Raw genomic sequence first — 228822 nt, forward strand, 5'->3', positions numbered from 1 at the left:
CCCACCCGAAGGTGGTTCATCGTTCGACTTGCATGTGTTAAGCACGCCGCCAGCGTTCGTCCTGAGCCAGGATCAAACTCTCCGTGAATGTTTACCGGTAATCCGGTTCAACACCACGAGAGCGGAACATCGGGAGGAATAATCCCGACGTTCACAGCGTCCTCGCTGTGTTTTTTCAAAGGAACCTCGTCCCGGTCATGACGACCGGAGACGGGGTATCAACATATCTGGCGTTGACTTTTGGCACGCTGTTGAGTTCTCAAGGAACGGACGCTTCCTTCGTACTCACCCTCTCGGGCTTTCCTCCGGGCGCTTCCCTTCGGTGTTTCCGACTCTATCAGTGTTTTTCCGTCTCTCTGACCACCGTCCTGCAGGCATGCAGAAGGCGATCCCAGATAGGATCTGATGAGTTGGTTTGCTGCTCAGTCAGGACGTCACTTCGCGTCCTTCACCCCCAAGCAGGAGTACGACTGTACACGGGGTCGCGGACGCCGTGCAAATCGACTAGGGTGGGTGGTCTAGACCTCTAGTCTAGACCACCGGGATCACTCGCCCGGAACCGGTACGTCATATGACATACCCTGCTGCACAGTGCGCCGTCCGGGACAGGCAGTGACGGCGCCCCTACAGATCTCCACCCCTGGGAGGCTTCCCATGACCACCGTGACGTCCCCTCTCGAAGGGCGGGCCATCGGACTGGCGTCCGTGCCCGATCCGGTCTTCTCCGGGGCCATGGTCGGCCCGGGTACCGCGATCGACCCCGTCCGGGAGCCCTCCGAGGCCGTCTCCCCCGTCGACGGCGTCATCGTCTCTCTGCACCCGCATGCGTTCGTCGTCGTGGACGGCAGCGGCCACGGCGTGCTCACACACCTTGGTATCGACACCGTGCAGCTCAACGGCGAGGGCTTCGAGCTGCTGGTCAACAAGGGCGACACGGTGAAGCGTGGACAGAGCATCGTCCGCTGGGACCCGGCCGCCGTCGAGGCCGCCGGCAAGTCCCCCGTGTGTCCGGTCGTCGCCCTGGAGGCCACGACGGACGCCCTCTCCGAGCTACGTGAGGACGGCGACGTGAAGGCCGGCGACAGTCTCTTCCTTTGGCAGTGACGTCTCTAGGACGTCACTGCCGTACATGACGGCACGTACGACAACCAATGCGGCGGCGGGGCCCGCCGCTCTAGCGGAGACGGGTGAGATGGAGACAACGCTGCGAGGCGTCGGCGTGAGCCACGGTGTGGCGATCGGCGAGGTTCGGCACATGGGGACGGCGGTGCTCGAGCCGCCGGCCAAGCAGATTCCCGCGGAGGAGGCCGAGCGTGAACAGGGGCGCGCTCGCAAGGCCGTGGAGGCTGTGGCAGCCGACCTGATGGCGCGCGGCAATCTGGCGGGCGGCGAGGCCCAGGCCGTGCTCGAGGCGCAGGCCATGATGGCCCAGGACCCCGAGCTGATGGCGGACGTGGAGCGGCGTATCGCCGTCGGCAGCACCGCCGAGCGAGCCGTGTACGACGCGTTCGCCGCGTACCGGGAGCTGCTGGCCGGCGCCGGTGAGTATCTGGCGGGTCGGGTGGCCGACCTCGACGACGTGCGGAATCGTATCGTCGCCCGCCTGCTCGGGGTGCCGATGCCGGGTGTCCCGGACAGCGACGAGCCGTACGTCCTGGTGGCCCGTGACCTGGCGCCGGCGGACACGGCGCTGCTGGATCCGACGTTGGTGCTCGGCTTCGTGACCGAGGAGGGCGGGCCGACCAGCCACAGCGCGATCCTGGCGCGGGCGCTCGGAGTGCCGGCCGTGGTGGCGCTGCCGGGTGCGGGTGAGCTTGCCGAGGGCACGGTGATCGCCGTCGACGGCAGCACCGGCGAGATCTTCGTCGGTCCGAGTGAGGAGAAGAAGGCGCAGCTCGAGGCTGCCGCTGCCGAGCGCAAGGCGGCGCTGGCGGCGTCGACCGGTCCGGGCGCGACGGCCGACGGCCACAAGGTGCCGCTGCTGGCGAACATCGGTGGTCCGGCGGATGTCGCGGCGGCGGTGGCCGCGGGGGCCGAGGGGGTCGGTCTGTTCCGTACCGAGTTCCTCTTCCTGGACGACAACAAGCAGGCTCCTTCCGAGGAGAAGCAGGTCGCGGCCTACCGTCAGGTGCTCGAGGCGTTCCCCGAGGGCCGCGTGGTGGTGCGGGTGCTGGACGCGGGTGCGGACAAGCCGCTGGACTTCCTCACCCCGGCCGACGAGCCGAACCCGGCGCTGGGCGTGCGCGGGCTGCGGACGCTGCTGGATCACCCCGAGGTGCTGCGCACGCAGCTGACCGCGCTGGCCCGGGCGGCGGAGGGGCTGCCCGTCTATCTCGAGGTCATGGCTCCGATGGTGGCGGACCGCGCGGACGCCAAGGCGTTCGCGGATGCGTGCCGTGAGGCCGGGCTGCAGGCGAAGTTCGGTGCGATGGTCGAGATTCCGTCGGCCGCGCTGCGGGCCCGCTCGGTGCTGCAGGAGGTCGAGTTCCTGTCGCTGGGGACGAACGACCTGGCGCAGTACACGTTCGCAGCCGACCGGCAGGTGGGTGCGGTCTCCCGGCTCCAGGATCCGTGGCAGCCCGCGCTGCTCGACCTGGTGGCGCTGTCGGCGGAGGCGGCGAAGGCTGAGGGCAAGAGCTGTGGCGTGTGTGGTGAGGCCGCGTCCGACCCGTTGCTCGCGTGTGTGCTGACCGGTCTGGGTGTCACCTCCCTCTCCATGGGTGCGGCTTCGATTCCGTATGTGCGGGCGACGCTGGCGAAGTTCACGCTGGCGCAGTGTGAGCGTGCGGCGGCGGCGGCGCGGGCTGCGGACAGTGCGGACGAGGCCCGCCGTGCGGCGCAGGCGGTGCTGTCGGGCGAGTGACCGGACGGCCGGCGGGCTGGTGTCCGGCGGTCGTAGGTCTGAAGGGGCGCTCCACCTGAGGTGGGGCGCCCCTTCGTCGTTCGCGTCCCCGTGCGGTGGTTCAGTGATGGTGGGCTGTGTCCGGGCCGTCTCCCAGGTCGGGTGGCGTGCAGTAGTCGACGTTGGACTCGGGCGCGATGAGGTCTCCGGACTCGGCGTCGGTGCAGTAGGCGTCGAAGACCTCTCCCGCGGTGAGAGGTTCGAGGTCGTAGGCGCGCAGGCGCCAGCCGTAGATGCGGTCGGGGGTGCCGGGTGCGGTGGTGCGCATGACGAGGCCGCCGGGGCTGTCGGTGGCGAGGCCGGCGGCCAGGACCGTGGTGAATTCGAGGGCTTCGGTCTCGTCCAGTTCCAGGCGGTCGGCGATGTCGTCGGCGTGGAGGACGGCCACCAGGGCTTCGGGTGGACCGGAGACGCTGCACACGAGGTGCCGGTGGCCTGGTGGGGCGGTGTCGAGGATGCGGGTGAGCAGGTGTGCGGCGCGGGCGAATGCGGCTCGGCCGAGGTCTTCGCCGCATGAGGTGCAGGGGCCGAGGCGGGCGAGGATCGTGGTCGCGTACTCCCAGGTCGCCTGGCGGATGGCCTCCTCGACGAGGCCGGGCAGGAGGTCGGCCAGGGGCTGTCCGTCGTAAGGGACGGTGGGGCCGGTGGTGGCGAGTTCTGCGGTGAAGCGTGTGCGGCTGGCCTGGCTGTCGGGGTCGAGTCCCGTTTTCGCGCAGTAGTCCGCGTATTCCTCGGGGTCGAAGAGGGCCACGGTGGTGTGGCTGCCCTGGAGGGCGCGGGTCCTGAGGATCGCTTCGACGTGCTTGAGGTAAGTGGTGTGGTCGTCGAAGGTGAAGCTGCGGTAGCGCCGCATGGCGCGGAAGTCGTGCTCGTCGGTCAGCAGGCCGATGGTGCCGGCGATTTCGCGGCGCAGGACGCGTCGCAGGGTCCGGTGGTCGGTGTGCGTCATGTTTCCCCCTGTGCACAGTCGATCAATGCTCACTCACAGTAACCGCGGGCACTGACAACGGCGTCCGGGTGAGGCGATCGCGGACGAGGCGGTGTTGGAAGACGCAGGTCACGGCGATGACGGAGCCGAAGGCGGTCCAGCCGAGAGGGCCGATTGCGATGGCGGCGGTGACGCAGAGCGGTCCGATGCTGCGCTGTGCGGCCTGGGCGAGGCTGTGCACCCCGAGGTAGCTGCCCTGTGCGGTCTCCGGGGCAAGGGCGACGGAGAGTTCCCAGGAGACGGTGGCGTGGACCATCTCGGCGAGGGTGAAGGCGGCGGCCGAGGCGACGAGGAAGAGGGTGGCGGCGACGGTGCCGCCGGTGGCGGAGAGGGTCAGGGCGAGGCCGCCGAGGGCGAACAGCGCCGACAGCGGGATGAGGAGGGCGCGGGCGGCTGCGGTGGTGGCGCCGAACCGGGCGAGGGGGACCTGGAGGGCCACGACCATGACGTTGTTGAGCACCATCAGCAAAGGCGCGAGGCCGTGCGGTGCGTCGGTGGCGTGGGCGATCCACAGGGGCAGGCCCACCTTGAAGACCGCGTCGTCGAGGAACAGGACGGTCTCGGTGGCGACGTAGGCGAGGTAGGTGCGGTCGCGCCAGGGGGTGGCCGGGCGGGTGCCGTGGATGGCGTCCTTCGAGGTGGCGATCGTGCGGGACGGGGACGGGGGTTCTCCGCAGCGCAGGGTGAGCAGGGCGCAGACGAGGAAGGAGAGTGCGTCACCGGCGAGGAGCCACTGGTAGGCGGCGGTGTGGCCGAGGGCGAGAGCGGCTGCGGCGGCGAGCCCGCCCACGGCCCAGCCGGCGTTGGCGACGGTGCGCTGCACTGCCTGGTAGCGCACACGGTCGGGGCCGGCGACGCGAGCGGCGTAGAGCTTGGTGAGCACGCTGCCGGCGCGGTCGCCGAGGCTGCCCACGGAGGTGTAGACGAGCAGCAGGGCGTAGTGGTCGGTGGTGAGGAGGGCGAGGGCGGCTGCTGCCCGGACGATCTGGACGACGGTCAGCAGGCGGGTGAGGGGCAGTCGGTCGGCGAAGCGTCCTGCGAGGGGTGCGCCGGCGATGCCGACGGCTGCGGCGGCGGCCACCAGGGTGCCCACCTGGGCGACGGTGAGGTGGGAGACGTACGTGAAGTAGAGGACGGAGACGGAGGCCCACAGACCGCTGCCTATGCGGTCGACGAGGGCGACGGCGACCATTCTGCGCCCGTCGGGTCCTCCAGGGATGTGTCGTGACCATGTGACTGCGCGGCGCACTGGATGCACTGCTCCCCCTTGCGTGAAGTTATGTATTGATACATAATTATCTACGTGGCAACACAATATGGGATCACGGGTGACACGGCCAAGGGAATTGCCTCCTCCGTCGAACGGGGCGTGGCCGAGGGTGCGTTGGCGCCCGGGGATGCGCTGCCCCCGGTGCGGCGGCTCGCGGATGAGCTGGGTGTCAGTCCGGGAACGGTGGCGACCGCCTACAAGGAGCTTCGTCGGCGCGGGATCGTGGTCACGCGCGGGCGAGGGGGGACGGTGGTCGCGCCTGCTCCGGCCGTGGCGTCGCGCAGGCCGCCGAAGGTTCCGGACGGGTTGCGCGATCTGGCCGGCGGTCACCCCGATCCCCTCCTGCTGCCGGGTCTTCCGCCGCTGTCACGGCAGTCGCGCGCAGCCCGCTCACACCGTTCGGCGCCCAGGTTGGCGGCTCTCGAGGAGGCTGTGCGGGAGTGGATGGGGTCCGACGGTGTCCCCGTGGAGCAGGTGACGTTCGCGCACGGTGCGCTGGATCTGATCGGGCGACTGCTGTCCGTGGAACTGCGCCCCGGGGACGCGGTGGCCATGGAGGATCCCGGGTATCACCATCTGCTGGATCTGCTGACGGCGCTGGGCCTGCGGGCCGTCCCCGTGGCCGTGGACGACGAAGGCATGCGCCCGGACGGCCTCGACAGGGCGTTGCGGGCGGGGGTGCGGGCCGTGGTGTGCAGTCCGCGGGCACAGAATCCTTACGGCGGCTGCTTCTCGGCGGCCCGGCGGGACGCGCTCGTGGAACTGCTCCGGGCTGCGCCTGACGTGCTGGTGATCGAGAACGATCACGCCTCCGCGGTCGCCGAGGCCCCGCTGCGCACGCTGACCGCCGGCACGCTGTCGCGCTGGGTGCATGTGCGGACGGTCAGCAAGTTCCTGGGAGCCGATCTGCGCTGGGCCGCGGCCGCCTGTGACCCCACCACGCTCGCCCGGCACGACGGGCGGATGCTGCTGACATCGGGCTGGGTCAGTCATCTGCTGCAGGAGACCGTGCACCAACTGCTGACCGACGCCGGCACGCGCGCGTGGGTGGCGCGTGCCGGGGAGACGTATGCCGTGCGCCGCGGAGCGCTGCTCGAGGAGCTCGGTGAGCGGGGCGTCGAGGCGCACGGGGCGAGCGGGATGAACGTGTGGGTGCCGGTGCGCGACGAGTCGGCGGTGGTGAACGGGCTGCGCTCGTACGGCTGGTGGGTCGCGGCGGGGGCCCGGTTCCGGTCGGCGGCCGCGCCGGGTGTGCGGATCACCACGGCCGGGCTCGAACCCGGTGAGGCGGCGCGGCTGGCCTCGGACTTCACCGCCGTGCTCGGTGAATCCGAGGCCACCTATGGAGGCTGACCACTCGAACCGGTGACGTCAGGCGCGTTTGCGGGCCAGATCCTCGTAGAAGGAGAGCAGCTCCAGGTTGTCGATGGATCCCGGGTTGACGGCCTTCTCCAGCGGGGTGCCCTGGAGGAGGCGCTTGACCGGGACCTCGATGCGCTTGCCGGTGAGAGTGTGCGGGACTCCCGGCACCTCGATGATCTCGTCGGGGACGTGGCGCGGGGAGAGCTGCTCGCGGATGGTCTGCTTGATGCGGCTCAGGAGGGCGTCGTCGAGAGCGGCGCCCGGTGCCAGGTGGACGAACAGCGGCATCCAGTAACCCCCGTCGGGCTGTTCGATGCCGATGACGAGCGACTCCTTGATCTCGGGGAGTCGTTCGACGACCTCGTAGATGTCGGCCGAGCCCATCCGGACACCCTGACGGTTGAGTGTGGAGTCGGAGCGGCCGTGGATGACGACCGAGCCGCGGGAGGTGACCGTGATCCAGTCGCCGTGCCGCCAGACGCCGGGATAGGTGTCGAAGTAGCTGTCGTGGTAGCGGCTGCCGTCGGGGTCGTTCCAGAAGTGGATCGGCATGGACGGCATGGGGTTGGTGACGACGAGCTCGCCGACCTCGTCGATCAGGGGTTTGCCGCTCGGGTCCCAGGACTGCAGGTCGGTGCCGAGACAGGGCGCCTGCAGCTCGCCCACGTGGACCGGCAGGGTCGGGACGGCGCCCGCGAAGCAGGAGCACACGTCGGTGCCGCCGCTGACCGAGGCGATCCACAGGTCGTCGCGGACCTCGTCGTGCAGCCAGCGGAAGCCGTCGGGCGGCAGGGGGGAACCGGTGGTGGCCACGCACTGCACCGCGGAGAGGTCGAAGTCCCGCGCCGGGTGCACGCCGGCCTTGCGGCAAGCCATGACGTAGGCGGCGGAGGTGCCGTAGAGGGTGGCGCCGGTGCGCTCGGCGATCCGCCACTGGGCGCCCGTGTCGGGATACCCGGGACTGCCGTCGTACAGGACGATCGTGGTGCCGGTGAGGAGGCCGGAGACGAGGAAGTTCCACATCATCCAGCCGGTCGACGTGTACCAGAAGAAACGGTCTTCCGGGCCGAGGTCGCAGTGCAGGCCGAGCTGCTTGAGGTGCTCGACCAGGATGCCGCCCTGCGACTGGACGATGGCCTTGGGCAGTCCGGTCGTGCCGGACGAGTAGAGGACCCACAGCGGGTGGTCGAAGGGCACCTGCTCGAAGACCGGGTCGGTGTCCGCGGCCGTGAGTGCCGACCAGTCCAGGGCGCCGTCGGGGGCGTCGGTGCCGAGCAGCGGGATGTGCACGACGGCGCGCAGCGTGGGCAGTTCGCGGCGCAGCTCGGCCACGATCTCGCGGCGGTCGTGTTCCTTGCCGCCGTACCGGTATCCGTCGACGGTGAACAGGACGACAGGTTCCACCTGCTGGAAGCGGTCGAGGATGCTGCGGGCGCCGAAGTCGGGTGCGCAGGAGGTCCACACGCCGCCCACCGCGGCCGTGGCGAGCAGGGCGACGACGGCCTGCGGGATGTTCGGCAGGTAGCCGCTGACGCGGTCTCCGGGGCGTACGCCGAGGGCGCGCAGCTCGGCCGCCAGGGAGCCGACCTGGCGGCGCAGCTCGGCCCACGTGACGGGGCGTGGCTCATGCGTCTCGTCGACGTGCAGGAGGGCCGGTTCGTCCGCTCGGGTCGCGCAGGCGCGCAGGGCGTGCTCGGCGTAGTTGAGCGTCGCGCCGGGGAACCACTTCGCGCCCGGCATCGCGCGGTCGCCCAGCACGCGCGCGTAGGGGGACGAGAAGCGGACGTCGAACCACTCGGTGACCGCTTTCCAGAACGTCTCCAGCTCGTCCACGGACCAGCGGTGCAGCGCCTCGTAGCCGCCCTCGGCGGGGGCGCCGTGGTGCTCGGCGGCCCAGGCCTGGAACTTCGTGACCTGTGCCTGGGCGATGCGTTCCGGATCGGGCTGCCAGAGCGGCTGGGGGTTCACGGTCGACATGGTGCGGCTCCCGGACTGTGCGCGTCGTGTGCGTCCTCCGCGCACGGGCTGGGGTGTGCGCGTGACGCGGCTGACAGGGACGATGCCATGTGATCGACTTCTGCACCAGGGTGCCCCCCACATAGTCCGTGTCGTGAAGATGTGGTCCCATCACGGGTGAACGGCAGTTGAACGCCACGTCCGCCGGATGCGGTCAATGGCAGGGTGAGCATCATGGACGGTCGTGACCTGGTGCGTTCGATGAAATCGGTCGGTTCGGTGAGGGCGGCTCAGGGATTGCGTACCGTACGGGCAGCGTGGCGCAGACGGCGGGCCGACGCCACCGGGCTGCCACCACGGGGGGTGGAGCGGGCCCGGGTGCCCGGTGTGGTGCGGGAGGTGACGCCGGAGCCCGGCGGCGGCATCGTCCGGTTCAGCCGCTCGGAGCTGAGGATCCTGGTCACCGTCAACGGGGCGGTCTTCTGCGGCTGGGACGGGGCGGAGCCGGAGCCGTCGTACGCGCTGGCCGGCCGCTGCCCGGACGCGGATCCGCGGGCCGGGCTGGAGCCGGACAAGGACGGCGGCTGGCGTGTGGTGGCGGAGCGGGTGACGGTCGCGGTGTCACGGCACGGCGCCGTGGAGGTGCGCACGCCTGGGGGCGTGACCCTGCGGCGTGATCTTCCACCACGCTGGTGGGAGCCGGTCGGCGGGGGCCCGGCGCGCTGGACGCAGCGCTCGGAGGTGGCGGCGGACGCCCGCTTCTTCGGACTGGGGGGACGGACGTCGGGGCCCCGGCTGCGGGACGGCACCTACCGTCTGTGGAACACCGGCCCCGGGCGGGCCGTCCGGCCGGGTGACGATCCGCTGTCCGTCACGATGCCGGTGCAGTTGGTCGTGGCCGACGCGGGCACCCATCTGGTGTTCCACGACAACCCGTGGGACGGCAGGGTGACGCTGCGGGAGGGCGAGGAGGGCGAGGGTTCAGGGCACGACCGGGCGGGCTGGAGCGAGCTGCGCATGGACGGAGGACCCCTGCGGTGCTGGGTGATGCAGGGAACTCCTGGGCGGACGCTGCTCACCTGGGCCTCGCTCACGGGTGCGCCCGCGCTGCCCTCCGCGTGGGCGCTCGGTCATCATCACGTGCACAGTGCCACCGGCAGCGAGCAGGAGGTGCGGCGCATCGTCGCCGGCTACCGGGAGCTCGGGCTGCCGCTCGACGCCCTCCATCTCGACAGCGACCACTTCGACGAGCACCAGGTGTTCACCGTCGACCAGGAGCGGTTCGGCAAGCTTCCGGATCTCGCCGACGACCTGCGGCGGGACGGGGTCCGGCTGGTGTCGGTCGTCACTCCTGCGGTGCGGGCCACACCTGGGAACGCGGTGTTCGACGCGGGAGCGGCCGAGGACGCGTTCGTGCGGGAGGCCTCGGGTGAGGTCGCGCGGGGGGTCTCCTGGGCCGGGGAAGTGGTCTTTCCGGACTTCACGCACGCGCGCGTGCGTGCGTGGTGGGGCGGCTTGTACGCGGAGCGGCTGGCGCAGGGATTCGCCGGTTTCTGGCACGACCAGAACGAGCCGACGTCCCTCACGGCCTTCGGGGAGCCGACGCTGTCCCGCTCGGCACGGCACGCTCTGGACGGCCGGGGCGGGGACCATCGAGAGGCGCACAACGTGTACGGGCTGTGCATGTCCCGGGCGGCGTACGAGGGCCTGCGCAGCCTTGCCCCCGACGAGCGTCCGTTCGCCGTCTCCCGTTCCGGGTGGGCCGGCATGCAGCGTCACGGCGGCGCCTGGACGGGCGACACGGTGCCGGGCTGGCCGGGGCTGCGGGCGTCGCTGGCACTGGTCATGGGGCTGGGGCTGTGCGGCGTTCCCTACGCGGGACCGGACGTCGGCGGTCTCGACGGGGATCCGTCCCCGGAGCTGTTTCTGCGGTCGCTCCAACTGGGTGCCTATCTGCCGCTGTTCCGCACCCGTGCGAGCGCGCGGGCGGAGCGGAGCGAGCCCTGGGACTTCGGCTCCGAGGTGCTGGAGCACGCGCGCGTGGCGCTCGTCGAACGCCGTCGCCTGCTGCCGTACTTCATGACGCTCGCGCATCTGGCCCGGCGCACCGGAGCGCCCTTTGTGCGGCCGCTGTGGTGGTCGGCGCCCGAGGAGCGCGCGCTGCGCGACTGCGAGGACGCCTTCCTGCTCGGCGACGGTCTGCTGGTGGCGCCGGTGCTGGATCCGGGTGCGGACCGGCGCGCGGTACAGCTGCCGCGCGGGCGGTGGTACGACACGGTGACGGGACGGGCGTACGAGGGACCGGCACAGGTCCTGGTCGATGCCCCCTTGGAGCGGATTCCGGTGTTCGCACGCGCGGGCGCCGTTCTTCCCGTGCGCGGGGAGGACGGCGGGCTGGAGCTCGAGGTGTGGGTGCCCGCACGGGGGCGGACCGGGAGCGGTCTCGTCGTACCGGATGCGGGCGAGGGGTGGGCGGAGCCGGAGATCGAGCGGTACACCGCGCGGTGGGCGGGCCCGCGGATCGTGGTCGAGCGCGAGCACGAGGACGGTGTCCGCGAGCCGTCCCACCCGGTGCGCGTCCGCGGGCTCGGGCCGGGCTGAGCAGCCGGCCGATCAGCGGCCGCTGCGGGTGGGAGGCAGCGGCCGCTGCGGTCAGATGTAGCGGCCTTCGAACCAGGCTCGTACGGCGAGCGTGTGGAGCGGGAAGGCGAGTTCCTGCGGGCGGCGCAGGAGGTGCCAGCCGTCCGTCTCGGCCGTTGCGGCGGAGGGCGGGAGGGACTCCGCCGGGCGTTCCGGGAGGAGCCCGAACAGCAGCAGGTGGCCGTCGGGCGAGCTCATGGCGTCCGCGAGGCGGACGTCGCGGCCCGCCGCGTCGATGCCGGTCTCTTCCTTGAGTTCCCGGACGACGGCCTGGCGCCAGTCCTCACGGTCGTCGATGTAGCCACCGGGCAGCGCCGTGCCCCCGCGCGCGGGAGCGACGGTCCGGGTGATGACGACCAGGGCTGTGCCCTTCGTGTCGTACACGGGCTGGAGGGCCACCGCGACCGGCAGCGGGTTGCGGTAGGACACGGTGCCGCACCCGGGACAGGTGCGGGGCCAGCCGGAGACGCCCTCTCCGTAGGGCGTGCCGCAGCTCGAACAGTGGGAGTCCGGCGCCGGGCCGGGAACTGAGGTTTGAGTTTCGGACACGCGGCGGACTGTATCCGATCACGGAACGGACGTCTCCGGAAGGCGGCTCAGTGGTGGCCGGTGAGCGATCCGCGGGAGACCGGGAAGTCGAAGTAGGTGTCCGGGTGGGCCTCCGGCTTGAAGGTGTAGTGCCACCACTCCTCGGGGAGGTTCACGTAACCGAGGCTCTCCAGGGTGTTCTTCAGCAGCAGCCGGTTGGCGCGTTGTTCGCCCTGGACGCGGGGGTCGAGGGTGTGGCTGAGGGTGTCGAAGCAGTCGTATCCGGTGCCCATGTCGACGGAGTTGTCCGGGAAGCGTTCGTCCTTGGGGGCGAAGCAGGGGGTGAGCGGTTCTCCGGGGTGATACGGGCGGGTCGGTCGCGCCGGGAGCTTCACGAGGGTGAGGTCCACGGTGGAGCCGCGGCTGTGGCCGGATTTCTCCGCGATGTATCCGTCGGCGAACAGGCGGGTCTTGTCGACGTTCGGGTAGAACTCGGCCTTCATGGACTGGTCCTGGAGGTCCTCGGCCCAGCGTACGAAGTGGTCCACCGCGCGCTGGGGGCGGTAGCAGTCGTACACCTTGAGGGAGTAGCCCTGGCGCAGCAGCCTGCGTTGCGCCTTGTGGAGTGCATCGGCGGCGGGGCGGGTGAGGATGCACAGGGGCTGCCGGTAGCCGTCGATGCGCTCGCCCACGAAGTTGTGGCGGGTGAAGTAGCGCATCTCCTGGATGATCGTGGGGTCGACGCTGCTCAGCGCCACGAAGTCGCTGGGTGCCTTGGGCTCGGTCTGCGCCTGGGCGGGGGCGGAGGCAGCCGTCGCGGTGAGCAGGGCGGCGACGGCGGTGACCAGTGCGCGTGCGGCGGTTGAGGGTCGTTCCGCGGAGAAGAGTCGTCGTGTCATGTCTCCTGCATCTATCAGGATCACGTCCGGCCGGGGAAGGACCCTGCCCTTGCCGGACCGGACGTGCCACACTTCTGACGTTCCGTCAGATCCGACTGTGGGAGGGGCGATGGCAGGAGTGTGTCGGCCTGTGGTCGAGGGGTGGTTCGCCGACGACGATGACGGCTTCCGGCTGCTCGGCACCCGCTGTTCGGCCTGCGGTTCGGTGTTCTTTCCGCGTGTGGACGGCCATTGCCGGAATCCGGTGTGCGCGGGGGGCGGGATGACAGAAGTGCCCTTGTCGCGCCGGGGACGGATCTGGTCGTACACGGACAGCCGGTACCGCCCTCCGTCACCGTATGTGACCGATCCGGAACTTCCGTGGGAGCCGTGCGCGTTGATCGCAGTGGAGCTGGAGGCCGAGCGGATGGTGGTGCTGGGACAGGCGGCTCCCGGGGTCACCGTCGCCGATCTGACGGTGGGCATGGAGGTCGAGGTGGTGCCCGGCGTCCTGCACGAGAACGCGGGGACGACGTGGACGACCTGGCACTGGAAGCCGACGGGGGTGACGGCATGACCGGAGAGGTGGCGGTGCTCGGCGCCGGACTGCATCCATGGGGGAAACAGGGGCGGCCGTTCGTGGAGTACGGCGTGGCGGCGGCCCGCGCGGCGCTGGCTGACGCGGCGCTCGACTGGCGGGACGTCGGCTCGATCGTCGGCGCGGACACGGTGCGTGGCGGCTATCCGGGCTACGTCGCCGGGGCGACGTTCGCGAAGGCGCTGGGCTGGCAGGGTGCCCGGGTCACGAGCGTGTACGCGGCGTGCGCGTCCGGGGCCCAGGCGATCGACACCGCACGGGCGCAGATACTCGCGGGACTCACCGATGTGGCGCTCGTGGTCGGCGCCGACGCGGCACCGAAGGGCTTCTTCCGCCCGGCCGGCGGGGAGCGGCCCGACGATCCGGACTGGTTGCGCTTCCGGATCCTCGGCGCCACGAATCCCGTCTACTTCGGGCTGTACGCGCGTCGGCGCATGGCCGTCCACGGCGACACGCTCGAGGACTTCGCGCTGGTCAAGGTGAAGAACGCGGCGATGGGGGCTTTGAATCCCTACGCGCGCTACCGCAAGCGGGTCACCGCCGAGGAGGTCGCGGCCTCTGCCGTGGTCGCCGACCCGCTCCGGCTGCTCGACATCTGCGCGACGTCGGACGGCGGGGCGGCACTGGTGCTGGCCGGCACGGAGTTCGCGCGGCGGCGCGGGGCGGCGGACCCGGTGCGGATCCGGGCGGTGTCCACGGTGACCCCGCGCTACCCCACCACGGTGCCGGACCTGCCGGACATCGCCACCGACTCCGCGGTGGCGGTGGAGCCGGCGGCCTTCACCTTCAGGGAGTCGATCGCGCGGGCCGCCTACGAGGAGGCGGGGATCGGGCCGAAGGATCTGTCGCTGGCCGAGGTCTACGACCTGTCCACCGCCCTGGAGTTGCAGTGGTACGAGGATCTGGGGCTGTGCGCCGAGGGTGAGGCGGTCAAGCTGCTGCGGGACGGCGTGACGGCTCACGGCGGGCGCATACCCGTGAACGTCAGCGGCGGGCTGGCGTCGTTCGGTGAGGCGGTCCCCGCCCAGGCGATCGCCCAGGTGTGCGAGCTGACCTGGCAGTTGCGGGGCACCGCGGGTGCGCGGCAGGTCGCGGGCGCCCGGGTGGGGATCAGCGCGAACCAAGGGCTGTTCGGCCATGGATCGGCGGTGGTCGTCGTGCGATGACGGTGATCGTCGCATCGACGACGGTGATCGCCACGCGATGAGGGCGGTCGAGCCGTACGCTGCGTGATCGGACGGGAATCCTGCGTGAACGTCGCATGAACTGGGCTCGGGCGGGTCCGGGCAGCGCCATCATGCTCCCGTGCGCTCCTGGACGGACAATCTCCGCTTCGCCTTCCAACCGGTGATCAACCTGACGACCGGCGGGGTGGCGGGCCTGGAGATACTCGCCCGTCCGGAGAGCGGCGACATCCTCGCCGAGGCGCGCCGCCAACCCGAACTGGACGTGCGCCTGGCCGTGTCGGCGGTCCGGGCGGCGGTGCGCAAGGAGACGCTGCTCCCGCTGTACGTCAACGTCTTCGCCGGCACCCTGGCCGACCTCGGCGGGCTTCCCTCGCTGCACGACGTGGTGCGCGAGGCGGGTCGTCTGCCGTGGGAGGTGACGATCGACATCGGCCCGCCTTACGCGCACGTGCCGCGGCAGGCGCTGCTGGACGCGGTGTCGGCGCTGCGCGGGCAGGGTTTCAGGATCTGCGCCGACGGCGTCGGTGACGGAGACCTTCCGCTGCGGCTGCTCGTCGATCTCGCCCCCGACCTGGTCAAGCTGGACGCGTCGCTGCTGGCACGCCCGGCCGCGGTGCGGGCGATGCGCACCCTGTGCGATCAGCTGGGGGCGCTGCTGTCCGTCGAGGGCGTGGAGACGGAGGGGCAGTGCTCGACGGCTCGGGCGGCCGGTGCCCAGCTGGCGCAGGGCGAGCTCTTCGCCCCGCCCGCCCGGCTGCCCGCGGCGGACGTGTACGTTCCGCCGCGTTCGGCCGAGGTGATGGCGATGCCGCCCTCCGGGCCCTCGGTGCGGGAGTTCGTGCGCCCCGCCGCGCTGCTTCCGGCCACCGCGTCCGCCGCGCAGGTGCGGGCGCTGCTGACGGGGGCGCCCGACGTGTCCGGTGTGCTGCTCGTGGACCGGTCCGGTGTCCCGGTGCGGTCGGTGCACCGGTCCCGGTTCCTGCTGTCGCTGTCCGGGCGCTACGGGCACGCCCTGTACGCCGACCGTCCCGCGGCCAGGCTCGGGGATCCGCCGCGCACGGTGGGCGTGAACGCGACGGCGTGGGAGGTGCTGGACGTCGTGGCGGTGGGCGACCGGGGCCGCACGTCGGACGATGTGGCCGTCGTCGATGAGCACGGGCGGTGCGTGGGCGTCGTGCGGCTGGCGGATCTGGTGCGGGCACTCGCCGAGACCCGTGTGGAGGAGGCGGCCGGGCTCAATCCGCTCACCAGGCTGCCCGGTTCGGACGCGGTGACCGGTGAGGTGGACCGGCGGATCGCGGCCGGCCGGGCCTTCGCACTGAGCTGGCTGGACGTCGACCACTTCAAGCAGGTGAACGACGGAGCCGGCTTCGCGGCGGGCGACGAGCTGATCCGGGCGATCGGGCGTGCTCTTCAGCAGGCGGCGACCGGCGCCACGCGCGTGGGGCACATCGGCGGGGACGACTTCTTGGTGCTCGCCGACCCGGAGGCGCTGGTTCCGCTGGCGTGCACCGTGCTGGACGCGCCCTGGTCGGCCGGTGGCCGGCCGGTCACCCTGTCGCTGGCGACGGTCCTGTGCGCACCGGGAAGCGTCGCGGACCACCGGCAGGCCGCGGCCTGTCTGGCTCCCCTGAAGAAGGCGGCGAAAGCCTTGCAGGGAACAGGCTGGGTCGTGGGCCGGGCAGGCCAGGCGGGCCACGAGGTCCGCCGCGGCAGCACGAGGACACCGGCACCGGCCGGCTGAGATCGTCGCGCGGAGGGCGTCGGTCGCCGAGTGGCCCGGGGAAGCATGGCCCCGGCAACCGTTGCGGTCGGCGACCTTGACGCCCCCTGAGTGCCGGTGAACACTTCCGGTGTCAGTCGACATCGCCGTACATCTCGGCGTATTCCGGCACGCCTTGCTGGGGCCCTCGTGCGTCAAGGCCCACTCCCCCACGGGCGATTCGGCTGCGACGGCACGCTCGTCACGGACGCCGGGCGGGGCGCGGGATCTCCTGCCTTCGGCCGACGTAGCCATGGGAAACGCACCCGCACGTGAGGCCCGGGGCCGATCGCCTCGGGCCGGGGCCTAGGAGCCGCCATGAGCAATGGAGATGTCTTCGTCGGGGAGATCATCGGCACAGCGATTCTGATCCTGTTCGGCGCCGGTGTGGTCGCGGCGGTCGTACTGAACTATTCGAAGGCGAAGGACGCCGGCTGGGTGGTCATCGCGTTCGGCTGGGGTTTCGGCGTGATGGCCGGGGCGTACACCGCTGCCCCGCTGTCCGGCGGGCACCTCAACCCTGCGGTCACCCTCGGAATCGCCATCGACACCGGGGACTGGGACCAGGTCCACATCTACGTCGCCGGGCAGATGATCGGCGCGATGCTCGGCGCCTTCCTGTGCTGGCTGGTCTACTACGCGCAGTTCCGGGCCAACGCCGAGGAGGACATCGCTCAGCCGACGCTGGGGATCTTCTCCACGGCCCCGGCGATCCGCAATCCTGTCGCCAACCTCATCACCGAGATCATCGCGACCGTCGGCCTCGTGCTGCCGATCCTGGCCTTCGGCCTCACCGAGGGGCTCGGCGAGTCGGGCACCGCGATCCTGATCGTCTCGTTCCTGGTGGTCGGCATCGGCATGTCCCTCGGCGGCCCCACGGGATACGCCATCAACCCGGCCCGTGACCTGGGCCCGCGCATCGTGCACGCGCTGCTGCCGATTCCCAACAAGGGCACCTCGGACTGGGGTTACGCCTGGGTTCCGGTCGTGGGGCCGCTGATCGGCGCGGCGCTGTCCGGCCTCATCTTCAACGCTGCCTTCTGAGACGCAGCCCGATCAGACCCAGCCTTCCGAACGGACCGCAGACTTCCGTACGACCCGACGAAGGGGACGTCATGACGGACAAGTTCGTCGCCGCGATCGATCAGGGCACCACCTCCAGCCGCTGCATCATCTTCAACCAGGACGGCGCGATGGTGGCCGTCGACCAACGCGAGCACCGCCAGATCTTCCCCAAGCCCGGCTGGGTGGAGCACGATGCCACGGAGATCTGGTCCAAGGTCCAGGCCGTGGTCGCCGGTGCGATCGCCAAGGCCGGCCTGCGCGCCGACCAGCTCAGCGCACTGGGCATCACCAATCAGCGCGAGACGACCGTCCTGTGGGACCGCGCCACAGGGAAACCCGTGCACAACGCGATCGTGTGGCAGGACACCCGTACGGCGTCGCTGTGCAACCAACTGGGCGGCTCGGACGGACAGGACCGCTTCCGTGAGCAGACGGGGCTGCCGCTGGCCAGCTACTTCTCCGGTCCCAAGGCGGCCTGGCTGCTGGACAACGTGCCCGGCCTCAGGGCCCGCGCGGAGAACGGCGAGATCGCGTTCGGCACCATCGACTCCTGGCTCATCTGGAACCTGACCGGCGGCACGGACGGGGGACGTCATGTCACCGACGTGACCAACGCGGGCAGGACCATGCTGATGAACCTGGAGACCCTCCAGTGGGATCCCTCCATCCTGTCGGCGATGAACGTGCCCGAGGCGGTGCTGCCGGAGATCAGGTCGTCCGCCGAGGTCTACGGCACCGCCGTCGGCCAGCTCTCGGGCGTACCGGTGGCGTCCGCTCTGGGCGACCAGCAGGCGGCCGTGTTCGGGCAGGCCTGCTACGACGTGGGCACGGCGAAGAACACCTACGGCACGGGCAGCTTCCTGCTGCTCAACACCGGCAACCGGCCGGTGCCGTCCAAGAGCGGCCTGCTGACGACGATGGGCTACAGGATCGGGGACGAGGCGCCCGTCTACTGTCTGGAGGGGTCGATAGCCATAACGGGCGCGCTGGTGCAGTGGTTCCGCGATCAGCTCGGCATCATCCGCAGCGCGGACGAGATCGAACCGCTGGCGGCGAGCGTGGACGACAACGGCGGCGCGTACATCGTGCCCGCCTTCTCCGGGCTGTTCGCTCCGTACTGGCGCTCCGACGCGCGTGGTGTGGTCACGGGCCTCACCCGGTACGTGACGAAGGCGCATCTGGCGCGTGCGGTGCTGGAGGCGACGAGCTGGCAGACCCGCGAGGTCGTGGACGCCATGTACCAGGATTCCGGGGTGCAGATCACGACCCTGAAGGTCGACGGCGGCATGACGAAGAACAACCTGCTCATGCAGCACCAGGCGGACGTGCTCGGCGTGCCGGTGATCCGGCCCCGGGTCTCCGAGACGACGTGTCTGGGCGCCGCCTACGCGGCCGGGCTGGCCACGGGTGTGTGGAACGACCTCGACGAGCTGAAGTCCCACTGGCAGAAGGACGCCGAGTGGACGCCGGGCATGGAGGCGTCGGTGCGGGACCGGGAGTACCACAACTGGCGCAAGGCGGTGGAGCGGAGCTTCGGCTGGATGGAGGACGGTGACGGCTGACCCACGCGCGCGTGGTGGCCGTTCTCCGGACCGCGGCTCGCACTCCGGTCGGCGGGAGTGCGGGCCGCACCCGCGTGCGGGCCCGGCGCCGCGGTGTTGACGACGGCCGTTGCGGTCAGGTGGTGACCGTCTCCCGGTGCTGCGCCGCCTGCCGCATGGCGTGCTGGACGACTCCGATGAGGACCTCCTTGACCGACTCGCGGTCCCGTGCGTCACACATCACCAGGGGTACGTGCTCGTCGAGGTCGAGGGCCTGGCGGATGTCCTCGGCCGGGTAGCGCGCGGCTCCCTCGAAGCAGTTGACGCCGACCAGGAACGGTATGGACCGCCGCTCGAAGTAGTCGATGGCCGCGAAGGAGTCCTCCAGCCGACGCGTGTCGGCGAGGACGACCGCGCCCAGGGCGCCCTCGGACAGCTCGTCCCACATGAACCAGAACCGCTCCTGGCCCGGCGTGCCGAAGAGGTACAGCACCAGGTCCTCGCGCAGCGTGATGCGCCCGAAGTCCATGGCGACGGTGGTGGTGTGCTTGGCCTCCACACCGCTGAGGTCGTCGACCGGGCGCCCCGCCTCGGTGAGCAGTTCCTCGGTGCGCAGCGGCCTGATCTCGCTGACCGCGCCGACGAGCGTGGTCTTGCCCACGCCGAAGCCGCCGGCCACCAGGATCTTGAGCGTGACGGGCTCGACCGGGGGCTTGCCGCGCTCAGAACGCCCGAAGATCATCGATCTCTTCTCCTGCTTGATCGGGGTCGGGCGGCGGACCGTATCCTCCGCCGCCGGGGGTTTCGATGACGAGTACGTCGCCGGGGCCGACGTCCGCGGAGTCGCTGCCGGCGAGTTCGGTGACGGTGCCGTCCGCGCGGTGGATCCGGTTGGCGCCGAGCGCGCCGGGTTCGCCGCCCGCCATGCCGTACGGCGGGACCCTGCGGTGCTGGGACAGGGTGGAGACGGTCATGGGCTCCAGGAAGCGGATGCGGCGCACGGCCCCGTCCCCGCCGCGCCACCGTCCGCTGCCACCGCTGCCCCGGCGCAGGGAGAACTCCTCGAGGCGGACGGGCAGTCGCCACTCCAGGACCTCGGGGTCGGTGAGCCGCGAGTTGGTCATGTGGGTCTGGACGACGGGCGCGCCGGGGAAGCCGTCGCCGGCGCCCGAGCCCGAGGCGACGGTCTCGTAGTACTGGTGGCGTGCGTTGCCGAAGGTGACGTTGTTCATGGTGCCGGATCCCTCGGCCTGGACGCCGAGTGCCGCGTAGAGGGCGCCGGTGACGGCCTGGGACGTCTCCACGTTGCCCGCGACGACGGCGGCCGGCGGTTCGGGCGCCAGCATCGAGCCGGGCGGCACGATGATCCGCAAGGGTCGCAGACAGCCGTCATTGAGCGGGATGTCGTCGGCGACCAGGGTGCGGAAGACGTACAGGACGGCGGCGTTGACGACGGAGAAGGGTGCATTGAAGTTCGTCGGCAGCTGGGCGGAGGTGCCGGTGAAGTCGATCGTCGCGGAGCGGTTCTCGCGGTCCACGCGCACGCGTACGCGGATGACGGCGCCGGAGTCGGTCTCGTAGGCGTACGCGCCGTCGTCGAGGGCGTCGATGACGCGCCGCACCGCCTCCTCGGCGTTGTCCTGGACGTGTCGCATATAGGCCTGCACGACGTCGAGGCCGAAGTTCTCGATCATGCGGCCCACTTCGTCGACGCCCTTCTGGTTGGCGGCGATCTGGGCGCGCAGGTCGGCGAGGTTGGTGCCGGGGTTGCGTGAGGGGTAGGGGGCCTCGGTCAGGAGGCGGAGGGTCTCCTCCTCGCGGAAGCGGCCGTTCTCGGCGAGCAGCCAGTTGTCGAAGAGGACGCCTTCCTCCTCGATGGTGCGGCTGCCCGCCGGCATGGATCCCGGGGCGATACCGCCGATCTCGGCGTGGTGGCCGCGGGAGGCGACGTAGAACAGGACTTGCCGGTCACCCTGCGTGGTCTCGGAAGGGGTGGCGTCGAAGACCGGGGTGATCACGGTGACGTCCGGCAGATGAGTGCCGCCGTGGTACGGGTCGTTGACGGCGTAGGTGTCGCCGGGACGCATGGCGGGGCCGCGCCGCCGGATGACCTCTTTGACGCTGGTGCCCATCGAGCCCAGGTGGACGGGGATGTGCGGGGCGTTGGCGACCAGGTTTCCGTCGGGGTCGAAGAGGGCGCAGGAGAAGTCCAGGCGTTCCTTGATGTTGACGGACTGGGCGGTGGATTCGAGGCGGGCGCCCATCTGTTCGGCGATGGACATGAAGAGGTTGTTGAAGACCTCGAGGAGAACCGGATCGACTTTCGTGTCGAGATCGGAACTCTGCGTAACCGCCGCGCGTTCCATGACCAGATGCCCGTCGTGGGTCGTCGCGGCTCGCCAGCCGTCGTCGACGACGGTCGTGGCGCCGGCCTCGGTGATGATCGCCGGGCCGGTGACGGTCTCGCCGGGAGGAAGGCCCTCACGGCGATGGAGGGGTACGTCGCGCCAGGTTCCGCCGGTGTGGAGGCGGACGGTGACGGGCGCTGCGGGACGGCCTTCGTAGGTGGCGAGGGCGGAGAGATCGGGGGGTTCGGTGATGCCGGTGGCTTCTACGGAGAGGGCTTCGACGACGATCGGGCGGTCGAGCGTGAAGGAGTACGTGGCGCGATGACGTTCTTCGAAGGTGCGCCGCATCGTCTCAGGGTCGGTGAGCTCGACGGTGAGGGTGGTGTCGGTGCCGTCGTAGCGGAGCTGGGCGCGGCGGGTGACCTCGATGCGTTCCTCGGGGACGTCCTCGGCGAGGAGTTCGTCCCGGGCGGCCGCCTCGAGATCGTCGGCGGTCTTGTGCACGCCGGGCATGGCGGCGGGCTCCAGGGGCGCCTCGACGGACTGCTCGCGCATGGCCGTGGTGTCGGCGAGGCCAATGCCGAGCGCGGAGAGCACCCCGGCCATGGGCGGGACGAGGACGGTGCGGATGCCGAGGGAGTCGGCGACCATGCACGCGTGCTGGCCCCCGGCGCCCCCGAAGGTGGTGAGGGCGTAGCGGGTGATGTCGTGGCCCTTCTGCACGGAGATCCGCTTCACCGCGCCCGCGATGTTGGCGACGGCGATCTGCAGGTAGCCCTCGGCGACCTGCTCGGGAGTCCGGTCGTCGCCGGTCTGCTCGCGGATCTCCCGCGCGAGGGCGGTGAAGCGGTCACGGACGAGGGCGGTGTCGAGGGGCTGGTCGCCGTTCGGTCCGAACACCGCGGGAAAGTGGTCGGCCTGGATACGGCCGAGCATGACGTTGGCGTCGGTGACCGCGAGCGGGCCGCCACCGCGGTAGCAGGCCGGGCCGGGGTCCGCGCCCGCCGAGTCGGGTCCCACGCGGTATCGGGAGCCGTCGAAGTGGAGGACGGAGCCGCCGCCCGCGGCGACGGTGTGGATGTCCAGCATGGGCGCGCGCAGCCGGACGCCCGCGATCCGGGTGGTGAAGACGCGTTCGTACTCGCCGGCGAAGTGCGACACGTCGGTGGAGGTGCCGCCCATGTCGAAGCCGATGACGCGGTCGAAGCCGGCCAGCTGCGACATGCGGGCCATGCCGACGATCCCGCCGGCCGGGCCGGACAGGATGGCGTCCTTGCCGCGGAACTGCCCCGCCTCGGCGAGCCCGCCGTTGGACTGCATGAACATCAGGCGCACGCCTTCGAGTTCGTCGGCGACGCGCCGGACGTAGCGGCGCAGCACGGGCGAGAGGTAGGCGTCGACGACGGCGGTGTCCCCGCGCGGAACGAGCTTCATCAGCGGGCTGACCTCGCTGGACAGCGAGATCTGCGGGAACCCGACGCGGGCGGCGAGTTCCCCGACGGCCTGCTCGTGGGCGGGGTGCAGATGGCTGTGCAGGCAGACCACGGCGACGGCGCGGATCCCGTCGGCGTAGGCCTGCTCCAGCGGCCCGGCGAGGGCGTGAAGGTCCGGCGCGCGCAGCACGGTGCCGTCGGCGGCGATGCGCTCGTCGACCTCGACGACTCGTTCGTAGAGCTGCTCGGGCAGTTTGATGCGGCGGGCGAAGATGCCGGGGCGGTTCTGGTAGGCGATGCGCAGGGCATCGCGGAAGCCGCGGGTGATCACCAGCAGGGTGCGTTCGCCCTTGCGTTCCAGCAGGGCGTTGGTGGCGACGGTCGTGCCCATGCGGACGGCCTCGACGGGGTCGCCGGAGTCCTCGAGCAGGGCTCGGACGCCCGCCACGGCGGCGTCGGAGTACCGGGCGGGGTTGTCCGACAGCAGTTTGTGGGTGAACAGCCGTCCGTCGGGGCGTCGCGCGACGATGTCGGTGAAGGTGCCGCCCCGGTCGACCCAGAACTGCCAGCCTGCCACGTCACCACCCCGCTTCCGCGCCACTCACAGCGCCCGGAGGCCGTTGATCACGTCGCGCAGAATACTCTCGTCCGGCAGCTCGGCAGGGGGTACCGGCCGGTTCACATGGACGAATTCGGTGTCGACCAGATCCCCGACGAGGACCCGTACCACTCCGATCGGCAGATCGAGTTCGGCGGAGAGCTCGGCGACCGTCTGCGGGGTGTCGCGGCACAGTTCGACGATGTCCACGTGCTCCGGGGCGAGCGTGGGGTCCGTCTCCGGGTCGTCCGCGTGGGGTTCGGTGACGACCACCGCGATCAGATCGAGGCGGTGCTGGGCCGCACTGGTGGTGCGGCCGCGCGTCATGGCGTACGGACGGACGACCGGTCCGGCCTCGTCGTCGAACCAGTGGCCTCTTCCCTGACCGTCAGCACTCATGTCATCCCACTACCCGCCGGAGGGCAGATCGGTGCGCGGAGCGGCGCCCAGATGTGCGCCGACCCGCTTCACCAGCAGGGTCATCTCGTAGGCGACCTGCCCGACGTCCGAGTCGGCGTCCGCGAGGACGGCGAGGCAGCTGCCGTCCCCGGCGGCCGTGACGAACAGGAACGCCTCGTCGAGCTCGACGACGGTCTGGCGTACGTTGCCGGCCTCGAAATGGCGGCCCACGCCCTTGGCGAGGCTGTGGAACCCGGACGCGACGGCTGCCAGATGCTCGCTGTCCTCCCTGGTCAGGTCCTTGGAGGCCCCCGTGGGCAGGCCGTCGCCGGAGAGCACGATGGCCTTGCGGATGCTCGCGACGCGGTCCACCAGGTCGTCGAGGAGCCAGTTCAGCTCCCGCTTGTCGGTCGTGATGTGGCCGGTCGTCTTCGGTGCGGTCATCGACCGTCCCCCTTTGTCGTTCCTCATGGTGCTGTGCCGCTGTCGGTGTCGTCGCCGGCGGCGTTCTCCTCGCGGCCGCGCTGCCAGCCGCGCTGGAGCGAGGCCATGCGGCTGCGTACTTCCTCCGCGTCCCGGTCGACGGGCGGGGAGGTGTCGTCGTTGCGTCGTTCGGTGCCGCGCTTGAGCTGCGGGGCGAGGCTGGCCTGCCGTACCCGCCGGGGCAGTGCCGCGGTGCCGGGCTGTGCGCCTCCGGGCCGAGCGGCTCCAGGCTGTGGGGGGCCGGGCTGTGCGGCACCGGCTTCTGCGGTGAGCTGTTCGTCCGTGCGGGATCCGGTCCCCGGCCGGGTGGCGTCCGTGGCCCGCCGGCGGGACGGCAGGGGCGGTGGTGTCTCCACGTCCGGTCGTCCCTGCTCTCTGCCGCCCGCGGAGGCGCGGTCGACGCCGCGTCGTGCCGGACCCGGGGACGCGGGCGCCGGGCCAGGACGTCCGGTGCCCCGGCCCTCCACACGATCGTCGCCCCGGCGCCGGACCGGAAGGGGAGGTGCTGCCTCCAGTTCCGGGCGGGGCGAGTCGGTGGTGTCGTCCTCCGTACGCTCGCGCCGGGCGCGCTCGTCGCGGACCGGGCGCCCATGCGAGCTGACCAGCTTGGGGGTCCCCCGGCGCGGCAGTGGCAGCGGGGCGCTCACCTCGTCGTCGCCGGTGTCGCGGCCCGGTCCGCCGGGGGCCCGGTGATGCGGCTCGCGGCGGCGGCCGGTCCGCTCGTCCTTGGCGCGCGACCGGTGGGGGCGGAACAGACCCCCGTGCTCGCTGTCGTCGTCGCCGAGCGCGCCGGGGAAGTCGTCGAGGGCGTCGAGGTCGACGGGGGCCTCGAGCTCGACCGGTCCGTCCAGGAGGGAGGCGGGCAGCCCCGGCAGCTGGACGGGCACCTGGGAGAGTGCGGCGCGGCGGCTCTCCTCCGGTTCCTTGTCCTTGGTGAGCTGGGGACGGTCGAGGCGGAAGCCGACGCCGTTGGTGTCCGGGACGTCGTCCGTCAGCAGCGCGTCCGGGATGAAGACGACCGCGGTGGTGCCGCCGTACGGGGACGGCTGCAGGGAGACACGGACGTTCTGCCGCTGGGCGAGACGGCTCACGACGAACAGTCCGAGCCGGTCGGTGTCGGACAGTTCGAACTCCGGCGTCTCGGCGAGCCGCAGGTTGGCGTCCAGGAGCGCCTCGGCCGCCATGCCGAGACCGCGGTCGTGGATCTCCAGCGTGAAGCCGTTGGCGACACGCTCGCCGAGAACCTGGACAGCGGTGTGCGGCGGGGAGAACACGGTGGCGTTCTCCAGGAGTTCCGCCACGAGGTGGGTGAGGTCGGCGACCGCGGGCCCGGTGACGGCGACCCGGGGCAGCCGGCGGACCTCGATGCGTTCGTAGTCCTCGACCTCGGCGACGGCCGCGCGTACGACGTCCATGAGCTGGACGGGCTTGCGCCACTGCCGGGAGGGTGCGGCGCCGGAGAGGATCACCAGACCCTCGGCGTGCCGGCGCATACGGGTGGTCAGATGGTCGAGGCGGAACAGGTCGGCGAGTTCCTCGGTGTCCTCGGTCCTGCGCTCCATGGCGTCGAGCAGGGTGAGCTGCTTGTGCAGCAGGACCTGGCTGCGGCGGGCGAGGTTGACGAAGACCTCGGAGACACCGGCGCGCAGCTCGGCCTGTTTGACGGCGGCCTCCACTGCGGCGCGCTGCAGGGTGTTGAGGGCTTGGCCGACCTCGCCCATCTCGTTCTTGTCGTACTCCAGGCGGGGTACCTCGGTCTCCACGTCGACCTGTTCCCCTGCGGAGAGGCGGCGCATCACGCTGGGCAGCCGGACTCCGGACGCCTCGTGGGCCTCCAGGCGCAGCTGGCGCAGGTCCCGGATGAGTCCGCGGCCGATGCGCACGGACAGGAACAGCGAGAGCAGCAGGGCGATCAGACCGAGCACGCCGGCGATGACGGCCTGGGTGATGACACCCATGGCGACGGGGCGGACGCGGTCCTGATAGCGGTCGGCGGCCTGGTCGTTGAGGGTGCCGAGTTCGTCGAGCACCTTGCCGGCGGCGGTGTCCCAGCTCTTGGCGGTGATCCCGCGGGCCGGCCCGGCCCCGGACGAGACGGCCGCCTCCTCGCCCACGCGCAGCGGAGCGGAGGCGGCGTTCTTCCAGAAGGCCTCGTAGCGGTCGCGTTCCGACACGGGCAGCTGCGGCAGGCCGACGTCGTACATCACCGTGCGCTGCGCCATCAGGTCGGAGACGTCCCGGACTTCGGCGGCGGACAGCTTGCCGACGATCAGGGCGGAGCCGAGCAGAGCGTCCTCGCGGGAGAGGAGTTCACGGGCTCGGGCGAGGTTGACGAGGGCCCGGTACTGCTTGTCGAGCTCGACGTCGTCGACCACGTGCAGATTGGCGAGCAGGGCGTAGCAGGGGTCGACCAGCCGGTTGTAGAGGTCGAGTGCCTGGGCGCGGTTGACGGTGCCGTCCTCGACGCTGCGTCGCAAGGACTCGATGCCGCTGAAGGAGTCGAGGACCGCACTCAGCTCGTCGGTGTCTCCGCCGAGCGCCTCGCGCACCTCGGAGCTCGCCGCGTTCTCACGGACGCTGCTGACGGCCTTGTCCGTGGCGACACGGCTCCGGCGCAGCGCGGCGAGCCCGTCGGAGGCACGGGGATCGGCGAGATAGACGAGCGTCTGGCGGCGCTCCTGCTGAAGGACGCGGACGGTGTCCTCGACCGGGTAGCCGACCTTCTCCATCACCGAGGACGCGTCGAACAGCCGGCTCGCCTCGCGGCCCGTGAGCACCGTGGTGAAGGCCCAGATGGTCGTGAGCGACAGCAGCGGCACGAGAAGCAGCGCCACGATCTTCCGGCGGATGGACTTCCCGCGAAAGCGCATGGCCTCCCCCAGCTCGGCCCCCGGCGGGCCGGGGGTACACATGTGCGTCAACAAACGGCGCGAGCCTACTACCGAGCCACAGTTAACTCGAAGAGCCGTCCGGAAGCTGAACTTCCGCACCCGCGCCGAGACATGCCGAGTTGTCCGGGCATTGCGGGAGATTGCCTCCCGGTGACCGAGGTGGCGTCGCGGCTCGATCTCCGGGCCGTGCGGGGACGGTTGGCCGAAAACATTCCGCAGTCGGGAATCTTCGTGTCGCGCCGTTCGTCCTTCTCTGTGGGACATGGGGGCGGAATCGGTCACAGGAGCCGAATCGCGCACCTGGGCGGCGTAAAACAGCGCAAGCCGGGCAGCCACTGGGGAGTCGGGTCTTCGGACACGAGCGAAGGGTCTGCCGGCGGTGGGGAGTGACACGGTGATGGGCACGGCTGAGCGGCGCAAGGCGCCCGAGGACGGCGCGGCGGCGCACGTGACGACACGATCGCGCGCCGAGGCGCCGAGCGGGGGCGTTCCCGCAGCCGAGCGCGGGGAAGTCACCGGTGGTGACGTCCGGCCGAAGGGCGGCGCGTCGAGCGGCGAGACCCGGGAGACCGGTGGGCGTGCGCACACGGAGGCCTCCGAGCAGGCCTACTACCGGCCGCTGTGGATCGAGGAGCCCGCGCGACGGCGGCGGATGCCCGATCCGGTGCGCACGGCGGCGGTGCGGGCGGTCCTCATCATCGCCGTGACACTGATTCAGGCCATGGTGGCTTTTCTGTGCACCCTCGCCGGGTCGTGGCTGGCGTTTCCGATGGTCATCAGCAGCGTCGTCAGCACCATCGTGGCGACCTGGGGTGCGCTCGACGTGTGGGTGACCCGCCAGGTGTGGAACCAGCGCCACGGAGTGCTGTCCGAACCCAGCAGCACCGCACGGGCACTGCGGCGTGAACGGCGCCGCGCCCGGCGCCAGGAGCGGGCCGCCGAGCGCGCGCAAGCACGAATACGCCGCCGGGGCGGAGCGGGCCAGCTGTCCCACTCCTGACGGACGCGCCTGGCACGCAGGGGCTGCTGCCGTCCGGCACGGCGACGCACCCGCTCGGGTAGCACGGGCTGACGGGAAGCCCACAGGGCACTCGGGCCCGCGGGGCTCGATGAGTATCGCGAGCCGAAGCACATCTGGCGCAACACCCGCCCCGAGCCCCAGGGTTGGTTCTCCTGACCCCCACGCCCCTTGAGGAGAACCGCGCATGACGACGACCGACCGTCCCCCCACCGGCCCCCAGGGTCCACGCGGCACACACGGCCAGGACGACGCCGAGCTCGCCGAGTTCGGCTACAAACCCGAACTCAAGCGCACCCTCGGCAACTTCCACACCTTCGCCGCCGGGATCAGCTACATATCGATCCTGACCGGCACCTTCCAGCTGTTCTACTTCGGCTACGGCAGCGGCGGTCCCGCCTACTGGTGGTCGTGGCCGATGGTGTTCGTCGGCCAGTTCATGGTGGCGCTGTGCTTCGCCGAGCTGGCCGCCCGCTATCCGGTGGCGGGATCCGTCTACAACTGGGCCAAGCGCATCGGCAATCCGCATCTGGGCTGGCTCGCCGGCTGGATGATGCTGATCGCCTCCATCGTGTCCATCTCGGCGGTGGCGCTCGCCTACCAGCTGACGCTGCCGCAGATCTCCGACACCTTCCAGATCGTCGGGGACGGCACCGGTACGTACGACGTGGCGACCAACGCGGTCATCCTGGCCGCGGTGCTGATCCTGTTCACCACTCTGGTGAACGCCTTCGGCGTCAAGCTGATGGCGCGGATCAACACGGCGGGCGTGTTCATCGAGCTGATCGCCGCTGTCGTACTGATCGTGATGCTCGCCGTGCACATCACGCGCGGCCCGCAGGTCGTGCTGGAGACCGAGGGCACCGGCTCGGGCTTCGCCTCCGGCTACCTCGGCGCCTTCCTGGTGGCGTCGCTGGCGTCCGCGTACGTCATGTACGGCTTCGACACCGCCGCCTCGCTCGGCGAGGAGTCCCTCGACCCGTCCCGAAACGCTCCCCGCGCCATCATCCGCGCGATCGTCGCCTCGTTCGTCCTGGGCGGGCTGATCCTGCTGCTGGCACTGATGAGCGTGTCCACCCTCAAGGGCGACAGGCTCTCCACGGACGGACTGCAGTACGTCGTCCTCGACGTGCTCGGCCCTACGGCCGGCAAGGCGATGCTGTGGTGCGTGCTGGTCGCGGTCACGGTGTGCGCGCTGGCCGTGCACACCGCGGCGATCCGGCTGGCGTTCGCGATGGCCCGTGACAACAACCTGCCCGCGGCCTCGCTGATCGCCCGGGTGAGCCCGCGCTTCCAGACGCCGGTGCTCCCGGCGGTGATCATCGGGATCCTGGCGCTGGCGATCCTGGTCGTCAACATCCGTCAGCCGCAGATCTTCACGGTGGTCACCAGCATCGGCATCATCATGATCTACCTCGCCTATCTGGGCGTCACGGCGCCGATGCTGGTGGCGCGGCTGCGCGGCCGGTGGCAGCCCGCGGACAACGGCCGTTTCTCGCTGGGCCGTTGGGGACTGCCGGTGAACATCGTCGCGGTGCTGTGGGGTGCGGCGATGACGCTCAACCTGATCTGGCCGCGCGCCGCCGTCTACAACGCCACGGCCCCCTACCACTGGTACCTGCGCTGGGGAGCGGTGCTGTTCGTCGCGGTCATCGCGGGCGGCGGCTTCGCCTACTACTGGTTCGTGCAGCGGCACCGCACCGGTGTCCTCGCCGAGCACCGGCTCGACACCGATCCCCCGCAGCCCACCGCTCCGCTGGCCGCTCCGGCGGCCGACTGAGGGCCGGCGCATGAGAGCCAGGGGCGCGAGGTCGTGGGGCGACTGCGGGACCATCGTGGCTGGTCGCGCAGTTCCCCGCGCCCCTAGGGGGTTGTCGGCGCCGGGCGTTTGAACATCCGGGTCGCCGTGATCTCGCTGTGCACGGCCTCCTCCGCCCGGGGCTGCTGCGGAAGCCCCGGGCGGAGGTGTTCCTCCACGCTGATGTACTTCAGCCCCGCCCTGAGGTCCGCGTCGTTGCGCAGCCGGATGACCAGCGGGAACTCCGCGAGTGCGGTGGTGTCGAACAGCCCGGTCGTATAGAGGAGCTGCACACCGAGCGCGTCCGCGACGGCCCTCTGGAGTTCCAGCAGGTACGTGGCGTTGGCGCGCCCGATGGGATTGTCCAGGAACAGCGTTCCGGCATGCCGGTGCCGGTCGCGCCCGCGGTCGTTGGAGCGCAGAGCGGCCATCGTGCAGTACAGGGCGATCGCGGCGGTGAGGAGCTGGCCGCCGGAGAAAACGTCGCCCATCTGGCCGACGGGGACGCGCTCGGCGCGCAGCACGGCGTCCGGCTTGAGGATCTCGACGGCGACGCCCTTCGGCTGGAGTGCGGCGGCCACCCCGCGCAGCAGCAGGGACATGCCGTCGCGCCGCAGGTCGGAGTTCTTCTTCACGGCCGCGCGGGTCGCGTCGTCGATGACCTCGCCGAGCCGCTCGGTGAGGGTGGCCTGGTCGGGCTCCTCGAAGCGGATGCGCAGGAACTCCTGTCCCGACCACTCGCCGAGTCCCTCGGGCAGTCGGGACAGGCGCTGGGCGGAGCGCAGGGTGGCGAGGGCCGACTCGACCAGCCCCCTGAGCCGGTCCACGATCGAGTCGCGGTTGCGTTCCAGCTGCTCCAGCTCGTCGGTGAGGACGCGCAGCCGGGGCGCGAAGGCGTCCGCCCAGCGCTGGGCGTGCTCGGGCAGCGCGGAGGCGGGCAGCTCGCGGATCTGCTGCCGCGCGGGGGTGCGGACCTGCTCGTAGCGGGTGGAGTTGGCGTGCCGGACGAGGACGTCGCTCGCCTCCCGCACGGCGGACTCGGCGGCGGACAGGTCGGCGGCGCAGCCGCGCAGCGAGCGGCGGGCCTCGGCGGCCGACTGCCGGGCCTCCTCGAGGCTGCCCGGGTACGGCTCGGGCTCGTCCGGCTCGTCCTCGGGGGTGTGCTCACGCAGCAGATCGCGGAGCAGGGCGGCGATCTCGTCGAAGCCGCTCGCCGCGTCCTCGGCGGCGCGGTGTGCTTCGAGGAGTTCGGCGTGCGCCTCCCGGGCCGCGGTCAACGCCTCGGTGCGGGAGGCGAGTTCGGCCGTGGCGGTGCGCAGGAGAGCCTGGGCGTGCTCCGCGTCACGCGGGACCAGCTCCTCCGGGAGCTCGGTGTGGGCCTCGCCGTCGTCCGGCGCGAGCCGCTCGGCCTCGCCGCGCAGCCGCCCCAGCTGCTCGCTCGCGCTGGACATACGGGTCTCCAGGAGCTGCACCAGCTCCTCGGCGCGGGCGGCGGCGGCCTGCCGGCTGGGCCCGTCCGAGCCGTCGGGCGACTCGAGCAGCTGCTCCGCGCGCGTGCGGACCTTGTTGCTGAGTCGGTCCAGCTCGGCGCGGGCCGCGCTCTCGTCGCTCTCCGCGCGCGCCTGCTCGGCGCGCAGATCGGCGCCGACACCGACCTTCTCGTACACCTGGGACGCGGCCCGGTACGCCTCGCGCAGCGCGGGCAGGGACGCCTGCCGCTCCCCGGCGCCGTCCGCACCCTCTGCGCCGTCCGCGCCGTGCGCGGGTACATCGTCGGGGGCGCCCGCGATCTCGGAGCGCTCGGCGCGCAGCGCACGCGCGGTGCGGCGGGCGTCGTCGGCGGCGCGCTGGGCGGCGCGCCGGTCCTCGTCGGCGGCACGAGCGCGGTCCAGGCAGGCCTGGGCGCGGGCCTCGGCCTCGGCGGCCTCGTCGGCCAGTTCGCGCAGTCTGGCCTGCCAGCCGGCGCGTTCGCGCAGCCGGAAGGCGAGCCCGGCGAGGGCGTCGGCGGCGCGCCGGGCCTTCTGCGCGGCCTCCTGCCGCTCGTCGCGGACGCGGGCGGCGTCGGCGGCCGCCTCCTCGGCCTCCGCGCGGACGGTGCGCGCCTCGGCCAGCTCCGCCTCGGCCTCCTCGGCGAACAGGCGCGCGTCGTGTGCCGCCCGCGCCAGCTCGGTGAGCCGTCCGGCCGGGCAGCCGGTGCGCCAGGAGGCGAGGCGGGCCGCCAGCTCCCGGTCCTTGCCGAGCCGTGCGGCGAGGGCCCGGATCTCCTCGTCGCGTTCGGCGGCCCGGGCGCGCAGCGCCTGGCGTTCCTCGTCGGCGGCGTGCTCGTCGTGCATGGCCGGGTTCGGCGGTACGAGGAAGACGTCCCCGGTGTCCGTGTCCTGCGCAGGGGTCGGCGCGAGCAGCGCGGCGGCGGTTCCCACGGCGACGGCGGAGCGGGGCAGCAGGGCGGCCTCGCCGAGTACCGCGCGGGCGCGGACGTGGGAGTCCGGGTCGGTGATGATGACGCCGTCGACCAGCTCGGGCCGGGCGGCCAGCACCCGCGCGTGGTCGGCGGGGTCGACGGCCTGAGCGAGATACCGCCAGCCGGGCAGTGCGGGGATGCCGTGCTCGCCGAGGAACTCGACCGTGGCCAGCACGTCCGGTCCCGGCGGCAGCAGCCCGCCGTCACCGAGGGCGCCGAGGATCCGGGCGTCGTCGGCGGCGGCGGTGCGCAGCTCGAACAGCTGCCGCTCGGCGGAGGAGACGGCGTCGTCGAGCAGTTCCCGCAGCTCGTCGGCGAACCGGTCGAGCTCCTCGGGGCCGAGAGGGCCTTCGCCGAGGGGCCGCGCCATGCGGGGACGGGCCCGGTCACCGCCGGTGCCGCCCGGGGGCTCCTCTCCGGGTCCGGCGGGCGGGGGCACCCGGTCGGACGACGCCTGGCCGGTGCCAGGACCGTCCGACCGGTCACGGGAATCCTCGCGGTGGCCGGGACCTGCGGCCGGGGCCGTCGCGCCGGCGGCGCCGCCGGCCTCGGACGCGCCGGCGCGCGCGGCGTCGGTGTCCGTACGTGGCCCCGGCACGCCTGCGCGGCCCGCTGAGGACGCCGCCGGCAGGCTCAGCAGCTCCGCCAGGCGTTCCTCGGCGGCGAGCGACTCGGCGGTGCGGTGCTCGGCCTCGTAGGCGCGCTGTGCCGCCGTGGCCGCGTCGGACGCGCGGGCCGCCGTGAGTTCCGCCCGGCTCTCGGCGGCGGCGGCCTCGCGGGCGTGCTCGGCGGCCCGGCGGGCCGCCTCGCGCGCGAAGTCCCAGGCCTCGACCGTCGTCTTCTCGGCGTCGCTCGCGGCGAGCGCCGCGCGGGCCGGGTCGGCGTCGGGGGCGCTGTCGTCCAGCCAGCCCGAGCGGACCGCCTCGGCGGTCTCCTGCTCCACCTCGGCGAGCCGCTGCCGCAGATGCCCGATCTCGCTGCGGGCCCGCTGTGCCTCGGTGGCGGCGGCCGTGGAGTCGCGGTAGGCCGCGTCGCTGACCTCCTGGAGGGCCGCCGACCGCTCCTCCTGCTCGTTGGCGAGGTTCTCGGCGTTCTGCGCGGCGGCGTGCAGGGCGCGCACCAGGTCGACGGCGGCCTTGGCGCGGGCGGCGAGTGCGGGGGCCGCGTCGCGCTCGGCCTCCTGGATCGCGGCGGAGACGCGGGCGGCCCGGTCGGCGGCGGCGCGGTGGCGCAGTACGGCCTCGGCGGCCTGCCAGGCGGAGTACAGCGTGCGCGCGTCGGCGAGTTCCCGCTTCTGCGCGGCGGCGGACTTCTCGGCGGCTGCCAGTGCCAGGGAGGCGTGCCGGTAGGCGAGTTCGGCGGAGATCAGGGCGCTGCGCTCGCGGGCGCCCTCGGCGTGCGTCACCGCGTACGCCGCGGCGGTGACCCGCTGGGCGAGGTCGGCCGCACGGTGGCGTTCCTGGGCGCCGCGTGCGGAGAGCCGGCGGGCGAGGGTGCGGGTGCGGCGCTCGGCGGCGGTGTGGATCTCACGCGCGCGTGCCCGCGCGTCGGCGGCCTCGACGATCCGGCCGAGCAGGTCGACCGACCCGGCGGTGAAGTCCCGTTCGGCGATCAGCTCGGCGCGCCGCCCCAGCTTGTTGCCGAAACCGCTGACCAGGTCGGCGAGTCCGTCGGTGTCGCGGGTGTCGGTGACCGCGCGCAGCAGCAGGTCGGTGAAGTCGGAGTCCTTCTTGACCGCGAAGAGACCGGCGGCCTCACCCTCGTCGGCGTTCATCTCCCGCTGGTAGCGGAAGAGTTCGGGGTCGAGTCCGAGGTCGCCGAGGTGTTCGGTCCAGCGTTCGTGGATCTCCTCCCAGTGCACCTCCAGGTGCGGGTACGTCTTGCCCGCCTCGGTGAGGGCGTCCCGGAAGCCCTTCATGGTGCGCCGCCGGCCGCGCGCCCCCGACTGGCCCTCGGCGGGCGGCCGTACGGCGGTGGACTCGGCGACCGGCAGATTGTCCAGGCTGAGCCCGGGGCCGGGCCGGAAGGAGTACCAGGCCTCCGCGAACTTGCGCGGGTCGCCCGACACCTGCCGCCCCCGCCATTCGCTGACCTTGCCGACGACGACGCACTCGCCGGTCTGGACGTGCTGCCACTCCAGGGCCACGTGCCCGCAGTCGTCGGCGAGCAGGAACTTGCGCAGCACACCGGAGCTGGCGCCGCCGAGGGTGTTGCGGTGGCCCGGCAGCATCACCGAGAAGATCAGCTTGAGCAGGACGGACTTGCCGCCGCCGTTCTCCAGGAAGAGCACGCCGGCGGGCGCGGGACGGCGCGGCGGGCCGACGGGCTCCTCCTCGAAGAACTCCGCCTGCGCCGGCGCGGGGTCGGGTACGGGCTCGCCCACCCCGCGCAGGTCAAGCACGGTGTCGGCGTAGCGCGCACCGGCGGGCCCGATGGAGTAGAGGCGGACCCGGGACAGCTCGTACATGGCGGACTCTCGTAAGGCTGGGTGAGAAGGGGTGGTCGGGAGGATCTTCAGGAGGAGTGGAACGGCAGGCCGGCGTCGGCGACGAGCTCCAGGTCGTCTCCGTCCTCGGGCGGCAGGAGCGTCGGTGTGCCGTCGGTGACCGGGACGACGCCCAGCTCCAGCAGCTCGGCCAGGGCGGCGCTGCCCGCCATGTCGCGCACCTGGAGCTGGTAGCGGGCCGTGGTGCGGTACGTGCCGCCGTGGTCGTCGCCGGTGCGCTGGAGGAAGCCGGAGTCGGTCAGGAACGTGACGGCCTTGGCCACGATCCCGGTGGTGGAACCGGCGAGTCTGCGCGCGTCCTTGGTGGCGCCGGTCGCGCTGCGTCTGGCCCAGACCCGCCAGGCCGCCTCCAACCCGGGGGCGTCGCTGACCGGGTCGGTGTTCTCGCCCTGCTCGGCCGCGCGCTCCTCCAGCCGGTGACAGGCCTGGCGCACGAAGGCGTCGACGCCGTTGACGGTGACGCGTCCGATGTAGCCGTCGTCGGCAAGGTCCTCGGGGCGCGGGAAGGCCATGGCGGCGACGGCGAGGTGGGCGAGCCCGTGCAGGAACCGGTCGCCGCCGTCTGCGGAGGTCCGCCGCGCGTAGTCGCCCATGCGAACGGCGAACACGGAGTCCTCGGCGGCGGTGACGGCCATCCCGGCGCGCGGCGACACCTCCAGCACGATCAGCCCGAGCCCGGTGGCCACGGCGTCCGCGAGCCGCGCGAACGGGGGATCCTCCCGGTACCGGCGCAGCAGATCCGCGTACTCCTGATCGCGGGCGGGCTGCAGCTTGGGCTGCAGCCCGAAGGCGACGAGCCGCGCGGCATCGGCGGCGTCGGCAGGGGTGACGGCACCGCTCCCCGCGGACGCGGGAGCATCTCCCTCACTCCACTCGAGGTGCTCATTCACGGACGAAACTCCTTGCACTGACGAACACGGACCGGGGCAGCACCCTCAGGGGCGCGGGCGGTATCGATATGCGGCTCCGCCGGGCGGGCGCGATCAGCCACGACGGGCCCGCAGCCGCCCTCGGACAGACACCTCACGCCGCCTCCGATCCAGCCGCCGCGTTCAACAGCGCCGTCCCCACGATGAGATCGGCACCGCCGAACTCCGGATCATCCAGTTCCGTGCCGTCGTCCACGGCGAACAGCAGCTTCCGCTCCCCCTGCCGGACCGCCGTCCCCACCGGCGGACTCGCCGCGTGCACCGCGAGCAGCGCCACCAGATACGGCAGCTCGGGATCGCGCCGCCGGGCCTCCGCCAGCAGCCCGGACAGCCGCCGTGGCGCGTCCGCCGGCAGATCCAGCAGTTCCGTCGCCGCCGCCAGCTGCTCCTCGCTGAAGCGGCTGTCGTCCGGTGTGGCGATCAGGTCGGGCTCGGGCATCTCCGCGCCGAGGTGCTCCCGCTCCACGGGCGGGGTGAGCAGTATCTCGACTAGATCGGTGAGCCGGACGGACACCGGCGTGCGCAGCCCCGTGCCATGCGCGAAGAACGCGTCGGTGACCCGGACGGCCTGCTCCACGGGGAGCGGCAGCGAGGGCGCGAGGAGGTGGCCGTAGAGGTCCGTGCCGGACGCCGCGGTGGGCGTGGCGAAGGCCTGCCGGTCCTGCTCGGCGCGGAACAGCGGGCCCGCCTCCAGCAGCCGGGACTGCAGCTGCGTGTGGCGCCGGATGCAGTCCTTGACGATGTCCACGAGCTCGGCGGCACGGCGCTTGTGCTCGGGGTCCTCGGATTCGTCGCGGGCCTTGCGGATGTTGGTGAGGATCGCGTTCTCGTGGCGGTATCGGTCGGCCACGTGGTCCAGTGCCTCGGCGATCATGTCGGGCACGGCGGTGAGCCAGTCCACCGCGCGGACGTTGCGCCGGGTCGCCTCGAGGGCGCGGCGCAGAGTCTCGGAGTACTGCACGGTCCGGTAGCGGGCCTGCTCCGCGGCGAGCTGGGCGTCGGCGAGCCGGCCGCGGCTGATCAGCACCTCCAGCTTGACCTCGGCGGCGATCTGCGCGCTGGTGACGTCGGTGTCCAGGGCGCCGACGAGCACGTTGACCGCTTCGTCGGTGGTTCGCAGGTACACGGCGCCGCCGGGGCCGGGGACCTCCTCGATCAACTTGAAGTCGTAGTCGCGGCGGACGTACGTGCCGTCGGCGCCGAAGACGCCGTACACCGCGCGGAAGCCGCGGTCGACGCTGCCGACGTTGATCAGGTTCTCCAGGACCCAGCGGGCCACCCGCTCGTGCTCGGCGGCGGGTCGGCGCGGGGCCTGGGCGGCGATGCGCGGGATGAGCCGGGCGACGATCTGGTCGTGGTCCGCGCCCGTGTCGAAGTCCATGTTCAGGGTGACCAGGTCGATGGCCGCGAGGGCGATCTCCGCCATGCCGTACACCGAGTACTCGCCGGCCAGGTTGGCCTTGCGCGCGTCCAGGTCGTGCAGCGGCGCGGTGCAGGCGAGCGCGCGCAGCCGCCGCGCCAGTCCCTCGTCGGCGGCCGGCCCCGGCGCGGGGCGCGGCCCCGCGCTGAGCTGGGGCGGAACGCTGTCCGTCGATGCAGGCGAAGTCACGGTGCACAGACTAGGTCCTCGGTCTGACAACGACCCAAACGACCCAGATGCACCCCGGCTCACACGCCCGGACCGCCGCCTCCCGCCCGGCTCAGGCGCCCGGGCCGTCGTCCCCCACCCGGCGCCGGTACACCTCCACCACGCGTTCGAGCGAGTCGTCGAGATAACCCGCCAGCAGTTCCTCGGCCTTGTCGCGCTCCCCCGCCTGCAATGCCTGAAGAATCGCGACATTTCGTGCGATGTACGGCTCGTGCAGCCGCTGCGGCTCGTCCACCACGTGGAACGCCAGCCGCAGTTCGGCGAAGACACTGCGCATCAGCTCGTCGGTGCGTTCGCTCGCGGCGAGGGCCACCAGTTCCCGGTGGAAGTGGATATTGGCCGTACCCACCGCTTTCCAGTCACCTTCGCGCGCCGCCCGGCGCCCCTCCTCCACCGCCCCGGCGAGCGCGTCGAGCGCGTAGGGCGGCTCGCCCAGGCCGCGCACGACGGCACACTCGACGAGCCGGCGGGTGCGGTAGATGTCCTCGACGTCCTCGACGGTCAGGACCCGCACGAAGACGCCCCGGTTCAACTCGTGGACGAGCAGCCGTTCATGCGTGAGCAGCCGGAACGCCTCGCGGAGCGTGTTGCGCGAGACACCGAGGGCCCCGCCGATGCTGTCCTCCGACAGCCGCGTCCCGGGCGGGAAGTACCCCTCGGCGATCCGGCTCCTGAGGATGTCCGAGACCCGCTCGGCGGTGCTGGTACGGCCCAACAGGGCGCGGTCGTCGGCCAGTCCCCTCAGCTGCTCTGCCATGCCCGGAATTCAATCGCACGCGGAAGAACGAGACAACATGGGTATTGAAGGATCGTTCAACGATCCTCTACCTTGCTGGACACGGCACGGCTCACCTCCCCCCTCACGCACCCTCCGTCCTCCCCCTGCGAGGTGCCCATGAGCACGACCCCTCCACCGCGTTCCCTGACCGACTCCGCACGCCCCACCCCGGCCGAACAGCCCCCCGACGACGGGGCGTTCGGCTGGCTGCGTGCGCTGGGACCGCGCGGCCGGCGCGCCTTCGGCGGCGCGTTCGGCGGCTATGCCCTGGACTCCTACGACTACTTCACGCTGCCGCTGACGATGGTCGCGCTGTCGGCGTACTTCGGCCTGAACAGCGGCCAGACCGGCCTGCTCACCACCGTCACCCTGGTCGTCTCCGCGGTCGGCGGCGCCCTCGCGGGAGTGCTGGCGGACCGCATCGGCCGGGTCAAGGCGCTGCTGCTCACGGTCATCACCTACGCGGTGTTCACCGTCGCCTGCGGCTTCGCGCCCAACTACGAGACGCTGCTGGTGTTCCGGGCGCTGCAGGGCCTGGGCTTCGGCGGCGAGTGGGCGGTCGGCGCCATCCTGGTCGCCGAGTACGCGAGCGCGAAGCACCGGGGCCGCACCCTCGGCGCGATCCAGAGTTCCTGGGCCGTCGGCTGGGCGCTCGCGGTGATCGTGTACACGATGGTCTTCTCGTTCGTCGACGACGACCTGGCCTGGCGGGTGATGTTCTGGACCGGCGCGCTGCCGGCCGTGCTCGTCGTGTGGGTGCGGCGCAGCGTGCACGACGCGCCCAGGGCGACCGCCGTGCGCGAGCAGAGCCCGCAGAAGGGCTCGTTCGCGGCCATCTTCCGGCCCGAGCGGGCCGGGTCCCCGGGTCTGCTGCGCACCACCGTGTTCGCGGTGCTGCTCTCCACCGGTGTGCAGGGCGGCTACTACACGCTCGCCACGTGGGTTCCGACGTACCTCAAGACCGAGCGCGAGCTGTCGGTCGTCGGCACGGGCGGCTATCTGACGTTCCTCATCTCGGGCGCCTTCATCGGCTATCTCACCGGCGGCTATCTCACCGACCGGCTGGGCCGCCGCCGCAACATCTGGCTGTTCGCGCTGCTCTCGGCGATCTGCATCCTGGTGTACGCGAACCTGCCGAGCGGCGCCAACACCCTGGTCCTGGTGCTCGGTTTCCCGCTCGGCTTCTGCATGTCGGCCATCTTCAGCGGCTTCGGCTCCTACCTGAGCGAGCTGTACCCGACGGCGGTGCGCGGCACGGGACAGGGCTTCACGTACAACACCGGACGCGCGGTCGGCGCCGTCTTCCCCACGACGGTCGGTTTCCTGGCCGACAGCTGGGGCGTGGGCGGAGCGCTGGTGTTCGGCGCGATCGGATACGGCCTGGCGGCGCTGGCGCTGCTCGGGCTGCCGGAGACCCGCGGGAAGGAGCTGGAGTGAACCGCACCGACGACCGCCCCGTGACCCTCGTCGACGAGCACGCGCACGCGTGGCGCCCGGCAACGGCACGCGCACGCTTCCGGGAGGGGCTCAGCGGCCCCACCGCCGGCGTCGCGGCGGGGCACACCCAGGCCAACCTGATCGCGGTGCCCGCCGACTGGGCGTACGACATGCTGCTGTTCTGCCAGCGCAACCCCAGGCCCTGCCCGGTCCTCGACGTCACGGACGCCGGATCGGTCACCACCGTCCTCGCCGACGGCGCGGACCTGCGCACCGACCTTCCGCGCTACCGGGTGTGGGAGCACGGCGAGCTGGTGGACGAGCCGGCCGAGGTGCGGGCGCACTGGCGGGGCGATCTGGTGTCGTTCCTGATCGGGTGCAGCTTCACGTTCGAGTGGGCGCTGGCGGCGGCGGGCGTCCCGCTGCGGCACATCGAGCAGGACCGCAACGTGCCGATGTTCGTGACGAACCGGCAGTGCCGCCCGGCCGGACGGCTGCGCGGGCCGATGGTGGTGTCCATGCGGCCGGTGCCGCCTGGGTGTCTGGCGGCGGCCATCCGGGAGAGCAGTCTGATGCCGGCGGTGCACGGCGGCCCGGTGCACTGCGGCGATCCCTCGGTGCTCGGCATCGACGACCTCGGCAGCCCGGACTTCGGCGATCCGGTGGAGCCGGAGCCCGACGACATCCCGGTGTTCTGGGCGTGCGGGGTGACCCCGCAGGCGGCGGTCATGGCCTCGCGTCCGCCGTTCGCGATCACCCACGCGCCGGGCCGGATGTTCCTCACCGACGCCCGCGACGACCAGTACCGCGTGGCCTGAGCAGGAGACACGAAGGATCCATGACCTCGATCGATCTGAACGCCGACCTGGGCGAGGGCTTCGGCCGCTGGCGGCTCACCGACGACGAACGGCTGCTGTCCGTGGTGACGAGTGCCAATGTGGCCTGCGGTTTCCACGCGGGTGACGCGGTCACGATGCGCCGGGTGTGCGAGCTGGCGGCGGAGCGCGGCGTGCGGATCGGCGCCCAGGTCTCCTACCGGGACCTCGCCGGTTTCGGGCGGCGCGCGATGGACGTGCCGCCCGCCGAACTGGCGGCCGAGGTGGCCTACCAGATCGGGGCGCTGGAGGTGTTCGCCCGCGCGGCGGGCTCCCGCGTGGCGTACGTCAAACCGCACGGGGCGCTCTACAACCGGGTCGTGCACGACGAGGAGCAGGCCGGCGCGGTCGTCGACGGGGTGCTCCTCGCGGACGCCGCGCTGCCGGTGCTGGGGCTGCCCGGCTCGCGGCTGCTGGAACTCGCCGGGAAGGCGGGGCTGCCGGTCGTCACGGAGGCGTTCGCGGACCGCGCGTACACCGACGAGGGCACGCTCGTACCGCGCGGCGAGGAGGGAGCCGTGCTCACCGAGCCGGACTCGGTCGTGGCGCGTTCGGTGGGCCTGGCCCGGTCGGGCGAGGTCGAGACACGGTCGGGGCGGCGGGTGGAGGTGCGGGCGCGGTCGCTGTGTCTGCACGGTGACACGCCCGGAGCGGTCGACCTGGCACGGCGGGTCCGTGAGCGGCTGGAGGCGTCGGGCGTGCGGGTGGAGGCCTTCGCATGAGGGTCCTGCCCGTCGGCGAGGACGCCCTGCTCGTCGAGGTCACCTCGGGCGAGGAGGCGCAGGCCCTCCACGCGGAGCTGCTGCGGCGCCGCGCGGAGGGCTCGCTGCGGGTCGGCGAGATCGTCCCGGCGGCGCGCACGGTGCTCCTCGACGGCCTGCCCGACCCGCGCCGCACCGCCGCTGAACTGACCGCCGCGGACATCCCGCCCGTCCCTCCGCGCGCGCGGGAGACGGTCGAGATCCCGGTGCGCTACGACGGCCCGGACCTGGCCGACGTCGCCGCGCACTGGGGCGTTCCGATGGAGGAGGTGGCCCGCATCCACGCGGGCACCGAATTCCACGTCGCCTTCTGCGGCTTCGCGCCCGGCTTCGGCTACCTGACGGGCCTGCCGCCGCGCTACGACGTCCCCCGCCGGTCGACGCCGCGCACCACCGTCCCGGCCGGCGCGGTGGCTCTGGCGGGCCCGTACACGGGCGTGTACCCGCGCTCGTCCCCCGGCGGCTGGCAGCTCATCGGCACGACGGACACCGTCCTGTGGGACCCCACCCGCACACCGGCGGCCCTCCTGTCCCCCGGCACACGGGTCCGCTTCGTCAGCACAGCAGGTGCACCGGCCCCGTCGGTCGGCCCCGCAGGCCCGGCACGCGTACCAAGCCCGTCGGCCGGACCGGCAGGTGCGGCATGACGGACCGGGCGCTCGCGGTCGTGCGGGCGGGAGCGCTGACCACCGTGCAGGACCGGGGTCGCCGCGGGCATGCCCACCTCGGCGTGCCTCGGTCCGGTGCCCTCGACGAGCCGGCGGCGGCACTGGCCAACCGGCTGGCCGGGAACGGGCCGGACGCGGCCGTCCTGGAGACCACGCTCGACGGGTGTTCCCTGCGCCCCCGTTCGACCGTCACCGTGGCGGTCACCGGCGCGCCCTGCCCCGTCACAGTGGAGGGGCGCCCGGTCCCCTGGAGCGCGCCGGTACGCGTCCCCGCGGGGGCGCTGCTGGACGTCGGTCCGGCCGTGAGCGGTGTCCGCGCGTATGTGGCCGTCTCCGGTGGGATCGCCGTCGAGCCGGTGCTCGGCAGCCGCTCCACCGACCTGCTCTCGGGCCTCGGCCCTGCACCCCTCACGGACGGCGCGGTGCTCCCACTCGGGGCTCCGCCCGCTCGCCACGCGCGCGTGGACACCGCCCCGCAGCCGGCACCCCCGGCCGAACTCGTGCTCCGGGTGACGCTCGGCCCGCGCGACGACTGGTTCACGCGCACGGCGATACGAGCCTTCACCTCTCGCGTGTTTCACGTCTCGCCGGCGAGCAACCGCATCGGCCTGCGCACGACCGGGCCCGCGCTGCAGCGCGCCCGCACCGGCGAACTGCCCAGCGAGGGCATGGTGCTGGGCGCGGTCCAGGTGCCGCCGGACGGCACACCGGTGGTGTTCCTGGCCGACCACCCGACCACCGGCGGCTACCCGGTGATCGCGGTCGTCCGTCCCACCGACCTGCCCGCCGCGGCCCAGGCCCGCCCCGGCACCCCCGTCCGCTTCGTCCCGGTCCGCCGCCGCTGACCCACGCGGCGGTCCCCACCGCCCTGCCCTTTTCCCACCCCTCAAGCAACCCCCCGCCGCTGCTCCCCCGCCGCCAGTGCCGCCAGCGCCGCCGACACCGCGGCGGAGGTACGCAGATCGAGGCGGATGCTCGTGCCGCGTGCGTGATGGCGTACTTCGTCGGCGGCCAGCATCAGCAGCTGCGGCAGCAGGTCGGTGCAGCGGCGGGCCACCCAGCCGGTGCCGGCCGTGGCCAGCCACCACAGGCTCGCACGCGCCGTGGGAGCCGGTGACTCGGGCTCCAGCGCGGGCGCCGGGCCCGTGGCGAGACCGTGTTCCCTCAGCAAGGCGTGGAAGCGGTGCGCCAGTTGGCGGTGCCCTCGCTCGCCGGGGTGCAGCCGGTCCGCGCTCCACATCGCGCGGTCGGTGATCCAGTCGCCCTCGCACGCGTGCAGATGCACCGCCCCGTACCGGTCGGACAGCGCGTGGACCACCGTGTTCACCGCCCGCTGCCGCCGGGCCAGCGGGCGGGCCAGCGCCCCGGGCAGCCCGAGCATCGCACCGGGGTCGGGCAGACAGGCGGTGAGCAGCACGGCGCCCTGCCCGGTGCAGGAGGCGTACACCTCGTCCAGCCGGGCCGCCACCGCGCTGATGTCGAAGGTGCGGCGCAGGGTGTCGTTGACGCCGACGACGACGGACGCCAGGTCGGGCCGCAGGGCGAGGGCGGCGGGCAGTTGACGGTCGAGCACGTCGCGCGTCTGCGCCCCGCTCACCGCGAGGTTGGTGAACCGCACGGCTCGCGGCGACTCGTCCAGGGACGCCGCGAGCAACGCCGCCCACCCCCGCCACCGGCCGGCGACCCGGTCGCCGACGCCCTCGGTCAGCGAGTCGCCGAGGGCCACGAACCGGGAGGGTCTCATGCCGGCCCCCCGGGCATCACCGGCCGCAAGGGGACGGGGCGTTCGGCGCGGACACCGGCGCCCGGCGCGTCGTGCGCCGCGAGGAAGGCGGCCACGGCGGTGTCCCACCCGAAGTACTCGGCACGGGCGCGTGCCGCCTCGCGCCGGTCCTCCTCCCGCGCGGCCAGCACCAGTTCGACGGCGTCCGCGAACGCCTCCCCCCGGTCGTCCGCGACGGCTCCGGCAGCGCCGATCACCTCCGGCAGCGCCGACGACGCGCTCGCCACGACCGGCGTGCCGCACGCCATCGACTCCAGCGCGGACAGCCCGAAGGTCTCGGCGGGGCCCGGTGCCAGGCACACGTCGGCGGACGCCTGCAGGGCGCCGAGGAGCCCCCGGTCGCGGACGTGGCCCAGGAAGACGGCGGGCAGAGCGCGCTCCCGTGCGCGCTGTTCGAGCCGCGCCCGCAGCGGCCCGTCCCCGGCCACCACCAGCACCGCCCTCCGTCCGCGCCGCGTGAGCGCCTGGAGGGCGTCCAGCGCGGTGCCCGGCCGCTTCTCCACGGACAGCCGGGAGCACATCACCAGCAGGGTCTCGCCCGCGCGCGCGTACCGCTCCCGCAGCCCCGGATCGCGCAGCGCCGGGTTCCGCTCCACCAGGTCGACGCCGAGCGGGGCGCGTACGACGTTGCGCGCGCCGATGCGTACGAACTCCCGCGCCGCGAACTCGGTGGTGCACACGATGCGCGCGTAGGTGTGCGCCGTACGGGTGTTGAGGGCGTCGGCGGCCCGCCGGGCGGCGCCCTCGGGCAGGCCCCAGGTGCGCAGCACGCCGTCGGCGGTCTCGTGGGAGACCATGACCGCGGGAATCCGCTCCCGTCGCGCCCAGCGGCCGGTCCAGCGCAGGGTGGTGCGGTCGGACACCTCGAGGCGGTCGGGGGCGAGTTCCCCGAGCAAGTCGGCGAGGCGCCGTTGGTCGGTCAGGACGCGGTAGCCGCCGGTGCCGGGCAGCTGCGGGCCCGACAGGGTGATCACCCGCCCTTGCTCGGTCTCGCGGTCGCTCTCCCGCTCACCGGGGACGACGAGCACGGGCTCGTGCCCCGCCGCCCGGTACCCCTTGCCGAGCTCCCGCAGGGCGGTGCGCAGCCCTCCGGAGGCGGGTGCGACGAAGTTCGCGAGCCGCACGATGCGCAGCGGAGCGTCGTTGCGGACGGACCTCCTCATGCCGCCACCGCCGTCCTGCGCCCGGCGAGGACGTCCGCGTAGTGCCCGATCAGCTGGTCGCCCACGGCCGCCCAGGTGCGCCCCTCGACCATCGCGCGCCCGGCGGCGCCGTAGGCCGCCCGCAGCCCGGGACCGGCGGCCAGGGCACTCACCGCGTCGCGTACGGCGTCGGCGTCGCGCGGCGGGACGAGCAGGCCGGTGTGGCGGTGGGCGACGAGGTCGAGCGGTCCGCCCACGGCGGGCGCGACCACCGGCACCCCGCTCGCCATCGCCTCCTGCACGGTCTGGCAGAAGGTCTCGAAGGGGCCCGTGTGCACGAAGACGTCCAAGGAGGCGAAGATCCGGCCGAGTTCGTCACCGGTGCGGCGGCCGAGGAAGACGGCGCCGGGCAGTGACTGCTCCAGCCCCGGCCGGCTGGGTCCGTCCCCCACGACGACGACCCGTACCCCGGGCAGGGCGCACGCCCCGCCCAGCAGCTCGACCTGCTTCTCGGGGGCGAGCCGGCCGACGTAGCCGACGATCAGCTCGCCGTCGGGGGCGAGCGCGCGGCGCAGTGTCTCGTCGCGCCGGTCGGGCCGGAAACGCTCGGTGTCGACGCCTCGCGGCCACAGTCTGACGCGGGGTATGCCGTGCGCCTCCAGGTCGCGCAGGGCGGCGCCGGACGGGGCGAGGGTGAGGTCGGCGGCGGCGTGCACGGAGCGGATCCGCCGCCAGGCCGCGGCCTCACCGGCGCCCATGTACGTACGGGCGTACCCGGCGAGGTCGGTCTGGTAGACGGCGACGGCGGGCAGACCGAGGCGGGCGGCGGCGGCCATGCCGCGTACGCCGAGGACGAACGGGCTGGCCAGGTGGACGAGGTCGGCCCGGTGTTCCGCGATCGCGGCGGCGACCCGGCGGCTGGGCAGGGCGACCCGGACCTGCGGGTAGCCGGGGAGCGGGAGGGAGGGGACCCGGACGACGGGGCACGGCGCTGCGTCGTCGGGCGCGTCGCCCGCGGTGGCGGGGGCGACGACGACGGGGACGTGACCGCGGTCGACGAGGTGCCGGGCGGTCTGGAGCGCGCAGTGTGCCACGCCGTTCACATCGGGGGGAAAGGACTCGGTCACGATGACGACTCGCATACCGGTGTTGTCGCCGCACCGGACGTGGCCACGTCAACGTGGATCTTTCCGTACGGGGAACGCGCCATGAGCGTTCCCCCGCACCCCGAGCAGGTCGGGCGGCATCCATGCGCCCCTGCCCCGCGGGTCATCCGCCGTTCAACCGGCCGTGCCCGCGGAGCGGCGGTGGGTCACACGGCCGTGCCCTCCGGGCCGATCCTGCTGCGCACGGCTGTCTGGACCTCGGCCTCCTCGGCCGGGTCGGCGGCGAGCCGGCGCAGCCGTTCGACGACCCTGGTGTCGCCCGTCTCGGCGTGGCGGGCGGCGATCTCGCGGGTGGACTCCTCGCAGTCCCAGAGGCATTCGACGGCGAAGCCGGTGCCGAAGGAGGGGTCGGTGGCGGCCAGGGCGCGGGCGGCGCGGCCGCGGAGGTGGGACGAGGCGGTCTCGCGGTAGATGTGGCGCAGCACGGGGGCGGCGCAGCCGATGCCGAGGCGTCCGGCGCCGTCGACGAGGGTCCACAGGGTGGGCGCGTCGGGCCCCTCCCCGCGGACCGCCTCGCGGAGGGCGGCGAGGACCAGGTCGCGGTCCTGCGCACCGCCCCGGCAGGCGAGGACACGGCCGGCGGCGGCGCCGAGCGGGTCGGGCCGGCGGGCCCAGCCGCGGGCCCGGTCGACGGCGGCGAGACTGCGCATGCGTTCGAAGGCCGCGACGGCGGCCTCGACGACGGCCGTCGAACCGGTGGCCACGGCGCGCTCGATCAGGTCGAGCGCGTCCGGATCGTTGCTGTCGGCGAGATACCTCAGGGCGGTGCACCGGGCTCCCTCGGTGCCGTCCTGGGCGGCCCGGACGATCTCGGGGCGGTCCTCGGGGCCCGCCACGGCGGTGAGACAGCGGGCGGCCGGGACATGGAGCGCGGCGCCCCTCTCGACGCCTTGCTGGGCCCACTCGAACACGGCTTGCACGCTCCACCCCGGGCGGGGCCCGGCCGGGCGCATCTGCCGCTGCCAGCGGTCGAAACATCCGGCTTCGTGGGCGGCCCGCACACGGGTGGCGATCGAGGGACGCGGATCGTCGGCCCACAACCGCCAGGGCCGGGGTTCGAAGGCGTCGCGCACGGTCGCGGCGAGCTCCGCCTCGCCCTCGGGGTCGGCGGGGAACCGAGCGAGCACCGGCGCGGCGAGGGCGCGCAGGCCCGCGTCGTCGTCGCGGAGCGCGAGCTCGTCCAGGGCCCAGTTCCAGTTGGTGCCGTGCGCGGCGTACCTGCGCAGCAGTTCCAGGGCGTCCCGCCTGCCGTACGAGGCGAGATGGCCGAGGACGGCGAGGGCGAGTCCGGTGCGGGACTCGTCGGTGTCCAGCACGTCCTCGGGGTCGAAGAGGTGGGCCTCGATCGCATCCAGTTCGCCGTGCAGATCGAGGTAGAGGCGGGCGTAGTAGAGGGAGCGGTTCTCCACCTGCCAGTCGTGACGCGGGTCGCGCAGCACACAGTGGTTCAGCGCCGCGAGCGCCTCGGGGCGCGGGGCGGTGAGCGCGTGCAGCGTGCCGTCGCCGCGACCCCGCTGGAGCAGGCCGAGCAGCGTACCGCTGGGCGCTATGACCGGATCGAACATGGGAAACAGCCTCACATCAAGCGTCGACGCAACCGGGGACGTGCATTACCTGGCCGCGTGACAACACGTCGGGGCGCCCGCCGTTTCCTGCTTGCTGTAGACCATCTTCCTCTGCCTCTCGTCGGTGGCCCATGCGGGCCGCATCACGGCCCGCGCGGTGCGGCATCACCTGCCCAGCCATCACGTCCGTGAACCACGTCGTCATGATGACCCGGCGGTCACTTCTACCGCGACCGATATTTCGGCGGCCCCGTACCGCCTCCCCCGTTGTCGGTGTCTTCGCTGGTCAGAGCGCGTTGTGAGCGCTCGGTGCGGGTCCGGCTCAGTGCTCGCCGAACAGTTCGAGCAGTTCCGCCCGGCCGAACATGCGGGCGGTGTCCACGGCCGAGGGCGTCCCGGCGGACGGGTCGGCGCCGCCCTCCAGGAGCGCCTTGATCACCTCTGTCTCACCCTTGAAGGCGGCCCCCGCGAGGGGGGTCTGGCCGCGGTCGTTGACCCGGTCGGCGTCGGCGCCGCGCTCCAGGAGCGCGCGGACCGTCCCGGCGTGCCCGTGGTAGGCGGCGAGCATCACGAGCGAGTCGCCGCGGTCGTTGGTGAGGTTCGCCGGAACGCCCGCGTCGACGTAGGCCACGAGCTCGTCGGTCCGGCCGCTGCGGGCCAGATCGAAGATCTTGGTCGCCAGCTCCACGACCTCGGGGTCGGGGGCTTCAGTCATCGGCCGGACCGCCTCTCACGTGCTTGTCGGTACTGCGGGTACAGGGCGTACGTCTGCGAGCGGTGCAGAGCCGTACGGGTGAATCGCCAGGGTACTGGCTCGCGCGGCACATGACCCGATGCGTCCGAGGTAAAGATCACGGCAGACCCGACCGGACGCAACCGCCCACGTCAAGGAGGCGCGACAGGCCTCCGCCACGCGAGGGAAAACCACCGAAATGCACCCAGTTGCACCTTTTATCGTATAGACACATGCTGTGAGCCTGGAAGAACTCAGGGTGACTGTCCCCGTGAACCAGGAGAACTCACATGTTCATCTCGATCTCATGCGTCGTGCTGCTCGGCATCGTCGTCTTCATCTTCTTCCGCAAGGACGGACTGAAGCTGTCGCACGCGCTGGTGGCGATGCTCTTCGGCTTCTACCTGGCCAGCACGGCCATCGCCCCCAGCATCAAGGCCGGCGGCGAGAGCCTGGCCAGTCTTCTGGGCGGACTCAAGTTCTGATCCGCCCGACACCCCGCCCGCCCGTACGCACCCTCTGGAGGCAGCAGTGGCCCGGCGCCCCCTCCCCCGCATCCTCAGCAACGGCGGCGCACAGCTCGCCCGGAGCCGGGAGCTGGCCCGGACGGCGGCCGACAGCGCCACGGACGTCCTCCATCCGCTGATCACGATCACGCGCGGTCTGCGCCGGCTGGCCTCGGCCGGCCGGCGCAGATGGACCGAGACACCCAAGGACCGGCGCGGCGCGCTGCTCTTCCTGGTGGCGTCGGTGGTCCTGGTCGTGGCGCTCATGCCGTACGGCCCGCTGCTCGCCGTCGTCACCCTGATGGCGGCGGCGGCCTGGCAGGGCCGGGACCGCAGACCGCCGGTGCCGCAGGGGCCCGACGCGTCCCAGAGCCAGCGCCTCAGATCGCTCTACGAGGCGCTGGTGCCGTACTTCTCCACCGCCGAGGACCCCGAGCCGCTGTACAGCCACGGCGGCGCGTGGGACAAGGCGTTCCCGGAGTACGAGTTCGACGGCGGCGGCCGCGTCACGCACCTGGTGATCAGCTATCCCGCCTACTTCACCGACGGCGAGCCGCAGTCCCGCGCCCGGATCGAGCACCTGCTCACCGCGAAGTCGGGGCGCGACCGCGAGTACCACTTCGCGTGGGACGAGGAGGGCAACCAGCTCACCGTCCGCGCCCTCGCGCCCCTGCCCGTCGACATCACGGCCCAGCGCTTCGTCACGTCCCCCGGTGAGACGGTCCTCGGCTTCACCGACCCCATCCGGGTGCAGCGGACCCTGCCGCTCACCCACGGCGAGCAGCAGCGCGACGTTCCGCCCGTCGTCTGGCGCACCGGCATCCGCTCGACCGAACCGCATCTGCTCGCGGTCGGTCAGCCGGGCAGCGGCACCTCGACCCTGTTGCGCTCCATCGCCCTGCAGGCCCTCCAGCACGGCGACGTGATGATCCTCGACGGCGGCGGCACCGGCGAGTACGCCTGCCTGACCGGTCGGGACGGCGTGCTGGCCGTCGAGTGCGGCCTGGCGGGGGCGCTGACGAGCCTGGAGTGGGTGGCGCAGGAGACGGAGCGCCGCCTGATCGCCGTCAACCGGGCGCACCAGGCGGGCGACCCGCCGCCGGAGGACACCAGGCGCCCGCTGTGGATCCTGCTGGACCGCCCGACCGTCTTCACGCACCTGGCCGCCACCGACGGCCGCGAGGACCCCCAGTCGCTGCTCCAGGCCCCGCTGCGGCACGGCCGTCCGGCGAACGTCACGGTGGTCGTGGCCGATCAGCTCGACAGCCTGCAGTCCCTCAGCGAGGCGGTACGCCAGCACACACGCGCGCGTGTCGTCCTCGGCCCGGCGACCGCGGAGCAGCTGGAGTCCGTCCTCGGTGCCCCGCCGCCCACCACGCCGGTCGACCAGATCCCCGCGGGCCGCGGCTACGCCCGCCTGGGCGCTGGTCCGGTGCACCGCCTCCAGGTCCCGGCCACGCCGAACCCCTACGACGACGCCACCAGCGAAGCCCACCGGCAGGCGGTCCTGGACCTCGTGCCCCCGCGCACGACTCCGGCGGACGCGGACCTGGCTCCGAGGGAGCGCCTGGAGCAGGATCAGGAGCGCCTGGAGACGGATCCGGACCAGGCGGCGGAGCCCACGCCACCGGCGCAGGCGGTACGCCTGGAGAAGGTGCCTGCGGAGCGGACTCCGGACGAGGACAGGGCGGACGAGGACAACAGGGCCGGGCAGGAGCCGGACGCGGGCAGGGTGCCCGCCGACACCGCGGCCGCCGGGTCGGCCCTGAAGGAGTCCGTGGCCAGGGAAGCGGCGGTCGCCGAGTCCTCCTGAGCCCCGCAGCTCCTCGGACCCCGGAGTCCAGCGCGAACCCCGAGGCCCTGTTACGTCAGAGCTACGCCACGAACGTCCGCGGCGGCTCGGCCCCCGACGTGCCCCCCGTCTCCACCAGCCGGGCCGCCGCCGCCAGCCGGGCCGCCGCCTCCTCCGCGACCGCGCCGCCCACCGTGAACGGCAGCCGGACGTAGCCCTCGAAGGCGCCGTCGACGCCGAAGCGCGGGCCGGAGGGGACGCGGACGCCGACCCGTTCGCCCGCCTCGGCGAGGCGTGAACCCGACAGGCCGCCGGTGCGCACCCAGAGGGTGAGCCCGCCCCGGGGCACCTCGAACTCCCAGTCCGGCAGCTCTCGCCGGACGGCGGCGACCAGTGCGTCCCGGTTGTCCCGGGCCTGTTCGCGCCGCACCTCGACGGCCTGCTCCCAGCCGCCGGTGCCGAACAGCCAGTGCACGGCCAGCTGTTCCAGCACCGGAGTGCCCAGATCGGCGTACGCCCGTGCGGCGACCAGGCTGCGGATCACGTCGGGGGCCGCGCGCACCCAGCCGATGCGCATCCCGGCCCAGAAGGCCTTGCTCGCCGAGCCGACGGTGATGACGGTGGAGCCCGCCGGGTCGAAGGCGCAGACAGGGCGCGGCATCGCGCTCTCCCCGAGGTCGGGGTCGAGCCACAGCTCGCTCATCGTCTCGTCGGCGACCAGCACCGTCCCGGCCGAGCGGGCCGCGTCCACCAGGCGGCGCCGCTGGTCCTCGTCGGCGAGCGCACCGGTCGGGTTGTGGAAGTCGGCGACGACGTAGGCGATGCGGGGTGCGGCCTCCCGCAGCACCTGCCGCCAGCGGTCCATGTCCCAGCCCGCCAGGCCCTCCGCCATGGCCACGGGCACCAGCCGGGCGCCGGCCTCCCGCATGAGCTGCAGGATGTTGGCGTACGACGGCGACTCCACCGCGATGCGCTCGCCCCGGCCGCCGAAGAGATGGCAGATGGCGTCGATGGCGCCCATCGCGCCGGTCGTCACCATGATCTGCTCGGGCATGGTCGGGATCCCGCGCGCGGTGTAGCGCTCGGCGATCATCGAGCGCAGCGCGGGCAGCCCGGCGGGATAGTCGCCGTGGGTGTGCGCGTACGGCGGGAGCTCCTCCAGGGCGCCCTGCACGGCGCGGGTCAGCCACGGCTCGGGCGCGGGCAGGGCGGCGCAGCCGAGGTCGATCAGCGAGCCGAGCGCCTCCGGCGGCAGCGGCTCGAGGCCCCGCGCGGGCACCGGATTCCCGGCCGGCACCGCGGTCCAGCTGCCCGCCCCGCGCCGGGACTCCAGGAACCCCTCGCTGCGCAGCGCCTCGTAGGCGGCGGCGACGGTGGTGCGGCTGACGGCCAGGGAGAGGGCCAGTTCGCGTTCGGCGGGCAGCCGCGCGGCGACCGGCACGCGCCCTTCGAGCACCAGCAGCCGGATGCCGTCGGCGAGCGCCCGGTAGGCCGGCGGACGCCGGGTGCCGGGTCCGGCGGGGCGGTCCTGCTGGGACTTGAGCAGCCGGGCGAGCTGAGCGGCCCCCACCGCCGAGGTCCACTGCGCCATGAGAATCAGTCCACCTTCCCCGGATTGGCCATGGATGGCATCTCCGTCCAAGCCACAGGGTGTCATGCATCGGTCCACTTCCACCACAGGGGGCATCACGTGTCCAGCCACTCGTCCCGGCCCGGTCGTCTCGCACGACGGCTGTTCCAGCTGTACGCCGGTCTGGCGCTGTACGGCGCGAGCTCGGCGCTACTGGTCAGGTCCGGGCTGGGACTGGAGCCCTGGAACGTGCTGCACCAGGGCCTGTCCGAGCGCACGGGACTGTCGATGGGCCTGGTGCTGACCATCGTCGGCGCGACCGTGCTGCTGTTGTGGATCCCGCTGCGCCAGCGGCCGGGCCTCGGCACCGTCTCCAACGTCCTGGTGATCGGCGCGGCGATGGACGCCACGCTGGCGGTGGTGCCGGACGCGCACGGGCTTCCCGCGCGCGTGGCGTTCATGGTCGCGGGCATCGTCCTGAACGGCGCGGCGACCGGGCTGTACATCGCGGCGCGGTTCGGTCCCGGCCCGCGGGACGGACTGATGACCGGACTGCACCAGCGCACGGGGGTCTCGATCCGCCTGGTCCGCACGGCGATCGAGATCACGGTGGTGGCCACCGGCTTCGTCCTCGGCGGTACCGTCGGCGTCGGCACGCTGCTCTACGCGGTGGCGATCGGTCCGCTCGCCCAGCTGTTCCTGCGCGTGTTCGCCGTCCCCTCGGCATCGGACGGCAGCACGGTCGTTGCCACCGGGCAACCGCGGCGAGCGATACTGCGTCCGTGACCTCGCCGATACGCCAGCCGCGCCACCCGTATCTCGACCATCCGGGCCCGATCGCCTTCGCCCACCGGGGCGGGGCCGCGGACGGTCTGGAGAACACCGTGCGGCAGTTCCGGTACGCCGTCGAGGCGGGCTACCGGTACATCGAGACCGATGTCCACGTCACCCGCGACGGCCGGCTCGTCGCGTTCCACGACGCCACCCTGGACCGGGTCACGGACGGCCACGGCCGGATCGCCGACCTGCCGTGGCGCGACGTGGCGCACGCACGCGTGGCGGGCGCGGAGCCGGTGCCGCTGTTCGAGGAGCTGCTGGAGAGCTTCCCCGAGGTGCGCTGGAACGTCGACGTGAAGGCGGAACCCGCCCTGCTGCCGTTCCTGGATCTGATCGAGCGCACCGATGCCTGGGACCGGATCTGCCTCGGCTCCTTCTCCGAGGCACGCGTGGTGCGCGCCCAGCGGCTGGCCGGACCCCGGCTGGCGACCTCGTACGGCACCCGGGGTGTGCTGAATCTGCGGCTGCGCTCCTGGGGGCTGCCGGCGGCGGTGCGCCGGTCGGCGGTCGCCGCCCAGGTCCCGGAGGTGCAGTCGGGCATCCATGTGGTGGACCACCGCTTCGTGCGCGCCGCCCATGCGCACGGGCTCCAGGTGCACGTGTGGACGGTCAACGAGCCCGAGCGGATGCACCGGCTCCTGGACCTGGGAGTGGATGGCATCATGACCGATCACATCGACACACTGCGCAAGGTCATGGAGGACCGCGGCATCTGGGTCTGACGACCCGGCCCCCGGCCCCCGCAGCGCGCTCACGGGGAAGCGAGGGGCACGGGTGGGTACCGACACCGTGCGGTCACCGGCGCCGGACGAGGCGGCCGGCCGGCGGCGCGAGCAGCGCGGCTGGTACTTCTACGACTGGGCGTGCTCCGTGTACTCCACGAGCGTGCTCACCGTGTTCCTCGGCCCCTATCTGACGACGGTCGCCGAGTCCGCGGCGGACGCCGACGGCTTCGTGCATCCCTTTGGCATCCCGATGCGCGCGGGCTCGTTCTTCGCGTACTCCGTGTCCCTGTCGGTGATCGTGGCGGTGCTGGTGATGCCGCTGGTGGGTGCCGCCGCCGACCGCACCGGACGCAAGAAGCCGCTGCTCGCGGCCGCCGCGTACACCGGCGCCGGGGCCACGGCGGGCATGTTCTTCCTCGACGGTGAGCGTTATCTGCTCGGCGGCGCGCTGCTGGTGGTGGCGAACGCGGCGCAGTCCGTGGCGATGATGCTCTACAACTCCTATCTGCCGCAGATCGCCCCGCCCGAGGAGCGCGACGCGGTCTCCTCCCGCGGCTGGGCCTTCGGCTACGCGGCGGGCGCCCTGGTGCTGGTCGCGAACCTGATCCTCTACACCCGCCATGCCGCCTTCGGGGTGTCCGAGGGCACGGCCGTCCGCATCTGCCTTGCGTCGGCCGGTCTGTGGTGGGGCGCCTTCACGCTGGTGCCGCTGCGGCGGCTGCGCGACCGCCGTGCTCCGGCGCGGGAGGCGGCCCTGCCTGGCTTCCAGCAGCTCGCGGCCACGATCCGCGACATGCGCCGCCATCCGCTGACCCTGGCCTTCCTGCTGGCGTATCTCGTCTACAACGACGGCATCCAGACGGTGATCTCCCAGGCCTCCGTCTACGGCTCGAAGGAGCTGGGGCTCGGACAGTCGACGCTCATCGTCGCCGTGCTCCTGGTCCAGGTGCTGGCGGTGGCCGGCGCCCTGGCGCTGGGCCGGCTGGCCCGTAGGTACGGCGCGAAGCGCACGATCCTCGGCTCGCTGGTCGCCTGGACGCTGACGCTGGCGGCCGGGTACTTCCTTCCGGCGGGCGCACCGGTGTGGTTCTTCGTGCTGGCCGCCGGGATCGGCCTGGTGCTCGGCGGCAGCCAGGCGCTGTCACGCTCGCTGTTCTCCCACCTCGTCCCGCCGGGCAAGGAGGCCGAGTACTTCTCGGCGTACGAGATGAGCGACCGCGGCATGAGCTGGCTGGGGCCGCTGCTGTTCGGGCTCACGTACCAGCTCACCGGCAGTTACCGGGACGCGATCGTCTCGCTGGTCGGGTTCTTCGTGCTCGGGTTCGTGCTCCTGGCGCGGGTCCCGGTGCGGCGTGCGATCGGCGACGCGGGCAACCCGGTTCCCGAGCGGATTTAGCACTCGGAGCGAAAGGGCTGTAGTGTACGCGTTTGGCCTGCCAGGCGTACCGTTACTGCGCGTCAAAGATGCCGAAACGCTGGGTCACATCTGCCAACAGAGGTGACAAACCGGACGTCGGGGGGTACTGCACTGGTTGACAAGGCTGCGGCTACGACGGCGACGCATGACCCGGAACGGGACTCGGGACGGGAATCTTTACCGCCGCCCGGACGTTGACCGGATGACGACGACAGCGACACCTGTCCTGTGGGCGACAAGCCCGGGAGGCACGATTCATGAGTGAGCGAGCTCTTCGCGGCACGCGCCTCGTGGTGACCAGCTACGAGACGGACCGCGGCATCGACCTGGCCCCGCGCCAGGCCGTGGAGTACGCATGCGAGAAGGGGCACCGCTTCGAGATGCCCTTCTCGGTCGAGGCGGAGATCCCGCCGGAGTGGGAGTGCAAGGTCTGCGGTGCCCAGGCACTCCTGGTGGACGGCGACGGCCCCGAGGAGAAGAAGGCCAAGCCCGCGCGTACGCATTGGGACATGCTGATGGAGCGGCGCACCCGAGAGGAGCTCGAAGAGGTCCTCGAGGAGCGTCTGGCGGTTCTGCGCTCCGGCGCGATGAACATCGCCGTTCATCCCCGGGACAGCCGGAAGTCCGCATGATCCCTGCGGCAGCTCGGGTGTAGACCCAGCGCACTGCAGTGAACAGGACCGCGGGCGCGGTACCGATCCGGTACCGCGCCCGCGGTCCTGTGTGCGTGCGCCCCGGTCCGGGCCCGAGCCGGCCGGGCGGTCCCGGATCGCCCGCTCAGCGCGTCAGCGGCGGGCGGGGTTCCTGCGGGGTGTCCCCGGGCTCGTCACGGATGACCTCGCCCTGGACCACCTTGCCGTCGGGACGGTGGATGCGGGCCTGCTGGAAGACGTCACCCAGGCCGCCGTCCCGGGCGGCCTCGCGCAGCTTGCGGTCGAAGGTGCGCTCGGCGTAGCGGCTCACGCTCTTCTGGACCGGCGGGAGCAGCAGGAGCAGCCCCAGCGCGTCCGAGATCAGGCCGGGGATGATCAGCAGCAGACCGCCGAGCATCGTCAGGCCGTTGCCCTCGCTGTTCGGCCGGCTCGCCGGTGCGGCGCCGCCCTGCTGCTGTTGCAGGGTCTCGCTGAGGTTCCTGAAGGCCCGCCGGCCGGCCCGCTTGATGACGACCGAGCCGAGCACCAGGCCCGCCACGAGCAGCAGGAAGACGACCAGCCCGCTCGACGCCCCGGCGACGAGCGTGAGCAGCCAGATCTCCAGCACCAGCCAGGCGGCGACGCCCAGCGGCAGGAAGGTGCGCAGCCGGGAACGCCGGGGCCGGACGGGATACGGGGTCTGAGCGCCAGTCGTCATGACTCCAGTGTGCCTGGGCCCGGCTCAGTGCGGGATAAGCGGTGCGGCCCGACGATCAGCCGCCGGTCCGGGTCCCCTTGTCGTCGCCCTGTCTCTTGCTGTCCTCGCCCCGTCCCAGGACCTTGCCGACCCGCTCCGTCACGCCCCACGCGGTGACCCGCCACAGCGCCTCGACCAGGATGTCGCGGCTCATCTTGGAGTCACCGAGTTCCCGCTCCACGAAGGTGATGGGCACCTCGACCACGTGGTAGCCGGCCTTGACCGCGCGGCGGGCGAGGTCGACCTGGAAGCAGTAGCCCTGGGAGGCCACGTCGTCCAGGCCGAGGCCCTCCAGGGTCTCTCGGCGGAAGGCGCGGAAGCCGCCGGTGATGTCGCGCAGCGGCAGGTCGAGCGCCATGCGCGAGTAGAGGCTGCCCCCGCGCGAGATGAACTCACGGGACTTGGGCCAGTTGACCACCCGTCCCCCCGGCACCCAGCGCGAGCCGAGGACCAGGTCGGCGCCCTTGAGCGCGGTCAGCAGCCGGGGCAGTTCCTCGGGCTGGTGGGAGCCGTCGGCGTCCATCTCGACGAGGACGCCGTAGCCGTGTTCCATGCCCCAGCGGAAGCCCGCGAGGTAGGCGGCGCCGAGGCCCTCCTTGCCCTTGCGGTGCAGTACCTGGACCTGTTCGTCCTCGGCGGCCAGTTCGTCGGCGAGCTTGCCGGTGCCGTCGGGGCTGTTGTCGTCGGCGACGAGGACGTGCGCGTCGGGAACGGCCTTGCGTACCCGGCCGACGATCGCCTTGATGTTCTCCGCCTCGTTGTAGGTCGGGATGATCACCAAGGCCGTGCCGAGCGGGCCGAACCGCCTCCCCCGGGGGTCCGACTCCAGGGTCCCGTCGCCGTCGTTCACTGCTGCCCCTTCATGTCCTGTCCGCAGGATCCCACCATAGTGGTCGCGGCCTGCGGTGACGCGACAGGAGTTTCCTGTGGCGGCGTACTGGACCGGCGACCGGGCGGGATGCGCCGCTCGGCGGTGAGGAGGCCGCGTGCGGCGGCGGATGGGGGCCCGGCGCCCTTCGGGCCGGCCCGGGACCCGCCGGCTGCGGATCGACCTGAAGCCGTTGTCTACTGAGCGCCCGGGCCCCACCCGGGGTCGCACCTCCCCGACCGGCCGGAACGTTCCCTCGTCGCCGCGCCGACGCTGAGCCTGGCTCCCAGTGGCGGTGCCCCGGTGCGGCACACCGTCCCTGACCCAGCGGCGCTGCCACGAGTGGCGGAGGTTCCCCGGTCGGGCGTCCGGTGGTGGACCCGGCCGAACCTACCGGCCCCGCTCCGTCGCCTGTCAACAGTCGTTTGACCTGCGTAATGTGGTTCAAATGCCTGGTCAGCGCGGAGGATGCGCAGGTGGCGCGGTGCATGATCGCCACCGCGCCGCCCCCGTAGATCACTCGCCCGGCCGTACGTACACCGTGCGCCCGCCGACCACCGTGCGCAGGCAGACGGGCAAGTCACGCCCTGGGGTGAGGTCGGGCAGTCCGGGGGTGCCGGAGCGCGGGTCGGTGGACCAGCGGGCCACCCGGTCGTCGGGGGCCTGGACCACGAGCTCGCCGGTGCGCCACACGGCGTAGTCGGCGGGCGCGCCGGGCACCAGGACGCCCGCGTCGTCGCGGCCGACCGCCCGCCAGCCGCCGCGCGTGTGCGCGGTGAACGCGGCACGCACGGAGACACGGTGCTCCGGGGTGCGGTGGAAGGCGGCGGCCCGGACGGTGCCCCACGGGTCGAGCGGGGTGACGGGACTGTCGGAGCCGAAGGCGAGCGGGACACCGGCGCGCAGCAGGACGGCGAAGGGGTTGAGGGTGCGGGCCCGCTCGACGCCCAGGCGCCGCGCGTACATGCCGTCCTCGCCGCCCCACAGGGCGTCGAAGGCGGGCTGCACGGAGGCGGTCAGACCGAGTTCGGCGAAGGCGGCGACGGTCTCCTCGGTGAGCATCTCGGCGTGCTCGATCCGGTGCCGGGCGGCCCGGACGCGGGCGAGGCCGAGCTTGTCGGCGGCGGCGCGGATGCCCTCGACGACGGTGCTCACCGCCGCGTCGCCGATGGCGTGGAAGCCCGCCTGCAGGCCGGCCTCGGTGCAGTCGACGATATGGGCGGCGACGGCGGCGGCGTCCAGGTGGGCGGTGCCGGTGTGCCCGGCGTCGGCGTACGGCTCGTGCAGGCAGGCGGTGTGCGAGCCGAGGGCCCCGTCGGCGAACAGGTCGCCCGCGGCGCCGATCGCTCCCAGTTCCCGGGCCTTGGCGACGTCCTGCTCGGCCCAGTAGCCGACGACGCGCGGGCCGCTCTCCTCGGCGGCGAGGCGCAGCAGGCCGGTGAAGTCGTCCTCCGAGGAGATCTCCGGGCCGCCGCACTCGTGGACGGTGCCGATCCCGAGCGAGCCGGCGTGGGCGAGGGCGGCGCGCTGGGCCTCGGTCCGCTGGGCGGGCGTGACGGCGGCGAGGGCGGCGGCGCGCACGGCGTGGTGGTCGTCGCCGGTGAGCGGGCGGTCCTCGCGGGTCACCTCGCTTGCGGCCAGGTCGAGCAGTGCGGTGGTGACGACCGCGGAGTGGACGTCGATGCGGCTGAGGTAGAGGGGGCGTCCGCCGGTGGCCGTGTCGAGTTCGGCGCGCGTGGGGGGACGGCCGCCGGGCCAGCGGGCGGCGTCCCAGCCGTGCCCGAGCAGCACACGGTCGTGCGGGCGGGCGGCGGCGAACTCCCGTACGCGGTCCAGCGCCGCCTCGAGGGTGGGCGCGTCGGACAGGTCGAGGCCGGTGAGGGCGAGGCCGGTCGCCGTGGTGTGGACGTGCGCGTCGGTGAACGCCGGGGTGACCAGCGCCCCGTCGAGATCGATCACCTCGTCGACACCGTCCGCGAAGGCGTCGGCGGCCCCCTCGGAGCCGACCCAGGCGACCTGCCCGCGCTCCACGACCATCGCGGTGGCGAAGGGATCGGCGGGGCTGTGGACCTCTCCCCGGCGGAGCAGAACGGTGCGCGAAGGGGTGGTGCGTTCACTCATGCCCCACAGTCTCGCGCGTCGCCGGCCCCGGCCCGCACCCAGGTCGCCTCATCGGCAGCCGCAGGCCCTGCGGGAACCGGCGGTGGCAGAGTCCTGCGGGGGCCGGCGGTGTCAGATGCGCGGCGGCCGGGCCTCGTACGGTGTCGACAGCACCACCGTCGTCCGCGTCGACACACCCGCCAGGGAGCGGACGCGCGCGAGGAGCTCCTCCAGTTCGTGGGGGGTGGCGACGCGCACCTTGAGGATGTAGTTCTCGTCGCCCGCGACGCTGTGGCAGGCCTCGATCTCGGGGACCCCGGCGAGGCGGTCCGCGATGTCGTCGGGGGCGCTGGGGTCGAAGGGTTTGACCGAGATGAAGGCCGTCATGGGCAGTCCGACGGCCTCCGCGTCGACGACCGCGGCATAGCCGCGGATGACGCCACGCTGTTCCAGCCGGCGCACCCGCTGGTGCACGGCCGACGTGGACAGGCCCGTGGCCTTGCCCAGGTCTGTGTAGCTCATCCGCCCGTCCTTGACGAGCAGCTGCACGATCTGTCGGTCCAGCTCCTCCATGGCGCAAGAACCTACAGTGCGGTTGATCTCCTCGGATACCTGAGCAGCCCAGGTCATGCCCGGTTCGTGATCTGCCGCGGGCATGTGACGAACGCCACAGGCTTCGAACAGTCTCCGTGATGTTCTCGTGATTACCCCGGATCGGGGACGGGAAGTGCTTGCTGTGGTCGAGGCCGCAGTGCCTTCACGGCCCAGCCCGAGGGGGAGAACCCATGCAGAGTCTTAAGCGCCCTGGTCGTACCGTGCCCAAGCGGCAGCAGCCGGTCGTCGAGCCCGAGCCGGAGGGCGTCGAACCCGACGCTCTGGACGAGGAACCCGACGCGTACGACACCTTCGAGATGTACCGGGTCATCTGCCCGGACTGCGCGCAGCCCATCGCCCTGCTGGCGGACGAGGAGGTCCTGCCGGAGCACGCGCTGTGCGCTTCGCCGTGGAACCCGTTCGGGCTCACGGTGTGCGCCGGCACGGGCCGCAGCGCCTCGGACGCGCGTCCGGCGGACGAGTCCGTCACGCCTCAGGAGCAGGACACAGCCCTGCTGTTGACGCTCCCTCACGGGCTCGACTGGCGCACCCAGCCGTTCTCGCACGTCGGCGGCCCGGGCTCGCGTCCGATCAGGGTCCCCGCCATGCGGCGCCACGCCGCCTGAGCACGCCCTGCCGGGGGCGGCGCCCGCGCCGCCCTCCCGCACAGCCGTGAAAGGGGCCCCGCGCAGGGGCACTTGAGCGGCCGGCCGGATCACCGGTGCCGTCTCCCGTGTCCGCCGCGGACGTCCGCGAACGCACGCCCTATTCCGGCCGTCGGTGACCTGCCCGGTCGCTCCCGCGTTGCCCAGGTATGACGACCCCCACGTACTCGACGACCGGGCGTCAACGCCGTGTCTTCGTGCCGCCGCCCGCGCCGGTGGTCACGCCCGCCCCGCCGCAGCTCCCGGACCCGCCGATCTACCGGGACCTGATGCGGACGTGGGCCGACCGCGGTCGCACCCTGCCGGGGCGCCACGACCCGGAGTGGTCGCGGCTCGCGGCGCCCTGGCGGGGGCTCGGTCAGTTCAGCGGGCCTCAGGTCCCGCGAGGTGACGGGCGATGACCATGCGCTGGATCTGATTCGTGCCCTCGACGATCTGCAGCACCTTGGCCTCCCGCATGAATCGCTCGACCGGGAAGTCCGCGGTGTAGCCGTATCCGCCGAGGATCTGCACGGCGTCGGTGGTGACCCGCATCGCCGTGTCGGTGCAGTGCAGCTTGGCCATGGCGGCCTGCTTGGCGAACGGGCGTCCGGCGTCGCGCAGCCGGGCCGCCGACAGGTACAGGGCGCGCCCGGCCTCGATCTGTGTCGCCATGTCGGCGAGCATGAACCTCAGGCCCTGGAAGTCTGCGATCGGCTTGCCGAACTGGCGCCGCTCCGTGGCGTAGCGCAGCGCCTCGTCGAGCGCCGCCTGGGCCAGGCCGATCGCGCAGGCGGCGATGCCGAGCCGTCCGCCGTCCAGCGCGGACAGGGCGATGGCAAAGCCCTGGCCCTCCTCGCCGATCCGCCGGGCGTCGCCGACGCGTACGCCGTCGAAGTGGACCTGTGCGGTGGGCGAGCCCTTCATGCCCATCTTCTTCTCGGGCACGGCGGCGCTCAGCCCTTCCGCGTCGCCGGGCACCAGGAACGCGGTGATCCCGCGGGGGCCTTCCTCACCGGTGCGGGCCATGACGGTGTAGAAGTCGGCGATGCCGCCGTGGGTGATCCACGCCTTGGTGCCGGTGATCACCCAGTCGTCGCCGTCGCGCACCGCCCGGGTGCGCAAGGAGGCGGCGTCGGAGCCGGAGGCCGGCTCGGAGAGGCAGTACGCGCCGAGCAGACCGCCGCCGAGCATCGCGGGCAGATGTTCCGCCTGCTGCTCCTTGGCTCCGTAGGCGGCGAGCGCGTAGGAGGCCAGGGTGTGCACGCTGACGCCGAGACCGACGGTCAGACGGGCGATGGCGAGCTCTTCGAGCACCTGGAGGTAGACCTCGTACGGCTGGTCGCCGCCGCCGTACTCGGCGTCGTAGGGCAGGCCGAGCAGGCCGGCTTCGGAGAGCAGGGTGAAGAGCTCGCGGGGGAAGCGTCCGGCGTCCTCCTCCTCGGCCGCCTTCGGCGCGACCTCGCGCTGGGCGATGTCGCGGACGAGCGAGATCAGGTCCCGGGCCTCGTCCGTGGGCAGTTGCCGGTCCACCGGCTGCGGGGCGCGGTCGGGCATGGCGACGCTCTCCTCCCTGTTCGGGCACTGGCGGTCTGGCCCGTGGTGGGGGCGGCTCCGCCTGGGTCGTTCTGACGCCTGGGCCGAGGCTCGCCCTTCCGGGTCTCGGAAGGTGCTGACCAGCGGCTGTGCGCTGTGAGTATGCCCGATCGACCACAGCAAGTCACTGGTTAACGAGCGCTCACTTCGATAAACGTTACGCCACCCTTCGTACCCCGTCTCCCGGCTCACCGCGCGGCGAAATTGGTCCGCACCATTGACCCAACTGGTCTAGTCCTTCTACTGTTTCGCCCCACCGAGTCACCGCGTTCATGCCAAAGCGGCGGCGCGTTCCCTCCCTCACGAGGAGACACCGGATGCACTCCCCCCACCGCTCCCGCAGCCTGCGGGCGCTCGTGTCCACCCTCTGCACAGCCGTCCTCGGCGCCGGGCTGCTCGCCGGCGCGGGCCCCTCGACCGCCGCGACCTCGGCTCAGGAGGCCGCCGCCGGTTCCAAGGTCGTCGGCTATTTCACCGAATGGGGCACCTACGACCGCAAGTACTACGTCAAGAACATCGAGACCTCGGGCTCCGCCGAGAAGCTGACCCACATCAACTACGCCTTCGGCAACGTCACCGGCGGCAAGTGCGCCATGGGCGACTCCTACGCGGCCACCGAACGCACCTACACCGCCGCCGAATCGGTCGACGGTGTGGCGGACACCTGGGACCAGCCGCTGCGGGGCACCTTCAACCAGCTGCGCGAGCTGAAGAAGAAGCACCCGGACCTGAAGATCCTGTGGTCCTTCGGTGGCTGGACCTGGTCCGGCGGCTTCGGCGAGGCCGCGAGGAACCCGGCCGCCTTCGCCCAGTCCTGCTTCGACCTGGTCGAGAACCCGAAGTGGGCCGACGTGTTCGACGGCATCGACATCGACTGGGAGTACCCGAACGCCTGCGGGCTCGGCTGTGACACCAGCGGGCGGGACGCGTACCGGAACCTGATGGCAGCCCTGCGCGCGAAGTTCGGCTCCGGCAACCTGGTCACCGCGGCGATCACCGCCGACGCCACCGCGGGCGGCAAGATCGACGCGGCCGACTACGCGGGCGCGGCCGAGTACGTCGACTGGTACAACCCGATGACGTACGACTACTTCGGCGCCTGGGACGCCGCCGGCCCCACCGCCCCGCACTCGCCGCTGACCTCGTACGAGGGCATCCCCAAGGCCGCCCTGCACACCTCGGCGACGATCGCGAAGCTCAAGGACCTCGGCATCCCGCCGGCGAAGCTGCTGCTCGGCATCGGCTTCTACGGCCGCGGCTGGACCGGCGTCACCCAGGACGCGCCCGGCGGCAGCGCGACGGGCCCCGCGGCCGGCACCTACGAGCAGGGCATCGAGGACTACAAGGTGCTGAAGAACAAGTGCCCGGCGACCGGCACGGTGGGCGGCACCGCGTACGCCAGGTGCGGCAGCGACTGGTGGAGCTACGACACCCCGGCCACCATCGCGCACAAGATGACCTACAAGGATCAGCAGGGGCTGGGCGGCACGTTCTTCTGGGAGCTGAGCGGCGACACCGCGGACGGTGAGCTGATCAAGGCGATCGAGTAGCCCGGACGCGGCAGGCGCGCGAGGGGCGGGGGTTCCACGGGGGGACCTCCGCCCCTCGCGTGCGCCCCGGCGTCACACGTCCCGGGCTCAGCTTTCCCGCGCGTCACAGATCCCGGGCGTCGCGGCGGGCGGGCTCGGGGGCCGGGCAGGCGGGGTTCAGTTCCTCGATGGCGCGCAGGGTGCCGCCGAGTGTCTTCACCAGCAGCTCGCGCATGCCGTCCCGGGGCAGTTCCGGACGGTCGATCCAGGCGAGTGCCGCGCCCTCCACGCCGCACACCCAGGACAGCAGACCCATCCGCGCCAGCGGACCGATGTCATCGCGCCCGTACGCCCCCTCGGCGATGGTGGAGACGATCGCCTCGCGCACCCCGTCCCGGATGGCGTGCACCTCGGTGTCGAACCCCACGCCGCCGCTGACGATCGTGCGGTACGCGGCCTGGTTGTGCTCGGCGTAGCGCAGATAGCTGTCGATGGTGCGGTGCACCCGCTCGACGGGCGGCAGTTCGGTGCCGCTCGCGGCGAAGGTGACCAGATCGGCGACCGAGTCCTGGATGATCGCCAGGTAGTAGCCCCGCTTGGAGTGGAAGTAGTAGTAGATCAGTCCCTTGGCGACCTGCGCCTGGCGGGCGATGTCGTCCATGGAGAGCGCGTCGTACGAGGTGTCGGCGAACAACCTCCGCCCGATGGCGATGAGTTCGGCGCGGCGCGCCAGCGAGCGCTCGGTGCCGCGCGCCGGCCGGCGCACGACAGGTTGCTGACTGATATTCAATTCCGACCCCGGGCTTCCTGCGGCAGCGGGACATCCGCAGTATGGCAGGTCGGCCGACCGGTCAGATCACAGCAGCCCGAGCTGGGTCACGAGCATCGCGACGACCACGACGAGGGTCCATCCCATGACGTGCTCGAAGATCTTCGGGCCGTCTTCCTGAGGGCCGCCGGTACGGACACGGGGGGCGGTGGCTGCGTTCGCGGTCATGGCTGCTCGCTGCTCTCGGTGGTGCGGTGGACTGCCCTGCGGGCGCTGTCCACCTTGCCACCGAGAGCGGCTTTTGTGGCGGAGAGGTTGGTCACACCCCCCCCCGGCTCAGCGCACGCCCACCGCCGCGAGCGCCTTGCGCTGCCGCGCGGACGGACGGACGGGGAAGTAGAGGTAGCAGACCCCGCCGGTGCCGGAGACGACCTTGCCGGAGGCGTTGTAGCGCTTGGTTCTGAGCCAGATGTTCTCCCACTCCCGGCGCCGGTAGACGCGCCGCACGGCCTCGTTGCTCGGCGAGGCGGGGTCGTTGGCGATCACGTCGCCCTCGGCGGTGAAGCCGATCACGGTCATCAGATGGCCCGCGGTGCCGTAGCCGGCGCCCGTCAGCTCCTTCTCGAGGAAGGACTGGGACGTTATGGCCGGGATGCCTGCCGCGATCAGCGTCTCCAGGTCGGTGAGGGACCCGAGCCGCGTCACCACTCCCTGGAGGCCCTCGAAGGTGGCCGCGTAGGCGGCGTTGAACGGCCAGTTGCCGCAGCCGGCGTACTGGTAGTCGTAGGTGTGGCGGGCCGCGTGGCAGATCTGCGGGTCGGCATAGTCCGGGTCGACCCAGGCCAGCTGCTCCTCGGTGAGCCGGCCGCCCCAGTACTCGATGATCATCTGGGAGGAGGTCGGGCTGCACCAGGCCTCGCCGCCGTTGTCGTACTCCGGGTACTGGCCCTTGTGGATCTCCTGCGAGTAGCGCGGGACGATCAGCTCTTTCGCGAGGCGGGGCTCGGAGGCAGGGACCGTGAAGCGGTCGGGCACGTCGGAGCCCATGACGCCGAGCCGCCACACGGTCGGGGTGAGCTTCGTGCCGGGCCGGCGGTACAGGGTCAGGCGCAGCCGGCAGGAGACGATCCGCAGGCCCGAGGCGGGGTCGTCGACGGCGAGCGTGTCCGTCCAGACGGTGCTCTTTCCGTCGCTCTGGTCGTCCACCGAGGTCCGCCGGATGTCCTGGTCGCCGGCCGCCCAGCGGCCCATGACGTACCAGGGGGTGTCCGTGCCGTCGGAGTACGTGCCCGTCAGCTCGACCTGGAGCCAGGTGCCCTCGGGGGTGTGCGCGTTCCAGGAGGCGATGACCTCCGTCGCGGGGACGGCGAGCCGGTGGACCGGGGAGGTCCAGGTCGCGTACTGCCAGGTGGCGGTGCGGCCGGTGTGGGGGTCGGTGTAGTCGGTGGTGCCGGCGGGCTTCGCGATCACCACGCCGGGGCGGGTGCCCGCGACGGCCCGGGTGCCGCGGGCGGTGCCGGCCCGCCAGTCGGTGTACGACGTCCAGGCCCGGTTGTCCACGGTGCGGGCGGCGGCCCGCTCGGGCCTCGCGGCGCCGGTGGGGCGCGCGGTGGCGGTGCCGGCGGACGCCTGGCTCGCGCTGCCCGCGACGGCGGCGACGACCGCGGCGGCCAGGAGGGTTCTGCGGGACGGCTGTTCGGCTCTGCTCATGGGCGGAAGACCCCCAGGTGTCGAGTCGGGGCAGGTCCGTGCACGGCCGGTCGGACGGTGTGCGTCCACCGGGTGGGAGCGGGTGTGCGCCCACTATGAACACAGCCGGGCGGGTCCTGCCAGCACCCCGAGCCGTGCCGCGCCGACCAATATGGGACTCGACCAATGGCAGGAGCTGCGCAGGAGCCCGGCAGGCACTGCGGCCGGCCTGGGGCGGACCGGTCCGGTCGGCCGCTCCGGGCAGGCTCTAGAGTGCTCCCGTCACCGCCCCTTCCCCACCCCGGGAATCAGCCATTCACGCTCTCGCCTCCCGTATCCGCCGCCTCGAGCCGTCCTGCGGCCCGGTGCGGCTCGTCGGCGTCGACGGGCACGCCGGCTCGGGAAAGTCCACCTTCGCCGAGAAGTTGGCGACGGTGCTGGGCGGCGCCCCGGTGCTGCGGCTGGACGACATCGCCAGCCACGAGGAGTTGTTCGGCTGGACGGGACGCCTGCTGAGCCAGGTGATCGAACCGCTCGGCCGCGGTGAGACCGCGCACTACGCCCCGTACGACTGGCGGGCCCGCCGCTTCGGCCCGCCCCGCGCGCTGCCGGCCGCCCCGGTGATCGTCGTCGAGGGCGTCGGCGCCGGGCGGCGGGCGCTGCGCCCGTATCTGGCGCTGCTGTTGTGGATGGATCTGCCCGAGGAGGCGTCCTGGGCCCGCGGCCGGGCGCGGGACGGGGAGGAGCAGCGGGAGTTCTGGGACGGGTGGACCAGGGCGGAACGCGAGCACTTCGCCGGCGACCCCTCACGGCCGTACGCCGACCTTCTGGTGCGACAGTGCGAGGTGGGATATGAGGTGCGATTCGGGCCTGCCGTGACGTCTGAGCCGGACCGGCCGCTCACGGACGGTGACGGTCCGTCCGCGATGTGTTGAACCTGTGAAGACGCCTGTCGGACAAGTTGCCTGAGTGCTCCAACTCGGCTTGACCGAGGGCCCGTACAGGTCTTACGTTCTCAATGTGCGGCTCATCGGAGTCGCCCGCAGACGCGAAGCCCCCGGTTGTTCCCCCGTGATCGGGGGCTTCGTTCTGCCCTCTTCACATTTCCCGGACGCCGAACGGCATCTCACGCTCACCCTGGGTGAGCACGCGCGGTTGGCGCCGCTCCCGGCACCCCGTCCACGGCCTGTACGGCACCCTGGGTCAGGCACGGCCCCCGCAGGTACGATGCCCTCGGTGCGACCTACGGACGCTGCTTCGCGCACCTTGCAACTCCGGTCCGCGGCACAGCGGTTCGACCAAAGGCAGCCGACGGGCGAGGGGCCCGGAGGCAGACCGACGGGGGCACGGTTTGTGGGGGACGTGATGGACTTCGGCACGCAGGGCCCGCAGGCCCCGGCCGACCTCGCCTGGCTGCGAGGCGTGGACGCCTACACGATGGGCGCCTATCCGCAGGCCGAGGAGGAGTTCCGCACCGCGGTGCGGATCGACCCGGGGATGGCCGACGGCTGGCTCGGGCTGCACGCGCTGCGCGTCGACACGACGACCGCGCTGCTGAGGATGTTCCGCTACCGGGACCGCTTCGGCGAGCAGCGCGCCCGGCACCGCCGCACCCTCAACTCCTGGTACTGGCTGGGCTGGTGGGTGCAGCCCGTGCTGGAGAAGCCCCGCGATCTGCTGCTGGCGCACGCCTCCCACTGGCTGGACGGCCGCCATGTCCCCGAGCTGGACCGGGCGCTCGCCGGGCTGCCGCCGGTGGACACCGACCCGCAGGTCCGCTTCCTGCACGCCTGCCGGGCCTATCTCGTCAAGGACTGGGAACAGCTGGTCCGGCACACCGACCCGCTCCTGGACGATCCGATGCTCGGCATCGAGGCGGGCCTGTTCGGCGGCATGGCCCGGGTCCGGCTGGAGATGTACGGGCAGGCCGAGCCACTGCTGTCGGCGGCGCTGATGCGGTGCCGCAGCGAGCAGCCGCAGCGCAAGGAGCTGCGCTACTGGCTGGCGCGGGCGCACGAGGGCACGGGGCGCAGCGCCGCCGCGCTCCCCCTGTACCGCGCCGTGCACCGGGTCGACCCGGCGTTCATGGACACCTCGGCCCGGCTCGCGGCGATCGCCGAGGGCGACGGCTACGAGGACCCGGCCGACCTCGCCTCGATCACGCTCACCGGCGTGGGACAGGACGTGCTGGACGGTCCGGACACCCTCGATCCGCTGTTCGGCACGGAGGGGCGCGAGCTGCGGTTCGGCGACCCGGAGCCGCCTCCGGCACCGCCGCCGCCGGTCACCGCGCCGGGGGCGCGGGAGAGAGCCGGCACGCCGGTGTCCGCCGTGCCGACGGGGCCGACCGACGCGGCGTTACTCGAGGAGGCGCTTGCGGAGCTCGAGCGCATGGTGGGCCTGGAGCCGGTGAAGCGGCAGGTCAAGGCGCTGTCGGCGCAGTTGAACATGGCGCGGCTGCGGGCCGGGCAGGGGCTGCCGGTGCAGCCGCCCAAACGGCACTTCGTCTTCTCCGGGCCCTCGGGCACCGGCAAGACCACCGTGGCCCGCATCCTGGGCCGCGTCTTCTACGCCCTCGGGCTGCTCGGTGGCGACCATCTCGTGGAGGCCCAGCGGGCCGACCTGGTCGGCGAGTACCTGGGCCAGACGGCGGTGAAGGCCAACGAACTGATCGACTCCGCGCTGGGCGGTGTCCTCTTCGTCGACGAGGCGTACTCGCTGTCGAACTCCGGCTACGGCAAAGGGGACGCGTACGGTGACGAGGCGCTCCAAGTGCTGCTGAAGCGGGCGGAGGACAACCGGGACCACCTGGTGGTGATCCTGGCCGGCTATCCCGAGGGCATGGACCGGCTGCTGGCCGCCAACCCGGGTCTGTCCTCCCGCTTCACCACCCGTGTCGACTTCCCCTCCTACCGGCCGCTGGAGCTCACCGAGATCGGCAAGGTGCTGGCGGCCGAGAACGGTGACGTGTGGGACGAGGAGGCGCTGGACGAGTTGCGTTCCATCGCCGGGCACGTGGTGGACCAGGGGTGGATCGACGAGCTGGGGAACGGACGGTTCCTGCGGACGCTGTACGAGAAGAGCTGCGCGTACCGGGACCTGCGGTTGTCCATGTACCCCGGGGAGCCGGCGCGGGAGGATCTGGCGACGTTGCGCCTGCCGGATCTGATGCAGGCGTACGGCGAGGTGCTGTCGGGGCGGGGGCCGCAGGACCTCACGTGAGGCAGCCGGTGCGCCCCCGCCCGGCAGCTAGGGGGTGTCCGCCTAGGCCGGCACCTGCCGCTGGGCCGGGTCTCGCATCTCTCCCACCGGCGCCTGCCGGTGGGCCGGGTCCCTCACCTCGCCCACCAGCATCTCCAGCACGTCCTCCAGCGCGACCAGACCCAGTACCTTCCCCGAGGCGTCCGTCACCTGCGCCAGATGGGTCGCCGCCCGCCGCATCACGGTCAGGGCGTCGTCCAGCGGAAGTTCCGGCCGCAGGGTGGTCATCCGGCGCCACAACCGCTGCGGCACCGCCCGGTCGGAGTCCTCCAGGTCCAGGACGTCCTTCACGTGCAGGTAGCCCATGAAGGCGCCGCTGCCCACGGCGACCGGGAAGCGGCTGTAGCCCGTGCGGGCCGTCAGCTCCACGATCTGCGCGGGAGTGACCGCCGGGTCGACCGTCACCAGGGACTCGCGCCTCAGCAGCACGTCCGTCACCGGACGGGAGCCCAGCTCCAGCGCGTCCTCGAGGCGCTCCGCCTCCTCGGGGTCGAGCAGACCCGCCTGCCCGGCGTCCTCCACGAGCCGGTTGAGCTGCTCACTGGTGAAGACGGCCTCCACCTCGTCCTTCGGTTCGACCCGGAACAGCCGCAGCACCCCGTGCGCACAGGCGCCCAGCGCGACGGTGACCGGCCGGCACAGACGGGCGAACCACACCAGGCCGGGGCTGAGCCACAGCGCGGCCTTCTCGGGCGCCGCCATCGCCAGGTTCTTCGGCACCATCTCGCCGATGACGAGGTGGAAGAAGACCACCACGGCGAGCGCGATGACGTAGCCGAGCGGGTGGATCATGCCGTGCGGCAGGTGGATCCACGCGAACACGGGCTCCAGCAGCCGGGCGACCGTCGGCTCGGCGACCGCGCCCAGCGTCAGGGAGCAGACGGTGATGCCGAACTGCGCCGCGGCCATCATCTGCGGCAGATGCTCCAGGCCGTACAGGACCTGGCGGGCGCGGGCGGTGCCGAGGGGCTCGATCTGGCTGCGGCGGACCGAGACGAGCGCGAACTCGGCCCCGACGAAGAATCCGTTGGCGAGCACGAGCAGCGCGGCGAAGAGGAGTTGCAGCACGCTCATCCGGCTGCCTCCACGAGCGGCAGCGGAGCCGTGCGGACCAGACGGACGCGCTCGGCACGGTAGTGGCCGACCCGGCGGACCGACAGCTGCCAGCCGGGCAGTTCGGCCCGGTCGCCGACCGCCGGGATCCGGCCGAGGAGGTCGGCGACCAGGCCGGCGACCGTCTCGTACGGGCCCTCGGGGACGTCGAGTCCGATGCGCAGCAGGGCGTCGACCCGGGCGGACCCGTCCACGTCCCAGGCGGGGTTGCCGTCCTCCGGCGGGGCGGCGACGAGCTCGGGGACGTCGTGACCGTCGTGCTCGTCCCGGACCTCGCCGACGATCTCCTCGACGATGTCCTCCAGCGTGACGACACCGGCGGTGCCGCCGTACTCGTCGACGACGACCGCGATGGGCTGCTCACTGCGCAGCCGCGTCAGCAGCGGCCGTACGGGCAGGGTCTCGGGGACGAGCAGCGCCGGGCGGGCGATCTCGTGCACCGGGGTGCGCAGCCGGTCGGGCGCGGGCACCGCGAGGGCGTCCTTGAGGTGGACCATGCCGGTGATCTCGTCGATCCGCTCCCGGTAGACGGGGAAGCGGGACAGGCCGGTGGCCCGGGTGAGGTTGACGACGTCCTGCGCGGTCGCCGAGGCCTGCAGGGCACTCACCTTCACGCGCGGGGTCATGACGTGCTGCGCGGTCAGCTCGCCCAGGGACAGGGTGCGCACGAACAGGTCCGCCGTGTCCTGCTCCAGGGCGCCGGCTTGCGCCGAGTGCCGGGCCAGGGAGACGAGTTCGCCGGGGGTGCGGGCGGAGGCCAGCTCCTCGGCGGGCTCGAGGCCCAGCAGGCGCACCAGGCGGTTGGCGACCGCGTTCAGTCCGGCGATGACGGGGCGGAACACGCGGGCGAAGACATGCTGCGGGCCGGCGACGAAGCGCGCGACCTGCAAGGGGCGGGACACCGCCCAGTTCTTGGGCACGAGTTCGCCGATCACCATCTGCACCGCGGAGGCCAGCAGCATGCCGACGACGACCGAGACGCCGGGGACGGCGCCGTCGGGGGTGCCGATCGCGGTGAGCGGGCCGTCCAGGAGCTGGGCGAGCGCCGGTTCGGCGAGCATGCCGACGACGAGGGAGGTGATGGTGATGCCGAGCTGGGTGCCGGAGAGCTGGAACGACAGCTCCTTGAGCGAGGCGACGACGCGGCGGGCGCGCCGGTCGCCGTGCGCGGCGGCCTGCTCGGCGTCCGCTCGCTCGACGGTGACGAGGCCGAACTCGGCGGCCACGAAGAAGCCGTTGGCGAGGATCAGCAGGAAAGCGGCTGCGAGCAGCAGCAGGGGGGTGGTCATGATGCCGCCGCCTCCGCACAGGTGCGTCCCTCGTGGCAGAGGTCCGCGCTATGTCGGCAGGGGGCGGCGCAGGTACTGCAGGACGATCCGTCCATCGCCGGAGGGGGTCACTCCTCGGGTAGCAGGAACCCCTGGCGCACCGGGCGGGACGGCAGGGGCGGAGGCGCTCTCGTCGCGCCTCCGCCCAACAGATTAATCAAGACAGGGGTGACTGCGGCAGAGTGGACGGCCCGGACGCGTCCCGGAGGTCAGCCGCCGGGTGTGTCGGGGTGGGCCGTGGACCGTGCCTCGGCGAGCGCCCGCAGCGCCCGTGCGTCGGCGATGGCCTGCTGCCTGGCGATGCCCGGCTGGATGCCGAGCACGGGCAGGCTGGTGCCGTCGCTGAGGTCGAGGAACACCCACGGGTCACCGGGACGGAGGTGCACCTGAAGGATCTCCGCCCAGGCCAGGCGACGGCTGCTCGCGATGTTGACGACCGTGACGCCGGCCTCGTCGGCGACGGCTTTCGGCCGGGCCAGCATCAGCAGGACGCCGGCCAGCAGGGCGGCGGTGAACACGAAGCTGATCTTCTCGCCGGTGCTGAGCTGCTCCAGCAGCAGTGCGATCACGGTGATGACCACGAAGATCGCGACGGCGGCGGTGAGCAGCACCGCGCGGGTGCGGCCCGGCCGGAAGGTGACCGGCAGGTTGGGCAGATCGGACATGGCGTACGGCTCTCGGTACGGCGCTCAGAGGCGGCAGGCGTGGATGGCCGTGGTGAGGATGGCGCGGGCGCCGATGTCGTAGAGGTCGTCCATGATCCGCTGGGCCTCCTTGGAGGGGACCATGGCGCGGACGGCGACCCAGCCCTCGTTGTGCAGCGGGGAGACGGTCGGGGACTCGAGGCCCGGGGTGAGGGCGACGGCCTTCTCCAGCTGCTCGACGCGGCAGTCGTAGTCCATCATCACGTAGGTCCGGGCCACCAGGACGCCCTGGAGGCGGCGCAGGAACTGCTGCACCTTGGTCTCGACGTTGTCGTCGGCCTCGGCGGCGCCGTCGGTGCGGCGGATGACGACCGCCTCGGACTTCATGATCGGCTCGCCGAAGACCTCCAGGCCCGCGTTGCGCAGCGAGGTGCCGGTCTCCACGACGTCGGCGATGACCTCGGCCACGCCGAGTTCGATGGCGGTCTCGACGGCGCCGTCCAGGTGGACGACGGAGGCGTCGATGCCGTTGTCCTTCAGGTGCTTGTCGACGATGCCCTCGTAGGAGGTGGCGACCGTCCTGCCGTCGAGGTCGGCGAGGGTGTGCGCCGTGCCGGGCTTGGTGGCGTAGCGGAAGGTGGAGCGGGCGAAGCCGAGGGGGAGGATCTCCTCGGCCTTGGCACCGGAGTCGACGAGCAGGTCGCGCCCGGTGATGCCGATGTCGAGGCGGCCGGAGGAGACGTAGATCGCGATGTCGCGGGGGCGGAGGTAGAAGAACTCGACCTCGTTCTCCGGGTCGACGATCCGCAGCTCCTTGGACTCGCGGCGCTGCTGGTAGCCGGCCTCATGCAGCATCTCCGCCGCAGGGCCGGACAGGGAACCCTTGTTGGGGACGGCGATGCGCAGCATGAGGTCGGCTTCCTTCGCGTGGTTTCGTACTGGAACGGGTGCGGCTTGCAGCGGCTTACAGGTGGGCGTAGACGTCGTCGAGGGAGATGCCGCGGGCGACCATCATCACCTGGACGTGGTACAGCAGCTGCGAGATCTCCTCGGCGGCCGCCTCCTTGCCCTCGTACTCGGCGGCCATCCAGACCTCGGCGGCCTCCTCGACGACCTTCTTGCCGATGGCATGGACGCCCTTGTCCACCAGTTCGGCGGTGCGGGAGGTGGCGGGGTCGCCGTGGGCGGCCTTGTGCTGGAGCTCGGTGAAGAGCTCCTCGAACGTCTTCTTGGACATGGTGGCGCCCACTCTACGCGGTGTGGCCCTCCACCTAACGCCACGGTTCGGATACTGAGCGGAGGGTGGCCGCGGTCGCCACCGCCGCCGTCACCGCCTCGTGCCCCTTGTCCTCGCTGGAGCCCTCCAGGCCGGCCCGGTCCAGAGCCTGCTCCTCGGTGTCGCAGGTGAGCACGCCGAAGCCGACGGGCACACCGGTGTCGACGGAGACCTGGGTGAGGCCCTGGGTGACGCCCTGGCACACGTAGTCGAAGTGCGGGGTGCCGCCGCGGATGACCACGCCGAGGGCGACGACCGCGTCGTAGCCCCGGCCGGCGAGGACCTTGGCGACGACGGGCAGCTCCCAGCTGCCGGGGACCCTGAGCAGGGTCGGCTCGTCGATCCCGAGGTCGTGCAGGGCGCGCAGGGCGCCGTCGACCAGTCCGTCCATCACCTTCTCGTGCCACTGCGCCGCGATGACGGCGACCCTGAGGTCACCCACATTGCGTACGGACAGCTCCGGTGCGCCCTTGCCGCTCACGTCTCTCCTCGGTGGTTCTCTTGCCTGGTGCCGCTGGTGGGCACGGTTACTGGTTGCCGCAGGTCGGCACGGTCGGCGTGTCCAGCCAGGGCAGGTCATGGCCCATCCTGTCCCGCTTGGTGCGCAGGTAGCGCAGGTTGTGCTCGCCCGCGGTGACGGGCATCGGCTCGCGGCCGGTGACCTCGATGCCGTGCCGGACGAGCGCGTCGGACTTGTCGGGGTTGTTGGTCATCAGGCGGACGCTGCGCACGCCGAGGTCGGCGAGAATCTGCGCGCCGGCGCCGTAGTCGCGGGCGTCCGCGGGCAGGCCGAGTTCGAGGTTGGCGTCCAGGGTGTCCCGGCCGCGCTCCTGGAGCTCGTAGGCGCGCAGTTTGGACATCAGGCCGATGCCGCGTCCCTCGTGTCCGCGCAGGTAGACGACGACGCCGCGGCCCTCGGCCTGGATGCGGTCGAGGGAGGCGTCGAGCTGGGGGCCGCAGTCGCAGCGCAGGGAGCCGAAGACGTCGCCGGTGAGGCACTCGGAGTGCATGCGCACCAGCACGTCCTCGCCGCCGCCGAGCTCGCCGTGGACGAGGGCGACGTGCTCGACGCCGTCGACGGTGGAGCGGTAGCCGTACGCGGTGAAGGCGCCGTGGGAGGTGGGCAGGCGGACCTCGGCCTCGCGGCGGACCGTGGGCTCGCTGCTGCGGCGGTAGGCGATCAGGTCCTCGATGGAGATGATCGTCAGGCCGTGCTTGCGGGCGAACGGGATCAGCTCGGGCAGGCGCAGCATCTGGCCGTCCTCGCCGGCGATCTCGACGATGGCGCCGGCCGGGCGCAGTCCGGCGAGGCGGGCGAGGTCGACGGCGGCCTCGGTGTGGCCGTCGCGCACCAGCACGCCGCCGGTGCGGGCGCGCAGCGGGAAGATGTGGCCGGGCCGGACGAAGTCCTCCGGTCCGGCGGTGCCGCTCGCGAGGAGCTGGAGGGTGGTGGCGCGGTCGGCGGCGGAGATACCGGTGGTCACGCCGTGGGCGGCGGAGGCGTCCACGGAGATGGTGAACGCGGTCTTCATCGACTCGGTGTTGTCGTCCACCATCTGCGGGAGCCTGAGCCGGTCCAGCTCGTCGCCCTCCATGGGGGCGCAGATCAGGCCGCGGCACTCGCTCATCATGAAGGCGACGATCTCGGGGGTGGCCTTCTCGGCGGCGATGACGAGGTCGCCCTCGTTCTCGCGGTCCTCGTCGTCGACGACGACGACCGGGCGGCCGGCCGCGATGTCGGCGATGGCCTGCTCGACGGGGTCGAGGGTCAGGTCCTCGGGGCCGTCGGTGCTGTACAGGATGGGTGCCGCGGTCATGCGGGCGCTCCTTCCAGGGCGGGCCGCGCGTCGCGGGAGCGCAGCCACCAGTCGCGCAGGCCCCACAGGACGAGCGCGCCGTAGATGACGTAGACGAAGCCGGAGAAGGCGAAGCCGTTGGCGAAGTTCAGCGGGACGCCGACGAGGTCGACCAGCAGCCAGGCGAACCAGAACTCGACCATGCCGCGGGCCTGGGCGTACATGGCGACGATCGTGCCGACGAAGATGTAGGCGTCCGGCCAGGGGTCCCAGGACAGGGACGGGTAGAGGGTGAACAGGCCGCCGACGGCGAGGGTGCCGAGGGCCGCCGCGGCCACCAGGAGGAGACGCTCGCGTCCGGTGGCGAACCGGACGGCGATGGAGCCGTCCTGGGCCTGCTGCCGGCCGCGGCTCCACTGCCGGAAGCCCCAGGCGGCGACCAGCATGACGACGATCTGCTTGCCTGCGCTGCCGGAGAGGTGGGCGGTGGCGAAGGCGGCGAAGAGGATCAGGCCGGAGACGAACTGGGCGGGCCAGGTCCAGAGGGAGCGCCGCCAGCCGAGGGCGAGGGCGATCAGGCCGATCACGTTGCCGATCATGTCCGACCACTTGATGTGCTGGTCGAACAGGGTGAAGGCCTCGGAGTTGAGCCAGTTCACCGCGCGTCCCCCTCACCGAGGGCGCGGTCGCCGATCATCCGCTCGACGTACTTGGCGATGACGTCCACCTCGAGGTTGACCGGGTCGCCGGGCTGCTTGATGCCGAGGGTGGTCAGCGCGAGCGTGGTGGGGATCAGGCTGACGGTGAAGAAGTCGGGTCCGGCGTCGACGACGGTGAGGCTGATGCCGTCGACGGTGATGGAGCCCTTCTCCACGACGTAGCGGGAGAGATCGGCGGGGAGGGAGATCTTCACGAGCTCCCAGTTCTCGGACGGCTTGCGTTCGAGGATCTCGCCGGTGCCGTCGACGTGGCCCTGCACGATGTGACCGCCGAGGCGGGCGCCGAGGGCCATGGGGCGTTCGAGGTTGACGCGGGAGCCGACGGCGAGTGCGCCGAGGCTGGAGCGGTTGAGGGTCTCGGCCATCACGTCGGCGGTGAACTCGTCGTCCTCGTGCTCGACGACGGTGAGGCAGACGCCGTTGACGGCGATGGAGTCTCCGTGCTTCGCGCCCTCGGTGACGACGGGGCCGCGCAGCCGGAAGCGACAGGCGTCGTCGAGGGTCTCGACGGCGGTGACCTCGCCCAGCTCTTCGACGATTCCGGTGAACACTTCCCGGGTCCTCCTGCCTCTTCGGGCACGGACTCCGGGGCTGTCGAGACGACAGAAGGTACGGGCAGGAACACCGGGAGCGACGCCGGACAGGGCCCGCCGCGACGGCGGACCGGTACGGCGGCGCGCATGGATGCCCGCCCGCCGCGCACTGCCTCCCATCCGGACTTTAACCGTCGGTCCAGGAATTTCACCTGGTCAACCGGCCGCTGGAGGCGACCGGGTCGCGGACTGTAACCGCCGGTTCGGACTTTCACCGACCCCGGAGTGCGCTGCTACTGGTACAGGGCCAGTGTGCCACGCCGGGTCGCCGTCGATGCGGGCGAGGGGTGTGGAGTGGCTCACAGCAGGTGACCCGCGACTGCCGGGCGTGGCGGTCCGGCTCAACTCCCCCGGCCCGGCGGGGCTTTGACTGCCCACGTAATTGGTCCATACCTATTGACGCTGTGGTCTAGTCCTCTTAGGGTCTGCGCCAACTTCCGTGGAGAGGAACCGACTGTGCCGTCCCCCTCACAGCCCGGGGCGAGACCCGCCCTGCTCGCCTCCGCCGCCGCCGTCGCGGGCCTGCTGCTCGCGGGCCTCCCGGCGACCGTCTCGCACGCCGCCGACCAGGAGTCCTGTCGCCCGGACGGCCTGTACAGGACCGCCGGGGTCGACGTCCCCTACTGCTCCGTCTACGACTCGGACGGGCGGGAGAAGATGGGCGCCGACCACCAGCGCCGGGTGATCGGCTACTTCACCGGCTGGCGCACCGGAAAGGACGGGAAGCCCGCCTATCTCGTCTCCGACATCCCCTGGGACAAGATCACCCACATCAACTACGCGTTCGGGCACATCGACAAGACCAACAAGCTCTCCGTCGGCCCGGACGGTCCCGGCAACGCGGCGACCGGGATGACCTGGCCGGGCGTGGCCGGCGCGGAGATGGACCCGGCGCTGCCCTACAAGGGTCACTTCAACCTGCTGAACAAGTTCAAGAAGCAGCACCCGGACGTCAAGACGCTGATCTCGGTGGGCGGTTGGGCCGAGACCGGCGGCTACTTCGACGAGGGCGGCACGCGGGTGAACTCCGGCGGCTTCTACTCGATGGCGACCAACGCCGACGGCTCGGTCAACCAGGCCGGCATCGACACCTTCGCCGACTCGGCGGTCGGTTTCATCCGGAAGTACGGCTTCAACGGCGTCGACATCGACTACGAGTACCCGACGACGATGAAGGACGCGGGCAACCCGCTCGACTGGTCGCTCGCGAACGGCCGCCGGGCCGGGCTGGTCAAGGGCTACGCGGCGCTGATGAAGACCCTGCGCGAGAAGCTCGACCGGGCGGGCGCGGCCGACGGGAAGCACTATCTGCTGACGGTGGCGGCTCCCTCGTCCGGCTATCTGCTGCGCGGCATGGAGACCTTCCAGGTCCAGAAGTACCTGGACTACGTCAACATCATGTCGTACGACCTGCACGGCGCCTGGAACGAGTACGTCGGCCCCAACGCCTCCCTCTTCGACGACGGCAAGGACGCCGAGCTGGCCGCCGCGGGCGTCTACACGACCTCCCAGTACGGCGGCATCGGCTACCTCAACACGGACTGGGCGTACCACTACTTCCGCGGCTCGATGCCCGCGGGCCGCATCAACATCGGACTGCCGTACTACACGCGCGGGTTCAAGAACGTCACCGGCGGCACCGACGGGCTGTGGGGCAGGGCGCCCTCGACGAACTGCCCTGCCGGTTCCGGGCTGACCAAGTGTGGTGACGGCGCCACCGGCATCGACAACCTCTGGCACGACCTGGACACGGGCGGCAAGGAGTCGCCCGCCGGTTCCAACCCGATGTGGCACGCCAAGAACCTGGAGAAGGGCGTCGTCGGGGACTACGTGACGGACTACGGCTTCCCCGCTGACACGAAGCTGACCGGCACCTACGCCCGCAAGTACGACTCCACGCTGGTCGCGCCCTGGCTGTGGAACGCCGAGAAGAAGGTGTTCCTGTCCACCGAGGACGAGCAGTCGGTGAAGGCCAAGGCCGACTACGTCGTCGACCGGGGCATCGGCGGCACGATGGTGTGGGAGCTGGCCGGCGACTACGACTGGAACGCGGCCGAGGGGCAGTACGAGCCGGGCTCGACGCTGACGACCGCGATGTACGAGAAGTTCAAGTCGGCCCCGCCGTACGGCGCGAAGCGCGCGACGACCCCGCTTCCGAGCGAGGCTCTGAAGATCGACGTCGAGTTCGGGCAGTTCCCGCTGGGTGACTCCAACTACCCGATCAGCCCGAAGCTGAAGATCACCAACAACACCTCGGCGACGCTGCCGGGCGGTACGGAGTTCCAGTTCGACTACGGGACCTCGGCGCCCGGCAACGCCAAGGACCAGTCGGGCTTCGGCACCACGGTGATCCGCTCCGACCACACCGGCGGCAACGTGGGCGGGCTGAAGGGTGACCACCACCGGGTCTCGCTGAAGCTGCCGTCCTGGCAGTCGCTGGCGCCCGGCGCCTCGGTGCAGCTGGACTTCGTGTACTACCTGCCGGTGTCCACACCGTCCAACTGGACGGTCACCTTCGGCGGCAGGACCTACGCCCTGGCCGGTGACCTGGCCCGCGGCACGACCGTGGTCGAGCCGGGCGGGGGGACGCCGACCGACCCGCCGACCACGCCGCCGCCCGGCGACTGCGAGGCGGCCGCCTGGAACGCGTCGACCGAGTACGGCGGAGGCAGCGTGGTCTCCCACAAGGGCCGCACCTGGAAGGCCCAGTGGTGGACGAAGGGCGAGGAGCCCGGGACGACCGGAGAATGGGGAGTCTGGAGGGATCAGGGAGCCTGCTGATCCTCACCCCCAGTGAGACCGGCCCGGCGGCGGTGACGACGGCCCTTGCCCGCCGCCGGGCCTCACCATCCCGAGTGCGCCGTTCCCGGTGCGAGCCGTGGGGAACCCGGCGAAGCTGGACTTCGCTCAGGCGCCCCACCGGGGCGCGTCCGGCGTTCGAAAGGGCTGACGAGCATGACCACGATCCTGGTGACGGGCGGGACCGGAACTCTCGGCCGGCAGGTGACCGAGCGGCTGCGGTCGGCCGGGCACGATGTGCGCGTGCTCAGCCGGCACACCGAGCCGTACGCCGTCGATCTGCGCGAGGGCGGCGACGCGCTGGACACGGCCGTCACCGGGGTGGACACGATCGTGCACTGCGCGACCGCGCCGCGCGGTGACGAACAGGCGGCGAGGAATCTGATCACCGCGGCGCGGGGGGCCGGGGTGGGGCATTTCGTGTACATCTCGATCGTGGGGGTCGACCGGGTGCCGTTCCCCTACTACAAGGTGAAGCTCGCCGTCGAACGGCTGGTCGAGGAGTCCGGGCTGGGCTGGACGGTGCTGCGCGCGACCCAGTTCCACGACCTGCTGTTCAAGCTGTTCCAGGGCCTGTCGAAGCCGCCGGTGGTGCTGCTCCCGGCCCGGGTGAAGGACCAGCCCGTCGAGGTCGCCGAGGTCGCCGAGCGCCTGGCCGAGCTGGCCCAAGGTGCGCCCGCGGGGCGCGTCGACGACATGGGCGGCCCGGAGGTGCGCACGCTGGAGTCCCTGGCCCACTCGTATCTGCGCGCCGCCGGCCGTCGCCGGCCGGTGGTGAAGGTCCCGCTGCGCGGCGAGGCGTACCGGGCCTTCCGCGCCGGGGGCCATCTGACCCCGGAGCACGCGGTCGGCAAGGGAACGTTCGAGGACTTCCTGGCGGCGCGATACGCCAAGGGCGGCCGGCAGGGCGGCTAGGCCCTGTCGTCACATTCCCGCCTGCCCGGCGACGCCGTGCATGCTCCCCCACTGCCTTGAGGGCGCGGGAAGTATCCCCTCGCGCCGCACCGGGCGCCGACCACGTACCACCAGTACGCCGGTCGACGCCCGGCACTCCCCAGCCTCCGGCCGGGGACCACCAAAGCACGCGCCCGGCCTCGCCGGGCCGGCCTTCGGGCGGACGGGGATGTGACGACAGGGCCTAGCGCGCGCCGAACAGCTCGTCCTGGGCGCGGTCGCGGGCGGTCAGCAGCGCGCCCCGCAGGACGGCCGCCCCGCCCAGCGCGCTGGGCCGCACCTCGGTCGGCAGCGGCGACATCCGCACCAGCCGCTCCCGCACCCGGCGGGCGAGCTCCTCGGCACCGGCCTGCCCGATCTCTCCGCCGAGCACGACACACCCCGGATCCAGCAGGGCCACCACGGACGCGACCCCGACGGCGACGCGATCGGCGAGGGCGTCGAGGAAGCGGGCGGCGGCCACGGCCGCGGAGCCCGACACCTCCCCGGCGGGCGCCTCGGCGAGCGCAGCCTCCCCGGTCGATGCCTCCCCCGCCGGCGCCTCACCGGTCGGCGCCTCACCGGTCGGTGCGTCTCCAGTCTCTGCGTCTCCAGTCTCTGCGTCTCCAGTCGGCGCGACTCCAGCCGGCGCGACTCCAGCCGGCCCCTCTCCGCCGAGCGCCCGCACAGCCGCCCGCACGGCCCCCGCCGCCGCGGGATCCGCCCCCGGCTCGGGCGTCATCCCGTGCTCCGCCGCCAGTTGCGCCACCGCCGGTGCTCCCACCAGGGAGTGGAAGCCGCCGGCGCAGTCCGTGGCCGACGGAAGGCCGGCGGTGCCGGGGACCGGCAGGAAACCGATCTCGCCCGTGCCGCCCGAGGTGCCCCGGCGCAGTGCGCCGTCCAGGATCACGGCCGCTCCCGTACCGTGGCCGAGCCACAGCAGGACGAAGGTGTCCCGGTCGCGGGCGGCGCCGTCGCGCTGCTCGGCCAGGGCGGCGAGGTTGGTCTCGTTCTCGACGCTGACGCGGGCCTCGGGCAGGCGTTCCTGAAGGGCGGCCACCAGGCGGCGGTGCCAGGCGGGCAGTTTCGAGGAGTCCCTCAGTTCGCCGGTCCCGGGGTCGATCAGGCCGGGCGCGCCGATGCCCACGGTGTGCAGCCGGTCCGCGCCGGCCTCCTTCAGCGCCCGCTCGACCAGCGCCACCGCCTGTTCCACGGCCGGTCCCGTCCCGGCGTCCCCGGTGATCGGCACGGACGCCTCGGCGAGGATCTCGCCGACGAGGTCGGAGACGACCACGGCGACGCCCTCGGTGCGCACGTCGAGGGCGGCCAGATGCGCCCGGCCCGCGACGATGCCGTACAGCTTGGCGTTGGGCCCGCGCCGCTGCTCCCCCGCCTCGCCGACGACCGCGATGAGACCGGCGGCGGTGAGGCGCTCGACCAGGTCTGCCACGGTCGGCCGGGACAGCCCCGTCAGCTGCTTCAGCTGTGCCGCCGTCAGAGGTCCTTGCTGCTGGAGCAGACCGAGGGCGAGCCGGTCGTTGATGGCTCGGGCGGTGCTCGGGGATGCGGGCATGCCGGGATCCTAGCCGTAAACCCCTTATCTTTCAGGCAGGGTTCCTGATAGTTTACGGCGGCGCTGCGGCAACGCTCTGCGGCGCGACGGTAACGGGAACGGGCGCCGGGAAGGGCGGGACGATGAGCGCAGTGGTCCACGGACAGCGTGATGTGAGGCGGGCGCGGTACGCCGTCGCCGCCGTGTTCGCCGTGCACGGTGCCGTCACCGGTTCGTTCGCCACCCGCGTGCCGTGGATCCAGGACCACGCCGGGGTGAGCGCCGGGCAGTTGGGGCTCGCCCTGGCGTTTCCGGCGATCGGCGCGTCCCTGGCGATGCCGCTGGCCGGGAGCATCAGTCACCGGTTCGGCGCCCGCAACGCCCTGCGCGGACTGATCGCCCTGTGGACGCTGGCGCTGATCCTGCCGTCCCTCGCGCCGAACATGCTGACGCTGTGCCTCGCCCTGTTCGTCTACGGCGCCACGGCGGGCATGTCCGACGTGGCGATGAACGCGCTGGGCGTGGAGGTGGAGAACCGCCTCGACAAGTCGATCATGTCCGGGCTGCACGGCATGTGGAGCGCCGGCGCCCTGATCGGCTCGGCGGCCGGCACGCTCGCCGCGCACATCGGCGCGGACGCCCGGCTGCATCACGCGCTCGCCGCGGCCGTGCTGACGGTGGTGGGTGTCGGCGTCTGCGCCTGGGTGCTGGATCTGCAGCCCGCCGCCGACGAGGAGCCGCCGCCGCGGTTCGCGCTGCCGCCCCGCTCGGCGCTGCTGATCGGCGCGATCGGGTTCTGCGCGGTCTTCGCGGAGGGCGCGAGCCTGGACTGGTCGGCGGTCTATCTGCGCGACCAGCTGCAGACGTCGGCCGGTCTCGCCGCCGCCTGCACCACCGGATTCACGCTGACCATGGCGATCGCCCGGATCGCCGGGGACCGGGTGGTCGACCGCTACGGCGCGGTGCGCACGGTCCGGGCGAGCGGGGTCGTCGCCGTCCTCGGCGGTCTGCTGATCGTTCTCGCGGAGCACCCGGTGATGGCGATGACCGGCTTCGCGCTCATGGGTCTCGGCATCGCGGTGGTCGTGCCGCTGTGCTTCGCGGCGGCCGGCCGCAGCGGCTCCAACCCCAGCCTCGCGATCGCCGGTGTCGCGACCATCACCTACACCTCCGGGCTGATCGCCCCGAGCGCCATCGGCCTGCTGGCCCAGGCGACCAGCCTGATGGTGTCGTTCGTGCTGGTCACGGTGCTGTCGGTCGGTGTGGCCGGACTCGCGGGCGTGCTGCGCGCGGGCGACCGTACGAAGGTCACGCGGCCGGAGGCAGCAGTTCCCGAGCCGCGGCCCTGAACATCTCGCTCCAGGGCGCCGGGCGGAGCGTCCCGGCGTCCAGCCGCACCAGGACCCGGCTGCCCCGAGCGTAGGTCACCGTCCCGTCCGCCGAGCAGAAGCGGAAACCGTAGGTCAGGCCGGTGGTGCCGAGCCGGTCGAGCCACAGGTGCACGGCGTAGTCGCCGGTCCTCGTGACCGGCGCCTCGTAGCTGATCCGCAGCTCCCTGACCGCGTTGCAGGCGTCGCCGGCGGCGGCCCAGTCGCCCTCGAAGCTGATGCCCTTCTCCTGCCACAGCTCGGTCCAGGCGCGCTCGACCAGCAGCGGGTAGCGGGCGTTGTGCAGCAGGCCGAGCGCGTCGAGGTCGTCGAAGTGGACGGTCACGGGGATCAGCCGGCCGTAGGACAGGACGGGGGCGGGCGGGGCTTCGGCGGTCACGGGCGCGTCTCCTGGAAGGGCCTTGCGGTGGAACGTTCAACCACCCCATCCTAAGCAGGCGCTCAGCACCCTCCGGGACCAGGGACAATGGTCGGCGGCCACTGCCCGCACGACGAAAGCGACACCCCTCATGGATCTCGGCGTCCGCTGGAAGAAGCACGGCGACGGACGCACCCCGGCGCCCGGAGCCGTCGTCCGCCCGGACGAACGGCTCTCCTGGCCCCGCACGGCGGGGCTCGGCGCCCAGCACGTGGTCGCGATGTTCGGCGCGTCCTTCGTGGCCCCGGTGCTGATGGGCCTCGACCCGAATCTCGCGATCATGATGTCGGGCGTCGCGACGATGGTGTTCCTGCTCGCCACGCGTGGCCGGGTGCCCAGCTATCTCGGCTGCTCACTGTCCTTCGTGGGCGTCGCCGCGGTCATCCGCGCCGACGGGGGCTCCAGCGCCACGGTGACCGGTGCCGTCCTCGTGGTCGGCGTCGCGCTGTTCCTCGCCGGGCTCGTCGTGCAGCGGTTCGGGGCGCGGATCATCCACGCGGCCATGCCGCCGATCGTCACCGGCGCGGTCGTGATGCTGATCGGGTTCAACCTGGCCCCGGTGACGGCCTCCACGTACTGGCCGCAGGACCAGTGGACGGCGCTGCTGGTGATGCTGTTCACCGGTCTGGCCGTGGTCTGCCTGCGCGGCTTCTGGTCGCGGATCGCGATCTTCCTGGGGCTGGTCCTCGGCTACGGCCTGTCCTGGGCCCTGGACCGGATCTTCGGGAAGATCCACTCCGTGGACGGCAGCGGGAAGGTCACCGACCACTGGCGTCTGGACCTCTCCGCGGTCGGCCAGGCCGACTGGATCGGGCTGCCCTCCGTCCACGCCCCCTCGTTCGAGTGGTCGGCGATCCTGGTCGCCCTGCCGGTGGTCATCGCGCTGATCGCCGAGAACGCCGGGCACGTCAAGGCGGTCGGCGAGATGACCGGCGACCCGCTGGACGACAAGCTCGGCACGGCGATCTCCGCCGACGGCGTCGGCTCGGTGCTGTCCACCGCGGTCGGCGGCCCGCCCACCACCACCTACTCCGAGAACATCGGCGTGATGGCCGCGACCCGCGTCTACTCGACCGCCGCCTACTGGGCCGCCGCCTGTTTCGCCCTGCTGTTCGGCCTGTGCCCCAAGTTCGGCGCGGTCGTGGCCGCCATCCCGGGCGGGGTGCTCGGCGGCATCACCGTCATCCTCTACGGCATGATCGGCCTGCTCGGCGCGCAGATCTGGATCAACGCCGAGGTGGACCTGCGCAATCCGCTGAACCTGGTGCCGGCCGCCGCGGGCATCATCATCGGCGTCGGCAACGTCTCCCTGGAGATCACCGACACCTTCTCGCTGAGCGGCATCGCGCTGGGCACGATCGTCGTCATCACCGGCTACCACGCGCTGCGCGCCTTCGCGCCCGCCCACCTCAAGACCCAGGAGCCCCTGCTCGACGAGGGCACGTCCAGCTACGACGAAGGGGCTCAGCGCGCCAGTTCGTAGGCGTACGACGCGGTGAACGTGCCGGGCGCGCCCTTGCAGCCGTCGGACTCGCCGGGCAGCTTCACCCACAGGTAGGCGTCGATGCGGGCCTCGCCCGTGCTGAGCGTCGGGGCCCGGCCCAGCTTGCGGCCGGCCGGGTCGCACCACTGGCCGTCGGGCGGGGCACCGGCGCCGTTGCGGCTGGTGTCGATCACGGCACCGAGGCTCGACGGGCCGCCGAGGGCGTCGAGCACCGCCCGGTTGTGGGCGATCTCGTCGGCGGTGCTGTGGAAGTTGGAGACGTTGCTGAAGATGCCGTCGGAGGAGGCGGCCGAGGCGGCACCGGCCTCGCGCAGCCAGCCGGCCTGCGTGGCGGGCGAGTTCCAGCCGGAGTGCCCGGCGTCGAAGTAGACCCGCGCCCGCGGATTGGCGTCCTTGATCACCCGGCCGGCGCGGGCGAGTGAGGCGAAGCGGTCGGCGCGCTGCCCGGCGGAGAGGCACTCGGCCTGGGCCACCGAGTCGGGCTCCAGTATCACGATGACCTCACCGCCGCCGAGCCCGGCGGCGAACTTGTCGACCCAGGCGTCGTAGGCGTTCAGGTCCGGCGCTCCGCCCTGGGAGTGGCCGCCGCAGTCGCGGTCGGGTATCGCGTACGGCACGAGGACCGGCACCTGGCCCCGCGCGGCACCGCTGGAGGTGATGGTGCGCACCCGGGAGGTGACGGTGTCCGGGGAGTAGTCGGCGAACCAGACGGCCGCGGGCTGGTCGGCTATGCGCTCCTTGATGACCGCGTGGCGCGGATCGCCGGGGTTGGCGCGCACCCAGTCCAGGACCCGGGACTGGGGGTGGAGGTAGAGACGGGTGGACACGGGGGCCGAGCGCGGCTTCTGTTCCGTCTTCTTCGGGGTCGGCTTGGCGCTCGCCTTCTTCTTCTTGGCCTTGGGCGAGGGCGACGCGGACGGCGACGGGGAGGCCGACGGCACATGGGGCGGCGGTTCCAGCAACGGCGACGAGGTCACCTCGGGCCGTGCCTCGTCGGAGCCGCGGCCCTCACCGAGGGCCGAGATCATCCCCGTGGCGGTGCCGACGGCGACCACCACAGAGGCCGCCGCGACCATCGTGCCGCGCCGGGCTGCGCCTCTGCGCTCGGCCTTCCGCGCGGCCAGGCGCTGCGCACGCGAGCCTGACACAGTACTGCTCCCCTCCCCCGCGACGGGCGCGTTCCCCCGTTCCGGGGAAGCGTCGGGCCCGCCGCCACTGGCTCCACCCTAAAGGTGGGACTCTGCGCTCATGGCGCAATGCGAGCAAGTACTCACTCCCGTAGACGGGGTCATCTCCCGTATGCGCGCCCTGGACGCCGCCCTTCCCGCCCGGGACGGGGTCGCCGTGTTCAACCGCGTCTACCTCGCCGTGACCGAGGAGGTGGACCGGCGTATCGACGCGGGCCGGTTCCCCGACGCACGGGCGGCGATCACGCTGGACGAGCGGTTCGCCCGACGCTACCTGGACGCCGTCGACACGGTGTTCGAGGAGCGGCGTCCGCCCGCCTGCTGGCGCCCTCTGCTGCAGTTCCGCCGTCATCCCGGAGTACGTCCGCTGCAGTTCGCCCTCGCGGGCATCAATGCGCACATCGGCCACGATCTGGCGCTCGCCGTCGTAGACAGTTGTCGTACGCTCGGCTGCGCACCCGTCCACCTGGAGGACGAGTTCGACCGGGTGGGCGATCTCCTCGTGTCGCTGGAGGAGCGCATCCGCGAGGATCTGATGCCCGGCCCCGATGTGCTGCAGATCGCCGATCCGCTGACCCATCTGCTGGGCGCCTGGAGCCTGGAGCGGGCCCGGGACGCCGCCTGGACCGCGGCCCGGGCCCTGTGGGCTCTGCGCGGCCTGCCGGACGTCGCCGAGGAGTTCACCCACCGCCTGGACACGGCGGTGGGTTTCGCCGGCCGCATGCTGCTCACGCCGCTGCCGGACTGAACCCGGCGATCAGTCCTCGGGGAGCTCCACCGGCGCGATCTCGTCGTACACGTCGCCGGGGCCCGGGTTGGACGGGTCGGTCTCGCCGCCGAAGTGGTGCATGACGCCCCAGACGGCGTTGAGCGCGGTCTGCACGGCGCCCTCGGCCCAGCCGGCCGTCCAGGAGATGTCGTCACCGGCGAGGAAGATGCCCCGCTTGTCCTCGGGCAGCCGGTCCTGCATGAAGTGGGTGAACAGCCGCCGCTGGTAGCGGTAGTGGCCGGGCAGGTTGGCCTTGAACGCGCCCATGAAGTAGGGCTCGTTCTCCCAGGAGACGGTCACCGGGTTGCCGATGATGTGCTTCCTGATGTCGACCTTGGGGTAGATCTCGCCGAGCGACTTCAGCATGACCTCCATCCGCTCGTTCGCGGACAGCGGCAGCCACTTCAGGCTGTCGTCGCACCAGGTGTAGGACAGGCAGATCACGGCGGGCCGGTCCGGCCCGTTGTCCAGCAGGTAGGTGCCGCGGGTCATCCGGTCGGTGAGCGTCATCGACATGACGTCCCGGCCCGTCTCCTCGTCCTTGTCCAGCCAGAACGGCCGGTCGACGGGCACGAAGAGCTTGCTGGACTCCATGTAGTGGGTGCGCTCGATCGCGGTCCAGTGGTCGATCGGGAACAGCGAGTCGTCGCAGGCGATCTTGGACAGCAGCATCCAGGACTGGGCGGTGAAGATCGCCGCCTGGTAGGTGCGGATGTCGCCGTTCGCGTCCGTCACGGTGATCTGGTTGCCCGCGGTGCGGTGCAGCCGGGTCACGGCCGGGCGGGGCTCGCCGTCCACGTGCAGGGACTTCAGCGAGGTGCCGTACGGCCAGTGGACGATCTTCTCCGGCTCGCGCTCCCACAGGCGCAGCGGCAGCTGCTGGGAGCCGCCGACGATGCCGCGGTGGTGGTCGTCGGCCTCGGTGTAGACGACCCGCAGGATCTCCAGGATGGAGTTGGGGAAGTCGGTGTCCCAGCCGCCGGTGCCGAAGCCGACCTGGCCGAAGATCTCGCGGTGCCGGAAGGACTTGAAGGCCTCGGAGTCGCAGAGGAAGCCGTAGAAGGTCTGGTTGTCCAGCTTCTCGACGAGCTTCGCCCAGATCTCGCGGATGCGCGGGACGTCGCGCTCGCGCATCGCCCGGTTCATGTCGGAGAAGTCGGCGCCCTCTTCGAGGCACTTGTTCCACGCCTCGGCGACGTCCCGGTAGACCTGCGGCAGGTCGTCGATGGTCTCGGCGTAGTGCGACTCGCCCTTGAGGTCGACGACCGTCGACGGGGTCGCCTCGGCCAGCGGGTTGGGGAACGGGCGGGTCTCGAGGCCCACCAGGTCGATGTAGTGCTGGAGCGCCGTGGAGGACGGCGGGAAGCGCATCGCGCCCATCTCGGCGGTGAGCGAGGGGTCGCAGCCGTCGAAGCCGACGGTGCGCAGCCGGCCGCCGATCTGGTCGGCCTCGTAGACGACGGGCTTGAGGCCCATCTTCATCAGCTCGTACGCGGCGACGACGCCGGACAGGCCACCGCCGATGACGGCGACCTCGGTGCCGTGCTCGGTAGCGGGTATCTGGCCGAGGCCGGCCGGGTGGGCGAGGAAGTCGTCGTACGCGTAGGGGAAGTCCGGGCCGAACATGGTGATCGGCGGCTGCTGCTCGTCGGTGTGCTCGACGGCGTTGGGCACCGTGGACGTCATGGGGTACGGACTCCTTGCACGAAGTACTTCGAAGGGGGTGTGGGGGTTCAGACGAGGGACCCGTAGAGGCCGGGGCGGCGGTCCTTCAGGTACGGGTTGTTCTCGCGGGAGGCGGCGAGGAACACGGGATCCGCGTCGGCGAGGACGAGTTCCTCCGCGCGGCCCGCCCGGGTGCGGGCGATGCCGTCGGGTCCGGCGAGGGTGGACAGGCCCACGAACTCGAACTCGCCCTCGGGGCCGACCCGGTTGACGTACGCGACGTACATCTGGTTCTCGAAGGCCCGCACCGGGACGACCGACTCGGCGACGAACTGGAAGGGGTGCATCTGGGCCGTGGGCACCAGGAGCAGGTCGGTGCCGGCGAGGGCGTGGGCGCGCACGTTCTCCGGGAACTCGACGTCGTAGCAGATCAGCAGGCCGACGGTGAGGCCGTTCAGCTCGGCCTGCACGACCTGCTGCTCGCCCGGGGTGAAGTGGTCGCGTTCGAAGCAGCCGAAGAGGTGGGTCTTGCGGTAGTTCGCGAGACGGGTGCCGTCGGCGGAGATCAGCTGCACCGCGTTGTAGACGGTCCCGCCGTCCCGCTCGGGGTAGCCGAACGCGACGGCCAGCCCGTGCCGGTTCGCGATCTCCGCGACCGCGTCGGCGGCGTCGCCGTCGGCCGGCTCGGCGAGCCGGGCGATGTCGTCGCCGATCGCGTACCCGGTCAGGAACATCTCCGAGGTGACCAGCAGCCCGGCGCCCGCCGCCGCGGCACGGCTGGCGGCCTCGTCGAGGACCTTGAGGTTCTCGGCGACGGATCCGGGCCGTCCGGAGCTCTGGAGCAGGGCGGTGCGCATGCGTGTTCCTCACCGGTACGCGGGGGTTTCGGGGGCCAGATAGACGGTACGGTCGGCCGGCTCGGCCGGACAAGGAGAAGCCGTTGCGCGCCGGTGAGCGGATCGTTGCGTACGGCACGGGGTTCGCGTCGATTCGTTGCGCGGCCTCCGTGCGGCTCCTGTCCTCCCCCGGTCGCAGCCCGGGCCTGCGGGCCTCCGCCGCGTGGCGGAGGGCGTTCCCGCCCGCGGCGCGATGTGCCGTGGGCGCGGCGCCGGAACAGTGGTGGCCGTTCGGTTCACCGGTTTCCGTCCGCTGAGAGGATCGCCATGAAACGCCGCCGTACGACGACCGTCCTGCTCTGTTCCGCCCTGCTGCTCACCGCCGCCACGACGGGTGCCGCCGTCGCCTCCGGCCCGCACGAGGACCGGCCTGCGAGGGAGGCCGCCGCGCTGACCGGCACGGCGAAGCTGTACCGCTCGGCCGGCGACGACATCACCTTCTCCTTCGACGCGCATCTGGCCGCGGAGCACCGCGGCGACCCCCTGAAGGCCACGGGCACCTTCGCCTTCAGCCACTACCTCGACGGCGAGGGCGCGAAGGCCGAGGGGACGGTGGACTGCCTGGTCACCGGCGGCAAGGTGGCGGTCGTCTCCGGGGTCATCACCTCCTCGGACCTGCCCGGCGCCGAGGGCAAGCGGGTCGGCATCACCGTCCACGATCTCGGCCCGGGCCACCGCGACCGTCTCGGCTACAGCTGGGCGTCGACCGGCAGCCCGGTCGAGACGAAGGACCTGCCGAAGTGCGTGGGCTCGGCCCCGTTCGAGCAGGTGAAGCGGGGCTCGGGCGACTTCACGGTCGTGCCCTGGCAGCCGGAGCTGTAGGGCTCACAGCTCCTTCAGGCGGGCGATGATCTCGCGGAGGAGGGCCGGGTCGGTCGCCGGCCCGTCGGTGCGGCGCGGTGGGTCGACGCGTACCAGGCCGGCCTCCGCGAGGTCGGCGAGCAGCACGCGCAGGACGGTCAGCGGCAGGTCGGCGTCCGCCGCGAGCTCGACGACCGGCCGGGGGCCCCGGCGGCGCAGCAGGCCGAGCAGGGCCGCACGGGCGTGGTCGACGCCGGGCCCGGCCTCCGCGTCCAGGGCGGCGACCTGGGAGAGCAGGTCGATGACGGGGCCTCGGTGCCGGGTGCGGCCCCTCGTGACGGTGTAGGGGCGCACCATCGAGCCGGTCTCGTCCTCGTACCAGTGCTCGTCGTCGCTCACGGCCGCGCGGACACGTCCTGTGCCTGCTCGGGCTCCTCGGACTCCTCGGGTTCCAGGTCGGCCAGCACACCCGCGGGCAGCAGCACGACGGCGGTCGTCCCGCCGTAGGGGGACTCCTCCAGCGTCACCTCGACGGCGTGGCGCGCGGCCAGCTTGCCCACGACGTACAGGCCGAGCCGGTCGTGCCGGGCGGGGTCGAACTCGTCGGGGTGGGTGAGGGTGCGGTGGGCCTCGTGGAGGCGGCCGGAGCCGAGGCCGAGTCCCCGGTCGTCGATGCGCAGGACGAAGCCGCCGCGCTCGGGGCCGGTGCGCAGGGTCACCCGGGTGTGCGGGGGCGAGAAGGCGGTGGCGTTCTCCAGGAGCTCGGCGAGGAGGTGGACGACATCGGCGACGGCGTCCGCCGCGATGCCGACCCGGTCCATCGGCGGGACCTCCACGCGCGCGTAGTGCTCGATCTCCCCGACCGCCGAGGCCACGACGTCGGCGACGGGCACCGGGCGGCGCCAGCGGCGGCCGGGGGCGGCGCCGGAGAGGATGATCAGGTTCTCCGCGTGGCGGCGCATCCGGGTGGTGAGGTGGTCGATGCGGAACAGCTGCTCCAGGACGTCGGGGTCGTCGGTGCGCCGCTCCAGGGTGTCGACCAGCTGGAGCTGGCGGTGGACGAGGGTCTGGTTGCGGCGGGCGATGGTCAGCAGCGCGGCGAACAGGCCGCGGCGCAGGGTCGCCTGGTGGACGGCGGCCTCCACGGCGGCGAGGCGGGCGGCGTTGAAGGACCGGCCCACCTGGCCGATCTCGTCGGGGCGTGCCTCAGCGTCGTCGAGCGGCGGCGCCTCGGCGGCCGCGTCCACCTCCTCGCCCGCGCTCAACCGGGCCATGACGTCCGGGAGTTGCCGGGTGGTCAGCACGTCGGCGGCGTCCCGCAGCTGTTCGAGGCGGCGGGAGATCCGGCGGGCACCGCGCACCGCCCACCACAGGGACAGGCCCATGGCGGCCAGCCCCAGTGCGCCGACCACGGCGGCCTTGGCCAGCTCCCGGTGGGCGAAGTCCCGTGCGCGCTCGGCGGAGTTGAGGGCCGACTGGGTGCACAGCTCCATGTAGCGCTTGACGGCCCGGTCGGTGGTGGTGCGCCAGGATCCGGCCGCGACGGCCTCACCGGCCCCGTCCGGTCCCGCGCGCAGCAGCGCGTCCTCTGCTCCGGTCAGCGCGGCGTACAGCTCCCCGCGCCGGAACTCCTCGAACAGCGACCGGGAGTCGGCCGGCAGATCGGGCACGTACGTCCGCTCGAAGACCCGGCGGTCCTCGATCGTCGCGGTGAGGGTGTCGTACTGCCGGTCGGTGAGTCCGCCGGCGGCCCGGGCCCCGGCGACGAGGGCGTCCTCGCGGGAGACGAACTCCCGTACGCGGACGAGCTCGATGACCACCTGAGCCTCCCGCGCGAGCTGTCCGGCCTGGAGCGCGGTGAGGGAGGACTGGACGTCGAACCCGGGTTCCACCAGGGCGCCGTACTCCTCGACGGCCCGGTCCCAGGTCAGCTCGCGGGACAGCACGCGCTGGCGCAGGTCCTCCAACGCACCGGCCTTTCCGGCCATGGCGTCGAGGGACTGCCGCTGCCGCTGCGAGAGCCGGTCGCGGTCGCCGTGCCGGATCGCGTGCCGCATGGCGTCCAGGGCGCGGTCGGTGCGGCGCTGCTGCTCCATGAGGGCCGGAGCGGCGGCACGGTCCGAGCCGCCCAAGTAGGCGGCCGCGAGCCTGCGTTCGATCTGGATCTGCCCGATCGCCGTGTCCACGGGGGTGCCGAAGTCCTCGTACACGCCCTGGAGCCGGACGAGGGCGCGCAGTTCGCCGGTGACGGACACCATGGCGAAGCTCCACAGCGCCAGCAGGGCGAGTGCCGGAGCGAGCGCGAGTGCCACGATCCGTGCGCGGACCGTGGCGGGACGGCCGAAGGGCCGGCGCATAGGTCTCCCCAGGGGCGGTCGGGTGACGGGCGGCTGAACCGGCTACCGGCCGGTGTTACCGGCCGGTAGAGATCGGCGCACAACCTACGGGATGCCGCGCCGGGACCGCAATGGCCGCACCAGCATCAGCAGCAACGCCGTCACCAGGTACGGCACGGCGAACACCGCGAACGCCGTGCCGTGGCCGCCGTACCCGGCGATCAGCGCGTAGCCGCCGAACACCGTGATCGTGGCCAGCTCGGTGCCCAGTCCCGCGACCGAGGTGAGGGTGGCTCGCGCGGTGTCCTCGATACGCCGCTGGAGCCGCGCGTCGGCCAGCACGGTCGCCGCCTGGAACCCGCCGAAGGCGAGGGCGACCAGGAGCAGCCCGGCCGGGGTGCCCGCCGCCGAGCCGGCGGCCAGGGCGGCTCCGGCGCAGGCCAGCAGCGCCGCGAAACCGCGGGTGCCGAGGCGTTCGCCCTCCCCCGCCAGCAGGCTTCCGGCGGTGGCACCGGCCCAGATCAGCAGGAGCAGGTAGGGAACCGTCGCGTCCGCGACTCCGGTGTCCCGCACCAGCAGCGGCGTGTACTCGTCGAGGGCGCCCCACACCGCGCTCACGGCCGGGACGAGCAGCAGCGCGCCGCGCACGGAGCGGTCGGCGCGGGCCGCGGCGAGGCCGGCGCGCAGAGTCGCCGTCCAGCTGTCGTGCCCGGTCACCGGGGAGCGGTGCTCGGGGAACCGGGTGGCCGTGGCCGCCGTCGCCAGGCACACCAGCACGCTGGCGGCACCGACGGCGGCGTGACCGCCCCACTCCAGGACCGGCCCCGCCAGTCCCATCGCCGCCATCACGGCGACCAGGCCGGCGGCGCGGGCCCGGCCCATGATCCGGGCATAGCGGTCGGCCGCGTCGAGCCGCTCCAGTTCGTCGTGGACGAGCGCCTCCAGCGCGCCGGAGGCGAGTGCCCCGCCGGCGCCCCAGAGCACGAAACCCAGGGCGAAGGCGCCGTAGGAGGGCAGCAGCACCCACAGGGCGAAGCCTGCAGCGGTGAGCAGCGGGCCGAGCCACAGCAGCAGCTGACGGGAGACGGCGTCGGCCCAGGCTCCGGACGGCACCTCCAGCAGCACACCGGTGACCGACCAGAGGGCGAACAGCGAGGAGATCTGCCAGACGGCGAGGCCGGTGTCGCTGAACAGCAGCGCGTACACCGGGTAGAGCAGGACGAAGTCTTCGAGGAACGCGTAACCGTACAGCGTGCTCGTCAGCCGTCGGACACGGAGATCGGGCACGCGCGCGGGCGTGAGAGTCATGAGGCCTTCCCGTAGGGGCGGTTCGGACACCGGACGCTTCAGGGCGTACGGCGCCGCAGGCGGCCCTCGGGAGGCGCGGCTGGTGGATCAATGTCGCCAGGTCATGTCACCGATGGTAGCCGCTGGGGGCTCGTCCGGAAGGCGGTCGGGACTTCCCGTGGGGGAGCTCAGGGCCGAGGGCGCGCAGGGCACGAGGCGCTCAGGGCTCGCGGGCGGACGGCTGCGGGGGAAGCATCACGTCCCCGCTGCGCTTGAGCCGCTGCCAGGGCAGCCGGTACCCGTTGACCGCGGTGAGGCATGCCTGGAGCAGCACCAGGTACATCACCTGGCGGTAGACGACCTGTTGCAGCGGCAGCGCCCACAGCGGCCGCAGCGGCTCACCGTCGAGGCGGAAGGCGTACACCGCGCAGATCGCCTGCACCGCCAGCACACCCGTCCAGGCCAGCATCGTGCGCAGCGGATCGCCGAAGACCAGGCCGTAGACGGTCAGGATGTCGATCAGCGGCGCGAGCAGCGGCGTGAGGATCTGGAAGACGGCCAGCAGGGGCAGGCCGAACCGGCCGAAGTGGCCCGCGTGGCCGCGCTCGACGAGCGCGTGCCGGTGCTTCCAGGCGGCCTGCATCGTGCCGTAGCTCCAGCGGTAGCGCTGGCGCCACAGCTCCCGGAGCGACATCGGCGCCTCCGTCCACGCCAGGGCGTCCGGCACGTAGCGGATCTCCCAGCCGGCCCGGTGCAGGGCCATGGTGAGGTCGGTGTCCTCGGCCAGGGTGTCCCCGCTCAGCAGTCCGGCGTCCCGCAGGGCCTGGGCGCGGAACGCCCCCACCGCGCCGGGGACGGTGGGCAGGCAGCGCAGCAGGTCGTACATGCGGCGGTCGAGATTGAAGCCCATGACGTATTCGATGTGCTGCCACCGGCCGAGCAGACGCCGGCGGTTGCCGACCTTGGCGTTGCCGGCGGTGGCGCCGACGGCGGGATCGGCGAACGGCTGGACGAGGCGGCGCACGGTCGAGGGGGCGAACACCGTGTCGGCGTCGAGCATGACGACGAGGTCGTGGGAGGCGTGCCGGATGCCGGTGTTGAGGGCAGCCGGTTTGCCGCCGTTGGGCCGGCGCAGGACGGTGACGGCCCGCAGGGCGAGTGCCTCGGCGATGTCGGCGGTGCCGTCGTCGGAGCCGTCGTCCACGACGATGATCTCGACGGGGTGATCGCTCGCGGCGAGGGAGCGGACCGTCTTGGCGATGCACAGGCATTCGTTGTACGCCGGGACGACGACGCTGACGGGCCGGGTGACGGGCGGTCCGTGTGCGGGATCGGGGCGGCGCACGTGGTACCGCGCCAGGACGACCAGGAGCACGCACCGGCCGAGGACGAGGACGCCGACGACCAGCAGCAGCACGCTGACCACCGACACCGCCGTGGCGGAGACGGTCACCGCCGCGACGAAGACCCGGCCCTGCCACAGGGCCTCCGTGCCGACGGGGCGGGTGAGGCTCTCGGCGCCGACTATGTCCGCGAGGGTGGTGAAGCGGTAGCCCTGGGCCTGCAGCCGGGGGATGAGGATCTCGAGCGCCTCGACCGTCTGGGACCGGTCCCCGCCCGCGTCGTGCAGCAGGACGACCGTGCCCCGGCCCGGCTCGCCCGGAGTGGCCGCGTCCGCGATCGCCCGGGCGCCCGGCCGCTGCCAGTCCTTGGTGTCCTGGTCGATGAACGCCAGCAGATAGCCCTTGTCGCCCAGGCGCCGGGCCACGGACCACTCCGGGCCGTCCAGGGCCGAGGTGGTCGAGGAGTACGGCATCCGCATGAGCGAGGTGGTGATGCCTCCGGCGCCGGCCAGGGCCAGCTGGCTCAGGGCCAGTTCGCGGTCGACGGCGCTCGCGGACTGGGTGGTCAGGTCGCGGTGGGAGAAGGTGTGGACGCCGATCTCGTGACCGGAGCGGATCACCTCCCGCAGCACGCCGGGGTGGCGCACGGCCTGCTGGCCGGTGACGAAGAAGGTGCCGGGTATGTCGTAGCGGTCGAGCACCGCCCGCACCCGGGGCGTCCAGACCGGATCGGGGCCGTCGTCGAAGGTCAGGACCACCGTGCGGCCCGGTGCGCGATAGGTGCGCGGGGGGCCACCGGTGGTGTCGACGACGGGGCCGCCTGCGGTGACCTCCCGGGGCACGTCGCCGGCGGGATGATCCGCGCGGCGTTGCTGGTCACCGGCGAAGCCTCGGGTCGTGTACCCCTCGATCAGCAGCACGGAGACGACGAAGGCGAACAGGACGAGCGGCACGAGGACGCGGAAGCGGTGCCGGCGGGGCAGGGGCGCCCGGGTCCGCCGCGGGCCGGGCGTCGTCGGTGGACGGCGGACGGGCGGGCGGGAGCGCCTGCGCATCAGGGGGCCCCGGCCACCGAGGGGTCGGAGGGCTGGGGGGTGTCCTGCTCGCCGGACGGGACGAGGGGGTCGGACGTCGGGGCGGTGCCGGGCGGGGTGGCCTGGGGGGCGGGGGCCGGGGGCTCGGGGGCGGGCGGCTCGGGCGCCGGGGGTGCCTGGGGCGGTGGCTCCGACGGGGGTGGAGCAGGTGGGTCGCCGGGGTCCGGGTCGGACGGGGGCGAGGGCGGCGCGGGCGGGTCACCGGGCGCCGAGGGTTCGGCGGGAGCGGGAGGTTCGGCGGGCGCCGAGGGTTCGGCGGGAGCGGAGGGTTCACCCGGCGGCGCGGGCTGCTCCGGCGACGGAGGCGGCGTCTGCGGGCCGGCCGGGCTCGGGGCTTCGGAAGGACCGGTGACCGGCTCTCCGGCGGGGGTGAGCGGCGTGGCACCCGGGGTCAGGATCGGGGCTCCGGGAGCGCCGGACGGGGTCAGGAGCACGGCCCCCGGCGCCCCGGACGGAGTCAGGAGCGTGACTGCCGGCTCTCCGGACGGGGTCAGGAGGGTGATTCCGGACATACCGGGGGCAACGAGGAGCGGTACGCGCGGCGTGCCCGGACCGACCGCGCCGCCAGGATCCCAAGCTCCCCCGAGCCCCGGCATCCGCGGATCGCCCGGCACCCAGGGCGCCCCGTCCGAGGCGTCGCGCTCCGGCGCCTTCGTCCCGGCATCGGGGACGGGGACCGGGACGGGCGGCAGCATCGCTCCTGGCGCGAAGGGCGTCGCACCCATCACGCTCAGCCCCAGCACCGCCAGATACGCGGCCGCCAGCCCTGCGAGGCCGTATCCCGTACGGCGGACCACACGCGCCCGCCGACCGGTGGAGTCGACGAACACGGGGACGCTCGCATCAGCCGGCGCCCTCACCCGCGAGTGGCCGAAATATCCGGTATGCCCGGAATGCGCATACGGCATGCCGTCAGGCTACGCCGAAATGCCCCCGCCGGAACTCCCCCTGGACGGAACTCCCCTCGCGGAACTCCCCCTCGGCGAACTCCCCGCGCGGAACTCCCCACGGCACCCTCGGCGGAGCGCTCAGGTCGGCGAGCCCGAGGAGAAACGGCGCAGCAGCGGCGACAGCACCAGCACCGACTTGGTCCGCTCCACGAACGGCTCCCCGGCGATGCGTTCCAGCACCCGCTCGAAGTGCCGCATGTCGGAGGCGAAGACCTGCGCGACCGCGTCCGCGTCCCCGGTGACGGTGGACGCGGCCACGACCTCCTGGTAGCGCTCCAGTCCCCGCTGGATGGTCTCCGGCGAGGTGTTGCTGCGGCAGTAGATCTCGACGAACCCCTCGGTCTCCCAGCCGAGGGCGGCCGGGTCCACCCGGACGGTGAACCCGGTGATGGCCCCGGTGGCGCGGAGCCGGTCCACGCGCCGTTTCACGGCGGGCGCGGAGAGGCCGACGAGCTGGCCGATGTCCGCGTAGGAGCGGCGGGCGTCCTCGGCGAGGGCGTGCACGATGCGTTCGTCGAGATCGTTCAGCACAGTGGGGTGTTCACTTCTCAAGCGTTGCGAGCCGGGAACGGCGATAGCCGTACAGGAAGTAGAACACGAGACCGGCGGCCATCCAGAACCCGAAGACCACCCAGGTCACGGTGTCGAGGCTGAACATGTTGTACGCGCAGAAGCCGAAGCCCAGCACCGGCAGCACCGGCCCGAACGGCACCTTGAACGTGCGCTCCAGCTCCGGCCGCTTGTAACGCAGCACGATCACCGCGATGTTGACCAGCGCGAAGGCGAACAGCGTGCCGATGCTGGTGGCGTCGACGAGCTTGCCGAGCGGGATCAGGGCGGCGAGGACACCGCAGAACAGGGAGACGATCACCGTGTTGAGACGGGGCGCGCCGGTCTTGGGGTGGACCTTGCCGAGCGCCTTGGGCACCAGGCCGTCACGGGACATCGCGAAGAGGATGCGGGTCTGGCCGTAGAGCACGGTGAGCACCACGCTCGCGATGGAGATGACCGCGCCGAGGGCGAGCAGGGTGCCCCAGAAGCTCTGGCCGCTGACGTCGTTCATGATCGCGGCGAGGGATGCGTCGGAGCCCTCGAACTTCGTCCACTTCCAGGCACCGACGGCCACGGCCGCGACGAGCACGTACAGCGCGGTCACGATGATCAGCGACAGCATGATCGCCCGGGGCAGGTCCTTCTTCGGGTCCTTGGCCTCCTCACCGGCGGTGGAGGCGGCGTCGAAGCCGATGTAGGAGAAGAACAGGGTGGCGCCTGCGGCGCTGACGCCCGCCATGCCGAGCGGCATGAAGTCGGCGTAGTTGCCGGACTTGAAGCCCATGAAGCCGACGGCGCAGAAGAGCACCAGCGCGGCTATCTTCACCGCGACCATGATCGTGTTGGCGCGCGCGGACTCCCGCACACCGCCGAGCAGGAACACCATCGCCAGCAGGACCACGATCAGCGCGGGCAGGTTGATGATGCCGCCCTCGCCCGGCGCCGAGGAGAGCGCGGAGGGGATGGTGACGCCGATGGTGCCGTCGAGCAGCTCGTTGAGGTACTCGCCCCAGCCGACCGCGACGGCGGCCACCGAGACGCCGTATTCCAGCACCAGGCACCAGCCGCAGACCCAGGCGACCAGCTCACCCATCGTTGCGTACGCATACGAGTAGGAGGAGCCCGCGACCGGGATGCTGCCCGCCAGCTCGGCGTAGGACAGGGCGGAGAACAGGGCCGTCAATCCGGCGATGACGAACGCCAGGGTGACGGCCGGGCCCGCCTCGGGGACGGCGTCGCCGAGGACGACGAAGATGCCGGTGCCGAGGGTGGCACCGATGCTGATCATGGTCAGCTGCCACAGCCCGAGGGAGCGGCGCAGGCTGCCGCCCTCGCCCTGGCCACCCTCCGCGACCAGGCGTTCCACGGGCTTGCGACGCATCAGGCGCGCACCGATGCCCGGGGACGGCGGGGCGGTGGTACTGCTGCTCTGCGGGGGTGCGCCTTGATCGAGCACGCGCTGACTCCTTCGTCGCTTCCGGTCTTGCGCGGCCGGGACCGACGGCGTCCCCGCGACAGCCGGGACCCGTCGAGCGGGGTCCCCGCCACACACGTACAGCGCGTAACCCTACGAGGTCGGGCGTTGCTCGTGAAATGCAGCAACCTTGCGCGCTTCCGCAAGATCATTGCGTTCCTCGCGGCGGGGCGGGTGTTCGTTGCACGGGAGCTTTCGACCGTTGCACGACGGCCCGCCGACCTGCGTCTCGCGCCCTGTCCGAGCCCGACGGCCTCCCGGCATGCCGAAGGCCCCCCCTGTTCCCGTCGGACGGGAACAGCGGGGGCCTTCGGCGGGGCCGGCCGGGGTCAGTTCCAGCTGGCGTGCAGCGGCTTGCCCTCGGCGTAGCCGGCGGCGCTCTGGATGCCGACGACGGCCTTCTCGGCGAACTCCTCCAGGCTCGCGGCACCGGCGTAGGTGCAGGAGGAGCGGACGCCCGCGATGATCGAGTCGATCAGGTCCTCGACTCCGGGGCGGACCGGGTCGAGGAACATGCGGGAGGTCGAGATGCCCTCCTCGAACAGCGCCTTGCGGGCCCGGTCGTACGCCGACTCCTCGGAGGTGCGGTTGCGCACCGCACGCGCGGAGGCCATGCCGAAGGACTCCTTGTACGGGCGGCCGTTGGCGTCGTGCTGGAGGTCGCCCGGGGACTCGTACGTACCCGCGAACCAGGAGCCGATCATCACGTTGGACGCGCCGGCCGCGAGCGCCATCGCCACGTCACGCGGGTGCCGGACACCGCCGTCGGCCCACACGTGCTTGCCGTACTTGCGCGCCTCGGCGGCGCACTCCAGCACCGCGGAGAACTGCGGCCGGCCGACGCCGGTCATCATGCGGGTGGTGCACATGGCGCCGGGGCCCACACCGACCTTGACGATGTCGGCGCCCGCCTCGATCAGATCGCGCACACCCGCGGCGGCCACGACGTTGCCCGCGACGATCGGGACCTGCGGGTCGAGATCGCGGACCAGCTTCAGCGCGCTGATCATCGACTCCTGGTGGCCGTGCGCCGTGTCGATGACGAGGGTGTCGACGCCCGCGTCCAGCAGCTGCTTGGCCTTGCCCGCGACATCGCCGTTGATGCCGACGGCGGCGGCGATGCGCAGCCGGCCCTGCGCGTCGGTGGCCGGCGTGTACAGGGTGGCGCGCAGGGCGCCCTTGCGGGTGAGGATGCCCGCGAGACGGCCGCCCGCGTCGACGGCGGGGGCGTAGCGCCGGTTGGCGTGGTCCAGGGTGTTGAAGGCCTCGCGCGGGTCCATGCCGGCGTCGATCAGCAGCAGGTCGCGCGACATGACCTCGGCGAGCTGCGTGAAGCGGTCCACACCGGTGAGGTCGGTGTCGGTGACCACGCCGATCGGCCGGTGGTTCTCGTCCACCACGACACCGGCGTTGTGCGCGCGCTTGGGCAGCAGGGCGAGGGCGTCGGCCACGGTCTGGTGGGGGGCCAGCACGATCGGGGTGTCCAGCACCAGGTGGCGGCTCTTGACCCAGGAGACGACCTCGGTGACCACCTCGATCGGGATGTCCTGCGGTATGACCACCAGGCCGCCGCGCCGGGCCACCGTCTCGGCCATGCGGCGGCCGGCGATGGCGGTCATGTTGGCGACGACGAGCGGAATGGTGGTGCCCGTGCCGTCCGGGGAGCTGAGGTCCACGCCCTGACGGGAGCCGACCGCGGACCGGCTCGGCACCATGAAGACGTCGTCGTACGTCAGGTCGTACGCGGGCTGGATGTCATTGAGGAAACGCACGTGCTGCACATCCCAGTCGATCAGAGGCGGCCCCCGGACAGGTCAGCCAGGGGGAAAGAGCACGTACTTCATTGTCCCATGACGAGCGCCCCGACCGCCCCGGGCAGATCGTCCAGGCTGGTCAGGGGGCTGCTTGGAGGAAGCTCCAGGCGCCGTTCGTCAGCCGCCGGACACGCGGGTCATCCGGGGCCCAGGGTGACGAAGAGACCCGCGCCGCGGTCCGTCGCCTCGGCGAAGACCTCCTCGGCGACCTGCCACTCCTCGGGCCGCGCCTCGGCATACGCCCGCCAGCCGCGCACCACGACCAGCAGCCCCCGCTCGACGGCCCCCTCGGGCCACAGGGTGTGGTCGGACAGCGAGTCGGCGAGGGCGTCCCAGTTGCGGCCGAACCACTCGGGCAGGGCCAGGGCGCGGGCGCAGCGGTCCATCAGGCCCGCCTTGTCCGTCACCCCGTCGAGGTCCAGGGCGACCACGATCCGCCCTGCCGGGTCCTCCGTCATGCCATGCCTCTCTCCTGGTCACCCGGGCCCGAACCGACCCGAACCTGAAGCCGACGCGAAGCCGACCCGAACCTGAAGCCGAAGCGACGCCGACCCCGAACGCAGCCGACCCCGAACCGAGCCCCCGTCAGATTCCGTCCGGGTCCGCCCGGTTGAGCGCCGGCTTCGGCGGCGTCCCCGCCGTCATCAGGTAGTCCGCGGCCGAGGTGTCCGTCACCAGGCTGGTGACCAGCCCCGAGCGCAGCACCGCGTCGATCGCCGGCCCCTTGCGCTGTCCGCCCGCGATCGCGACGACCTCCGGGATGCGGCGCAGCTGGTCGGCCTTGACCGTGATGCACCGCTCCCCCAGGTCCCGGCCGACCCGGCGCCCCTCGGCGTCGAAGAGGTGCGCGGACATCTCGGCGGCGACCCCGAGGGAGGCGTAGTGCGCCCGCTCCTCGTCGCTGAGCATGTCGTGCACCGTGGAGATGCCGGGCTCCCAGGAACCGATGGAGACGCAGGCGACGGTGACCTTGTCGAAGTACTCGAAGGCCCGCGCGATCCCGGTCTGGTTGCGCAGCGCCGCCGCGGTGGCCGCGTCCGGCAGCAGCATCGGCGCGTAGATGGGGTGGGCGTCGCCGCCCGACACCTGCGCGGCGCGCCGCACGGCCTCGACGGAGCCGCGCTCGGCGGTCCCCGCGTCGTACACCCCCGTCAGCTGCACCACCGTGCAGGGCGGCAGCCGGTCCAGGGCCGCCGCCATATGGATGGTGGACCGGCCCCAGGCCAGACCCAGCACATCCCCTTCGTTGACCAGCTCGCCGAGCAGGTCGGCGGCCACCTCTCCCAGGTTCTCGGGGTCGGGTGTCTCCTCGGCCTCGGCCGGCGACTCGACCACGACGGCGTGCCGGAGGCCGTAGCGGGCGCGGAGCGCGTCGGAGCGCTCCGCGTCCAGCTCGGCCGGCACGCGGATCTCGATCCGTACGAGATCCCGTTCGAGGGCGGTCTCCAGGACCCGGGCCACCTTGAAGCGGCTGACGCCGAACTCCTCGGCGATCTGGATCTTGGACTTCCCCTCGAGGTAGAAGCGGCGGGCCATGGCCGCCGCCTGCACCAGCTCAGCGGGTCCCATCCGCATGGCTGACCGGCCCGCCGACATACCCGACACGGCGATCTCCTCACTGCTGTTCACACTCTGGATTCGCCGTTCATCCTTGCAGATCCGGCGCGCTTGATCAGCCCTGCTGGGAGCCGTTCACATTCCCGTGGCTCAGTGGTCGCATGCCCAGGACGCCTTGCCCGTGGCGGCCTCGGCCTGATTGCGCAGTGCACGTACCGCCTCGGCCGGGTCCGATGCCCCGTACACGGCGCTGCCCGCGACGAAGACATCGGCACCGGCGTCGGCGCACCGCTCGATGGTGGACGCCGAGACCCCGCCGTCGACCTGGAGCCAGAGCTCCAGACCGTGCTTGCTGATCAACTCGCGGGTGCGGCGAATCTTGGGAAGCATGATGTCGAGGAAGGCCTGTCCCCCGAAGCCCGGCTCAACGGTCATGATCAGCAGCATGTCGAGCTCGGGGAGCAGGTCCTCGTACGGTTCGACGGGCGTGGCCGGCTTGAGCGCCATGGAGGCGCGGGCGCCCTTCGCGCGGATCTCCCGGGCGAGCCGTACGGGCGCGGCGGCCGCCTCGACGTGGAAGGTGACGGAACCGGCCCCCGCCTCCACGTACTGGGGCGCCCACCGATCGGGGGCCTCGATCATCAGATGGCAGTCCAGCGGAGTGTCCGTCGCCCGGGCGAGCGACTCTACGACCGGTACGCCGAGGGTGAGGTTCGGGACGAAATGGTTGTCCATGACGTCTACGTGGAGCCAGTCGGCTCCTTCGACCGCCTTCGCCTCGTCGGCGAGGCGGGCGAAATCGGCGGACAGGATGCTGGGGTTGATCTGGACGGCCATGTTCTAAGCGTGCCATGCCCTCCGGGGGTTGCGTGCAGCGGTCTCGGGTGGGGACGGTTGTGCGGCGGCTGCGGGCTCGCTGTGGCTGGTCGCGCAGTTCCCCGCGCCCCTGGGGTGTTGGTGCGGAGGTCTCTATGACGAGCAACCGTGGTATCGGGCACTTTGTCTGCGGGCGGCGGGCCAAATGGCTGGTGTTGGGGTTCTGGGTGGTGGTGCTGCTTCTGGTGGCACCGTTCGCTCAGAAGCTGGCCGACGCTCAGGACAATGACGCGGCGTCCTGGCTGCCGGGGTCCGCCGAGTCGACGCAGGTGCTGGAGATCTCCGAGGACTTCCGGCCCGAGCAGATCCCGGCGATCGTGATCTACGCCCGGGACAGCGGGCTGACCGCGGCGGACCGGGCGCGGATCACCGAGGACGTGGGGCAGCTCAAGGAGCTGAGCGATCACGGGATCATGGGGGATCAGACGCGCGGCCCGGTGTTCGACCGGCAGACCGATCCGCGTGCGGCCCAGGTCTTCGTGCCGATCACCATGGACGAGAAGGGCTGGGAGCGGATCGGGCCGGCCGTCGACTCCGTCCGGGAGGACGTGGGCGAGAGCACCGGCGGGCTCGCCGTCCACGTCACGGGGCCTGGCGGAACCTCCGCGGACTTCGCCGAGGCCTTCGAGGGCATCGACTCCACGCTGCTGCTCGCGGCGATGGGCGTCGTCGTCGTCATGCTGCTCATCACCTATCGCAGTCCCACCCTGCTGCTGGTGCCGCTGCTCGCGGTGATCTGCGCGCTGTTCACCGCTCAGGCGCTGATCTACTTCCTGGCCGAGCACGCGGGCCTGACGGTCAACGGGCAGAGCGCGGGCATCCTCACGGTGCTCGTGTTCGGCGCGGGCACGGATTACGCCCTGCTGCTGGTGGCCCGCTACCGGGAGGAGCTGCGCCGCCACGACGACCGGCACGAGGCGATGGCGCTGGCGCTGCACCGGGCGGGCCCCGCGGTGATCGCCTCCGGGGCGACCGTCGTGCTGAGCATGCTGGTGCTGCTGGCGGCCGAGATGAACTCCACGAGCGGCCTCGGCCCGGTCGCCGCGATCGGTGTGGCCGTCGCGCTGCTGGCAATGATGACCCTGTTCCCGGCACTGCTGGTGATCTTCGGCCGGTGGATCTTCTGGCCAGTGATCCCGCACCACGGTGCTCCCGACCCGACCGAGCGGGGCGTGTGGGCGCGCATGGGCCGCCGGATCGCCCGCCGTCCGCGCACCGTCTGGGCCGTGACGGCGATCGTGCTGGCGGTCTGCTCGCTGGGCCTGATCCAGCTGCGCGCGGAGGGCATCGGCAACGCGGACGCGTTCACCGACAAACCGGACTCGATCACCGGACAGGAGGTCTCCGCACGCTACTTCCCGGCGGGCAGCGGCGACCCTCTCGTCATCGTCAGCAACCAGGCGCAGGCGGAACAGGTGGGCCGCGCGGTCGCGGCGACGGAGGGTGTCGTCCCGCAGTCCCTGGGACTGCCGCCGGGCGCGAAACCGTCGTTCGAGGGCAAGGTGCTGTTCGAGGCGACCATGACCGCCCCGGCGGACAGCGAGGCGGCGAAACAGACCGTGGAGCGGGTCCGGGACGCCGTGCACGCGGTGCCGGACGCCGACGCGAAGGTGGGCGGCGGCACGGCGGCGCTGCTGGACATGGACGAGGCGACCACGCACGACAACGTGCTGATCATCCCGCTGGTGCTGGTGGTCGTACTGCTGATCCTGTGTGTGCTGCTGCGTGCGCTGATCGCGCCGCTGCTGCTGATCGGCACGGTCATCCTGTCCTTCGCGGCGGCGCTCGGCCTCAGCGCGCTGGCTTTCCGGTACGTGTTCGACTACGCGGGCGAGTCGACCGACTTCCCCCTGTTCGTGTTCGTCTTCCTGGTGGCCCTCGGCATCGACTACAACATCTTCCTGACCACCCGCATCCGCGAGGAGGCCGCCCGTCAGGGCACCCGCCCGGGCGTGGTCACCGGCCTCGCGGCGACGGGCGCCGTCATCACCTCGGCGGGCCTGGTCCTGGCCGGCACCTTCGCCGCGCTCGGCACGCTGCCCATGGTCGCCTTCGCCGAGATCGGCTTCGCGGTCGCCCTTGGCGTGCTGCTGGACACGTTCATCGTGCGGTCGGTGCTGGTCACGTCGCTGTTCCTGGACGCGGGCCCGAAGGTGTGGTGGCCGCACCGGCTGGCCCGCGAGGACGGCGGCGAGGTGCGGGAACCGGAGGCGAGCGTCAGCCGGTCCGGCGGATGAGCGCCAGATACATCGCGTCCGTCCCGTGCAGGTGCGGCCACAGCTGTACGTCGGGGCCCTCCCCCAGATCCGGCACGCCCGGCAGCAGCGGCCGGGCGTCGATCAGCTCTGCCTCCGGGAACTGCTTGAGCAGGTCCGCGACCACGGCGCGGGTCTCGGCGAGATGGGGCGAGCAGGTGGCGTAGCCGACCACACCGCCGACGCGCACCGACTCCAGGGCGGTGCGCAGCAGCCCGCGCTGCAGCGGGGCGAACCCGTCCAGGTCCTCGGGGCGGCGCCGCCAGCGGGCCTCGGGGCGGCGGCGCAGCGCGCCGAGTCCGGTGCACGGCACATCGACGAGCACCCGGTCGAAGCTGCCGGGCCGCCACGGCGGCCGGGTCCCGTCGGCCGCGACGACCTGGTACGGGCCGGGATTGCCGGCCAGGGCCTTGGCCACCAGCCCGGCGCGGTGCGGCTGCTTCTCCGAGGCGAGCAGGACGGCTCCCCGCTCGGCGGCGAGCGCGCCGAGCAGCGCGGCCTTGCCGCCGGGCCCGGCGCAGCCGTCCAGCCACATCCGGTCGCGTCCCTCGACGGGCGCGCTCGCGAGCGCGAGCGCGACGAGCTGACTGCCCTCGTCCTGCACCCCGGCCCGCCCCTCGGCCACGGCCGGGACGGCGCCCGGCTCACCGCCCTCGGTCAGCCGCACGGCATACGGTGACCAGCGCCCCGGCTCCGCGGCCTCCTCGCCGAGCAGTTCGCCGACGTCGGCCCGTCCGGGACGGGCGACCAGCGTCACCTCGGGCCGCTCGTTGTCGGCCCGCAGCAGTTCCTCGATCCCGGCGCGCCCGCCGCCGAGGGAGTCCCACAGCGCGGAGACGACCCAGCGCGGGTGCGAGTGCACGACGGCGAGATGGTCCTCGGGATCGTCGTCGTAGGGCGGTGCGACCCGCTCCAGCCAGCCGTCGAGATCGTCCTGGGCGACCTTGCGCAGCACGGCGTTGACGAATTTCGCCCGCCCGTCACCGAGCACGACACGCGCCAGCTCCACGGAGGCCGACACGGCGGCATGGGTGGGGATCCGCGTGCCCAGCAGCTGATGCACCCCCAGGCTGAGCACGTCCAGCACCGGCGGGTCGACCTCGCGCAGCGGCCGGTCGACGCATGCCGCGACGATCGCGTCGTACGTCCCCTGCCGGCGCAGCGTCCCGTAGACCAGCTCGGTGGCGAGGGCCGCGTCCCGCGCGTCGAAGTCACCGCTCTCGCGCGCCTTGCGCAGCAGGGGCGGCAGGACGAGGTTGGCGTAGGCGTCCCGCTCGTCCACGGCCCGCAACGCCTCGAAGGCGAGGACGCGGACGGGGTCCTTCTTGGGCCGGCGGTAGGGCTTGGCGGGTCTGCGGGGCCGACGGGGCTGGTCGCTCACGAAAAAGGTGCTCCGGGTGTGGGACGAAGTGCGCACTCCAGCCTACGTCGTGGCAGCAGCCGGTCAGGCGCCCAGGCTCTCCCCCGCGCCGATCCGCACTCCGCGCGCCCAGTCCGCCGCCCGCATCGGCTTCTTGCCCTGCGCCTGCACCCAGAGCAGCTCCACGGCGTGCGAACCGGTGCCGACGTGGACGTCGTTCTTGCCGGCGGAGATCTCCCCGGGGGCGAGGTTCGTGCGGTCGGGCACGGGCCGGACCTGGATGAGCTTGAGGCGCTCTCCGCGGAAGGTGGTCCAGGCGCCGGGGGCGGGCGTGCAGCCGCGTACGACCCGGTCGACGCGCAGCGCCGGGGCGCTGAAGTCGACGTGGGCGTCCTCGACGGTGACCTTGGGTGCGAGGCTGATGCCGTCGGCGGGCTGCGGTACGGCCTTCAGGGTGCCGTCCTCGATGCCGTCCATGGTCGCGGCGAGCAGTCCGGCGCCGGCGAAGGCGAGCCGGGTGAGCAGATCGCCGCTGGTGTCGGTGGGCCGGATCTCCTCGGTGACGGTGCCGTAGACGGGACCGGAGTCGAGCCCCTCCTCGATGAGGAAGGTGGAGGCGCCGGTGATCTCGTCGCCCGCCATGATGGCGTGCTGCACGGGCGCGGCCCCGCGCCAGGCGGGAAGCAGCGAGAAGTGCAGATTGACCCACCCGCGGGCCGGGATGTCGAGCGCCGCCCTCGGCAGCAGAGCTCCGTAGGCGACGACGGGACAGCACTCGGGCCCGATCTCCTTCAGCCGCTCCAGGAACTCCGGATCGCGCGGCTTGACCGGCTTGAGCACCTCGATCCCGGCCTCCTCGGCCCGCTCGGCGACGGGAGAGGCGACCAGCCTCCGCCCGCGCCCCGCCGGCGCGTCGGGCCGCGTGACGACAGCGGCCACCTCGTGCCGCCCGGAGGCGAGCAGAGCATCCAGTGCGGGAACAGCGACCTCGGGGGTACCGGCGAAGACAAGCTTCATGGGGTGCGTGGGGCCTCTCGGGCGGGGGTCGACGGGCAACGCACAAGTGTATGGGCGGAGAGGGACCGAACAGCAGAGCGCGCCACCCGAACGGAAAGCCGCCGACGGCGCGGAACCCCCACGGGAAACGCCCGCCTCTCGGCCAACTGGAAACGGGCGGCGCGCGGGCGGGGAAGCAACCGGCGGCCGGCAAAAGAAACGGCGCCCGAATATGCCGCCACGCCCCCACCCCGTGACCCGCGGAGCGAATCCGCGTTGGTCAAGAAAGAGTTGACCACACCGGGCCCCCCGAGGGGCTCATCCCTTTCAACGCCGGTTCGAGAGGCTTGTTCATGGCCGACCACGCAACCCACGACGCCCAGGCTCGGGCCAGCCTGCACTTGCTGGTGCGGGACATCGAGCGGGTCCGCCGGCAGGTGGACGCACTGCGCACCCTCACCGCCCAGCTGGGCAACGTCTACCGCCCGCGCCGCTCCGGCCCCTCCACGGGCTTCGTCGTCTACGGACGCGCGCCCGCCCCGACCGTCCGTCTCGCCCAGGAGCTCCGGGACAGCGTCGAGACCCTGGTCACCGCGGCCGTGGACTTCGACCGCTCGCTCGGCTTCTCGTGGGACGCGGTGGGCTCCGCACTCGGCGTCACCAAGCAGGCCGTACACCGCCGTTACGGCGCGCGCCGCGCCGCGGCACAGACGCCGGCCGCGGAAGCCGACCGCACCCCGGAGCCGTCGAGCCCCCGCACGGTCAACGTCGGCGCGGGTGTCTCCACCGTGCCGACGGTCCCCGCGGCCCGGTCCATGCCCACCCAGCCGACCGCAGGCAGCCCCTCCCTGCGCGACGACCAACGCCCCACACCGTTCCCAGGCCCTCGCAACGGCTGACCGACCTGCTCCCCGCCCTCCCGGACGCACCCCGTCCGGGAGGGCGCCCCCTTTTTTCTGCACCTGTCCGCGTCTCTGCGCCTGTTCGCGTTTTCTGCATCTGTTCGTGCCCCGCACGTGGACAGACACCCGTCCCGTGCGGCGCCCCTCACCCGATGTCCGGCGGATCGATCCGCACCCACACCGGCTCGGCACTCCCCCGCGCCATCCGTGCCGCCTGTGCGGCCTTCAGCGCGGCGGCCAGCGCGGCACCCCGGCCCGGCGGTACCCGGATCAGCGCACGCTCCCAGTGCTCCCCGGGCGGTGGCGCACCGGGCCGCCGCGGTCGCCCCACGGGGGTGACCGGCAACGGGACCGGCCCCAACAGCTCGGCCTCCGCGGGCAGTTCGACAGCGCTCAGAAAGCCCGCCACCGCCTCCGGCGGCCCCGAGACCGCCGCCATCCGCGACACCGGCGGGAAGCGCAGCTCCGCCCGGTCGGCGAGCTCGCGCACCGCGTGTCCGACGGGATCCCACCGCACCAGCGCCTGCACAGGCCGCAGCGTCGGCTCCGCGACCACGACCACGGTGCCGCCCGCCGACTGCGGCCGTACCAGCGCCGCCGCGCCGATCCAGCGGCGCAGCGCGTCCTCACCGGCCCGCAGATCGGGCCGACCGAGCATGGCCCAACCGTCCAGCAGCAGAGCCGCCGCGTATCCGCCCTCGGCGACCGGTTCCGCACCCGGCGTGCTCACCACCAGCGCGGGCGCCCCCGGGACCGTGTCCAGCACATGTTCGCGGCCCGAGGTGCGCACCGGCACCGCGGGAAAGGCCCGTCCCAGTTCCTCGGCCGTACGCCGCGCCCCCACGACCTGGGCCCGCAGCCGGAAGCCGCCGCACTCGGGGCAGTGCCAGCCGCCCTCCTCCCGCCCGCACCATCCGCAGCGCAGGTCACCGGAACCGGACGCCTGGGCCTCCAGCGGGCCCGAGCAGTGCCGGCACCGCGCCGGAGCCCGGCAGCCGGCGCACGCCATCCGCGGGACGTACCCCCGCCTCGGCACCTGCACCAGCACCGGGCCGTGCCGCAGCCCCTCCCGCACGGCCTGCCAGGCGAGCGTGGGCAGCCGGGCGGCGCGGGCGGCCTCGTCCCGGGCGAGGTCCCCGTCGCTCACGGTCCGCACCAGCGGTGCGGCGGCCCGCACCCGGTCCCGCCCGGCGACCAGCGGTCTGGCCCAGCCGGTCTCCACCAGCTGCGCGGCCTCCACGGTGCAGCTCCAGCCGCCCAGCAGGAAGCCGCACCTGTCCTGTGCCGCGCGCAGCAGCAGCACCTCGCGCGCATGCGGCTGCGGTGCGTGCTGCTCGCTGTGGCTGTCGTCGCCGTCGTCCCAGACAGCCACCAGCCCGAGGTTCTGCACCGGCGCGAACATCGCCGCCCGCGTCCCGACGACGGCGCGCACCGATCCCCGCCGCACGGCCAGCCACTGCGCGTACCGCTTCTCGGGGCCGGCGTCGGCGGTGAGCACCGCGTGCCGTCCCTCGCCGAGCAGTGCGGTGAGCGCGGCGTCGACTCGGGCGACGGTGCGGCCGTCCGGCAGGACGACGAGCGCTCCCCGTCCGGAGGCGAGGGTGGCCGCGACGGCCCGGGCCAGCTCCTCGCTCCACTGCGGGCCGGGCAGGGCGTGCCACACGGCCCGTGGAGCGCCTCCCGTGGCCAGTGACTCCAGGAATGCGGGCCCCTGCTCGTAGCGCGCCCAGGAGCCCGCCTCGGGCGCAGACGGCGGGGGCTGGGGGGCGGGTGAGGGGCGCTGCTCCGCGCGCGCGTTGCGTGGGGGCACGGCGAGCTGGAGCACATCGGCGAGGCTTCCGGCGTACCGGTCGGCGACGGCTCGGGCCAGCCCCAGCAGTTCCTCGCTGAGCACCGGCTCGGGCGAGACGACCTGGGCCAGCGCCGCGAGCGGTCCCGAGTAGTCGGACTCGGCGAGCCGCTCGACGAGAAACCCGTCGATCAGTCCCCCGCCCTCGCGGCGTCCCTCGCGCACCCGGTGCCGCCCTGCCCCGAACCGCACCCGCACCCGCACACCGGGCTGGGCGTCGGCGTCGAGCTCCTCGGGGACGGCGTAGTCGAAGTACCGGTCGAGATGCAGCACGCCCTTGTCGACGAGCACCCGGGCGACGGGCAGCTCGCCGGCCAGCTTGGCTCCCCGCCAGGTGCGCGGCTTGGCCCGGGGTGCCTTGGCCTTGCGCACGCTCTCCCGGATGAGCGCGAGCTGCTCGGGCGGCGCCCCCTCGGCACCGCCTTCCGCCTGTCCGTTCTCGCTGCTCACGCTTGCATTCTTACCAAACGCCACTGACAGCGGCGCCGACCCGAGATCTCCCCGGGTGCGGACGACGAGCGCCGTACGGCGCTTCTGCCTCGGGCCGCTCGGCCATACCAGGCACCCCCGCGCAGAAAGCGCCGAGGCCCGGCATCCCGATAACGGGGTGCCGGGCCTCGGAGAGACGCGGAGGGCGCGGCCTACAGCCCCGCCGCCTGACGCAGCGCGTCCACGCGGTCCGTGCGCTCCCAGGTGAAGTCGGGCAGCTCGCGGCCGAAGTGACCGTAGGCGGCCGTCTGGGCGTAGATCGGGCGCAGCAGGTCCAGGTCGCGGATGATCGCGGCCGGGCGGAGGTCGAAGACCTCGTCGATGGCCTGCTCGATGCGCTCGGTGTCGATCTTCGCGGTGCCGAAGGTCTCGACGAACAGGCCCACCGGCTCGGCCTTGCCGATCGCGTACGCGACCTGGACCTCGCAGCGGGAGGCCAGACCGGCGGCCACCACGTTCTTGGCGACCCAGCGCATCGCGTACGCCGCGGAGCGGTCGACCTTGGACGGGTCCTTGCCGGAGAAGGCGCCGCCGCCGTGGCGGGCCATGCCGCCGTAGGTGTCGATGATGATCTTGCGGCCGGTCAGGCCCGCGTCGCCCATCGGACCGCCGATCTCGAAGCGGCCGGTGGGGTTGACCAGCAGGCGGTAGTTCTCGGTGTCGAGCTTGATGCCGTCGTCCAGCAGCGCCTTCAGCTCCGGCTCCACCACGAACTCGCGGATGTCGGGCGCGAGCAGCGACTCCAGGTCGATGTCGGAGGCGTGCTGCGAGGAGACGACCACGGTGTCGAGGCGGACCGCCTTGTCGCCGTCGTACTCGATGGTGACCTGCGTCTTGCCGTCGGGGCGCAGGTAGGGGATGGTGCCGTTCTTGCGCACGTCGGACAGGCGCTTGGACAGACGGTGCGCCAGGAAGATCGGCAGCGGCATGAGCGTCGGCGTCTCGTCCGTCGCGTAGCCGAACATCAGGCCCTGGTCGCCGGCGCCCTGCCGGTCCAGCTCGTCGTCGTCGCCCTCGACGCGGGCCTCGTAGGCCGCGTCGACGCCCTGCGCGATGTCGGGGGACTGTGCGCCGATGGACACCGAGACACCGCAGGAGGCGCCGTCGAAGCCCTTCTTGGAGGAGTCGTAGCCGATCTCGAGGATCTTGTTGCGGACCAGCGTCGCGATGTCCGCGTACGTCTTGGTCGTGACCTCGCCGGCCACGTGGACCAGACCGGTCGTGATCAGAGTCTCGACGGCGACCCGGGACGTCGGGTCCTCGCGGAGCAACGCGTCGAGGATGGTGTCGCTGATCTGGTCAGCGATCTTGTCGGGGTGACCCTCGGTCACGGACTCCGAGGTGAACAGACGACGGGACACAACGCTCCCTGGGGTTGCAGCGGCTGCTGGCTGATCATTGGCGGACGGCGGGGGCTGCACCCGGCGCCGTCCGTGGAACAGTTTATCGGTCGCGCATCGCCACGGGGTCCCCTGTCTCGCCTCTCGGGAGCGCTGTGACCTGCGGCACGGGCATTCTGCCCAGCAACGGGCGGTGTTGGCCAGAGGCGCCACGCACCGATGAGCGTGGTTTCCGGGGGCCGGACGGCGTATACGGCGCTCACCCGAGGCGCTCGGCCACCAGGTCCCACACCGTGTCGGCCAGGGCTTCCTTGGGTCCGTGGGCGACCGGGGTCTCGCTGCCGTCGGCGCCCAGCACGACGGCCTCGTTCTCCTCGGAGCCGAAGGTCTTGCGCTCTCCCACCTCGTTCACCACGAGCAGATCGCAGCCCTTGCGCTTCAGCTTGGCCCGTCCGTTGGCGAGGACATCGTCGGTCTCGGCGGCGAAGCCGACGATCACCTGTCCGGGCCGGGCCCGGTCGGCGGAGATCTCGGCGAGGATGTCGGGGTTGCGGACCAGGGTGATGGGCTCGGGCTCCTGGTCGTCCTTCTTCTTGATCTTCCCGGCCGCGTAGGCGGCGGGGCGGAAGTCGGCGACGGCCGCGGCCATGACCACCGCGTCGGCGTCGGCGGCGGCCCGGAGCACCTCCTCGCGCAGCTGGACGGCCGTCCCCACGGGCACGACGTCCACGCCCGCCGGGTCGGGCAGGGCGGTGTTGGCGGCAATCAGCGTGACCCGGGCGCCCCGGGCGGCGGCGGTGCGGGCGAGGGCGTAGCCCTGCTTGCCGGAGGAGCGGTTGCCGAGGAACCGCACGGGGTCGAGGGGCTCGCGGGTGCCTCCGGCGCTGACCACGACGTGCCGGCCCTCGAGGTCGGGTTCGGTGACCCCGCGGGCCAGCACCCGCCGGCACACCTCGAAGATCTCGCCCGGGTCGGGCAGCCGACCCTTGCCGGTGTCGACGCCCGTGAGGCGGCCGACGGCCGGTTCGATCACGACGGCGGCGCGCGCACGCAGGGTCGCCACGTTGTCCTGGGTGGCCGGGTGCTCCCACATCTCGGTGTGCATGGCGGGCGCGAACACGACGGGACATCGGGCGGTGAGCAGGGTGTTGGTGAGGAGGTCGTCGGCGAGGCCGTGGGCCGCCTTGGCCAGCATGTCGGCCGTGGCCGGGGCGACCACCACGAGATCCGCGTGCTGCCCGATCCGCACGTGGGGCACCTCGTGGACGTCGTCCCACACCTCGGTGGAGACGGGGTTCCCGGAGAGCGCGGACCAGGTGGCGGCGCCGACGAAGTGCAGCGCGGACGCGGTGGGCACGACACGGACGTCGTGTCCCGACTCCGTCAGCCTGCGGAGCAGCTCGCACGCCTTGTAGGCGGCGATGCCGCCGCTGACTCCCAGAACGACCTTCGGCTTGTCCACCGTCTCTCCCCGCTCTCCCCCGGCTCGGACTCGTACACCCCCATCACACACCACAGGCCCGGCAGACGTACTGCCGGGCCTGTGGACAAGTCAGCCGAAACCAGCTGATACGACTTACTGACCGGGGCCCTCGACGGCCTCGGAGGTCAGCAGTCCCGCGTTGATCTCGCGCAGGGCGATCGAGAGCGGCTTCTCGTGGACGTGGGTGTCGACGAGGGGACCGACGTACTCGAGGAGACCCTCGCCGAGCTGCGAGTAGTACGCGTTGATCTGGCGGGCCCGCTTGGCCGCGTAGATCACGAGGCTGTACTTCGAGTCCGTGGCCTCGAGGAGCTCGTCGATCGGCGGGTTGATGATGCCCTCGGGCGCGGAGATGGAAGAGGACACGCTCTACCTTCCGATGGATGGGAAAGATTCAGTCGGTGCGACCGGTGAACGACTGCCCACGATCACACGACGTTCATCAAGGCTAGCAGCTCGCGGGACACGTCCTCGACGGAGGTGTTGACCAGGGTCGAATCGAACTCCGGCTCGGCCGCCAGTTCCGTCTTCGCGGCCTGCAGCCGGCGCTCGATCACCTCGGGCGACTCGGTGCCCCGCCCGGTGAGCCTGCGTACGAGCTCCTCCCAGGAGGGCGGAGCCAGGAACACCAGCTGTGCCTCGGCCATGGACTCGCGGACCTGCCGGGCGCCCTGGAGATCGATCTCCAGGAGGACGGGCACACCCGCCTCCAGGTGCTCGATGACCGCCGCGCGGGGCGTGCCGTAGCGGTTGCCGGCGAACTCGGCCCACTCCAGCAGCTCGCCGTTGGCGATCAGCTTGTCCATCTCCTCGTCGGTGACGAAGAAGTAGTGGACGCCGTGCTGCTCACCGGGACGGGGCTTGCGGGTCGTCGCCGACACCGAGAGCCAGACCTCGGGGTGTTCCTTGCGCATATGGGCGACGACCGTGCTCTTGCCGACCCCCGAGGGGCCGGAGAGCACGGTCAGCCGCGGACGTACGTCCGGGGGCACGGGGGTCGTCCCCCGGGGTGTTGCAGCCATGCAGCGATTATTCCAGCAATGCCGGGGTGCCCGGGACTCAGGACCCGGTGCTGCCGAACTCGCGCTCCAGGGAGGCGATCTGGTTGGAACCGAGACCCCGCACGCGGCGGCTCTCGGAGATGCCCAGTCGCTCCATGATCTGCTTGGCGCGGACCTTGCCCACGCCCGGCAGCGACTCGAGCAGGGCGGAGACCTTCATCTTGCCGATGACGTCGTTCTCCTGGCCCTGCTTGATGACCTCGTGAAGGGAGGCGCCGGAGTGCTTGAGTCGATTCTTGACCTCGGCCCGCTCCCGGCGAGCCGCGGCGGCCTTTTCGAGCGCGGCTGCGCGCTGTTCAGGGGTAAGGGGCGGAAGAGCCACGCCTACGTCACCTCGGATGTCGAACTGTCGGATACGGACCGGTGAGGAACCTAGTCGCCCCACACCTGGGGAGCCACGAGCAACACGCTTGCCCGTTCTCTCGTCGGAGACTAGCGGTCAACTCCGCAAGAGTCAGCGAGAACAGCGGAAAAGTCCTGGTCAGCCTCCGTCAGGCCGGACATTGAGGACATACTGCCCCGGATTTGTGGATGTATCCAGACCCCGGCGGCCCTCCACCGACCCCGCAAGGGACTCAGGCAGCCGTCACCGCGGCCCTGATCTCCTCCGCGAAACGGTCCGCGGCGTCACGCAGCGCAACCACGTCGGGACCGTGACGCAACACACCCCGGCTGACGTTCGGCACCACATTGCGCACCGCGCTGCCGAAGACCGCCGGAAGATCGGCCGCCTTGGCGCCCTGCGCCCCGATGCCGGGCGCGAGGAGCGGGCCGTTGATGTCCAGGTCGTACGACGACAGGTCACCCAGCGTGGCGCCGACGACCGCGCCGAAGGACCCCAGCGGCTCCTCCCCCGCGTTCTCGACGGACAGGTGCCCGAGCATGGTCGCGCCGACGCTCCGCCCGTCGTGGCGCACCGCGTGCTGCACCTCGCCGCCCTCCGGGTTGGAGGTCAGCGCCAGCACGAACAGGCCCGTGCCGCTCTCCCGGGCCAGCGCGACGGCCGGGCTGAGCGAGCCGTAGCCCAGGTACGGCGAGACGGTGAGCGCGTCGGAGAACAGCGGCGCGTCCTTGTGCAGGAACGACTCGGCGTACGCGGCCATGGTGGAGCCGATGTCGCCGCGCTTGGCGTCCATCACCACCAGCGCACCGGCCGCCCGCGCCTCCTGCACCGTCTTCTCCAGCACGGCGACACCGCGCGAGCCGAAGCGCTCGAAGAAGGCGCTCTGCGGCTTGAGCACGGCGACCCGGTCGGCGACCGCCTCGACGACGGTACGGCTGAACCGCTCCAGGCCCGCCACGTCGTCGTTCAGGCCCCACTCGGAGAGCAGGGAGGCATGCGGGTCGATGCCCACGCACAGCGGCCCGCGCTCGTCCATGCCCCGGCGCAGTCGCGCGCCGAAGGGTTCAAGACCGGTCATGCCGATGTCCTCACGTCGGCGCCCACCGCGTCGGCGAGCGTGGCGTACGGGCTGGTGCGCAGACGCGCGACGAGCCCCTTGTGGAGGTCGCGGGCCCAGAAGGGGCCCTCGTAGATGAAGGCGCTGTACCCCTGGACCAGCGTGGCACCGGCCAGGATGCGCTGCCAGGCGTCCTCGGCGTTCTCGATGCCGCCGACGCCGATCAGGGTGATCCGGTCGCCCACGCGCGCGTACAGGCGGCGCAGCACCTCCAGGGAGCGGGCCTTCAGGGGCGCTCCGGACAGGCCGCCGGTCTCCTGGACGAGCGCGGGGGCGGAGCGCAGCCCGAGCCCCTCGCGCGCGATCGTGGTGTTGGTGGCGATGATCCCGTCCAGGCCGAGGTCCACGGCGAGATCGGCGACGGCGTCGATGTCCGAGTCGGCGAGGTCGGGGGCGATCTTCACCAGCAGCGGCACCCGCCGGTCGATGACGGTGCGGTCGGCGGCCTCGCGGACGGCGCTCAGCAGCGGGCGCAGCTGGTCGACCGCCTGCAGGTTGCGCAGTCCGGGGGTGTTCGGCGAGGAGACGTTGACGACCAGGTAGTCGGCGTACGGTGCGAGCCGCTCCGCGGACTTCACGTAGTCCAGGACCGCCTCGTCCTCCGGTACGACCTTGGTCTTGCCGATGTTGACGCCGACGACCGTCCTGAAGACGGGCCGGCGCGAGGCGAGGCGGGCGGCGACCTTGAGCGATCCCTCGTTGTTGAAGCCCATGCGGTTGATCAGCGCCCGGTCGGCGACCAGGCGGAACAGCCGCTTCTTGGGGTTGCCGGGCTGCGGTTCCCCGGTGACGGTGCCGATCTCGACGTGGTCGAAGCCGAGCATGGCCAGCCCGTCGATGCCGACGGCGTTCTTGTCGAAGCCGGCGGCGAGCCCGAAGGGGCTGTGCAGACGCAGCCCCAGCGCCTCGGTGCGCAGCTCCTTGGAGCGGGGCGCGAGCACGGCGGCGACGAAGGTGCGCAGCACGGGCACGCGCGCGATCAGACGGATCCAGCGGAAGGCCAGGTGATGGGCCTGCTCGGGGTCCATCCGCTGGAAGAGGAGACGGAAGAACAGCTTGTACATCGGTGAAGGTGTCCCAGGTGTGCTCATGAAGAGGGGGACACCGTTCTCGGTGTCCCCCTCGTCGGACTGCTAGTCGCGGGCCGCCGTCAGGTGTTCGGCGTGTTCCTGGAGCGAGCGGACCCCGACGTCGCCGCGGTTGAGGGCGTCGATGCCCTGGACCGCCGCCGCGAGCGCCTGGACCGTCGTCAGACACGGCACGGACCGCGCCACGGCGGCCGTGCGGATGTCGTAGCCGTCGAGCCGCCCCCCGGTGCCGTACGGGGTGTTGACGATGAGGTCGACCTCGCCGTCGTGGATGAGCTGGACGATGGTCTTCTCGCCGTTCGGGCCGGTGCCCTCGGACTGCTTGCGCACCACGGTGGCGTTGATGCCGTTGCGCTTGAGGACCTCAGCCGTGCCGGAGGTCGCCAGCAGCTCGAAGCCGTGGGCGACCAGTTCACGCGCCGGGAAGATCATCGAGCGCTTGTCGCGGTTGGCGACCGAGATGAACGCCCGTCCCTTGGTCGGCAGCGGCCCGTAGGCACCCGCCTGCGACTTGGCGTACGCCGTGCCGAAGACGTTGTCGATGCCCATGACCTCGCCGGTGGAGCGCATCTCCGGGCCGAGGACGGTGTCGACGCCGCGGCCGTGGATGTCCCGGAAGCGGGACCACGGCATCACGGCCTCCTTGACGGAGATCGGCGCGTCGAGCGGCAGCTCGCCGCCGTCACCGGTGGCCGGGAGCAGCCCCTCGGCGCGCAGCTCGGCGATGGTCGCGCCCAGCGAGATACGGGCGGCGGCCTTCGCGAGCGGCACCGCCGTCGCCTTCGAGGTGAAGGGGACGGTCCGCGAGGCGCGCGGGTTGGCCTCCAGGACGTAGAGGATGTCACCGGCCAGCGCGAACTGGATGTTGATCAGACCGCGCACCCCGACACCGCGTGCGATGGCCTCCGTGGAGGCGCGCAGCCGCTTGATGTCGAAGCCGCCGAGGGTGATCGGGGGCAGGGCGCACGCCGAGTCGCCGGAGTGGATACCGGCCTCCTCGATGTGCTCCATCACGCCGCCGAGGTACAGCTCCTCGCCGTCGTAGAGCGCGTCCACGTCGATCTCTATGGCGTCGTCCAGGAACCGGTCGACCAGCACCGGCCGCGAGGGGCTGATCTCGGTCGACTCGGCGATGTACGACTCCAGCCGGGCCTCGTCGTAGACGATCTCCATGCCGCGCCCGCCGAGGACGTAGGACGGCCGGACGAGGACCGGGTAGCCGATCTCGTCGGCGATGGCCTTGGCCTCGGCGAAGGTGGTGGCGGTGCCGTGCTTGGGGGCCGGCAGACCGGCCTCCTTGAGCACCCGGCCGAAGGCGCCGCGGTCCTCGGCGGCGTGGATGGCCTCCGGGGAGGTGCCGACGATCGGCACGCCGTTGTCCTTCAGCGCCTGCGACAGACCCAGCGGGGTCTGGCCGCCGAGCTGGACGACGACGCCCGCGACCGGTCCGGCCTGCTGCTCGGCGTGGACGATCTCCAGCACGTCCTCGAGCGTCAGCGGCTCGAAGTACAGGCGGTCGGAGGTGTCGTAGTCCGTGGAGACGGTCTCCGGGTTGCAGTTGACCATCACGGTCTCGTACCCGGCGTCGCTCAGCGCGAAGGAGGCGTGGACGCAGGAGTAGTCGAACTCGATGCCCTGGCCGATGCGGTTCGGGCCGGAGCCCAGGATGATGACGGCCGGCTTCTCGCGCGGCGCGACCTCGGTCTCCTCGTCGTAGGACGAGTAGAAGTACGGCGTCTTCGCGGCGAACTCGGCGGCGCAGGTGTCGACCGTCTTGTAGACCGGGCGGATGCCCAGCGCGTGCCGGACCTCGCGCACGACGTCCTCGCGCAGGCCGCGGATCTCGCCGATCTGCTGGTCGGAGAAGCCGTGCCGCTTGGCCTCGGCGAGCAGCTCGCGCGTCAGCTCGGGGGCCTCGGCCAGCTCGTCGGCGATCTCCTTGATCAGGAAGAGCTGGTCGACGAACCAGGGGTCGATCTTCGTGTACTCGAAGACCTCCTCAGGAGTGGCGCCCGCGCGGATGGCCTGCATGACGGTGTTGATGCGGCCGTCGGTCGGGCGGACCGCCTCGCGCAGCAGCTCGTCCTTGTCGCCCGGCTCGCCGACGAAGGTGAACTGGCTGCCCTTCTTCTCCAGCGACCGCAGCGCCTTCTGGAACGCCTCGGTGAAGTTGCGGCCGATGGCCATGGCCTCGCCGACCGACTTCATGGTGGTGGTGAGGGTGGAGTCGGCGCTCGGGAACTTCTCGAAGGCGAACCGTGGGGCCTTCACCACCACGTAGTCGAGCGTCGGCTCGAAGGAGGCCGGGGTCTCCTGGGTGATGTCGTTGGGGATCTCGTCCAGCGTGTAGCCGACGGCCAGCTTGGCGGCGATCTTGGCGATCGGGAAGCCGGTCGCCTTGGAGGCCAGGGCGGACGAGCGCGACACGCGCGGGTTCATCTCGATGACGATGACGCGGCCGTCGGCCGGGTTCACCGCGAACTGGATGTTGCAGCCGCCGGTGTCGACGCCGACCTCGCGGATCACAGCGATGCCGATGTCACGCAGGATCTGGTACTCGCGGTCGGTGAGGGTCATCGCCGGGGCGACGGTGATGGAGTCACCGGTGTGCACGCCCATCGGGTCGAAGTTCTCGATGGAGCAGACGACCACCACGTTGTCGTGCTTGTCGCGCATCAGCTCCAGCTCGTACTCCTTCCAGCCGAGGATGGACTCCTCCAGGAGCACCTCGGTGGTCGGCGAGAGGGTGAGGCCCTGGCCGGCGATGCGGCGCAGCTCCTCCTCGTCGTGCGCGAAGCCGGAGCCGGCGCCGCCCATGGTGAAGGAGGGGCGTACGACGACCGGGTAGCCGCCGAGCTCCTCGACGCCCTTGAGGACGTCGTCCATGGAGTGGCAGATGTAGGAGCGGGCGGACTCGCCGTGGCCGATCTTCTTGCGGACCTCCTCCACGACCTCCTTGAACTGGTCGCGGTCCTCGCCCTTGTGGATCGCCTCCACGTTGGCGCCGATCAGCTCGACGCCGTACTTCTCCAGCACACCGTTTTCGTGCAGCGAGATCGCGGTGTTGAGGGCCGTCTGGCCGCCCAGGGTGGGCAGCAGGGCGTCGGGGCGCTCCTTGGCGATGATCTTCTCGACGAATTCCGGGGTGATCGGCTCGACGTAGGTGGCGTCGGCGATCTCCGGATCGGTCATGATCGTCGCCGGGTTGGAGTTCACCAGGATGACGCGCAGGCCCTCGGCCTTGAGCACGCGGCACGCCTGGGTGCCGGAGTAGTCGAACTCGGCGGCCTGGCCGATGACGATCGGGCCGGAGCCGATGACCAGGACGGACTGGATATCGGTGCGCTTAGGCACGCTGGCCCTCCATCAGGGAGACGAAGCGGTCGAACAGGTAGGCGGCGTCGTGCGGGCCGGCTGCCGCTTCGGGGTGGTACTGGACGCTGAAGGCCGGCTTGTCGAGGAGCCTCAGGCCTTCCACCACGTTGTCGTTGAGGCAGACGTGGGAGACCTCGGCGCGGCCGTAGGGGGTCTCGGAGACCTTGTCGAGCGGGGCGTCGACGGCGAATCCGTGGTTGTGCGCGGTGACCTCGACCTTGCCGGTCGTACGGTCCTGCACCGGCTGGTTGATGCCGCGGTGGCCGTACTTCAGCTTGAAGGTGCCGAAGCCGAGGGCGCGGCCGAGGATCTGGTTGCCGAAGCAGATGCCGAACAGCGGGGTGCCGCGCTCCAGCACCGCCTGCATCACGGAGACCGGGTGGTCGGCGGTGGCCGGGTCGCCGGGGCCGTTGGAGAAGAACACGCCGTCCGGGTTGACGGCGTAGACGTCCTCGACACTCGCCGTGGCGGGCAGCACGTGCACCTCGATGCCGCGCTCGGCCATGCGGTGCGGGGTCATGCCCTTGATGCCGAGGTCGACGGCGGCGACGGTGAACTTCTTCTCGCCGATCGCGGGCACGACGTACGGCTCGGTGGTGGCGACCTCGGCGGAGAGGTCGGCGCCCTTCATCTCGGGGGCCTGGCGCACCTCGGCGAGCATGGTGCCCTCGTCGGGCAGCGCCTGGCCGGAGAAGATGCCGACGCGCATGGCGCCGCGCTCGCGCAGATGGCGGGTGAGGGCGCGGGTGTCGATGCCGGAGATGCCGACGACGCCCTGGGCGCGCAGTTCGTCGTCCAGCGTGCGGCGGGAGCGCCAGCTGGAGGGCACGCGTGCGGGGTCGCGCACGACGTAGCCGGAGACCCAGATCTTCCTGGACTCCATGTCCTCGTCGTTGACGCCGGTGTTGCCGACGTGCGGGGCGGTCATCACGACCACCTGGCGGTGGTACGACGGGTCGGTGAGGGTCTCCTGGTAGCCGGTCATCCCGGTGGAGAACACGGCTTCGCCGAAGGTCACCCCCACGGCCCCGTAGGCACGGCCCCGGAACATCCGGCCGTCCTCGAGGACGAGTACGGCGGGAACCCGGGCGGCTCCCTTGGTGGAGGTCGTCATCGTTCGGCGCCTTCCGTGCTGTTGGTTTCGGTCATGGAGTTGAGGACGTCGACCCACTCGTTGTGCTCGGCCGCGTGGTCGGAGCGGAAACCGGAGTCGATCAGCCGCTCGCCGTGCTGCCAGGTCACCACCAGCAGGCCCCCCTCGGTGAGGACCTTGCCGGCGATGCCCTTGTCGAGCCGGGCCTCGCGCAGTGCGCCCACCGGGATGAAGAAGTCGTTCGCCCCGGGGCGTACGACCTCCAGCCCGGCGTCGGTGAGCGTGAGCTCGGCCCGGCTGCGGGTGCCCAGGCCGTGCGCCACGATGCGGTCGAGCCACTGTCCGGCGGTGGTGGAGCCGTGGTACCGGCCGCTCATGCTCAGTCTCGCCGGACCCGGGTCGTCCGGCGCGCTGTGCAGCTCCGGCAGGTCGCTCTGGAGCGTGCCGCGCCACTTCCAGCCCTCGCGCATCAGCCAGTAGACGAGCGCGACGAACAGGCCGAGGCCCACGACCCAGCCGATGCGGGCGGCCCAGTCGGTCACTTCCGCCGATTCCTTCTCGGCGGCCAGCAGGAGTACAGGTGTCACGTGAGCTTCCCGTCGACGAGCGTGGCCTTGCCCCGGAGCCAGGTGTGCGTGACACGGCCCGGCAGCTCGCGACCCTCGTACGGGGTGTTGCGGCTGCGCGAGGCGAAGCCCGCGGGGTCCACAGAGCCACGGTATGCCGTGTCGACGAGGGTGAGGTTGGCGGGCTCACCTGCCGAGACGGGACGTCCGTGGCCCTCGGCCTGTCCGATGCGCGCGGGCGTGAAGGACATGCGGTCGGCGACGCCGGCCCAGTCCAGCAGGCCCGTGTCGACCATGGTCTCCTGGACCACTGACAGCGCGGTCTCCAGACCGACCATGCCCATGGCGGCCGCGGCCCACTCGCAGTCCTTGTCCTCCTGCGGGTGCGGGGCGTGGTCGGTGGCGACGATGTCGATCGTGCCGTCGGCGAGCGCCTCGCGCAGCGCGTGGACGTCGCGCTCGGTGCGCAGCGGCGGGTTGACCTTGTAGACCGGGTTGTAGGTGCGCACCAGCTCGTCGGTCAGGAGGAGGTGGTGCGGAGTGACCTCGGCGGTGACCTGGATGCCCCGGGACTTGGCCCAGCGGACGATCTCGACCGACCCGGCGGTGGACAGGTGGCAGATGTGCACGCGGGAGCCGACGTGCTCGGCGAGCAGCACGTCGCGGGCGATGATCGCCTCCTCGGCGACGGCCGGCCAGCCGCCGAGCCCCAGCTCGGCGGACACGACGCCCTCGTTCATCTCGGCGCCCTCGGTCAGCCGCGGCTCCTGCGCGTGCTGGGCGACGACGCCGCCGAAGGCCTTCACGTACTCCAGCGCGCGCCGCATGATCACGGCGTCGTGGACGCACTTGCCGTCGTCGGAGAAGACGGTGACTCCGGCCGCGGACTCGTGCATGGCGCCCAGCTCGGCGAGCTTCTTGCCCTCCAGGCCGACCGTGACGGCGCCGATCGGCTGGACGTCGCAGTAGCCGTGCTGCTGCCCGAGCCGCCAGACCTGCTCGACGACACCGGCGGTGTCGGCGACCGGGAAGGTGTTGGCCATGGCGAACACGGAGGTGTAGCCGCCGCTCGCCGCGGCGCGGGTGCCGGTGAGGACCGTCTCGGAGTCCTCGCGGCCGGGCTCGCGCAGATGCGTGTGCAGGTCGACCAGGCCCGGCAGCAGCACCTTTCCGTCGGCCTCGACGATCTCCGCGCCGTCGGCGCTCAGGTTCGCACCCACCTCGGCGATGGTCGCGCCGTCGATCAGGACGTCCTGCGGCTCGCCGCCGAGCACCTTCGCACCACGGATCAGGATCTTGCTCATCTGTCTTACTTCTCCTCGGTGGTACGGGCGTGGGTGGCGGGCGCGTTCTTCGCGTTGAACTCGGCGCCGCCGAGCAGCAGGTACAGGACGGCCATCCGGATGGAGACACCGTTGGTGACCTGCTCGACGACCGTGCAGCGCTCGGAGTCGGCGACCTCGGCGGTGATCTCCATGCCGCGGACCATCGGGCCGGGGTGCATCACGATGGCGTGCTCGGGCATCCGCGCCATGCGGTCGCCGTCGAGGCCGTAGCGCCGCGAGTACTCGCGCTCGGTGGGGAAGAACGCGGCGTTCATCCGCTCTCGCTGGACGCGCAGCATCATCACGGCGTCGGACTTGGGCAGCGTCGAGTCGAGGTCGTAGGAGACCTGGCAGGGCCAGGTGTCGACGCCGACCGGCAGCAGGGTCGGCGGGGCGACCAGGGTGACCTCGGCGCCGAGCGTGTGCAGCAGGTCGACGTTGGAGCGGGCGACCCGGCTGTGCAGGACGTCGCCGACGATGGTGATGCGCCGGCCGGAGAGGTCCTGGCCGATCCCGGCGTCCCGGCCGACGAGCCGGCGGCGCATGGTGAACGCGTCGAGCAGCGCCTGGGTGGGGTGCTGGTGAGTGCCGTCACCGGCGTTGATGACGTGGGCGTCGATCCAGCCGGAGGTGGCCAGGCGGTACGGGGCTCCGGAGGCACCGTGCCGGATGACCACGGCGTCGACGCCCATGGCCTCCAGGGTCTGGGCGGTGTCCTTCAGCGACTCGCCCTTGGAGACGCTGGAGCCCTTCGCGGAGAAGTTGATGACGTCCGCGGACAGCCGCTTCTCCGCGGCCTCGAAGGAGATCCGGGTGCGGGTGGAGTCCTCGAAGAAGAGGTTGACCACGGTCCGGCCGCGCAGGGTGGGCAGTTTCTTGATCGGCCGGTCCGCGACCCGGGCCATCTCCTCGGCGGTGTCGAGGATCAGGACGGCGTCGTCGCGGGTGAGGTCGGCGGCCGAGATGAGATGACGCTGCATCTGTCAGGCTCCGTAAGGCAGTTCATTCGGGAGATTCGGGGCAGAACCGGGCATGTGCGGGCGCGCGGCAGCACCGGGCGCCCGATCCGCCGATCTGCTACTGACCGGCCCGCTTGGCACCGAGCAGCACAGTGTCGCGACCGTCCTCCTCGGCGAGCTGGACCTTGACCGTCTCCCGCAGCGACGTGGGGAGGTTCTTGCCGACGTAGTCGGCACGGATGGGCAGTTCGCGGTGGCCGCGGTCGACGAGGACGGCGAGCTGCACCGCGCGGGGGCGCCCGATGTCGTTCAGCGCGTCGAGGGCGGCGCGGATGGTGCGGCCGGAGAACAGCACGTCGTCGACGAGGACGACGAGGCGGCCGTCGATCCCGTCACCGGGGATCTCGGTGCGGGCCAGCGCACGCGGCGGCTGCATGCGCAGATCGTCGCGGTACATCGTGATGTCGAGCGAGCCGACCGGGACCTTGCGCTCGGTGATCTGCTCGAGCTTGGCGGCGAGCCGCTGGGCGAGGAAGACGCCGCGGGTCGGAATGCCGAGGAGCACCACGTCGTCGGCACCCTTGGCGCGTTCGACGATCTCGTGGGCGATGCGGGTCAGCACACGCGCGATGTCAGGGCCCTCGAGAACGGGCCGTGCATCGACGGGCGGCATATCGGACGGGGAGTCCTGCTGCTTGTCCATACGAAACGGACCTCCTTCTCCGCCTCACGGGACGGACCTTAAAGGACGTCGGGATTGCGTCACCCACCGTATCAGGTCGCGGCGAAACCCTTGATCGCCCCCCGGTCACCCCCGGAGGAGGCCAGGATCACCCGTTCGGCGCAAGCGATCTTCGTTACCACGGAAGAGTCGGTGTGGACCATTCGGCTTGACGCGCGAGAGTAACGCTGCGTAACCTCACAGTGAGTTACCAGCTGCGCGGCAGGAAACCCATCCCGCCGCGTCGACCCAGTGCCGGGGAGCTATATGTCCAGCGAATACGCCAAACAGCTCGGGGCCAAGCTCCGGGCGATCCGCACCCAGCAGGGCCTTTCCCTCCACGGTGTCGAGGAGAAGTCCCAGGGACGCTGGAAGGCGGTCGTGGTCGGTTCGTACGAGCGCGGCGACCGCGCGGTGACCGTTCAGCGCCTCGCGGAGCTGGCGGACTTCTACGGCGTTCCGGTGCAGGAGCTGCTGCCGGGCACGACCCCGGGCGGAGCCGCCGAGCCGCCGCCGAAGCTGGTCCTGGACCTGGAGCGGCTGGCCACGGTGCCGGCCGAGAAGGCGGGCCCGCTGCAGCGTTACGCGGCGACGATCCAGTCCCAGCGCGGCGACTACAACGGCAAGGTGCTGTCGATCCGCCAGGACGACCTGCGCACCCTCGCCGTCATCTACGACCAGTCGCCCTCGGTCCTCACCGAGCAGCTGATCAGCTGGGGCGTCCTGGACGCGGACGCCCGCCGCGCGGTGGCCTCGCACGAGGACGCGTAAGGCTCCGCCGGACTGAGCAGAAACGTGCCGCCGGGGTGGGAGAAACCTCTTGGGTTTCTCCCACCCCGGCGGCATTTTCATACGCGGTGAGGGACAACGCCGCTGAAGGGGCGCGGGGAACTGCGCGACAAGCCACGGACAACCCGCACCCGCGCACAGGACCGCACCCCTACGGCGTCTGGGCGAACCTACGCGTCCCGACGCAGCGACGGCTTCAGCTCCTTCAGCCGGCCAAGGAGCCCGTTGACGAACGAGGGCGACTCGTCCGTCGAGAACTCCTTCGCCAGCTGCACCATCTCGTCCAGCACAACGGCGTCCGGCGTCTCGTCGACCCAGATCAGCTCGTACGCGCCGAGACGAAGGATGTTGCGGTCCACCACCGGCATACGGTCCAGCGTCCAGCCGACCGAGTACTGGGCGATCAGCTCGTCGATCCGCTTCGCGTGCTCCGCGTAGCCCTCGACCAGCTGCATCGTGTACTCGCTCACCGGCGGCTGCCGGGTGTCGGACCGTGAATGCCGGATCCAGTCCGCGAGCACGGTCAGGACGTCGGCGCCGCGCTGGTCGCCCTCGAAGAGGATCTGGAAGGCACGCTTGCGGGCCGTGTTGCGGGCAGCCACGGTTAGCTGTTCACCCGGCCGAGATAGTCGCTGGTGCGGGTGTCGACCTTGATCTTCTCACCGGTGGTGATGAAGAGCGGGACCTGGATCTGGTGGCCGGTCTCCAGCGTCGCGGGCTTGGTGCCGCCGGTGGAGCGGTCGCCCTGGACGCCCGGCTCGGTCTCGGCGATGGTCAGCTCGACGGCGGCCGGGAGCTCGACGAAGAGCACCTCGCCCTCGTGCTGGGCGACGGTGGCCTCGAAGCCCTCGACGAGGAAGTTGGCGGCGTCGCCGACGACCTTGCGGTCGATGTGCAGCTGGTCGTAGGTCTCCATGTCCATGAAGACGAAGTAGTCGCCGTCCATGTAGGAGAACTGCATGTCCCGCTTGTCGACGGTGGCCGTTTCGACCTTGACGCCGGCGTTGAAGGTCTTGTCGACGACCTTGCCGGAGAGCACGTTCTTGAGCTTGGTGCGCACGAAGGCCGGGCCCTTGCCGGGCTTGACGTGCTGGAACTCGACGACGGACCAGAGCTGGCCGCCTTCGAGCTTGAGCACCATGCCGTTCTTGAGGTCGTTCGTGGAAGCCACGGTTGAGGATTCTCCTGGACTGGACTGACGTGGACGACCCCGGGGCGGGCATGCGCACAGCGCGAGGGCTAGAGCGCGAGCAGCTCCTTGGTCGTGATGGTGAGTAGCTCGGGTCCGCCGTCCGCCTCGGGGCGTACGACGAGCGTGTCATCGATCCGGACACCGCCCCGGCCCGGGAGGTGGACCCCCGGTTCGACGGTGACCGGCACGCAAGCGTCCAGTTTACCCATGGCCGACGGGGCCAACTGAGGGTCCTCGTCGATTTCGAGTCCCACGCCGTGACCGGTGAGGGCCGGGAGGGCGTCGGCGTAGCCCGCGGAGTCCAGTACCTGGCGGGCCGCACGGTCGACGTCCCGGCAGGCCGCGCCGGGCACCAGGGACTCGCGGCCGGCCCGCTGGGCGGCGAAGACCAGGTCGTAGAGCTCGATCTGCCAGTCGGCGGGGGCGGTGCCGATGACGAACGTGCGGCCGATCTCGCAGCGGTAGCCGCGGTAGGTGGCGCCCAGGCAGACCGAGAGGAAGTCGCCCTCCTCGACGCGGCGGTCGGTGGGGCGGTGGCCGCGGCGGCCGGCGTTGGGGCCGGTGGCGACGGAGGTGGGGAAGGCGGGGCCGTCGGCGCCGTGGTCGACGAGGCGGCGTTCCAGTTCCAGGGCGAGGTGGCGTTCGGTGCGGCCCACGAGGATGGACTCGAGGAGTTCGCCTAGGGCCTGGTCGGCGATCTCGGCGCCGATGCGGAGGCAGGAGATCTCTTCCTCGTCCTTGACGATCCTGAGTTGTTCGACGACGCCGCCGATGTTGGCGAGGCGGAGGGTGGGGGCCGCCTCGCGAATGGCGCGGTGGCGGGTGACGGTGAGGTGGTGCTCCTCGACGGCGAGGGAGTCGGCGCCCTGGGTTGCGGCGAGGTGGGCGGCGGCGAGGGCGGGGTCGGTGGTGGTGCCCGGGACGAGGTGCAGGGGGAGGGTGTCGTCGGGGCGGGACTGGGGGGACCGGTCGTCGGGTGGGCCGGTGCAGACGAGGACGTCGTCGGTCCTGCCGAGCAGCAGTACGGCGCCCTCGGGGGCGGCGCCTGCGAGGTAGCGCACATTGGCGGGCCGGGACACCAGCGCCGCTGCGCTGCCGCCCGCGTTGCAGCATTCCCGGAGCCGCGTACGGCGGACCGCGTACACCTCTGACATGACCCGAGCCTATGAGGGGTGGCCGGATGTCGCCGGTCGAGCGGGGCCGAGTGGGGGGACGGGGGCGCCCGGGGTGCGGTTGTGGGTCGGGGGTGCGGCGGGGCGGCGGAGGGCGCCGCAGTCGCGCCCCTCCCTGTGCTGCCACAGTGGTCCGGCGTGGGGACCAGCTAAGCGGCGCCCTCCGCCGCCCCACCACACCCCCTCACGCCGCCCCGCGACTGCGGCTCCAGCTGCGTAGCTGCGTAGCTGCGGGCAGTCGTATCCGCCCTAGCTGCGGGCAGTCGTATCCGTCCTAGCTGCGGGCAGTCGTGCCGCTGGGGCGGCACGGGTGGGCGCAGCGGCACCCCGCCAGCGCGGGCGAGCGACAACCCACCCCCGCTCAGCGCACGCGCCGGGAGCTATGCGGCTCGGGTCAGTACAGTCCCGTGCCTACCACTTCGGGGGACTCGCGATGGACCTCGCCAGGACGTCGTCCAATATCCGGGCCGTGTCCGGTATGTCCAGCTGGGAGTTGTCGATGATCGGCAGACCCGAGCCGTACCAGCCGGCCATGCGGCCGTGGATGCGGGCCACCTCCTCGTCGCTGAGGCGGCGATTGCCGGAGCGTTCCGCGTTGCGTTCCAGGACGATGTCCAGGCCCGGAAGGAGGACGACCGGGAGGAGGCCGGGGCCGACGTGGCGTTTCCAGCCGCCGAGGCCGACGACCGGGCGGTCCGGGAAGACCGCGTCGTCGAGGATGCAGGAGATGCCGTTGGCGAGGAAGTTGCGCGCGGCGAAGCCGCAGGTGCGGCGGGCCAGGCGGTACTGGGCCTCCGAGTTGTCGTTCCAGCCGGACTGGGGGTCGGCGAAGCCGGAGCGGACCCATTCGCGTACGTCGTCGAGGCTGATGTGGGCCGTGGGGACGCGGCGGTGGTCCGCCCAGTACTTGGCGACGCTCGTCTTGCCGGCACCGGCGGGACCGATGAGCAGGACCGCGATGGTGGTGGCGGTGGGGTCGGGGGGCGCGGCGGCCTGCGGTGGGCTGGGTACGGCGACGGGGCCGCCCGGCGGGAGCGGTACATGGCCCGTGGTGTCCGGCGGCGGGGCCGACGGGTGCTGGGCACCCGCGGCGGGCGGCGGGGGCACGGTGTAGCCGCCCGGCGCCTGTGGCGGCGTGGGCGCGGGTGCGGGGCCCTGGTGCGGGCCCGGGTGGTGTGCGGCCGGTGACCAGCCGAGGGCCGGTCCGTGCCCCGGCTGATGGGGCGGCGGCAGCGGAGAACCCACTGCGTGCTGCATCCGGTGCCACTCCGTCTCGTACAGGCGATGGGGCATTGACAGCAGGGGGTGGCCCCGCTTCCTACCGAACGGTACCGCCCTGCGATGTCATTGTGTGAACGGGCGAGGGCGGCCCTGAGTGCCCGTCATGCCGGGGCGTTCTCGAGGGGTTACTCCCCCACCTCGCCGTATGCGGCGAGCAGGACGGCCGGGTCCGGGCCCTCCAGGACCGTGGGCTTGGCGAGACCGTCCAGGACGATGAAGCGCAGCAGGTCGCCGCGGGACTTCTTGTCGACCTTCATCGTCTCCAGGAGCTTCGGCCACTGGTCGTAGCGGTAGTGGAGGGGAAGTCCGACGGATTCGAGGATCGTGCGGTGGCGGTCGGCCGTCGCGTCGTCCAGGCGGCCCGCGAGACGGCCGAGTTCGGCGGCGAAGTGCATGCCGACGGCCACGGCGGCGCCGTGGCGCCACTTGTAGCGCTCGTTCTTCTCGATGGCGTGACCGAGGGTGTGGCCGTAGTTGAGGATCTCCCGCAGGCCGGATTCCTTGAGGTCGGAGGAGACCACGTCGGCCTTCACGCGGATCGAGCGTTCGATGAGTTCCGCGGTGTGCGGGCCCGCGGGGGTGCGGGCCGCCTGGGGGTCGGACTCGATGAGGTCGAGGATCACCGGGTCGGCGATGAAGCCGGCCTTGATGACCTCGGCGAGGCCGGAGACGTAGTCGTTGACCGGGAGGGAGTCGAGGGCGGCGAGGTCGCAGAGGACACCGGCGGGCGGGTGGAAGGCGCCGACGAGGTTCTTGCCCTCGGCGGTGTTGATGCCGGTCTTGCCGCCGACGGCCGCGTCCACCATGGCCAGGACGGTGGTCGGAATGGCGATCCAGCGGACCCCGCGCAGCCACGTCGCGGCCACGAAACCGGCCAGGTCGGTGGTCGCGCCGCCGCCCACGCCCACGATGACGTCGGTGCGGGTGAAGCCGGACTGGCCGAGCGCCTTCCAGCAGTAGGCGGCGACCTCGGCGGTCTTGGCCTCCTCCGCGTTGGGCACCTGGATGGCGATGGCATCGTAGCCCTGTCCGGCCAGGTCGGCGCGGAGCGCGTCGCCCGTCTCGGCGAGGGCCTCGGGGTGGACGATGGCCACCCGCTTGGCCTTGGGGCCGATCAACCCGGCCAGCTCGCCCAGGAGTTGACGGCCCACCAGGACGTCGTACGGGTCGGTGCCCGCGGTGCCGTCGATGTGGATGCGCGTCACTGCCTCGCTCATGCTTCCTTCAACTCCAGTGCGTCCAGGGCGGCTTCGGTGACCTCTTCGGGGGTGCGGCCGTCGGTCGGGACGACGGCGGTGGCGACCTCCTCGTACAGGTGCCGCCTGGCCTCCATCAGCTCGCGCCACTGCTTGCGCGGGTTGACCGCGAGCAGCGGGCGGGCGGCGTTGAGGCCGGTGCGCTTGACCGCCTCCTCGACGTCCATGGAGAGGTAGACGACCCGCTGTCCGGCGAGCAGGGCGCGGGTGTCGGCGTCGAGGATCGCGCCGCCGCCGAGCGCGAGGACGCCCTCGTGCTCGGTGAGCGCGGTGTGCACGGCCCGCTTCTCGATCGCGCGGAAGGCGGGCTCGCCCTCGTCGACGAAGATGTCGGCGATGCTGCGGCCCTCGGCGGCGACGATGTCGTCGTCGGTGTCCCGGTAGCCGACACCCAGCCGGTCGGCCAGGAGCTGCCCGACGGTGGACTTGCCCACGCCCATCGGGCCGACCAGCACGATCAGCGGCCCGCTCATCGGATGGCCAGGTGGTCGAGGTACGAGCGCACGTTGCGGCGGGTCTCGGTGACGCTGTCGCCGCCGAACTTCTCCGCGACCGCGTCCGCCAGGACCAGGGCGACCATGGCCTCGGCGACGATGCCGGCGGCCGGGACCGCGGAGACGTCGGAACGCTGGTGGTGGGCCTGCGTCGCCTCACCGGTGGTGACGTCGACGGTCTTGAGCGCCCTCGGCACCGTGGCGATCGGCTTCATCGCCGCCCGGACCCGCAGCAGTTCACCGGTGGACAGGCCGCCCTCGGTGCCGCCGGAGCGGCCGGAGACGCGCCGGATGCCCTCGGGCGTGTTCACGATCTCGTCGTGCGCCTTGGATCCGGGCACGCGGGCCAGCTCGAAGCCGTCACCGACCTCGACGCCCTTGATGGCCTGGATGCCCATGAGCGCGCCGGCCAGGCGGGCGTCCAGCTTGCGGTCCCAGTGCACGTGCGAGCCGAGACCCACGGGCACACCGTAGGCCAGCACCTCGACCACGCCGCCGAGCGTGTCGCCGTCCTTGTGCGCCTGGTCGACCTCGGCGACCATCGCCTTCGAGGCGTCCGCGTCCAGGCAGCGCAGCGGGTCGGCGTCCAGCTTCTCGACGTCGGCCGGCGTCGGGTACACGCCCTGCGGTGCCTTCACCGAGCACAGCTCGACGACGTGGCTGACGATCTCGACACCGGCCGTCTCCTTGAGGTACGACCGGGCGACGGCCCCGAGGGCCACGCGGGCGGCCGTCTCGCGGGCGGAGGCGCGCTCCAGCACCGGGCGGGCCTCGTCGAAGCCGTACTTCTGCATGCCGGCGAGGTCGGCGTGGCCGGGGCGCGGGCGGGTCAGTGGCGCGTTGCGCGCGAGGCCGGCCAGGATCTCCGGGTCCACCGGGTCGGCCGCCATGACCTGTTCCCACTTGGGCCACTCGGTGTTGCCCACCATGATCGCGACCGGGGAACCCAGGGTGAGACCGTGCCGGACACCGCCGAGGAAGGTCACCTCGTCGCGCTCGAACTTCATCCGGGCACCGCGCCCATAGCCCAGCCGCCGCCTCGCGAGATGGTCCGCCACCATGTCCGTGGTGATCGGCACGCCGGCGGGAAGGCCCTCCAGCGTCGCGACGAGTGCGGGACCGTGGGACTCCCCCGCGGTCAGCCAGCGCAACCTGCTCAACGGTGCTCCTCAGTGCTCGCGCCCTGGTACTGCCCTGCGCACGCGCGTCCTCGCGTACGACTGCGGCGTGAACGGGGTGCGCGGCCCCGGCCCGCCACCTCCGATCCTCCCACGTCCGGGCCGGGTGTCCGGCCGCCGGTCCATCAGGCGGACGCCTGCGGTCAGGCCGAGCCGTCCTGGGAGCGCTGGTGAGGGGCGTAGGCGCCGAGGAAGTCCGCCCCGCTCCGCTGCTGGACCGGTGCGGGCTGCGGGGGCTGGGGTGCGGCGTACTGGCCCAGGTAGTCGGCGCCTCGTCCCTGGCCGTACTGGGCGCCGGCGTGGACCGGCTGTCCGGAGCGGACGGCGCGGCGGTGGGCGATCTTGCGCTTGATCTTGAGAGTCCAGTGGGCGAGGACGGCGAGCACGATCAGGCCGAGCACCGTGATCTGCACCCAGTCGGGCAGAAAGCCCAGCACCGACTCGAATATCTGGGTCTTCCAGCCGGCCAGCGGGATGCCTGTGGACATGGACGTCGTTCCCCTCCCGTGTTCCGCCCTCTGCGGAACCGAGAGTGGATCTTAGCGGGCCGCGAGAGCCCTCTCGCCCGCTTTTCGCATGGCCTCCAGCGGCGCCGGGGAGCGTCCCGTCATCTGCTCGACCTGGAGGACCGCCTGGTGCACCAGCAGGTCGAGGCCGCTGACCACCGCGCCGCCGTACGCCGACCAGCGGGCCGCGAGGACGGTCGGCCAGGGGTCGTAGAGCACGTCGAAGAGGGCGGCCGGGCGTTCCGGGACGGCACGGGCGAGGGGGTCGGTGACACCGGCCGGGGTGGTGGTGATCACGAGCGGGGCGTGCAGGGCCTCCTCCGCGTCGGCCCAGTCGGCGATGCGGACCGTGACCTCCAGCCGCTCGGCCCACTCGCGCATCTCGGCGGCGCGGGCGGCGCTGCGCACGTAGACGGTGACCTCGCCCGTGCAGATGCGGGCGAGCGCGGCGAGGGCGGAGGAGGCGGTGGCGCCGGCGCCGAGGACGGCCGCGGTGTCCACCTTGTCGATGCCGTGCTCGCGCAGGGCGGCGATCATGCCGGGGATGTCGGTGTTGTCGCCTGTGCGGCGGCCGTCGGCGGTGAAGACGACCGTGTTGACCGCGTCGACCGAGGCCGCGGTGTCGCTGATCGAGTCCAGCAGCGGGATCACGGCCCGCTTCAGCGGCATGGTCAGCGACAGGCCCGCCCACTCGGACCCCAGCGTCTCGAAGAACTCCGGCAGCGCCTTCTCGTCCACTTCGAAGCGGTCGTACGTCCAGCCCTCGAGCCCCAGCTCCGCGTACGCGGTGCGGTGCAGCACCGGGGAGAGGGAGTGGGCGATCGGGGAGCCGAGTACGGCAGCCCGGCGCGGTGCGACCATCAGTTGTTCCTCGAGGCGTTGAACTTGTCGACCAGCTTCTGGTGCTCGGCGTTGGTCTTGGTGAACTTACTGGTCTTCCCGTCGAGCGAGATGAAGTAGTACCAGCCGTCGTCGGTCGGGTCGAGCGCGCCCTTGATCGCCTCCTCACCGGGGTTGCCGATGGGTCCGGGCGGCAGGCCCTTGTAGTAGTACGTGTTGTACGGGTTGTCGTAGTTCCGGAGCTCCTCGAGTGTGAGGTCGATCTTGCTCTGGTTCTTGACGTAGTTGTACGTGGAGTCGAACTCCAGCATGCCGTTGGTCTCGGTGTTGCCGGGCTTGAGCCGGTTGTAGATGACCTCGGCCATCTTGCGGAAGTCGTCGTGGCTCGTGCCCTCGGCCTGGACGAGGCTGGCGACGGTGACGAGCTGCCAGGGGTCCTTCAGACCGAGGCTCTCGGCCTTCGCCTCGACGTCGAGCTTCTCGTAGACGTCGGTGGCCTGCGCGACCATGCGCTTGAGGACGTCCTCGGGCTTCTGCCCCTTGGAGACGCCGTAGCTGGAGGGGAAGAGGAATCCTTCCAGCGGGTCCTTGACGTTCTTGTGGCCCGTCGCCCAGTCCGGGAGCCCGAGTTTCTCCCAGTCCTCCTTGGCGACCTTGGCGGTGGTGCCGGCCTTGAGCTCGAGACGGGTGTCGATGTCCTTGTAGATCTGGGCGTTCCGCCTGCCCTCGGCGATGACCAGGTTGTTGCGGCTCTTCGGGCTGAGCATCAGCTCGACCGCGCTTGCGGCCGACATCTCCTTCTCCAGGGTGTACACGCCGTCCTGGATCGACTTGCCCTGCGGGTTGCTCGCCTGCGCAGCGACGAAGGCGTCGACGCTCTTGACCACGCCGGCCTTCTTGAGTGTCTGACCGATGGCGTAGCCGCCCGCGCCCTTGGGGATCGTGACGCTGACCTGCTGACCGTTGCCGTCCCCTGCGAAGTCCGGGGCGCTGCCGAAACGATCCTGGTAGAACTGGTACCCGACATATCCGACACCGGCGATACCGCCGCCGAACACCAGTGCCACCACCAGGCAGGCGCAGCCGCTGCGGCGTTTCTTCTCCTTGCCGCCCCGGCCGCCCCGGCGACGGCGGTCGCCCGGCTCGTCGTAGCCGTCGTCGTCATCGTCGCCGCCGCCCGCGAAGAAGGCGTGTTCGCCCTGGTCGGGGCCGGGGTCCCAGTCGGTCTGCGGCTCGGGTTCGGCGCGGCGGCGGCTCGGGGGCTCGGGCGGAGGGTAGGCCTCCGGGGTGCCGTAGTAGTCGGAGTGCTGCCCGCCGTACGTTCCGCCCTGCTGGCCGTACGGGTCCTGGGGAGCGGCGCCGTACGGGTCCTGCGGGTGGGTGCCGGTGTGCCAGCCGCCGTTGTCGTAGTGCTGCTGCTGGTGCTGCTGATGCTGCGCGGCGTACTGCTGGTCGTACTGCGGATACTGCTGTTCGCTGTATCCGTTCTGCTCGGTGGTGCCCCAGTCGCCGTACTGCTGCGTCTGCGGCTGCTGCGGATAGTGCTGCGGCTGGCCGCCGTAGGGGGACTGCTGACCCTGCTGGGCCTGCTGTCCTCCCCATCCGTCGTCCCCGTACAACGGGTCGTCCGGATGCCACGGTTCGGAGCCTTGGCCCCGGCCATACTCAGTCATCGATCCCCTAGAGCCGCGAGGCGGTGGTCGCCCGGCCACCTGAAGACCCCGGCTTCCGTTCCGCCTCTCTCTGTGCGGCGGCTGTTCGAACACCGCCGCATCGCGCGGAACGTTACCGTATCGCGATCAGATGACCACTTCGACGCCCTCGCCGGGTGCATTGCCTGACACCCGTTCGGATTCAAGGGCCTGCTGGAGGATGATCACGGCGGCTGCCTGGTCGATGACCGATCTGCCCTTCTTGGACTTCACGCCGGAGGCGCGCAGTCCCTGGCTCGCTGTGACCGTCGTCATGCGTTCGTCGACCAGCCGGACCGGGACGGGGGCGATGCCCTTGGCCAGCTCCTGCGCGAATCCGCGGACCTTGGCCGCGGCCGGGCCCTCGCCCCCCTTGAGGGAGCGAGGGAGGCCGACGACGACCTCGATGGGCTCGTACTCCTCGACGAGCTGCCCGAGGCGGCGGTGGGCGGCCGGGATGTCCCGGCCGGGGACCGTCTCCACCGGGGTGGCGAGGATCCCGTCGGGGTCGCAGGAGGCGACCCCGATGCGGGCGTCCCCGACGTCGATGGCGAGACGGCGTCCTCGGCGCATTACTTGGCCGTCTCCGTGACCAGGCGCTCGACGGCCTCGACGGCCTCGCCGACGGCGGCGGGGTTCTGGCCGCCGCCCTGGGCGACGTCCGGCTTGCCGCCTCCGCCGCCGCCGAGGGTCTTGGCGGCGGTGCGGACCAGGTCACCGGCCTTCAGTCCGCGTTCGCGGGCGGCCTCGTTGGTGGCGATGACCGTGAGCGGCTTGCCGTTGTTCACCGTGAACAGGGCGACGACGGCGGCGCGTCCGCCCTGGATACGGCCGCGGACGTCGAGGACCAGCTTGCGCAGGTCGTCGGCGCCGGTGCCGTCCGGGACCTGGCCGGTGACGACGGCGATGCCGCGGATGTCCTTGGCGGACTCGGCGAGCCCGGCGGCGGCCTGGAGCACCTTCTCGGCGCGGAACTTCTCGATCTCCTTCTCGGCGTCCTTGAGCTTGGCCAGCATGCCGGCCACCTTCTCGGGAAGCTCCTCGGAGCGGCCCTTGAGCAGTTCGGTGAGCTGGTTGACGACCGTGTGCTCGCGGGCGAGGAAGGTGTAGGCGTCCACGCCGACGAGGGCCTCGATACGGCGCACACCGGAGCCGATGGAGGACTCGCCGAGCAGCTTCACCAGGCCCAGCTGGGCGGTGTTGTGCACGTGGGTGCCGCCGCACAGCTCCTTGGAGAAGTCGCCGATGGTCACCACGCGCACGCGGTCGCCGTACTTCTCGCCGAACTCGGCGATGGCGCCCTGCTTCTTGGCCTCGTCGATGCCCATGACGTCGGCGCGCACGTCGAGGTCGCGGGCGAGCACCTCGTTGATCTTCTGCTCGACGTCGAGCATCACCGTCTGCGGGACGGCGGACGGGGAGCCGAAGTCGAAGCGGAAGCGGCCGGGCTGGTTCTCGGAGCCGGCCTGGGCGGCCGTCGGGCCGAGGGCGTCGCGCAGGGCCTGGTGGGTGAGGTGGGTGGCCGAGTGGGCGCGGGCGATGGCCTTGCGGCGGCGGGCGTCGATGGAGGCGTGGGCCTTGGCGCCGACGGTGACCTCGCCGACCTGGACGACGCCCTTGTGGACGTAGACGCCCGGGACCGGCTTCTGGCAGTCGCGGACCTCGATGACGGCACCGGAGTCGGCCTTGATCCGGCCGGTGTCGCCGATCTGGCCGCCGCCCTCGGCGTAGAAGGGGGTGCGGTCGAGAACGATCTCGACCTCGTCGCCCTCGGTGGCGGCGGGCGAGGAGACGCCGTCGACGAGGATGCCGACGATGGTGGACTCGCCCTCGGTGTCGGTGTAGCCGATGAAGTCGGTGGCACCGGCCCGGTCGGCGATCTCGCGGTAGGCGCCGAGGTCGGCGTGGCCGGTCTTCTTGGCCTGGGCGTCGGCCTTGGCGCGCTCCCGCTGCTCCTTCATCAGGCGGCGGAAGCCCTCCTCGTCCACGGAGAGGCCCTGCTCGGCGGCCATCTCCAGGGTGAGGTCGATCGGGAAGCCCCAGGTGTCGTGGAGCAGGAAGGCCTTGTCGCCGGGCAGCACGGCCGATCCGGCGGCCTTGGTCTCGGACACGGCCGTGTCGAGGATGTTGGTGCCGGCCTTGAGCGTCTTGAGGAAGGCGTTCTCCTCGGCGAGGGCGACCTTCTCGATGCGCTCGCGGTCGGTGATCAGCTCGGGGTACTGCTGGCCCATCATGCCGATGACGACGTCGATCAGGTCCTTGACGACCGGGCCGGTGGCGCCGAGCAGGCGCATGTTGCGGATGGCGCGGCGCATGATGCGGCGCAGCACGTAGCCGCGGCCCTCGTTGCCCGGGGTGACGCCGTCGCCGATGAGCATGGTGGCGGTGCGCATGTGGTCGGTGACCACGCGCAGGGAGACGTCCGAGGCGTGGGCGTCGCCGTAGCGGACGCCGGTCAGCTCGGTGGCCTTGTCGATGACGGCCATGGAGGTGTCGATCTCGTACATGTTCTGCACGCCCTGCAGAATCATGGCGAGGCGCTCCAGGCCGAGGCCGGTGTCGATGTTCTTGCTGGGCAGTTCGCCGAGGATCTCGAAGTTGTCCTTGCCGGTGCCCTCGCCCCGCTCGTACTGCATGAAGACGAGGTTCCAGATCTCCACGTACCGCTCGTCGTTGACGGCGGGGCCGCCCTCGGGGCCGAACTCGGGGCCGCGGTCGTAGTTGATCTCGGAGCAGGGGCCGCAGGGGCCGGGGACGCCCATGGACCAGTAGTTGTCCTTCATGCCCAGGCGCTGGATGCGCTCCTTGGGCACGCCGACGACCTCGTGCCAGATGCGCTCGGCCTCGTCGTCGTCCTTGTAGACGGTGATCCACAGACGCTCGGGGTCGAGGCCGTAGCCGCCCTTGTCCTGGGACGTGGTGAGCAGCTCCCAGGCGAGCTTGATGGCGCCTTCCTTGAAGTAGTCGCCGAAGGAGAAGTTGCCGCACATCTGGAAGAAGGTGCCGTGCCGGGTGGTCTTGCCGACCTCTTCGATGTCCGGCGTGCGCACGCACTTCTGGACGCTGGTGGCGCGGGCGAAGGGCGGCTTGACCTCGCCCAGGAAGTAGGGCTTGAAGGGCACCATGCCGGCCGGGACGAGCAGCAGAGTCGGGTCGTCCGCGATGAGCGACGCCGACGGGACGACGGTGTGCCCGCGCTCCTCGAAGAAGCTCAGCCAGCGGCGGCGGATCTCGGCCGACTCCATCAGTGGTCCTCATTCCGGTTGTACGGGTACGTCTTGTACGTCAAGCCCTCGACGTACGGGGGTTTGTTGCGGTTCTCGATGACGGCGTAGCCCCGGGGGGCGGGGAGTTCGCGGTCGACGGGGGCGTTGATGCCGAGCGCGTCGCCCAGTTCGGCCTCCCGCTGGGCCATGTTGTCGCGGACCTCGAGCGCGAAGTCCACCGCCCGGTCCTTGAGCCGGCCGCCGGCCTCGAGCGCCTTGTTCGCCGCGGTGACGGCGAGGTGCTCGGGCGTCAGCTGCTTCAGCTTGCGGTTGACCTTGGTGGTGGCCCACACGCCGGCGGCGACGCCGGTGGTGAACCAGAACGTTCGGCGGAACATCGCTGGGTCAGTCCCTCTTTCCGCGGTTTCCCCGGGTGCGCTTGTCGCGCCGTGCGCCCGGGACGGTACGGCCCACGATCACGGTGCGGCCCGGTGCCCCGGCCGGCGCCTCGTCCTTGCGGCCGCCCAGGGCCCGGCGCACGCCGTAGCCGAAGGCGGCGACCTTGACCAGGGGGCCGCCGAAGGTGGAGGCGACGGTGGTGGACAGCGCGGAGGCGTTGGAGGTGACCTCCTGGACGTCGGAGGCGATCGCGTCGACCCGTTCGATCTGGGTCTGCGCGGAGCGCACCGCCGCGGAGGCGTCGGCCAGCAGCGGGACGGCCTGGTCGGTCACGTCCGCCACGAGCTTGGTGGTCGCCCTGAGCGTCTGGGCCAGCCTCGCGAGAGCCACCGCGAGGAAGGAGACCAGGATCGCCCAGAAGACGGCCACCAGGATCCCGGCCACCTCTCCACCGGACACTGCGTGCACCCGCTCCCTGAAACGTGCCTGAACATCGAGAAAGTCGTGTCACCGAGCCTATCGCGCCGGTGATGGGACTCCGTACCGGATTACGGTCCGGCGCCGGTGGAGTTGCGGGAAGCGATTGTACGGACTGCATACGACTGAGTACGCTCCGTGCCCTATGTGGGATCTTCGGCGCGACGGCACCCCGGTGCCGGGCAATCTGCCCCTCGAGCCCGACGCCTTCGTGGGCCGCGCGGCGGAACGGGCCGAGCTGCGGCGGGCGCTCGACGGCTCGCGGCTGGTGACGGTGACCGGGGTCGGCGGGGTCGGCAAGTCGCGGCTGGCCGCGCGGGTCGCCGCCGACTGCGCGCCGCCGGACGGGGTGTGGCGGGTGGAGCTGGCGCCGCTGACGGATCCGGAGTTCCTGGACTACGCCGTGATGGAGGCCCTCGGCCTGACCGATCACACCACCCGGTCGCCGCGCGAGAGCCTGCTGGGCCATGTGGCGGAGCGTCAGCTCCTGCTGGTGCTGGACGGTTGCGAGCATCTGGTGGAGGCGTGCGCCGAGTTGGTGGCCGAGCTGCTGCGGCGGGCGCCGGGACTGAGAGTGCTCGCCGTGGGGCGCAGGGCGCTGTCCGTGGCCGGGGAGCGGCTGGTCGCGCTGGCTCCGCTGGGCGAGGAGGAGGCGGTCCGGCTGCTGGAGGTGCGTGCGGGGCAGCGGGCCGTGGCGTGCGGGGACGAGGGCGAGCTGCGGGAGCTGTGCCGGCGGCTGGACGGGCTGCCGCTGGCGATCGAGCTGGCGGCGGGCCGGCTGGGCGCGCTGTCCCCGGGGCAGATCCTGGAGCGGCTCGACGACCGGTTCCGGCTGCTGACCGGGGGGTGCCGGGACGCGTTGCCCCGGCACCGGGCGCTGCGTACGGCGATCGGCTGGAGCCATGAACTGTGCACGCCCGAGGAGCGGTTGCTGTGGGCGCGGCTGTCGGTCTTCGCGGGGCGGTTCGACCTGGAGGCGGCCGAATACGTGTGCGGCGGCGACGGACTGCCCGCCGAGGACGTGCTCGACGTGCTGTCCGCGCTCCTCGCCCAGTCGGTGGTGACGCGGGAGGACACCGCGGCCGGGGTGCGCTACCGGATGCTGGACACGCTGCGCGCGTACGGCGCCGAGTGGCTGGAGGCCACCGGCGAGGCGGAACGGCTGCGGCGGCGGCACCGGGACTGGTACCTGGGGTTCGCCACCTGGTGCGAGCTGGACTGGTTCTCGCCCCGGCAGGGTGAGATCGCCGAGCGGGTGGAGGCGGAGCTGCCGAATCTGCGCTGCGCCCTGGAGTACGGTCTCGCCGAGCCGGACGAGGCGCATCTGGGCCAGCACCTCGCCGGTTCGCTGTGGTTCTACTGGGTCGGCTGCGGGCGCCTGTCGGAGGGGCGGCGCTGGCTGGAGCAGGCCGTGCGGCTGGACTCGGGTCACGACCAGTCCCGGCTGAAGGCTCTGTGGGTGCTGGGCTATGTGGCGATCCTCCAGGGCGACACGGTGCCCGCGCTGGCGGCGCTGCAGGAGTGCCGCCGGGAGGCGGAGCGGGCCGCGTGCCCCACGGCGCTGGCGTACGCGGAGCACCGCACCGGCTGTCTGGCCCTGGTCAGCGACGACATGCCGCGGGCGGAGACGCTGCTGCGTTCGGCGCTGGAGCGCTATGCGGAGATCGGGGAGCTCAACAGCAACGTGCTGATGGGCCAGGTCGAGCTGGCGATGACCCGCGCCTTCCAGGGGGACCTGCCGGAAGCGGTGCGACTGTGCGAGGACGTGCGCCGGGTGTGCGACGACCACGGCGAGCGGTGGGCCCGCACCTACGCGCTGTACGTCCTGGCCTACGCGGCCTGGAGCGAGGGCGATCCGGGCACGGCCCGGGAGCTGCTCGGCGACTGTCTCGGCGCCGCCCACGGATTCAGCGATCTGCTGGGTTCGGTGCTGTCACTGGAACTGCTCGCCCTGGTCACGGCGGCGGAGGGGGACGCGGCGGAGGCGGCGGTGCTGCAGGGCGCGGCGCGGCGGATGTGGCCGTCGGTCGGGCTGCCGCTGTTCGGTTCGGCCTACTACAACGGTCCGCACGAGCTGTGCGAGCGGATCGCCCGTGCGGGGCTGGGCGACGAGCGGTACGAGGAGTGTGTGCGGCGGGGGGAAGCGCTGGGCCGGGACGAGGCGGTGCGCCGTGCGCTGCGCCGGCCCGTGGGGCCGGCCCGCACTCCGGCTGCGCACGGCCCCCTGCCGCAGCCGCCACCGGCCTCCGGAACGCAGGAACCCGCCGCCTCCCCCACCCGGAAGGGCGGGGAGGCGGCGGGCTGAGATACCGCGCGCCTGCTGGGGTCAGCGGGCGTAGTACTCGACGACGAGCTGCTCGTCGCAGACCACCGGGATCTCCTTGCGGTTCGGCTCGCGGTCCAGGCGGAACGCCAGGGCCTTGAGGTTCACCTGGAGGTAGCGCGGGGTCTCACCGTCGGGGGCGAAGCCACCCTCACGAGCGATCGTGAAGAGCGTCTTCTCCTTGGAGCGGTCGCGGACCTGCACGACGTCGTCCGGGCGGACACGGAAGGAGGGCTTGTCGACCTTCTTGCCGTTGACCTGGATGTGGCCGTGGGTGACCATCTGGCGGGCCTGGTAGATCGTGCGGGCGATGCCCGAGCGCAGGACCAGCGCGTCGAGGCGCTTCTCCAGCTCCACGATCAGGGCCTCACCGGTCTTGCCCTGGACCTTGGAGGCACGCTCGTAGGCGCGGACCAGCTGACGCTCGGAGATGTCGTACTGCGCGCGCAGACGCTGCTTCTCCAGCAGACGGACCTTGTAGTCCGAGTTCTGCTTGCGCCCACGGCCGTGCTCACCGGGCGGGTACGGACGGGCCTCGAAGTACTTGACGGCCTTGGGGGTCAGCGCGATGCCGAGGGCACGCGACTTCTTGACCTTGGGGCGGGACTGGTTCGCCACTTGTCTCTCATTTCCTGGATTCGGCTTGTCAGGGTGGTGGGAGGTCGCATCCGCAGCCGGGGAATCCCGCCGCGTCCTGACGGACTCGGTGGGCAGCCGCTCCCCTGGTCTGGGCACATACGTGCAGCACGCGAGTGGCCCACCGACCGGTCCCGGGATCCCGGGTGGTGGTGGGCTGCCCGCGACACCGTTCGACGGTGCGCGACGCTCCTGGAGCCGATCCGGGGACCGGGGTCCTCGACCTGCTCCGGCTGACTGTCCCGTTCTGACAGCACGGGACGCAGCGCTTCGGGCAAGTCTACAGGGTGGTCAGGGCCGCTTCCGACCGAGGTGTTTCCTCGTCCACTCCACCGCGTCCGCGTAGCGCGCCTCGGCGCCGTGCCGGGTGGGCTCGTAGTACTCGCGGTCCTTGAGGGCGTCCGGGGCGTACTGCTGCTCGGCGATGCCCTCGGGCAGGTCGTGCGGATACACGTACCCCTTGCCGTGTCCGAGCTTGGTCGCGCCCTTGTAGTGGCTGTCCCGCAGATGCGACGGCACCGGTCCGGCCAGTCCCTTGCGTACGTCGTCCAGGGCGGCGCCGATCGCGGTCGTGGCGGCGTTGGACTTGGGGGCGAGGGCCAGGGCGATGGTGGCGTGGCTGAGGGTGAGGGCGGCCTCGGGGAAGCCGATCATGGCGACGGCCTGGGCGGCGGCGACGGCGATGGGCAGGGCGTTCGGGTCGGCGAGGCCGATGTCCTCGCTGGCGGAGATCATCAGGCGGCGGGCGATGAAGCGGGGGTCCTCGCCGGCCTCGATCATGCGGGCCAGGTAGTGCAGCGCGGCGTCGACGTCGGACCCGCGGATGGACTTGATCAGGGCGCTGGCCACGTCGTAGTGCTGGTCGCCGTCGCGGTCGTACTTCACCGCCGCCCGGTCGACCGTCTCCTCCAGCGTGGTCAGCGCGATCTCCGTCTCGCCCTTGTCGAGGGCGGCCCCGGCGGCGGCCTCCAGGGCGGTGAGCGCGCGGCGGGCGTCTCCGCCGGCGATGCGCAGCAGGTGGCTCTCGGTGTCCTCGGGAAGGGCGAGGGCGTCCTTGAGGCCCCGCTCGTCGGTGAGGGCCCGCCGGATCAGGTCGCGGATGTCGTCGTCGGTGAGGGGTTCGAGGGTCAGCAGCAGCGAGCGGGACAGCAGCGGGGAGATCACCGAGAAGTACGGGTTCTCGGTGGTCGCGGCGATCAGGGTGACCCAGCGGTTCTCGACGGCCGGGAGCAGGGAGTCCTGCTGGGCCTTGCTGAAGCGGTGGATCTCGTCGAGGAAGAGGACGGTCTCCTTGCCGTACCCGCCGGAGGCACGGCGGGCGCCGTCGATGACCGCGCGGACCTCCTTGACGCCCGCGGTGATCGCCGACAGCTCGACGAAGCGCTTGTTGGTGGCCCTGGAGACGACATAGGCCAGGGTCGTCTTGCCGGTGCCGGGCGGCCCCCAGAGGATCACCGAGGACGGTCCGGCGGGGCCGGAGGCGCCCTCGCCGACCAGTCTGCGCAGGGGGGAGCCGGGCTTCAGCAGGTGCTGCTGGCCCACCACCTCGTCGAGGGTGCGCGGGCGCATCCGGACCGCCAGGGGGCTGCCGGTCGGGTCCTTCTCCTGGCGTTCTTCGGCTGCGGCGGTGAACAGGTCGGGCTCCACGACAAGAACCCTAAATCACGGTACTGACAGTCGTGCCGACGCCGTCAGCCGGTCCAGAAGTCCCACCAGCGGGTCAGGATCAGCATGCCGATGATGCCGATGTGCAGCACGGGCATGACCCAGGTGAACTCGCCGAAGAAGCTCTTGAGCCAGCCGGGCGCGGGCAGGAAGCCGTTGCGGACGTTGAACGACGTCACGTACCAGAACATGATGATCGTGGCGACCCAGGCGAGGCAGCACCACAGGCACAGGGCGTTGATCCGGTACAGCGACTGGAACGTCAGCCAGGCGCAGAAGACGACGCCGAAGAGGGTGCCCGCGTTGAACGTGAGCCAGTACCAGCGCGGGAAGCGGGCGCCGGCGAGCAGGCTCATGCCGACGCAGACCACGATGCCGTAGGTGACGAGGCCGAGCATCGGGTTGGGGAAGCCGAAGACGGAGGCCTGGTCGCTCTCCATGACGCTGCCGCAGGAGACGACCGGGTTGAGGCTGCACCCCGGCGTGAAGGTCTCGCCCTTGACCTTGGCCTCGAGCAGCTTGAACTTGTCGAGCGTGATGACCCAGGCCGCGAGCACCCCGGCCGCGCCGGTGATCACCAGGAGCAGGGCGAGGGCCCGGCTGCTGCCCTCGGCGCGCCGCGCGCCGGCCGTGCGCTGCTGCGAAGGCGAGTGTTCGGGCTCCATGGCGACGTCCTTGACTGTCGTCTTGCTCATCACGCCGATTCCGTCACTAGAGAGTGTGGACCTGCTTCGGGCAGGGCCATTGTGCCGCACGGGACTGTGGGTTCACCGTTCGCGGAACATAAAGGCTGGAAGGCGAGGGGTACGAGAACGGGACGGAAGTTGACGGGGGCGCCGGTGCACGGCCGCCCCCGTCCTGATCCGCGACTCGATCGAGCCGCGACCGGTCGGCGCTCAGCCCAGCCGTGACTCCAGCTCCGCCACGATCTCGTTCACGCCGACGGCGATCTGCTCGCCGGACTCCATGTCCTTGAGCTGGACGACGCCCTCGGCGAGGTCGCGCTCACCGGCCACGATCGTGTAGCGGGCGCCGCTGCGGTTGGCGTTCTTCATGGCGCCCTTGAGGCCCTTGCCCCCGTAGCTGAAGTCCGCGGCGACGCCGTTCTTGCGCAGCTCGGTGACCTTCGCGAACAGCACGCGGCGGGCCTCCTCGCCGAGCGGGACCGCGAAGACGCTGGTGGTGGCGGGGAGTTCGAGCTCGACGCCCTCGGCCTCCAGGGCCAGGACGGTGCGGTCGACGCCGAGGGCCCAGCCGACGGAGGGCAGCGCGGGGCCGCCGATCATCTCCGACAGGCCGTCGTAGCGGCCGCCGCCGCCCACCGCGGACTGGGAGCCCAGACCGTCGTGGACGAACTCGAAGGTGGTGCGCGTGTAGTAGTCGAGGCCGCGCACCAGCTTGGGGTCGTCCTCGAAGGCGACGCCCGCCGCCGTGATCAGCTCGCGGACCTCCTCGTGGTACGCCTTGCACGCGTCGCACAGGTAGTCGCGCAGCAGCGGGGCCCCGGTCAGCTGCTTCTGCACCGACTCGCGCTTGTCGTCCAGCACGCGCAGCGGGTTGATGTCGACGCGGCGGCGGGTGTCCTCGTCCAGGTCCAGGCCACGCAGGAAGTCCTGCAGGGCCGCGCGGTACACCGGGCGGCACTCCTGGTCGCCCAGGCTGTTGAGCAGGATGCGGAAGTTCTGCAGGCCCAGCGAGCGGTACGCCTGGTCGGCCAGGATGATCAGCTCGGCGTCCAGCGCCGGGTCCTCGGCGCCGATCGCCTCCGCGCCGACCTGGGAGAAGTGGCGGTAGCGGCCCTTCTGGGGGCGCTCGTAGCGGTAGTACGAGCCGGAGTACCAGAGCTTGACCGGGAGGTTGCCCGCCTTGTGCAGATTGGCCTCCAGGGCGGCGCGCAGCACGGACGCGGTGCCTTCGGGGCGCAGGGCGAGCTTGTCGCCGCCCTTGGTCTCGAAGGCGTACATCTCCTTGGTCACGATGTCCGTCGACTCGCCGACCCCGCGGGCGAACAGCTCGACGCTCTCGAAGCCGGGCGTCTCGATGTAGCCGTAGCCGGAGTTGCGCAGCGGGGCGGCGATGGCCTCGCGGACGGCGAGGTACTTGGCGGAGTCCGGCGGGATCAGGTCGTACGTGCCCTTGGGGGCCTTGAAGGTGCTCACGGAAGGTCTCGTCACATTCCTCGTCGGGGAGCCTCCTGGGCTCCCAGGCCGGCGGCCACCTGCCGCAGATACGGGTTGGTGGCGCGCTCCTGGCCGATGGTCGTCTGGGGGCCGTGGCCGGACAGCACCACGGTCGAGTCGTCGAGCGGCAGGCACACGCGGGCCAGCGAGTCGAGCATCTCGGCCATGTCACCGCCGGGCAGGTCGGTGCGTCCGATGGAGCCGGCGAACAGCAGGTCGCCCGAGAACAGGATCGGCGGGATGTCCGCCGCCTCGGGCATGCCGAAGGTCACCGACCCCTTGGTATGGCCCGGCGCGTGCGAGACGCCGAACTCCAGGCCCGCAAGCTGAAGCGTCGCGCCGTCGGTCAGTTCCTTGACGTCGTCCGGCTCCCCCACGGTCAGCTCGCCCAGCAGCGGCATGCCGATGGAGCGGCCCAGCGCCTTCTCGGGGTCGCTCATCATGTACCGGTCGTCGGGGTGGATCCAGGCCGGTACGTCGTGCGCGCCGCAGACGGGGACGACCGAGGCGACGTGGTCGAGGTGGCCGTGCGTGAGGACGACGGCGACCGGCTTGAGCCGGTGCTTGCGGACCGCCTCCTCCACTCCGGCAGCGGCCTGGTGGCCGGGGTCGATGATCACGCACTCCTCACCGGCGGCGGGGGCGACGAGATAACAGTTCGTCCCCCAGGCCCCGGCGGGGAACCCGGCAATGAGCACGATCGTCCTTCGTTTGTGTCGGTACGGGAGGCTTGCGGCGGGCTGCGCCCGTGGTCAGAGCCTACCGGCGCTGCCGAATCCTCAGCGAACCCATATACGGTACGGGGCACACGCAGACGGTCGGCTCACCGCACGCACGTGTACCGGTCGACACACGAGACGCATGAGGAGAGAACCCGGTGGTCAGCCAGGAACAGCGGCGGCGTCAGCTCGCCCGGGAGAAGTTCTTGCGGCAGCAGCAGCGGCGCACCGAAGCGCGACGCAAGGCGCGCGTCCGCAACTCGGTGATCGCTTCGGTGCTCGGTGTGGTCCTGATCGGCAGCCTCGCGCTGTACACGACCGGGGTGCTCAAGCAGGACGACGACAAGACCAACGCGGGCGCGGAGGTCACGCCGAGTGCGTCGCCGACCAGCAAGGCACCGGACCCGTGCGACAAGCCGGCCGGGGGCAAGCCCAAGTCGAAGACGTGGAAGAAGGAGCCGGCGCTGTCGATCGACGAGTCGGCGAAGTACACGATGAAGCTGGACACGACGTGCGGTGAGATAGACGTGGCGCTGAAGGCGTCGGCGGCGCCGCACACCGTCAACTCCTTCGACTTCCTCGCCGGTCAGGGCTACTTCGACCACACCAGGTGCCACCGGCTCACCACCAACGGCATCTTCGTGCTCCAGTGCGGCGACCCGACGGGCACCGGCACCGGCGGCCCCGGCTACACGATCCCGGACGAGAACCTGAAGGACAAAAGCCTGAAGGACAACATCTACCCGGCGGGCACGGTCGCGATGGCGAACACCGGGCAGAAGAACAGTGGTGGCAGCCAGTTCTTCCTGGTCTACCAGGACAGCGAGCTGCCGCCCAGCTACACACCGTTCGGTACGGTCTCGGAGGCCGGTATGAAGGTGCTGAAGAAGATCGCGAAGGCCGGGGAGAGCACGGGAGCGGGCGACGGTGCGCCCAACGCGACGGTCGTGATCGACAAGGCGACGGTCACGAAATCCTGACCCCCAACTGCGAGATTTCGGTCGCGCGGGATGCGGACAGGCATCCCGTCGGTCGCCTATGTTGGCCGTGACGAAACTGTGGACGATGCCCGGGGGAACACAAGCACCTCGCAGGCATCATGTGGAGGAGGCGCTGTGAGCAGCGACCCGTGGGGCCGCGTCGACGAGACGGGGACCGTGTACGTGCGTACGGCCGACGGCGAGAAGGTCGTCGGTTCCTGGCAGGCAGGCTCCCCCGAGGAGGCGCTGGCCTACTTCGAGCGCAAGTACGAGGGCCTGGTTGTCGAGATCGGCCTCCTCGAGAAGCGGGTGAAGACCACCGACCTGTCGTCGAAGGACGCCCTGGCCGCGATCGAGCACATCCGTGAGCAGGTGGACGCCCATCACGCGGTCGGCGACCTGGACGCCCTCAGGGTCCGGCTGGACAAGCTCGTGGAGCTGGTGGACAAGCGCCGCGAGGAGCGCAAGGCGCAGCGGGCCCGGCAGTCCGACGAGGCGCGCAAGGCCAAGGAGTCGCTGGTCGCGGAGGCGGAGGAGCTGGCCGCGTCCGACCAGTGGCGGGCGGCCGGGGAGCGGCTGCGGGCGCTGGTGGACACCTGGAAGGGGCTGCCGCGGCTGGACCGCAAGTCCGACGACGAGCTGTGGCACCGCTTCTCGCACGCGCGGTCGGCGTTCTCCAAGCGGCGCAAGCAGCACTTCGCGCAGCTGGACGCGCAGCGCGAGGAGGCCCGCAGGACCAAGGAGCGGCTGGTCGCCGAGGCGGAGTCGCTGTCGAACTCGACGGACTGGGGTCCGACGGCGGCGCGCTACCGGGAGCTGATGTCGGAGTGGAAGGCCGCGGGCCGTGCCCAGCGTGAGCACGAGGAGGACCTGTGGAACCGCTTCCGCGGCGCCCAGGACGTCTTCTTCGCCGCCCGCAGCTCGGTGTTCGCCGAGCGTGACGCGGAGCAGGCGGAGAACCTCAAGCTCAAGGAGGAGCTGGCCGAGGAGGCCGAGAAGCTCCTGCCGATCACGGACCTCAAGGCGGCCCGTGCCGCGTTCCGCGGGATCAACGAGCGCTGGGAGGCCATCGGCCATGTGCCGCGGGACGCCCGCCCGAAGGTCGAGGGCCGGATGCACGCGGTGGAGCGGGCCCTGCAGGAGGCCGAGGAGGCCGAGTGGCGCCGGACCAACCCGGAGGCACGTGCGCGTGCCGAGGGTCTGACCGGCCAGCTCCAGGCGGCCGTGGACAAGCTCAAGGGCCAGATCGAGCAGGCCCGCGCCCAGGGCAACAACGCCAAGGCGGAGAAGCTGGAGCGTGAGCTGGAGGGCCGCCAGGCCCTGCTGGACCAGGCCCTGAAGGGCCTGCAGGAGTTCGGCGGCTGACGCCTCACGACTCCAGGAGTGGCCCCAGTGGCGAAGGGGGCTCCGGGCGCGGTCATGGCCGCGTACGGAGCCCTTCGCATGTCGGTATGCATCCGCACATCCCGATGTGGGCCGGCAGTCTTCCGCGGCTCACGGCGGTCTCTGCGGGGCCCACGGCTCTCATCGGATCATGGTCGGCGGATCGACGTCGGGCGGTGCGGGTGGCGGGGTTCTGTCCAGGCTGTCCAGCGCGTGCCGCAGCACCTCGCAGGCCTGACTGTGGTTGCCCGCCACTTGCAGCAGCTCGGCGAGCCTGCGGCAGACGGTCACGGCCTCGGGGCCGAACCGTTTGTGGGTGAGGTGGAAGGCGTTCTCGAGGACCTCGATGGCCTGGCGGTCCTGTCCCGTCTCGGTGAGCAGCTCGGCGAGTTCCAGGTGGACAGTGATGCTGTCGCCCTCGGCTTCCAGCACGCTGGCCTGGAGTATGAGCCGGAGGATGGGAAGGGCGTCGCGATGCCGTCCCTTGGCCCGCAACAGCCTCGCCAACTGGAGGCCGGAGGAGACCATCGCTGCCTCCACCTCGGCGTCCACGACCGGTCCCGCGGTCGTGCCTCGACCGGCCCTGGCCCGGTTCCGGACAAGGGGCAGCCGCCCTACGTCGTTCTCCTGGCTGCGCTGCGGCAGCGGACGGTTCTTCGCACTGAGTCTGTCGGTGACCGCGCGATACAGGGTTTCCAGATCCAGCGTGTCAGGCCCGTCGGGCACTCCGCTGCCCAGGACGTGGAGCAGTTCGCCGGTGAACGCGGTGTGGCGCTCGCCGTCCGGCGCCAGGGCCACATGGTCTTTGGGCGAGGCGGTGAGGACGTAGGCTCCGTCGATCCCCGCCTGCGAGGCCAGGGCGCCAGGACCAGCCAGTGTGCGTGCGGCACGTCCGCTGAAGCAGCAGTCGAGCACCACGATCTTGCGGCGCGCCCGGGACGCGAGAATCGCCTGCCGCAGATGGGCGTAAGCGACGGCGGTGTATCCCAGCGCATCCCTGGAACCGGTGAGGGAGAGGTACAGATCTGCCGAGTCGGAGTCCCTGAGCCCGTGGCCGCAGTAGTACACGACCATGGTGTCCTCGGCGCGATCACCTGCCTCGTACACCGGATCCAGGAGGGCGGCCGGGGTGGCGGGCTCGTTGACGGCCAGGACATGGGCCTGGGGCAGCCCCCAGATCATCGGGTCGCACAACACCGCGCCCAGGTCCAGCACGTTCGTTCTCACGGCCGGCAGATGCGGCAGATGCGCATAGGTGGACGTGCCGATGAGTACGGCTGCCGAGGCGGAGGGGTCAGGCAGGGCCGCCGTCATCGTCCTGCTCCTCGTTCAGCAGTGCGGCGACGGCCCGGACCGTGGGCTCCTCGGCACCGACGACCTCGATCTCGACCGATCCCCTGCGCAGCACCACTCGCGGCCGGCTCCGCCGGGCGGCCCGCCACTGGTCGATGGACAGCACCAGCTGTGCCGCGGACAGGCCCCCGCTCACCATCAGCGTGATGAGGTCGAGCAGGTTCCCCATGTGCTCGGGATCGGTGGGCGCGGAGCTGCGGAGTTCCCCGTGCAACGCGCGGCCGATCTCCTCGTCCGCCCGGAGCCAGCGCAGCAGCGACCGCAGTTCCTGCTCTGTGTCGGCCACTCCGGCCACTCGCACATCGATCTGTGACAACGGGCGTCCTTCCCTTCCGTCCGTGAACCGGTTCCGTACCGGCCGACTCCCTTCGCGAGCGGCCGCCGGTGCCGTCGCTCGCCGCCCGGCGTCATTCGAGCCGGAGGAGCCGCAGCTGGGTCAGGGAGCGCCGGGTAGAGGTCGCGACGGACGAGAACTTCGCCAGTGATTCACCGCCGGCGCCCAGCCGGGCCAGGCATACGCCCTGCCAGAACTCGCAGGTCAGCGTAGAGGGATGGTCGGGTCCGAACATCGAGCGCCAGAACTCCGCCAGGCCGCTGAGCCTCTGCACGGCCTCTTCCAGGGAACCTCGCAGCACGAGATGGACGGCCTCACGCTGCTTTGCCTCCGCAGCCTGTGGGGTCATGGCGCTGAGGATGCTGTTCCGGGTGGCGGCACTGAGCGTGACGGGTGTCGTCCCGGAGCCGGTCTTCGGGTTCGGACGACTCGCAGCCGGAACGGGGTCGGGGGGACGAGGCACGCTGCCGGTCGTCTCCGCCGGGCTGAACTCTTGAACAGCCCGGTCGCGCAGGTCTCCGGTGGCGACGGCGGCGACCAGCCGGTCCGCGTGGGAGGGACAGTCGACCCTCTTCAGTACGTCCTCGGGGCCGGGACGCCTCCCGGGGTCCTTGGCCATGAGGTCCTCGACCAGGCCCGCCAGGTCCTCGGGGATGCCCGGCTCACCTCGCAGGGGTGGGGTCGTCCCGTTGACGATGTGGTACAGGATCGCCGGTAGCCCGCCCTCGGCCGAGGCGAAGGGCCGTCTGCCGGTGAGCATCTCGTACAGGCAGACACCAAGGGCATACATGTCACTGTGCGGTCCGCTCGCACCGCCGGAGACGATCTCGGGCGGTAAGTAGCTGGGCGTGCCGATCAATACTCCGGTCGCCGTCAGCGCGGTGTCGGCAGTGTCCAGCAGATGCGCGATGCCGAAATCCTGTAGCACCACCCGGCCGTTGCGGGTGAGGTGGACGTTGCTGGGCTTGACGTCCCGGTGCAGCACTCCCGCGGCGTGTGCGGCCGCGAGTCCGGCGCACATGCCCGCCGCGACCGCCCGTACGAGCTCGGGCCCGAGCGCTCCGCGCTCGGCCAACAGGTCCCGGAGATCAACGCCCTCCAGCAGTTCCATGACCAGGTAGGGACCGCCGCGGTGCACTCCCATGTCGTGCACGGCCACGATGCTCGGATGAGAGAGCCGGGCGAGCAGCCGCGCCTCGCGCGTGAACCGCTCCTGCAGATCGGGAGCTGCGAAGTCCGGGCGGATGACCTTGACCGCCACCCGCCGTTTGAGAGCCTCGTCCTCGGCCTCGTAGACGTGGCCCATGCCGCCGGAACCCAGGGTGCGTAACACCCGGTACCTGCCGTCCACCAACTGCGCTTCCGCCACGTCCCCCGCTCCCAGCCCGTCCTGGCTCGATGATTCTCCCAACCGGAGTGTCACGCAAGCGACTTGAGACAGCTCGGGCGTGGCTCTACGTCCGGTTGCGTGCCGACGTCACCCGGTACACGTCGTAGACGCCCTCCACGCCGCGTACGGCCTTCAGGACGTGGCCGAGGTGTTTCGGGTCGCCCATCTCGAAGGTGAAGCGGGAGGTGGCGACGCGGTCGCGGGAGGTCTGGACGGCGGCGGAGAGGATGTTGACGTGCTGGTCGGACAGCACGCGGGTGACGTCCGAGAGGAGCCGGGAGCGGTCCAGGGCCTCGACCTGGATCGCGACCAGGAACACCGAGGACTGGGTGGGCGCCCACTCGACCTCGAGGATCCGCTCGGGCTCGCGGGACAGCGAGTCGACGTTCACACAGTCGCTGCGGTGAACGGAGACGCCGCTGCCGCGGGTCACGAAGCCGATGATCGGGTCGCCGGGCACCGGGGTGCAGCAGCGGGCCAGTTTCACCCAGACGTCCTCGACGCCCTTGACGATGACGCCGGGGTCGGAGCTGGAGCGGCGCTTGCGGCTGCGTCCGCGGGCGGGCGGGACCGTCTCGTCGATCTCCTCGGTGGCCGCCTCCTCGCCGCCGAGCGCCTGGACGAGTTTCTGGACGATGTTCTGCGCGGAGACATGGCCCTCGCCGATCGCCGCGTAGAGGGCGGAGATGTCCGAGTAGCGCATCTCGTGCGCCAGGGTGACGAGCGAATCGCCGGTGAGGATCCGCTGGATCGGCAGGTTCTGCTTGCGCATGGCGCGGACGATGGCGTCCTTGCCCTGCTCGATCGCCTCGTCGCGGCGTTCCTTGGAGAACCAGGCGCGAATCTTGTTGCGGGCGCGCGGTGACTTGACGAAGCCGAGCCAGTCGCGGGACGGTCCTGCGCCGGCCGCCTTGGAGGTGAAGACCTCCACCAGGTCGCCGTTGTCCAGGGTGGACTCCAGCGGGACGAGACGGCCGTTGACCCGCGCCCCTATCGTGCGGTGGCCGACCTCGGTGTGGACCGCGTACGCGAAGTCGACCGGGGTGGCCCCGGCCGGGAGCGCGATGACGTCGCCCTTGGGAGTGAAGACGAAGACCTCGTTGCGGGACAGGTCGAAGCGCAGCGACTCCAGGAACTCGCCGGGGTCCTCGGTCTCCTTCTGCCAGTCGAGGAGCTGCCGCAGCCACGCCATGTCGTTGATGGCGTCCTTGTCCTTGCCGGAGGACTTCGGGGCGTCGGTGCGGATCTTGGAGGCGCCGGCGACGGCCTCCTGCTTGTACTTCCAGTGCGCGGCGATGCCGTACTCGGCGCGGCGGTGCATGTCGAAGGTGCGGATCTGCAGCTCGACCGGTTTGCCGCCGGGGCCGATGACCGTCGTGTGCAGCGACTGGTACATGTTGAACTTGGGCATCGCGATGTAGTCCTTGAACCGGCCGGGGACCGGGTTCCATCGCGCGTGCACCGTGCCGAGGGCCGCGTAGCAGTCGCGGACGGTGTCCACGAGGACGCGGATGCCCACCAGGTCGTAGATCTCCGCGAAGTCACGGCCGCGGACGATCATCTTCTGGTAGACGCTGTAGTAGTGCTTGGGGCGGCCGGTGACGGTCGCCTTGATGCGGGCGGCCCGCAGGTCCTGCTGCACCTCGTCGGTGACGATGGCGAGGTACTCGTCGCGCTTGGGGGCGCGCTCGGCGACGAGGCGGACGATCTCGTCGTACATCTTGGGGTAGAGGATCGCGAAGGCGAGGTCCTCCAGCTCCCACTTGATGGTGTTCATGCCCAGGCGGTGGGCGAGCGGCGCGTAGATCTCGAGGGTCTCGCGCGCCTTCTTCTCCTGCTTCTCGCGCTTGAGGTAGCGCATGGTGCGCATGTTGTGCAGGCGGTCGGCGAGCTTGATGACCAGGACGCGGGGGTCCTTGGCCATGGCGACGACCATCTTGCGTACGGTCTCGGCCTGGGCGGCCTCGCCGAACTTGACCTTGTCCAGCTTGGTGACACCGTCGACGAGGAGGGCGACGGTGTCGCCGAAGTCGCGGCGCAGCTGCTCCAGGCCGTACTCGGTGTCCTCCACCGTGTCGTGCAGCAGCCCGGCCATCAGGGTCGCCGGGTCCATGCCCAGCTCGGCGAGGATGGTGGTGACGGCGAGCGGGTGGGTGATGTACGGGTCGCCGCTCTTGCGCTTCTGGCCGCGGTGCCAGCGCTCGGCGACCTGGTAGGCCTTCTCGATCTGGCGGAGCGTGGAGTTCTCGATCTTGGGATCGTTGCTGCGCACTATCCGCAGCAGCGGCTCGAGGACCGGGTTGTACGGGTTGGCGCGCTGCACACCGAGCCGGGCGAGGCGGGCGCGGACGCGGTTGGAGGAGCCGGAGCGGGCGGGCTGTCCGGTGTTGGGCCGGCCCACGGAGGCGGAGCGCTCGGGCGGGGCCGGCTTGGGCCGCGGCTGTTCGGGCTTGTCGACGGGGGCGGCCTGGGCGTGCTGGACCGGCCCGCGGGTGTCGTTCTTCGCCTGTGGCGCGCTCGGCGCGGGCTTCGCCGCGGCCGCCGAGGCGGACTCGGGCTTGGCGGCGGTCAGGTGCTGGGCCTCGTCTGGCAAGAGGGCTCCTCGTGCGCGATCCGGGTCCCCCGGTCAGGCTCCGGAGATCCCATGGTAGCGATCCCGGGCCGTCCGATCGCCTGTAGGCCGATGTGAGGACGGTCAACCCGGGAAAACACCCGGGGCGGGCACCGGATTCCTCCGGGCCCGCCCGTGCGGTGTTCCCTGTGTGCTGCTCGCGGCCCGCGCTGCCCGCTCAGACCGTGAGCAGCGCCTGGAGCGGAGCGCCTGCGAGGGCCGGTTCCAGGCGGGCCCGGCCGCCGAGGAAACCGAGCTCCATCAGGACGGCGAGGCCCGCGACCTCGGCGCCCGCCCTGCGGATGAGCTGGATCGACGCCTCGGCGGTGCCGCCGGTGGCCAGCACGTCGTCGACGACCAGGACACGGTCGTCGGCGGTGAGGTCCTCCGCGTGCACCTCGATCTCGGCGGAGCCGTACTCCAGCTCGTAGGCCTGGCTGAGGGTGGCTCCGGGGAGCTTGCCCGCCTTGCGCACGGGGATGAAGCCGAGGCCCGCCCGGACGGCGACCGGGGCGCCGAGGATGAAGCCGCGCGCCTCCAGGCCGACGACCTTGGTGGCACCGGTCCGCTCGGCGATGCCGGCCAGCGCGTCGGTGAGCGCGGTGAACGCCGCCGGGTCCGCCAGGAGCGGGGTGATGTCCTTGAACATCACCCCGGGCTCCGGGTAGTCGGCCACGTCACGGATACGGCTGAGGAGCAGGTCCGAGATGTCCGCGAGCTCGGTCATCGGCGCTTCCCGGAGGGCCGGCCCCGGCCGCGGTTGCGGGACGCCGACTGCTGGCGCGGGCCGACGCCCGCGGGTGCGGCGTCCGCCGGCTCGTCGTAGCCGTCGGCGTCGCTCCGGGCGGGCTCGGGCTCCGCGGTGGCGCCGCCCTGCGCCCGCTTGGCGAGGACGCGCTTCCTGAGGGCCTTCATCGCCGGCTCGCGCTCCTTGAGGTCGGCGACGAGCGGGGTGGCGATGAAGATCGAGGAGTACGCACCCGCGGCGAGGCCCACGAACAGCGACAGCGAGATGTCGTTCAGCATGCCCGCGCCGAGGACACCGCCACCGATGAACAGCAGGCCCGCGACCGGGAGCAGCGCGACCACGGTGGTGTTGACGGAGCGCACCAGCGTGCTGTTGATCGAACGGTTGGCGATCTCGCTGTACGTCCAGCGGGTCTGTTTGGTGATGTCCTTGGTCTGTTCCTTGAGGCTGTCGAACACCACGACCGTGTCGTAGAGCGAGTAGCCGAGGATCGTGAGCAGACCGATCACCGTGCCGGGCGTGACCTCGAAGCCGACGAGGGCGTAGATGCCGACGGTGATGGTGATGTCGTGGATCAGTGCGACGAACGCGGCGAGGGCCATGCGCCACTCGAAGGCGATCGCCAGATAGATCACGACCAGGACCAGGAAGATGCCGAGGCCCTGCCAGGCCTTGTTGGCGATCTGCTCACCCCAGCTGGGACCGACCAGCTCGCCGGTCACGTCGTTCTCGGAGACGTTCAGGTCTTCGGCCAGCTGAGCCGCGACTTTGTCGGACTGAGCGGTGTCGATGCCGGCGACCTGGATGCGCAGGCTGCCGTTGCCCAGCTTCTGGACGATGGCGTCGTGACCGGACGCCTCCTCCGCGTACTCCTCGGCCTGGGCGACCGAGACGCTCATGTTCTTCGGGGTGTTGAAGACCGCTCCGCCCTGGAACTCGATGCCCAGGTGCAGGCCGCGCACCGCCAGGCCGAGGATGGCCGTGATGGTGATCAGGATGGAGATGCCGTACCAGATCTTGCGGTTCTTGACGAAGTCGTAGCCGACCTCGCCATGGTGCAGTCGGGCGCCGAGGTTGCCGAGTTTCGACATCGCTCACGCCTCCTTCGTCTCGACGGGACCGGCGGGTCGGCGGGTGCGGCGCAGCGGCGGCTTGGCGCCCAGGGCCTTCGGGTCGAGGCCCGACCACTTGTGACCGCTCGCGAAGAACTTTCGGCGGGCCATCAGCGTGAGCAGCGGCTTGGTGAAGAGGAACACCACGACCACGTCGAGGACGGTGGTCAGGCCGAGCGTGAACGCGAAGCCCTGGACCTTGCCGACGGTGACGATGAACAGGACCGCGGCGGCGAGGAACGACACGAAGTCGGAGACCAGGATGGTGCGCCGGGCGCGCGGCCAGGCCCGCTCGACGGCGGGCCGCAGCGAGCGGCCCTCGCGGATCTCGTCCCGGACGCGTTCGAAGTACACGATGAACGAGTCCGCGGTGATACCGATGGCGACGATGGCACCGCAGACGGCCGGGAGGTTCAGCGCGAAGCCGATGGTCGGGCCGAGCAGCGACATGATCACGTAGGTGAGGGCCGCGGAGACCATCAGCGAGGCGACGGCGATGAAGGACAGGCCGCGGTAGTAGACCAGCAGGTAGATGATGACCAGGGCGAGTCCGATGGCGCCGGCGATCAGACCGGCCTTCAGCTGCTCACCGCCGAGCGCGGCGGTGACGGTGGTGACGCTGTCCTCCTTGAAGGTCAGCGGCAGGGCGCCGTAGGACAGCATGTTGGCGAGTTCCTCGGCGGACTGCTGGGTGAAGCTGCCGGAGATCTCGGCGCTGCCGCCGGTCAGGGCCTGGTTGACGTACGGGTCGGAGACGACGTCGCCGTCGAGGACGATGGCGAACTGGTTCTGCGGAGACTGCTTCTGGGCCAGCTCGCCCGTGATCTTCGCGAACTTCTTGGTGCCGCCGTCCGTGAACTTCATCGTGACGATCCAGCCCGCGCCACGCTGGGTGTCGAGGACCGCGTCGGCCTCGTCGACGTCCGTGCCGTCGACGGCGGCCGGGCCGAGGATGTACTTCTGCCACTGGCCCTGCGAGTTCTTCCCGCAGGCCACGGTCGAATCAGCGGGCTTGGCGCCCTTCCCGGCCTCGGCACGCACGGAGGGCTTGGTGCAGTCGAGCTTGGCGTACTGCTCCTGGAGCTTGCTGCCCGCGTCGGAGGTACCGCCGGTGGCGGACGGGGAGGGGCTGGCCTTGTCGCTCGCGGTGGCGGACGGGGTGGCGTCGGCCTTCAGGGCGTCGGTGACCGCACGGCCCTGGGTGGTGGCGCTCGCGGACGGGCTGCCGGAGGCGGACGGGGAGGAGCCGTCGGTCGCCTTCTCCGTGGAGTTGTCGGTGGCCTTGTCCTTGCCGGAGTCCTTGTCCGAGGCGTCGCCGGTGGCGCTCGGCGTGGGGGCGGCGCCGCCCCCGGCCAGCTCGGTGGCGATGACCGGGCGGAAGTACAGCTTGGCGGTGGTGCCCACCTGGTCCCGGGCCTGCTTGGAGTTCGTGCCCTTGGGGATGTTGACGATGATGTTGTCCCGGCCCTGCGTCTGGACCTCGGCCTCCGAGACACCAAGACCGTTGACCCGGCGCTCCATGATGGAGACGGCGGTGTCCATGTTGGTCTTGTTGATCGCGGACTCCTGGCCGGCCTCGGGGACCGCTCGCAGGGTGATGCTCGTACCACCCGCCAGGTCGATGCCGAGACGCGGAGTGGTGTGTCCGGAGGCGAACATTCCGCCGGTGAGCGCCACGATGGCGATCAGAATCAGGGCCAGCGCGCGCCACGGCTTGCTCTGGGCGCTCGCATTCCGGCCCTTTTTAGGTGCTGCCACCTTCTCGTACTCCCTCTCGGGCCGCCTCGCGCCGGGTCGACGGGCGGGCGGCCATCACATGGTCTCGGGATTCCGTGCGAGCTGGGCATGTCCCGGGGCGCGCGGGCATGACCCGCGCGCCCCGGGACATGACTACTTCGCCTCGGAGTCGCCTTCGGACTTCTTCGGCTGGTCGTCCGTCTTCGCCTCGGCGGCGGCGTCGGCAGGCTCGTCGGCCTCGTCCTTCTTGCCGAGGTCGACAGGCGTGTCGTCGGAGGCGGCGGCAGCGTCGGAGGAGTCGTCGGTCTCGGTGAGGGAGGAGGCGTCGTCGGGCACGACGTCGGACTTCAGGTCGTGCTCGATGCCGTGGACGATGCGGTTGTACTCGTCGTCGGTGAGCACGGCGCCGATGGAGTTCTTGGCGAAGAGCAGTTCGACGCCCGGCCCGGCGTCGAGGAGGACCGTGTCCTCGTTGACCTCCTTGACCGTGGCGTACATGCCCCCGATGGTGCGGACGCCGGAACCGGGCTGCATCTGGTTCCGCATCTCGATGGCCTGCTGCTGCTTCTTCTTGGCCGACCGGGTCATCAGGAACATGGCCCCGATGAGCACAATGAACGGGAGGAGGGTCAGGAGACTCACGGGTCGGAACTTCCTTCACACGACCGCGATGGTGAACGGCCTGATGGTTGGGGGTATGTGATGCCGCCGACAACGGTGGCATCGGCGGAGTCTAAGCGAGTCCGCGCGCATGGAACAACGCTCAGCATGGCACCGGGGTTCCTGCCCCGGCCAATGCGCTCGCCGTCACGCCCCGAACAGGTCCCCTTGTCCGTTTCCGGCGGCCTGGGACCGGGGCGGGGTGAGGCCGAGGTGCGCCCATGCCGCCGGGGTGGCGATCCGGCCGCGGGGGGTGCGGGCGAGCAGTCCTTCCCGTACGAGGAAGGGTTCGGCCACCTCCTCCACGGTCTCACGCTCCTCCCCTACCGCGACGGCGAGCGTGGACAGGCCCACCGGTCCGCCGCCGAACAGCTTGAGCAGAGCCTCCAGCACGGCCCGGTCCAGCCGGTCCAGTCCTCGGGCGTCGACCTCGTAGACGGCGAGGGCCGCCGAGGCGATGTCGCGGGTGATCCTGCCGTCCGCCTTGACCTGCGCGTAGTCGCGGACACGGCGCAGCAGGCGGTTGGCGATGCGGGGGGTGCCGCGGGAGCGGCCGGCGATCTCGGCGGCGCCGTCGGTGTCGATCGCGACGTCGAGCAGGTTCGCCGAGCGGTGGATGACCCGCTCCAGCTCGGCGGGCTCGTAGAACTCCATGTGCGCGGTGAAGCCGAAGCGGTCGCGCAGCGGGGGCGGCAGCAGGCCGGCGCGGGTGGTGGCGCCGACCAGGGTGAAGGGGGGCAGTTCCAGGGGGATGGCGGTGGCGCCGGGGCCCTTGCCGACGATGACGTCGACGCGGAAGTCCTCCATCGCCATGTAGAGCATCTCCTCGGCGGGCCGGGACATGCGGTGGATCTCGTCGAGGAAGAGGACCTCTCCTTCCTGGAGGGAGGAGAGGATCGCGGCGAGGTCGCCGGCGTGCTGGATGGCGGGGCCGCTGGTGATACGGATCGGGGCGTTCATCTCGGCCGCGATGATCATGGACAGGGTGGTCTTGCCGAGGCCGGGGGCGCCGGAGAGCAGGACGTGGTCGGCGGTGGCGCCGCGCGCGCGTGCGGCGCGCAGCACGAGGTCGAGCTGCTCGCGGACCTTCTCCTGACCGATGAACTCGCCCAGGTCCTTGGGGCGCAGGGCGGCCTCGACGGCCTGGTCCTCGCGGTCGGCGGACGCACCGACGAGCCGCTCGGCGGCGGGGCTGTCGGTCGTGTCGTCCCAGTTCATGTGGTGTGCCTCGGTTTCGTACGGCTAGCGGGCGCGGTTCAGCGTCTGCAGGGCGGCCTTGAGCAGCGCGCCGACCTGGGGCGTGCCCCCGGCGGCCTCGGCCTGGGGCGTCACGGCGGCCACCGCCTCGTCGGCCTCGCGGGTCGCGTACCCCAGTCCGATCAGGGCGGCGTGCAGCTGGTCGCGCCAGCCGTTGCTCACGGGGGCGCCGACGGCCGGTGCGCCCACCGGTTCGCCGAGCCGGTCCTTCAGCTCCAGCAGCAGCTTCTGGGCGCCCTTCTTGCCGATGCCGGGGACGGCGGTGAGGGCCTTCTCGTCGCCGGTGGCGACTGCGCGGCGCAGGGCGTCGGGGGTGTGCACGGCGAGCATCGCCTGCGCGAGTCTCGGGCCGACCCCGCTGGCGGTCTGGAGCAGCTCGAACACCTGGCGCTCGTCGTCGTCCGCGAAGCCGTACAGCGTGAGGGAGTCCTCGCGTACGACGAGGGACGTGTGGAGCTTCGCCGGCTGACCGATCCGGAGCGTGGACAGCGTGTTCGGCGTGCACTGGACGGCCATGCCGACGCCGCCGACCTCGACCACCGCGGCGTCGGGGGCGAGCGCGGCGACCGTGCCGCTGACGAAGGCGATCATGCCGTACGGCCTTTCGATGTGTGCAGGGCGACGGCCTGCTGGAGTCGGTTCTGCGCGGGGGCGCGCCAGATGTGGCAGATGGCGAGGGCGAGGGCGTCCGCGGCGTCGGCGGGCTTCGGCGGCGCGCTGAGCCGCAGCAGCCGGGTGACCATGGCGCCGACCTGCGCCTTCTCCGCGCGGCCGCTGCCGGTGACGGCGGCCTTGACCTCGCTGGGAGTGTGCAGGGCGACGGGGATGCCGCGGCGGGCGGCACACAGCGTGGCGACGGCGCTGGCCTGGGCGGTGCCCATGACCGTCCGTACGTTGTGCTGGCTGAACACCCGCTCCACGGCGACGAACTCGGGCCGGTACTCGTCGAGCCACGCCTCGATGCCCTCCTCGACGGCGACCAGGCGCGAGCCCAGCTCGGCGTCCGCCGGCGTGCGCACGACACCGACGCCGAGCATCGTCAGCTGCCGGCCCGCGACCCCCTCGACGACGCCGACACCGCACCGGGTCAGACCCGGGTCCACCCCCAGTACGCGCACGAGCCCTCCCATCGATCACCTGTTTGTGCAGGCTATCGGGTGCCACTGACAACGCGACGGGCCGACGGGGTGTGTCCCGTCGGCCCGTCGAGACCCGCTGAGCCCGCGGCTGCGTTACGCGTCGACCTTCTCCATGATCTCGTCGCTCACGTCGAAGTTGGCGAAGACGTTCTGCACGTCGTCGCTGTCCTCGAGCGCGTCGATCAGCTTGAAGATCTTCTTCGCGCCCTCCTCGTCCAGCTCGACCTGCATGGTCGGGACGAAGTTGGCGTCGGCGGACTCGTAGTCGATGCCGGCGTCCTGGAGGGCGGTGCGGACCGCGACCAGGTCGGTCGGCTCGCTGATCACCTCGAAGTTCTCGCCGAGGTCGTTGACCTCCTCGGCGCCCGCGTCCAGGACGGCGGCGAGGACGTCGTCCTCAGTCAGCTCGCCCTTGGGGACGATCACCACGCCCTTGCGGTTGAACAGGTAGGACACCGAGCCCGGGTCGGCCATGGAGCCGCCGTTGCGGGTCATGGCGACGCGGACCTCGGAGGCGGCGCGGTTGCGGTTGTCGGTGAGGCACTCGATGAGCACCGCGACACCGTTCGGCCCGTAGCCCTCGTACATGATCGTCTCGTAGTCGGCGCCGCCGGCCTCCAGGCCCGCGCCGCGCTTGACCGCCGAGTCGATGTTCTTGTTCGGGACCGACGACTTCTTGGCCTTCTGGATGGCGTCGTACAGCGTCGGGTTACCGTCGGGGTCGGCACCGCCCATCCGGGCCGCGACCTCGATGTTCTTGATCAGCTTCGCGAAGAGCTTGCCGCGCTTGGCATCGATCACGGCCTTCTTGTGCTTCGTCGTGGCCCATTTAGAGTGGCCGGACATCTGCCTGTCTCCTTCGCGTAACCCATCTCTGCAACGAACGCTGGAATCCTACAAGGACCGGGCCGTCCGCCATGCGCGCACCATGTCCACGAACAGGCCGTGCACGCGGTGGTCCCCGGTCAGTTCCGGGTGGAACGACGTGGCCAGCGCGTTGCCCTGGCGGACCGCGACGATGTGGCCGTCGTGCTCGGCGAGCACCTCGGCCCCGGCGCCCACGGACTCCACCCAGGGGGCGCGGATGAAGACGCCCTCGACGGGATCGCCTGGGATGCCCTCGACCTGGACCGCGGACTCGAAGGACTCGTTCTGCCGTCCGAAGGCGTTGCGGCGCACGATCATGTCGATGCCCCCGACGGTCTCCTGACCGGAGCGCGGGTCGAGGATCTTGTCGGCGAGCATGATCATGCCGGCGCAGGTGCCGTACACGGGCAGGCCGTCCCGCACGCGCGCGCGGAGGGGCTCCATCAGGCCGAACAGATGGGCCAGCTTGGAGATGGTGGTGGACTCACCACCGGGGATGACGAGGCCGTGGACCTCGGCGAGCTCGTCGGGGCGCCGCACCGGCCTGGCCACGGCGTCCGCCGCGGCCAGGGCGATGAGGTGCTCCCGTACGTCGCCCTGGAGGGCCAGGACTCCGATGACAGGTGCGTCGGTCATGTGTGGGTGAACCCCTGGTGCTCGTGGGCCCTCGGCTCTTACCAGCCGCGGTTGGCGTAGCGCTCGGCCTCGGGGAGGGTGTCGCAGTTGATGCCGACCATGGCCTCGCCCAGGTTGCGGGACGCGTCCGCGATGATCTTCGGGTCGTCGTAGAAGGTGGTGGCCTTCACGATGGCGGCGGCACGCTTGGCCGGGTCGCCGGACTTGAAGATGCCGGAGCCGACGAAGACGCCCTCGGCGCCGAGCTGACGCATCAGCGCGGCGTCGGCCGGGGTGGCGACACCGCCGGCGGAGAACAGCACGACCGGGAGCTTGCCCAGCTCGGCGACCTCCTTGACGAGCTCGTAGGGGGCACGCAGCTCCTTTGCGGCGGCGTACAGCTCGTGGTTGTCGTAGCCGCGCAGACGGGCGATCTCGTTCTTGATCTGGCGCAGGTGGCGCACGGCCTCGACGACGTTGCCGGTGCCGGCCTCGCCCTTGGAGCGGATCATCGCGGCGCCCTCGGCGATACGGCGCAGGGCCTCGCCCAGGTTGGTGGCACCGCAGACGAAGGGGGTGGTGAACGCCCACTTGTCGGAGTGGTTGACCTCGTCGGCCGGGGTGAGGACCTCGGACTCGTCGATGTAGTCGACGCCGAGGGACTGCAGGACCTGGGCCTCGACGAAGTGGCCGATGCGGGACTTGGCCATCACGGGGATGGAGACCGCGTCGATGATCCCCTCGATCATGTCCGGGTCGGACATGCGGGCCACGCCGCCGTCCTTGCGGATGTCGGCCGGGACCCGCTCCAGAGCCATGACGGCGACGGCGCCCGCGTCCTCGGCGATCTTGGCCTGCTCGGGCGTGACGACGTCCATGATCACGCCGCCCTTGAGCTGCTCGGCCATGCCGCGCTTCACGCGCGCGGTGCCGGTCTCGGGACCCTGGTTCTCGGAGAGCGTGCTGGACACGAATGACCTCACTGATGGGGAAAAGAGGGTTTCTGCAGCACTGAGGAAACGTGAACGGACCAGTCCACAGCAAGGGCCAATGGCAAGCCGGTGGATCCTTTTCCGGCCGGGGGCGCGTCCCGCCTGGCCGGATCGCGTCGCTATGCGGCCCGCTCTATGAGGGCCGCGGGCGGCTCGTCGTCCATCTCGAACGCCATGGGGAACGGCGCGTGCCCCGCCAGCCGGAACCAGCGCACCTTGCGGTGCCTTCTGAGGGCCCGTGCGGCCCGTACGGCGTCGTTGTGGAAGCGGCGGGCCATCGGCACCCTGCGGACCGCCTCGGCGAGCTCCAGAGCCGTCTCCGCTCCCCCGGGCGCCTCCTTGACCGCCTCCACCTGCTGGGGCTCGGCGAACACGGCACGCAGCGCCTGGCTCAGCTCGCTCTCGGCGACCTCCCGCTGCTCCTCGACCGCCTGCCGGGCCGCGTGCGCGGCCTCGTAGAGGACGATCGAGGCGGCCGGGTCGAGCACACCGGAGGTGGCGAGCTCCTGGGCCACGGACGCCCGGCGCAGCAACTGGGCGTCGAGGGCGGCGCGGGCGGCGTCGATACGCGCGTGCAGCCGGTCCAGCCGTCCCGCCGTCCAGCTCAGGTAGACGCCGATCACGACGAGGGCGACGAGGATCCAGATGAGGGTTGCGGTCACGGGCGGCAAGGGTATCGGTGCGCTCTCCTGCGACTCGACGCCACCTTCGCCTCCGCTCGGGCCTGTCGTTCGGATCACGCCGCAGACGCGGGGTCTGGCACCGCCCCTTCCCTGCGACGCGATCCAAACGACACCCCCTAGTCCCTCGCCAGTCCGAAGCGGGCCCACAGACCCGTCGTGCGGTCGTCCGCCGCCACCGCCGCGGCGCCCGCCGTGACCGTCTCGTACACGGACAGGATGTCCGCGCCGACCGTCGACCAGTCGAAACGGCGGACGTGGGCGCTGCCGCGGTCGCGCAGTGCCGCGCGGCGCTCCGGGTTCTCCAGGAGGTGCACGGCCTGCGTGGCGAGGGCGTCCGCGTCCTCGTTGGGGAACAGCTCGCCGGCCGCGCCCTGGTCGAGTACCTGGGCGAAGGCGTCCAGGTCGGAGGCGAGCACCGGGGCGCCCGCGGACATCGCCTCGACGAGGATGATGCCGAAGCTCTCGCCGCCGGTGTTGGGCGCGACGTACAGGTCGACGCTGCGCAGGAGGCGCGCCTTGTCCTCGTCGCTGATCATGCCGAGGAACTCGACGCGGGAGCGCAGTTCGGCGGGCAGCGTCTGCACCGCCTCCTCCTCGTCACCGCGGCCGGCGACCAGGAGCCGGGTCTGCGGGCGGGCGGCGAGGATCTTCGGCAGGGCCCTCATCAGCACCGGCAGGCCCTTGCGGGGCTCGTCGATGCGGCCGATGAAGCCGATGGTGTCGCCCTGCCACTGAGGCCTGGGCTCGGCCTTGGCGAAGAAGTCGACGTCGACGCCGTTCGGGATCACCACCGCGTCACCGCCGAGGTGCTCGACGAGGGTGCGCCGGGCGTACTCGCTCACCGCGATCCGCGCGCTGATCTTCTCCAGGGCCGCCTGGAGGATGGCGTACGCGGCGATCATCGCGCGGGAGCGCGGGTTGGACGTGTGGAAGGTGGCCACGATCGGGCCCTGCGCCGCCCAGCAGGTCAGCAGGCCGAGCGACGGCGAGGTCGGCTCGTGGATGTGGATGACGTCGAAGGAGCCGTCGTGCAGCCAGCGCCGCACCCGCGCGGCGCTCAGGAAGCCGAAGTTCAGGCGGGCCACCGAGCCGTTGTACGGCACCGGCACCGCGCGGCCCGCCGAGACGACGTACGGCGGCAGCGGGGTGTCGTCGTCGGCCGGGGCGAGGACGGACACCTCGTGGCCGAGGCGGATGAAGTACTCGGCCAGGTCCCGGATGTGGAACTGGACGCCCCCGGGCACGTCCCAGGAGTACGGGCAGACGATGCCGATCCTCACGCGGGCCCCTTCGCGGGATCGAGGTCCTTCAGCCACAAGCGCTGCAGCATGTGCCAGTCCTCCGGATGGTCGGCGATCCCCGTGGCGAAGGCGTCGGCCAGCGCCTGTGTCATGACAGACGTCTTCTCCACGCGCGTGCCTGACTCGGGCACCTCGACCGGCGGATGGACCCGGCCCCGCATCACGGGCGAGTCGTCGTACCAGAGCGTGACCGGCAGCAGCAGGGCCCCGGTCTGCTGGGCGAGCAGGGCCGGGCCGGCCGGCATCCGCGCGGTCTCGCCGAAGAAGTCGACCTCGATGCCGGAGGCGGACAGGTCACGGTCGGCGACCAGGCAGACCAGGCCGCCGTCGCGCAGCCGCCGGGCCAGCGTGCCGAAGGCGGTGCCGCCGCTGTGCGGCAGGACCTCCATGCCGAGGCTCTCGCGGTAGGCGACGAAACGGTCGTACAGCGTCTCCGGCTTCAGGCGCTCGGCGACGGTGGTGAACGGGATGCCGAGCTCGGTGGTGACCCAGGCGCCGGCGAGGTCCCAGTTGGCGAGGTGCGGCAGGGCGAGTATCACGCCCTTGCCGCGGGCCATGCCGTCGGTGAGGTGGTGCACGTCCTTGGGGTCGAAGCCGGTCCTGATGCGCTCGGGGCTCCACGCGGGCAGCCGGAAGGACTCCATCCAGTAGCGCAGATACGACCGCATCCCCGCGCGGGAGAGCTCGGCGAGCCGCTCGGGGCTCGCGTCCGGCACCACGCGCGCGTAGTTGCTCTCCAGCCGCTGTACGCCCTTGCCGCGCTGCTTCCAGGCGAGGTCGGCGATGGTCCGCCCCAGCCGCACTGCGACCGGCTCGGGGAGCTTCTTCACGGTGGCCCAGCCCGCTCCGTACAGGGCGTCGGTCAGCCGTTCCTGCGCGCTCACTTGGCTGCCTCGCTCCCCCGGGGCTCCGCGCGGCCCGCGTCGGCGGCCTCCGCGGCCTCGGCCTCGGCGGACTCGCGGCGGACGGTGACGACCCGCTGGATCAGTGTGACGAGGCTGCCCACGGCGACGATCCACAGGGCGACCGGCAGCAGGTACTGGATGCCGGGCACACCGAACGCGTGCAGGCCGGCCAGACCGGCCGCGACCAGCGAGACCACCAGCCGCTCGGCCCGCTCGACCAGCCCGTTGACGGCGACCGGCAGGCCGATCGACTCGCCGCGCGCCTTGGTGTACGACACCACCTGGCCGCTGGCCAGGCAGAAGATCGAGACGGCGCACAGGATGTTGTCGTCGCCCCTGCCCGCGTACCACAGGGCGAAGCCGCCGAAGATGGCGCCGTCGGCCACACGGTCGAGGGTGGAGTCGAGGAAGGCGCCCCAGCGGCTGGAGCGGCCCAGCTGGCGGGCCATGTTGCCGTCGACGAGGTCGGAGAACACGAACAGCGTGATCACGACCGTGCCCCAGAAGAACTCGCCCATGGGGTAGAAGACCAGCGCGCCCGCGACCACACCCGCGGTGCCGATGAGCGTGACCGTGTCGGGGCTGACCCCCCGCCGGATGAGAAACGCGGCGAACGGTGTGAGGACACGCGTGAAGAATGCACGCGCGTACTTGTTCAGCATGGCCTTCCCGACGGTCGGTGTGGCCGCGTGGCCCCTGCTGGCCACCGGCGGGGCCCAATCGTAGCCACGCGCGTGTGCCGGTGGCGGCCGGGCACCCGGGCGCCCGCGCCGGAGGCGCTCTCGGGCAGCCGCCGGGCCGGTGCGTCCCGGCGCGGTGGCGGGTTCGCGTCCTTCGTATGGACGCACCGTGACGGGAGTGGAAAGCTCGAAGGACCGCGGGCGTCGCCGGAGCCGCTCCGCACGCGGATCCCGCGTGTCCGCGCCCACAGTGACCTCACCGTGCACGGGAGGCAGGATCATGGGCGACAAGGCGCACACACACCCCGGAGCCGCCGGCAGGGCACAGGCGGCCGACCATCCCACGTCCGTACGGAATGTGGTGCTGGTCGGCCACTCCGGATCGGGCAAGACGACTCTGGTGGAGGCTCTCGCGCTGACGGCGGGAGCGATCAACCGGGCGGGCCGTGTGGAGGACGGCGGCACCGTCTCCGACTACGACGAGATCGAGCACCGGCAGCAACGCTCGGTACAGCTCTCCCTGGTGCCCGTCGAATGGGACGGCATCAAGATCAACATCCTGGACACCCCCGGATACGCCGACTTCGTCGGGGAACTCAGGGCCGGTCTGCGCGCCGCGGACGCGGCCCTCTTCGTCGTCTCGGCCTCCGACGGCGTGGACGGCTCGACCCGCATGGTGTGGGACGAGTGCGCGGCCGTCGGCATGCCGCGCGCCATCGTCGTCACGCACCTGGAGGCCGCACGCGCGGACTTCGAGGAGATGACCCGTATCTGCGCGGAGACCTTCGGAGGGGACGACCCGGACGCCGTGCTGCCGCTGTACCTGCCGCTGCACGGCCCGGAGGGGCCCGACGGGCACGCGCCCGTGACGGGGTTGATCGGGCTGCTGTCGCAGAAGCTGTTCGACTACTCCACCGGCGAGCGCAAGGAGTCCGAGCCCGGCGAGGACCAGCTGCCGCTGATCGAGGAGGCCCGCAACCGGCTGATCGAGGGGATCATCTCGGAGAGCGAGGACGAGACCCTCATGGACCGCTATCTCGGCGGTGAGCAGGTCGACGTCAAGACGCTGATCGAGGACCTGGAGCGGGCGGTCGCCCGCGGGGTGTTCTTCCCCGTGCTGGCTGCCGCGCCCGCCGGTGAGGGCGGCCGCCAGGGCCTCGGCACGGTGGAGCTCCTGGAGCTGATCACCCGTGGCTTCCCGACGCCCCTGGAGCACGGCACCCCGCGGGTGACCACCGTGGACGGCAAGCCGCGCGAGCTGAAGCCGTGCGACCCCGACGCCCCGCTGGTCGCGGAGGTCGTGAAGACCTCCTCCGACCCCTACGTGGGCCGGCTCTCCCTGGTCCGGGTGTTCTCCGGGACGCTGCGGGCCGACCAGACGGTGCACGTCTCCGGGCACGGGCTGGCCGACCGCGGCCACGAGGACCACGACGTCGACGAGCGGATCGGCACCCTGTCCACCCCGTTCGGCAAGCAGCAGCGACCGGTGTCCCACGTCATCGCGGGCGATCTGGCGTGCGTCGCGAAGCTGAGCCGCGCGGAGACCGGGGACACGCTGTCCGCCAAGGACGACCCGCTGCTGATGGAGCCGTGGGAGATGCCCGACCCGCTGCTGCCGCTGGCCATCCAGGCGCACAGCAAACCCGACGAGGACAAGCTCTCCCAGGGCCTGGCCCGGCTGGTCGCCGAGGACCCGACGATGCGGCTGGAGCAGAACCAGGACACCCATCAGGTGGTCCTGTGGTGCCTGGGCGAGGCCCACGCCGACGTGGCGCTGGAGCGGCTGCGCAGCCGCTACGGCGTGCAGGTCGACGTCGTACCGCACCGGGTCTCGCTGCGGGAGACGTTCGGCGGCAAGGCCGCCGGACGCGGACGGCACGTCAAACAGTCCGGCGGTCACGGCCAGTTCGCGATCTGCGAGATCGAGGTCGAGCCGCTGCCGGGCGGTTCGGGCATCGAGTTCGTGGACAAGGTCGTCGGCGGCGCCGTACCGCGGCAGTTCATCCCGTCCGTCGAGAAGGGCGTACGGGCCCAGGCGGCCAAGGGAGTCGTCGCCGGGTACCCGCTGATCGACGTGCGGGTGACCCTGCTGGACGGCAAGGCGCACTCGGTGGACTCCTCCGACGCCGCGTTCCAGACGGCCGGGGCGCTCGCCCTGCGGGAGGCGGCCGCGGACGCGAAGATCCTGCTCCTGGAGCCGGTCGCCGAGGTGAGCGTCCTCGTCGGCGACGACTACGTGGGCTCGGTGATGAGCGACCTGTCCGGCCGGCGCGGCCGGGTGCTGGGCACCGAGCAGGCGGCCGGCGGGCGCACGCTGATCAAGGCGGAGGTGCCGGAGATCGAGATCGGCCGGTACGCCGTGGACCTGCGCTCGCTGTCCCACGGCACCGCCCGCTTCAGCCGCAGGTACGCGCGGCACGAGCCGATGCCGCCGCAGATCGCGGAACGGGTGCGCGAGGAGGTGCGCAACGCCTGAGGGACGACGCCCGGGCGCCCGCGGAGCTTGTGCGGGCGCCCGGCGCACGCGTCCGCACATCGCGAGCACAACGCTTCACTTCACCTCTGCGGGCGGCTTGGGCCGTCCGCAGACGGATGCCGGTGGCTGCGGATACGCTGAGGACCTGATCAACAGGTGTGCGCAGCAAGGAAGTCGGGAAGGCCGCAAGACGAGTGGTCGCGGCGATCGGGGGCGGGAATGACCGTTGACGGCGGTTACGCGGAGTTCTTCGGTCCGCAGGTGCCGCGCACGGGCGACGAGGGGCAGACGCCGACGTTCGCGCTGGCCTCGGCGGCCTACCGGGACAACGAGGCGAAGGACATCCTCGAAGCGAACAGCGAGTGGCACAAGTCGGAGGTCAGCGCGCCGAAGATCGCGCTGTTCCGGCCGAACCTCGGCGAGGCGTTCTCCCGGGCCGTCATCGACCGCATGCTCGGCGCGGAGCGCAAGCCGCTCATCCAGTCCTTCGGCACCCAGCCCCAGGTGGTCGTGGAGCACGCGCTCGCCGCCCACCGCATCCGCAGGGAGCGGGACAACTGGCTGACCGCCGTGATGGTGCTGTGCGGGCTGCTGTTCCTGCCGGGACTGCTGGTGTGGCTGCTGGTGTTCCAGATCCGCACCACCGTCGCCAGGCGGGACGACAAGCGGGCCGGGGCGCTCGCCACCACTCTGCTCGTCGCGGTGGGCGCCCTCGCGGTGCTGTTCCTGATCCGCATGCCGTTCGGCGGGTTCTGGGGGTGGTACGCGCGGGCGGCGGTCGTCGCCCCGGTCGTGGGCTGGTTCTGGGCCAAGCAGATCTGCGAGCGCACCGCGCGTGACCTGCGCGAGCGATGGGAAGGGCTGCTGTCCGGCACCAGTGTCGGCGCCAAGGTGCCCGAGGCGGTGCCGAGCAGCCCCGGCGAGAAGGCGGCCGAGCAGCTGCGCCAGTCCCTGGCCCGGCTCAGCGCCGAGCAGCAGTCCAACTCGGTGTTCTACGCCGGGCCCAAGGGCATACTCGGCATGGGCACGCGCTGGGGCAGCTGGCAGCTGGCCGAGGATCTGGTGCAGGCCGACCCGGACCGGGAGATCCACCCCTTCCGCAGCTGGGACGTGATCAAGTCCATCCAGGACAGGCTGCGCATGCTGGAGCGCGGTCCGCTGAACACGGGCGGCTTCCCCAAGCCGTCGATACAGCACTGGATCGTCACCCCGATCGCCGAGAACGCCACGGCGGTGTCCCGGCCTGAGGGCACGGACGTCGAGGCGTACCGGGTCAAGACGCACGCGATACAGGACATCTGCAACAAGCAGCAGTTCGGCGCGGGCGACCGGCACTATCTGGGCGTGCAGTGGACGCTGTGGGACGGCCAGCTGGTCATCACCATGCTGATCACGGTGACGGTGCTGCACGAGACGCTGCGCATCGAGGTCACCGGACACGCGCTGGGGCCGGTGCACTCGCTGTTCACCACCAAGCCGGCGGCCAAGGAGAAGGAGGTCCAGAAGTCGATCAAGTTCTGGGAGACCCGCAAGGTGAAGCTCCCGCTGGTCGACACGGACGAGGTGGTACGCCTCACCGCGCGAGCCCCGCTGACCTGGTATCCCCCGCTGCTGAACTGGCTCGGCGGCACGCTGACGCTGCCGGAGCCGTTCGGTCTGCGGCACGCGTGGGCGGACAAGCCGTGGCGGCACCGGTTCATGGCCGACGACGCGCTGCGGGCGGCCACGCCGGTGCTGCGGGTGGTGCACGCGGCCGCGATCAAGGTGCTGGAGGAGAACGGCGTGGACACCGAGAAGTTCGGTGCGCGGTCGTCGTTCCTGAGCACGGCGGTCCAGGACGCGGCACCGAGGAAGGCGGACGTGTACGACGCGTAGGCCTCCGGCGGTTGAGCCGTGCGTGGGGGTGGCCGTCCCTGGGGGCTGCGCCCCCAGACCCCCATCGGCCTGAACGGCCTCGTCCTCAAACGCCGGACGGGCTGGATATGGCTGATCCCCGCTGCAGGATCATCCCGTCGGCCAGGCCTCCGCCAGCATCTTCCGGGTGTCGGCCAGAAGCTGCGGCAGCACCTTCGTGTGGCCCACCACCGGCATGAAGTTCGTGTCGCCGCCCCACCGCGGGACGACATGCTGGTGCAGGTGCGCCGCGATGCCCGCGCCCGCCACCGTGCCCTGGTTCATGCCGATGTTGAATCCGTGCGCCCCGGAGGCGTTCCGCAGCGCGGTCATCGCCTGCTTGGTCAGCTCGGCGAGCTCCGCCGTCTCCTGCGGCGTGAGCTCGGTGTAGTCGGCGACGTGCCGGTACGGCACGGTCATGAGGTGGCCGCCGGTGTAGGGGTACAGGTTGAGCACCGCGTACACCTGCTCGCCGCGCCGGAGGATCAGCCCGTCCTCGTCGGACTTGGCCGGGATGGAGCAGAAGGGGCAGCCGTCGTCGGCACCCGGGCCGGTCGGCTTGTTCTCACCCTGGATGTAGGCCATCCGGTGGGGCGTCCACAGACGCTGGAACGCGTCCTGCGTCCCCACTCCCAACTGCTGCTCCGGCTCACTCGTCATGCGTGCAGCATATGGCGTTGCCGCACACCCGAGGAAAAGGCCCCCGGGATCGCTCCCGGGGGCCCTGCCGTGCTGCGCGGCCTCAGACCTGCGCCCGCTCCTCGACGACCTTCACGATCTTCGCGATGGCCTCGTCGACGGGGATGCCGTTCTCCTGGGAGCCGTCGCGGTAGCGGAAGGAGACGGCACCGTTGGCCATGTCCTCGTCGCCGGCGATGACCATGAAGGGCACCTTCTGCTTCTGGGCGTTGCGGATCTTCTTCTGCATGCGGTCCGAGGAGGAGTCCACCTCGACCCGCAGCCCCTGCTTCCTCGCCTGCGCGGCGAACTTCTCCAGGTACTCGACGTGCGCGTCGCCGATCGGGATGCCGAGTGCCTGGACGGGCGCGAGCCAGGCCGGGAAGGCGCCCGCGTAGTGCTCCAGGAGCACCGCGAAGAACCGCTCGATGCTGCCGAACAGGGCGCGGTGGATCATCACCGGGCGGGTCTTGGAGCCGTCCGCGGCGGTGTACTCCAGGTTGAAGCGCTCCGGCAGGTTGAAGTCGAGCTGGATGGTCGACATCTGCCAGGTGCGGCCGATCGCGTCCTTGGCCTGGACGGAGATCTTCGGGCCGTAGAAGGCGGCGCCGCCCGGGTCCGGGACCAGCGGCAGGCCCTGCTTCTCGGCGACCTGCCGCAGCGTCTCGGTGGCCTCGTCCCAGGCCTCGTCCGTGCCGACGAACTTCTCCGGGTCCTTGGTGGACAGCTCCAGGTAGAAGTCGGTCAGGCCGTAGTCGCGCAGCAGGTTCAGGACGAAGGTGAGGGTCTTGTCGAGCTCCTCGGACATCTGCTCGCGGGTGCAGTAGATGTGCGCGTCGTCCTGGGTGAAGCCGCGGGCCCGGGTCAGGCCGTGCACGACACCCGACTTCTCGTACCGGTACACGGTCCCGAACTCGAAGAGGCGCAGCGGCAGTTCGCGGTACGAACGCCCCCGTGCGTCGAAGATCAGGTTGTGCATCGGGCAGTTCATGGGCTTGAGGTAGTAGTCCACGCCCTCGTCGAGCTGCATGGGCGGGTACATGCCGTCGGCGTACCAGTCCAGGTGGCCCGAGGTCTCGAAGAGCTTCCCCTTCGTCGCGTGCGGGGTGTAGACGAACTCGTAGCCCTCCTCCTCGTGGCGGCGCCGCGAGTAGTCCTCCATGACCCGGCGGACGATGCCGCCCTTGGGGTGGAAGACGGCGAGGCCGGAGCCGATCTGCTCCGGGATGGAGAACAGGTCCAGCTCGTGGCCCAGCTTGCGGTGGTCGCGCTTCTCCGCCTCGGCGAGGAAGTCCAGGTGGGCCTTGAGCTCGTCCTTGGTCGGCCAGGCGGTGCCGTAGATGCGCTGCAGCATGGGGTTCTTCTCGCTGCCGCGCCAGTAGGCACCGGCGTTGCGCATCAGCTTGAACGCCGGGATGTGGCGGGTGGAGGGCAGGTGGGGGCCTCGGCAGAGGTCCTTCCAGCACAGCTCGCCGGTCTTGGCGTCCAGGTTGTCGTAGATCGTCAGCTCGCCGGCGCCGACCTCGACGTCCGCGCCGTCGTCATGGGACGCCGAACCCTTGAGGCCGATCAGCTCCAGCTTGTACGGCTCGTCGGCGAGCTCCTCGCGGGCGGCCTCGTCGGTGACCACGCGGCGGGAGAAGCGCTGGCCGCGCTTCTGGATCTCCTGCATCTTCTTCTCGATGGCCTTGAGGTCATCGGGATGGAAGGGCTTCTCGACGTCGAAGTCGTAGTAGAAGCCGTCCTTGACGGGCGGGCCGATGCCCAGCTTGGCCTCGGGGAACAGCTCCTGCACGGCCTGGGCCATGACGTGCGCGGTGGAGTGGCGCAGGATGTTCAGGCCGTCCTCGGAGGAGATCTCGACGCCCTCGACGGTCTCGCCGTCCTTGACCTCGTAGGAGAGGTCCTTGAGCTCACCGGCCACGCGCGCGGCGATGATCGAGCGCTCGCCGGCGAAGAGCTCGGCGGCCGTAGTGCCCGTCGTCACCACGCGTTCTTCCCGCTCGGAATCGCGTTGGATGATCACACGGACGTCTGACACCGGTCTCTCCTGACTGAAGGTGGGTTAGCGGCGCCATACCGGAGCGCGCGCGAGACCCGATCGTACCGACCCGGGGCCCGCCTGGGCGAAATCATTCCTCGCCGTCGGGCTCACACGCCTCGCCGAAGAAGGCCGCGGCCTCGGCGTTCTCCTGGATCGCCTTCATCAGGCGGTCGCGTTCGGCGTCGTCGACCTGGACCGGTGTGAGGTCGGCCACCTCGGTCAGGCGCCGGAAGCCGCCGCGGCTCTCCAGGCGCCCGCTCACCCGTACCGGCAGCCCGACGAGGTGCGCGTGCCCGGCGGTGCGGTAGTCGTCCTCGCCGAGGGTGATCCGGACGTGGCCGAGGTCGGCCCCGGCGAGCACCCGCAGCCGGACGGTGCCCTCGCCGCGCGGCCCCGACCTGCGCATCCGCACCACGGTGCCGGTGATCCGCACCGGTACGGAGGGCTCCTCGCGCTGGTAGCGGATGCCGGCCTCGCGCAGCACGGGCAGGTCTCCGGGTGAGAACTCGACGGGTTCGGGGCGGGCCGCACAGCCGTCGGGTACGCCCGCCGCCGGGGCCCAGGCGACGGCGATCCGGGCGCCCTCGGAGCCGCGGACCAGCGCCACGAGCGCCTCGGTGAGTTCATGGCTGACGCCCGCTTCGACGGCGGTGTCGAAGGCGTCCATGCCGCCGGTGGCGCGCCGGTAGTCGATGGCCTCGCGGGTGGCGTACAGCGCCTGGTGGAGGCGTACGGCGAGGGGGCGGCCGGTGGTGACGGGCAGGAAGGCGGTGATCCGGCGTCCGCCGGGGGCGGGGCCGGTCAGGACGGCGTCCAGGGCGGCGAGGGCGGAGCGGCGGTGCCGGGCGCCGTGGTAGCCCGCTCGGGCGCGAGTGGCGAGGGCGGCGGCGAGCAGGGTGCGGCGGGCGGCGAAGCGCAGCCGTTCCTCCGCGGTCCAGGCGGCGGCGCCCGCGGGTCCGTCCGGGATGTCGCGCCACCAGCGGATCTCGTCGCTGGGCACGGCGAGGGAGACCAGCACCTCGCGGGCGCTGTCGAGTCCGCTGCGGGTCAGGGCGAGCAGGGCCTCGGCGATCAGGTCCTCGCTGTCGGGGAAGGAGCGGCTCTCCGGCACGAGCAGGCTGGTACCGCTGCCCGGCCCGGGCGGCGTCCAGCGTCCGTACCGGCCGGCGGCCCCGCCGCGCCGCGTCCATCCGTGCCGCCGCAGCAGTGCCTGCAGTACGGCGGGGTCGACCTCGGCGGCGTCGGGCAGCCCCCCGTCCCACGCGGTGTCCGGGAGCGCGCCGTCCCCGGGCTGTGCGGGCGTGCCGCTCCCTGCCGTGCCCGCGTCTTCGGCGGCCCGCCCGCTCCGGCCGGCGATCTGGGGCCCGGACGGCTGCCACCTCCACCCGGTCTCCCCGGCCTCGGCGGATCGCTCGTCCGGTTCGGTCCGCTCGGGTCCGGCCGGGCCGGCGCCCCACGCACCCTCGGTGGGGTGGGGGCGTACCGGCCGCATCGGCTCGTCGGTCGGGCGGTGCGTCATGGTTTCCCTCCCGTTCCGACCCGGGTCATGATCTCGCACAGCGCCCGGTCGTCGAAGATGCGTGAGGTGGGGATCCGCACGGTGGTGCGCTGCCGGCCGGTGAGCGGGTGTCCGGCGAGGTTGGTCCAGTAGCAGCAGTGCCGCAGGTCGAGCCGGTCGTGGCTGGCGCGCAGCCAGTCGTCCTGGGAGCGCGGGACGAGCATCACGACGAGGATCTTGTGCACGGAGACCGGTGTGCGGGCGAGCTTGGCGAGGTGCGCGTTGTCGAGCGTGAAGGAGAAGGAGCGGCCCGGCGGGTCGGGCGCGACCTGGTAGGTCGCCTTGAGCTGCACCTTGATGGTGACCTCGTCGTCGACGGTGTGCCCGGGTGCGCTGTGACTGACGTGCCAGTCGATGCCGTTGTCCGGGAACGGCTGGGACAGCGAACAGCCCGCGGCGGCGGCGACGGCGTGCAGATAGCCGACCTGCAGGGTCTCCATGCAGGCGGTGGTGGCGAGAGAGCCGCGAGACGGTGCCGTGCGCTCGGGCAGCAGCCCGCCCCGTTCGGGCTGCGCAATGGCCATGACCGAACAGCCTTCCAGAACAAGTGAATCCCCGCTTCGGGCCGCTGAACTGCAAAGACCCTTAACCCTGTTGTCTCCTTCCGGCGTACGGCGCAAACAGCCCGGGTATCACCGGAGCGGGCAGCGGACGGTGCGTCAACTGCCGATGGTGAACGAGGGGTTGTTGGGTATGACGTGCTGGTACGAGGGGCCGCTGGCCGCCTTTGACACGGAGACGACGGGCGTCGACGTCGAGACCGACCGGATCGTGTCGGCCGCCGTCGTCGTCCAGGACGCGCCGGGCGCCCGGCCGCGAGTGAACCGCTGGCTGGTGAACCCGGGTGTACCGGTGCCGGCCGCGGCCACGGAGGTGCACGGACTGACGGAGGAGCACCTGCAGCGCAACGGCCGCTGGCCCGCTCCGGTGATGTACGAGATAGCGGAGACGCTGGCCGAGCAGGCGGGTGTGGGTCGGCCGCTGGTGGTGATGAACGCGCCGTTCGATCTCACGCTGCTGGACCGGGAGTTGCGCCGGCACCGCGCCTCGTCGCTGCACCGCTGGTTCGAGCGGACACCGCTGCTGGTGCTGGATCCGCGGGTGCTGGACAAGCACCTGGACCGCTACCGCAAGGGCCGGCGCACGCTGACCGACCTGTGCGCGCACTACGGCGTCAGCCTGGAGGAGGCGCACGACGCGGCGGCGGACGCGGTGGCGGCGCTGGAGGTCACGCGGGCGGTGGGGCGCCGGTTCGCGTCCCGGCTGGAGCGGCTCTCCCCCGGCGAGCTGCACACCCTGCAGGCGGTGTGGCACGCGGCACAGGCCCGGGGCCTGCAGGCGTGGTTCGCGCGCACCGGCACGGAGGAGGCGGTGGACCCGGCCTGGCCCCTGCGCCCGGATCTTCCGGCGGCGGCGTGAGGTGCTGCGCGGACACCGGGCGGACACAACAAAGCCGGTCCGTCTGCGACGGACCGGCTTTCCCGGTGGGCGATACTGGGTTCGAACCAGTGACCTCTTCGGTGTGAACGAAGCGCTCTCCCACTGAGCTAATCGCCCGGGAACGCACTGAACAATACAGGTCCGGGCACGCTTCCTTCAAACCGCTTCCAGGTGGGCCGCCAGTCCACGCCGGCCGGCCCGCATCATCAGGGCGTGGTTGATCCGGAAGGCGGGCCGGGCCGGCACGGCCAGCCGCCGCAGCAGCGGCTTGCGCACGTCCACCTCCTGCTCGTAGTGGGCGAGGCTGCCGCCGGGTCCGAGCCGGGTGACGGTCCAGCGGGCCCAGCCGTCGATGTCCCCGGACAGGCCCACCTCCAGGATTCCCTTCTCCGGATCGCGCCGCCCCTCGTGCAGGGTGGCCCGCAGATCGAAGGGGAGCAGGGAGCGGATCCGTACGATCCCGCTGCCGGCGTCGAGCCGGACGACCTCGCGGACCTGCGGCCACCACCGGGGGTAGTCCTCGATCCGCTCCAGGACGCGGTAGACCACCGGGACGGGCGCGGACAGGGTCCACAGACTGCGGAAGCGGTAATGGTTCCAGTCCATGGACGGAGTGTGCCCGCCCGCGCCCGGTGTGTGCGCGTTACGGCATCCGGTCTCCGAGAAGGGCCAGGTTCTCGATGGCGGCGAGGCCGTAGAGGGCGGTGTCGTTGGTGGACACCCAGGTGGCCTCGCTGCCCGCGACCAGGGCGGTCGGTCCGCTCACCTTCTCGGTCCTCCAGGGCGCGGACTCCTTGTAGCCGTCGGAGTTGTAGAACTTCTCCCAGGCCCGCTCGGCCAGCTTGTCGTCGCCGGTCTTCACGGCGGCGTAGGCATCGAGGCGGGAGTGGCCCTGGAAGAGGATCAGGCTGCCGAAGTTGCTGCCGTAGCGGGCTGCCTGTTCGGCCTTGGTGGCGTTGAAGTAGCGGCAGTAGTCGAAGTAGGCCTCGTTGAACTCCGGCATGTCGACGAGGTCGATCAGCTCGGCGCACAGTTCGTTGAGGCCGAACACGGCGGACAGGTGGGAGACGCCGACGACGGGCTTGTCGGCGACGGCGAACTTCCCGGTGTCGAGGTCGTACAGGCCGGTGCCCTGGACGAAGCCGTTGGGCTGGGCGGCGATGGTCTCCATGGTGGACAGCACGCGCGCCTTGGCCTTCTCCCACTTGGGGCCCTTGCGCTCCCACTCGGTGAGCCACGCCGACACCAGGCCGCTCCAGTCGGTGCCGAAGCCGATCGACAGGGCGTGCCGGTCGGGGGTGTACGGCTCGGTGCGGATCTTGCGGATGGGGTCGAGGACGAGGAAGGTCTCGTCGGAGTCGACGTTGGCGTGCATCAGGTCGCCGACGCGTTCGTCGGCGGTGAGGAAGTAGTAGTAGCGGCGGTAGGTGGTGTTGGCGATGCGCTGCTGCTTGGCGCTGTCGGCGAAGTGCTGCACGCCGTGCCGGGTGCCGAGTCCGGCCCACTTGCCGAGGTGGTAGACGTCGACCTCGCCGGTGTGCCGGGTCATGGCCTCGGCGAAGCGGAAGATGTCGGCGCGGCCGCTTCTGAGGTACGCGTACCAGAGCCACAGGTCGGGTGAGAGCTCGGAGTTGTCCCAGGCGTAGCCGCCGACGTCGTAGCGCCACTGGTGCCGCACGGTGTCGTAGGTGTGCATGATGTCGCCGTAGTCCCAGAAGCCGTACCAGCGGCGCATCTCCACCTGGTCCTTGTAGTAGGTGAAGAGGAAGTCGAGGTGGTCCTCGATCTTCGCCTTGGCCGGAGTGGAGCGGTCGGGCTCGGCGAACAGGCCCTTGCCGAAGACGCCGGCCCTGATGAGCTGCTTCGGCGGCGCGGCGAGCTGCGGCGGGACGCGGACGGCCTCGACCTGTTCGGCGAGGGTGTCGGCGCTCGGTGTCGACTCGTTGGCCCAGAACAGCAGTTCGGAGGTGCGGGCGATGCCGTACGGGGTGCCGAAGCCGGGTTCGTAGTCCTCGTAGGTGATGTTGAGGCCCTCGAGCTGTTCGGGGTAGGTGTCCTGGCCCATGCCGTCGTGGTAGAAGCGCAGGTCCATGGGCTGGGCCTCAGGTGACCAGAGCCAGAGGGTGACCTCGGCGGCGTCGGTGTGGGCGCCGCGGATGTCGAGCTGTGCGGGGAACTTCTCCCAGAACTCGCGCAGGCCGAAGGAGAGCCCGCCGCTGACGCCGCCGACGTAGCCGAAGCCGGAGGCGCGCCGGCCGCCGCCGGCGGGGATCCAGCCGTAGCCCTTCTTCGTGCGCTTGCGCAGGGCGAAGCCGTCGGCGGAGAGCTGGGAGAGGGTGTAGTCGCCCCATTCGGGGATGTACTGGAGGCGGGTGGTGACCCGCTGGTCCCAGGTCGAGGGGTCGGGCAGCTTCCTGCCCGCGAACTGGGCCTCCTGCACGGCGATCCCGGGATCGCGGCGCAGTCCGGTGATGCCTTTGACGGCCTCGCGGAGCATGCCGGTGCCCTCGCCGCCGATGCGGATGTGGCGGTCGTAGGACTCGTCGCGCAGGGGGACGGTGAAGCGGACGCCCAGGCCGCGGATGAAGTCGCCGCTCGCCTTGCCCGCTTCCTGCGTGCCGTCGTAGGTGAGGGTGTGCACCATCCGGAAGGAGTCGGCGCCCGCGTAGAAGTAGAGGCGGACGGAGAACGGCAGCCAGCTGCGGCTGCCCTTGCGGTGCTTGCCGTCGATGCGGACGACGGCGCGGACCGGGCCCTCCTGTTCGACGGTGACCTCCGAGACGGCGCCGTCGAAGCGTTCGGTCCTGACGGTGGTCTGGTCGCCGTCCTCGAACTCGGGCTGGCGCAGCAGGACGAGGCGGCCGTCGCGGGCGATCTCGGTGGAGCCGCGGGTGACCGACTTGACGATCGTGGCGCCCGACTTGGCGATCTTCGCGGTGATGACGCCGGTCGATATGTCGATGGTGCCGCCGCTCTTGTCGACGGTGACCTTCTTCTCCGGGGCGGCCGGTGTGCCCGTGGTGAGGGTGAGCTTGCCGGAGCCGGAGCTCACCGCGTGGGCGGTCCACTTCAGGGAGCCGTCGGGCCAGTACGCGAGGGGCCAGGTCTGGACGGGGACGGGCTTGCCGTCGGCGTCGGTGAGGGCGAAGGTCTGGTCCTCCTGGAGGGCGCCCTTGGGCCAGGGCACGCCGACGGTGGAGCCGGGGGCGGCGCCGAGGCCGCCGTCCTCCAGCCAGTCGAGGGTCACCGGGTCGGCGTCGGCCGCCTCGGCTCCGGGCGCGGCGGCGGCGTCCTGGGCGCCGAGGGCCCAGCTGAACTGGGCGGCGGCTCCGGCGACGGCGGCCGCCTTGAGGAGGGACCTGCGGGGGATGGGGGACATGGCCTTTCCTTCCGTGCGGGATGCAGGGGTATGTCAAGGGCATGACAGGCGGGGGCGCGACGCCGAGGCGCCGGCCTTGGGGTGGGGCACTGCTGGTCAGCCGCGCCGGTGACGGTTCTCCACGGCGACGGCCGCCGCCGCGACGGCCCCCAGGACGGGGACCGCCAGCGGGGCCACGATCCAGGCGGACAGGGCCACGACAGCCAGACCGCAGACGATCAGGAACGACCCGGCGGGATCGAGCATGGTCCGCCGCGCGGCGTCCGGGAGCAGCGCCCGCCAGGATGCGCCGGGCGCCCAGGCGGCGGCCGCCCGCAGCAGGGTCACGGCGGTTCCGATCAGCGCGAAGACACCGACGGCCCCGACGAGCGGCCCACCGGGCAGCCCGGCCCGCGCGGCGAGGACGTCCACCCAGACCGCGCCGGCCGCCGCCCACCCGGCGAGCCCGACGACCCACCCGCCGCGCACGGCCGTACGGAAGTCGGCCGCGAACTCCCGCAGGCCACCGCCCTCGTGGGCCGTACGACGCCGCAGGTGCCGGGCGCCGGCGGCGAAGGCCGCGGGGTAGGTGACGATCCCGAGACAGGCCACGGCGATCCACACGCCGGTGAGCAGGCACTCGGCGAAGACCGCGAAGCGCTCGCCGAACACGGACTCCTTGCGCGGGGGGCGGGCCTTCACGCGTGCTTGCGCCATGGTGACCGCCTCAGCCCTTCAGCCCGGACGTCGCCATGCCGTCGATGAGATAGCGCTGGAAGGCCATGAAGAAGGCGATGACCGGCACCAGCGCCACCAGCGACATCGCGATCATGCTGCCGTAGTTGGCGATGCCCTCCTGGTCGCGGAACATCATCAGGCCGAGCGAGACGGTGTACTTCTCCGGGGTGTTGAGGTAGATCAACGGCCCCATGAAGTCGTTCCAGGCGTTGATGAAGGTGAAGATCGCGCTGGTGATGATCGCGGGCCGGCTCAGCGGCAGCACGATCGACCAGTAGGTGCGCAGATGCCCGCAGCCGTCGAGCTTGGCGGCCTCGTCCAGCTCCTTGGGGAGCCCGCGCATGAACTGCACCATCAGGAACACGAAGAACGCTTCCGTGGCGAGGAACTTGCCCGCGACGAGCGGCACCAGGGTGTCGGTCAGCTCCAGGTTGCGGAAGAGCACGTACTGCGGGATGAGCAGCACGTGGTACGGCAGCAGCAGCGTGCCGATCATCAGCGTGAACAGCAGGTTCCGCCCGGCGAACCGGATCTTGGCGAAGGCGTACGCGGTCAGTGAGCTGGACAGCACGACCCCGACCACGGCCAGGACCGCGTACACCAGCGAGTTCCAGAAGAAGCTGCTGATGGCGATGCCGGAGATGCCGTCGGCGAGCCCGGAGAAGTTCGCCCAGACCGGCTCGGCGGGCAGCAGGTCGAGGCTGGCGATGATGTCCTTGCTCGGCTTGAACGAGGCGCCGACCACCCAGATCACGGGGTACAGGACGACCGCGAGGACGACGAGCGCGCCCAGGTGCCAGGCGATCGATCCGAAGCGCCGGCGCTCGTTCGCCGCGGTCAGGGCAGGACTGGTGGTCGTGGTCACTTGGCGGCCTCCTCGTAGTGCACCCACTTCTTCTGCGACCAGAACAGGACCGCCGTGACGAGCGCCACCGCGATCACCAGCGTCCAGGCCATCGCGGAGGCGAAGCCCATCTGGGCCTCCTTGAAGCCCTTCTGGTAGAGGTAACAGGTGTAGACGAGCGTGGCGTCGGCGGGCCCGCACCGGGTGTCGGAGACGACATAGGCGGAGCCGAACACCTGGAACGCGTGGATGGACTCCAGCAGCACGTTGAAGAACAGCACCGGGGAGATCATCGGCAGCGTGATGTTCCAGAACCGCCTGAGCGGACCGGCCCCGTCCACCTCGGCCGCCTCGTACAACTCCTGCGGGACCTGCTTGAGACCGGCCAGGAAGATGACCATGGGCGCGCCGAACTGCCAGATGCTCAGGGCCACCAGGGCGTAGATGACGTAGTCCGGGTTGCCGATCCAGCCGCCCACGTCGAGACCGAAGATCTTCTGCGTACGGTCCACGATCGCGTCGTCCGAGAACAGCGCCCGCCAGACGAAGCCGACGGAGACGCTGGCGCCGATGAGCGAGGGCATGTAGAACGCGGCCCGGTACAGGCCCTGCCCGCGGCGCTTCTGCGCGAGCAGCAGCGCGACGCCGAGCGCGAGCAGCAGCTTCAGGGGCGTCGCCACGACGACGTACTTCAGCGTGACCTCGACCGACTTCTGCCAGCGTGGGTCCTGGAACATCGTCGTGAAGTTGTCCAGCCCCACCCACCGGGGCGGCGTGAACAGGTTGTAGCTGGTGAACGCGTAGTACAGCGACGCGATCATCGGCCCCGCCGTGAGCAGCAGGAATCCCGCGATCCACGGCGACATGAAGAGGTAGCCGGCGAGGTTCTCGCGGCGCCGCCCGCGCCGCCCGGCGACGGGCGCGGCGGGCCGCTTCCCTGCCGGGCGCGCGGGCGCTTCCTTGACGAGCGTCATGGTGGTACGTCCCCTCAGCCCGCGAACGCGGCCTTGGCCTCGCTGAACAGTGCCTTGGCGGCATCGGCCGGCTTGGTCTTGCCCTGGGCGACTTCACCGCCGATGCGCAGGAACGCCGCCTCGATGACGTCGGCGCCGGACGGATGCGGGGTGATCTTCCCGAGGACGCCGGCGGCGGCGACCTCCTCCTCGTACACCTTGACGCCCTTGTTGGTGTCGTCGGCGGGTGTGAACGCCTCGTACTGCTCGGTGGTGGCGAGGATGCCGCGGTCGTAGCCCATGATCTTGCCGACCTCCGGGTCGTGCACCATGAAGTCGATGAACTGGGCGACTTCCTCGGGGTGCTTGGTCCCGGAGAAGGCGCTGAGCATCAGAGAACCGAGGTACTGGCCGGTCTGCTTTCCGTCCATGGTGGGGATCGGCGCGAGCCCGTAGTCGGACTCGCCCTCGCCCTCGTAGCGGATGGAGAAGTTGTCCCAGGTGAACTCGGACGCCGCGAGGCCCGCCGAGAGAGCGGACTTGGGCTTGACCTGTTCGACCTTCTTCGGGTCGGCGACGAGTCCGGACCGTACGCGCTTGTAGCCGTCCTCCCACCACTGCGTCAGATCGTCCTCGGTGAAACCGAGGTCGCTCTCGGTGAAGAACGCCTTTCCGTTCTGACGCAGATACAGGTCGTAGAGGTACATGATGCTGAAGTAGCCGGTGTCCCCGGCGATCCTCAGCTTGTCCTGGATCGTCTGCAGCGCGTCGAAATACTCGTCCCAGGTCCAGCCCATCTTCGCCTCGACGCCCGCCTTCTCGAAGGCCTTGAGGTCGATGACGAGCGCCATGGTGTTGGCGCCGACGGGTATGGCGATCTGCTTGCCGTCGACCTGACCGTTCGCCAGAACCCCGTTGCGGAAGTTCTCCAGGCTCAGATTCCCGGCGTCCGCCTGCGTCTTGAGGTCCAGCAGAACACCGCGTTCGTCGTACTTGCGCAGGAAGCCGACCGCATTCTGGAAAACGTCCGGCGGATTACGGCCGGAGGCCTGGGTCTGGAACTTCTCCCAGAACGCCTCGTAGTCGGTGAATTCAGGCTTGATCTTGATCTTCGGGAACTTCTTCTCGAAGAGCGCGATCGTTTTCTTGATGGCGATGGTGCGCGGCTCGCCACCCCACCACGCGTAACGGAGCGTCACCTTCCCGTCTCCGGAACCGGTGCCGCCACCGCACGCCGTGGCCGCGGCCCCCAGGCCCGCGACGGCCAGCGAGGCCCCCGCCGCTTTGAGGATCGTCCGCCTCTCCACGTTCTTGTCGTGCTGCATAAGAGCCTCCCGCGACGCTCGCGTCCGCCTCGTGAATCGTTTCAAGTAAGCGCTTGCTGGCACAAGTTACGGAGGGCCTACGGGCACGTCAATGATTCGGACAGGAATTGATGGCGGCCGGGGGTCCGGTGGCGGCGGGGCCCGTAGGGGCACCGACGGCGAGGAACGACAAGAACGCGCAGGTCGGAGTGCTGTGAACGAGGGATCGAACGCCGCCGAGTCCACTCGGGCGCGCGGCACGGAAGGTCACGGTTGGGTGAAGACGGGCGGAAGCGGAACGCTTCTGCTGTCGCCCGGGGACGACCGGCGGGCGGCTGGACGTGCACGGCGGACGGAGGCGGTGAGGGGCCACCGGGCCCGACGCGCGGGGCGCTACGACACAGCGGCCCGGCTCACCGCTGGTGAGCCGGGCCGCTGTGATCCGGTGGGCGATACTGGGTTCGAACCAGTGACCTCTTCGGTGTGAACGAAGCGCTCTCCCACTGAGCTAATCGCCCGGACGCAGAAAGAACATTACCCCATGTCAGGGGGTGCCCGTGACCAGCGAGGGCCGGGCGGCCCGGCCCCCGCCGCGGCTCACTGGTCCTTGATCTTCCAGGGCATCACGAGGCCGAACTTGTACAGGTAGATCCCGGCCAGCACGGCCACGACGACCAGTCCGATCGAGGTCAGGATGATGTTCCGGCGCCGCACCTTGGGGTCGAGGGCGCGCTGCGCCGCCTCGGTGACCTTGCGCTTGGTCCAGCGCAGCACCAGCTGGGCCCAGACGAACTCGGTCGCCCAGATCGCCATGCCGCCGAAGATCACCACCCAGCCGGGCCCCGGCAACGGCAGCATGATGATGCCGGCGACGACCACCGCGAGGCCGACGATGAAGACGCCGACCTGCCAGCTCAGGTGCAGGGCGCGGCGCGCCTTGATGAACTGCGGCGCGCGGGAGCCGAGCGCCCGCTCACGCTCGTCCACCGTCTCGTCCGTCCCCGTCCGGTCCGCAGCCACGGCCGCCTCGCCGTGCTTGTTACTCCCCGTGTTCATACGGCCAAACACTACCGGAGCGAATCGCGTCACCGGAATGGGCGCACCGCCCGAACGATCTCTCGGCCGGAAGAGTTACATAAACGCACGCAAAACACTCAGAGGGGTTTACAACGGCACCGTAGGTGGCATGTCGATTTCGCCGACGTGCGAATCCCCGAGCGCACACTGAGCGAAAGGCCCTGGCGCTTATGAACACCACGGTCAGCTGCGAGCTGCACCTGCGCCTCGTTGTGTCGAGCGAGTCCTCCCTGCCTGTCCCCGCAGGCCTGCGGTACGACACGGCCGACCCCTACGCCGTGCACGCCACCTTCCACACCGGAGCCGAGGAGACCGTCGAGTGGGTGTTCGCCCGCGACCTCCTCGCCGAGGGACTTCACCGCCCCACCGGCACCGGCGACGTCCGCGTCTGGCCGTCGCGCAGTCATGGTCAGAGCGTCGTCTGCATCGCCCTGAGCTCTCCGGAGGGTGAGGCCCTGCTCGAGGCCCCGGCGCGGGCCCTGGAGTCCTTCCTGAAGCGCACCGACGCCGCCGTGCCCCCAGGCACGGAACACCGGCACTTCGATCTCGACCAGGAGCTCTCGCACATCCTGGCGGAAAGCTAGGCGAGGCTCACGAAGCCGCCCGGCGCCGTCGACTCGGGGAGACGGCTCGGGCCCGAACAGCCGCATGCGGCACACGACGGCGCCGACGCCGCGGACTTCCGCGACCGGCGCCGTTGTGTTGCGTACGTGTGGTGACGGAGGGTGAGCAGAAGCGGGGCCGGGGAACGACGGCGTGGGTTCGGGCGTTGTATTCGAAGCCATGTGCGGGCCGGAGGCGGTGCGGTGCTCGTCGGAGCCACTACCATCGGCCAGCATCGGCGGGCGCCCGCCCGACCCCCAGGCCAGGGAGCGAATCGTGCTGATCACCCACGACACCCGGTGTGCGCTGGACACCGTGGTGGATCTGGTGAACACCGCGCCGGAGGACGAGTCGGCGCCGGACGGGCTGCCGGACGTCGCGGCTCTCGAGCTCTTCGTGCAGAAGCACGAAGTCAGTGAGGTCGGTGTACTGACGGAGTTCGACCTGTCGGCGGTGCGCAGGATCCGTTCGCGTTTCGCCGCCGTCTTCGCCGCTCCGGACGCCCGCACCGCCGCCGGGCTGATCAACGAACTGATCGCGGCTGCCGGTACGACCCCCCGGCTCACGGACCACGACGGCTACGACTGGCACGTGCACTACTTCGCACCCGGCGCCTCGGTCGCCGACCATCTGGCCGCCGACTGCGGGATGGCGCTGGCGTTCTTCGTCGTCGCGGGAGAGCAGGAGCGGCTGCGCCGCTGCGAGGCACCGGACTGCCGGCACGCCTTCGTCGACCTCTCCCGCAACCGCTCACGCCGCTACTGCGACAGCCGCACCTGCGGCAACCGCCTGCATGTCGCCGCGTACCGCGCCCGGCGGAAGGAAGCGGCGGGCTGACCGGGCACTGACCGAGCACTCAGCGGACCGCCGCGTACCGCCCTCCCTGCCGGCGCGGTCCCGACGGGTGACGCCGGGTACCGCGGGTACGGCTCACAGCCACAGCAGGTCGTGCAGGGCAGCCGTGAGCAGCAGACACCCGATCACCGCAAGGAAGATCATCAGCGGTGGCTGGGATAGGGCGAAGAGGCATCCGCGCGGCTCGTCCTGAGGCGGCGCGGCATCGCTGTGTGTCGTGTCCAGCATCTCGCCGCGATGATGACGCATCGGGCGCCCGCGTGGCGATCAACACTCTCGGAGTGAACGCCGGTTCGCCGATTCCGTGATCCAGGGGTCGCGTTGTGATCGCTTCCGGACGATCCGCGATCCTCTGTGACGTTTCAGTCGCTCCCGGCGTCCGGGCCGATCCACAGGACGATCACCCGTGGCTCCGCTCGCCCCACCCTCATATGCCGTGCTTCTTGAGGATGGCCTCGATGTCGCTGAAGTCGTCGTCGCCCCCGGACGCGGCCTTGGCCTTGGGCCGGGTCGCGGGACGGGAGCCGGAGGCGAGGGAGGGCGCCGAGGCAGCCGGGGCGACGGCGCCGGGCTCGGTCGCAGCCCGAGCCGCCTTGCGCTCCTTGCGGGTGCCGCCGCGCCGGCGCTCCACCGCACGCGTGGTCATGAAGATCACCCAGGACAGCCCCAGCACTCCGAAGCCCGCCCACGCCGTCGGACTGAACGCGGTGTCGGCCAGCCACTCGACGACGCCGGTCATGACGAGGCCGACCGGGATGAGCGCATAGGCGGCGATGCGGGCGGCGGCCAGGAAGCGTTTGCGGTAGGCGGTGACCGCCGCGATGCCCAGGCCCGCCGCGGACACGGCGGAGCAGACGGTCTCGGCAATCATCCGGTCCTCCAGGCAGGGTCGGTCACAGTGGGCGCTTCGTCCCTTCCATCCTGCACCTGCCGGACCCCGCACGGCCATGCTCCGGCCCCACATCAGGGAGATCTCCGGGTCGCCTCCTCCGCAGGTGCCGGTGCGGACGTACGACCCGGAACCCTCGGCGCACGGCCTCCGGCCAGGTCCGATTGGATGGTCCCGGGGCACGGCTGGGAGACTGTGGCCATGAGTGACCCCTCCTCCGCCCCCGCCGCACCCGTACTGGACTTCTGGTGCGAACTGCAGTGTCCGGACTGCCACAGCGCCCTCGACGATCTGCGCGCCCTGCGCGCCCGCTACGGCGACCGTCTGGACGTGCGGCTGCGCCACTTCCCGCTGGAGAAGCACAAGCACGCCTTCGCCGCCGCGCAGGCCGCCGAGGAGGCGCTGGAGCAGGGACAGGGCTGGGCGTATGCCGAGGCCGTGCTCGGGCGGGTCGAGGAGCTGGAACGCAAGGGAGAACCCTTCCTGGTCGAGATCGCCCGGGAACTCGGTCTGGACGCGGAGGAGTTCGACACCGCGCTGATCGACGGGCGGCACATCCTCGTCGTGGACGCGGACCAGGCCGAGGGCAAGGCGATCGGGGTGACCGGCACCCCGACGTATGTCATCGGCGGGGAGCGCCTGGACGGCGGCAAGAGCCAGGAGGGCCTGCGCGAGCGCATCGAGCAGATCGCGGACCGCCTGCTGGCCGAGCGGGCCTGATCGCCCCGTCCCCTCCCCTACAGCAGGTGCTTGTACATCGCGTACAGAGTCGTCCGGTAGCCGAGTGACTCATAGAGCCGCTCGGCCGGGGTGTTGCCCGCGAAGACGTTGAGGCCGAGGGTCCGCTGGCCGGCCGCGATGGACTGCGCCTCGGCGAGCAGCATGAGGGAGCGTCCGTGGCCCCGGCCGCGGTGGGCGGGGTCGGTCTCGACGTCGAAGACGAAAGCCTGCTCCCCGCGCACCGCGAGCCACAGGGCGCCCACGGCCGCGCCCTCGTGCTCGAGGACACTGAAGAGCATCCCCTCGGTGTCGCGCCCCTCGGGCAGCAGGGCGGCGTGGTCCTTCTCGGCCTTGGCGCGCGCCTCGGCCTCCGGCACGCCCCGCTCGATCCACTCGCGCGCGTAGTCCTCCTGACCCTTGGCCAGCCAGGGCCGGAACTCCTCCTCGGTCATCGCCCGGCCCCGGCTGCCCTCCGGCAGGGCGGGCGGGGTGTCGCCGAGCGTCTTCTCCATGCCGCGGTTGCGCACGACGTAGCCGAGCGCCGTGGCGAGCCGGAAGGCAGGCCCGGCGTCGGCGGGGACCGTCGCCTCGATACGGCGGCAGCCCCAGCCGCGTACGACCTCCTCGGCGGCGAGCGCGGCCACGGTGCCCCGGCCGCGCCGGCGGTCCGGTTCCTCGATGCGCAGGCTCATGATCCGGGCGACGGCGGCACCGAAGACGGGATGCGTACCCAGGTGGATCGTGCCGACGGGGCGGCTGTTGACGCACACCTGGTAGCGGCGCGAGCGCGTGCCGTCGGGGTTCTGCTGAAGCGGCTCGGCCGGCCGCAGGGTCGTGGTCATCACGGGAGTTCTACCCGCTGCCGCCCTTTCGATCAGCCGATTATCGGGCTCACGGGTCGAGGTCGGCCGCCGAGTGCTCGTCGAAGATCCGCATGGCCTTCGCCGTCACCGGGCCCGGAGCGCCGGGCAGTTCGCGGTCGTCGACGCGGTGCACGGCCTGCACGTCGCGCAGGGTGGAGGTGAGGAAGACCTCCTCGGCCCGCTGAAGGACGTCCAGCGGCAGGTCGGTCTCCTTGGCGCCGGTCCACTCGACGGTCAGGGCGCGGGTGATGCCCGCGAGACAGCCTGAGGCGAGCGGCGGGGTGTGGATCTCGCCGTCGAGGACGACGAAGACGTTCGACCCGGTGCCCTCGCAGAGCTGTCCGACCGTGTTGCCGAACAGCGCCTCGGAGGCGCCCTGTTCGCGGGCGCGGGCGAGGGCGACGACGTTCTCGGCGTAGGAGGTGGTCTTCAGGCCGGTCAGCGCGCCGCGTTCGTTGCGGGTCCAGGGCACGGTGATCACGGCCGTGGAGTCGGGGCGGCGGCTGGTCTCGCCCAGCGCCACCACCAGCGTCGGCCCGTGCTCGCCACGGTCCGAACCCAGCGGTCCGTGGCCGCCGGTGTAGGTGATGCGCAGCCTGCCGAGCGGCATGGGGTTGGCGTCCAGCACGGCGGCGCAGGCCCGGCGGACCTCGTCGAGGTCGGGGTCGGGCAGGCCGAGGCCGCGGGCGGAGCGGGTGAGCCGGTCGAGATGCCGGGTGAGCGCGAACGGCCGGCCGCCTGCGGCCTTGACCGTCTCGAAGATGCCGTCGCCCACGGTCAGTCCGTGGTCGAAGACGGAGACGCGGGCGGACTCGATGTCCTGCAGCCCGCCGTCGAGCCAGATCTTCACTCTTGGATCCCTTCACTCACCTCGTACGTGCCCGACGCTACCGCGAGCAGCCGGGACGCCTTCAGTTCGGTCTCCCGCCACTCCCCCTCGGGGTCGGAACCCCAGGTGATCCCGGCGCCGGTGCCGAACCGCAGCAGGGCGCCGCCGCCCGCCTCCCGGTCGATCCAGAAGGTACGGATGCCCACCGCCAGCTCGCCGGTGCCCCGGTCCGCGTCGACCCAGCCGATGCCGCCGCAGTACGGTCCGCGGGGCGCCGTCTCCAGCTCGCGGATGATCCGCAGGGCGCTCGACTTGGGCGCGCCGGTGACGGAGCCGGGCGGGAAGGCGGCGTCGAGCAGCTCGGGCCAGCCCGCCCCGTTGCGGAGTTCCCCCCGCACGGTCGACACCAGATGCACGAGCCCGGGGTGCTTCTCGACGGCGCACAGGTCGGGCACCGTGACGCTGCCGGTGGCGCAGACCCGGCCGATGTCATTGCGCACGAGGTCCACGATCATCACGTTCTCGGCGTAGTCCTTCTCCAGGAGGTCCGCCTCGGTGCGTCCGGTGCCCTTGATCGGCCCGGACTCCACGATCCGCCCGCCGCGGCGCAGAAACAGCTCGGGCGAGGCGGTGGCGATCTCCACACCGTGCCCCGGCAGGCGAATCGTTCCCGCATACGGCGCCGGATTGCCGCGGGCGAGCAGCGCGGTCAGGGCGTCCACGTCGGCACCGTCCGGAACGGGCGCGGACAGCACCCGGCACAGATTCGCCTGATACACCTCACCGCCCGCTATGTACGCGCGGATCCGCCGCACCCCCGCCGTGTACCCGGAGCGATCCAGCGACGACGTCCAGTCACCGACGGCGGGCCCTCGCCAGCCACCCGGCACCGGCGCGGGCACCGGCTGTTCTCTCACGTCACGGAAGCGTGCGCAGGTCAGACGGCCCTCGAAGTCCGCGCAGACGGCCCAGAAACCGCGGGAATCCAGGGCCGCCGGGTCGTCGGTGACGTCGAGGAGGCCGGTGGCGACGCGGTTGCCGAAACGGGCGAGAGGTGGCAGGTCGAGCACGTCACGAGTCTATGGCGGGCGCTCGTACGGCGACGCAGGGCAGCACGCTGCACAAACGCGTTTTTGTACTGGCCCCGGAATCCGCTAGAGTTCAACTCGTCGCCGGGACGCGCAAGCCGACCGAAACGACAGGCGGACGTAGCTCAGTTGGTAGAGCGCAACCTTGCCAAGGTTGAGGTCGCGAGTTCGAGCCTCGTCGTCCGCTCGCAGGAACAAAGGGGATCCACCCGATCCCCTACACTCCTGGTGGAGTGGCCGAGAGGCGAGGCAACGGCCTGCAAAGCCGTCTACACGGGTTCAAATCCCGTCTCCACCTCCAAGGACGATTAGCTCAGCGGGAGAGCGCTTCCCTGACACGGAAGAGGTCACTGGTTCAATCCCAGTATCGTCCACTGGATCTTCGGATCCCCAGCGCGATTAGCTCAGCGGGAGAGCGCTTCCCTGACACGGAAGAGGTCACTGGTTCAATCCCAGTATCGCGCACGCAGTGCCCATGATCGACTCCATTGAGTGTTCATGGTTCCCGAGGACGATTAGCTCAGCGGGAGAGCGCTTCCCTGACACGGAAGAGGTCACTGGTTCAATCCCAGTATCGTCCACATCACACCGGAACCCCCGGCCGTCGTATCGGCCGGGGGTTCGGTCGTCCTCAGGACGAGAACAGCATGTGCCCGAAGCTCTTGTGCCGGCGGTGGCCGTAGTGAGCGCCGTGCGGGGCGCCCCAGGCGGGAGCCTGCGGGGCGGCGGGATACGCCTGGGGAGCGGCGGGCGGGGCGGCGGGCGGCGCGGGCTGGGACCACTGGGCCTCCAGCCGGGTCAGCGACTCCAGCTCGCCGTAGTCGAGGAAGATGCCTCGGCATCCGCTGCACTGCTCGATCTGAACGCCGTTGCGGTTGTAGGTGTGCATCGGCGCACGACACTTCGGACACTGCATGATCGGTTCAACTCCTCGCCGGTCGGTCCTGCATCGGGTATCGCCAGGACAGACTCTGTCCGGCTCCGGTCGGTTGCACCCTACTTCGCCCGGCCGTGCGTCAACTGTGCGGGGAGCGAGGCCATTCGCGCACAGGCGTCCACGACACAGGTCTCCACGTCGTCCAGGCTCCGCCCGTCCGCTAGCGCCTTGGCGAGCATGCGGGCGGCGGCTGCACGGTGAGGGCACGGGCCGGGACGTCGAGGGCGGGCCAGGGATCACCGTCCGCCGGGACGGTGGGACCGCCGGCGGCCCGGTAGGCACCCAGGAACCTTCCCCACTCGTCACTCGCGAGCAGCCCGCACGCGAACCAGGCCGCGGGGCGCGCGAGATCCCAGGCTGGGTTGCCGGCCCCCAGATCATCGACGTCTATCAGCCGCCAGCCCGTGGCGCCGGGGAGGCGTACGAGCTGGCCGAGGTGAAGATCCCCGTGGCACAGGGTGCCGGTCTCCGGGGAGGGTGCCTCGCCCCGGGCCCAGGCGGGCAGGGTCGCCCACGCCCGCCCTATGGGGCCGACGGCGGGATGCCCACCGGCGTCGGCGCGCAGCCGCGCCACGGCGCGGGCGGCCTTGAGTGGGCCGCGCATGACGGGCAGGTCCGTGGTGACAGGGGTGCGGTGCAGGAGGGCGAGCAGGGTGGCGACGGCTTCCCAGGGAGCGGCGTCGGGGTCGCCCGGGTCGACGGGACTGCCGTGGGGCCAGAAGCTGACGAGCCGGCCGTGCAGGCGGACCGGTGTCCGGGCGAGCGGGGTCACGAAGACGTCCGTCAGCCGGGCGGCGGTGTCGATACGGGTCTTCAGCTCGCCGGGGTCGGTGTCCGGGGCATGCGCCTTCGCGACGGTGTCACCGTGCCGGACGACGACTCCGTCGGACCGGTCGGCGAGGGTGGCTTCGCCGCAGGGGCAGACCGAGCGAGCCTCGTGGGCGACGGCGGCGGCACGGACGGCGAGGCCGAGAAGCAGCGGTTGAGGTGACGACACGGGGCTCCCTGGGGTGCGGGTCTGCCAGGGGAGGCTACGTGGGACTGCACCCGGCCGGGCACCCGGTACCGGTGCCGCCCGGGGGCGGGTATCGCTCGCCCGCGCTTGCGGGGTGCCGTTGCGCCCACCCTCCCCCACTCTCGGCTTCGCTCGAGCGGGGGGACCCCCATCGCCCCAGCGGCACGACTGCCCGCAGCTACGCAGGTAGCCGCCCGCGGCGGGGAGGGGACGGGGCGGTGGTGTCCGCCCGCAGCGGCTGGCGCGTCCGCACCCCGCACCTTGCGAGCGACCGATTTCGCGCCAGACCGAGGACGGACACCACCGCCCCGGCCCCGACTCACCCACCACCCGTAGGCGCTACGCGCACCCCCACCGAAGCCGCACAGGCGCCGCAGGCATGGCCACCCGGCACCCCCCACGGCCCGCACCCGGGCGCAGAGCAATGCCGGCGCAGCTCCCCAGCTGCGCCGGCATTTTTGCCGTCCGCCGCACCCCCGTCCCCACGGGGTTTCATGGGTGGATGTCCCCGCCCGGACCGCTCTTCCGGGCCTGGGGTCGCCGCTCAGCGCCCCAGCATCTCGCCCACGGACGACGCCTGTGTGGTCACCGTCTCCCACCCGTCGAAGACGAGGAGGAGCAGGACCGCCAGGGGAAGGGCCATCAGCGTCGCCACCACGGGGTGGCGCTGTCCCGTGCGCCGCGCCCGCATGCGGATCAGTGTCCGCGGTGCCGTGTGGGCCATGGTCCCTCTCCTGACCGTTTCTGTTGTCGCTCTCGGTGTGGTTGGCAGCGGCGGGCGTCTGACCTCGGGGGACGAGTGCTGCACCCGCCGCTTGACCTCAAATCTAGGCGCCCTGCACATCCCGGACGTCATGCCCTCGTACCGATTGCCGGGCCTCCCGGAGGATGAGCCGCCACCCCCGCCGTACTCCCCTGGGTGGAGACGCGGTCCTACGACTCGGGGACATCCCGGAGGGGGCGCCCGGTACGCCCCGGAACCTCCGACCCGTCCTCCCTCGGCACCGGCTGCTCCACCAGCGCCAGCACCCGGTTCGCCATGAACCGCGCCGTACGTACGACAGCCCCGGTTCGCGTGACTTCGCTCACTTCCACCACCCCCCGGCGCACCGCCGTCTCCACCCGGCGCCCCGCCCTGCTCGCCACCACCTCGTACGTACGCGTCGTGTCCCCCGCGTCCACGACTATCTCCACACGGTCACCCTTCACGCGATCAATCCCCCTTCCGCATCAGGTGGTTGGGATCTCCCGCCGCGCGAACCCGGCCCGCCCGCACGCCCCCTGACCACCCTTCAAGTCTCCCACCCACCACTGACAATCCACCCCCCGAAGAGGGCGCGGCCTCTGCGCACACACGGCCGTGGAAACGTAAGCTGTGGCACGTCACAGGACCGGGCAGCGGGGATGAACATGGCGATGATGCGCCTGAGGCGCGAGGACCCGCGCGTCGTCGGCTCTTTCAGGCTTCACCGACGTCTCGGCGCGGGCGGAATGGGCGTGGTCTACCTGGGCTCCGACAAGAAGGGGCAACGGGTCGCGCTGAAGGTCATCCGGCCCGATCTCGCGGAGGACCAGGAGTTCCGCTCACGCTTCGCCCGCGAGGTCTCCGCCGCCCGCCGGATCCGCGGCGGCTGCACGGCCCGCCTCGTGGCCGCCGACCTCGAGGCGGACCGCCCGTGGTTCGCCACCCAGTACGTCCCCGGGCCGTCGCTGCACGACAAGGTCGCCGACGAGGGTCCGCTCGGCGCGGCGGAGGTCGCCGCGATCGGCGCCGCCCTGTCGGAGGGCCTGGTCGCCGTGCACGAGGCCGGCGTCGTGCACCGGGACCTCAAGCCGTCGAACATCCTGCTGTCCCCCAAGGGCCCGCGGATCATCGACTTCGGTATCGCGTGGGCGACCGGCGCCTCGACGCTCACGCACGTCGGCACGGCGGTCGGCTCCCCCGGCTTCCTCGCGCCGGAGCAGGTGCGCGGCGCCGCCGTCACCCCGGCCACGGACGTGTTCTCGCTGGGTGCCACGCTCGCGTACGCGTCGATGGGCGACTCGCCCTTCGGGCACGGCAGTTCGGAGGTGATGCTGTACCGGGTCGTGCACGAGGAGGCCCAACTGGACGGCGTCCCGGACGCCCTGGCCCCGCTGGTGCGCGCGTGTCTGGCGAAGGACCCCGAGGAACGGCCGAGCACGCTCCAACTGTCGCTGCGGCTCAAGGAGATCGCGGCCAGAGAGGCCCAGGGCCTGGCCGAGGTGCGTCCGCCCGCGCCGCGCGGCGCGGAGACGGAGCGGCCCGCCGGGCACCTCGCCGACACCTACCCGGACCCCGCCCAGGGCCGCCGCCCGGGTCAGCAGGGCGTGCAGGGCGCCCGGCCGAGCCAGCCGGGCCGCCCGGGGCATTCGGCCCACCCGGGCCAGGGCACTCCCCCGCCGCGCGGTGCGTCCACCGGCCGGGGCGGCACCCCGGCCGCCGACGGACCGCCGTCCACGCCCCGGCGCGGCAGCCGCAGCGTGCCCGCATCGCGCGGCGGAGCGGCCCCCGCCCGCGGCGGCGGCAGTTCCTCGCGCGGGGGCGGCACCCCGCGCGGTGCCTCCCCGTCCCGCTCCCCGTCACGGCCGACACCCGCCTCCCGCACCTCCGGACGCAACTCCACGCGGAACTCCACCCGGCCCGGCACCGGCGCCCGCCGCCCGGGCTCCCGTGCCACCGGTACCGGTCTGCGACCGGCCAATCCGCGGCTGCTCAGGCAGCGGCTGTTCGTGTTCGTCGTCGTGACCCTGGTGGTCGCGCTCGGCATCGCCCTGGTGCAGGGCTGTCAGGGTCCGGCGCGGGGACTGGGCGGCGACCGGGACGGCGTACGGACGCAGCGGGGACAGGTGGACAGCGGCTACGGTCCGCTGTCCCGGGACCGTGTGATGTCCTGGACGTACGTCTCGGCCCCGGAGCGGGACGCCTGAGTCCCGGCTCCTACGCCTCGGGCCGCCCCGTCGCCACCGCGTAGAAGGCGACCGCGGCAGCCGCGCCCACGTTGAGGGAGTCGACGCCGTGGGACATCGGGATGCGGACCCACTCGTCGGCGGCGACGAGGGCCTGGGTCGACAGGCCGTCGCCCTCGGCGCCCAGCATCAGCGCCACCCGGTCCATCCGGTGCGGCGCGGCCTCGTCGAGGGGCCGCGCCTTCTCGTCGGGTGTGAGCGCGAGGAGCGTGAAACCGGCCTCGCGCACCGACTCCAGGCCCTTGGGCCAGGTGTCCAGGCGGGCGTACGGCACGGAGAAGACCGCGCCCATGGAGACCTTCACACTGCGGCGGTACAGGGGGTCGGCGCAGTCCGGGGAGAGCAGGACCGCGTCCATGCCGAGGGCGGCGGCCGAGCGGAAGATGGCGCCGATGTTGGTGTGGTCGTTGACCGACTCCATGACGACGACCCGGCGGGCGGTGCGCAGCAGCTCGGCCGCCGTGGGCAGCGGCTTGCGCTGCATGGAGGCGAGGGCGCCGCGGTGCACGTGGTAGCCGGTGACCTGCTCGGCGAGTTCGGGGCTGACGGCGTAGACCGGCGCGGGCAGTTCGTCGATGACGTCGCGCATGACGTCGACCCACTTGGCCGAGAGCAGCATGGACCGCATCTCGTAGCCGGCGTCCTTGGCGCGTCTGATGACCTTCTCGCCCTCGGCGATGAACAGGCCCTCGGCGGGTTCGCGCTTGCGGCGCAGTTCCACGTCGGTCAGGCCCGTGTAGTCGTGCAGACGCGGGTCGTCGGGGTTCTCGATGGTGATGAGGTCGGCCACGGGGGTGATACTGCCTTGTCCGGGAGGGGCTGCCAACGGCTGGGATCGGTCGCGTTACCCCGGGTTACTCCGAGGCCGGGAGGCCGACGTTCACGACGTCGCCGATGACGATGACGGCGGGCGGCTTGACCTCGCGGGCGACGACCGTCTCGGCGACCGTGGCGAGGGTGGCGTCGACCCGGCGCTGTGCGGCGGTGGTGCCCTCCTGGACGAGCGCGACCGGCGTGTCGGGGGACTTGCCGTTCGCGACCAGGGTCTCGGCGATCCGGCCGATCTTGTCGACGCCCATGAGGACGACGAGCGTGCCGGTCAGCTTGGCCAGCGAGGGCCAGTCGACCAGGGAGCGCTCGTCGTCGGGGGCGACATGGCCGCTGACCACGGTGAACTCGTGCGCGACCCCGCGGTGGGTGACGGGGATCCCGGCCGCGCCCGGCACCGAGATGGAGCTGGAGATGCCGGGCACGACGGTGCAGGGGATGCCGGCCTCGGCGAGGGCGTGCAGCTCCTCCATGCCGCGGCCGAAGACATACGGGTCCCCGCCCTTGAGGCGGACCACCGACTTGCCCTGCTTGGCGTGCTCGATCAGCGCGTGGTTGATGGCCTCCTGGGCCATGAAGCGGCCGTAGGGGATCTTCGCGGCGTCGATCACCTCGACGTGCGGGGGCAGTTCGGCGAGGAGGTCGCGGGGTCCGAGGCGGTCGGCGATGACGACGTCGGCCTCGGCGAGCAGGCGGCGGCCCCGCACGGTGATCAGGTCCGGGTCGCCGGGGCCGCCGCCGACCAGGGCGACCCCCGGGGTGCGGGTGCGGTGGTGCGGGGCGACGAGGGTGCCGTCGCGCAGGCCCTCGACCACGGCGTCGCGGACGGCGGCGGTGTGGCGGGGGTCGCGGCCCTTGGCGTCGGTGGTGAGGACGGCGACGGTGACGCCCTCGCTGTGGCCGGTCGCCGGGGTCCAGGCGGTGGCCTGGTCGGCGTCGTCGGAGCGGACGCACCAGACGCGGTGCCGTTCCGCTTCGGCCGAGGCGCGGGTGTTGGCCTCCTTGTCGCTGGTGGCGATCAGGGCGTACCAGGCGTTCGCGAGGTCGCCCTCGGCGTAGGGGCGCTTCTCCCAGGCGATCTCGCCGGCGTCCGCCATGGCTTCGACGGAGGGGGTGGCCTCGGGGGACACGAGGAGGATGTCCGCGCCTGCCGCGATCAGTGCGGGGAGGCGGCGCTGGGCGACCTGGCCGCCGCCGAGGACGACCACGCGGCGGCCGGTGAGGCGGAGGCCTACGGGGTAGGCGGGGTGTTCGGCCATGGTGGTGCGGCTCCTGGTGTGCGGCTGAGCGGGGGCCCTGACGTGCGGATTTTACGGCGTGGGTGGTCGTGGCGGCTCGGGTCGTCCACTGGGTGGGCAGCGTGGCCGGGTGCTGCCCACGCTGCCGTTCCGGCCTGCGCCACCACCCGCTACTTCTCCGTGACCCCCGCCGAGTCGAACGTCGCCACCTCGTGCATCGCGCGGGCCGTGCTCTGGACCAACGGGAGGGCGAGCAGGGCACCGGTGCCCTCGCCGAGCCGGAGGTCCAGGTCGACCAAGGGGCGCAGGCCGAGCTTGTTGAGGGCGGCCACGTGACCGGGCTCCGCGCTGCGGTGGCCCGCGATGCAGGCGGCCAGGACCTCGGGCGCGATCGCGCGAGCCACCAGGGCGGCGGCGCCCGCGCTGACGCCGTCCAGGATCACCGGCGTACGCAGGGACGCACCACCGAGCAGGAGGCCGACGATGGCGGCGTGCTCGAAGCCGCCGACCGCGGCGAGGACACCGATGGGGTCGGCCGGGTCGGGCTGGTGGAGTTCCAGGGCACGGCGGACGACCTCGGTCTTGCGGGCCAGCGTCTCGTCGTTGATGCCGGTGCCGCGGCCGGTGACCTCGGCGGGGTCGGCTCCGGTGAACACCGAGATCAGCGCCGCCGAGGCGGTGGTGTTCGCGATGCCCATCTCACCGGTGAGCAGGGCCTTGTTGCCGGCCGCGACGAGGTCGCGGGCGGTCTCGATGCCGACCTCGATGGCCTGCTTGGCCTCCTCGCGGGACATCGCGGGGCCGGTGGTCATGTCGGACGTGCCGGCGCGGATCTTGCGCGGCAGCAGGCCGGGCGTGGCGGGCAGGTCGGCGCAGACGCCCACGTCGACGACGCAGACCTCGGCGCCGACCTGGGTGGCGAAGGCGTTGCAGACCGCTCCCCCGCCGAGGAAGTTGGCCACCATCTGGGCGGTGACCTCCTGCGGCCAGGGGGTGACGCCCTGGGCGTGCACGCCGTGGTCGCCGGCGAAGATCGCGACGGCCGCGGGCTCCGGGATCGGCGGCGGGCACTGGCGGGACAGACCGGACAGCTGGGCGGAGATGATCTCCAGCATGCCGAGCGCGCCGGCCGGCTTGGTCATGCGCTTCTGCCGCTCCCAGGCCTCACCGAGCGCCTTGGCGTCCAGCGGGCGGATCTGGGCGACGGTCTCGGCCAGCAGGTCGTGCGGCTCCTCGCCGGGCAGGGCGCGGCGGCCGTACGTCTCCTCGTGCACGACCCAGGACAGCGGGCGGCGCTTGGACCAGCCGGCCTGCATCAGCTCGGGCTCGTCCGGGAACTCGTCGACGTAGCCGACGCACAGGTAGGCGATGACCTCCAGGTGCTCGGGCAGGCCGAGGGCACGGACCATCTCCCGCTCGTCGAAGAAGCTGACCCAGCCGACGCCGAGGCCCTCGGCGCGGGCGGCGAGCCAGAGGTTCTCCACGGCGAGCGCGGCCGAGTACGGGGCCATCTGCGGCTGGGTGTGCCGGCCCAGGGTGTGCCGGCCGCCGCGGGTCGGGTCGGCGGTGACGACGATGTTGACCGGGGTGTCGAGGATGGCCTCGATCTTCAGTTCCTTGAACTGCTTCGCGCGGCCCTTGGGCAGGGACTTCGCGTAGGCGTCGCGCTGACGCATCGCCAGTTCGTGCATCGCGCGCCGGGTGTCGGCGGAGCGGATGACGACGAAGTCCCACGGCTGCGAGTGGCCGACGGAGGGCGCGGTGTGGGCGGCCTCCAGGACGCGCAGCAGCACCTCGTGCGGGATCGGGTCGCTGCGGAAGCCGTTGCGGATGTCCCGGCGTTCCCGCATGACCTTGAGCACGGCCTCGCGTTCGGCGTCGTCGTAGGCGGGGGCCGGCGGGCCGGAGGGCTGTGCTGTGTCCGCCATGGCCGGGCTCTCTTCCTCCGCTGCCTGCTGGTCGTCCACACCGGCGCCCTGGGTGTCCAGGTCGTCCGCGCTCTGTACGAGGTCGGGTGCCGGTTCCGCGGCGGCGTCGGACTCGCGGGGGGTGGGAACGGCGGGCACGGCCTCGGGAGCGGGGGGTTCCTCGGCCGGGAGCGTCAGGGGCTGCGGCGGAGTCGGCGCGAGGTGCGGGGTGGTCGGCACGGAGCCTTCGACGGGGACGAACTGGCCGAGGGGCTGGTCCGGCCGGGGTTCCGTCGGGACGGTGCCGGGCAGCGGGGCCGTGGCCGCGCCGGGGGTCGTCTCGGGGGTCGCCTCGGATGCGTCGGGGGTGCGGCTCGCGGGCACGCCGGGAGCGGGCGAGGCGAGGGGGGCGGCGGGGGTCTGCTGCGGTCCCTGGACGGGATGGTCGGCGTCCGCCTGCTGAGGGGCGGGGGCGGCCTCGGGGGTCGCCTGCTCGGGTGCGGCCGCGTCGTGCGCGGGCACCGTGGCGGCCCCCTCGGTGTCCGCGGCGGTGCCGTGGACCACGGCGTCGGCGGTGGCCGGCTCCTGGTCGGGGGTGTCGGGCTGGGCGGCTCCGGTGAGCGTGGTCGCGGGCGCCTGGGCGGGGTCGGCGGCGCCGGTGGTCTCCGGGGCTGCGGTGGTCCCGCCCGGCTGCGGCACGGGTTCGGTGCCGTCGGCGTCCTCGGTGAGCGGGGTCGCGGCGGATTCCTGCTCGCCGGCCGGGAGGAGCACCTGTCCTGTGTCGGCTGCGGGGGCGCCGTCGGCGGCACCGGCCGGGCCGGACGCGACCGTAGCGGCGTCCTGTCCGGCGTCCGGGGGCGCGACAGCCGACGGTGCATCGGTGACGACATCGGCCGCGGTCGGCAGCTCCTGGCCCTCACCGGGCGCGGCGCCCTCACCCGCCTGTGCGAGCCCGCCGTCAGCGGACTCTCCCGCGACGGCGCCGGGCACGGCAGCCATCGCGTTCTCCGTGTCACCGGTGGGGGCGGCGGTCCCCGGCCTTCCGGCTCCCTGGGGGGGCACGGCGTCGGCGGAACCATCCCCGGCCGTGGTCTGCGACGCTTCACCGGCGCCCTCGGTCGCGGCATCCCCGCCGCCCGCCACGGGCGCGGCCTCGGGGCTCTGGTCCGCGGACTCGGCGTGGACCTGCCCGGGGATCGCCTGGGCCGCTGTCACCGGCTCCGATGTGGGGACAACCGTTTCCGCAGCGGTCTCCCCCTCAGGCACCGTGGCCTGCGCGCCCCAGGGGTTCGCAGGCTGCGGCGCGGCCTCGGGAGCCTGCGGGACGTCGAGGTACTCGGGGCCGATGGTCGGCGGGCCCGGCTGGCGTACCGGGGCGTGGGCGGGGCCGCGGTCGGCGAGGGAGCGGACCGGGCTGGCGGACGTGTCCGGGATGGGCGGGCCGAGGTGCAACGGCCGACGCGGGGTCGCCGGGGCGGGTCGCTCCTGCGCGGCGGTCGGCTGCCCGTGCGGGGCGGCGGCATTCTGCGGAGCCGCTCCGGCGTGCGCCACCGCCTGCTGCTGCGGCACGCCCTCATGCTCCACCGGCTGCTGCGGGGGCACGTTCTCACGCGCCGTCGCCTGCTGCTGCGCGGCGGGGCCCTCCTGCACCACCGCGCCCGCGGGCACGGCGGGCTGCGCCTGCGCGGCAACCCCGTCATGGGGCGTCGCCTGCTCCTCCGGGGCCAGTCCCTCCTGCACAACCGCCCCCGCGGGCACGGCCGCCTCCGTCTGCGGGGCGTCGCCGTCGCGAGGCGCCGCCTGGTCCTGGGGGGCCAGGTGTTCCTGCGGGACGGACTCCGCCTGCGCGGAAGCCCCGTCCTGCACGGCCGGACCCTCCTGGGTGGCGGCCTGTCCCTGCGGAGCGAGCCCGTCCTGCGGAGCGAGCCCGTCCTGAGGAGCGAGTCCGTCCTGAGGAGCGAGTCCGTCCTGCGGAACCGGCTGCCCCGTGAACCCCGGCTGCTGGTCCCCGAAGTGTGCCGGCCGGCCCTCGAAGCCGGGCTGCTGCCCCTCGAACCCCGTCGGCCGGTGCTCGTGGTTCGACGGCTGCTCCTCGAATCCGGCCGACTGCTGCTCGTACCGCACGGGCTGCTCCTCGTAGGGGCCGGGCTGCTGCTCCTCCGCCGTCGTACGGCCCGCGGACTGCGGCAGGCGTACGGCGCCGAGGTCGACCGCGCCGCTGTCGCGGCCGGAGAGCTCGTGGGGGCCCGGCGCGTGCACGGTCTCGACGACCGGCTCGGGGGCGGGCGGGGGGACCTCGTTGCCCCAGGCGCCCTGGGCGCCGGGCAGCAGCAGGTCTTCTTCGTCCTCGGCGGAGGTCGCGGAGAGGTAGGTGTACGCGCCGGGCGCGGCGACGCCCTGGTGCTCCACCATGCCTGCGTTCTCCGGCAGTCCCTCGCCCGGGACCTGGCCGGTGTCGGTCATGCGTACCCCTCGCCCATCGGTTAGTGCTCCTACGACCAGCTCACCCGGAACGGCGCACCGACCGCCCCACACTGAAGAACGAGCGTGCGTCCCCAGCGGCACGAACGGCCCGCCCGAAAAAGGCGACAAAGCCATTCACTGGCATTGTCGCGGCGGGACGGCCGTCGCGTCAGCTTGATCGGCGACGCTTCCGCTGTGGACTGCGCCACGTTGCGCGTCCTCCGGTTCCGCCGTACCACGACCCACCCCAAAACGGGCGCGTTTTCGGGACATTGACCGACGAAGCGTCGGGTGCCCCGGCGCGGTACAACGATCGGCCAGCCTACCGCGCGCGGTACGACAACCCGATCACGGGGACGGCATCCGGCTCAGGCCCCGCGTGCGGGCAGCACCCCGCTGAGCAGGAACGCGACGCTCCGTTCCTTCTCCGTCCAGGCACGGGTGTCGAGTTCGACGGACTGCAGCAGCGCGCACTCGACCTGGTAGCCGTGCTCGGTGAGGTCCCGGCCGATGAGTTCGGCCGCGTCGCGGGTGGCGGCGTCGGCGACGATGCGCTGCGGGCGGCGGTCGGCGACCGCCGAGACGACGGCCGCTCCCCCGCCGCCGACCCGGACGACGTCCGGCTCGGGGAGGTTCTCCAGGACCTGCGGGGCGGTGCCGTGCACGATCTGGAGCTGTACGCCGTACCGGCGGGCGACGGAGTCGGTGCGGGCGCAGGCGTGCGGGTCGCGGTCGACGGCGATGACGGCAGCGCCGGCGCGGGCGGCCTCGGTGGCGAAGGCACCGCTGGCGCAGCCGATGTCCCACACGAGGTCGCCCACGCGTGGTCCGAGGCGGGCGAGTTGGGCGGTGCGCAGCGGGTCGCGTTCGCCCTCGCCGAGGTCGCCGCCGTAGGCCTCGGCGGGCAGGGACCAGCCGCGCGGGCCGGCGGAGGGGTCGCGTCCGGCGATCCAGCTGCCGGATTCGCCGGCGCCGACCGGGCCGCCGATGACGATGACGACGTTGGGGTCGCGCCAGGAGTGGTCGGCGGCCTTGTCGGAGGTGACGACGGTGACCTGCTCGCGCTCGGTGCCGAGTTCCTCGCAGATGACGAAGGTGCGGTGGATGCCGTCCATGAGCAGGCCGAGTTCGGCGGGACCGGCGCCAGGTGACGTGAGGACGGCCACCTTGGTGTGGGCCCGGCATACATTCACCGCGCGTCGCAGGGTGCGGGGGTGTGCGACGACCACGTGGGCGTCGTCCCAGGGCATGCCGGCGCGGGCGAAGGCGGCGGCCACGGAGGAGACGGCGGGGACGACCTCGACCTCCAGGCCGAATTCCGGGGCGCGCAGGGTGCGGACGACGCCGAAGAAGCCGGGGTCGCCGTCGGCGAGGACGACCGCGGTCCCGCGATGGGCCGCGATGCGGCGGGCGGCGAGGGCGACGGACCCGAGCCGGATGCGTTCCGCGCCGGCGGGCACCTCGGGGAGGGCCAGATGGTGGGCGGCGCCGGCCACCAGCGTGGCGGCGCCCAGCGCGGCGCGTGCCGCGGCGGTCAGCGGCGAACCGTCCCAGCCGATCACCGTGACCCGGTCGGCCATCGTCGTCAGTCTCCAGGGGTTTGCGCAGGTCGTCGTCGGCTGTGCCGCTCGTGGGCGGGCTCCGTGAGCGTACCCGGTGTGGCCGTGGACGGCCGCGCCGGTGCCCGGTGAGGGGTCAGTTCCAGTCGGGGTAGGCGGTGAACTGGCCGGAGTCGGCGAGCGGTCCGTCGGCGCCCTCGAGGTCCTCGGGCAGCAGGCTCCACACGATGTAGTCGGTGCGCACGTCGGTCCAGGTGCCGTCGTCGGCGCGGACGTGCGCTATGCAGGCGCCGCGCAGGACGCCCTCGCTGATGCAGCCGATCTTCTGGGCGACCTGCTGGGCGGCGGTGTTGTCGGCGGCGGTGCGCAGTTCGACGCGTTCGAGTTTCTGGTCGCCGAAGAGCCACTGGGCGGTGGCGAGGGCGGCCTCGGAGGCGTAGCCCTCGCCGCGGGCCCAGGGGGCGACGATGTACGACAGTTCGGTGGAGCGGACGTGCCAGTTGGTCTTGCCGAGCTGGATGACACCGACCAGGCGCTGGGTGAGGAACTCGGTGACGGCGAGGTCGAGGCCCCGTCCGGCGGCGCGCTCGGCGGGGGCGTACTCGGTGACCCAGGTGCGGGCGGCCTCTTCGGTGAAGGGCTGGGGGATGTCGGTCCAGGCGGCGATCTGCTCGTCGTTCATCATCTCGGCCAGGGCCGGGACGTCGTCCGTGTCGAGGGGACGCAGCACCAACCGCTCCGTGCTGATGGAGATGTTGGGGAAGGTGCTCGTCATGCGCCGCTCCGTAACCTTCGAGTCCGTCAGGTGCTGCTGAACTGCCCAGCATGCAGCATGAAAGCACTGAATCGCACTGCGGGGTCCACTCCGTGTGCCGGAGTGGACCCCGTGGGTGGTCAGCGGGCGCGGGGCCGGGTCAGAAGGAGGCGACCACGGAGCCGGCGTACGTGTCCTCGATGAACTTCTTCACCTCGGGCGAGGTGAGGAGCTTCGCGAGCTTCTTGACGCGCGGGTCGTCCTCGTTGCCCTCCTTGACGGCGAGGAGGTTGCTGTTGGGGTTGCCCTTGGCGGACTCGAGGACGAGGGCGTCCTCGGCGGGCTTGAGGTCGGCCTCGATGGCGTAGTTGCCGTTGATGACGGCGGCGTCCACGTCGTTCAGGGAGCGCGGGGTGGTGGCCGCCTCCAGCTCCTTGAACTTGAGGTTCTTCGGGTTCTCGGTGATGTCGGCCGGGGTCGCGGCGGTGCCGACGCCGTCCTTGAGGGTGATGAGCCCGTTGGCGGCCAGCAGCTGCAGGGCGCGGCCCTCGTTGACGGTGTCGTTCGGGACGGCGACGGTCGCACCGTTCTTCAGCCGGTCGGCCTTGTCGACCTTCTCGGAGTACAGGCCGAGCGGCTCCAGGTGCACGTCGACGACGGACACGATGTGGGTGCCGTTCTTCTTGTTGAAGTCGTCGAGGTACGGCTGGGTCTGGAAGAAGTTGGCGCCCACGGAGCCGTCCTCCGTCGCCGTGTTCGGCGTGACGTAGTCGGTGAACTCCTTGACCTCGAGGTCGAGCCCGGCCTTCTTCGCCAGGTTGTCCTTGACGAAGGTGAGGATCTCGGCGTGCGGGACGGGGCTCGCGGCGACGACCAGCGGACCGGAGGTGTCGGTGGCGGCGGAGTCCTTCTCCGCGCCGCAGGCGGTGAGCCCGAGGGTCAGGGCTCCGGCGGCGAGGACGGCGGTGGTGATCTTGGCGGTGTTACGCACGAAAAGTGCCTTTCCTTAAGGGTGGTGCGACCCCGTCGTGGGTGGACGGGGAGTCCTGGGGTCTACGCGACCTTGCTGACGTCGGCCGCCGCGGGCTCCTGCGCCTTCAGCAGGCGGAGCCGGGGTCCGGGGCCGGAGCGGGCGCCGCGCCGGTGCAGGGCGCGGGCGGCGTAGTCGCCGGCGAACTGGATGAGGGAGATGACGACGGCGAGGATCGCCACGGTGATCCACATCAGGCCGGTCTCGAAGCGCTGGTAGCCGTAGCGGACGGCGAGGTCGCCGAGGCCTCCGCCGCCGACGGTGCCGGCCATGGCGGAGTAGCCGATGAGGGCGATGACCGTGGTGGTGGTGCTGGCGATGAGGGAGGGCAGGGACTCGGGGACGAGGACCTTGCGGACGATGGTCCAGGTGTTGCCGCCCATCGCCTGCACGGCCTCGACGAGCCCGTGGTCCACTTCGCGCACCGCCGTCTCGACGAGGCGGGCGAAGAACGGGATGCCGCCGATGGCGAGCGGCACGATCGCCGCCTCGCTGCCGATGGTGGTCCCGGTGACCCAGCGGGTGAAGTTCATCAGGGCGACCATGAGGATGATGAACGGCATCGAGCGGCCGACGTTCACGATCTGCCCGATGACCTTGTTCACCAGGGTGTTCTGCAGCAGGCCGCCCTTGTCGGTGAGGACGAGCAGGATGCCGAGCGGGAGGCCGCCGAGGACCGCGATCAGGGTGGACCAGCCCACCATGACGAGCGTCTCCTGACACGCCTGTTCCAGCAGCGGCTGCATCTCGGACCAGGTCACTTGGCCCCCTCCTTGACGAGTACGGGCTGTTCCTGGCCCACGACGTCGATCTGCAGGCCCTGCTCGCGCAGGAAGCCGATCGGCACCACGTTGTCCTCGTAGCGGCCGGGCAGTTCGATGCGCATCCGGCCGACCTGGAGGCCGCCGACGGTGTCGATGGCAGCGCCGAGAATCGATATGTCGATGTTGTAGGTGCGGGAGAGCTGCGAGATCACGGGCTGGGTGGCGCTCTCGCCCTGGAAGGTGACGTCGATGACGGTGCGGTCGTCGGCGGAGGCGTCCCCGCCGACGGGGAACAGCGCGGAGGCGAGTGCGGAGCCGGGGGTGGCGAGCAGGTCGGTGACCGTGCCGGACTCGACGATGCGGCCCTTCTCCATGAGCGCGGCCGAGTCGCAGATCGACTTCACGACGTCCATCTCGTGCGTGATGAGCAGAACGGTCAGGCCGAGCTGCCGGTTGAGGTCGCGCAGCAGCTGAAGGATGGAGCGGGTGGTCTCCGGGTCCAGCGCGCTGGTGGCCTCGTCGGAGAGCAGCACCTTGGGGTCGCCGGCGAGGGCGCGGGCGATGCCGACGCGCTGCTTCTGACCGCCGGACAGCTGGGCGGGGTAGGCCTTGGCCTTGTCGGCGAGGCCGACCAGGTCGAGCAGCTCCAGCGCCTTGCGGGAACGTTCCTTCCCCGAGACGCCGAGGATCTCCAGCGGCAGTTCGACGTTGTCCTGCACGGTCCGGGAGGACAGCAGGTTGAAGTGCTGGAAGACCATGCCGATCCGGCTGCGCGCCTGCCGCAGTTCCCGGCCGGCCCGGGGACCGCGGCCGGCCAGGGCGGTGAGGTCCTGTCCGGCGACCGTCACGGTGCCCGTGGTGGGGCGCTCCAGCAGGTTGATGCAGCGGATGAGGGAGGACTTGCCGGCGCCGGACTGGCCGATGACGCCGTAGACCTCGCCTTCGCGGACGTGCAGGTCGACGCCGTCCAGGGCGGTGACCTCGCGACCGCGCGAGCGGTAGACCTTGGTGAGGCCCGAGGTGGTGATCACGTGGGTTTCCGTCACTGTCGAGTGCGCGGCGCGTCGTGGGCGCCGGGCACGAGGCATTCAGGGTCGAAACTCAGCCAGGGCGCGGCACGGCTGCTCCCGGGCGCGGCTGACGGGCAGTCGCACGGGAGAGGTGCGCGCGGGGGCGTGGCTCAGTCGCGCATGCGGGGCACGCGGGCGGACATGAGCGGGCTCTCGCTTCGGGGCGCGAGGCTCAGCTGGTGCAGGGGCCCTCTAGAAGGCGCACATTCGGCACGGACACATACAACGAGCACCGGGCGTCATGGTCGCCTCGGTCGCAGGGATGCGGTCGCTCGTCGTGGTCATGCGATCAGTAAAGCAGACGATTGCTGCTGACCGGACATGGGTGTCCGGATGGTGGACGGACGTGGACATGGCTGGCTGCGCGCGGAGGATGCCCGCTCGCCCGTGTGCGACCAGCAAGGACGAGGCCGCGCGGCGATCGGCGGGCGCAGGGTGACCGGCGCGGCCGTCCGTCATGTGTGGTCAAGACCACGGGGGCGGGGGCGGGCGGCACGCGCGGATTTCGGCGTAATAGGGTCGCTGCCATGCTTGATGTCCTGACGCTGGTGACCGGCGTCGCCGCGTTGTTGCTGGCCGCGTGGTGCGGCTGGGCCGCGTACCGTGATCAGCCGACGAAGGACTGGCACTTCATCGGCATGGCCGTGGTCACACTGCTGGCGCTGGTGCAGCTGGTCGTCGGGATCGTGCAGCTGGCCCGGGGCGAGAAGCCCGAGCAGGGCACGACGATCTTCGTGGCGTATCTGCTGGGCTCGTTGGCGTGTGTTCCGGCGGCCGCGTTCATGTCGCTGGCCGAGCGGACGCGGTGGGGGTCGGTGACCGTCGCCGCGAGCGGTGTCGTGCTGGCCGTGCTCGAGGTGCGGCTCTTCGACATCTGGAGGGGCTGAGGTGCCCGCGAAGCGGTTGATCAGCGGCCCCGGGCTGCTCCTGGTGTGGCTGTACGGGGTGATGGTCGTCGGGGCGGTGTCGCGGTCGGCGTATCAGATCGCCACGGAGTTCGACCGGGCGCCGCTCGCCTATTCCCTGTCGGCGGTCGCCGGCGTGGTGTACGGGTTCATCACGTACACGTTGGTGCGGGGCGGGGAGACGGCGCGCCGGGCTGCGCTGGTGTGCTGTGCGGCGGAGCTGGTGGGTGTGCTGACGGTGGGGACGTGGACGCTCGTGGACCCGTCCGCGTTTCCTGACGCGACCGTGTGGTCGGACTACGGGATGGGGTACTTGTTCATCCCGGTGCTCCTGCCGCTCTCCGCGATCTACTGGTTGCGGAAGGCGCGGGAGCGAGCAGCCGCCTGAGGATGTCAGGCGGCTGACGGTCCGTCGCGGCCGGGCGCGCGGTTCGCCGCGCCCCTAGAGGGTTGCCGTCACGCTGTTGTCGCGTACGACTCCGCCTTCTTCTCCAGGACGATCATCGGGACGCCGTCCGTGCCCTGGGACGTGCCCACGCGCTGGTAGCCGACCTTGCTGTAGAGGCGGAGGTTGGACTCGCTGCGGTGACCGGCCTTGAGGCGGAAGGTCTTGGCGCCGCGCTCCTCGGCGAGTGCCGACTCCGCCGCCTTGAGCAGGCGGGCGCCGATGCCGTGGCCCTGGAGGCGGGGGTGGACGCACAGTTTGCCGATGGCGGCGGTGCCGTCCTCGGTGATCCTGCCGTGCACCGAGCCGACGACCTCGTCGCCGAGCCGGGCCACGAAGACGCAGTCGCCGGCGACCTCCTGACGGACCGAGTCGAGGCTCTGGACCAGCGGGTCGATGCGGTAGTTGCCGTAGAGCGCCGCCTCGCTCTGGAAGCACAGGTACTGCAACCTGAAGATCTGCTCCGCGTCCTGCTCGGCCGCCGCAGAGATGGTCACGCTCATGCCCATGTGCGCACGCCTCCCGCTCACCTGATCACCTGTCGTCCCTCACTCCTATCCCCGTCCTCAGCGGGCCGCAACCTCCGGTGTGAGCAAACGACGTAGACATCCCAGGCATCTGGAACGTTCCGGACCAAGACCGCCCTGTGAGATACCCAACTCCCCTGCGATTTCCCGGTATGTCGGGTCGTTCGGGGACAGCAGCGCGTCGAGGAGACGGGGGCAGCGGCCGGGCAGCCGGCGCACGGCGTCCCGCAGGGCGTGGCGGCGGGCGGCGGCGAGGGCGAGGAGTTCGGGGTCGTGAGCGGCGCCGTCCGCGGGGTCGCCGGTCAGGGGCGTCTCGTGGCGGGCGGTACGGCGGGTGCGGCGGGCCTCGGTGCGGACGGCCCGGCGGAGCCAGCCCGGCGGATCGTGGGGCGGGTCCTGGGCGTCGAGGCGTTCCAGGAGGCGGAGCCAGACCGCCTGCTCCAGGTCGGCCGGTTCGGTCCCGGACGCATATGCCTCGGCGGCGGCCTCCGCGGTGAGCAGCGGGCTAAGGGCGGTGACCAGCTCGTGCGTCATAGGCGCAACGACGCGGCCGCCGCGGGCGCGGTTGCCCGCGGCGGCCGGACGTCACCCTGACCGGGCTCGGTGGCTCAGTCGTTGACGAAGTCCTCGCGGGCCAGCAGTCCGGTGTCGGGGTGGTCGGTGAAGACGCCGTCGATGCCGGTGGCGAAGTACGCGCGGTAGGCGCCGAAGACGTCGCCGTAGGCGTCGGGCTCGGTGCCCTTGCGGAAGTCGGCGGGCAGGAACGGGTTCTCGTTGCGCAGGGTGTAGGGGTGCAGGATCAGGCCGGCGCGGTGGGCGTCGCGGACCAGGGTGGTCGGCTCGGTGAGCCGGCCGCTCGCGTCGCGCGGGATGACCAGGTCCAGGGTGGGGCCGATGCCCTGGGCGTAGGAGGCGATCTCCCTGAGGCCCTTGCGGGTGATGAGGTCGGCGACCGTGCGCGGGTCGCCGGACTCGACGAAGTCCCAGGGGCGGCTGTTCGCGCTGGACAGCAGGACGACGAGCGGGTTGTCCACGAGGGTGTTCAGGCGCTCGATGCTGGTCGGCTCGAAGGACTGGAGGATGACCGGGGCGTTGCGGTCGTCCTTGCCGTGCTTGCGCAGCACCTTGGCGACCCGCTCCTCCAGGCCGAGGCCCAGCTTCCGGAAGTAGGTGGGGTGCTTGAGCTCCGGGTAGATCCAGACCTGCTTGCCGCGCTTGCGCGTCTGCTCGTCCTGCCAGCGCAGCACCTCCTCGAACGTGGGGATCTCCCAGCGGCCGTTGTAGAGGGTGTTGTGCGGGCGGTTGGCCGGGATGCGCTCCACCGCGCGCAGCCGCTTCAGCTCGGCGAGCGTGAAGTCCTCGGTGAACCAGCCGGTGACCGAGGCGCCGTCCAGGGTCTTGGTCGTCCTGCGGCCGGCGAACTCGGGGTGATCGGCGACATCCGTGGTGCCGCCGATCTCCGGCTCGTGGCGGCACACGAGATGGCCGTCCTTGGTGGGGACGAGGTCACCGGCCTCGACGATGTCCGCGCCCATGTCGAGGGCGAGCTGGTAGGCGCCCAGGGTGTGTTCCGGCCGGTAGCCGCTGGCCCCGCGGTGGCCGATGATCGTCGGGACGGGCAGGCTCTTCAGGCCCCGTCCGCCGCCCTGCCCCGCACCGGCGGCTCTCGCGGTGCCGCTCAGCCCGAGGGCCGTACCGCCGGCGGCGAGCATCGCCGCGCCGAGGAGCGCCCGGCGCCCGGTACCGCCCGTCCGCTCGTTCGACTCCCCCGTGCCCCGAGTGGTCAGAGTGTCCCGCGTTCCCATGAGCGCCCTCCTGCCGTCGGCTGGTTCAGTGCGGGGCGATCGTAGGTGTGTGCGGTTGACGGACGGGAGACCTCCGGGCGAACACGCGGGTGGTGTCGCATGTCGTACGTCCGTCGTACGTCCGTCGGACATCTGTCGTATTCCCCCGGGGATGTGACACCGCGTCGCATTCGACCGGGTGAACCGGGGCAGGCGCCCGGTATGCGGGTCCGGGCGAGTTCCGTCACAGCGTGGCGGCCGCGTTACACGCCGGTCACCGTGGGCCACCGCAGGTGAACCCACGTCAATGGTGAGTAAGACCTCGGTGAACCCCGTGAGCCCGATGTGCGCAACCCCCGGGGCCGCGAGTAATGTCCTCACCTGCACAGACTCAATACGGCATCCATCGACGTCCGCTTCCCACCGGAGGGCCCGTTGTCCCGCTTCGCGCTCATCAAGGCAGTGCTCGGCCCGATCATGCGCCTGATGTTCCGCCCACAGGTGGAGGGTGCGGAGCACATCCCGGGTGACGGCCCGGTCATCCTGGCCGGCAACCATCTCACGTTCATCGACTCGATGATCCTTCCGCTGGTCTGCGACCGTCAGGTCTTCTTCATCGGCAAGGACGAGTACGTCACCGGAAAGGGCCTCAAGGGCCGGCTGATGGCCTGGTTCTTCACCGGCGTCGGCATGATCCCGGTAGACCGCGACGGCGGGCGCGGCGGTGTCGCGGCGCTGATGACCGGGCGCCGGGTGCTGGAGGAGGGCAAGGTCTTCGGCATCTACCCGGAGGGCACCCGCTCCCCCGACGGCCGGCTGTACCGGGGCCGTACCGGTATCGCGCGGCTCACCCTGATGACGGGTGCGCCGGTGGTGCCGTTCGCGATGATCGGCACGGACAAGCTGCAGCCGGGCGGGGCGGGACTGCCCCGGCCGGGGCGGGTGACGGTCCGCTTCGGTGAGGCGATGGAGTTCTCCCGCTACGACGGGATGGACCGGGACCGTTATGTGCTGCGTGCGGTCACCGACTCGGTGATGGCCGAGGTGATGCGGCTGTCCGGGCAGGAGTACGTGGACATGTACGCGAGCAAGGCGAAAGAGGCAGCATAGCTCCGCTGGGTTCGCCGTCGTCGAGTGCGGGTCGTGGTGGGCTGGTCGCGCAGTTCCCCGCGCCCCTGGGGTGTTTCACACAGGTCGCTCAGCAGGGGGGCCGGTGTGTGTGGTTTCCGTGCCCTGGGCCGGTAGCCACAGGACGAAGGTGGAGCCCTCGCCCACCTTCGAGAACAGGCGTACGTGGCCGCCGTGGGACTCCACGATCTGGCGGACGATGGCGAGGCCGAGGCCGGCGTGGCGGTCGCGTCCGGTGCCGGCAGGCGCCTGGCGGGTCCGCCAGAAGCGGTCGAAGACCCGGGCCTGGTCGTCGTCCAGGATCCCGGGTCCCTCGTCGCGCACGGCCGTCCACAGCCAGGGCCCGTCGCGGCCCGCGGCCACGGTGATCGGCGTACCGGCCGGGGCGAGGCGGACGGCGTTGGAGAGCAGGTTGCCGACCGCGCGCCGGATCGCGTCGTGGTCGCCGATGACCGTGAGGCCGGGAGTGAGCCGGCGGTGCAGGACGAGGGCGCGTTCGGCGGCGAGCGGGGCGAACTCCTCGCAGGCCTCGCCGGCCGCCGCCGCGAGGTCGACGTCGGTGTCGGCGAGCGCGGGGGCGCTGCGGCGGGCGGTGGCGAGCAGGTCCTCGACCAGGCGGGTCATGCGGGTGGTGGCCCGGTCGACGCTGCGCGCGGCGGCACGCCGCTCGGCCTCGTCGGACTCCTCGGCGGTGAGGACGGCGTCCAGGTTGGCCCGGATGATGGCGAGCGGGCTGCGCAGTTCGTGGGAGGCGTCGTCGATGAGCTGGCGCTGGGCGCGGAACGCCTCGTCGAGCCGGTCGAGCATGGAGTCGACGGTGTCGGCGAGGTCGCGCAGCTCGTCCTTGGGGCCGGTGAGCCGGATGCGCTGGGAGAGGTCGGTGGCCTGGATCTCGGCGGCGGTGCGGGAGATGGAGCGCACGGGGCGCAGGGCGCGGCCGGAGAGGATCCAGCCGATCGCGGGACTGGCGACGGCGAGGGCGCCGAGCACCACGAAGGAGAAGTTGCGCAGGTTGGCGAGCGTCTCGTAGTTGACGGCCGCCTCCACCTCCTGCACCTTCACCGCCTCGACCTGGCCGACGTACACGTCGTTGACGTACTTCGACGCGGTGAACTGCTTGGTGACGGGCTTGGCCTCGCCGCTGCGTTCGACGGCGAGGTAGGTGGCGCCGAGGACGAGGGCGGTGAGGACGAAGATGAGCGCGGAGTACAGGACGGTGAGGCGGAAGCGGATGGTGTGGGTGAAGGCGGGCAGGCGGAGGCCCTCCAGCGCGGCGGGCCGTTTCATGGCGTCTCCTTGAGGCGGTAGCCCTGCCGGATCACCGTCTCGATCAGGGGTTCCTCGTCGCCGGTGATCTTGCGGCGCAGGGAGCCGACCGTGACGCGCACGGTGTTGGTGAACGGGTCGGCGTGCTCGTCCCAGACGTGTTCGAGCAGTTCCTCGGCCGGTACGACCCGTCCGGGGCGGGTCATCAGGTAGTGCAGGACGCCGAACTCCTTCGGGGTGAGCCGGAGCCTGCGTTCCTTGCGGTACGCCTCGAAGCGGGCGGTGTCCAGGCGCAGCTCGCCGACCTCCACGACCGATGTGCCGCCGTCCTCGCGGCGCAGCAGGGCACGGATGCGGGCGAGGAGTTCGGGCAGGGCGAAGGGTTTGACCAGGTAGTCGTCGGCGCCCTCGTCGAGGCCGCGGACCCGGTCGGCGAGGCGGTCGCGGGCGGTCAGCATCAGGATGCGGGGGCCGCCGGGGGTGGCCCGGACGGCGTGGCAGACGGCGAAGCCGTCGCCGTCGGGCAGGTTGAGGTCGAGCAGGACCAGGTCGTACTCGTTGACGGCGAGCTTCTCGGTCGCCGTGTCGACGTCGGGGGCGACGTCGACGGCGTATCCCGCCCGTACGAGGCCGACCCTCAGGGCGACGACCAGGTCCTCCTCGTCCTCGACGACCAGCAGACGCATGACGTCCCCCTAACCACCGTCGATGATCGTGCGGGCGGCGGCCACGGCGTCGCCCACGGGGATCGCGAAGCCGATGCCGATGGAACCGCCCCTGTTCCTGTCCAACGTCGCGATGGCCGTATTGATGCCGATGACCCGGCCCTCGGCGTCGACGAGGGGTCCGCCGGAGTTGCCGGGGTTGATCGAGGCGTCGGTCTGCAGGGCGCGGCGCGGGCCACCGCTGCCGTTGTCGTCACCGAGCCGGACGGAACGGTCGAGGGCGCTGACGATTCCCGAGGTCACCGTGCCGCTCAGGCCCAGCGGGGAGCCGATGGCCAGCACAGTGTCGCCGACGGCCGGGCGGACGCCGGTGGCGAGGTCGACGGCGGTCAGTCCGCGCGCCGTCTCCGGCTCCAGTACGGCGACGTCGTGGTCGGGGTCGTCGCCGACGACCTCGGCGGAGAGCCGGCGCCCGTCCTGCAGCTCCACCGTGACGCGTGAACTTCCCTCCACGACATGGGCGTTGGTGAGGATGCGCCCGCGCGCGTCGAACACGAACCCGGAGCCCTGCCCGCCGTCCGTCTGCACGGACACGACGCTGGGCAGCACCCGCGCGGCGACGGCCTGGAGATCACCGGCGCTCCGGGCGGCGGCGGGCGGGGCGGGGTCGTCGTCCCCGAGCTGCCCGGCGGCGTATCCGGCGGTGCCGCCGGCGAGCACGGCGGCGACCAGCACGGCCATGAGGGAGCGGGCTGCCGGCCGTGGGGTGCGGGGCGGGTGCGGCGGGCGGGTGCTGGAGGAAGGCGAGCGGGTGCTCGGAGAGGGAGAGGCAGGTGGCAGGGGCGATTGTGTACCGGCCGCGGCGGGGTGCAGGCCGTGCGGTGGGCTTCCGGGCAGGAAGGACGGACCGCGGGGCTCACCGAGCCCGGCGCGGTGCGGGCCCGGCGCGTCGGCGCCGTGCGCTCGGGTGTCCGGCTCCCGAGGTGCGGGCTCCGGTGGCGGGGCGGAGACCGGGCGGGCCGGTGGGCGGGGCGGCGCGGACGGCCCCGGCGGGGGCGGCGGGCCGGGGTGGCGTGGATCCGGCATGGCGGGCGTACCTCCTCGTCTCAGGGGATGCGCGAGAACCACAACAGCGATGTCGCCGCCGCCAGCAGGGCCGTCAGCAGGCCGGCCGCCACGAACCACTGCCAGATCTCGCGTTCCTCGGTGCGGTGGCCGACGGAGCTGCCGATGTCCTCGTAGACGTCCTCGAGCTCCTCTCCCGTCGCGGCCTCGTGGTAGTCGCCGCCGGTGCGGGAGGCCAGGTTCTCCAGGGCCGGGCCGTCGGCCGGGACCTGGAGGACGCGGCCGTCGGGGAGCTCCAGTACGCCGTCCTCGGTGCCGTAGGCGATCGTCGAGACCGGGATCCGGTCGGCCGCCGCCTCCTCCGCGGCCGACTCCACCGAGCGGCCCACGGTGTTGGAGCCGTCGGACAGCAGCACGATGTGCGCGGGCGGCGGCTCCGTCTCGGCCTCCTTGTCGAGCGCGCGGATGGCGTCCCGCGCCGCGACGACCGCCTCGCCGATCGCCGTGCCCTGGCCGGGGACGAGCTGCCCGACGGCCGTACGCAGCGCCGTCCGGTCGGTGGTCGGCGGTACCGCCACCGTGGCGGAGCCGCTGAAGGTGACCAGACCGGTGTTGAAGCGTTCGGGCAGCCGGTCGATGAAGGTGAGCGCGGCGCGCTGGGCCGCGATGAAGCGGGTCGGTTCGACGTCGGTGGCCTCCATCGACCCGGAGGTGTCGAAGGCGACGACGATGGTGGCCCGTTCCCGTGGCACCTGCACCTCCGCGGTCGGCCGGGCGAACCCGACGACCAGCAGGGCGAGCATCGCGCAGAAGGCGCCCGCCGGGACGTGCCGACGCCAGCCGGGGCGACGGGGCGCCACCTTGTCGAGCAGCTCCAGGTTGGTGAAGCGGACGGCGTAGCGGGCGCGCCGTCGCTGCACCAGCAGATACGCGGCGATCAGAGCGGCGAGCGGCGCCAGGAGCAGCAGCCAGCCGGGCGAGCGCAGGCCCATGATCCCTCCCTTCCGCCGGTCGTACGGTTCACACGGCACCGCCTCCCCGGCGCCGCTGCGTCTCGACGTACCGGACGACGTCGCGCACCCAGTCCCGGTCCGTGCGCAGCCGCAGATGGGAGGCGCCGGAGCGGCGGATGGACTGCTGGATGAGTGCTCGCTGTTCCAGCGCGGCGCTCGCATAGCGCTCGCGCAGACGGCGGGCGTGCGTGGGTACCTCGCGGCGGCGTCCGGTCTCGGGGTCGACCACCGTGAGGATTCCGACGTCGGGCAGCTCCAGCTCGCGTGGGTCGACGGTCTCCACGGCGAGGACCTGGTGGCGGCGGGCGACGGTGCGCAGCGGCTGCTCCCAGCCGGTCTCCAGGAAGTCGGAGATGACGGCGACCATGCCGCGGGCCGGCAGGGCACGGAGTGTGGACAGGGCCTCGGCCAGATGGCGGGTCGGCGGCCCCGGTTCCACCCGTGGCCGCTCGAGCGCCGCGCGCAGGACCGCGAGCAGGTGCCGGCGGCCGGAGCGCGGCGGGATGCGGCGGATGCCGTCCGGCCCGGTGAGCTGGGCCGCGAGCCGGTTTCCGGCCCGCTCGGTGAGGAAGGCGACGGCCGCCGCCGCGCCCACCGCGAGGTCCCGCTTCTCCATCCGCGCGGTGCCGAAGTCCATGCTGGCGGAGGCGTCGAGGACGATCCAGGTGGTGAGTTCGCGGTCGGCGAGGGTGAGGCGGACATGCGGGACGGTGGTACGCGCGGTCGCGTTCCAGTCCATCCGGCGCACGTCGTCACCGATGACGTACGGCCGGGTCTCCGCGACCTCGTCGCCGGGTCCGGGCACCAGTGCGGGATGGTCGCCCTGGAGCAGTCCGTCGGGGTGCCGGGTGAACAGCAGCTCCAGGTGCCGGAGCGCCTGTTCGGGGGTGAGTTCGCCGAGCGTGGGGGTCATGCCGCGGCCTCCTGTGCGGCCTGGCGGGGGCTGACCCGGGGCTGCGCCACGGCGGCCAGCACCTCGTCGACGATCTCCGCGCCGCTCACCCCGTCGGCGAGCGCGTCGAAGGAGAGGACCAGGCGGTGGGCGATCACCTCGTGGGCCAGGTCGCCCACGTCCTCGGGGAGGACGTACCCGCGTCCGCGCAGCAGCGCGAGGGCGCGGGCGGCGGCGACCAGGCCGAGCGTGGCGCGGGGGCCGGCTCCGTGCGCCAGGCGGCTGCCGGGCCCGGCGCGTTCCCGGGTGGCGTACACCAGCCGTACGGCGTACTCGGCGACGGCGTGGTGCACGAAGACCTCGTCGGCGGTGCGCTGGAGAGCGACGACCTGTTCGGGGGTGAGGACCCGGCGGGGGCGCGGTGGGTCGACGCTCATCCGGTAGAGGATGGCCAGTTCCTCGGACTCGCTGGGGGCGCTGATCTCGACCTTGAGCAGGAAGCGGTCGCGCTGGGCCTCGGGGAGGTGGTAGACGCCCTCGGACTCGATGGGGTTCTGGGTGGCGAGGACGAGGAACGGTTCGGGGACGGGGAGGGTGGTGCCGCCGATGGAGACCTGATGCTCGCCCATCACCTCCAGCAGCGCCGACTGCACCTTGGCGGGGGCGCGGTTGATCTCGTCGGCGAGGACGATGTTGGCGATCACCGGGCCGGGTTCGATGTCGAAGGTCTCCTGCGAGGGCCGGTAGATGCGGGTGCCGGTGATGTCGGAGGGGACGAGGTCGGGGGTGAACTGGAGCCGGGCGAACCGTCCGCCGAGGACGTGTGCGAGGGTCTTCGCCGCGAGGGTCTTGGCCACACCGGGGACGCCTTCCAGGAGGCAGTGGCCGCGGGCCAGGACCGCGGTGAACATCCGTTCCACCATGCGGTCCTGGCCGACGATGATGCGTTTGACCTCGAAGAGGGCTTCTTCGAGGTGCTCGTCGTCGGTGTCGGTCGGACGGGGTGTCATGGTCGGTGGCTCCTTCGGTCGTCGGGACGACGTCGGGTGTGGAGCCAAGACCATCAGGCGGGGGCGAAAAGGGGCTTAAAGCGCGGGGGTGGGGGCGGCAGGGGTGCACGACGTGGGAGTCGTGTGGTTGCTCGCGCCCTCGCGGCGGAGCCCCCTAATCGACAGAAGCGGCGTTGTCGAGCCGTTGGTGTCGCAGGAGCACCCACGATGCGACCGCCGCCATGAGCAGGACGACCGCGCCCACGCCCGCTGCCAGGGTCAGGCCGCTCACGAAGGACTCGCGGGCCGCGTCGAGCATCGGCTCCGCGGTGTGCGCGGGCATCCTCGTCGCCGCTTCCACCGCGCCGCCCAGTGACTCGTGGGCCTCTGCCGGGGTGCCCGCCGGGCCGGTGAAGTCGCGGTAGACGCCGGTCACGATGGAGCCGAGGACGGCGATACCGAGGGCCGCGCCCAACTCGTAGGCGGTCTCGGAGACCGCGGACGCGGCGCCGGCCTGTTCCTTGGGCACGCTGGAGAGGATCACGTCGGCGGTGACCGTGAAGGAGAAGCCGGCGCCGATGCCGACGACCAGCAGGGCCGCCCCGAGCAGGGGGTAGCCGGTGGACTGGCCGATCACCGTGAGCGCGGCCAGTGCCAGGCCGACCGCGGCGAGTCCGCCGGAGACGACCGAGCGCACGGAGAAGCGGCGGGCGGCCCTGCCCGCGACCAGGCCGGCGGCCACCGCGCCGATCGCGGCGGGCAGTTCGGCCAGGCCCGCCTCGAAGGGGCGCCTGCCCTGGACGAGTTGCAGGTACTGGGAGAGGAAGAACACCAGGCCGGACAGGCCGAGGATGGTCAGCAGGTCCGCCAGGACGGCTCCGCTGAAGCCGCGGTGGCGGAACAGCCGCATGTCCAGCAGGGGTGCGGGGAGCGTGAGCTGACGGCGTACGAAGCCGTACAGGGCGCCCGCGCCGAGCAGTGCGGCGGCCAGTGTGGCCCAGGCGAAGCCGTGGGTGGCGGCCTCCTTCACCGCGTACACGATCGCGACCATGCCGACCAGCGACAGCACGACGCTGAGCAGGTCCCAGGGGCCGGGGCTGGGGTTCTTGGACTCGGGGAGCATCTTGATGCCGACGAGGACCAGGACGGCCATGACCGGCAGGTTGATCAGGAAGACGGAGCCCCACCAGAAGTGCTCCAGCAGGAAGCCGCCCATGATCGGCCCGATGGCGGTGCCCGCGGAGGCGGTGGCGCCCCAGATGCCGACGGCGAGGCTGCGCTCGCGCGGGTCGTGGAAGAGGTTGCGGATCAGGGCGAGCGTGGCGGGCATCAGGGTCGCGCCGGCGACACCGAGCAGGGCACGCGCGAAGATCATCAGCTCGGGGGTGGTGGCGTAGGCGTTCAGCACGGAGATCGCACCGAAGGCGGTGGCGCCGTAGAGCAGGATCCGCTTGCGGCCGATGCGGTCGCCGAGGCTGCCCATGGAGACCAGCAGACCGGCGATCACGAACGAGTAGACGTCGCCGATCCACAGCAGCTGGGTGCCGGTGGGCTTGAGGTCCTCACTGATGTACGGGGTCGCGAGGCCGAGGACGGTGGCGTCGACGGCCACCAGCAGCACGGCGAGCACGAGCACGCCGAGCGCGAGCCACCGTCCGGGCCGCTTCACCGCCTCGGTGCCGTCCGCCGGCTGCAGGGTGCTGGTCATGATTCCTTCCTCTGTGATGCGTCGTTCTGGCGTCGGGTGCCGCCGAGCAGCAGCTCCACGACCATGTGGGTGAAGTCCTTGGGGGCCACGCGGCCCTCGGCCACCGCCCAGGCGGCGGAGGCGAGCAGTCCGTAGAGCGCCTCGGTGAGCCAGGCCGGGGTGAGGTCGATACGGAACTCGCCGCTCTCCTGTCCGCGCCGGAACAGGGCGGCGATGCGTTCGTCGATCCTGGCCCAGCCCGCGTTCTGTTCCTCGCCCTCGAACAGCTGGTTCTCGGTGTAGAGGAAGGCGAGCAGTCCGGCCTGCGGTTCGATCTCGGCCACGAGCCGCCGTACGGCGTCGGCGGCGGGGCCCTCCTCCGGGCGCGCCGCGTCCAGGACGGCCTCGCACTCGGCGATGCCCAGCGCCTCCAGCGCTCGTACGAGGGCGTCGCGCCCGGCGAAGTGCCGGTGCAGGGTGGCGCGGCTGATTCCGGCGGCCTTGGCGACCTCGTCCATGGTCGCGGTTGATTTGCGGGTCAGCAGGGCCGCGGCGGCGCGCAGCACGTGGTCACGATCGACAGCCATGAGACAACTATAGCCCGTGTGAGACATTACTGTCTCACACGGGGCGTAGAAGTCTCAGAGCTGTGGATATTGCGCAGGTCTGTCGCGGCTCAGTGCCAGGGCAGCTGTCCCCGGCGCTCCCAGTAGGTGCGCGGGTCCTCGGCCAGGGCCTCGAGGCGGGACAACTGGTCGTCGGTGAGATCGACGGCCGGGGCGTGCAGATTGGAGGTGAGCTGGAGGACGGTCGCCGCTCCGGAGAGGACGACTCCGGCCCAGGGCCGGCGGAGGATCAGAGCGAGGGCGACCGCGTCGCACCCGAGGCCGGTCTCCGCGGCGATGTCACGCAGAGGCTGCGGGGCGTGGGGCTCGGCCAGGCGGCCGTTGGCCATGCCCTCCTTGACGATCACCGTGAGACCCGCTTCGTGCGCCTCGGCGAGGGCGGGGCCCGCGGAGGTCTCCAGGGCGTTGTAGGTGGACTGGACGGTCCGGAAGAGGGGTTCGCCGTCGACCGTGACGGCGAGAGCGGCGCGGACGGCGTCGGCCTGGGCCGGCCCGCTGGTCGAGAAGCCGACGGTGAGGCCGCCCGCGGCCGCCTCCGCGAGCCGGGCGTGCAGGTCCTTGTCGGTGAGGGCGGGGCTGTCCGGGGTCACCGAGTGGATCTGGTAGAGGTCGAGCCGGTCGCCGAGCAGGGCGTCGGTCTCGGCGCGCTGACGCTCGTAGGCGGCGAGGGAGTGGTCCTTGATCTCGTGCTTCTCGGCGTCGGTGGTCCAGTCGGCGGTGTAGGTGTAACCCCATTTGCTGCCGATGACCACGTCGTCGATGCCGGGGTTGCTGTGGAGCCAGTCCGCGAGGAACTCCTCGGAGCGGCCGTAGGAGCGGGCCGCGTCGAAGTAGCGGACGCCCTGCGCGTAGGCGGCGTCGAGGAGGTCGTGGGTGCGGGCGCGCAGCGTCTCGACGCTGCGGTTCTCTCCGAGGTCCTCGTCCCGGTTGAGGTTGATGTAGCCGGGGCGGCCGACTGCGGCGAGGCCGAGGCCGATGTGGCAGGTGGGGGTGGTTGCGGTGGCCAGGCGGGCGAAGGGCATCGCGGCTCCGTTCGGTCGGCTCCCTTACGGGTGTCGACCAACGTAACCCGCGATGACCTTCGCGTCAGAGCTCGGGTGGTGCGGTGCGTTGCGCGACCGCGGCTGCGCCGTGGCGTGTCGCGCAGTTCCCGCACCCCTCGGCGGCGTCCCCTACCGCTTCTTGGCGGTCGCCCACTCGTGCTGGGCCGCGACGTCCGCCTTCACCTCGGCCAGCTGGACCGCGACCGCGCTCGGCGCCGTGCCGCCCCTGCCGTTGCGGGAGGCGAGGGCGCCGGGGACGTTGAGGACCGAGCGGACCTCGGGGGTGAGGTGGGCGGAGATCTTCGCGAACTGGTCGTCCGTCAGCTCGTCCAGTTCCTTGCCCTCGGCCTCGGCGACCTTGACGCACTCGCCGGCGACCTCGTGCGCCACGCGGAACGGGACGCCCTGCTTGACCAGCCACTCGGCGATGTCGGTGGCGAGGGAGAAGCCGGCCGGGGCCAGTTCCTCCATGCGCTCGCGGTGCACGGTGAGGGTGGCCATCATGCCGGTGAAGGCGGGGAGCAGGATCTCCAGCTGGTCGATGGAGTCGAAGACCGGCTCCTTGTCCTCCTGCAGATCGCGGTTGTACGCGAGCGGGAGTGCCTTGAGCGTGGCCATCAGGCCCGTGAGGTTGCCGATCAGACGACCGGACTTGCCCCGGGCCAGCTCCGCGATGTCCGGGTTCTTCTTCTGCGGCATGATCGACGAGCCGGTGGAGAAGGCGTCGTGCAGGGTCACGAAGGAGAACTCCTTCGTGTTCCAGATGATGATCTCCTCGGCGATCCGGGAGACGTTCACCCCGATCATCGCGGTGATGAAGGCGAACTCGGCGACGAAGTCACGGGAGGCCGTGCCGTCGATGGAGTTGGCCGCGCTGCCGTGCTCGAAGCCGAGGTCCTCGGCGACCGCCTCCGGGTCCAGGCCGAGGGAGGAGCCCGCGAGGGCGCCGGAGCCGTACGGCGAGACCGCCGTACGCTCGTCCCACTGGCGCAGCCGTTCGGCGTCCCGGGACAGGGACTGGACGTGGGCGAGCACGTGGTGGGCGAAGAGCACCGGCTGGGCGTGCTGGAGGTGGGTGCGGCCGGGCATGGCCACGTCCGGGTGGGCCTCGGCGAGACCGATCAGCGCGTCCTGGAGGTCGGCGATCAGACCGCCGATGATCCGGGCGTGGTCCCGCAGGTACATCCGGAAGAGCGTGGCCACCTGGTCGTTGCGGGAGCGGCCGGCGCGGAGCTTGCCGCCGAGGTCGGGGCCGAGTCGCTCCAGCAGGCCGCGCTCCAGGGCGGTGTGGACGTCCTCGTCGGCGATGGTCCCGGTGAAGGAGCCGGAGGCCACGTCCGCCTCCAGCTGGTCGAGGCCCTGGATCATGCGGGTGAGCTCGTCCTCGCTGAGCAGCCCGGCCTTGTGCAGCACGCGCGCGTGCGCACGGGAGCCGGCGATGTCGTACGGTGCGAGCCGCCAGTCGAAGTGGACCGACGCGGACAGCTTGGCCAGGGCCTCGGCGGGCCCGTCGGCGAACCGCCCGCCCCAGAGCCGTACGTCACCGCTGTTGCTGCTCACTACCTGCGCTCCTCAAGAATGGTGATGAAAGCGCCCCGAAAGGGGCGCGGGGAACTGCGCGACCAGCCACAACGGACCCGCAGCTCCCCTGCCAGAGCAACCGGCCCGGTCAGGCCAGATCCCGCTTCGCCGCAATCTTCGCCGACAGGCTGTAGATGTCGATGAACCCCTTCGCCGCGGACTGGTCGAACGTGTCGCCCGTGTCGTACGTCGCGAGGTTGAAGTCGTACAGCGACTGCTCCGAGCGCCGCCCGGTCACCACCGCACGCCCGCCGTGCAGCGTCATCCGGATGTCACCGGTGACGTGCTGGTTCGCCTCGTTGACGAACCCGTCCAGCGCCCGCTTCAGCGGCGAGAACCACAGGCCGTCGTAGACCAGTTCGCTCCACCGCTGCTCCACGCCCCGCTTGTAGCGGGCGAGTTCACGCTCGACGGTGACGTTCTCCAGCTCCTGGTGGGCGGTGATCAGGGCGATCGCGCCGGGGGCCTCGTAGACCTCGCGGGACTTGATGCCGACGAGGCGGTCCTCGACCATGTCGATCCGGCCGATGCCCTGGGCGCCGGCCCGCTCGTTGAGCTGCTGGATGGCCTGGAGCACGGTGACGGGCTTGCCGTCGATCGCGACCGGGACGCCCTCCTTGAAGGAGATGATCACCTCGTCCGGCTCGCGCTCGACGGCCGGGTTCTGGGTGTACTCGTAGATGTCCTCGATCGGCGCGTTCCAGATGTCCTCGAGGAAGCCGGTCTCGATGGCCCGGCCGAAGACGTTCTGGTCGATGGAGTACGGGGACTTCTTGGTGGTCGCGATCGGCAGGCCCTTGTCCTCGCAGAAGGCGATGGCCTTGTCGCGGGTCATGGCGTAGTCGCGGACCGGGGCGATGCACTTGAGGTCGGGGGCGAGGGCGACGATGCCGGCCTCGAAGCGGACCTGGTCGTTGCCCTTGCCGGTGCAGCCGTGGGCGACGGTGGTGGCCCCGTGCTTCTGGGCGGCGGCGACGAGGTGCTTGACGATCGTCGGCCGGGAGAGCGCGGAGACCAGGGGGTAGCGGTCCATGTAGAGGGCGTTGGCCTTGATCGCCGGGAGGCAGTACTCCTCGGCGAACTCGTCCTTGGCGTCCGCGACCTCGGCCTCGACGGCACCGCAGGCGAGCGCGCGCTTGCGGATGACGTCCAGGTCCTCGCCGCCCTGGCCGACGTCGACCGCAACGGCGATGACCTCGGCGCCCGTCTCCTCGGCGATCCAGCCGATGGCGACGGAGGTGTCCAGACCGCCTGAGTAGGCGAGTACGACGCGCTCGGTCACGGGTTTCTCCTCACAGTGCATTCGCTGACATGCATGAGTATGCAGGAGTCCGCATGATTCGTCAATCCACCTCCTTCCCCCCGATGCGTACGTGAATTAATTAGACAGACGAAAGGTTCGACACCATAATCGTTAGGCATGGGAAAGACTTATGAGCGCATCGAAGGCCGCCTGAGGACCTTCATCGAGGAGCAGCCGGTCTTCTTCACCGCCACCGCTCCCCTGTCCGCCGACGGCACGGTCAACCTCTCGCCCAAGGGCCTCAAGGGCTCCCTCGCCGTCCTCGACGACCGCACGGTCGCCTACCTCGACTTCGCGGGCTCCAACGCCGAGACCGTCGCCCATCTGCGGGAGAACGGCCGCATCACCCTGATGTGGTGCGCCTTCCAGGGACCGCCGAACATCGTGCGCGTGCACGGACGCGGTGAGCCCGTCTTCCGGGACGATCCGCGGTTCCCGGAGCTGCTCGCCCGGTTCCCCGACATCGATCCAACCCCCCACGGCCTGCGCGCCGTCATCGTCGTGACGGCCGAACTGGTCCGGGACACCTGCGGGTACGCCGTTCCCTTCATGGCGTACGAGACGGACCGGGATCTGCACGGCAAGCGGTTCGCGCGGGAGGACGACGACTCGCTCAACGCGTACTTCACCAAGAAGGAGCACGTCGCGACCAGCCTGGACGGACTACCCGGGCTGCCGTTGCCGCTGCCCCCGTCTACGGTCTGAGCCATGCGCCCAGGTGTCCGCCTCCCCGCCGTCGCCCTCGCCTCGCTGTCGCTGCTCGTCCTCGGTGCCGGGCGACCGTCCTCGCCGCTGCCCGAGCGCATGGCGGACACCGGGGGCGGCCGGCAGCTGATCACCGCGGTGGCGCCGGGAACCGGCTCGACGAGCGGCACGGTCACCTGGTGGGACCGCAAGGACGGCCGCTGGGTCGCCGCCGGCACCGCGCCGGCCCGCTTCGGGGCCAGAGGGCTCGTGGAGGGAACGGCGCGCCGTCAGGGCACGGACACCACCCCGACCGGGCTGTACGGACTGCCGTACGCCTTCGGCATCGAGGCGGCACCCCGCGGGACGGCGTACGAGTACCGTCCCGTGCGGGCCGGCTCCTGGTGGTGCCAGGACACCGGCTCGCGCTCCTACAACCGGTGGACCGAACCCCGGGCGGCCGACTGCCGGGCCGCCGAGGCCGAGCATCTGATCACCTACCGCACGCAGTACGCCCACGCCCTGGTCGTCGACTTCAACTACCACCGTCCGGTGCGCGGCCGGGGCGCCGGCATCTTCCTGCACGTCAACGGGCGGGGCGCGACGGCGGGATGCGTGTCCGTGCCGAAGGAGGCGATGCGCAGCATCCTGCGCTGGGCCGACCCGGAGCGCACACCGCACCTCGCGATCGGCACGACGAGCGGTCGTACCGCGATCACCCGGTACTGAGCCCGAGCGAGGCCGCCTCACACGCGTCTGAACACTCCCGCGTCACGGCACGTATCTGTGGGCCAAGGGTCAAGTCCCCACGGAGGAACCGTGACCACCACGCTCGCCGGCGGCCGTGCCGCCCGCCGCCAGACGATGCGCCGCATCCGCCCGCGCCGCTCCCCCGCCGTGCCCCTGCTGCTCGCCGTGGGGGCGGGCGCGGTGGCCGTGCTGTGGTTGTGGTGGACCAACACCCCGTCCATCGCGGACACCACCGGGAAAATCGTCGCCGCGGGCCGGATCACCGGTCTGCTGGCCGGCTATCTGATGGCCCTGGTGGTGCTGCAGATGGCACGCGTGCCCGCGCTGGAACGCCGGGTGGGTTCGGACCGGGTCGCGCGCTGGCACGCGATGAGCGGCCGCTACACCGTCTGCCTGGTCGTCGCCCATGTCTTCCTGATCATGTGGGGCTACGCCCTGCAGGCGGGCAAGTCCCTCGGCGACATCGTCCAGCAGACCGTCACCTCCATCAACACGCTGCCCGACATGGGCAAGGCCGCGATCGGCACCGGCCTGCTGTTCGTGATCGCCTTCATCTCGATCGGCCCGATCCGCCGCAGGCTGCCCT

The 228822-nt window shown here is 71.8% G+C and carries 199 protein-coding genes, 7 tRNA genes, 1 rRNA gene, 1 pseudogene and 1 riboswitch (1 of these 209 only partly in view); of the genes and pseudogenes, 57 read left to right on the plus strand and 151 right to left on the minus strand.

Annotated features, from left to right (window positions below; translation table 11 throughout):
- Positions 1 to 88: ribosomal RNA gene (locus AB0412_RS13355) — 16S ribosomal RNA — on the minus strand; the annotation flags it as partial.
- 566 nt (positions 89 to 654) lie between these two features.
- Here AB0412_RS13355 and AB0412_RS13360 point away from each other — a divergent pair.
- Positions 655 to 1104, plus strand: coding sequence for a PTS glucose transporter subunit IIA (locus AB0412_RS13360; RefSeq protein WP_366402691.1), 450 nt, complete (start codon positions 655 to 657; stop codon positions 1102 to 1104).
- An 88-nt stretch (positions 1105 to 1192) separates the two neighbouring features.
- Positions 1193 to 2863, plus strand: a complete 1671-nt coding sequence (gene ptsP / locus AB0412_RS13365) for a phosphoenolpyruvate--protein phosphotransferase (protein WP_366402692.1) — start codon at positions 1193 to 1195, stop codon at positions 2861 to 2863.
- Positions 2864 to 2963: 100 nt separating this feature from the next.
- Here ptsP and AB0412_RS13370 read toward each other — a convergent pair whose 3' ends face one another.
- On the minus strand, positions 2964 to 3851 hold the full coding sequence (locus AB0412_RS13370; RefSeq protein ID WP_366402693.1) for a hypothetical protein: 888 nt from the start codon (positions 3849 to 3851) through the stop codon (positions 2964 to 2966).
- A gap of 22 nt (positions 3852 to 3873) precedes the next feature.
- Entirely contained in the window at positions 3874 to 5082 is a 1209-nt protein-coding gene (locus tag AB0412_RS13375) for an MFS transporter (RefSeq protein ID WP_366402694.1), read from the minus strand.
- Positions 5083 to 5193: 111 nt separating this feature from the next.
- On the opposite strand from AB0412_RS13375, the gene AB0412_RS13380 reads away from it, so the two are divergent.
- Positions 5194 to 6513 carry an aminotransferase class I/II-fold pyridoxal phosphate-dependent enzyme gene (locus AB0412_RS13380; protein ID WP_366402695.1) on the plus strand — a complete coding sequence of 440 codons (1320 nt, stop codon included), beginning with the start codon at positions 5194 to 5196 and terminating at the stop codon, positions 6511 to 6513.
- An 18-nt stretch (positions 6514 to 6531) separates the two neighbouring features.
- On the opposite strand, the gene AB0412_RS13385 is transcribed toward AB0412_RS13380, so the two are convergent.
- On the minus strand, positions 6532 to 8499 hold the full coding sequence (locus AB0412_RS13385; RefSeq protein WP_366402696.1) for an acetoacetate--CoA ligase: 1968 nt from the start codon (positions 8497 to 8499) through the stop codon (positions 6532 to 6534).
- A gap of 213 nt (positions 8500 to 8712) precedes the next feature.
- On the opposite strand from AB0412_RS13385, the gene AB0412_RS13390 reads away from it, so the two are divergent.
- Positions 8713 to 11079: a glycoside hydrolase family 31 protein gene (locus tag AB0412_RS13390; protein ID WP_366402697.1), complete on the plus strand. Its 2367-nt coding sequence runs from the start codon at positions 8713 to 8715 to the stop codon at positions 11077 to 11079.
- A gap of 51 nt (positions 11080 to 11130) precedes the next feature.
- Here the strand turns inward: AB0412_RS13390 and AB0412_RS13395 are convergent, their stop codons facing one another.
- Positions 11131 to 11667, minus strand: coding sequence for an NUDIX domain-containing protein (locus AB0412_RS13395; RefSeq protein WP_366402698.1), 537 nt, complete (start codon positions 11665 to 11667; stop codon positions 11131 to 11133).
- Between the two features lie 47 nt (positions 11668 to 11714).
- Positions 11715 to 12545, minus strand: coding sequence for a M15 family metallopeptidase (locus tag AB0412_RS13400; protein WP_366402699.1), 831 nt, complete (start codon positions 12543 to 12545; stop codon positions 11715 to 11717).
- 130 nt (positions 12546 to 12675) lie between these two features.
- Between AB0412_RS13400 and AB0412_RS13405 the strand changes: the two genes are divergently transcribed.
- The 5 genes from AB0412_RS13405 to glpK all read left to right on the plus strand — a co-directional run bounded on the left by AB0412_RS13405 (position 12676) and on the right by glpK (position 18698).
- Entirely contained in the window at positions 12676 to 13101 is a 426-nt protein-coding gene (locus AB0412_RS13405) for a zinc ribbon domain-containing protein (RefSeq protein WP_366402932.1), read from the plus strand.
- The gene (locus AB0412_RS13410) at positions 13098 to 14288 is read left to right on the plus strand and encodes a lipid-transfer protein (RefSeq protein ID WP_366402700.1); all 1191 of its coding nucleotides are present in this window, start codon (positions 13098 to 13100) and stop codon (positions 14286 to 14288) included. Before AB0412_RS13405 ends, AB0412_RS13410 begins: the two co-directional genes overlap by 4 nt.
- A 139-nt stretch (positions 14289 to 14427) precedes the next feature.
- Positions 14428 to 16053, plus strand: coding sequence for a GGDEF domain-containing protein (locus AB0412_RS13415; RefSeq protein ID WP_366402701.1), 1626 nt, complete (start codon positions 14428 to 14430; stop codon positions 16051 to 16053).
- Positions 16054 to 16389: 336 nt separating this feature from the next.
- Positions 16390 to 17115, plus strand: a complete 726-nt coding sequence (locus tag AB0412_RS13420) for an MIP/aquaporin family protein (RefSeq protein WP_366402702.1) — start codon at positions 16390 to 16392, stop codon at positions 17113 to 17115.
- Positions 17116 to 17186: 71 nt separating this feature from the next.
- Positions 17187 to 18698: a glycerol kinase GlpK gene (gene glpK, locus AB0412_RS13425; protein ID WP_366402703.1), complete on the plus strand. Its 1512-nt coding sequence runs from the start codon at positions 17187 to 17189 to the stop codon at positions 18696 to 18698.
- Between the two features lie 115 nt (positions 18699 to 18813).
- Here glpK and AB0412_RS13430 read toward each other — a convergent pair whose 3' ends face one another.
- The 5 genes from AB0412_RS13430 to AB0412_RS13450 are packed head-to-tail and all read right to left on the minus strand — an operon-like array spanning position 18814 to position 26808.
- A complete protein-coding gene (locus AB0412_RS13430; protein ID WP_366402704.1) occupies positions 18814 to 19419 on the minus strand; it encodes an ATP/GTP-binding protein in 606 nt (201 codons plus the stop codon).
- Entirely contained in the window at positions 19400 to 23035 is a 3636-nt protein-coding gene (locus tag AB0412_RS13435; RefSeq protein WP_366402705.1) for a hydantoinase B/oxoprolinase family protein, read from the minus strand. Before AB0412_RS13435 ends, AB0412_RS13430 begins: the two co-directional genes overlap by 20 nt.
- Positions 23036 to 23059: 24 nt before the next feature.
- The gene (locus tag AB0412_RS13440) at positions 23060 to 23455 is read right to left on the minus strand and encodes a DUF742 domain-containing protein (protein ID WP_366402706.1); all 396 of its coding nucleotides are present in this window, start codon (positions 23453 to 23455) and stop codon (positions 23060 to 23062) included.
- A 9-nt stretch (positions 23456 to 23464) separates the two neighbouring features.
- Positions 23465 to 23899: a roadblock/LC7 domain-containing protein gene (locus AB0412_RS13445; protein WP_366402707.1), complete on the minus strand. Its 435-nt coding sequence runs from the start codon at positions 23897 to 23899 to the stop codon at positions 23465 to 23467.
- A gap of 23 nt (positions 23900 to 23922) precedes the next feature.
- Positions 23923 to 26808, minus strand: coding sequence for a nitrate- and nitrite sensing domain-containing protein (locus tag AB0412_RS13450; protein WP_366402708.1), 2886 nt, complete (start codon positions 26806 to 26808; stop codon positions 23923 to 23925).
- Between the two features lie 418 nt (positions 26809 to 27226).
- Here AB0412_RS13450 and AB0412_RS13455 point away from each other — a divergent pair, with 418 nt between their 5' ends.
- Together AB0412_RS13455 and AB0412_RS13460 are read left to right on the plus strand one after the other, a co-directional pair.
- Positions 27227 to 27829, plus strand: coding sequence for a hypothetical protein (locus AB0412_RS13455; protein WP_366402709.1), 603 nt, complete (start codon positions 27227 to 27229; stop codon positions 27827 to 27829).
- 205 nt (positions 27830 to 28034) lie between these two features.
- Positions 28035 to 29627, plus strand: a complete 1593-nt coding sequence (locus tag AB0412_RS13460; RefSeq protein WP_366402710.1) for an amino acid permease — start codon at positions 28035 to 28037, stop codon at positions 29625 to 29627.
- Between the two features lie 83 nt (positions 29628 to 29710).
- On the opposite strand, the gene AB0412_RS13465 is transcribed toward AB0412_RS13460, so the two are convergent.
- The 4 genes from AB0412_RS13465 to AB0412_RS13480 all read right to left on the minus strand — a co-directional run bounded on the left by AB0412_RS13465 (position 29711) and on the right by AB0412_RS13480 (position 37946).
- Positions 29711 to 34573, minus strand: a complete 4863-nt coding sequence (locus AB0412_RS13465; RefSeq protein ID WP_366402711.1) for a hypothetical protein — start codon at positions 34571 to 34573, stop codon at positions 29711 to 29713.
- 47 nt (positions 34574 to 34620) lie between these two features.
- Positions 34621 to 35502 (minus strand): hypothetical protein, encoded by an 882-nt coding sequence (locus AB0412_RS13470; protein ID WP_366402712.1) that lies wholly within the window; start codon positions 35500 to 35502, stop codon positions 34621 to 34623.
- A 133-nt stretch (positions 35503 to 35635) separates the two neighbouring features.
- Positions 35636 to 37150, minus strand: a complete 1515-nt coding sequence (locus AB0412_RS13475) for a hypothetical protein (protein ID WP_366402713.1) — start codon at positions 37148 to 37150, stop codon at positions 35636 to 35638.
- Between the two features lie 91 nt (positions 37151 to 37241).
- Complete coding sequence (locus AB0412_RS13480) at positions 37242 to 37946, minus strand: GntR family transcriptional regulator (RefSeq protein ID WP_366402714.1); 705 nt, start codon at positions 37944 to 37946, stop codon at positions 37242 to 37244.
- 138 nt (positions 37947 to 38084) lie between these two features.
- Here AB0412_RS13480 and AB0412_RS13485 point away from each other — a divergent pair, with 138 nt between their 5' ends.
- The 5 genes from AB0412_RS13485 to AB0412_RS13505 are packed head-to-tail and all read left to right on the plus strand — an operon-like array spanning position 38085 to position 42553.
- Positions 38085 to 39404, plus strand: coding sequence for an MFS transporter (locus AB0412_RS13485; RefSeq protein ID WP_366402715.1), 1320 nt, complete (start codon positions 38085 to 38087; stop codon positions 39402 to 39404).
- Positions 39401 to 40222, plus strand: a complete 822-nt coding sequence (locus AB0412_RS13490) for a putative hydro-lyase (protein ID WP_366402716.1) — start codon at positions 39401 to 39403, stop codon at positions 40220 to 40222. Before AB0412_RS13485 ends, AB0412_RS13490 begins: the two co-directional genes overlap by 4 nt.
- 20 nt (positions 40223 to 40242) lie before the next feature.
- Complete coding sequence (locus AB0412_RS13495) at positions 40243 to 41001, plus strand: 5-oxoprolinase subunit PxpA (protein WP_366402717.1); 759 nt, start codon at positions 40243 to 40245, stop codon at positions 40999 to 41001.
- On the plus strand, positions 40998 to 41687 hold the full coding sequence (locus AB0412_RS13500) for an allophanate hydrolase subunit 1 (RefSeq protein WP_366402718.1): 690 nt from the start codon (positions 40998 to 41000) through the stop codon (positions 41685 to 41687). The genes AB0412_RS13495 and AB0412_RS13500 overlap by 4 nt, the downstream gene beginning before the upstream one ends.
- Positions 41684 to 42553, plus strand: a complete 870-nt coding sequence (locus tag AB0412_RS13505) for a biotin-dependent carboxyltransferase family protein (protein WP_366402719.1) — start codon at positions 41684 to 41686, stop codon at positions 42551 to 42553. The genes AB0412_RS13500 and AB0412_RS13505 overlap by 4 nt, the downstream gene beginning before the upstream one ends.
- A gap of 41 nt (positions 42554 to 42594) precedes the next feature.
- Here the strand turns inward: AB0412_RS13505 and AB0412_RS13510 are convergent, their stop codons facing one another.
- The 5 genes from AB0412_RS13510 to AB0412_RS13530 all read right to left on the minus strand — a co-directional run bounded on the left by AB0412_RS13510 (position 42595) and on the right by AB0412_RS13530 (position 48079).
- On the minus strand, positions 42595 to 43452 hold the full coding sequence (locus AB0412_RS13510) for an SGNH/GDSL hydrolase family protein (protein ID WP_366402720.1): 858 nt from the start codon (positions 43450 to 43452) through the stop codon (positions 42595 to 42597).
- The gene (locus tag AB0412_RS13515) at positions 43449 to 44654 is read right to left on the minus strand and encodes a glycosyltransferase (protein ID WP_366402721.1); all 1206 of its coding nucleotides are present in this window, start codon (positions 44652 to 44654) and stop codon (positions 43449 to 43451) included. Before AB0412_RS13515 ends, AB0412_RS13510 begins: the two co-directional genes overlap by 4 nt.
- Entirely contained in the window at positions 44651 to 45775 is a 1125-nt protein-coding gene (locus AB0412_RS13520; protein ID WP_366402722.1) for a glycosyltransferase family 1 protein, read from the minus strand. Before AB0412_RS13520 ends, AB0412_RS13515 begins: the two co-directional genes overlap by 4 nt.
- 170 nt (positions 45776 to 45945) lie before the next feature.
- Positions 45946 to 47364 carry a HEAT repeat domain-containing protein gene (locus AB0412_RS13525; RefSeq protein ID WP_366402723.1) on the minus strand — a complete coding sequence of 473 codons (1419 nt, stop codon included), beginning with the start codon at positions 47362 to 47364 and terminating at the stop codon, positions 45946 to 45948.
- A gap of 322 nt (positions 47365 to 47686) precedes the next feature.
- The gene (locus AB0412_RS13530; protein WP_366402724.1) at positions 47687 to 48079 is read right to left on the minus strand and encodes an ankyrin repeat domain-containing protein; all 393 of its coding nucleotides are present in this window, start codon (positions 48077 to 48079) and stop codon (positions 47687 to 47689) included.
- A gap of 308 nt (positions 48080 to 48387) precedes the next feature.
- Between AB0412_RS13530 and AB0412_RS13535 the strand changes: the two genes are divergently transcribed.
- Together AB0412_RS13535 and AB0412_RS13540 are read left to right on the plus strand one after the other, a co-directional pair.
- Positions 48388 to 48582: a hypothetical protein gene (locus tag AB0412_RS13535; protein ID WP_366402725.1), complete on the plus strand. Its 195-nt coding sequence runs from the start codon at positions 48388 to 48390 to the stop codon at positions 48580 to 48582.
- A gap of 46 nt (positions 48583 to 48628) precedes the next feature.
- Positions 48629 to 50416, plus strand: a complete 1788-nt coding sequence (locus AB0412_RS13540) for a hypothetical protein (RefSeq protein WP_366402726.1) — start codon at positions 48629 to 48631, stop codon at positions 50414 to 50416.
- Positions 50417 to 50477: 61 nt separating this feature from the next.
- Here the strand turns inward: AB0412_RS13540 and AB0412_RS13545 are convergent, their stop codons facing one another.
- Entirely contained in the window at positions 50478 to 51986 is a 1509-nt protein-coding gene (locus tag AB0412_RS13545; RefSeq protein ID WP_366402727.1) for a PLP-dependent aminotransferase family protein, read from the minus strand.
- A gap of 99 nt (positions 51987 to 52085) precedes the next feature.
- On the opposite strand from AB0412_RS13545, the gene AB0412_RS13550 reads away from it, so the two are divergent.
- From AB0412_RS13550 to AB0412_RS13565, 4 genes are all read left to right on the plus strand, one after another.
- Positions 52086 to 52751 carry a hypothetical protein gene (locus tag AB0412_RS13550; RefSeq protein WP_366402728.1) on the plus strand — a complete coding sequence of 222 codons (666 nt, stop codon included), beginning with the start codon at positions 52086 to 52088 and terminating at the stop codon, positions 52749 to 52751.
- Positions 52748 to 53524: a glycerophosphodiester phosphodiesterase gene (locus tag AB0412_RS13555; RefSeq protein WP_366402729.1), complete on the plus strand. Its 777-nt coding sequence runs from the start codon at positions 52748 to 52750 to the stop codon at positions 53522 to 53524. The genes AB0412_RS13550 and AB0412_RS13555 overlap by 4 nt, the downstream gene beginning before the upstream one ends.
- Before the next feature lie 52 nt (positions 53525 to 53576).
- A complete protein-coding gene (locus AB0412_RS13560; protein WP_366402730.1) occupies positions 53577 to 54923 on the plus strand; it encodes an MFS transporter in 1347 nt (448 codons plus the stop codon).
- Between the two features lie 278 nt (positions 54924 to 55201).
- Entirely contained in the window at positions 55202 to 55576 is a 375-nt protein-coding gene (locus AB0412_RS13565) for an RNA polymerase-binding protein RbpA (RefSeq protein ID WP_003977404.1), read from the plus strand.
- A gap of 145 nt (positions 55577 to 55721) precedes the next feature.
- On the opposite strand, the gene fxsA is transcribed toward AB0412_RS13565, so the two are convergent.
- The 4 genes from fxsA to AB0412_RS13585 all read right to left on the minus strand — a co-directional run bounded on the left by fxsA (position 55722) and on the right by AB0412_RS13585 (position 59874).
- Positions 55722 to 56294 carry an FxsA family membrane protein gene (gene fxsA / locus AB0412_RS13570; protein WP_366402731.1) on the minus strand — a complete coding sequence of 191 codons (573 nt, stop codon included), beginning with the start codon at positions 56292 to 56294 and terminating at the stop codon, positions 55722 to 55724.
- A 55-nt stretch (positions 56295 to 56349) separates the two neighbouring features.
- Entirely contained in the window at positions 56350 to 57183 is an 834-nt protein-coding gene (locus AB0412_RS13575) for a polyprenol monophosphomannose synthase (RefSeq protein ID WP_366402732.1), read from the minus strand.
- 534 nt (positions 57184 to 57717) lie between these two features.
- Positions 57718 to 59322 carry an amidohydrolase gene (locus AB0412_RS13580; RefSeq protein WP_366402733.1) on the minus strand — a complete coding sequence of 535 codons (1605 nt, stop codon included), beginning with the start codon at positions 59320 to 59322 and terminating at the stop codon, positions 57718 to 57720.
- 111 nt (positions 59323 to 59433) lie between these two features.
- A complete protein-coding gene (locus AB0412_RS13585) occupies positions 59434 to 59874 on the minus strand; it encodes an Lrp/AsnC family transcriptional regulator (RefSeq protein WP_306188601.1) in 441 nt (146 codons plus the stop codon).
- A 212-nt stretch (positions 59875 to 60086) separates the two neighbouring features.
- Between AB0412_RS13585 and AB0412_RS13590 the strand changes: the two genes are divergently transcribed.
- Both AB0412_RS13590 and AB0412_RS13595 read left to right on the plus strand, forming a co-directional pair.
- A complete protein-coding gene (locus AB0412_RS13590; RefSeq protein WP_366402734.1) occupies positions 60087 to 60521 on the plus strand; it encodes a hypothetical protein in 435 nt (144 codons plus the stop codon).
- A gap of 188 nt (positions 60522 to 60709) precedes the next feature.
- Positions 60710 to 60961 (plus strand): hypothetical protein, encoded by a 252-nt coding sequence (locus AB0412_RS13595; RefSeq protein WP_366402735.1) that lies wholly within the window; start codon positions 60710 to 60712, stop codon positions 60959 to 60961.
- On the opposite strand, the gene AB0412_RS13600 is transcribed toward AB0412_RS13595, so the two are convergent.
- A complete protein-coding gene (locus tag AB0412_RS13600) occupies positions 60924 to 62096 on the minus strand; it encodes an acyl-CoA dehydrogenase (protein ID WP_366402736.1) in 1173 nt (390 codons plus the stop codon). The two genes, AB0412_RS13595 and AB0412_RS13600, sit on opposite strands and share 38 nt — an antisense overlap.
- 356 nt (positions 62097 to 62452) lie before the next feature.
- Between AB0412_RS13600 and AB0412_RS13605 the strand changes: the two genes are divergently transcribed.
- Entirely contained in the window at positions 62453 to 63685 is a 1233-nt protein-coding gene (locus AB0412_RS13605; RefSeq protein ID WP_366402737.1) for a glycoside hydrolase family 18 protein, read from the plus strand.
- A gap of 103 nt (positions 63686 to 63788) precedes the next feature.
- On the opposite strand, the gene AB0412_RS13610 is transcribed toward AB0412_RS13605, so the two are convergent.
- From AB0412_RS13610 to AB0412_RS13620, 3 genes are all read right to left on the minus strand, one after another.
- Positions 63789 to 64454, minus strand: coding sequence for a TetR/AcrR family transcriptional regulator (locus tag AB0412_RS13610; protein ID WP_366402738.1), 666 nt, complete (start codon positions 64452 to 64454; stop codon positions 63789 to 63791).
- 66 nt (positions 64455 to 64520) lie between these two features.
- A complete protein-coding gene (locus AB0412_RS13615) occupies positions 64521 to 64661 on the minus strand; it encodes an SCO1431 family membrane protein (protein ID WP_260825861.1) in 141 nt (46 codons plus the stop codon).
- Between the two features lie 108 nt (positions 64662 to 64769).
- Positions 64770 to 66143, minus strand: coding sequence for a peptidase C39 family protein (locus AB0412_RS13620; protein WP_366402739.1), 1374 nt, complete (start codon positions 66141 to 66143; stop codon positions 64770 to 64772).
- 293 nt (positions 66144 to 66436) lie between these two features.
- Here AB0412_RS13620 and AB0412_RS13625 point away from each other — a divergent pair, with 293 nt between their 5' ends.
- The gene (locus AB0412_RS13625) at positions 66437 to 67057 is read left to right on the plus strand and encodes a hypothetical protein (RefSeq protein ID WP_366402933.1); all 621 of its coding nucleotides are present in this window, start codon (positions 66437 to 66439) and stop codon (positions 67055 to 67057) included.
- A 430-nt stretch (positions 67058 to 67487) separates the two neighbouring features.
- The gene (locus tag AB0412_RS13630; protein WP_366402740.1) at positions 67488 to 69344 is read left to right on the plus strand and encodes an AAA family ATPase; all 1857 of its coding nucleotides are present in this window, start codon (positions 67488 to 67490) and stop codon (positions 69342 to 69344) included.
- Positions 69345 to 69386: 42 nt separating this feature from the next.
- On the opposite strand, the gene AB0412_RS13635 is transcribed toward AB0412_RS13630, so the two are convergent.
- The 9 genes from AB0412_RS13635 to AB0412_RS13675 form a co-directional block, all read right to left on the minus strand.
- Positions 69387 to 70457, minus strand: coding sequence for a hemolysin family protein (locus AB0412_RS13635; RefSeq protein ID WP_366402741.1), 1071 nt, complete (start codon positions 70455 to 70457; stop codon positions 69387 to 69389).
- Positions 70454 to 71785 carry a hemolysin family protein gene (locus AB0412_RS13640; protein WP_366402742.1) on the minus strand — a complete coding sequence of 444 codons (1332 nt, stop codon included), beginning with the start codon at positions 71783 to 71785 and terminating at the stop codon, positions 70454 to 70456. Before AB0412_RS13640 ends, AB0412_RS13635 begins: the two co-directional genes overlap by 4 nt.
- A gap of 248 nt (positions 71786 to 72033) precedes the next feature.
- Positions 72034 to 72489 carry a PH domain-containing protein gene (locus AB0412_RS13645; RefSeq protein WP_366402743.1) on the minus strand — a complete coding sequence of 152 codons (456 nt, stop codon included), beginning with the start codon at positions 72487 to 72489 and terminating at the stop codon, positions 72034 to 72036.
- A gap of 24 nt (positions 72490 to 72513) precedes the next feature.
- Positions 72514 to 73377, minus strand: a complete 864-nt coding sequence (gene hisG / locus AB0412_RS13650; RefSeq protein ID WP_366402744.1) for an ATP phosphoribosyltransferase — start codon at positions 73375 to 73377, stop codon at positions 72514 to 72516.
- Between the two features lie 55 nt (positions 73378 to 73432).
- Positions 73433 to 73705 (minus strand): phosphoribosyl-ATP diphosphatase, encoded by a 273-nt coding sequence (locus AB0412_RS13655; protein ID WP_004990764.1) that lies wholly within the window; start codon positions 73703 to 73705, stop codon positions 73433 to 73435.
- Positions 73706 to 73739: 34 nt separating this feature from the next.
- On the minus strand, positions 73740 to 74225 hold the full coding sequence (gene ribH, locus AB0412_RS13660; protein ID WP_260825868.1) for a 6,7-dimethyl-8-ribityllumazine synthase: 486 nt from the start codon (positions 74223 to 74225) through the stop codon (positions 73740 to 73742).
- 46 nt (positions 74226 to 74271) lie between these two features.
- Entirely contained in the window at positions 74272 to 75561 is a 1290-nt protein-coding gene (locus AB0412_RS13665; protein WP_366402745.1) for a bifunctional 3,4-dihydroxy-2-butanone-4-phosphate synthase/GTP cyclohydrolase II, read from the minus strand.
- Complete coding sequence (locus AB0412_RS13670) at positions 75558 to 76199, minus strand: nicotinamide mononucleotide transporter family protein (protein ID WP_366402746.1); 642 nt, start codon at positions 76197 to 76199, stop codon at positions 75558 to 75560. The genes AB0412_RS13665 and AB0412_RS13670 overlap by 4 nt, the downstream gene beginning before the upstream one ends.
- The gene (locus AB0412_RS13675; protein WP_366402747.1) at positions 76196 to 76810 is read right to left on the minus strand and encodes a riboflavin synthase; all 615 of its coding nucleotides are present in this window, start codon (positions 76808 to 76810) and stop codon (positions 76196 to 76198) included. The genes AB0412_RS13670 and AB0412_RS13675 overlap by 4 nt, the downstream gene beginning before the upstream one ends.
- A gap of 144 nt (positions 76811 to 76954) precedes the next feature.
- Positions 76955 to 77085: riboswitch (FMN riboswitch) on the minus strand.
- 223 nt (positions 77086 to 77308) lie between these two features.
- On the opposite strand from AB0412_RS13675, the gene AB0412_RS13680 reads away from it, so the two are divergent.
- Together AB0412_RS13680 and AB0412_RS13685 are read left to right on the plus strand one after the other, a co-directional pair.
- Positions 77309 to 79633, plus strand: a complete 2325-nt coding sequence (locus AB0412_RS13680; protein WP_366402748.1) for a chitinase C-terminal domain-containing protein — start codon at positions 77309 to 77311, stop codon at positions 79631 to 79633.
- A 174-nt stretch (positions 79634 to 79807) separates the two neighbouring features.
- The gene (locus AB0412_RS13685; protein WP_366402749.1) at positions 79808 to 80566 is read left to right on the plus strand and encodes an NAD(P)H-binding protein; all 759 of its coding nucleotides are present in this window, start codon (positions 79808 to 79810) and stop codon (positions 80564 to 80566) included.
- A gap of 223 nt (positions 80567 to 80789) precedes the next feature.
- On the opposite strand, the gene AB0412_RS13690 is transcribed toward AB0412_RS13685, so the two are convergent.
- Positions 80790 to 82157: an ROK family transcriptional regulator gene (locus AB0412_RS13690; protein ID WP_366402750.1), complete on the minus strand. Its 1368-nt coding sequence runs from the start codon at positions 82155 to 82157 to the stop codon at positions 80790 to 80792.
- Between the two features lie 122 nt (positions 82158 to 82279).
- On the opposite strand from AB0412_RS13690, the gene AB0412_RS13695 reads away from it, so the two are divergent.
- Positions 82280 to 83485 carry an MFS transporter gene (locus tag AB0412_RS13695; RefSeq protein WP_366402751.1) on the plus strand — a complete coding sequence of 402 codons (1206 nt, stop codon included), beginning with the start codon at positions 82280 to 82282 and terminating at the stop codon, positions 83483 to 83485.
- Here AB0412_RS13695 and AB0412_RS13700 read toward each other — a convergent pair.
- Positions 83445 to 83903 (minus strand): acyl-CoA thioesterase, encoded by a 459-nt coding sequence (locus AB0412_RS13700; protein WP_366402752.1) that lies wholly within the window; start codon positions 83901 to 83903, stop codon positions 83445 to 83447. The genes AB0412_RS13695 and AB0412_RS13700 overlap by 41 nt on opposite strands.
- 130 nt (positions 83904 to 84033) lie before the next feature.
- On the opposite strand from AB0412_RS13700, the gene AB0412_RS13705 reads away from it, so the two are divergent.
- The gene (locus AB0412_RS13705; RefSeq protein WP_366402753.1) at positions 84034 to 85425 is read left to right on the plus strand and encodes a solute carrier family 23 protein; all 1392 of its coding nucleotides are present in this window, start codon (positions 84034 to 84036) and stop codon (positions 85423 to 85425) included.
- On the opposite strand, the gene AB0412_RS13710 is transcribed toward AB0412_RS13705, so the two are convergent.
- The gene (locus tag AB0412_RS13710) at positions 85407 to 86522 is read right to left on the minus strand and encodes a glycoside hydrolase family 6 protein (protein ID WP_366402934.1); all 1116 of its coding nucleotides are present in this window, start codon (positions 86520 to 86522) and stop codon (positions 85407 to 85409) included. The genes AB0412_RS13705 and AB0412_RS13710 overlap by 19 nt on opposite strands.
- A 172-nt stretch (positions 86523 to 86694) precedes the next feature.
- On the opposite strand from AB0412_RS13710, the gene AB0412_RS13715 reads away from it, so the two are divergent.
- Positions 86695 to 87381: a DUF5995 family protein gene (locus AB0412_RS13715; protein WP_366402754.1), complete on the plus strand. Its 687-nt coding sequence runs from the start codon at positions 86695 to 86697 to the stop codon at positions 87379 to 87381.
- Between the two features lie 9 nt (positions 87382 to 87390).
- Here the strand turns inward: AB0412_RS13715 and AB0412_RS13720 are convergent, their stop codons facing one another.
- Together AB0412_RS13720 and AB0412_RS13725 are read right to left on the minus strand one after the other, a co-directional pair.
- Positions 87391 to 89088, minus strand: a complete 1698-nt coding sequence (locus AB0412_RS13720) for an NAD(P)/FAD-dependent oxidoreductase (protein WP_366402755.1) — start codon at positions 89086 to 89088, stop codon at positions 87391 to 87393.
- 47 nt (positions 89089 to 89135) lie between these two features.
- Positions 89136 to 89924: a carbon-nitrogen hydrolase family protein gene (locus tag AB0412_RS13725; protein ID WP_366402756.1), complete on the minus strand. Its 789-nt coding sequence runs from the start codon at positions 89922 to 89924 to the stop codon at positions 89136 to 89138.
- Positions 89925 to 90230: 306 nt separating this feature from the next.
- Here AB0412_RS13725 and AB0412_RS13730 point away from each other — a divergent pair, with 306 nt between their 5' ends.
- Positions 90231 to 90785 carry a Repetin gene (locus AB0412_RS13730; protein WP_366402757.1) on the plus strand — a complete coding sequence of 185 codons (555 nt, stop codon included), beginning with the start codon at positions 90231 to 90233 and terminating at the stop codon, positions 90783 to 90785.
- A gap of 3 nt (positions 90786 to 90788) precedes the next feature.
- Here AB0412_RS13730 and AB0412_RS13735 read toward each other — a convergent pair whose 3' ends face one another.
- The 11 genes from AB0412_RS13735 to rpe form a co-directional block, all read right to left on the minus strand.
- Positions 90789 to 91163: a DUF742 domain-containing protein gene (locus AB0412_RS13735; protein WP_366402758.1), complete on the minus strand. Its 375-nt coding sequence runs from the start codon at positions 91161 to 91163 to the stop codon at positions 90789 to 90791.
- Positions 91160 to 93121, minus strand: a complete 1962-nt coding sequence (locus AB0412_RS13740; protein ID WP_366402759.1) for a nitrate- and nitrite sensing domain-containing protein — start codon at positions 93119 to 93121, stop codon at positions 91160 to 91162. Before AB0412_RS13740 ends, AB0412_RS13735 begins: the two co-directional genes overlap by 4 nt.
- A gap of 84 nt (positions 93122 to 93205) precedes the next feature.
- Positions 93206 to 94408 carry an MFS transporter gene (locus AB0412_RS13745; protein ID WP_366402760.1) on the minus strand — a complete coding sequence of 401 codons (1203 nt, stop codon included), beginning with the start codon at positions 94406 to 94408 and terminating at the stop codon, positions 93206 to 93208.
- A 199-nt stretch (positions 94409 to 94607) separates the two neighbouring features.
- Complete coding sequence (locus tag AB0412_RS13750) at positions 94608 to 96785, minus strand: bifunctional polysaccharide deacetylase/glycosyltransferase family 2 protein (RefSeq protein ID WP_366402761.1); 2178 nt, start codon at positions 96783 to 96785, stop codon at positions 94608 to 94610.
- Entirely contained in the window at positions 96785 to 97732 is a 948-nt protein-coding gene (locus AB0412_RS13755; RefSeq protein WP_366402762.1) for a hypothetical protein, read from the minus strand. The genes AB0412_RS13750 and AB0412_RS13755 overlap by 1 nt, the downstream gene beginning before the upstream one ends.
- 120 nt (positions 97733 to 97852) lie before the next feature.
- Positions 97853 to 98305 (minus strand): Lrp/AsnC family transcriptional regulator, encoded by a 453-nt coding sequence (locus tag AB0412_RS13760; RefSeq protein ID WP_033275118.1) that lies wholly within the window; start codon positions 98303 to 98305, stop codon positions 97853 to 97855.
- A gap of 10 nt (positions 98306 to 98315) precedes the next feature.
- Positions 98316 to 99782 carry an amino acid permease gene (locus AB0412_RS13765; RefSeq protein ID WP_366402763.1) on the minus strand — a complete coding sequence of 489 codons (1467 nt, stop codon included), beginning with the start codon at positions 99780 to 99782 and terminating at the stop codon, positions 98316 to 98318.
- 347 nt (positions 99783 to 100129) lie between these two features.
- The gene (locus AB0412_RS13770) at positions 100130 to 101572 is read right to left on the minus strand and encodes a GuaB1 family IMP dehydrogenase-related protein (RefSeq protein ID WP_366402764.1); all 1443 of its coding nucleotides are present in this window, start codon (positions 101570 to 101572) and stop codon (positions 100130 to 100132) included.
- A gap of 179 nt (positions 101573 to 101751) precedes the next feature.
- On the minus strand, positions 101752 to 102072 hold the full coding sequence (locus tag AB0412_RS13775; protein WP_366402765.1) for a barstar family protein: 321 nt from the start codon (positions 102070 to 102072) through the stop codon (positions 101752 to 101754).
- Between the two features lie 127 nt (positions 102073 to 102199).
- Positions 102200 to 103243: a sugar-binding transcriptional regulator gene (locus tag AB0412_RS13780; RefSeq protein ID WP_260829585.1), complete on the minus strand. Its 1044-nt coding sequence runs from the start codon at positions 103241 to 103243 to the stop codon at positions 102200 to 102202.
- Between the two features lie 78 nt (positions 103244 to 103321).
- Entirely contained in the window at positions 103322 to 104008 is a 687-nt protein-coding gene (rpe, locus tag AB0412_RS13785; protein WP_366402766.1) for a ribulose-phosphate 3-epimerase, read from the minus strand.
- Between the two features lie 134 nt (positions 104009 to 104142).
- On the opposite strand from rpe, the gene AB0412_RS13790 reads away from it, so the two are divergent.
- Positions 104143 to 106284 carry an MMPL family transporter gene (locus AB0412_RS13790; RefSeq protein WP_366402767.1) on the plus strand — a complete coding sequence of 714 codons (2142 nt, stop codon included), beginning with the start codon at positions 104143 to 104145 and terminating at the stop codon, positions 106282 to 106284.
- On the opposite strand, the gene AB0412_RS13795 is transcribed toward AB0412_RS13790, so the two are convergent.
- Both AB0412_RS13795 and fmt read right to left on the minus strand, forming a co-directional pair.
- A complete protein-coding gene (locus tag AB0412_RS13795; protein ID WP_366402768.1) occupies positions 106265 to 107683 on the minus strand; it encodes a transcription antitermination factor NusB in 1419 nt (472 codons plus the stop codon). The genes AB0412_RS13790 and AB0412_RS13795 overlap by 20 nt on opposite strands.
- A gap of 63 nt (positions 107684 to 107746) precedes the next feature.
- Positions 107747 to 108679 (minus strand): methionyl-tRNA formyltransferase, encoded by a 933-nt coding sequence (gene fmt / locus AB0412_RS13800; RefSeq protein ID WP_366402769.1) that lies wholly within the window; start codon positions 108677 to 108679, stop codon positions 107747 to 107749.
- Positions 108680 to 109011: 332 nt separating this feature from the next.
- Between fmt and AB0412_RS13805 the strand changes: the two genes are divergently transcribed.
- On the plus strand, positions 109012 to 109557 hold the full coding sequence (locus tag AB0412_RS13805; RefSeq protein ID WP_366402770.1) for a hypothetical protein: 546 nt from the start codon (positions 109012 to 109014) through the stop codon (positions 109555 to 109557).
- A 148-nt stretch (positions 109558 to 109705) separates the two neighbouring features.
- Here AB0412_RS13805 and AB0412_RS13810 read toward each other — a convergent pair whose 3' ends face one another.
- The 14 genes from AB0412_RS13810 to pyrR all read right to left on the minus strand — a co-directional run bounded on the left by AB0412_RS13810 (position 109706) and on the right by pyrR (position 126351).
- Positions 109706 to 111859 (minus strand): primosomal protein N', encoded by a 2154-nt coding sequence (locus AB0412_RS13810; protein WP_366402771.1) that lies wholly within the window; start codon positions 111857 to 111859, stop codon positions 109706 to 109708.
- A 191-nt stretch (positions 111860 to 112050) separates the two neighbouring features.
- The gene (gene metK, locus AB0412_RS13815; protein WP_366402772.1) at positions 112051 to 113259 is read right to left on the minus strand and encodes a methionine adenosyltransferase; all 1209 of its coding nucleotides are present in this window, start codon (positions 113257 to 113259) and stop codon (positions 112051 to 112053) included.
- Positions 113260 to 113497: 238 nt separating this feature from the next.
- Positions 113498 to 114700, minus strand: coding sequence for a bifunctional phosphopantothenoylcysteine decarboxylase/phosphopantothenate--cysteine ligase CoaBC (gene coaBC, locus AB0412_RS13820; RefSeq protein WP_366402773.1), 1203 nt, complete (start codon positions 114698 to 114700; stop codon positions 113498 to 113500).
- A gap of 114 nt (positions 114701 to 114814) precedes the next feature.
- On the minus strand, positions 114815 to 115087 hold the full coding sequence (rpoZ, locus tag AB0412_RS13825) for a DNA-directed RNA polymerase subunit omega (protein ID WP_004933985.1): 273 nt from the start codon (positions 115085 to 115087) through the stop codon (positions 114815 to 114817).
- 62 nt (positions 115088 to 115149) lie between these two features.
- Positions 115150 to 115743, minus strand: a complete 594-nt coding sequence (gene gmk / locus AB0412_RS13830; RefSeq protein ID WP_366402774.1) for a guanylate kinase — start codon at positions 115741 to 115743, stop codon at positions 115150 to 115152.
- A gap of 37 nt (positions 115744 to 115780) precedes the next feature.
- On the minus strand, positions 115781 to 116104 hold the full coding sequence (locus tag AB0412_RS13835) for an integration host factor (protein ID WP_003977346.1): 324 nt from the start codon (positions 116102 to 116104) through the stop codon (positions 115781 to 115783).
- Positions 116105 to 116357: 253 nt separating this feature from the next.
- Positions 116358 to 117203: an orotidine-5'-phosphate decarboxylase gene (pyrF, locus tag AB0412_RS13840; RefSeq protein ID WP_366402775.1), complete on the minus strand. Its 846-nt coding sequence runs from the start codon at positions 117201 to 117203 to the stop codon at positions 116358 to 116360.
- Complete coding sequence (locus tag AB0412_RS13845; RefSeq protein WP_366402776.1) at positions 117200 to 118306, minus strand: quinone-dependent dihydroorotate dehydrogenase; 1107 nt, start codon at positions 118304 to 118306, stop codon at positions 117200 to 117202. The genes pyrF and AB0412_RS13845 overlap by 4 nt, the downstream gene beginning before the upstream one ends.
- 69 nt (positions 118307 to 118375) lie before the next feature.
- Positions 118376 to 121684 carry a carbamoyl-phosphate synthase large subunit gene (gene carB / locus AB0412_RS13850; RefSeq protein ID WP_366402777.1) on the minus strand — a complete coding sequence of 1103 codons (3309 nt, stop codon included), beginning with the start codon at positions 121682 to 121684 and terminating at the stop codon, positions 118376 to 118378.
- Positions 121677 to 122819 carry a glutamine-hydrolyzing carbamoyl-phosphate synthase small subunit gene (gene carA, locus AB0412_RS13855; protein WP_366402778.1) on the minus strand — a complete coding sequence of 381 codons (1143 nt, stop codon included), beginning with the start codon at positions 122817 to 122819 and terminating at the stop codon, positions 121677 to 121679. The genes carB and carA overlap by 8 nt, the downstream gene beginning before the upstream one ends.
- The gene (locus AB0412_RS13860) at positions 122816 to 123385 is read right to left on the minus strand and encodes a hypothetical protein (RefSeq protein ID WP_366402779.1); all 570 of its coding nucleotides are present in this window, start codon (positions 123383 to 123385) and stop codon (positions 122816 to 122818) included. The genes carA and AB0412_RS13860 overlap by 4 nt, the downstream gene beginning before the upstream one ends.
- The gene (locus AB0412_RS13865; protein WP_366402780.1) at positions 123382 to 124668 is read right to left on the minus strand and encodes a dihydroorotase; all 1287 of its coding nucleotides are present in this window, start codon (positions 124666 to 124668) and stop codon (positions 123382 to 123384) included. The genes AB0412_RS13860 and AB0412_RS13865 overlap by 4 nt, the downstream gene beginning before the upstream one ends.
- 5 nt (positions 124669 to 124673) lie before the next feature.
- Complete coding sequence (locus tag AB0412_RS13870; protein ID WP_366402781.1) at positions 124674 to 125669, minus strand: aspartate carbamoyltransferase catalytic subunit; 996 nt, start codon at positions 125667 to 125669, stop codon at positions 124674 to 124676.
- A gap of 97 nt (positions 125670 to 125766) precedes the next feature.
- The gene (gene pyrR / locus AB0412_RS13875) at positions 125767 to 126351 is read right to left on the minus strand and encodes a bifunctional pyr operon transcriptional regulator/uracil phosphoribosyltransferase PyrR (RefSeq protein ID WP_366402782.1); all 585 of its coding nucleotides are present in this window, start codon (positions 126349 to 126351) and stop codon (positions 125767 to 125769) included.
- Between the two features lie 285 nt (positions 126352 to 126636).
- Here pyrR and bldD point away from each other — a divergent pair, with 285 nt between their 5' ends.
- A complete protein-coding gene (gene bldD, locus AB0412_RS13880; protein ID WP_006131213.1) occupies positions 126637 to 127140 on the plus strand; it encodes a transcriptional regulator BldD in 504 nt (167 codons plus the stop codon).
- Between the two features lie 188 nt (positions 127141 to 127328).
- Here the strand turns inward: bldD and nusB are convergent, their stop codons facing one another.
- From nusB to AB0412_RS13950, 14 genes are all read right to left on the minus strand, one after another.
- The gene (gene nusB / locus AB0412_RS13885) at positions 127329 to 127760 is read right to left on the minus strand and encodes a transcription antitermination factor NusB (RefSeq protein WP_366402783.1); all 432 of its coding nucleotides are present in this window, start codon (positions 127758 to 127760) and stop codon (positions 127329 to 127331) included.
- A gap of 2 nt (positions 127761 to 127762) precedes the next feature.
- Entirely contained in the window at positions 127763 to 128329 is a 567-nt protein-coding gene (gene efp / locus AB0412_RS13890; RefSeq protein ID WP_366402784.1) for an elongation factor P, read from the minus strand.
- 68 nt (positions 128330 to 128397) lie between these two features.
- Positions 128398 to 129504, minus strand: coding sequence for an aminopeptidase P family protein (locus tag AB0412_RS13895; protein WP_366402785.1), 1107 nt, complete (start codon positions 129502 to 129504; stop codon positions 128398 to 128400).
- A 429-nt stretch (positions 129505 to 129933) separates the two neighbouring features.
- A complete protein-coding gene (locus tag AB0412_RS13900) occupies positions 129934 to 130779 on the minus strand; it encodes a Pro-rich N-terminal domain-containing protein (RefSeq protein ID WP_366402786.1) in 846 nt (281 codons plus the stop codon).
- Positions 130780 to 130928: 149 nt separating this feature from the next.
- Positions 130929 to 132020, minus strand: coding sequence for a 3-dehydroquinate synthase (aroB, locus tag AB0412_RS13905; protein WP_366402787.1), 1092 nt, complete (start codon positions 132018 to 132020; stop codon positions 130929 to 130931).
- Complete coding sequence (locus AB0412_RS13910) at positions 132017 to 132532, minus strand: shikimate kinase (RefSeq protein ID WP_366402788.1); 516 nt, start codon at positions 132530 to 132532, stop codon at positions 132017 to 132019. Before AB0412_RS13910 ends, aroB begins: the two co-directional genes overlap by 4 nt.
- Entirely contained in the window at positions 132529 to 133713 is a 1185-nt protein-coding gene (aroC, locus tag AB0412_RS13915; protein WP_366402789.1) for a chorismate synthase, read from the minus strand. The genes AB0412_RS13910 and aroC overlap by 4 nt, the downstream gene beginning before the upstream one ends.
- 161 nt (positions 133714 to 133874) lie before the next feature.
- A complete protein-coding gene (locus AB0412_RS13920) occupies positions 133875 to 134219 on the minus strand; it encodes a hypothetical protein (protein WP_366402790.1) in 345 nt (114 codons plus the stop codon).
- Between the two features lie 51 nt (positions 134220 to 134270).
- Entirely contained in the window at positions 134271 to 135098 is an 828-nt protein-coding gene (locus AB0412_RS13925) for a shikimate dehydrogenase (protein WP_366402791.1), read from the minus strand.
- Positions 135098 to 136750: an endolytic transglycosylase MltG gene (mltG, locus tag AB0412_RS13930; RefSeq protein WP_366402792.1), complete on the minus strand. Its 1653-nt coding sequence runs from the start codon at positions 136748 to 136750 to the stop codon at positions 135098 to 135100. The genes AB0412_RS13925 and mltG overlap by 1 nt, the downstream gene beginning before the upstream one ends.
- Positions 136751 to 136876: 126 nt before the next feature.
- A complete protein-coding gene (gene ruvX, locus AB0412_RS13935) occupies positions 136877 to 137341 on the minus strand; it encodes a Holliday junction resolvase RuvX (protein WP_366402793.1) in 465 nt (154 codons plus the stop codon).
- Positions 137341 to 140013 carry an alanine--tRNA ligase gene (gene alaS / locus AB0412_RS13940; protein ID WP_366402794.1) on the minus strand — a complete coding sequence of 891 codons (2673 nt, stop codon included), beginning with the start codon at positions 140011 to 140013 and terminating at the stop codon, positions 137341 to 137343. The genes ruvX and alaS overlap by 1 nt, the downstream gene beginning before the upstream one ends.
- Positions 140013 to 140372 carry a hypothetical protein gene (locus tag AB0412_RS13945; RefSeq protein ID WP_366402795.1) on the minus strand — a complete coding sequence of 120 codons (360 nt, stop codon included), beginning with the start codon at positions 140370 to 140372 and terminating at the stop codon, positions 140013 to 140015. The genes alaS and AB0412_RS13945 overlap by 1 nt, the downstream gene beginning before the upstream one ends.
- 7 nt (positions 140373 to 140379) lie before the next feature.
- Entirely contained in the window at positions 140380 to 140841 is a 462-nt protein-coding gene (locus AB0412_RS13950) for a DUF948 domain-containing protein (RefSeq protein WP_366402796.1), read from the minus strand.
- A 154-nt stretch (positions 140842 to 140995) separates the two neighbouring features.
- On the opposite strand from AB0412_RS13950, the gene AB0412_RS13955 reads away from it, so the two are divergent.
- Entirely contained in the window at positions 140996 to 143155 is a 2160-nt protein-coding gene (locus AB0412_RS13955; protein ID WP_366402797.1) for an AAA family ATPase, read from the plus strand.
- Between the two features lie 21 nt (positions 143156 to 143176).
- On the opposite strand, the gene rpsD is transcribed toward AB0412_RS13955, so the two are convergent.
- The 5 genes from rpsD to AB0412_RS13980 all read right to left on the minus strand — a co-directional run bounded on the left by rpsD (position 143177) and on the right by AB0412_RS13980 (position 148352).
- A complete protein-coding gene (rpsD, locus tag AB0412_RS13960; protein ID WP_366402798.1) occupies positions 143177 to 143791 on the minus strand; it encodes a 30S ribosomal protein S4 in 615 nt (204 codons plus the stop codon).
- A 309-nt stretch (positions 143792 to 144100) separates the two neighbouring features.
- Positions 144101 to 145456 carry a replication-associated recombination protein A gene (locus AB0412_RS13965; RefSeq protein ID WP_366402799.1) on the minus strand — a complete coding sequence of 452 codons (1356 nt, stop codon included), beginning with the start codon at positions 145454 to 145456 and terminating at the stop codon, positions 144101 to 144103.
- A gap of 44 nt (positions 145457 to 145500) precedes the next feature.
- Positions 145501 to 146169 (minus strand): vitamin K epoxide reductase family protein, encoded by a 669-nt coding sequence (locus AB0412_RS13970; protein WP_366402800.1) that lies wholly within the window; start codon positions 146167 to 146169, stop codon positions 145501 to 145503.
- Between the two features lie 201 nt (positions 146170 to 146370).
- Positions 146371 to 147633: a histidine--tRNA ligase gene (gene hisS / locus AB0412_RS13975; RefSeq protein WP_366402801.1), complete on the minus strand. Its 1263-nt coding sequence runs from the start codon at positions 147631 to 147633 to the stop codon at positions 146371 to 146373.
- 11 nt (positions 147634 to 147644) lie between these two features.
- The gene (locus AB0412_RS13980; RefSeq protein ID WP_366402802.1) at positions 147645 to 148352 is read right to left on the minus strand and encodes an MBL fold metallo-hydrolase; all 708 of its coding nucleotides are present in this window, start codon (positions 148350 to 148352) and stop codon (positions 147645 to 147647) included.
- A gap of 179 nt (positions 148353 to 148531) precedes the next feature.
- On the opposite strand from AB0412_RS13980, the gene AB0412_RS13985 reads away from it, so the two are divergent.
- Both AB0412_RS13985 and AB0412_RS13990 read left to right on the plus strand, forming a co-directional pair.
- Positions 148532 to 149353, plus strand: a complete 822-nt coding sequence (locus AB0412_RS13985) for a peptidylprolyl isomerase (RefSeq protein WP_366402803.1) — start codon at positions 148532 to 148534, stop codon at positions 149351 to 149353.
- A gap of 135 nt (positions 149354 to 149488) precedes the next feature.
- Entirely contained in the window at positions 149489 to 150718 is a 1230-nt protein-coding gene (locus AB0412_RS13990; protein ID WP_366402804.1) for a DUF349 domain-containing protein, read from the plus strand.
- 159 nt (positions 150719 to 150877) lie between these two features.
- Here AB0412_RS13990 and AB0412_RS13995 read toward each other — a convergent pair whose 3' ends face one another.
- The 18 genes from AB0412_RS13995 to pgsA all read right to left on the minus strand — a co-directional run bounded on the left by AB0412_RS13995 (position 150878) and on the right by pgsA (position 169102).
- A complete protein-coding gene (locus AB0412_RS13995) occupies positions 150878 to 152050 on the minus strand; it encodes a caspase family protein (RefSeq protein ID WP_366402805.1) in 1173 nt (390 codons plus the stop codon).
- Positions 152031 to 152405: a hypothetical protein gene (locus AB0412_RS14000; RefSeq protein WP_366402806.1), complete on the minus strand. Its 375-nt coding sequence runs from the start codon at positions 152403 to 152405 to the stop codon at positions 152031 to 152033. Before AB0412_RS14000 ends, AB0412_RS13995 begins: the two co-directional genes overlap by 20 nt.
- A gap of 91 nt (positions 152406 to 152496) precedes the next feature.
- Positions 152497 to 153792 carry a serine/threonine-protein kinase gene (locus AB0412_RS14005; protein WP_366402807.1) on the minus strand — a complete coding sequence of 432 codons (1296 nt, stop codon included), beginning with the start codon at positions 153790 to 153792 and terminating at the stop codon, positions 152497 to 152499.
- An 85-nt stretch (positions 153793 to 153877) separates the two neighbouring features.
- Positions 153878 to 156406: a GTP pyrophosphokinase gene (relA, locus tag AB0412_RS14010; protein WP_366402808.1), complete on the minus strand. Its 2529-nt coding sequence runs from the start codon at positions 156404 to 156406 to the stop codon at positions 153878 to 153880.
- Between the two features lie 196 nt (positions 156407 to 156602).
- Positions 156603 to 157151 carry an adenine phosphoribosyltransferase gene (locus AB0412_RS14015; RefSeq protein WP_366402809.1) on the minus strand — a complete coding sequence of 183 codons (549 nt, stop codon included), beginning with the start codon at positions 157149 to 157151 and terminating at the stop codon, positions 156603 to 156605.
- On the minus strand, positions 157148 to 158263 hold the full coding sequence (gene secF / locus AB0412_RS14020; RefSeq protein ID WP_366402810.1) for a protein translocase subunit SecF: 1116 nt from the start codon (positions 158261 to 158263) through the stop codon (positions 157148 to 157150). The genes AB0412_RS14015 and secF overlap by 4 nt, the downstream gene beginning before the upstream one ends.
- 3 nt (positions 158264 to 158266) lie before the next feature.
- Complete coding sequence (gene secD, locus AB0412_RS14025) at positions 158267 to 160042, minus strand: protein translocase subunit SecD (RefSeq protein WP_366402811.1); 1776 nt, start codon at positions 160040 to 160042, stop codon at positions 158267 to 158269.
- 132 nt (positions 160043 to 160174) lie between these two features.
- Entirely contained in the window at positions 160175 to 160663 is a 489-nt protein-coding gene (gene yajC, locus AB0412_RS14030; protein ID WP_366402812.1) for a preprotein translocase subunit YajC, read from the minus strand.
- Between the two features lie 165 nt (positions 160664 to 160828).
- On the minus strand, positions 160829 to 161899 hold the full coding sequence (gene ruvB / locus AB0412_RS14035; protein WP_366402813.1) for a Holliday junction branch migration DNA helicase RuvB: 1071 nt from the start codon (positions 161897 to 161899) through the stop codon (positions 160829 to 160831).
- A gap of 24 nt (positions 161900 to 161923) precedes the next feature.
- Complete coding sequence (gene ruvA, locus AB0412_RS14040) at positions 161924 to 162529, minus strand: Holliday junction branch migration protein RuvA (protein WP_366402814.1); 606 nt, start codon at positions 162527 to 162529, stop codon at positions 161924 to 161926.
- Complete coding sequence (ruvC, locus tag AB0412_RS14045; RefSeq protein WP_366402815.1) at positions 162526 to 163056, minus strand: crossover junction endodeoxyribonuclease RuvC; 531 nt, start codon at positions 163054 to 163056, stop codon at positions 162526 to 162528. Before ruvC ends, ruvA begins: the two co-directional genes overlap by 4 nt.
- 114 nt (positions 163057 to 163170) lie before the next feature.
- A complete protein-coding gene (locus AB0412_RS14050) occupies positions 163171 to 163923 on the minus strand; it encodes a YebC/PmpR family DNA-binding transcriptional regulator (protein ID WP_260827008.1) in 753 nt (250 codons plus the stop codon).
- 48 nt (positions 163924 to 163971) lie between these two features.
- Positions 163972 to 164580: a pyridoxal 5'-phosphate synthase glutaminase subunit PdxT gene (gene pdxT, locus AB0412_RS14055; RefSeq protein WP_366402816.1), complete on the minus strand. Its 609-nt coding sequence runs from the start codon at positions 164578 to 164580 to the stop codon at positions 163972 to 163974.
- A gap of 38 nt (positions 164581 to 164618) precedes the next feature.
- Positions 164619 to 165530, minus strand: coding sequence for a pyridoxal 5'-phosphate synthase lyase subunit PdxS (gene pdxS, locus AB0412_RS14060; protein ID WP_093768304.1), 912 nt, complete (start codon positions 165528 to 165530; stop codon positions 164619 to 164621).
- Between the two features lie 140 nt (positions 165531 to 165670).
- Entirely contained in the window at positions 165671 to 166213 is a 543-nt protein-coding gene (locus AB0412_RS14065; protein ID WP_366402817.1) for a hypothetical protein, read from the minus strand.
- A gap of 137 nt (positions 166214 to 166350) precedes the next feature.
- Entirely contained in the window at positions 166351 to 167514 is a 1164-nt protein-coding gene (locus AB0412_RS14070) for a glycosyltransferase family 4 protein (protein WP_366402818.1), read from the minus strand.
- Complete coding sequence (locus AB0412_RS14075) at positions 167511 to 168419, minus strand: phosphatidylinositol mannoside acyltransferase (RefSeq protein WP_366402819.1); 909 nt, start codon at positions 168417 to 168419, stop codon at positions 167511 to 167513. Before AB0412_RS14075 ends, AB0412_RS14070 begins: the two co-directional genes overlap by 4 nt.
- Positions 168416 to 169102, minus strand: coding sequence for a phosphatidylinositol phosphate synthase (gene pgsA, locus AB0412_RS14080; protein WP_366402935.1), 687 nt, complete (start codon positions 169100 to 169102; stop codon positions 168416 to 168418). Before pgsA ends, AB0412_RS14075 begins: the two co-directional genes overlap by 4 nt.
- Before the next feature lie 298 nt (positions 169103 to 169400).
- Here pgsA and AB0412_RS14085 point away from each other — a divergent pair, with 298 nt between their 5' ends.
- Entirely contained in the window at positions 169401 to 171596 is a 2196-nt protein-coding gene (locus AB0412_RS14085; protein WP_366402820.1) for an elongation factor G-like protein EF-G2, read from the plus strand.
- Positions 171597 to 171815: 219 nt separating this feature from the next.
- A complete protein-coding gene (locus AB0412_RS14090; protein WP_366402821.1) occupies positions 171816 to 173471 on the plus strand; it encodes a hypothetical protein in 1656 nt (551 codons plus the stop codon).
- A gap of 129 nt (positions 173472 to 173600) precedes the next feature.
- On the opposite strand, the gene AB0412_RS14095 is transcribed toward AB0412_RS14090, so the two are convergent.
- From AB0412_RS14095 to AB0412_RS14110, 4 genes are all read right to left on the minus strand, one after another.
- Positions 173601 to 174149 carry an HIT domain-containing protein gene (locus tag AB0412_RS14095; RefSeq protein WP_366402822.1) on the minus strand — a complete coding sequence of 183 codons (549 nt, stop codon included), beginning with the start codon at positions 174147 to 174149 and terminating at the stop codon, positions 173601 to 173603.
- Between the two features lie 82 nt (positions 174150 to 174231).
- Complete coding sequence (thrS, locus tag AB0412_RS14100; protein WP_366402823.1) at positions 174232 to 176208, minus strand: threonine--tRNA ligase; 1977 nt, start codon at positions 176206 to 176208, stop codon at positions 174232 to 174234.
- 91 nt (positions 176209 to 176299) lie between these two features.
- On the minus strand, positions 176300 to 177730 hold the full coding sequence (locus AB0412_RS14105) for a hypothetical protein (protein WP_366402824.1): 1431 nt from the start codon (positions 177728 to 177730) through the stop codon (positions 176300 to 176302).
- Complete coding sequence (locus AB0412_RS14110; protein ID WP_366402825.1) at positions 177727 to 178293, minus strand: DUF4365 domain-containing protein; 567 nt, start codon at positions 178291 to 178293, stop codon at positions 177727 to 177729. The genes AB0412_RS14105 and AB0412_RS14110 overlap by 4 nt, the downstream gene beginning before the upstream one ends.
- Positions 178294 to 178462: 169 nt before the next feature.
- On the opposite strand from AB0412_RS14110, the gene AB0412_RS14115 reads away from it, so the two are divergent.
- The gene (locus AB0412_RS14115; protein ID WP_366402826.1) at positions 178463 to 179188 is read left to right on the plus strand and encodes a 3'-5' exonuclease; all 726 of its coding nucleotides are present in this window, start codon (positions 178463 to 178465) and stop codon (positions 179186 to 179188) included.
- A 66-nt stretch (positions 179189 to 179254) separates the two neighbouring features.
- Here the strand turns inward: AB0412_RS14115 and AB0412_RS14120 are convergent.
- The 9 genes from AB0412_RS14120 to AB0412_RS14160 all read right to left on the minus strand — a co-directional run bounded on the left by AB0412_RS14120 (position 179255) and on the right by AB0412_RS14160 (position 187462).
- Positions 179255 to 179326, minus strand: a tRNA-Val gene (locus AB0412_RS14120).
- A gap of 39 nt (positions 179327 to 179365) precedes the next feature.
- Positions 179366 to 179815 (minus strand): SRPBCC family protein, encoded by a 450-nt coding sequence (locus AB0412_RS14125; protein WP_366402827.1) that lies wholly within the window; start codon positions 179813 to 179815, stop codon positions 179366 to 179368.
- Between the two features lie 37 nt (positions 179816 to 179852).
- Positions 179853 to 182588, minus strand: coding sequence for a Tat pathway signal sequence domain protein (locus AB0412_RS14130; protein WP_366402828.1), 2736 nt, complete (start codon positions 182586 to 182588; stop codon positions 179853 to 179855).
- A gap of 96 nt (positions 182589 to 182684) precedes the next feature.
- Positions 182685 to 183284: a hypothetical protein gene (locus tag AB0412_RS14135; protein ID WP_366402829.1), complete on the minus strand. Its 600-nt coding sequence runs from the start codon at positions 183282 to 183284 to the stop codon at positions 182685 to 182687.
- 10 nt (positions 183285 to 183294) lie between these two features.
- A complete protein-coding gene (locus AB0412_RS14140) occupies positions 183295 to 184170 on the minus strand; it encodes a carbohydrate ABC transporter permease (RefSeq protein WP_366402830.1) in 876 nt (291 codons plus the stop codon).
- Positions 184167 to 185123: a sugar ABC transporter permease gene (locus tag AB0412_RS14145; RefSeq protein ID WP_366402831.1), complete on the minus strand. Its 957-nt coding sequence runs from the start codon at positions 185121 to 185123 to the stop codon at positions 184167 to 184169. Before AB0412_RS14145 ends, AB0412_RS14140 begins: the two co-directional genes overlap by 4 nt.
- A gap of 14 nt (positions 185124 to 185137) precedes the next feature.
- The gene (locus AB0412_RS14150; RefSeq protein ID WP_366402832.1) at positions 185138 to 186427 is read right to left on the minus strand and encodes an extracellular solute-binding protein; all 1290 of its coding nucleotides are present in this window, start codon (positions 186425 to 186427) and stop codon (positions 185138 to 185140) included.
- 425 nt (positions 186428 to 186852) lie between these two features.
- Positions 186853 to 186924: transfer RNA gene (locus tag AB0412_RS14155), tRNA-Val, on the minus strand.
- 79 nt (positions 186925 to 187003) lie between these two features.
- On the minus strand, positions 187004 to 187462 hold the full coding sequence (locus AB0412_RS14160; protein WP_366402833.1) for a TIGR02611 family protein: 459 nt from the start codon (positions 187460 to 187462) through the stop codon (positions 187004 to 187006).
- Positions 187463 to 187653: 191 nt separating this feature from the next.
- Here AB0412_RS14160 and AB0412_RS14165 point away from each other — a divergent pair, with 191 nt between their 5' ends.
- Together AB0412_RS14165 and AB0412_RS14170 are read left to right on the plus strand one after the other, a co-directional pair.
- Positions 187654 to 188067: an SsgA family sporulation/cell division regulator gene (locus AB0412_RS14165; RefSeq protein WP_167990618.1), complete on the plus strand. Its 414-nt coding sequence runs from the start codon at positions 187654 to 187656 to the stop codon at positions 188065 to 188067.
- 295 nt (positions 188068 to 188362) lie between these two features.
- Entirely contained in the window at positions 188363 to 188923 is a 561-nt protein-coding gene (locus AB0412_RS14170) for a CGNR zinc finger domain-containing protein (protein WP_366402834.1), read from the plus strand.
- Positions 188924 to 189016: 93 nt separating this feature from the next.
- On the opposite strand, the gene AB0412_RS14175 is transcribed toward AB0412_RS14170, so the two are convergent.
- Both AB0412_RS14175 and AB0412_RS14180 read right to left on the minus strand, forming a co-directional pair.
- The gene (locus AB0412_RS14175) at positions 189017 to 189169 is read right to left on the minus strand and encodes a hypothetical protein (protein WP_167990614.1); all 153 of its coding nucleotides are present in this window, start codon (positions 189167 to 189169) and stop codon (positions 189017 to 189019) included.
- A gap of 199 nt (positions 189170 to 189368) precedes the next feature.
- Positions 189369 to 189812 (minus strand): hypothetical protein, encoded by a 444-nt coding sequence (locus AB0412_RS14180; RefSeq protein WP_366402835.1) that lies wholly within the window; start codon positions 189810 to 189812, stop codon positions 189369 to 189371.
- Positions 189813 to 190031: 219 nt separating this feature from the next.
- Between AB0412_RS14180 and AB0412_RS14185 the strand changes: the two genes are divergently transcribed.
- Positions 190032 to 190550: a DsbA family protein gene (locus AB0412_RS14185; protein WP_366402836.1), complete on the plus strand. Its 519-nt coding sequence runs from the start codon at positions 190032 to 190034 to the stop codon at positions 190548 to 190550.
- Positions 190551 to 190567: 17 nt separating this feature from the next.
- On the opposite strand, the gene AB0412_RS14190 is transcribed toward AB0412_RS14185, so the two are convergent.
- Genes AB0412_RS14190 through AB0412_RS14200 form a run of 3 tightly spaced genes read right to left on the minus strand, consistent with a single transcriptional unit; the run spans position 190568 to position 193312 of the window.
- Entirely contained in the window at positions 190568 to 191392 is an 825-nt protein-coding gene (locus AB0412_RS14190) for a GNAT family N-acetyltransferase (RefSeq protein WP_366402837.1), read from the minus strand.
- Between the two features lie 49 nt (positions 191393 to 191441).
- Positions 191442 to 192263 (minus strand): aminodeoxychorismate lyase, encoded by an 822-nt coding sequence (locus AB0412_RS14195; protein ID WP_366402838.1) that lies wholly within the window; start codon positions 192261 to 192263, stop codon positions 191442 to 191444.
- The gene (locus tag AB0412_RS14200; RefSeq protein WP_366402839.1) at positions 192260 to 193312 is read right to left on the minus strand and encodes a chorismate-binding protein; all 1053 of its coding nucleotides are present in this window, start codon (positions 193310 to 193312) and stop codon (positions 192260 to 192262) included. Before AB0412_RS14200 ends, AB0412_RS14195 begins: the two co-directional genes overlap by 4 nt.
- Positions 193313 to 193444: 132 nt before the next feature.
- On the opposite strand from AB0412_RS14200, the gene AB0412_RS14205 reads away from it, so the two are divergent.
- The 5 genes from AB0412_RS14205 (at position 193445) to AB0412_RS14225 (ending at position 193911) form a co-directional block, all read left to right on the plus strand.
- Positions 193445 to 193517 (plus strand) — tRNA-Gly (locus AB0412_RS14205).
- Positions 193518 to 193557: 40 nt separating this feature from the next.
- Positions 193558 to 193631 (plus strand) — tRNA-Cys (locus tag AB0412_RS14210).
- 1 nt (position 193632) lies between these two features.
- Positions 193633 to 193704 (plus strand) — tRNA-Val (locus AB0412_RS14215).
- A gap of 19 nt (positions 193705 to 193723) precedes the next feature.
- Positions 193724 to 193795 (plus strand) — tRNA-Val (locus AB0412_RS14220).
- A gap of 44 nt (positions 193796 to 193839) precedes the next feature.
- Positions 193840 to 193911, plus strand: a tRNA-Val gene (locus tag AB0412_RS14225).
- 50 nt (positions 193912 to 193961) lie between these two features.
- On the opposite strand, the gene AB0412_RS14230 is transcribed toward AB0412_RS14225, so the two are convergent.
- The 4 genes and pseudogenes from AB0412_RS14230 to AB0412_RS14245 form a co-directional block, all read right to left on the minus strand.
- Entirely contained in the window at positions 193962 to 194246 is a 285-nt protein-coding gene (locus AB0412_RS14230) for a zf-TFIIB domain-containing protein (RefSeq protein WP_366402840.1), read from the minus strand.
- A gap of 80 nt (positions 194247 to 194326) precedes the next feature.
- Positions 194327 to 195246, minus strand: a pseudogene (locus AB0412_RS14235) (aminoglycoside phosphotransferase family protein).
- A 580-nt stretch (positions 195247 to 195826) separates the two neighbouring features.
- Entirely contained in the window at positions 195827 to 196006 is a 180-nt protein-coding gene (locus tag AB0412_RS14240; protein ID WP_366402841.1) for a hypothetical protein, read from the minus strand.
- A 209-nt stretch (positions 196007 to 196215) separates the two neighbouring features.
- Entirely contained in the window at positions 196216 to 196491 is a 276-nt protein-coding gene (locus tag AB0412_RS14245) for a hypothetical protein (RefSeq protein WP_366402842.1), read from the minus strand.
- A gap of 195 nt (positions 196492 to 196686) precedes the next feature.
- On the opposite strand from AB0412_RS14245, the gene AB0412_RS14250 reads away from it, so the two are divergent.
- Positions 196687 to 198231, plus strand: a complete 1545-nt coding sequence (locus AB0412_RS14250; RefSeq protein ID WP_366402843.1) for a protein kinase — start codon at positions 196687 to 196689, stop codon at positions 198229 to 198231.
- 10 nt (positions 198232 to 198241) lie between these two features.
- Here AB0412_RS14250 and AB0412_RS14255 read toward each other — a convergent pair whose 3' ends face one another.
- The 8 genes from AB0412_RS14255 to AB0412_RS14290 form a co-directional block, all read right to left on the minus strand.
- Complete coding sequence (locus AB0412_RS14255) at positions 198242 to 199060, minus strand: RNA methyltransferase (RefSeq protein WP_366402844.1); 819 nt, start codon at positions 199058 to 199060, stop codon at positions 198242 to 198244.
- A gap of 64 nt (positions 199061 to 199124) precedes the next feature.
- The gene (gene cobA / locus AB0412_RS14260) at positions 199125 to 200357 is read right to left on the minus strand and encodes a uroporphyrinogen-III C-methyltransferase (protein WP_366402845.1); all 1233 of its coding nucleotides are present in this window, start codon (positions 200355 to 200357) and stop codon (positions 199125 to 199127) included.
- A 149-nt stretch (positions 200358 to 200506) separates the two neighbouring features.
- Complete coding sequence (gene cobT / locus AB0412_RS14265) at positions 200507 to 204706, minus strand: nicotinate-nucleotide--dimethylbenzimidazole phosphoribosyltransferase (RefSeq protein WP_366402846.1); 4200 nt, start codon at positions 204704 to 204706, stop codon at positions 200507 to 200509.
- A gap of 368 nt (positions 204707 to 205074) precedes the next feature.
- Positions 205075 to 206286 (minus strand): precorrin-6y C5,15-methyltransferase (decarboxylating) subunit CbiE, encoded by a 1212-nt coding sequence (gene cbiE, locus AB0412_RS14270; protein WP_366402847.1) that lies wholly within the window; start codon positions 206284 to 206286, stop codon positions 205075 to 205077.
- 115 nt (positions 206287 to 206401) lie between these two features.
- Positions 206402 to 207040: a GNAT family N-acetyltransferase gene (locus AB0412_RS14275; protein ID WP_366402848.1), complete on the minus strand. Its 639-nt coding sequence runs from the start codon at positions 207038 to 207040 to the stop codon at positions 206402 to 206404.
- Positions 207041 to 207179: 139 nt separating this feature from the next.
- A complete protein-coding gene (locus tag AB0412_RS14280; RefSeq protein WP_366402849.1) occupies positions 207180 to 208010 on the minus strand; it encodes a MetQ/NlpA family ABC transporter substrate-binding protein in 831 nt (276 codons plus the stop codon).
- Positions 208011 to 208072: 62 nt separating this feature from the next.
- On the minus strand, positions 208073 to 208810 hold the full coding sequence (locus tag AB0412_RS14285; RefSeq protein ID WP_366402850.1) for a methionine ABC transporter permease: 738 nt from the start codon (positions 208808 to 208810) through the stop codon (positions 208073 to 208075).
- Positions 208807 to 209901, minus strand: a complete 1095-nt coding sequence (locus tag AB0412_RS14290) for an ATP-binding cassette domain-containing protein (protein WP_366402851.1) — start codon at positions 209899 to 209901, stop codon at positions 208807 to 208809. Before AB0412_RS14290 ends, AB0412_RS14285 begins: the two co-directional genes overlap by 4 nt.
- Before the next feature lie 509 nt (positions 209902 to 210410).
- Here AB0412_RS14290 and AB0412_RS14295 point away from each other — a divergent pair.
- Together AB0412_RS14295 and AB0412_RS14300 are read left to right on the plus strand one after the other, a co-directional pair.
- Positions 210411 to 210770 (plus strand): hypothetical protein, encoded by a 360-nt coding sequence (locus AB0412_RS14295; protein WP_366402852.1) that lies wholly within the window; start codon positions 210411 to 210413, stop codon positions 210768 to 210770.
- Between the two features lie 61 nt (positions 210771 to 210831).
- Positions 210832 to 211176, plus strand: coding sequence for a hypothetical protein (locus AB0412_RS14300; RefSeq protein ID WP_366402936.1), 345 nt, complete (start codon positions 210832 to 210834; stop codon positions 211174 to 211176).
- Between the two features lie 68 nt (positions 211177 to 211244).
- On the opposite strand, the gene AB0412_RS14305 is transcribed toward AB0412_RS14300, so the two are convergent.
- From AB0412_RS14305 to AB0412_RS14315, 3 genes are all read right to left on the minus strand, one after another.
- On the minus strand, positions 211245 to 211742 hold the full coding sequence (locus AB0412_RS14305; protein WP_366402937.1) for a GNAT family N-acetyltransferase: 498 nt from the start codon (positions 211740 to 211742) through the stop codon (positions 211245 to 211247).
- Between the two features lie 57 nt (positions 211743 to 211799).
- The gene (locus AB0412_RS14310; RefSeq protein ID WP_366402853.1) at positions 211800 to 212294 is read right to left on the minus strand and encodes a sigma-70 family RNA polymerase sigma factor; all 495 of its coding nucleotides are present in this window, start codon (positions 212292 to 212294) and stop codon (positions 211800 to 211802) included.
- 74 nt (positions 212295 to 212368) lie between these two features.
- Complete coding sequence (locus tag AB0412_RS14315; RefSeq protein WP_366402854.1) at positions 212369 to 213565, minus strand: glycerophosphodiester phosphodiesterase; 1197 nt, start codon at positions 213563 to 213565, stop codon at positions 212369 to 212371.
- A 414-nt stretch (positions 213566 to 213979) separates the two neighbouring features.
- Here AB0412_RS14315 and AB0412_RS14320 point away from each other — a divergent pair, with 414 nt between their 5' ends.
- On the plus strand, positions 213980 to 214654 hold the full coding sequence (locus tag AB0412_RS14320) for a lysophospholipid acyltransferase family protein (RefSeq protein ID WP_366402855.1): 675 nt from the start codon (positions 213980 to 213982) through the stop codon (positions 214652 to 214654).
- A 75-nt stretch (positions 214655 to 214729) separates the two neighbouring features.
- On the opposite strand, the gene AB0412_RS14325 is transcribed toward AB0412_RS14320, so the two are convergent.
- From AB0412_RS14325 to AB0412_RS14375, 11 genes are all read right to left on the minus strand, one after another.
- Positions 214730 to 215959 (minus strand): HAMP domain-containing sensor histidine kinase, encoded by a 1230-nt coding sequence (locus AB0412_RS14325; RefSeq protein ID WP_366402856.1) that lies wholly within the window; start codon positions 215957 to 215959, stop codon positions 214730 to 214732.
- The gene (locus AB0412_RS14330; protein WP_366402857.1) at positions 215956 to 216624 is read right to left on the minus strand and encodes a response regulator transcription factor; all 669 of its coding nucleotides are present in this window, start codon (positions 216622 to 216624) and stop codon (positions 215956 to 215958) included. The genes AB0412_RS14325 and AB0412_RS14330 overlap by 4 nt, the downstream gene beginning before the upstream one ends.
- A gap of 9 nt (positions 216625 to 216633) precedes the next feature.
- A complete protein-coding gene (locus tag AB0412_RS14335; protein ID WP_366402858.1) occupies positions 216634 to 217344 on the minus strand; it encodes a trypsin-like peptidase domain-containing protein in 711 nt (236 codons plus the stop codon).
- Between the two features lie 365 nt (positions 217345 to 217709).
- Positions 217710 to 218660, minus strand: a complete 951-nt coding sequence (locus AB0412_RS14340) for a VWA domain-containing protein (protein ID WP_366402859.1) — start codon at positions 218658 to 218660, stop codon at positions 217710 to 217712.
- 28 nt (positions 218661 to 218688) lie between these two features.
- Positions 218689 to 219594 carry a DUF58 domain-containing protein gene (locus tag AB0412_RS14345; RefSeq protein ID WP_366402860.1) on the minus strand — a complete coding sequence of 302 codons (906 nt, stop codon included), beginning with the start codon at positions 219592 to 219594 and terminating at the stop codon, positions 218689 to 218691.
- Positions 219591 to 220583, minus strand: coding sequence for an AAA family ATPase (locus tag AB0412_RS14350; protein WP_366402861.1), 993 nt, complete (start codon positions 220581 to 220583; stop codon positions 219591 to 219593). Before AB0412_RS14350 ends, AB0412_RS14345 begins: the two co-directional genes overlap by 4 nt.
- 154 nt (positions 220584 to 220737) lie before the next feature.
- On the minus strand, positions 220738 to 222270 hold the full coding sequence (locus AB0412_RS14355; protein ID WP_366402862.1) for an MFS transporter: 1533 nt from the start codon (positions 222268 to 222270) through the stop codon (positions 220738 to 220740).
- Positions 222267 to 222836: a TetR/AcrR family transcriptional regulator gene (locus AB0412_RS14360; RefSeq protein ID WP_366402863.1), complete on the minus strand. Its 570-nt coding sequence runs from the start codon at positions 222834 to 222836 to the stop codon at positions 222267 to 222269. The genes AB0412_RS14355 and AB0412_RS14360 overlap by 4 nt, the downstream gene beginning before the upstream one ends.
- Before the next feature lie 89 nt (positions 222837 to 222925).
- On the minus strand, positions 222926 to 223897 hold the full coding sequence (locus AB0412_RS14365; RefSeq protein WP_366402864.1) for an aldo/keto reductase: 972 nt from the start codon (positions 223895 to 223897) through the stop codon (positions 222926 to 222928).
- A gap of 150 nt (positions 223898 to 224047) precedes the next feature.
- Positions 224048 to 225478: an argininosuccinate lyase gene (argH, locus tag AB0412_RS14370; protein ID WP_366402865.1), complete on the minus strand. Its 1431-nt coding sequence runs from the start codon at positions 225476 to 225478 to the stop codon at positions 224048 to 224050.
- 109 nt (positions 225479 to 225587) lie between these two features.
- On the minus strand, positions 225588 to 226781 hold the full coding sequence (locus tag AB0412_RS14375; protein ID WP_366402866.1) for an argininosuccinate synthase: 1194 nt from the start codon (positions 226779 to 226781) through the stop codon (positions 225588 to 225590).
- A gap of 138 nt (positions 226782 to 226919) precedes the next feature.
- On the opposite strand from AB0412_RS14375, the gene AB0412_RS14380 reads away from it, so the two are divergent.
- The 3 genes from AB0412_RS14380 to AB0412_RS14390 form a co-directional block, all read left to right on the plus strand.
- On the plus strand, positions 226920 to 227507 hold the full coding sequence (locus AB0412_RS14380) for a pyridoxamine 5'-phosphate oxidase family protein (RefSeq protein WP_366402867.1): 588 nt from the start codon (positions 226920 to 226922) through the stop codon (positions 227505 to 227507).
- Positions 227508 to 227510: 3 nt separating this feature from the next.
- On the plus strand, positions 227511 to 228215 hold the full coding sequence (locus tag AB0412_RS14385; RefSeq protein WP_366402868.1) for a L,D-transpeptidase family protein: 705 nt from the start codon (positions 227511 to 227513) through the stop codon (positions 228213 to 228215).
- Between the two features lie 90 nt (positions 228216 to 228305).
- Positions 228306 to 228822, plus strand: partial view of a ferredoxin reductase family protein gene (locus AB0412_RS14390; RefSeq protein WP_366402869.1) — the beginning only. Its footprint extends 866 nt past the window's final position; 517 of the gene's 1383 nt are visible here — the first part of the coding sequence; the start codon lies at positions 228306 to 228308; its stop codon lies beyond the right edge, outside the window.

Source organism: Streptomyces sp. NPDC052012, assembly GCF_040689265.1.
In the GTDB taxonomy this organism is placed as follows: domain Bacteria; phylum Actinomycetota; class Actinomycetes; order Streptomycetales; family Streptomycetaceae; genus Streptomyces.

Excerpts from the sequence above, each read along its gene's own strand:
- AB0412_RS13360 (WP_366402691.1), top strand. The coding sequence starts at position 655 with ATGACCACCGTGACGTCCCCTCTCGAAGGGCGGGCCATCGGACTGGCG.
- ptsP (WP_366402692.1), top strand. The coding sequence starts at position 1,193 with ATGGAGACAACGCTGCGAGGCGTCGGCGTGAGCCACGGTGTGGCGATC.
- AB0412_RS13370 (WP_366402693.1), bottom strand. The coding sequence starts at position 3,851 with ATGACGCACACCGACCACCGGACCCTGCGACGCGTCCTGCGCCGCGAA.
- AB0412_RS13375 (WP_366402694.1), bottom strand. The coding sequence starts at position 5,082 with ATGGTCGCCGTCGCCCTCGTCGACCGCATAGGCAGCGGTCTGTGGGCC.
- AB0412_RS13385 (WP_366402696.1), bottom strand. The coding sequence starts at position 8,499 with ATGTCGACCGTGAACCCCCAGCCGCTCTGGCAGCCCGATCCGGAACGC.
- AB0412_RS13390 (WP_366402697.1), top strand. The coding sequence starts at position 8,713 with ATGGACGGTCGTGACCTGGTGCGTTCGATGAAATCGGTCGGTTCGGTG.
- AB0412_RS13400 (WP_366402699.1), bottom strand. The coding sequence starts at position 12,545 with ATGACACGACGACTCTTCTCCGCGGAACGACCCTCAACCGCCGCACGC.
- AB0412_RS13410 (WP_366402700.1), top strand. The coding sequence starts at position 13,098 with ATGACCGGAGAGGTGGCGGTGCTCGGCGCCGGACTGCATCCATGGGGG.
- AB0412_RS13420 (WP_366402702.1), top strand. The coding sequence starts at position 16,390 with ATGAGCAATGGAGATGTCTTCGTCGGGGAGATCATCGGCACAGCGATT.
- glpK (WP_366402703.1), top strand. The coding sequence starts at position 17,187 with ATGACGGACAAGTTCGTCGCCGCGATCGATCAGGGCACCACCTCCAGC.
- AB0412_RS13430 (WP_366402704.1), bottom strand. The coding sequence starts at position 19,419 with ATGATCTTCGGGCGTTCTGAGCGCGGCAAGCCCCCGGTCGAGCCCGTC.
- AB0412_RS13440 (WP_366402706.1), bottom strand. The coding sequence starts at position 23,455 with ATGAGTGCTGACGGTCAGGGAAGAGGCCACTGGTTCGACGACGAGGCC.
- AB0412_RS13445 (WP_366402707.1), bottom strand. The coding sequence starts at position 23,899 with ATGACCGCACCGAAGACGACCGGCCACATCACGACCGACAAGCGGGAG.
- AB0412_RS13450 (WP_366402708.1), bottom strand. The coding sequence starts at position 26,808 with ATGCGCTTTCGCGGGAAGTCCATCCGCCGGAAGATCGTGGCGCTGCTT.
- AB0412_RS13455 (WP_366402709.1), top strand. The coding sequence starts at position 27,227 with ATGGGCACGGCTGAGCGGCGCAAGGCGCCCGAGGACGGCGCGGCGGCG.
- AB0412_RS13460 (WP_366402710.1), top strand. The coding sequence starts at position 28,035 with ATGACGACGACCGACCGTCCCCCCACCGGCCCCCAGGGTCCACGCGGC.
- AB0412_RS13465 (WP_366402711.1), bottom strand. The coding sequence starts at position 34,573 with ATGTACGAGCTGTCCCGGGTCCGCCTCTACTCCATCGGGCCCGCCGGT.
- AB0412_RS13480 (WP_366402714.1), bottom strand. The coding sequence starts at position 37,946 with ATGGCAGAGCAGCTGAGGGGACTGGCCGACGACCGCGCCCTGTTGGGC.
- AB0412_RS13485 (WP_366402715.1), top strand. The coding sequence starts at position 38,085 with ATGAGCACGACCCCTCCACCGCGTTCCCTGACCGACTCCGCACGCCCC.
- AB0412_RS13495 (WP_366402717.1), top strand. The coding sequence starts at position 40,243 with ATGACCTCGATCGATCTGAACGCCGACCTGGGCGAGGGCTTCGGCCGC.
- AB0412_RS13500 (WP_366402718.1), top strand. The coding sequence starts at position 40,998 with ATGAGGGTCCTGCCCGTCGGCGAGGACGCCCTGCTCGTCGAGGTCACC.
- AB0412_RS13505 (WP_366402719.1), top strand. The coding sequence starts at position 41,684 with ATGACGGACCGGGCGCTCGCGGTCGTGCGGGCGGGAGCGCTGACCACC.
- AB0412_RS13510 (WP_366402720.1), bottom strand. The coding sequence starts at position 43,452 with ATGAGACCCTCCCGGTTCGTGGCCCTCGGCGACTCGCTGACCGAGGGC.
- AB0412_RS13515 (WP_366402721.1), bottom strand. The coding sequence starts at position 44,654 with ATGAGGAGGTCCGTCCGCAACGACGCTCCGCTGCGCATCGTGCGGCTC.
- AB0412_RS13520 (WP_366402722.1), bottom strand. The coding sequence starts at position 45,775 with ATGCGAGTCGTCATCGTGACCGAGTCCTTTCCCCCCGATGTGAACGGC.
- AB0412_RS13525 (WP_366402723.1), bottom strand. The coding sequence starts at position 47,364 with ATGTTCGATCCGGTCATAGCGCCCAGCGGTACGCTGCTCGGCCTGCTC.
- AB0412_RS13530 (WP_366402724.1), bottom strand. The coding sequence starts at position 48,079 with ATGACTGAAGCCCCCGACCCCGAGGTCGTGGAGCTGGCGACCAAGATC.
- AB0412_RS13535 (WP_366402725.1), top strand. The coding sequence starts at position 48,388 with ATGTTCATCTCGATCTCATGCGTCGTGCTGCTCGGCATCGTCGTCTTC.
- AB0412_RS13545 (WP_366402727.1), bottom strand. The coding sequence starts at position 51,986 with ATGGCGCAGTGGACCTCGGCGGTGGGGGCCGCTCAGCTCGCCCGGCTG.
- AB0412_RS13565 (WP_003977404.1), top strand. The coding sequence starts at position 55,202 with ATGAGTGAGCGAGCTCTTCGCGGCACGCGCCTCGTGGTGACCAGCTAC.
- fxsA (WP_366402731.1), bottom strand. The coding sequence starts at position 56,294 with ATGACGACTGGCGCTCAGACCCCGTATCCCGTCCGGCCCCGGCGTTCC.
- AB0412_RS13580 (WP_366402733.1), bottom strand. The coding sequence starts at position 59,322 with ATGAGTGAACGCACCACCCCTTCGCGCACCGTTCTGCTCCGCCGGGGA.
- AB0412_RS13585 (WP_306188601.1), bottom strand. The coding sequence starts at position 59,874 with ATGGAGGAGCTGGACCGACAGATCGTGCAGCTGCTCGTCAAGGACGGG.
- AB0412_RS13590 (WP_366402734.1), top strand. The coding sequence starts at position 60,087 with ATGCAGAGTCTTAAGCGCCCTGGTCGTACCGTGCCCAAGCGGCAGCAG.
- AB0412_RS13595 (WP_366402735.1), top strand. The coding sequence starts at position 60,710 with ATGACGACCCCCACGTACTCGACGACCGGGCGTCAACGCCGTGTCTTC.
- AB0412_RS13600 (WP_366402736.1), bottom strand. The coding sequence starts at position 62,096 with ATGCCCGACCGCGCCCCGCAGCCGGTGGACCGGCAACTGCCCACGGAC.
- AB0412_RS13605 (WP_366402737.1), top strand. The coding sequence starts at position 62,453 with ATGCACTCCCCCCACCGCTCCCGCAGCCTGCGGGCGCTCGTGTCCACC.
- AB0412_RS13615 (WP_260825861.1), bottom strand. The coding sequence starts at position 64,661 with ATGACCGCGAACGCAGCCACCGCCCCCCGTGTCCGTACCGGCGGCCCT.
- AB0412_RS13620 (WP_366402739.1), bottom strand. The coding sequence starts at position 66,143 with ATGAGCAGAGCCGAACAGCCGTCCCGCAGAACCCTCCTGGCCGCCGCG.
- AB0412_RS13630 (WP_366402740.1), top strand. The coding sequence starts at position 67,488 with ATGGACTTCGGCACGCAGGGCCCGCAGGCCCCGGCCGACCTCGCCTGG.
- AB0412_RS13635 (WP_366402741.1), bottom strand. The coding sequence starts at position 70,457 with ATGAGCGTGCTGCAACTCCTCTTCGCCGCGCTGCTCGTGCTCGCCAAC.
- AB0412_RS13640 (WP_366402742.1), bottom strand. The coding sequence starts at position 71,785 with ATGACCACCCCCCTGCTGCTGCTCGCAGCCGCTTTCCTGCTGATCCTC.
- AB0412_RS13645 (WP_366402743.1), bottom strand. The coding sequence starts at position 72,489 with ATGTCCGATCTGCCCAACCTGCCGGTCACCTTCCGGCCGGGCCGCACC.
- hisG (WP_366402744.1), bottom strand. The coding sequence starts at position 73,377 with ATGCTGCGCATCGCCGTCCCCAACAAGGGTTCCCTGTCCGGCCCTGCG.
- AB0412_RS13655 (WP_004990764.1), bottom strand. The coding sequence starts at position 73,705 with ATGTCCAAGAAGACGTTCGAGGAGCTCTTCACCGAGCTCCAGCACAAG.
- AB0412_RS13665 (WP_366402745.1), bottom strand. The coding sequence starts at position 75,561 with ATGACCGCGGCACCCATCCTGTACAGCACCGACGGCCCCGAGGACCTG.
- AB0412_RS13685 (WP_366402749.1), top strand. The coding sequence starts at position 79,808 with ATGACCACGATCCTGGTGACGGGCGGGACCGGAACTCTCGGCCGGCAG.
- AB0412_RS13690 (WP_366402750.1), bottom strand. The coding sequence starts at position 82,157 with ATGCCCGCATCCCCGAGCACCGCCCGAGCCATCAACGACCGGCTCGCC.
- AB0412_RS13695 (WP_366402751.1), top strand. The coding sequence starts at position 82,280 with ATGAGCGCAGTGGTCCACGGACAGCGTGATGTGAGGCGGGCGCGGTAC.
- AB0412_RS13705 (WP_366402753.1), top strand. The coding sequence starts at position 84,034 with ATGGATCTCGGCGTCCGCTGGAAGAAGCACGGCGACGGACGCACCCCG.
- AB0412_RS13710 (WP_366402934.1), bottom strand. The coding sequence starts at position 86,522 with ATGGTCGCGGCGGCCTCTGTGGTGGTCGCCGTCGGCACCGCCACGGGG.
- AB0412_RS13715 (WP_366402754.1), top strand. The coding sequence starts at position 86,695 with ATGGCGCAATGCGAGCAAGTACTCACTCCCGTAGACGGGGTCATCTCC.
- AB0412_RS13720 (WP_366402755.1), bottom strand. The coding sequence starts at position 89,088 with ATGACGTCCACGGTGCCCAACGCCGTCGAGCACACCGACGAGCAGCAG.
- AB0412_RS13725 (WP_366402756.1), bottom strand. The coding sequence starts at position 89,924 with ATGCGCACCGCCCTGCTCCAGAGCTCCGGACGGCCCGGATCCGTCGCC.
- AB0412_RS13730 (WP_366402757.1), top strand. The coding sequence starts at position 90,231 with ATGAAACGCCGCCGTACGACGACCGTCCTGCTCTGTTCCGCCCTGCTG.
- AB0412_RS13740 (WP_366402759.1), bottom strand. The coding sequence starts at position 93,121 with ATGCGCCGGCCCTTCGGCCGTCCCGCCACGGTCCGCGCACGGATCGTG.
- AB0412_RS13745 (WP_366402760.1), bottom strand. The coding sequence starts at position 94,408 with ATGACTCTCACGCCCGCGCGCGTGCCCGATCTCCGTGTCCGACGGCTG.
- AB0412_RS13750 (WP_366402761.1), bottom strand. The coding sequence starts at position 96,785 with ATGCGCAGGCGCTCCCGCCCGCCCGTCCGCCGTCCACCGACGACGCCC.
- AB0412_RS13755 (WP_366402762.1), bottom strand. The coding sequence starts at position 97,732 with ATGCCGTATGCGCATTCCGGGCATACCGGATATTTCGGCCACTCGCGG.
- AB0412_RS13775 (WP_366402765.1), bottom strand. The coding sequence starts at position 102,072 with ATGACGGAGGACCCGGCAGGGCGGATCGTGGTCGCCCTGGACCTCGAC.
- rpe (WP_366402766.1), bottom strand. The coding sequence starts at position 104,008 with ATGGCCGTCCAGATCAACCCCAGCATCCTGTCCGCCGATTTCGCCCGC.
- AB0412_RS13790 (WP_366402767.1), top strand. The coding sequence starts at position 104,143 with ATGACGAGCAACCGTGGTATCGGGCACTTTGTCTGCGGGCGGCGGGCC.
- fmt (WP_366402769.1), bottom strand. The coding sequence starts at position 108,679 with ATGAAGCTTGTCTTCGCCGGTACCCCCGAGGTCGCTGTTCCCGCACTG.
- AB0412_RS13805 (WP_366402770.1), top strand. The coding sequence starts at position 109,012 with ATGGCCGACCACGCAACCCACGACGCCCAGGCTCGGGCCAGCCTGCAC.
- gmk (WP_366402774.1), bottom strand. The coding sequence starts at position 115,743 with ATGGCTGCAACACCCCGGGGGACGACCCCCGTGCCCCCGGACGTACGT.
- pyrF (WP_366402775.1), bottom strand. The coding sequence starts at position 117,203 with ATGACCGGTCTTGAACCCTTCGGCGCGCGACTGCGCCGGGGCATGGAC.
- AB0412_RS13845 (WP_366402776.1), bottom strand. The coding sequence starts at position 118,306 with ATGTACAAGCTGTTCTTCCGTCTCCTCTTCCAGCGGATGGACCCCGAG.
- carA (WP_366402778.1), bottom strand. The coding sequence starts at position 122,819 with ATGACGACCTCCACCAAGGGAGCCGCCCGGGTTCCCGCCGTACTCGTC.
- AB0412_RS13865 (WP_366402780.1), bottom strand. The coding sequence starts at position 124,668 with ATGAGCAAGATCCTGATCCGTGGTGCGAAGGTGCTCGGCGGCGAGCCG.
- AB0412_RS13870 (WP_366402781.1), bottom strand. The coding sequence starts at position 125,669 with ATGCAGCGTCATCTCATCTCGGCCGCCGACCTCACCCGCGACGACGCC.
- pyrR (WP_366402782.1), bottom strand. The coding sequence starts at position 126,351 with ATGGACAAGCAGCAGGACTCCCCGTCCGATATGCCGCCCGTCGATGCA.
- bldD (WP_006131213.1), top strand. The coding sequence starts at position 126,637 with ATGTCCAGCGAATACGCCAAACAGCTCGGGGCCAAGCTCCGGGCGATC.
- AB0412_RS13895 (WP_366402785.1), bottom strand. The coding sequence starts at position 129,504 with ATGTCAGAGGTGTACGCGGTCCGCCGTACGCGGCTCCGGGAATGCTGC.
- AB0412_RS13900 (WP_366402786.1), bottom strand. The coding sequence starts at position 130,779 with ATGCAGCACGCAGTGGGTTCTCCGCTGCCGCCGCCCCATCAGCCGGGG.
- aroB (WP_366402787.1), bottom strand. The coding sequence starts at position 132,020 with ATGAGCGAGGCAGTGACGCGCATCCACATCGACGGCACCGCGGGCACC.
- AB0412_RS13910 (WP_366402788.1), bottom strand. The coding sequence starts at position 132,532 with ATGAGCGGGCCGCTGATCGTGCTGGTCGGCCCGATGGGCGTGGGCAAG.
- AB0412_RS13920 (WP_366402790.1), bottom strand. The coding sequence starts at position 134,219 with ATGTCCACAGGCATCCCGCTGGCCGGCTGGAAGACCCAGATATTCGAG.
- AB0412_RS13925 (WP_366402791.1), bottom strand. The coding sequence starts at position 135,098 with ATGGTCGCACCGCGCCGGGCTGCCGTACTCGGCTCCCCGATCGCCCAC.
- mltG (WP_366402792.1), bottom strand. The coding sequence starts at position 136,750 with ATGACTGAGTATGGCCGGGGCCAAGGCTCCGAACCGTGGCATCCGGAC.
- ruvX (WP_366402793.1), bottom strand. The coding sequence starts at position 137,341 with ATGCGCCGAGGACGCCGTCTCGCCATCGACGTCGGGGACGCCCGCATC.
- alaS (WP_366402794.1), bottom strand. The coding sequence starts at position 140,013 with ATGGAGTCGGCCGAGATCCGCCGCCGCTGGCTGAGCTTCTTCGAGGAG.
- AB0412_RS13945 (WP_366402795.1), bottom strand. The coding sequence starts at position 140,372 with ATGTTCCGCCGAACGTTCTGGTTCACCACCGGCGTCGCCGCCGGCGTG.
- AB0412_RS13955 (WP_366402797.1), top strand. The coding sequence starts at position 140,996 with ATGTGGGATCTTCGGCGCGACGGCACCCCGGTGCCGGGCAATCTGCCC.
- AB0412_RS13970 (WP_366402800.1), bottom strand. The coding sequence starts at position 146,169 with ATGAGCAAGACGACAGTCAAGGACGTCGCCATGGAGCCCGAACACTCG.
- AB0412_RS13995 (WP_366402805.1), bottom strand. The coding sequence starts at position 152,050 with ATGACGGCGGCCCTGCCTGACCCCTCCGCCTCGGCAGCCGTACTCATC.
- AB0412_RS14015 (WP_366402809.1), bottom strand. The coding sequence starts at position 157,151 with ATGACCGAGCTCGCGGACATCTCGGACCTGCTCCTCAGCCGTATCCGT.
- secF (WP_366402810.1), bottom strand. The coding sequence starts at position 158,263 with ATGTCGAAACTCGGCAACCTCGGCGCCCGACTGCACCATGGCGAGGTC.
- ruvB (WP_366402813.1), bottom strand. The coding sequence starts at position 161,899 with ATGAACTGGGACGACACGACCGACAGCCCCGCCGCCGAGCGGCTCGTC.
- ruvA (WP_366402814.1), bottom strand. The coding sequence starts at position 162,529 with ATGATCGCCTTCGTCAGCGGCACGGTCGCCGCGCTCGCCCCCGACGCC.
- AB0412_RS14050 (WP_260827008.1), bottom strand. The coding sequence starts at position 163,923 with ATGTCCGGCCACTCTAAATGGGCCACGACGAAGCACAAGAAGGCCGTG.
- pdxT (WP_366402816.1), bottom strand. The coding sequence starts at position 164,580 with ATGACCGACGCACCTGTCATCGGAGTCCTGGCCCTCCAGGGCGACGTA.
- pgsA (WP_366402935.1), bottom strand. The coding sequence starts at position 169,102 with ATGCTGAACAAGTACGCGCGTGCATTCTTCACGCGTGTCCTCACACCG.
- AB0412_RS14085 (WP_366402820.1), top strand. The coding sequence starts at position 169,401 with ATGGGCGACAAGGCGCACACACACCCCGGAGCCGCCGGCAGGGCACAG.
- AB0412_RS14090 (WP_366402821.1), top strand. The coding sequence starts at position 171,816 with ATGACCGTTGACGGCGGTTACGCGGAGTTCTTCGGTCCGCAGGTGCCG.
- AB0412_RS14095 (WP_366402822.1), bottom strand. The coding sequence starts at position 174,149 with ATGACGAGTGAGCCGGAGCAGCAGTTGGGAGTGGGGACGCAGGACGCG.
- AB0412_RS14105 (WP_366402824.1), bottom strand. The coding sequence starts at position 177,730 with ATGACGCACCGCCCGACCGACGAGCCGATGCGGCCGGTACGCCCCCAC.
- AB0412_RS14110 (WP_366402825.1), bottom strand. The coding sequence starts at position 178,293 with ATGGCCATTGCGCAGCCCGAACGGGGCGGGCTGCTGCCCGAGCGCACG.
- AB0412_RS14115 (WP_366402826.1), top strand. The coding sequence starts at position 178,463 with ATGACGTGCTGGTACGAGGGGCCGCTGGCCGCCTTTGACACGGAGACG.
- AB0412_RS14125 (WP_366402827.1), bottom strand. The coding sequence starts at position 179,815 with ATGGACTGGAACCATTACCGCTTCCGCAGTCTGTGGACCCTGTCCGCG.
- AB0412_RS14130 (WP_366402828.1), bottom strand. The coding sequence starts at position 182,588 with ATGTCCCCCATCCCCCGCAGGTCCCTCCTCAAGGCGGCCGCCGTCGCC.
- AB0412_RS14135 (WP_366402829.1), bottom strand. The coding sequence starts at position 183,284 with ATGGCGCAAGCACGCGTGAAGGCCCGCCCCCCGCGCAAGGAGTCCGTG.
- AB0412_RS14145 (WP_366402831.1), bottom strand. The coding sequence starts at position 185,123 with ATGACGCTCGTCAAGGAAGCGCCCGCGCGCCCGGCAGGGAAGCGGCCC.
- AB0412_RS14150 (WP_366402832.1), bottom strand. The coding sequence starts at position 186,427 with ATGCAGCACGACAAGAACGTGGAGAGGCGGACGATCCTCAAAGCGGCG.
- AB0412_RS14160 (WP_366402833.1), bottom strand. The coding sequence starts at position 187,462 with ATGAACACGGGGAGTAACAAGCACGGCGAGGCGGCCGTGGCTGCGGAC.
- AB0412_RS14165 (WP_167990618.1), top strand. The coding sequence starts at position 187,654 with ATGAACACCACGGTCAGCTGCGAGCTGCACCTGCGCCTCGTTGTGTCG.
- AB0412_RS14175 (WP_167990614.1), bottom strand. The coding sequence starts at position 189,169 with ATGCTGGACACGACACACAGCGATGCCGCGCCGCCTCAGGACGAGCCG.
- AB0412_RS14180 (WP_366402835.1), bottom strand. The coding sequence starts at position 189,812 with ATGATTGCCGAGACCGTCTGCTCCGCCGTGTCCGCGGCGGGCCTGGGC.
- AB0412_RS14185 (WP_366402836.1), top strand. The coding sequence starts at position 190,032 with ATGAGTGACCCCTCCTCCGCCCCCGCCGCACCCGTACTGGACTTCTGG.
- AB0412_RS14190 (WP_366402837.1), bottom strand. The coding sequence starts at position 191,392 with ATGACCACGACCCTGCGGCCGGCCGAGCCGCTTCAGCAGAACCCCGAC.
- AB0412_RS14230 (WP_366402840.1), bottom strand. The coding sequence starts at position 194,246 with ATGCAGTGTCCGAAGTGTCGTGCGCCGATGCACACCTACAACCGCAAC.
- AB0412_RS14240 (WP_366402841.1), bottom strand. The coding sequence starts at position 196,006 with ATGGCCCACACGGCACCGCGGACACTGATCCGCATGCGGGCGCGGCGC.
- AB0412_RS14250 (WP_366402843.1), top strand. The coding sequence starts at position 196,687 with ATGAACATGGCGATGATGCGCCTGAGGCGCGAGGACCCGCGCGTCGTC.
- cobA (WP_366402845.1), bottom strand. The coding sequence starts at position 200,357 with ATGGCCGAACACCCCGCCTACCCCGTAGGCCTCCGCCTCACCGGCCGC.
- cobT (WP_366402846.1), bottom strand. The coding sequence starts at position 204,706 with ATGACCGACACCGGCCAGGTCCCGGGCGAGGGACTGCCGGAGAACGCA.
- cbiE (WP_366402847.1), bottom strand. The coding sequence starts at position 206,286 with ATGGCCGACCGGGTCACGGTGATCGGCTGGGACGGTTCGCCGCTGACC.
- AB0412_RS14275 (WP_366402848.1), bottom strand. The coding sequence starts at position 207,040 with ATGACGAGCACCTTCCCCAACATCTCCATCAGCACGGAGCGGTTGGTG.
- AB0412_RS14290 (WP_366402851.1), bottom strand. The coding sequence starts at position 209,901 with ATGCCTCGTGCCCGGCGCCCACGACGCGCCGCGCACTCGACAGTGACG.
- AB0412_RS14295 (WP_366402852.1), top strand. The coding sequence starts at position 210,411 with ATGCTTGATGTCCTGACGCTGGTGACCGGCGTCGCCGCGTTGTTGCTG.
- AB0412_RS14300 (WP_366402936.1), top strand. The coding sequence starts at position 210,832 with ATGGTCGTCGGGGCGGTGTCGCGGTCGGCGTATCAGATCGCCACGGAG.
- AB0412_RS14305 (WP_366402937.1), bottom strand. The coding sequence starts at position 211,742 with ATGGGCATGAGCGTGACCATCTCTGCGGCGGCCGAGCAGGACGCGGAG.
- AB0412_RS14310 (WP_366402853.1), bottom strand. The coding sequence starts at position 212,294 with ATGACGCACGAGCTGGTCACCGCCCTTAGCCCGCTGCTCACCGCGGAG.
- AB0412_RS14315 (WP_366402854.1), bottom strand. The coding sequence starts at position 213,565 with ATGGGAACGCGGGACACTCTGACCACTCGGGGCACGGGGGAGTCGAAC.
- AB0412_RS14325 (WP_366402856.1), bottom strand. The coding sequence starts at position 215,959 with ATGAAACGGCCCGCCGCGCTGGAGGGCCTCCGCCTGCCCGCCTTCACC.
- AB0412_RS14330 (WP_366402857.1), bottom strand. The coding sequence starts at position 216,624 with ATGCGTCTGCTGGTCGTCGAGGACGAGGAGGACCTGGTCGTCGCCCTG.
- AB0412_RS14335 (WP_366402858.1), bottom strand. The coding sequence starts at position 217,344 with ATGGCCGTGCTGGTCGCCGCCGTGCTCGCCGGCGGCACCGCCGGATAC.
- AB0412_RS14340 (WP_366402859.1), bottom strand. The coding sequence starts at position 218,660 with ATGGGCCTGCGCTCGCCCGGCTGGCTGCTGCTCCTGGCGCCGCTCGCC.
- AB0412_RS14345 (WP_366402860.1), bottom strand. The coding sequence starts at position 219,594 with ATGACCCCCACGCTCGGCGAACTCACCCCCGAACAGGCGCTCCGGCAC.
- AB0412_RS14350 (WP_366402861.1), bottom strand. The coding sequence starts at position 220,583 with ATGACACCCCGTCCGACCGACACCGACGACGAGCACCTCGAAGAAGCC.
- AB0412_RS14355 (WP_366402862.1), bottom strand. The coding sequence starts at position 222,270 with ATGACCAGCACCCTGCAGCCGGCGGACGGCACCGAGGCGGTGAAGCGG.
- AB0412_RS14360 (WP_366402863.1), bottom strand. The coding sequence starts at position 222,836 with ATGGCTGTCGATCGTGACCACGTGCTGCGCGCCGCCGCGGCCCTGCTG.
- AB0412_RS14365 (WP_366402864.1), bottom strand. The coding sequence starts at position 223,897 with ATGCCCTTCGCCCGCCTGGCCACCGCAACCACCCCCACCTGCCACATC.
- AB0412_RS14380 (WP_366402867.1), top strand. The coding sequence starts at position 226,920 with ATGGGAAAGACTTATGAGCGCATCGAAGGCCGCCTGAGGACCTTCATC.
- AB0412_RS14385 (WP_366402868.1), top strand. The coding sequence starts at position 227,511 with ATGCGCCCAGGTGTCCGCCTCCCCGCCGTCGCCCTCGCCTCGCTGTCG.